We start from the raw sequence: 214,913 nt of genomic DNA, 5'->3' as shown, positions 1-214,913 counted from the left end.
ATCTTCTGGTTGTAGGCCAGGCCCTGCCCGCCGACGTTGGACCCGAGGGTGCCGACGTCCTTGAGACCGATCGACAGCTTGAAGCCGACAACCTGCCAGCCGAGGAACCGCTTGCCGTTCGGGACCTTGACCCCGGCCGGAGCCTTCAGCTCCTGCTCGGCCGCGGCCTTGTTGTCGCCGGGCTTGTGGTCGCCCCAGCCGCCACCGGGCTTGTTGTCGCCGGGCTTGTGGTCGCCCCAGCCGCCGGGCTTGTGGTCGCCCCAGCCGCCGGGCTTCGCGTCGCCGAAGACCGGCTCGACCGCGAGCTTGGACCAGCCCGTGGTCTTGTCGGCCTCAAGCTTGGCCTTGTACTTGAGGGCGTCCCACTTGCTGGCGAAGGTCTTCGACACGAAGCGGCCGTGAGTGCCGTTCTCCGTGGGGATGACGCCGTTGTAGACCGTGACGAACGCGTAGTCGCGGTCGCCGTCCTCGTACACGCTGTAGTCGTAGTGCGTGTAAGCGGTCTTACCGACGTAGATGCCCCAGGGGGTCTTGCCCTCGTAGTAGCCGGGGATGAAGACCCACTTGTCCAGCGTGGTGGCGTTGGACTCGGTGTCGTAGACGCAGTGACCCGCGGTCGCCACCAGGTTCTTGTACTGGCCCTGGACCGAGGTGGCCGAGCACCAGTGCGGCTTCTTGTCAGCGCCGATGAAGAACACCTTGCCGGTGGTCTTCGGCAGGTTGACGTTCTTCAGGTTGCCGGAGGCAGCCTTCTGGTCGCCGCTGGAACCCACAACGCCGGCCTTGTCGTCGGCGGAAACGCCGCCGGTCGACACGTGCTTGGTGGGGACCGTGGTCTCCACCGCGTACGGGGTCGCGTTGATCAGGTTGGCCTTGGCCTGACCGAACCAGAACGCCGCGACCTGCTGGGCCGCGAGGTTGGTGTTGGCCAGGTTCACGCTCGGGATCGAGTCGGCCTGAGCCGGGGCAGCGATCGCAGCGGAGGCCAGCAGGCCGGCCGCGATCCCGCCCAGAGCGAGAGTGCGCTTCATAACATTTCTCCTGGTCTGTCGTGAGGCGTCACTTGCGCCCCATCCGTCAGTGAGGAACGAGGAGAAAGCTATAGGACGAAAAGAGGGGGCGTAAGAGGGTTCGTGACCGTCTCATGACGGGAGGCGTTGCGGGCGGAAGCGGTCGATCGGGGGGTGGCGAACCATTTTGGCTGATCATCAAAGGTGTCCAAGGGGCCTCCGTTACGCTCCGCGTTGGACCGCTATAACGGTCGATGTGACCTAAATCACAGTTTCGAGGGAAACCGAAGAGGTGTGAGATCACGTCAAAGCCCTCACACGCGGGGTGATCCGGTAGCTTCCAGCAGCCGCGACAAACCCCGAAAATGGGACGAACGGCACTATTTGTGACCATCGGTAAGAGGGTCGAGCCGGGGTTGGTCCAGACCCGTCGGCCCGTCGGGCGCTGATCCCGACAGCACGGCAATCGGTGGGTGCGCGAGAGCGGATCGTCGGCATCGAGCGATCGGCGGCCGGCACGGGAAGAGACCGCCCTGGCGGTGGGGGGCACTCCTGCTTCGGCTCTGGTGGAAGCATCCCGAGCGATCGCGATCGGTTCAGGCGTCGTGCGGAGGAGTGCGGCGCCGTCGTGGTCGGAAGCGGCCTGCTGGAGAGCACTCGATCGGCCTCGTCGACAAAGGCGCAGTACGTCGAACTTTGTGCGGAAACGGGAAAAGGGCCCGGCTGGGTGCCGGGCCCTTTCCTTGACTCTGCTTTACCGGGGGGAAGATCAGACGATCTTGCCGGACCAGTTGGCGGCAGCCTGCTTGTAGACGGCCAGCGTCTCACCGTCGAAGTACGGCGACACGTTGGTGTCGATGCGGCTGTTGCCGTCGGTGTCGGAGACCGCGATGGTCACACCGTTGAGGTAGCCGAGCCGCTTGGTGTTGCTGTAGCGGTACAGCCACGCGGAACCGATCGAGCCCTCGCCGGTGAAGGAGGACTTGATGCCCACCAGCTCCTCGGCCTTCAGCGAAGCAGCGCTCGCCTTGAAGGTCTTGCCGTAGGCCCACTTCTGGGTCTTGCCGGTGAAGGCGTAGTTGCCGTCCGGGTGCGACCCGCTCGGGTAACCGAACTCGAAGATGCCCGTGCCGATCTTCTGGTTGTAGGCCAGACCCTGACCACCGACGTTGGACCCGAGGGTGCCGACGTCCTTGAGACCGATCGAGAACTTCTTGCCCACGACCTGGTAGCCCTTGACAACCTTCGCCGTGAACGTCCGGCTGAAGTAGTTGTACTCGACGGGGCCCTGGTTGCCGGGCTTCCAGTCGCCGGGCTTGTGGTCGCCCCAGCCGCCACCGGGCTTGTCGCCGGGCTTGTGGTCGCCCCAGCCGCCACCGGGCTTGTCGCCGGGCTTGTGGTCGCCCCAGCCGCCACCGGGCTTGTTGTCCTTCCGCACCCGCCAGAACAGGGTCTTCCCGTCCTCGCTGATGTAGGAGTCCTTGTCCTGCTTGTAGTCCTTCTTCTGAACCACAGCAGGCTCGGAGGCGGAGGTGCCCCAGGCCCACGGGCCCTTGCCGGTCAGGTCCTTGCCCTTGTTCCAGGCCTGGAACTCGGCGACGGTGACCGGGGACGGCTGACCGAACCGCGAGAGCTTGCTGGCCTCGACGATGCGGAGCCTCGAGCCGACGGTGCTCTTGTCGCCCTCGAGCTTCCGCTTGGCCTTCCAAGCCTCGAGCTTGGTCTTGTAGACCTCGGACGCGTACTCGCCGGCGCTGGTGCCGCCCTCGGTGGGCAGAACGCCGTTGTAGACCGTGACGAACGCGTAGTCGCGGTCGCCGTCCTCGTACACGCTGTAGTCGTAGTGCGTGTAAGCGGTCTTACCGACGTAGATGCCCCACGGGGTCTTGCCCTCGTAGTAACCGGGGATGAAGACCCACTTGTCGAGGGTGGCCGCGTTCGACTCGGTGTCGTACACGCAGTGACCCGCGGTCGCCACCAGGTTCTTGTACTGGCCCTGGACCGAGGTGGCCGAGCACCAGTGCGGCTTGTGGTCGGCACCGATGAAGAACACCTTGCCGGTGGTCTTCGGCAGGTTGACGTTCTTCAGGTTGCCGGTGGCGGCCTTCTGGTCGCCGCTGGAGCCAACCGTGCCGGCCTTGTCGCTGGCCGACACGCCGCCGGTCGACACGTGCTTGGTGGGGACCGTGGTCTCCACCGCGTACGGCGTGGCGTTGATCAGGTTCGCCTTGGCCTCGCCGAACCAGAACGCCGCGACCTGCTGGGCCGCGAAGTTGGTGTTGGCCAGGTTCACGCTCGGAATCTGGTCGGCCTGAGCCGGGGCGGCGATCGCAGCGGAGGCCAGCAGGCCGGCCGCGACACCACCCAGAGCGAGAGTGCGCTTCATGGATTTCTCCTGGTCTGTCGTGAGGCGTCACTTGCGCCCCATCCGTCAGTGAGGAACGGGATGAAAGCTATAGGACCGATTGGAGTGGCGTAAGGGGAATTGGTTGATTCGCCTAATGCCTTCACCCGTGAGGCCGACAATCGCTTCCTGAGAGGTAGCTGAATATCTGCTGATCATGGCCTGTATGGAGCGGCTTCTGTCACGGTGTGTCGCGGATCGGTCACCCGCGAATGTGATCTAAATCACAGGTTTAGATGAAACCGGGAGCCCAGGGGATTGCGTCGGAGTGTGCCCTTTCGCCTGGACCGTGGTTCGGGTGACCGGGCCTGGGGCTCACGCGAAGTGATCAAGGAATGGCGCAAAGCAGCACGTCGATCCCACTCGCCGGTTGCGGTGCGACCACGTCCGGCCCGGCGCGCGTCGCCTCGGAGCTCCCCGTTCCTGCCCCGTCCCGCGAGGGGGAGGCGCGTGAGGCCGGTGTCCCGACGATGGCGCCCGGAGCCCTGCCGGCCGCTGCCGAGCCCTCCTGTGGAGGGGTGTGCCATGGGGAAAGCGGCCTGATCCGATCGGTGAACCTCGCCGTGCCCCGAGCAGTGATCGGGAGAATGGCGCGCAGGTAGCGGGTGGTGCCGGATGTGAATTCGCCGTAACGCTCGCCCAGGAGGTTTTCGGGCGGCGAAACGGGCGTTCGGCAGGGGTGCGGGTCGGCGATTGCGGGGAACGCTTTCGGGTGGCCGGCCGCTGGCGCGCGCTTGTCGCAGAGAACTCGCAACGGTAGAGGCCGAGCATGCTCGGCGGGCGTCCCCGCGTCGCAGCGCGTCCAGATATCCGCAGGTCGTATCGGTTATGAGGTAGCGCTTGGCTTCATGGAGCCGGTCGTTTTGCAACGGTCCCACGGTCGTGCGTCGCGTGATGGGAGAAGCGCGGCGCGGGTGGTCGCTATGTCGTTCGGCCGGTTTTCCCTGCTATCGGAACAGGTGAGGGTGGCAATTTCTGGGACGCGTATCGCTCCTCGTCGCCCACTGATCAAAACGCTTTGCTTCGCTTTTCTCTGCGTGATATCGGACTCGGTCATCCAGCATTCCCCGCAGATCTCGTTTCAGTAAATCTGATTTCCGTTGACTTCTTCGCTCGCGGCCGCACCGGTTTTCTTCAGGTATTTCCCGGGGTGCCGCGACAGGCGATCCCTGTCGCGCTGACGATGCCATCCCGACACGATCTGTAAGTGCGCGCGCGTATTCGTACGCCGTACAAGTGAATTGCCGGGGATACGCGTGATGTGGTGTCCGCGGTGTGGTGCCCACGGGCGGGTGAGGCCGGTGCACACGTGCCACCGTGCCGCCCCGAAGACTTCCGCGTGAGGGAGAGCGCCTCAGGATGGCGCTGAACGCCTTCACGAGCGGCGTTGCCCGCGCCGAGTGACATCCGGCGTGCGTCGCCGCCCGTCGCTCGTCTCGGCGTACAGCGAATGGGCAAGGCGGGAGGTAAGGGAGGGGTGCCGGCATCGTCCTCGGCACGGCCCGTGGAGACGGCTTGAGCTCGTGGGACACAGACGACTCGCGAGACAGACGACTCGCGGGACAAAAACGAAAGGGCCCCGCTGTGGACAGCGGGGCCCATCCTCATGCCAACGGAAAAGGCCCGGCTGTGAAACAGCCGGGCCCCATCCTCACGTCAGGAGTCGGAGACTCAGACGATCTTGCCAGACCAGTTGGCGGCAGCCTGCTTGTAGACGGCCAGCGTCTCACCGTCGAAGTACGGGGAGATGCTGGTGTCGATGCGGCCGTTGCCGTCGGTGTCGGCGAGGCCGATGGTCACACCGTTGAGGTAGCCGAGCCGCTTGGTGCTGCTGTAGCGGTACAGCCAGGACGAGCCGATGGCGCCCTCACCGGTGAAGGAGGACTTGAGGCCCACCAGCTCCTCGCCCTTGATGGCCGCGGAGCTCGCCTTGAAGGTCTTGCCGTACGCCCACTTGAGGGTCTGGCCGGTGAAGGCGTAGTTGCCGTCCGGGTGCGACCCGCTCGGGTAGCCGAACTGGAAGACGGCGGTGCCGATCTTCTGGTTGTAGGCCAGGCCCTGACCACCGACGTTGGACCCGAGGGTGCCGACGTCCTTCAGGGTGATCTTCAGCGTGCCGTGGGGCCTGTGGTCGTCGTGGCGAACCGACTTCGCCCAGAACGTCCGGGCGTAGTACTTGTACTTGGGCCGGTGGCCGTTGTCGTCGCAACGGTCGTGGCCACGCGAGAACCTGTCGCCGTGGTCGTCGCACCAGTCGTGCCCGCGGTCGTCGTGACGCTTGCCGAACTCGGGGGTCGGCGCGCTGGTCTGCGCGGCGAAAGCCTCGGTGCTCGGCGAGGCCGAGGGGCTGGCGGAGGGAGAGCTGCTCGGCTCGGCCAGAGGCGCGAGCTTCCTGTCATCGTCGCCCTTGCCCCAGCCGCCGTGGCCGTGACCACCGTTGCCGGGACGGCCCGGGCCGTGGTGCTCGTCGTCGCCGCCCCAGACCTTCTTGCGGAAGTACAGGGTCTTGCCGTCACGGCTGACGTACGAGTCCGAGTTGCTGCGGTAGGCCCGCTCGTTGATCTCGTTGGTCTCGGCTCCGGTGCCCTTGGCCCAGGGGCCGTTGCCGGTGAGGTCCCTGCCCCTGTTCAGGGCCTGGAACTCGCGCACGGAGACGTTCCGCACGAACGAGCGACGGTCGTCGTGGTCGCGGCCACCGCGGTACCTGCCGTCGTGGTCACGTCCGTCGTACTTGTCGTGGCGGCCGTGGTCGTAGCGGTCGTCGTAGCGGCCGTGGTCGTAGCGGCCGCGCCGGTCGTAGCTGACGTCCGTGACCTGGACGCCGTTGTAGACCGTGACGAACGCGTAGTCGCGGTCGCCGTCCTCGTACACGCTGTAGTCGTAGTGCGTGTAAGCGGTCTTGCCGACGTAGATGCCCCACGGGGTCTTGCCCTGGTAGTAACCGGGGATGAAGACCCACTTGTCGAGGGTGGTCGCGTTCGACTTGGTGTCGTAGACGCAGTGGCCCGCGGTCGCGACCAGGTTCTTGTACTGGCTCTGGACCGAGGTGGCCGAGCACCAGTGCGGCTGGTGGTCGGCGCCGATGAAGAAGACCTTGCCGGTGGTCTTCGGCAGGTTGACGTTCTTCGTGTTGCCGGTGGCGGCCTTCTGGTCGCCGCTGGACCCGACCGTGCCGGCCTTGTCGTCGGCGGAGACACCGCCGGTCGACACGTGCTTGGCGGAGATCTTGGTCTCCACGCCGTACGGCGTGGCCTTGATCAGGTTGGCCCGCGCCTCGCCGTACCAGAACGCCGCGATCTCCTTCGCGGCGAAGTTCGTCTTGGCGAGGTTGATGGACGGGATTTGGTCGGCATGAGCCGGGGCGGCGATCGCCGCGGAGGCCAGGAGGCCGGCCGCGACCCCGCCGAGAGCGAGAGTGCGCTTCAAGTGGATCTCCCTGGTCTGTCGTGGGGCGTCACTTGCGCCCCATGCGTCAGTGAAGGAACGGTGGGAAGTTATAACGAGAAAGCCTCTGAAAACAGAAATTTCAGAGTTTCCTCTCCGCACCCGCAGAGTCTTCGCCGCGTGGCGGTGGCGGCGTCGCCGCGGTGGCGAACGTCCCGTCTTCGCTGATCACGGAGCATCCGCACGCCCCCGGCCGGGACCTGGGCTGGAGCGATCCAAGGGGTGGGTGTGACAAAAATCACACCTGTGGTGAGATATCTGGACTGGCCGGAAATGAGTCAGCGCCCGGCTGACCGGTGGTGCGATTCAGTGTCGAATGCACCAAAAGCGACAAATGGAAGAGATTGTCATCTCTCGGCCCTGACGAGGGCGTTTCTCTGCCTTCACTTCTGCCGTTTTTGTCGGCTTTTGCCGTTATTGCGATGCTGACGGGTCGTGCCTCCCGGGCGAACCCCGCCGGATCAGTGAGCGGCCGAGTCGGAGGCGTCGAAAGGGACCAGAAGCGTGCGCAGCAGGCCGGCGAGCGCCTGTTGTTCGTGTTGTTCCAGGCCGGCCAGCAGTTCGCGTTCGCGGCGCAGCAGATCGGCGAAGGCGGCGTCCACGCGCTGCATCCCGGCGGGAGTCAGCCGCACCAGCACACCGCGCCGGTCCTCGGGGTCGGGCCGCCGGACGACCAGCCCGGCGGCCGCGAGCCTGTCGATGCGGTTCGTCATCGTGCCCGAGGTCACCAGGGTGGCCCGCAGCAGCGCCCCCGGGCTCAGTTCGTACGGCTCGCCCGCGCGGCGCAGGGCCGTCAGCACGTCGAACTCCCACGACTCGATGTCATGGGACGCGAAGGCCGCACGGCGCTCGCGCTCCAGGTGCCGGCTCAGCCGGGAGACCCGGCTGAGCACCTCGAGAGGCGTCACGTCCAGGTCCGGACGCTCCTGCTTCCAGGCCGCGACCAGCCGGTCCACCTCGTCCTCGACGGGCCTCGAGAAGGTCATGCGCCGAGTCTAGCTTCTCTTGACGTCGAGATATCTCCCGCGATATCGATTAAATCTCGACATCAAGATAGTGGGGGTAGACATGAGCGCGGACATATGGGACCCGGAGGTCTACGAGCGCTACGCGGCCGAGCGCGGCCGTCCTTTCCACGAGCTCATCGCCCGTGTGGGCGCGCGGTCGCCCGAGTATGTGGTCGATCTGGGATGCGGCACCGGGGAGCTCACGGCGACCCTCCGTGACCGCTGGCCGGGGGCCCGCGTCCACGGCGTCGACTCATCGCCCGCGATGATCGCCAAAGCGCCGCCCGGGCCGACGTTCGAGGTGGCCGACGTCCGCGACTGGCGTCCGCCGCGCCCGGCCGACGTGATCGTCTCGAACGCGCTCCTGCAGTGGATCCCGGAGCACCCCGACCTGCTGCGCCGGTGGAGGAACCACCTCACCGAGGGCGGCTGGCTCGCCTTCCAGGTGCCGGGTAACTTCAACGCGCCGAGTCACGCCGTCGTGCGCGAGCTGTGCCGTACGACCTGGCGGGAGGAGCTGGGCGACGTCCCGCGGGGCGTGCCGGTCGGGGATCCGGCCGACTACGTGGACCTGCTCTCTGGGATCGGCTTCACGGTGGACGCGTGGGAGACGACCTACGTGCACGTCCTGCCGGGGGAGGACCCGGTGCTCGGCTGGATCAAGGGCACGGCCCTGCGGCCCATGCTCGACCGGCTGCCGCCCGAGCGCCACGCCGACTTCCTCGCCGACTGCGCGCGTGTCCTGCGCGAGGCCTACCCGCCCAGGCCGTACGGCACGCCGTTTCCGTTCCGGCGGATCTTCGTGGCCGCACATCTGTGAGGTTTGTTCACCTTCGCGTGGCAGTATGACCGCAAACCGGGACACGCAGGGGGAACGGTGGCGCTGGAAATCGAGGACAAGTTCGACGTTCCGGAGGGCTTCGCTCTGCCCGATCTCGGCGGCGTGCCCGGGTGCGAGCGGGTGGCCGAGCCGCTCTCCCACCGGCTGACCGCCGTCTATTTCGACACCACCGACCTGCGTCTGGCGGCCCGTGGTGTCACCCTGCGCCGGCGGCGCGGCGGGGACGACGAGGGCTGGCACCTCAAGCTGCCCAAGGTCAAGGGCGCCCGCCAGGAGATCACCCGGCCGCTCACCCGCAGCGCCACGGTGGTGCCCGCCGAGCTGGCGAGTCTCGTCCTCGCGTACACACGTGGTGCCCCGCTCGCCCCGGTGGCCCAGCTGGAGACCCGGCGCGGGGTCACCCGGCTGCTCGGGCCGGGCGACACGGTGCTCGTGGAGATCGCCGATGACCGGGTCAAGGGCACGGTGCTGGGGGACGAGCCGGTGGTGCGGCGCTGGCGCGAGGTCGAGGCCGAGCTCAAGGAGGGCGGACGCGACCTCCTCAAGAAGGTGGCCAAGCGCCTGCGCAAGGCGGGCGCCGCTCCCGCCGAGAGCGCGAGCAAGCTCGCCCGCGTCCTGGGTGACCGCATACCCGCGCCGCGGCCCACGACCCGGCCCGAGCCCGGGTCCGCCGGGGAGGTCGTCGTCGCCTACCTCCGCGCTCACGTCGCCGCGCTGCTCGCGCGGGACCCGTACGTGCGGCTGGCCGAGGAGGACGCCGTCCACAAGGCCAGGGTCTCCTGCCGCCGTCTGCGCAGCGCGCTCAAGGCGTTCAAGCGGATCGTGGCCGGCACCGAACGCCTCCAGGAGGAGCTCAAGTGGCTCGGCGAGGTGCTGGGCGAGGCCCGCGACCTGGAGGTGATCCGGGCCCGCTTCGCCGCCCGCCTCGACGGGCTCGACCCCCGCTTCGTCACGGGGGACGTGCGCCGCCGACTGGGTGACGACCTGTCGGCCAGGGAGCACGACGCGTACGGGCGCATCCGGGCCGCGCTCGGCGGGGAGCGTTACTTCGCGCTGCTCGACGCCCTCGACGCGCTGGCCGCCGACCCGCCGCTGACGGCGAAGGCGGCCAAGGACGCGGACAAGGCGCTGTCGAAGATCGTGGACAGGAACTGGCGACGGGTGATCGACGCCTACGACGTGGCCCGCGGCATGGAGGAGGGCGAGGAGCGAGAGACGGCCATGCACGAGGTGCGCAAGGCCGCCAAGCGCGCCCGATACACGGCGGAGACCGCCGGCATGTCCGGCGTGGCCGAGCGCGCCGAGCAGGTGCAGGAGGTGCTCGGACGGCACCAGGACGGCGTCGTCGCCCAGGGCGTGTTGCTGGAGGAGGCGGAAAGGGCCAGGCAGGCCGGGGAGGACACCTTCACCTATGGCGTGCTCGCGGGCATCGAGAGCGCCGAGGCGGCCCGAGCCCACGAGGAGTTCCCCTCCGTCTGGTCCCGCCTCGTCTGATCGCCGCCGGTCGCCCGCATCGGGGTCGCCGTAATACGCGGGAACAATCGGGCGCACTCACACCGGTCGTGCTGGGCCGGGCGGGTCGACCAGCTCGATGCCGATGGCCACGACGCCCAGCGCCTCCCGCTCGGGCGGATAGATCTGCCGGATGTTGGCGAGTTGCTCCTCACGGGTGGCCATGGGGTTGACCGAGGCCACCGACTCGTGGTCGAACATCTCCTCGAAGCTGGCGTATCGGGCCACCTTCGTGACGCGGGTGAGCACCTCGTCACCCTGGCAGCGAAACCGGATCAGCGAGCCCTCCTTGATCTTCTTGCGGCTGGAGTCGTTGACCCGAATCTCCGTGGTCTTCTTCCCCTGGACGATCAAGTCGAAGTAGCGCTTGTAAATGCCCATCTCGTGGGCGCGGACGGGCAGAGAGCTCGGACGGACGGTCATCAGGCGGCCCAGCTCCTTGACAGTGAACGAACGGAAAAAGTGCTTTGGGTCGGTCAGCAGCTCGCCGACCAACCACACCAGCGCGTCGACATAGTTGTCGACATCCCCAGGCCAGGCGGTGGTGTCGAGCATCCACGGCTCGACGTCGGCGGGCAGGACGCCTTTGCCTTGCTCGCGCAGCAGCGACTTGGACAGCTTCGCCCCGGTCGGCGCCAGGACTTGCGGGGTGAAGATCCGCATCGGCATCGCGGCTGGCGGGGTGCCGAGTGCGCCGAGGGCACCATCGACGAGTTGGCAGCCGAACGCCCAGTCACCGCCCTTCATCATCACGTGCAATGTGCCGGAGTCGCGGCCGAGCGCGCGTTCCTTGACGAGGTTCCGATACAAGGTGGCCAGGTCCAGGTAGGGCTGGTCGTCCTCGGGGTCGATGTGGACCTCGTAGCCACCGTGGTCCAGGCACACCGCGGTGAACGTCGCACCGTCCTCATCGAGCCGGGCGAGCTTGGTGCGGTCGGCGCGCTTCTCCGCCCATCCGCACGCCGGGCACGGGACGCGGATATGTACCACGCCGTGGGAGGGAGCCATCCACCAGCGGATGTCCTCGATACGTTCCAGAGTGCGCAGGAACTCCGCCCGGAAGCCGGGTGTGGCCTGCTGGTCGGTATAGGTCTCGATCGCGTACTCGGTAGCGGTCGCCTCCGACAGTGAGTCGAAAAAGGCCCGGTAGTAGCCCTCGATAAGCTCGCCGATCTTGTCCTTGCCCAGAGCGTGGAAGTAGGTCTGCTGGTAGGCGTGGTGGGTCTCCGGGTCGAGCACCACGTCGTAAGGGGCGTTGTCCAGCGCACCGAACCGCACTGTGGTGTCGATGGAGAACTCCCGGCGGGCGATTTTGGCCAGCAGGAACGCCGCCGTCTGCACCAGGTTGGTACCCAGGTGTGGGGCGCCGTTGATCTGCGTGCCGACCACGAACTCGATCTGGATCGGCCGCGCCGCGAGCACGCGCGGCCGCAGGAGGTCGATCGAGCGCAGCAGCGCGTTGGCCAGAACGCTGTTCGGCGACAGCAGCAACCTCGGCTTCCCGGATTTCCCGTTGCGCAACAACGGCATCACGCTCCTCTGCTCGGTTTGGGCAGGCGCAGGTTCGCGCAGATGAAGTCCAGCCGGGCTGCCGCAGAGTCGGCCGGGACGAAAACCGGCTGGTAGCCGGCGTCGTAGTAGCCCTGCACGATCAGCTCGTGCACCCGGCGGATCTCCCGGTCCTTGGCCCACACGATGTCGTCGGGGTCCTCGAAGGTGTCCAGCGGGTCGAGCACGAAGACCGCGTCGTACCGGTACAGGCGGGTCGCCTCCTCCAGTTCGCGGGTTGGGCGCAAACCGAAGAACGCCTCCCACCCGTACCCGTCAGGGATGCCCCGGTTGTAGAGACGGATGCCGTGCTTGTGGCTGGTGTACTCGGCGATGAACGCCTCCAGCACCTCCAATGAGTACTCGCGCCGGTCCTCCCGGCGCAGGTGCCGACCCAGCCGTTGGCGGTGCTTGCGGTAGATCTCCCGGCCGGGTTCGTCGATCATGCATGGGATGCCGGCGGCGTGCACGGCAGCGATCAGATCGTCCTTCCCAGAGGAGGGGCCGCCGGTGATGACGTAGCGGCGCGGGTCACCCGCGGCTGCGGCCTCCAACGCGGCGGCCAGGGCGGTGGTGCTGGTGGTGGTCACTGCGGTGATCCGTTCTACTGCGCGGTGATGGTGTTGGCGGGTTCCGGCATGGCGAGGAACCCGTTGATCCAGGTGTTGCCCAGTTCGGTCTCGTTGTGCAGGGCGTGGACGAACTGCTCGCGGGTGGCGCCGCCGGATGCGGCCTCGGTCAGCCGGGACGTCTGTGCTTCGGTCAGCGTTGGGGTCCAGCCTGCCAGGCCGACCAATTCGTCGGCGGAGGTCTTTCCCAGGTCGGGGGCGAACGCGGTGGTGTAACCGATCGCCTCGGCGCGGGCGGCGGCCCACCGCCAGGCGGCGGTCACTACGGCGTGCATGACGTCGATCCGGTCGGCGTTCAGACTGATCAGCCGCTCAACGGTGAGCAGTTCGGCGTGGGCGGCGTACAGCGCCGACCACAACCGGCACAGGTGCTCCTCGTGTTCGGAGACCTCCCACGCGAACGGATCGGCCTGCACCGGCTGCCTGCTGCCGACCGGTGCGAGCCGGGGCGCGATCATCGGCAGGCGTGTGAATCGGTCGGCGTCAGCCAGCAGTTCCCAAGCGACCCGTTCGATCAGCTTTGGCTCGACCCGCTTGCGGAAATGATGCACCTCATGCCCGGCCAGTTCGGCCGCCCGCTCGCGGCGCACGGTCAGGTTCTGGCCGGGCTCGGACGGCGGCAACCCGAACAAGGCTCGGGCCGCGGTCGCGTATCGCGTGTCGGAGAAGCGGGCGAGCAGACCGCGTAGCGTGCCGTCCAACGCCGCGGTCCGGCTGGCCACGTCGGCGGAATCCACCGCCCTCGCGGTGATCCCGCGCAACTCCAGCAGCACCGGGTCGACGGCGGCCGGAGTGACCGGCAGCCCGTGTCGCACCAGGCGGCCGACTGCAACGATCACCTCAGGCTCTAGTGGGCTTTTTCTGGGCATGAAAACAGTCAAGCACGATGCCCACAAAATGCCCAGCATTTGGCCCGCGCTGCCGGGGTGGTCAGGTGACGTAGCGCTCGAAAGTGACGGTGTCGCCGGAAACGTGGTGCAGGACGGCGAAGCCGCCCTTGGCGATGTTGCGGTCGCCCATGCCGTACGGCGCACGACGGGCCATGCCCAGCAGCTCGGGCAGGACCTTGCCGTGGCTGCACAACACCGCCGCCCCGCGCCCGGCGAGCAGATCACGCACGATGCGTTCCGCCTCGCGCGCGTCATAGCCGCTCTCCGACAGCGCCGTCTCCTCGCGCACCTCCAGCCCGTGCCGTTCGGCGTACGGCTCGAGCGTCTGCGTGCAGCGATCACTGTGCGAGCTGACCAGGACGGCCGGGCGGTAGGCCCCGAGCACCGTGGCCAGGATCTCGGCCTGGGCGCGGCCGCGCTCGTCCAGCGGGCGCCGGTCGTCGTCGCCCTTCCACTCCTGGCGGGAGCCGGCCAGCGCGTGCCGCAGCAGGATCAGCGGCGTGGTGACGAGGGGAGCGGCGCCGACGGCCCGCAGCAGGCCGCGGTCCCACGCGTGGGTCAGGCGCCGCCGCGCCTCCGCGATCGGCAGCCAGGCGATCTCGTCGACCTCGTCGCCGTCGGCCGCGGCCTCGTCGTCATCGAGAGCGCGGGCGAGCCAGTAGTCCACCCGCTTGAGCCGGTCGTCGTGCCTGTAGTGCACGGGCGGGAGCGCGCGGCCGAGCACGACCCGAAGGCCGGTCTCCTCCCGCACCTCACGCAGGGCCGCCGCGACGACGTGCTCGCCGCGCTTGAGCTTCCCCTTGGGCAGGCTCCAGTCGCCGTACGCCGGCCGGTGCACGAGGGCGACCTCCGGGGCGTCCTCGTCCCCCCGCCAGACGACCGCCCCGGTCGCTCTCACCATGCCAGTCGTCGTCATGTCGGCCGTCGCCATCATTCCGTTCCGTCGTCCACGGCCCGCCAGCGGCGGCTCGCGATGAGGTGGTGCTGGAGGTCGACCTCGCCCCGGTGCCGCAGCCACTTGCCGTCCGAGTGCAGCGTCCACGTGGTGGTGGTGTCCTCGAACGCCATGTCGAGCAGATGGGACAGATATCGGCGGTGCTCGGGGCTGGCGACCTTGACCAGCGCCTCGACCCGCCGGTCCAGGTTGCGCCGCATCAGGTCGGCGCTGCCGATCCAGATCTCCGGCCGCCGCCCCCCGCCGAACTCGTATATCCGGGAGTGTTCGAGGAAGCGGCCGAGCACACTGCGTACGCGGATGGTCTCGGACAGGCCCGGCACGCCCGGGCGCAGGGTGCAGATGCCGCGTACCCACAGGTCCACCGGCACCCCCGCCTGCGACGCGCGGTACAGCGCGTCGATGACGGGCTCGTCCACCATCGAGTTGGTCTTGATCCGGATCCGGGCCGGGCGGCCCGCCACCCGGTGCGCGATCTCCTGCTCGATCCGGGCGAGCAGGCCCTGGCGCAGCGAGTCGGGCGCGACCAGCAGCCGGCGATACTCCGACTGGTGGGAGTAGCCGGTCAGGTGGATGAACAGGTCGGTGACGTCCTCGCCCACCTGCGGATCGGCGGTGAGCAGGCCGAAGTCCTCATACTGCCGGGCCGTCTTGGGGTTGTAGTTGCCGGTGCCGATGTGGCAGTAGCGCCGCAGCTCGCCGCCCGCCTCCTGCCGGACCACCATCGACAGCTTGCAGTGGGTCTTGAGGCCGAGCACGCCGTACACGACGTGGCACCCGGCCGTCTCCAGCTTGCGCGCCCAGGAGATGTTCGCGTGCTCGTCGAACCTCGCCTTGATCTCCACCACGACCACGACCTGCTTGCCCGCCTCCGCCGCGTCGATCAGCGCGTCCACGATCGGCGAGTCGCCACTGGTCCGGTAGAGGGTCTGCTTGATCGCCAGTACGTCCGGGTCGGCCGCCGCCTCCTCCACGAACCGCTGCACGCTCGTGGCGAACGAGTCGTACGGGTGGTGGATGAGGATGTCCCGCTCGCGCAGGGTGGCGAACAGGTCGTCCTCGGCGCTGATCGCCTCCGCAGGGACGAACGGCCGGTAGTGGAGCTCGGGGCGGTCGAGGTCGGCGATGGCGTGCAGCCCGGTCAGGTCGAGCGGCCCGGGTAAGCGGTAGATCTCGTTGTCCGCCACGCCCAGCTCGTCCACGAGCAGTTCGAGCACCTCGGGGGTGATGGTGTCCTCGACCTCCAGCCGCACCGGCGGCCCGAACCGGCGGCGCAGCAGCTCTCGCTCCAGCGCCTTCATCAGGTTCTCCGTGACGTCCTCGTCGATCTCCAGGTCCTCGTTCCTGGTGACCCGGAAGACGTGGTGCTGCACGATCTGCATGCCCTTGAACAGCTCGCCCAGATGCGCCGCGATCACGTCCTCCAGCGGGACGAACCTGCTCGGCGAGGCGGTCACGAACCGGGGGAGCTGCGAGGGGACCTTCACCCGCGCGAACACCGTGTGGCCGTTCGCCGGGTTCCGCACCATCACGGCCAGGTTCAGGGACAGGCCCGAGATGTACGGGAAAGGGTGGGCGGGGTCGACGGCCAGCGGCGTCAGGACCGGCCGGATCCGCTCACGGAAGAGTTTGCGCAGCGCCGTCCGCTCGTCCCTGGCGAGGTCGTCCCAGCGGACGATCGCGATGCCCTTCTCCGAGAGCGCGGGGCAGAGGCGCTCGTGGAAGACCGCCGCGTGCCTGCGGGCGAGCTCGTCGGCGACCGTCGCGCTCCGCGACAGCGCCTCGCTCGGCTTGAGCCCGCCCGTCGTCCGCAGCAGCAGGCCGGTCGCCATTCGCCGTTTCAGCCCGGCCACCCGTACGCGGAAGAACTCGTCCAGATTGCTCGCGAAGATGGCGAGGAACCGGACGCGTTCGAGCAGCGGAAGCGAGGAGTCCTCCGCCAGCTCCAGGACGCGCTCGTTGAACTGGAGCCAGCTCTCCTCCCGGTTGAGGAACCGATCGCTGGGCAGAGGGGCGTGCGCGGGGAGGTCGGCCTCCTCCGGCTCACGGGCGGGGGGGCTTTGGGCGGACATATGACGAAATATGCCCTCAAATATTGAACATAACGTTAACGCCGTAGCAACGAAAGCCTCAGGTCGGTTCCCCCGAACACGTCCCGCGCGTCGACCTGCCCGCCCTGCTTCCCATGACCGCCCACGGGCCGCCGGCCGGAAGGTCAGATCTCCCCGTGGTGTTGCCGGTCGAGTCCCTTGCCCCGCTCGCGCGCCAGGCGTTCCAGCTCCCTGGTCCGCTCGCGTTGGCGGCGTTCGAGTTCCTTGGCGCGTTCGCGCTGCTCACGTTCCTGCGCCTTCTCCTGCTCGCGGCGGAGCTTGTCCTGCTCCTTCATCTGCCGTTCGAGTTCCTTGGCGCGTTCGCGCTGCTCGCGTTCCTTGGCCTTCTCCAGCTCGCGCTGCTGGCGTTCGAGCTGCTTGGCGCGTTCGCGCTGCTCACGCTCGCGTGCCTTCTCCTGCTCGCGACGGAGCTTGTCCTGCTCTTTCGAGTCGCGTTCGGCGGGTCTCGACGCACGGGTGTCCACGGTGGGGGACAGGACCAGGCCACGCGTCGCGCCGGTGAGCACGGGATTGGCGTCCAGGCCCGTCAGGCCGTTCCACGACAGGTTCACCAGATGGGCGGCGACCTCCTCGCGGCGCGGTTTGCGCACGTCGAGCCACCACTGTCCGGTGAGGGCGGTCATCCCCACGAGCATCTGGGCGTACATCGGCGCGAGCTTGGGGTCGTAGCCGCGTTCCTTGAACTCGTCCGCCAGCACGTCCTCCACCTGGCTGGCGATGTCGCTGATCAGGCTGGCGAAGGTGCCCGTCCCCGAGGCGGCGTGGGAGTCGCGGACCAGGATGCGGAAGCCCTCGCTGCTCTCCTCGATGTACTGCAGGAGGGCGAGCGCGGCCCGCTCCAGCTTGACGCGGGCGTGCGAGGCCGACAGGGCCTGGGTGACCAGGCTGAGCAGGCGCTGCATCTCCCGGTCGATGACGACGGCGTAGATGCCTTCCTTGCCGCCGAAGTGCTCGTACACGACGGGCTTGGACACCTTGGCGCTGGCCGCGATCTCCTCGACCGACGTGCCGTCGAAGCCCTTGTCCGCGAACAGGGCACGGCCGACCTGGATCAGCTGCTCGCGCCGCTCCGCGCCGGTCATGCGTCTGCGGGATCGGGAGGACTCGCTCACGGGTTCCATCATGGCGGGTGCGGCGGCCCGAACCCGGTTCGGGCCGGTCTCCGTTCTTTTCGAAGGAGTCGCCGTTTTCTTGGAAGGAGCCGCCGGACGCGCCGGTACGGCCACCGCGGAGGCGGGGGCCGTACGAGTGCCGGTGCCGGCCGGTGCCGGGGGTACGGAGGGCGCCGGCGGAGAAGCGGGCGCCGCTCTGAGGGATGCCGGTGTGAGAGATGCCGGTGTGAGGGACAGGGCCGCCGCGTTCAGCGGAGCGGCCCTGCCGTCAGCGCTGACAGAGTCGTCAGGCAATGCGCTTCGCCGCCAGCCGCTCGGGCGTCGGCCAGCGCACGTCGTGGGCCCATCCGGCCTTCTCGAACCAGCGGATGAGACCCGCGCTGAGGTCGATCTGGCCCTTGAGTGCGCCGTGCCGGGCGCAGGTCGGGTCGGAGTGGTGCAGGTTGTGCCACGACTCGCCGAACGACGGGATGGCCAGCCACCACACGTTGCGGGACTTGTCACGCGACTCGAACACCTCTTCGCCGAACACGTGGCAGATGGAGTTGATCGACCAGGTGACGTGGTGCAGCAGTCCGATCCGCATCAGCGTGCCCCAGAAGAAGGCGGTCAGCGCGCCCTGCCAGGACCAGGTGATGAGGCCGCCCAGGGCCGCCGGGAGCAGCAGGGAGGTGATCGCCAGCGTCGGGAACCACCGGTGCAGCTTCATGATGTCCGGGTCCTTGAGCAGGTCCGGGGCGTACTTGGCGCGATTGACGCGCTCGACCTCGAAGAGCCAGCCCACGTGCGCGTAGAGCAGACCCTTGCACATCGACTTGAAGCCGGGCCCGAACCGCCACGGCGAGTGCGGGTCGCCCTCCTTGTCGGAGAACTTGTGGTGCTTGCGGTGGGCGGCGACCCAGTCCAGCACCGACATCTCCAGCGAGAGGCTGCCGGCGATCCCGAGCGCGATCTTCAGACGCCGGTTGGCCTTGAACGAGCCGTGCGTGAAGTAGCGGTGGAACCCGACCGTGACCCCCAAGCCGGACACGATGTAGAAGACGCCGGCGATCGCCACGTCCGTCCAGCCCAGGCCCCATCCCCAGGCGAACGGCACCGCGACGATGACCGCGAGGATCGGAAGGCCGACGACGAGTGCGAAGACGACCAGATCGGCTTTGCTCTTGCCTTCGGGTTCAAAGTCCGGCTTCGGCTGTGGGGAGGGACGGTCGGTCAGGACGGTCATGGGCTACCTCACGAGATGGGAAGAATTTCTGGCTACGCAACCGTAACCTACGCCATCGTAAGTTAGGAATTCCTAAGAGCGAATGTGTGGAAGGTGACGCTCCGGGACGCATCTGGTGGCGAATCCACGCCTTGCACCAACGGTCGGCCATCTGGTAACGCCTCATGCTTGCTTCCGGCCGCGCCGTCGATGCCGCGGCGTCCACCGCGACTTGCCCGCAATGTCCTCTCCGTAACATCCAAAATCGCCGCACTTTGCGCTATGCAGCAGCGACGTGCCGCTGATCGTCACGCATGGCCGGCCGGGCTCGGTCGCGGAGTTCCCGCGGGTCATCGGCCCGCTCACCGACCCGGCGGCGCACGGCGGCGATCCGGCAGCGGCCTTCCACGTCGTCGCCCCGTCGACCCCCGGGGTCGGGCTTCTCCGGCCCCACCACGGAGACCGCCTGGGACCTGCGGCGGGTCGAGCGGGCGTGGGCGGAGCTGATGGACCGGACGGACCTGGCCCGCGAGCTGCCCGAGGACGCGGTGGACCTCGACCGGATGCTCACCGATGTGAGCATCTACTGCTCCACCGAGACCGCCGGGCGGCGGCGTCGTCGTCGAGGTGGCATTGGTGGGTGCGGACGGGCGCTGACGGCCGCTGACTTTTTGGGGGCGCGCGGCGAGGGGTCGGCTTGTATCCTGAGTGCGCGGATTCCGGCGACGGCCGAAATCCGACAAAACGGGACGTTTCGTCCTTCCCGGGTCGTCTAGGGGCAAGACTACAGATTTTGGTTCTGTCAACGGAGGTTCGAATCCTCCCCCGGGAGCCTGTTCATCCGTCCGTTCGCGCCCCAGGGGGGCTGGTTCCCTCCTGGGGGACGGCAGGTAAGCTCACCTTGTCGAGCGGGTGACCGTGCGGTTCCTGGGTAGTGGACGCGTGGAAGCCCCAGATTCGTGTCACCACGATCCGTGTAGTAAGCCGCGACGCCGAGGGAGCCTCAGTCCGTGAGTGTGCCGCGCCCGGCAGCCGTGATCGTCCTCGCCGCGGGCGAGGGCACCCGGATGAAATCGAAAACCCCCAAGGTCCTCCACGAGGTCTGCGGCCGAGCGCTCGTCGACCACATGCTGGCCGCCGCGCGCGGCCTGTCGCCCGAGCGGCTGCTCGTGGTCATCGGGCATGCGCGTGAGCAGGTCGGCGCCCACCTGGCGACGACCGCGCCGGACGTGCGTACGGTCGTGCAGGACAAGCAGAACGGCACCGGCCACGCCGTGCGCACCGCGCTCGAAGCCGAGGGTCCGTTCGACGGCACCGTCCTGGTGACGTACGGCGACACGCCGCTGCTGCGCACGCAGACCCTGGCGGCGTTGCTCGACCGGCACGCCGCCGACGGCAACGCCGTCACGGTGCTGACCGCCGTCGTGCCCGACCCGACCGGCTACGGCCGCATCGTGCGCGACGAGGACGGCGCGGTGCTGGAGATCGTCGAGGAGAAGGACGCGACCCCCGAGCAGCGCGCGATCAGCGAGATGAACTCGGGCGTGTACGCCTTCGACGGCGCGCTGCTGGCCGACGGCCTGAAGCGGATCGGCGCCGCCAACGCCCAGGGCGAGGAGTATCTGACCGACGTGCTGGCCATCCTCCGCGAGGACGGCCACCGGGTGGGTGCGCACGTGGCCGCCGACCACGCCGAGGTCGAGGGCGTCAACGACCGGGTCCAGCTCGCCTTCGTCCGGCGCGTGCTCAACGACCGCATCCTGGAGGCGCACATGCGCGCCGGGGTGACCGTCGTCGACCCTGCCAGCACGTGGGTCGACGCCGAGGTCGTCATGGAACCCGACGCCGTGATCCACCCCGGCACCCAGCTCAAGGGGGCCACGAAAATCGGGGCGGGAGCAGAGGTGGGGCCGGGCGCCACGCTGACCGACACGGTCGTCGGCGAGGAGGCCGTCGTGCGCAACACCGTCGCCGACGGCGCGGAGATCGGTCCCGGCGCCGCCGTGGGCCCCTTCGCCTACCTGCGCCCCGGCACCGTGCTCGGGCTCAAGGGCAAGATCGGCGCGTTCGTCGAGACCAAGAACGCGCGGATCGGCGAGGGCTCCAAGGTCCCGCACCTGACGTACGTCGGCGACGCGACGATCGGGATCGGCTCGAACATCGGCGCCGCGTGCGTCTTCGTCAACTACGACGGCGTCGCCAAGCACCACACCGTCGTGGGCGACCACGTACGCGTGGGCAGCGACAACATGCTCGTCGCACCGGTCACGATCGGGGACGGCGCCTACACGGCCGCCGGATCCGTGATCACGTCCGACGTGCCGCCCGGGGCGATGGCGGTCGCCCGCGGCAAGCAGCGCAACATCGAGGGCTGGGTGACGCGCCGCCGCGCCGGCACCCGGTCCGCGGAGGCGGCCCTGCGGGCGATCGAGGCCCGCGACGCGGCCGCGGCGGACGGCGGCGACCCCGCCGGTGACTAGAGCCCGTGACTAGGGCCGGCGACCAGGGCCGGCGAGCAGGACCACCTGCGGCCCGCCTCCCCGCGGGCCGTACGGGGACAGGAAAGAGTACGAGGCGCGGTTCGACCGCGTAGCGCCGAAGGGCCAGGCCAGGAGGACACCGTGACCGACCACATCGACCGGGAGAAGGGGTTTTCCGGCCCCTGGCGAGGCGAGGGAACGGCGCCACGGCCGGTCCGGCCGCACCAGGCCCGACACGGCGAACAGGCTCGACACGCGAGGAGCGCGGCATGAGCGGCAAGAAGACGACCGGCGAGCGGAATCTGATGTTCTTCTCCGGCCGGTCCCACCCCGAACTGGCCGACGAGGTCGCGAACGAACTCGGCGTCGAGATCACCCCGACCGCACTGCGTGACTTCGCCAACGGCGAGATCTACGTGCGATACCTGGAGTCGGTGCGCGGCTGCGACGCCTTCGTCATGCAGAGCCACACCGCGCCGATCAACCAGTGGATCATGGAACAGCTGATCATGGTGGACGCCCTCAAGCGGGCCTCCGCCAAGCGGATCACGGTGATCATGCCGTTCTACGGCTACAGCCGGCAGGACAAGAAGGGCCGCGGCCGCGAGCCGATCACCGCCAGGTTGATGGCCGACCTGTTCAAGCAGGCGGGCGCCGACCGGATGATGTCCATCGACCTGCACACCTCGCAGATCCAGGGCTTCTTCGACGGCCCGGTGGACCACCTGTTCGCCCTGCCGGTGCTGATCAACTACCTGCGCGGCAAGCTCGATCCGGCGACCACCACGATCGTCTCCCCCGACACCGGCCGCGTACGGCTGGCCGAGCGCTGGTCCGACAGCCTGGGCACGCCGGTGGCGTTCATTCACAAGCGGCGCGACCTCGACGTGGCCAACCAGGTGAAGGTGCACGAGGTCGTCGGCAAGGTGCGCGGCCGGACCTGTGTGCTGATCGACGACATGATCGACACCGGCGGCTCGATCTGCAAGGCGGCCGACGCGTTGTACGAGCACGGCGCGACCGACGTCATCGTGGCCGCCACGCACGCCATCTTCTCCGACCCGGCCGTGGACCGGCTCAAGAACTCCCGCATCTCCGAGGTGGTCGTGACCAACACGCTGCCCATCCCGGAGGAGAAGAGGTTCGACAGCCTCACGGTCCTGTCGATCGCCCCGCTGATCGCCCGGGCGATCACCGAGGTCTTCACCGACGGCTCCGTCACCAGCCTCTTCGAGGGCGACAGCTGAACCGCGCCCCGGGCCCCGGCCGCATCCGGGGGCCCGGGGGCCGGTAGTCAGTAGTAGACGCCGTTCATCGCCGCACGCACTTCGCCGAGCGTGGCGTCGGCGATGGCGGCGGCGCGCTCGTTGCCGTCGCGGAGCACCCGGCGGATGTGGGTGCGGTCCCGGGCCAGATCGGCGCGCCGAGCCCTGATGGGCGCGAAGTAGCCGTTGACCGCGTCGGTGACGACGGACTTGAGCGCGGCCGCGCCCCTGCCGCCGATCTCCTCGGCCACCTCGTGCGGGTCGCGGCCGAGGCACAGCGCGGCCAGGAGGACCAGGCTGGAGACCTCGGGCCGGCCCGCCGGGTCGTACGCGATGTGACGTTCCGCGTCGGTCTTCGCGCCGCGGATCAGCCTGGCGGTCTCGTCGGCGGTCGCGGCCAGGGTGATGGCGTTGCCCCGGCTCTTGCTCATCTTGCCGCCGTCGGTCCCGAGCAGCAGCGGCGCCGCGGACAGCAGGGCCTCGGGCTCGGGGAACACGGGCTTCGAGGCGGCGCCGTAGCGCTTGTTGAAGCGGCGCGCGACGGTGCGGGCGACCTCCAGGTGGGGCAGCTGGTCCTGCCCCACGGGGACGAGGCCGGCCTTGCAGAACAGGATGTCGGCCGCCTGGTGAACCGGATAGGTGAACATCAGCCCGCTGACCGCCGACTGACGCGAGTGCGTGATCTCGTCCTTGACCGTGGGGTTGCGGCTCAGCTCCGCGACCGAGATCAAACTGAGGAACGGCAGGAGCAGCTGGTTGAGGGCCGGGATCGCGCTGTGCGTGAAGATCGTGGCCCGGCCGGGGTCGATGCCGATGGCCAGGTAGTCGAGCACCAGGTCCTCCACGCGCTCGGCGAGCCGGTCGGCGACGTCGCGATCGGTCAGCACCTGGTAGTCCGCGACGAGCACCATCATGTCCACGCCCAGGTTCTGAAGGCGGACGCGGTTGTGCAGGGTGCCGAAGTAGTGCCCCAGGTGCAGCCGGCCGGTCGGCCGGTCGCCGGTCAGCGCCCGGAACCGTCCCGGCCGCTCAAGGATCTGTCTCTCCAGTTCGGCGCTGCGCCGTTGCGCGGCCGGTACGCCGAGATCGTCGGACGCGGTGATGTCGAGGCTCGCGATCATGTGGTCTCTCCCTTGGCAGGTGGTCCGCCGTCCGCGATGGCGACCCCTCGTCCAGGGAGCACGAAAAAGGGCCGTCCATCCGAACGGCCCGGTCGTACGCGTGTGAGATGGCCGCTCCTATGTGGAGCGCCACCAGCCCTGACACGACGTACGAATCACGCGGCCAGTGTAACCACCCGCCACGGGCCGGCGGGAGCCCCCGGGCGACGCGGGCCGTGTCCCTGCCGCGTCCCCCGCGGGTGTGAGCGCCTCGATGAGCGACGCGGGAAACACCGAGCGAGCCGGAGGGGCGCGCCGCCGGTCTGGACGGAGGAACGCGCGCAGCGAGGAACGAGCGAGCGCGTGACGAGGGCGTTGCCCCTGGCGCGCCTCCGGCACGACCCGGCGGGTGTGAGCGCCTCGACGAGCGGCGCGGGGCTTGCTCATGGCGCGCCTCCGGCACGACAACCGGTAGGCTGTGAGGGTTGCGCTCGTAACGCCTTCCGCTAGGGCGGGTGAGGGGGAGCGCGCAAATCCGCCGATCGAGTCATCCCTAGGAGATGTGCCGTGTCCGAAGTACTCATCGCCGCCGAGCTTCGCAACGAGTTCGGCAAGGGCGCCGCCCGCAAGATCCGCCGGGCGAACAAGGTCCCCGCTGTCCTGTACGGCCACGGCACCGAGCCCAAGCACCTGACCCTCCCCGGCCACGACCTGCTGCTCGCGCTGCGCACGCCGAACGTGCTCATCCGCCTGCGGGGCGAGGGCGTCGACGAGATCGCGCTGCCGAAGGGCGTCCAGCGCGACCCGATCAAGGGCTTCCTCGAGCACGTCGACCTGCTGCTGGTCAAGCGCGGCGAGAAGGTCACCGTCGAGATCCCGGTCACCGTGACCGGCGACCCGATCGGCAGCGCCATCGTCGAGCAGCAGCTCGTCACGATCTCGGTCGAGACCGAGGCGACCCACATCCCGACCGGTGTCGAGGTCGACGTGGACGGCAAGGACGCCGGTTTCGCGGTGCACGCGAGCGACCTGAACCTGCCGGAGGGCACCACGCTGGCCGGCGACCCCGAGGCCCTGGTGCTGCAGGTGATCGGTGCCCCGGTCGCCGAGCTGCCCGAGGAGGGCGCGGCCGCCGAGGGCGAGAGCGCCGAGGCCGCCGAGTAGCACCTGTTCGTGAGAGAGTCCTCCACAGGGTGTCCTGTGGAGGACTCTTCCGTGTGAGGCGACAGAGGAGACAGCGATGTCCGACGCGGCCACGCAGCGGTGGCTGGTCGTGGGCCTGGGCAACCCCGGGCCGGAGTACGCCGGGAACCGGCACAACGTGGGCTTCATGGTGCTCGACGAACTGGCGGCCCGGGTGGGCGGGCGGTTCAAGGCGCACAAATCGCGGGCCGAGGTGGTCGAGGGCCGTCTGGCCGTGCTCCCTGTGGTGCTGGCGAAGCCGCTGTCGTTCATGAACCTGTCGGGCGGCCCGGTCAAGGCGCTGGCCGACTTCTACAAGGTCGTCCCTGACCGGGTGATCGTGGTCCACGACGAGCTCGACATCCCGTACGGCGCGTTGCGCGCGAAGACCGGTGGCGGGGACAACGGCCACAACGGCCTGAAGTCGATCACGAAGTCGCTGGGCACGCGCGACTATCCGCGCATCCGGTTCGGCATCGGCCGACCGCCGGGCCGCATGGACCCGGCGACGTTCGTGCTGCGCGACTTCGCCACGGCCGAGCGCAAGGACCTGCCGTTCCTGGTGGACCGGGCCGCCGACATGGTGGAGTCGCTGATGACCGCCGGTTTGGAGGCGACGCAGAACCGCTTCCACGCCGCCGACCTCAATCCGGCGAAGCCGCCCCGCTGAGACCCGGTGAGCTCGTCCCACTGCGATCCGGCGAAGCCGCCCCGCTGAGATCCCGCGGAGTCGCCCCGCCGCCGTCGCTCGCGTCGCGCTGCCGGACGGCGCCGGGCCACAGCATGAGGTTCTGCAGCAGCTCCGCCTGCTCGATGGCGTCGTCGAGCGCGTTGTGCGTGTGCGGGCGCTTCGCGCGCACCTCGCGCGGCATCTGCCGCTTGGTCGCCCAGGCCACCGGCACCACGGCTTTGGCCGCGTACAGCGTCTTGATGTCGATGCACCGCGAGTGCCCGAAGGGCGACTCCCCGGTGAAGCGCAGGAAGTACCAGTACATCCACATCCAGTCGTACGACAGCGGGAAGGCCGCGAGCACCGGAAGGTCGTCGCCGCACACCTCACGCACCCAGGCCGCCGCCGCCGTCATCGCCTCGGCCGGGTCGCGTCCCTCGCGCAGCAGGGTCGTCCGGTCGAGACCGCTCACCGCCAGCGCCTCCGCCACGTAGTCGTCGCTTATCGGCCGTAACTCGGCGTAGAACGTTCGGGACTCCGGGTCGGTCCGCTCGAACCGCCGCCCGGTCATCCGGCCGGCTACGGTCATGCCGAAGCTGACCATCGAGTACGGCCCCGGAATCGGGCCGTCCGCCTCGACATCAACCGATATATACGTTTCGGCTTTCAATGATCTCCAGCCGCCGGGAATCCCGGCCGTCCGTGGCCGGGAGGAATGGTCATCCCCTGCGCCCGGACGATGGTCCGGACGTCTCCGCTTGGCAATGTACCCCTTGGCGATCGCTGGACAGCGTCTGGAGGCGTCGGCGGGCGCCCCCGGCGGTGGCAGGCCCGGCGTCCCCCGGTCCGCCCCCCTTGCGGGCAGGGTGCGGGCAGGGTGCGGGCGGGGCGCCGGAGCCCTGCCCGCACCGCACGTCAGGCGATCACTGCGCGCGGATGGTGCCGACGGGAAAGATGCCGAAGGGATCCAGAGGCACGGACCGCGCACGTCCTTCGGGCCGTCCTACCTTCCCCAGCCGCCCTTGACGGTCACCCGGATCCGGGCGCTGTTCGACACCCTCGCCGCCTCGCTGCTCTCACGCACGGTGTACGTCGCCGTGGGGCCCCGTCCGGAGAAGCCCGGAGAAGGGGTGAAGACGACCTTTCCCGAGGCGTCGGTCGTGAACGTTCCGCCGAGCACGGTGAAGCTCGTCTGACGTCCCTCGGTCGCGGGGTCCAGGTCGATCGAATCCGGATCGATCGTGGCGTCGTAGGCGATGTCGTTGGCGGTGACGTCGATCGTGACCGCGGTCTGTGAGGCCGTGGTGGCCGCGTCGTCGTCGGCCACCGGCGCGAAGGGCCCTGGCGCGAGGCCGCGCATCTGCGAGGCGGCGTTCCCCAGGGTGAGGCACACCGGGCCGGGGCAGTTGACGGTGTAGCCGTCGCTGTAGGGCACGATCTGGCCGGAGATCTCCTCGTTGATCTGCCAGAAGGCGAAGCCCGCGCCGCCACCGGTCCTGAACGCGTCCGTCCAGTCCTTGTAGGCGGGGTTGCGCACGGCCCTGTTCAGCAGGCCGAAGGCGCTGAGCACCACCGGCTTGCCGATTTCGCGGCTGTCGGCGAGGTGCCTGGTGATCCAGGTCGTGCCCCAAGCGGCGTCTTTGCCCCACTTGTCCGGAAAGAGCTGCAGGGACATCAGGTCGATCTCCGGCAGCCCGGCCAGAGCGAGTGTGTCGACGCCCTTACCGCAGTTGTCCGTCGGGTCGGGGCCACCGGGGTCGGTGCAGTAGAAGCCCTCGTCACCCGCGCTCAGCAGATGTCTGCCATCGACCGACTTGATGTACCGGGACATCTCGTCCGCCCAGGCGGTGATCGTGGCCGCGGTGCAATCGGGCGAGGTGGGCAAGCCGTCCTCCGTCCCCTCGCACCGGGGCGCGTCGGCCAGCTCCCACGCCATGATCGTGGAATCGTTCTTGTAGGCGACGCCGGTCAGCGTGTTGACCCGGTTGAGCAGGTGGCTGATCCAGTCCTTGAACCAGCCCTTGATCGTCGTGTTCGTGTAGAACTCGTCGTGGTACTGCCCGCCGGCCCAGCGGACGTACTGGTCCATGCCGCCGTAGCCCGTCCAGTCGTTGACGAGCGGGATGATCACCTTGGCTCCGGATCTCTCGGCCACCGCCAGCACCCGGTCGAGCTTCCGCAGACCGTCGTCTCCGTCGTTGTAGGCGGGGCCGGTCCCGTCCCAGTACTGGAAGTAACCATCGGAGGCGCCGTCCTGCTCGCCGATCTCCTTCGAACCGGCGACGCGGATCACATTCAGGCCGGCCGTTCGCGCGCGGCTGAGGACGCTGCCCACCGCCTCGGGACTGCTCTGGGCGAGAAGTTGATCATTGGCCCCGGCGAAGCGCCACGGGGTGCCGGTGTCGCCGATCGTGAGCTGGGTGCCCACGCGCTTGACGAAGGTGCGGCCCCAGGGGGCCCGGGAAGGGCCGGGGTCCGCCATGGCGGGGGTCGTCACCAGACTCGTGAGCACGGCGAGCGCGGTAAGTGCCGTCGCCGTCCGTAATCGTCTCATCGACGCTCCTTCGTAGGGGGAGGCCCAAGGCCCATCGGGCGCGTGCAGGCCCGGCTCATCCTGGTTATCACAGGCGCGATCTTGATAAAAGCGCATTTCACGGGTTACGGGCGATCGCCTGCTCCGGCGCCGTGGTGTGAACCGTCTACTTGATCGACGCTGAAAAGCGTCGCTCGAAGCCGGAAGTTGCATGGAATCTCCCTGTGCCGCCGGGTCGGGCGGCTAGCATTCCCTCACGCTCGGTAGTCGTTGAAACCGCGGGGGGCGACAGTGCTGGACGGTGACACGTCCTCGGTCGCCGTCGGCACGGCACGGGAGACGCGTGCCCATCCGATGTCCCGGCCGCCCGCGTGGGCCGTCCGATATCGGCGCACCGCGGCCGCGTGCGACATCGTGAGTGCTCTGTCCGCGGGGGTCGCCGGCGTGGTGATCCGGTTCGGCGAGGTCGCCCCGTACGTGATGCCGTATGTGATGGCGAGCGCCGCGCTGCCCGCCGTCTGGGCGCTGATCCTCATCCTCAACCGCGCGTACGAGCCGCGGCTGATCGGCGTGGGTGCGGAGGAGTTCCGCCGGATCGCGCGGGGCGGCTTCATGCTGGTCGCGGGCGTCGCGATCGGCGCGTACGCGTCGAAGACCGACATCGCCCGCGGCTGGGTCCTGATCGCGCTGCCGCTCGCCGCCGCGTTCACCCTCGGCGCCAGGTACGGCCTGCGGCGGCGGCTGCACCGCAGGCGGGCCAGGGGAGAGGGCTGCATGCGCAGGGTGGTGGCGGTGGGCCACCGGGCGGCGATCGCCGAACTGGTCGGCACCTTCAGGCGCGAGCGCTACCACGGGATGGAGGTGGTGGCCGGCTGCGTCCCCGCCGGTGCCACGGGCCGGGTCGCGGACGTGCCGGTGCTGGGCGACTTCACCGATGTGCCGCTGGTGGTGGAGCAGGTCCGGGCGGACACGGTGGCGGTGCTCGCCTGCCCCGAACTGGACGGCACGGCGCTGCGCAGGCTGGCTTGGCGGCTGGAGCGCACGCGCACCGATCTCGTGGTGGCGCCCGCGCTGATGGAGGTGGCCGGCCCCCGGACCGCGATCCGGCCCGTCGCCGGGCTTGCGCTGCTGCACGTGGAGCATCCGGAGCTGGCCGGAGGGCGCCGGCTGGTCAAGGACGTGTTCGACCGGCTGGTCGCCGCCACGGTGCTGGTCGTGCTCGCCCCGCTGCTGGCCGCCGTCGCCGTGGCCGTACGGACGACCAGCCCGGGACCCGCACTGTTCCGCCAGCGGCGGGTCGGCAGGGACGGCGCGGAGTTCACGATCCTCAAGTTCCGCACCATGCGGCGCGACGCGGAGGCCCGCAAGGTCGAGCTGGCCAGCGACGCCGACGGCGTGCTGTTCAAGGTGCGCAGGGATCCCCGGGTGACCCCGCTGGGCGCCGCGCTGCGGCGTTACTCACTCGACGAGCTGCCGCAGCTGATCAACGTGCTGCGCGGCGACATGTCGCTGGTCGGGCCGCGCCCGCCGCTGCCCGAGGAGGTCGCGCGGTACGGCGACGACGTGCGCCGCAGGCTCGTGGTGCGGCCGGGGCTGACCGGGCTGTGGCAGGTCAATGGCCGGTCTGACCTCTCATGGGAGGAATCGGTACGGTTGGACCTACGTTATGTCGAGAACTGGTCTCTCATGCTGGATCTGCAGATCTTATGGAAGACGTGGTCCGCGGTGGCGCGCGGGGCGGGAGCGTACTGAGAAATGACGATGCGGGACGACCATTCCCTCGCCGGGGAGCTGGCGACGGAGGCGGGGGAGCGGCTGTCGCAGCTGCGCGCCCGTCTCGGGTTCGCGGACGCCCGGGCGTTGAAGGACGCCGGAGACCAGGCCTCGCACCGGTTCCTGATGGACGCGCTGGCGCGGCTGCGGCCGGACGACGCGGTGCTGTCGGAGGAGGCGACCCGCGAGGAGCGGATGGACCCCCGGCGGCTGTCGGCCGAGCGCGTGTGGATCGTCGACCCCCTCGACGGCACCCGCGAGTTCTCCGAGCAGGGCCGCGCCGACTGGGCCGTGCACGTGGCCCTGTGGGAACGCGGTTCTCTGACGGCCGGTGCGGTCGCCCTGCCCGCCCAAGGTCGCACGCTCACGACGGCGGCGCCGCCCGAGCTGCCGGAGAAGGTGCGCGAGCCGATCCGTATCGCGGTAAGCCGCACCCGGCCGCCCGAGTTCGTCCGTGAGCTGGCCGCCCGCCTCGGCGGGGAACTCGTCCCCATCGGCTCGGCCGGTGCCAAGATCGCCGCGGTCCTCACCGGAGAGGTCGAGGCGTACGTGCACGCCGGGGGACAGTACGAGTGGGATTCGGCCGCGCCGGTCGCGGTGGCGGTCGCGGCGGGAGCCCACGCGAGCAGGATCGACGGCTCACCCCTGACCTACAACCAGGGGGACCCCTCACTGCCGGATATCCTGGTCTCCCTACCGGATCTGGCGCCAACGTTGCTCGCCGGAATCCGTGACCTGCATCGCCAGACTCCGTGAAGGAAGTCCCCATGCTTCAGCGTGACTACACCACGTCGCAGCTCGACGTGCTCGAGGCCGAGGCGATCCACATCATGCGTGAGGTCGCGGCCGAGTTCGAGCGCCCCTGTCTGCTCTTCTCCGGCGGCAAGGACTCCATCGTCATGCTGCGGGTCGCCGAGAAGGCCTTCTGGCCGGCGCCGATCCCCTTCCCTCTCATGCACGTCGACACCGGGCACAACTTCCCCGAGGTCATCGAGTTCCGCGACCGGCGGGTCGCCGAGCTGGGCGCGCGGCTGGTGGTCGCCTCGGTCCAGGCGTCGATCGACGCCGGACGGGTGGTCGAGCAGACCGGGCGGCGGGCCTCCCGCAACCGGCTGCAGACCACGACGCTGCTGGACGCCATCGAGGAGCACGAGTTCGACGCGGTGTTCGGCGGGGCCCGGCGCGACGAGGAGAAGGCCCGGGCCAAGGAGCGGGTGTTCTCCTTCCGCGACGAGTTCGGTCAGTGGGACCCGAAGAACCAGCGCCCCGAGCTGTGGAACCTCTACAACACCAAGATCAGCAGGGGAGAGCACATCCGCGTGTTCCCGCTGTCGAACTGGACCGAGCTCGACGTGTGGCACTACATCCGGCGCGAGGGCATCGAGATCCCGTCGATCTACTTCTCCCACAGCCGGACGGTCTTCGAGCGCGACGGCATGCTGCTGTCCGACTCCGAGGTGGTCCAGCGGGGCGACGACGAGCCCACGTTCGAGGCCGTCGTGCGCTACCGCACGGTCGGCGACATGACCTGCACCGGCGCGGTCGCCTCGACCGCCACCACGATCGAGCAGATCATCGACGAGATCGCCGCCACCCGGATCACCGAGCGTGGCGCGACCCGTGCCGACGACCGGGCCTCCGAGGCCGCCATGGAAGATCGCAAGAAGGAAGGCTACTTCTGATGGACATCCTTCGTTTCGCGACGGCGGGCAGCGTCGACGACGGCAAGTCGACGCTGATCGGGCGGCTGCTGTTCGACTCCAAGGCCATCTTCGAGGACCAGCTCGAAGCGGTCGAGCGCACCTCCCGCGACCGGGGCACGGAATACACCGACCTGTCGCTGCTGACCGACGGCCTGCGGGCCGAGCGCGAGCAGGGCATCACGATCGACGTGGCCTACCGCTACTTCGCCACGCCCAAGCGGAAGTTCATCATCGCCGACACTCCGGGGCACATCCAGTACACCCGGAACATGGTCACCGGCGCCTCCACCGCCGACCTGGCGATCATCCTGATCGACGCGCGCAAGGGCGTGCTGGAGCAGTCGCGGCGGCACGCCTTCCTGACCACGCTGCTGCGGGTGCCGCACCTGGTGCTGGCGGTCAACAAGATGGACCTCGTCGACTACTCCGAGGCCCGGTTCGAGGAGATCCGCGAGGAGTTCACCGCGTTCGCCAGCAAGCTGAACGCGAGCGACCTCACCTTCATCCCGATCTCCGCGCTGCACGGCGACAACGTGGTCTCCCGCTCGGAGAACATGCCGTGGTATGAGGGCTCCTCGCTGCTGCACCACCTGGAGAACGTGCACATCGCCTCCGACCGCAACCTGGTCGACGTGCGCTTCCCTGTGCAGTACGTCATCCGCCCGCACAACGCGACCAGCCAGGACCTGCACGACTACCGGGGCTACGCCGGGCAGGTCGCGGGCGGCGTGCTCAAGCCGGGCGACGAGGTGCTGCACCTGCCCTCCGGCCTGACCACGACGATCACCGCGATCGACACCTTCGACGGTCCGGTGCAGGAGGCGTTCGCGCCGATGTCGGTCACGCTGCGCCTGGGTGACGACATCGACATCTCCCGGGGCGACATGATCTGCCGGCCGAACAATCAGCCGCAGGCCGCCCAGGAGATCGACGCGATGGTCTGCTGGATGGCCGACGGGCTGAAGCTCCAGCCCCGGTCCAAGCTGATCATCAAGCACACGACCCGTACGGCCCGGGCCCTCGTGCGGGACCTGCACTACCGGCTCGACGTCAACACCCTGCACCGGGACGAGTCGGCCGCCGCTCTCGGCCTGAACGAGATCGGCCGGGTGTCGCTGCGGACGACCCAGCCGTTGTTCGTGGACGACTACGCCCGCAACCGCCTCACCGGCGGCTTCATCCTGATCGACGAGGCCACCAACGGCACCGTCGCCGCCGGGATGATCGTCGACGCGCACTGACCGGGGCTTCCCACCGAAGACCCGGGAGGTCCCGCTCGGACGGTCCGCGAGGGCGGGGCACGGCGTTCCAGCGCTGCCCGTGCCCGCCCTCCGGACCTCCGCGTAGACCGCCGGCAGGACGTCCGATCGAGGTCTACGGGACGGCGAGGGTCTCCAGCGGCCGGCCGGGATCGGCCAGCGCTTGGGGCGTGACGGGTGTTCCGGTGCGTATCAACGTCTTGATCGGCTCGACGACGTCCCAGACGTTGACGTTCATGCCGGCCAGGACGCGATCGCCGCTGAGCCAGAAGGCGATGAACTCCCGTGCCGCGACGTCGCCCCGGAAGACGACCTGGTCGTAGCCGCCGGGCTCGACGTGGCCGACGTACTCCATGCCGAGGTCGTACTGGTCGGTGTAGAAGTACGGCAGATCCTCGTAGGCCGCGTCCCGGCCCAGCATGGTGGTGGCGGCGACTGTGGGCTGTTTGAGGGCGTTGGCCCAGTGTTCGACCCGTATGTGCGTGCCCAGCAGCGGGTGGTAGGCGTTGGCGACGTCGCCTGCGGCGACGATGTCCGGGTCGCCGGTCCGCAGGGTCGCGTCCACCACGACGCCGTTGTCCACGTGCAGCCCGGCGCGCAGGGCGAGCCGTACGTCGGGTTCGGCGCCGACGCCGACGAGGACGGCGTCGGCGGTGATCTCGCCGCCGTCGCCCAGCCGTACGCCGGAGGGCGTGATCTCGCTGACGGTGACCCCGAGCCGGAGGTCGACGCCGTGGTCGCGGTGCAGGTCGGCGAAGACCTGGGCGGCCTCGGGCCCGAGCGCGCGCAGCAGGGGCAGCCGCGCCGTCTCCAGCACCGTGACCGCGACGCCGGCCTGCCGGGCGGCGGCGGTGACCTCCAGCCCGATCCAGCCGGCCCCGATCACCGCGAGCCGGGACACGCCCCCGAGGACGTCCCTGAGCGACTCGCAGTCGTCGAGCCCGCGCAGGTAGCGCACGTGGGGCGCGTCGGCGCCGGGGATCGGCGGCCTTCGCGGGCGGGCCCCGGTGGCCAGCAGCAGTCTGTCGTATTCGATCGCGCTGCCGTCCGCCAGTTCGACGCGGTGGGCGCCGCGGTCGAGGCCGGCCGCGGCGACGCCGAGCCGCAGCTCGACGTCGTGGTCGGCGTACCAGCCTTCCTGATGGACGAAGACGCCGGTGCGGTCGGTCTTGCCCGTCAGGTAGCCCTTGGACAGTGGGGGCCGCTCATAGGGGCGGTGCGGCTCGGCGCCGATAAGCGTGATCCGTCCGTCGAATCCCTGCTCCCGCAGGGCTTCGGCGGCCTTGGCGCCGGCCAGACCGGCTCCGACGATCACGAACCTCTGCTGTGTCACGGCGATGGTCTCCTTGTGCTGATGGGCGAGGTTCAGGTGCGGGTGCCGGTGAGGGCGAAGAACTCCTGACGGGATCGGGCGTCCTCCCGCAGGATGCCCAGCAGCGTCGAGGTGACGGTGGTCGAGCCGACGGCCCGTACTCCCCGCAGGGTCATGCAGGTGTGCTCGGCCTCGATCACGACGCCGACCCCCGCGGGGCGCAACCGGTCGGCGAGCCAGTCGGCCACCTGTTTGGTGAGCCGTTCCTGCACCTGCGGCCGGCGGGCGAAGTGCTCGACGACGCGGGCCAGCTTGGACAGCCCGAGGATGCGGTCGCCGGGGAGGTAGCCGACATGGGCGACTCCGGCGAAGGGCAGCAGGTGATGCTCGCAGACCGAGCGGACCGGGATCGCCCGCGCCAGCACGAGCTCGTCGTAGCCCTCCTCGTTGGGGAAGGTGGTCAGGTCGAACGGGCGTGGCGTGAACAGCTCGGCATACGCCTTGGCCATCCGCGCCGGAGTCTCCCGCAGGCTCTCGGAATCCGTCGAGATGCCGAGCGCCTCCAGGAACTGGCCGGCCGCCCGCTCGGCGGCGGCCAGGTCCACACCGTCGCGCGGCTCGGCGATCACCCGCAGGGCGCTACCGGTACGCATCTCAGCTCCCGCTCATGCCGAGCGCGGTCAGCAGCACCAGCACCACGGTGGCCACCGCCAGCAGACCGTGTCCGGCCACGACCGCGACCGGGAAGTGCCGCTCGGGCGGTCCCGCCGTGCCGGTGGCGCCGGGCCCGCCGGCCAGTGCCGTACGGCCTCGGTAGGCGGGAATCCACCGGGCGAACATCGTGAAACCCAGCAGCGCGACCGGGACCAGCAGGACCAGCGCGACCCACGCCAGGGTGGCGATGCCGGCGAACAGGTACACGATCCACACGACCAGCCCGGCGGCGGCCAGTGCGAAGTGACCGAAGATCAGCCCTGGTGAGAAGCGGCTCGTCCGACGGCCGCCTCTGGCGATCCAGATGCCCAGCATCACGAAGCCGCCCACTGCGGTGAGCAACCAGGTGACCAGTGCCGCGATACCCATGGTGCGTTCTCCTTTGCGATGGTGGGGTGAGGGTCAGCGCCGGAAACCGTCGGCCTGGGTGGCCTCGTCGGCCACGCGCACGCCGTAGCGGTAGGCGAGCTTGCCGCCCAGATAGCCGGAGACCACGAGCAGCGCCAGGCTGCCCGCCGACAGCAGCAGCGGGCCGGGCTTCACCGGGCCGGCCGGCGTTCCGGCCTGACGCCACAGGAATCCGGCGGCGTACGCGGCGGTGATCACGAGGTTCAGCCCCATGTGGAGCAGACCCGTGCGGAACACCGGGGTGCCCGCCGGGATGGCGAACAGGTCGAGGAACCCGGCCATCGCCGCGGCCAGCGCGCCGAGCACGCCGATGGCGATCAGCCACTTCGAGCCCTCGGCCAGGAACCCCGGATCGGGAGCGAACCTGGACGCCAGGTCGAAGACCATGCTCGCCACCCATGCGCCGATGGGCACGGCGACCAGCATCGGGTGGAACGGATGGCCGTACGGCCCGGCCAGCACCGCGCTCACCGGTCGTTTCGCCTCGTGCAGCTCAGCGGTCATCGGGACCTCCGCGTGCAATCTATTACGCCAATGAATGTTGGTCTTATTCGGTCGGGTGGTCAAGGTGTTCGCGTATATCGACAGGGCCATGGTTTTCGTCAGCGGAGGCGGGCGTTATCGTGGCAGGGTGACGACGGATCCCGCGATCAGTGCGGTGGCCGCGCTGGACGACGCGCTGCGGCAGGGGATGTACGCCTACATCCGCGGGGCGCGCCGCCCGGTGACCCGGGACGAGGCCGCGGCCTCGGTCGGGATCTCCCGCAAGCTGGCCGCCTTCCATCTGGACAAACTGGTCGACGCCGGTCTGTTGCGCGCCCGCTACGAGGCGGTCGGCGGCATCCGCAAAGTCGGCCGCACCCCGAAGGTCTACGAACCCACCGAGACCGACATCCGCGTCACGATCCCCGAACGCCGGCACGAGGTGCTGGCCGACATCCTCATGGACGCCGTTCTCGGGGAGAGCGAAGGGGAAAGTGCCCGCCAGGCGGCGGTCCGGGTGGCCGGTCGGCGCGGCGAGGAGATCGGCGCCGCGGAACGCGCCCGGGCCAAGCCCGGCCGGCTCGGCGCCGAACGCGCCCTCACCCTGCTCGAGGGCCTCCTCGCGCGGCACGGCTTCGAGCCCGGCCGTGAGTCTCCCACCTGCGTGCGGTTGCGTAACTGCCCCTTCCATCCACTGGCGGCGCGAGCCCCCGAACTGGTCTGCGGGGTCAACCACGCCTTCCTCGACGGCATGCTCACCGGTCTGGAAGCCGCGAGGGTGCGGGCCGTTCTGGTGCCGCGGCCGGGAGAGTGTTGCGTCGAACTGCGCTCCTCCTGAGGTTCTCGGGCGGGCGAAGGCGCGTCGGGCCGGACAGACCCTCCCGTTCTGCCGCGGGCGGCTCGTAGATCCTTTGGAGATCACCCGCCCTTGTGGTGACTCTCCGCGTTAGTGTCGTCACGTTTCGCGATCAGTCGTGGAGGATACGTGGCCGACGCTCAGCCGGTGATCTTCGTGGGCGGCCTGGGACGCAGCGGGAGCACCCTGCTCGAACGTCTCCTCGGAGAGGTGCCCGGCGTGGCGCCGCTCGGGGAGGTCGTGCACCTGTGGGACCGCGGCGTACGGGCCGACGAGCCCTGCGGCTGCGGGCAGCGGTTCTCCCAGTGCCCGTTCTGGACGAAGGTGGGCGTACGCGCGTTCGGGCAGTGGCGGCAGAGCCAGGCGGGATGGCTGCCCGGCCTGCGCGCCCGGGTCGACCGGACCCGCCGCCTGCCCGTCCTCGCCCTCGGGCTGGCGAGCCGCGAGGCCGAACTGGCCGAGTACGTCCGGTCGTACTCCCGCATCTACGCGGCGGCGGGGGAGGTGGCCGACGCCCGGGTCGTCGTCGACTCCAGCAAGCACGCCTCCCTGGCGTACTGCCTCGCGACGATCATGGAGGTGCGGGTCGTGCACGTGGTGCGCGACCCGAGGGCGGTGGCCGCGTCGTGGCGGCGCAGGGTGCGCAGGCCCGAGGACGGGCGGCCGATGACCCGCTGGACACCCGCGCGCACCGCCGTCCACTGGCTGGCACAGAACCTCGCCTTCGAGGTGCTGCGCCGAAAGGGCGTGAAGGTCGTCCGGGTGCGTCATGAAGACCTGGTGCGTGATCCGCGCTCGACCCTGGCTCGTCTGGCCGCGCGGCTCGGCCTCCCCGACGGCGGCCTCGCCTTCCTGCACGGCCGCGAAGCGCTGCTCGGCGTCGCGCACACCGTCTCCGGCAACCCGATGCGTTTCTCGGTGGGCACGATCGGGATACGCGACCGTCCGCCGTCCCTGCCGCGGTCCCAGCGGTGGCTGGTCACCGCGATCACCCTCCCGCTTCTCCTCCTTTACGGCTATCGCCTCGCCTACCGCCCGGGAGCCCGGCGGTGACGCCGTCCGTCGGCGTCGTCATCCCCACCCGGGGAGATCGGCCCGGTCCGCTGCCGGCCGCGCTGAGCGGCGTGCTCGCTCAGCAGTACGCCGGCCGGATCGACGTGGTGATCGTGGCCGACGGCGTCCCCGAGTTCCTCGTCGCCCGGCAGGTGTCCGGCGCCGCGGGTCCCGTGCCCGGTTCGGTGTCCGGTCCCGTGTCTGGTTTCGTGCCTGGTCTCGCGGCGGGCTTCGCGGCGGGATCGGGGGCCGGTGGCGCGGTCCGGAGCGTCCGCGTGCTGGGCAACCGGCGCGGCCCCGGCCTGCCGGGCGCGCGTAACACCGGGATCTCCGTGCTCGGCACGGATCTCGTCGCCTTCTGCGACGACGACGACCTCTGGCTGCCCGGAAAGCTGGCCGCCCAGGTCGCCGCGCTGACGGAGGAGCCCGACGCCGGCTTCGCGAGTTGCGCCGTCGAGGTCGAGTACGGCGAGCGCCGGGTGCCGCGGCTGGCGGGCACCGGCCGGGTGACCCACCGGCACCTCACCCGCTCGCGCATGATGATGGTGCACTCCTCGACGTTCCTGTTCCGCCGGGGCTGGGCGTGGGTGGACGAGAGCGCGCCCGCCGGTCAGAACGAGGACTGGGACCTCGCGCTGCGGGCCGCCCGGCGGCATCCGATCGTCCACGTCGACCGGCCACTCGTGCGGGTGCGCTGGGGGTCGTCGCACTACGTGGGGCGCTGGGCCGACCGGATCGCGGGGCTGGAGTGGATGCTCGCCCGGCACCCCGGGCTGGCCGCGGAACCGCGGGGCGCCGCCCGCGTCTACGGGCAGCTCGCCTTCTGCCACGCCGCTCTCGGCCGGCGTCGCGAGGCCGCCCGCTGGTCGCTGCGCGCGTTCTCCGCCCGGCCGGGCGAACCGCGGGCGGCGGTGGCGCTGGCGGTCGCCGGAGGGCTGGTCAGCCCGCGCGCGGTGCTGCACGCCCTCCACCTTCGCGGTCACGGCATCTGATGGCCGAGCCCACACCGGCGCGTACGGTGGCCGTGGACCCGGCGACGCCGGTGAGGCAATGGACACAGCAGGCCGGGCCACGGCCGGGCGGGGTTCGCGTTGGCGGAGTGCTGCTCGACCCGCTCACCGAGGCGCAGGTGGTCGGGCACGTCATGACCGCGCTTGAGCACGGTGCGGGCGGCCACGTCGTCACGCCGAACGTGGACATCTGCCGTGCCGCCGCCCGCGACCCCTCGTTGCGCGCGCTGATCGACGCGGCCGAGCTCGCCGTGGCCGACGGCATGCCACTGGTCTGGGCGTCGCGGCTGCTCGGGCACCCGTTGCCCGAGCGGGTGACGGGAGCCGACCTGATCTGGTCGCTGACGGGGGCGGCCGCGGCCCGCGGCCTGCCCGTCTATCTCATCGGGGGGCCGCCCGGCGTCGCCGAGGCGGCGCGTGACGCACTGCGCGGGCGGCATCCGAATCTGGTGGTGACGGGCGTCCACGCCCCGCCGTACGGGTTCGAGACCAGCGCGGCGGCGATGGCGGAGATACGGGGACGGCTCGTCGCCGCGCGGCCGTCCCTGGTCTTCGTGGGGCTCGGGTTCCCCCGGCAGGACCGGCTCATCGCGGCACTTCGGGCCGACCTGCCGGGCGCCTGGTTCGTGGGGTGCGGCGCGGCCATCGCGTTCGCCGCCGGGGCCGTGCGCCGCGCCCCTGAGTGGATGGGCGACCACGGGCTCGAGTGGCTGTTCCGCCTGGTCGGCGAGCCGCAGCGGCTCGCCCGCCGTTACCTGGTCGAGGACCTTCCCTTCGCCCTCCGCCTGCTGTCGGTCGCCCTGCTGTGCAGGGCCTTCGGCTCGCGTGGCAGGTATTAGAAGGCGTACGGGCCGAAGCGGCCCCAGGCGACGACGGCGGCCAGCGCCAGGAGCACCAGGTTGACGGCGATGACCGGGGATTCCGCGCGGCGGGCGTGGACGACGACCGCTCCGGCCATGATCAGGGCGATGCCGAGCGCGGCGAGCGGAGTCAGCACCGGGGCGATCTTCGTGACGGCGGGCAGAACGAGGCCGAAGGCGGCCAGCACCTCAAGAGCGCCGATGCCCTTGACCACGCCGGGGGAGAAGTCCTCGGTCCAGGCCATGCCGGACACGGCCAGCCTGTCCTTCGGCTGGGCGAGCTTCACCACCCCGGCGACGAGGAAGGCGAGGGTGAGCAGGCCGGCGATGACCCACAGGACGATGTTCATGGAGAGTCCGTTCTTGCGACAGCAGAGCGAAATGTAGCGGATGGGCGATCCGCGGCCGTCGCCGTGGATCGGCACGGCTGTCATGGCCCCGCTCGTGAGTCGGGCGATCGTGTCCTTGTGGGCGCGGGTCCAGCCCGTACGGCCGGATAGTTTTTTGAAGAAATCCGCGAGGCGGTGTCGGATCGGGGCGGTGGTGTTCGTAGCGGGGGTGAGGCCGCGCACAAGGGGCGGCACCAAGGCAGAGGAACCGCGATCATGAAGCTGACGACCATGACCCAGATCTCCGTCGATGGAGTGATGCAGAACAACGGCGCTCCCACGGGCGAGCACCCGAACGGGTTCGAGCGCGGCGGATGGGCCCTGGGGAAGGGCGACGACGAAACCAGGACGTTCATCGCGCAGACCTACCAGCAGGCCGAGGCGTTCCTGTTCGGCCGGCGCACCTACGAGTTGTTCGCCGGCTCCTGGGGATCGATCGACCAGATGCGCGCACATCCCATCGGCGTGGCCTTGAACGCAACCCCCAAGTACGTGGCGTCGACCACGCTCACAGACGCGGCGTGGCCGGACACGACCGTCCTGTCCGGAGACGTGGCGGATGCCGTCCGGGAACTGAAGGCCACGCCGGGGGGTGAGCTGCAGGTGCACGGCAGTGGCGCCCTGGTCCGGTGGCTGCTGGCCAACGATCTGGTCGACGAGATGACGCTGATCGTCATCCCGGTGGTCGTCGGCCTGGGCGCGCGACTGTTCCCGGAGACCGGTCCGGACCTTGCGCTCGACCTGGTCGAGTCGCGCGTCGACTCCAAGGGCGTGACGATTCAGGTCTACCGGCCGGCCGGGCGCCCGCAGTATGCGCCGGCGGTGTGAAGCCCCTGACCATCGAACCACGCTGTCGTGACACCACAGGAGATGATTTTCAGATGCGGTACCTGGTTTCCGTGATCGATGACAAGAGCGATCCCGGCAGCACGGACAGGCAGCCTGCCATCAGCGCGTTCAACGAACGACTGATCGCCGAGGGCTACTGGGTCTTCGCGGGCGGACTCGCGGACACCGACGCGGCCACGGTCGTCGACAACCGGGGTGGGGAGGCGATCGTCACCGACGGGCCCTTCCTGGAGTCGAAGGAGTACCTCGCCGGCGTCTGGGTGTGGGAGGCCCCCGATCTGGATGTGGCGCTCAAGCTCGCCACCGAGGCGTCGAAGATCTGCGATCGGAAGATCGAGGTGCGGCCGTTCCTGTGAACGACATCGACGTCCGCGAGGCGATCACCCAGGCCCACCATGAGGAGTGGGCTCGGGTGGTCGCCTCCCTGACCAGGCGCTTCGGTGACCTCGACATCGCCGAGGAGGCGGCGGCCGAGGCGTTCGCGACCGCCGTCCGGCGGTGGCCGGCCGACGGCGTGCCCCCCAACCCGGGCGCCTGGCTGACCACCACCGCCAACCGCCAGGCCATCGACCGGATCCGGCGCGAGAGCAAGCGCGACGACAAGCACAGGAAGGCTCAGATGGTCTACGACGACGACTCGCCCGAGCCCGTCGGCGCCATCGACGACGACCGGCTCCGGCTGATTTTCACCTGCTGTCATCCGGCACTGGCGATGGAGACCCGCGTGGCGCTGACGCTGCGCATGGTCGCCGGCCTGACCATGCCCGAGATCGCCCGCGCCTTCCTGGTGGCCGAGAGCGCCATGGGGCAGCGGATCACCCGCGCGAAGGCCAAGATCAAGGCGGCGCGCATCCCCTATCGGATGCCGTCCGCCGACGATCTCCCGGCACGCGTCTCCGGCGTCCTCGCCGTCCTCTACCTCGTCTTCAACGAGGGCTACCTGGCCACCGGCCCCGGCACCGATCCCGTACGGCACGAGCTGACCGCCGAGGCGATCCGGCTCACTCGCCTGATCCGTGTCCTCCTGCCGGACGACGGTGAGGTGGCCGGGCTGCTGGCGCTGATGCTGCTGACCGAGGCCCGCCGCCCCGCCCGGGTCTCGGCCGGCGGCGAACTGGTCGCACTCGACGAGCAGGACCGCGGGGCCTGGGATACGGCGCTGATCGCCGAGGGACACCGGCTGGTGCGCGAGCGCCTGGCCGCCGCCGCCGCAGGGGTGGCTCCGGGTCGCTACCAGATCCTCGCCGCGATCAACGCGGTGCACACCTCCGCCCGCGACATCCGCGACACCGACTGGTCGCAGGTCCTCGCCCTCTACGACCAGCTCGTCCGCCTCGACTCCTCGCCGATCGTCGCCCTCAACCGGGCCATCGCGGTCGCCGAGCTCGACGGCCCGGAGGTGGCACTGGCGGCCGTCGACCGTCTTGAGCCCAGATTGGCCGGCTATCACGCCTACCACGCCACCCGCGCCGACCTGCTGCGCCGGCTGGCCCGGGGCCGGGAGTCGCGCGCGGCCTACGGCAAAGCCATCGACCTGGCCGGAAACACCGCCGAGATCGCCTACCTGATCCGCCGCCGCGACCAGCTGCGGTAGCGCCCACGGGCGTATCTCCCCTCGCCGTGGTCGCCCGAGTTCGAGGCCGACCTCGGGCACCTGCGCACCCGTGCGGGCTACGGCGAAGAAGAACGGGGGGCCGCGCAACCGCCGCCTGTCAGGCTCCGCCGGTCTCCGCGATCCTGCGGGCGAGGTACCTGCGCTCCGCGTCGGTCGGCGCGAGCGCCAGAGCCTCCCGGTAGGCCTGCGCCGCGTCCGCCGTACGGCCCAGCCGGCGCAGCAGGTCCGCGCGCGTCGCGGCGAGCAGGTGGTGCCCGGCGAGCGCGCCGCCCGCCCGCAGCTCGTCCACCAGCCGCAGACCGGCGAGGGGGCCGTCCGCCATGGCCACGGCCACCGCCCGGTTCAGCTCGACCACCGGAGACGGCGCGAGCCGGGCCAGCTGGGCGTACAGCCCGGCGATCTGCGGCCAGTCGGTGTCGTCCGGGTCGAGGGCGGTGGCGTGGCAGGCGGCGACCGCCGCCTGCACCTGGTACGGCCCGGGGCGGCGGCGCGTCAGCGCGTCGTCCAGGAGCCGCAGTCCCTCCTCGATCTCGTCGTGGTCCCATCTCGTGCGGTCCTGCGACTCCAGCGTGACGATGTCGCCGGCTTCGTCGAAGCGGGCCGCGCGCCGCGAGTCCTGCAGCAGCATGAGCGCGAGCAGCCCGAGCGCCTCCGGCTCGTGCGGCATGAGCCCGGCGAGCACCCGGGCCAGCCGGATGGCCTCGGCGGCCGGTTCGGGCCGGGCGGGACTCGGCCCGCCGCTGGCCGAGTATCCCTCGGTGAACAGGACGTACAGCACGCCGAGCACGCCGGCCGTCCGCTCGGCCAGCAGGTGCGCGGGCGGCACCCGGTAGGGGATCCCGGCGTTGCGGATCTTCCGCTTGGCCCTGACCAGCCGCTGCGCCATGGTCGTCTCCGGCACCATGAACGCCGCGGCGATCTCGCCCGTGGTCAGCCCCGCGAGCGTACGGAGGGTGAGGGCGACCTGCGCCTCCAGCGGCAGGGCGGGGTGACAGCAGGTGAACATCAGGCGCAACCGGTCGTCGGGCACGCGGTCCTCCTCCGCGTGCTCCTCCCCGTACTCCTCGGCGGGCTCGGCATCGGGGCCCATGGGCGTCGCCGCCAGCGCGCGCAGCCGCGCCGCCTCGGTGGTGCCGCGGCGGAGCCGGTCCAGCGCCCGGTTGCGGGCCGCCGTGGTGAGCCACGCCCCGGGGCGGCGCGGCACGCCGTCCCGGGGCCAGCGGGCGAGCGCCCGGGCGAAGGCGTCCTGGGCGCACTCCTCGGCCAGGTCCCAGTCACCGGTCAGCCGGATGAGCGTGGCGACGACGCGGCCCCACTCTTCGCGGAACGCCTCCTCGACCACGGCGGCGACCTTCCCGGGCTCCGGAAGCCCGGCCGCCGCGGAGACCTGCACGGGTTCCGGGAGGCCGGCGTCGCCCGTTTCGCTCATTTCGCTCATTCCGGCCAGAACGGCCTCACCTCGATCGCGCCGTACGACGCCATGGGGTGCTTCGAGGCGACCTCGATGGCCTCGTCCAGGTCCGCGCACTCGATGATGTCGAATCCGCCGATCTGCTCCGTGGTCTCGGCGAACGGCCCCTGGGTCACCAGCCCGGCCCGCACCGTCGTGGCGTCGCCGACGGGGCACAGGCGGTGCCCCTGCAGGCGGACGCCGCGGCGCTCCATCTCCTCGACCCACGGCTCGGGGTCGCTCTGCTCCGGGCTGATCTCCATCGACTCGTCGCCGCAGATCAACAGCAGGTATTTCATTCGTTCGGCCCTCCCGGGACGGTGTTACGGCGGCCGCCCTGCGCGGCCGCTCTCCTCCACGACGCGGCGGACTCCCGATTTCGACATCCGCTCCGCCCCGATGTCGAAATCGCGCTCCGCCGTCGTCGTCCGTGCGGGAGGCGCACAGGAAGGCGGCGCCGTAGGGGAAGGCGGGACGCATGTCCGAGGTGGCCCGGAGAGCCGGTCGGGACGGACGACGGGAGAGCCGGGAGGGGAGGGCGGTGAGCCGGGAGGGGAGGGCGGTGAGCCGGGCACGCGTCGCGGTGACGGCGGTGTTCGCCGTGAACGGCGCTCTCATCGCCGCGTTCGCGGTGCGCACCCCCTCCCTGAAAGCGGATCACGGGCTGACGGAGGCGCTGCTCGGGCTCCTCATCGCCCTGGACGGCGTGGCGGCGCTCGTCGCCACGCGGGTCGCCGGGCGCCTCGCGGCGCGGATCGGCAGTGCGTGGGTCGTGCGGATCGCCGCGGTCGCGCTTCCCCTCGCTCTGCTCGGGATGGGCCTCGCCGGCGGGACCGTCCATCTGGCGGCGGCCATGCTCCTCGTCGGCGCCGCCAACGGGCTGCTCGACACGGGGATGAACGCGCAGGCGGTGATGGTCGAGCGGGCGGCGCACCGTCCCATCATGAACGGCTGCCACGCGGCATGGAGCATCGGCTCCGTGGCCGGCTCGCTCACCGGTGGGGCCGCGGCGCAGGCGGGCATGTCCCTCGCCACGCACTACCTGATCCTGGGCGCGGTCGTGACGGCCGTCGTCCTGGTGGTGGGCAGGGGGCTGCCAGCCGAGGAGCCGTTCGCGGGGCCCTCGCCCGCGCGTACGGACGACGTCGCGGGACGGCGGGCGTGGCGGGCGGGCTGGACGCGTCGCGTCCTGCTCCTCGGCGCGATGGGCGCGGCGGTGCTGGCCTGCGAGGGGGCCGTCATCACCTGGAGCGGGGTGTTCCTGCACGAGGACCGGGGCGCCTCGCTGGGCGTGGCCTCGCTGGGCCTCGTCGCCTTCACCGCCTGCCAGACGGCCGGACGGCTCGTGGGCGACCGGCTGTCGGCGCGGCACCCGGCACGCGTCCTGGTGCGGAACGGCACCGCGATGGCGGCCGCCGGCCTGACGGCGGTGGTCGTGGCCCCCACGCCGCTCCTCGCGGTCGCCGGGTTCGCCCTCGCCGGACTCGGACTGGCGACGCCGCTGCCGTTGATCTTCAGCGCGGCCGGCCATACGGGCGCGGAGGAGGGCGCGGCGGCGGCGACCGCCGCGGTCGCCCGGCTCACCACCATGACGTACTCCGCCATGCTGCTCGCTCCGGCGCTCGTCGGCCGGCTCGCGCAGTTCCTCGGACTGACCTGGACGCTGGCGCTGCTGGTGCCGCTGCTGGTGACCGTGGCGTGGAAGGCCCCGGCGGCGATCCGGACCGCGATCGGGCCCGCTCCTCCGGTGGCCGCCGAGAGCCCGGGCGGGCCCGCGTGACGCGCCGCGCCCCGCGTGACCGCAGGGGACCGCCGGTCAGGGACGCTCAGCGGCCTGCACGGTGTGCCGCAGCAGCAGCGCGGTGGTGACCGGGCCGACCCCGCCGGGCACGGGCGTGAGCGCCCCGGCCTTGTCCGCGACCCCGACCGCGTCGACGTCGCCGACCAGGCCGCCGTCCTCGGTGGGGTTGGTGCCGACGTCCACGACCACCGCCCCGGCCCGCACGTGATCGGCCGTGATCAGCCCGGCGCGGCCGACCGCGGCCACGACCACGTCGGCCGCGGCGGTGACGGCGGGCAGCTCCCGCGTGCGGGAGTGGCAGACCGTCACGGTGGCGTTCCTGTCCAGCAGGAGATGGGCGGCGGGTTTGCCGACCACGGTGGACCGTCCGACCACGGCGACGTGGCCGCCGGCCAGATCGATCTCGTGGTGGTCGAGGATCGCCACGACGGCCTCGGCGGTCGCGGGAGCGAAGGCGGGCAGGCCCGCGGCCAGGCGGCCCAGCGACAGCGGGTTGGCGCCGTCGACGTCCTTCTCGAACGCGATCGCGCCGGCCAGGTCCTCCAGCTTCGCTCCCGCCGGCAGCGGGGTCTGGAGGATGATCCCGTGCACGGTGTCGTCGGCGCTCAGCGCCGCCAGCCTGCCGCGGATCAGCCCGGGGGCGGCGTCCGCACCGAGATCGACGATGTCGCACGTGATGCCGGCCTTCTCGGCGGCGCGGGCGATCGAGCGGACGTACCAGGCGCTGGACTCGTCCGCGGTGGCGACGACGACCGCGAGCTTCGGCGGCGTGCCCGCTCGCGCCAGTTCGGCGGCGGTGGCGGCGGCCTCGGCGCGGATCGAGGCGGCGAGTTCCTTGCCGGACAGGACGCGGGCGCTCACTTGGCGATCTCCTCACGGACGGCGGCGGTGACCCGTTCGGCCCGCGCCGCGATCTCGTCCACCCCTGCCGCCACGGCGGCGAGCTCGGCTCGGGCCCGCTCGTCCTTGATCCCGCCGAGGTTGATCTCGATGTTCACCCGGCCGGTGGTCGCGGCGGCCCGGGCGGCCTCGGTGGCGGCGGCGATGTCGGAGACGACGTTGCGGTTGCCGATGGGCAGCAGTTCCTCGGCGATGCCGACGGCCTTCCCCGCGACGGCGACCACTTCGGCCGGGACCCTGCCCGCACCCACCAGCGCCTCGGCGATGGCGGCAGAGCGGGCCGCCTTCGCCTCGTCGGTGTCCTTGGGCAGTTTGTACGCCTCGGTGACGGCCGTGAACGCCGCCGCGTCGTCCTCGGCCAGGCGCAGGGCGCTCGCCCGCAGTTCGTCGGTCTCGCCGGCGATGCGTTCGATCACGGCCGCGTGTTCGGCGTACTTCTCGCCGGTGGTGTATCGCGCGACCATGCCCAGCAGCGCGGCGGCCTGGGCGGCGTGCAGGGCGGCCGCGGCGCCTCCTCCGGGCGCGGGCACCCGGTCGGCGAGCCGGGACAGGTAGTCGCTGATCGTCTCGTCGCGCATAGTGCCCGTCCTCCGATGGTGACAGCACGGCCGGTGACAGCAGGGCCGGTGACAGCACGGCCGGGAAAATCCTCCCACGTCCCGCCCGTCACTCCGCGTACGGGCTCCTTCGTGTCAGCGGGACGGGCGGGCCGTCTCGACCGCGGGCCGTACGGGCTCGGGCGGGGCCGCGGCACGCCGGGCCCCGGACGGCGTCTGGCCGAGCAGCGTGCCGCCGAGGGCGAGGGCCATGCCGAGCAACTGGAGCGGGCTGAGCGCCTGGCCGAGGGCGGCCCAGCCGATCACGGCGGCCGACAGCGGGCTGAGCAGGGCGAGGAAGGCGACGGACGTGGCGGGTAACCGGCCGATGCCGCGGAACCAGATCCAGTACGCGCAGGCCGTGCCGACGCCTCCGAGGTAGACGTAGCCGAGGAGATTCCCGGTGCCGAGCGCGGGCGGCGCCCCCTCGATCAGCAGGGCGACCGGGACGAGCAGCAGCCCGCCCGCGGTGAGCTGCCAACCCGTGAAGGCGAGGGCGCCGACGCCCTCCGGACGGCCCCAGCGCTTGGTCAGCACGGTCCCGGCCGACATGGACGCGGCCCCCGCGAGCCCGGCGAGCACGCCGACCGTGTCCATCCGCGCCTCGGCGCGCAGCACGACCAGGGCGACGCCGGCGACTCCGACGACGCCGGCGAGCAGCTTCCGCCCGGTGGGCCGTTCGGCGAGCAACACGCGGGCGAAGACGAGCGCGAACAGCGGGCCCACCGCGCCCAGCACGGCCGCGACGCCGCCGGGCAGCCGGTAGGCCGCCAGGAACAGCAACGGGAAGAACGCCCCGATGTTCAACGTGCCGAGCGCCGCCGCGCGCCAGATCCACCGCCCGTGCGGCAGCACCCGGCCGATGACCAGCAGTATCAGTCCGGCGGGCAGCGCTCTCATCAACGCGGTGAACAGGGGACGGCCGGGCGGGAGGAGCTCCGTCGTCACGGCGTAGGTCGAGCCCCAGACCAGCGGGGTGAGCGAGGTGAGGGCGAGTGTGCCCAGGGCCGGAAGGGAGCCACGATCGACGATTCTCATGATTGCTCCTCATTGATAATCTCAGTGTTGAGATAACAGCACGCCGAACAGTTAAACGTCAAATATATGAACGCTGAGAGACGTCGAGGGAGCCTGCATGGGCGACGCGGTGGACATGCTGCTGGACCAGTGGCGGCGGGAACGGCCGGACGTCGACCCCTGGCCGATGGGCGTCGTCGGCCGCGTCTCCAGGCTCGCGCGGCTGCTCGACCGGGAGCTGAAGGAGTTCTTCTCGACCTATGACCTGGAGATCTGGGAGTTCGACGTGCTCGCGACGCTGCGCCGGTCGGGCCCGCCGTACGAGCTGACGGCGGGAGCTTTGAACAGGGCGGCGATGGTGACCTCCGGCGCGATCACCAACCGCATCGACCGGATGGCGGCCAGGGGCCTGGTCGAGCGCATCCCGGACTCCGGCGACCGGCGGTCGATCCGGGTCCGGCTCACCGAACGCGGCCTCGCGCTGGTGGACGAGGTGCTGGAGCCGCACGTCGCGAACGAGGCGCGACTGCTGGCGCCCCTGGACCCCCGGGATCGGGACCACCTCACCGAGGCCCTGCGCACCCTCCTCGCGTCCCTCGGCGACACCACCCTCGGCTAGCTCCTGAGAGCTACGCGGGAACGTGGCTCCGCGGGGTGACGCGGGCGAGCCGGTCGCGGCGCGAAGGTTCGTAGGTGTCCCGGGAGGCGGCCACGCCGCTCCCTTTCCCCCGAACTTCGAGGAGAAGACCGTGCTCGCACAGCACTCCGCGCGTCCGGCCGGGGCGGCCTCGTCCGCTCGGCGGCTGGGGTGGCTCAGGTGGTTGGCGCTGACGCCCGTGGCCCTGCTCGCGTCCGTTCTGGCCTTTCTCACCGCGGCGATCATGCTGGGCGCCTACGTGCCCGCGATTCCCAAGATCGGGATGATCGGCCCGGTGCTCGGCGGCCAGTATCCGTTCCACATGGCGTTTCTCGCGTTGATCGGTGTCGCCCTGTCGGCGCTGGCCTGGCGCGGCGGCCTGGTCCGCTGGGGCAGAACGGTCGCCGCGATCACGGCGCTGTCGGCCGTCGCCGCCCTGGTCGTCTGCGGCGTCCAGTTCGCCGCGGCACGCCGGGCGGGGACGAGCGTGTCCCTCGGCGAGGTCTTCAGCCAGCTCGCCTATCCGGGCGTCACACCGGACACCACCCGGACCTACGCGGTCCGGGACGGCGAGTCCCTGAAGGCGGACGTCTACCTGCCCGGGGGTCAGCGGGCGGGCAATGCTCCCGCCGTCGTTCTCGCGCACGCCGGGGGGTTCCACACCTTCGACAAGAGCGACCTGCGCGGCACCGGCCGCTGGCTGGCCGACCACGGCGTCGCCGTCTTCGCCGTCGACTACCGCCTCGCCACCCCCGAGCGGCCCACCTGGGACAAGGCTCCGCAGGACCTGCTGTCGGCCCTGCGCTGGGTGCAGGACCACGCGGACGGCTTCGGCCTCGATCCCGCGCGGATCTCCCTGGGCGGCATGTCCGCGGGCGGCACGCTGGCTTTGGACACGGCGTACCGCCTGAAGAACGGCACCATCCGGGCCGCCGACGGGCGCATCCCGGAGCCCCCGGCGTCCGTGGTCGGCTTCTACCCCGGCACCGACGTCACGGAGATGTGGCGGGCGAACATGGACCGCAGCCGCGACGCCGCGGAGTGGTTCACCGGCGGTACCCCGCAGCAGTACCCGCAGCGCTATCGCGAGACCTCTCCCGTCGCACAGGTCCGGGCCGGCCTGCCGCCGACGCTGCTCGTGGTGGGCGACCGTGACCGCAGCGTCCGGCCCGCGACGGTCAGGGCGTTCGGCGACGTGCTACGCCGCCACGGCGTCGACACCAGGATCGAGGAGCTGCCCTTCGCCGACCACGCCTTCGACGACGCCTACGGCAGCCTCACGTCCCAGACCAGCCGGCAGATCCTGCTCGGCTTCCTGACCGATCACTGACGCCGCCGAAAGCCACCAGGCTCCGCACTCGGGCGGCGTCCTCGCGGGGGAGGGACGCCGCGGTGAGCGCCCGGCGGGAGTCCATCGGGCGGAACGCGGTGCGGGACAGGCCCGTCCACGCGAACGCCTTGTCAACGGCTGCCGTACGGCGTCTCCGCCCGGGAAGGCAGGCGGCGGTGACGCGGCCGGCGGCGCGGGCGGTCCAGGGCAGGCCGCACCAGGCGTACAGGTCGCGGAAGCCGTCGAGCGGGGCCGCGCACAGGTCCTCGTAGCGGACGACCCTGATCCCCGCCGTACGGCCCGCCGCCGTGTCGGCGACCCGGCGAGCGGTCTTCCACAGCAAGGCCGCGCCGGCTGTCGCGTCGTGAGAACCGGCGAGGGCGGCCGGTTCCGCGACGTGGGGGTGGTCGCGGACCAGAAGCGGCTGGCCGAGCAGTTCGCCAGGGTCCACGCGCCAGCCGAGCCGCCGCCAGCTCGCCACGAACGACACCGGATCGCGGAGCAGCACGATCACCCGGCAACCGAGCCGCTCGGCGAACCACTCGGCGGACAGCACCGCGAAGGGGTCGTCGAGCAGGGCCCGCCTGGCCAGCAGGCGGCCGAGGGTGAAGGCCGTGCCGTACTTGGCCATGCGTGCCAGGTCGCCGGGCCGGTGGTTGCGGCGGGCTTCGGCGGCCCAGTTGTAGCGCAGCGCGACGGTGCGGGAGAACGCCGCCAGCCAGGGCGTCTCGTTGTCCGGGCAGATGTATTGGAACCGGTGCGTCACGGACGCGTCGAGCACACCGGGGGAGCGACCGGGCGGACGCTGCGGATTGAGCGGCTCGTTCACGTAGACGAGGCGGCCGCTCGCGGTCAGCATCCGGCCCACCCAGCTCGTGCCGCTGCGCGGCAGGCCCGTGACCAGCACGGGCGGCCCTGAGGCCGCCACCCGGTCCGGCTCGCGCCGCCGCTCGGATGCCGGTGTCACGACGCCTCCATGAGGGCCCTCGTCCGAGTGGGACGATTCAGGCCGAAGGGGCGCAGGCCGTAGCGGCGGTGGACCTGCACGGCGGGCAGCAGGTTCTTCACGATGACGCCGCCCGACCAGCCCAGCGCCGCCCCGAGCGCGCCGTGCGCGGGCACGAGCAGCACGTCGAGGACGACCGTCACCGCGACCGCCGTGGTCACGTTGGCCAGGCCGGCGGCCGTACGCCCGCCCGCGACGAGCACGACGTCGACCATGCCGCAGGCGGTGGCGACCATCATCGTGGCCGACAGGACGAGCGCGATCGCGCCGCCACCGGCGTAGGCGGGCCCGAACAACGGCAGCAGCCACGGTGCGAGCGCCGCGTATCCCAGCCATAGCGGCCAGGTGAGCAGCACGAGCCACCTCGTGGTCGTGCGGTACACCGCGCCGGCGCCGTCCAGGTCGCCCTCGGCCAGGGCCCTGACCAGCCGTGCCTGCGCGGCCTGGGCGAGCCCCTGGTTGGCGAGCTGGCCGAGCACCTTGAAGCGGGTCGCCGCCGTGTAGACGGCCGCGGCGGCGGGCCCCGCGAGCAGCGCGACGATCACCACGTCGAGCCGCTGGAACACCGACTGCAGGGCCGCCGCGGCCGACCGCGGCGCGGTGTGCCGCCAGAACGCGCCGACCTCTCCCACCTCGTACGGACCGAGCGCGCGCAGCCGTACGGCGGCCAGCGTCATGCCGGCCACGGAGGGAAGCGCCCACGCGGCGACCAGCACCGGCGGCGGGGCTCCGGCGAGCACGGCGGCGGTGACGAGGGCGAGCTGCCCGAGCGGCTGGACGGTCCCGGAGAGCAGCAGCGTCGGCCGCATGGTGCCGAGCCCGCGGGTGGCGCAGATCAGCACGTCCGACAGGGCGACGAACGGCAGCGCGGCGGCCAGCACCGCCCAGACGCCGCCGGGCACGCCGGTGAGCCCGGCCAGCGGCCCGGCCGCCAGGGCGATCCCGGCGCCCGTCACCGACGCGAGCAGGGCCACCGGCGCGAGGACCCCGAGGACCAGCCGCCGCCCTCCGTCCCGGCCGGCGCCGCACGCGGCACGGTTGCGGGCCAGGGCGTGAACGAGGCCGTTGCCGGTGTCGAGGCGGACGACGCCCGCGAGCATCAGGCACAGGGCCGTCGCGGTGAAGAACGTCCCGGCCGCCGCCGGTTCGAGCGACCGCGTCACCACCAGCGTGATCGCGACCTGCCCGCACGCCGTGGTGCCCGCCGTGGCCAGACCGGCGAGCCCGTGCCTGAGAAGACCCCCCGTCAGCGCCGCCACGAGGGCACCGTCCCGAGCCACGGCACGAGCAGCTCGTCCCACGGCTCGAAGTGCTCCCGAAGCCGGCGGTGAACCGACGCGGGCATGACCGCACGCGGCCGTGCGTTGTGCCGCTCGAACTCCACGTTCCCCAGCCGGGGCAGCCCGAGGAAGCCCAGCACCCGGTCGTACGCGGAGGCGGGATCGCGGAACAGCAGCCCGCTGTCGAGCACCAGGATCCGGTCGTGCCCCACGAGCGGCTCCAACCGGGCCAGTTGTTCGGCGTACCGCCCTCGGGCCAGGTAGGCGTGGTGCCGGTGCGCGTGACTCGCGTACCCGGGGACGGTCCGCAGCCGTTCGGCCTCACCCGCGAGGCGTTCCGGCTCCAGCGCGAGGGCGCGCTCGAAGCACGGCTCGGTCTCGAACCCCCGCGCCAGCTCGTGCGCGTGCGCGGAGCAGGCCCGCTCGACGGGATCCCGGACCAAAGCGATCAGCTTGACGCCGGGCAGGTCCTCCGCGATGCGGGCCCCCGCCAGGGGATGGAACAGGTAATAGGGAGCGGACTCGAACGCCAGCGGGTCGCGGCCGTACCGGAGCCTGAGCGGCAGCGCCGTGGACGCCAGCGGGAAGTGCGCGCGATACCACGACAGGCCCCGGTCGTAGGCCATGTCGAAGTAGTGGACGCCCTTGCGCAGCACGGGCTTCAGCATCAGCGGGTGCCGGGACAGGGCGCGGTACAGCGAGGTCGTGCCGCACCGCTGGGCCCCGACGATCAGGAACGACGGCAGCACCCTGCCACCGCTGGTCACCCTCCCGGCGGCGAACGAGACGGCGTGCGCGGGACGTTTCAGCACGGTCCTCACAGCAGGGCCTCCAGGTGGTCGACGAGAGGGTTCAGCCAGACGGCGGGCGGACCGAGCGGCTCGTGGCCGTCGCGGCGGTGCCGCTCGGCCAGGGCGACCAGATAGTGGACCGCCGTACGCCGGGCCAGGGCCACATCGGCGCCGAACGGTTCCAGGAGCCCGCCCGCCTGGGCGAGACAGGACCGGGCGGCGATCGGAGGCGGCATCCGGCGCAGCGCGCGATGGAAGAAATGGTGCAGGGCGTCGAAGCCGGGCGGCACGCCCACCGCGAACCGTTCCCAGTCCCACACGAGCAGCCGCCCGTCCGCCCCCGCGGCGATGTTCCAGGGGGTGAAGTCCCCGTGCCAGGCCGCCTGGTCGCCCGCGCCCCCGGCCTCCGCCTCGCCGTACGGGCGGATGGCGGCGATCTCCCGTACGGCGGACGCGAGCAGACGGGCGGGCACGCGGCGGGAGGTCACGGGCAGCGGCGACAGCATCAACACCTCCAGGCCCCGCCACACGCCGTGATACAGCACGTCGGGCGGCACGACGACCTTCAACGGCCGCCCGGCGAGCATGCGCAGCACCTCGCTCTCGTACCGCACCAGCCGCCTCGCCCGGGGCGAGTCGCCGATCTTCACGAACCCCGCGAGCCCCGACTCGTCGTACGCCTCCAGGATCGGTTTGCGGTTGGCGCGGAGGGCCGGCCTGACGTGGACGACCACCCGCACGCGGCGGCCGAGTACGTCGCTCAGGTGCGTCTCGATCGTGTCGGGTCCGCTTCCGACGGGCAGGCGGCGGCCCAGCGCGGTGTGCCACCACGCGCGCGGGACGACCCGCCGGGGCACGAGGCGATGCGGCAGCACGCTGCGGACACATGGCCGGGCGCCGGACCCGGAGGAGGGGAACAGCAGGGGCAGGACCTCGTCCAGATAGCCGAGCCGATCGGCAGCGTCCCTCATCGCGCCTCCGTGGGATCCGATGTGACGGCGGCGTTGCGCCAGAGCAGGGCGAAGGAGATCAGATACAGGGTCAGGGCACTGATCAGGCCGTCGTAGACGAACATGTAGAGGAGCACGAGGATCATCACGAGCGTCCCCGCCCTGCCGATCGGCGACCGGTCCGCCCAGTAGCGCCGCACCGCCCCGGCGAAGAAGGCGACGTACAGCAGGGCTCCCGCGAAGCCCTGGCTGATCAGCAGCAGCCACAGTTGCCCGTCGCTGCCGAGCGGGGGATGGCCGCACTCCACGCACCACGCGCTGCGGCCCGTCGTGACCGTGCGGTGGCTGCCGTACGCGTAGCGGGTGTTGCCGAACCCGATGACCGGCGACGAGGCCGCGACCCGGACCGTGGCGGCCACCGTGAACGCGCGGATGCCGTTGCTGTGCGGGTTGTCCAGCCGTTGCGTGACGATGGTGCTCAGCGGCGACAGCAGGAACACCGCCGTGGCGACGGCCGTGACCGCCGTGGACAGCAGGAGCCGTCCGCCCGGTGCTCCTCGGTTCCCGACTCCTCGGCCCCTGAGTACGAGGTACGCCGCCGAGACCCCGAGCCCGATCCACAGCCCCCGGTTGAGCGAGTAGACGACCGGGACCGCCGCGACGGCGAGCAGCAGCACGGCCACCGCACGCCGGCACGGCCCGCCGTAGGCCCACCAGCCCACCACGAACCAGATCACCAGCACCGAGACGTCGCTGCCCCAGGCGTTGGCCCACTCGAACGGCGCCTCCGGGCGCGGCGAGGCGTGCCCGAGCACGTGCTGCACCTGGGCCGCCGTCGGGTGGATCAGGTTGGCGACGAAGGGGTTGCCGCCGATCCACGACGGCAGCGCCAGCTCCAGCGGAGAGGTGAACGCGAAACCCGGCGCGAGCACGCCCAGCAGCCCGCCCGCGACGGCCGTCAGGAACAGCACGCCGAGCCACCGCACCAACGTGCGCTGCGGCAGCTCGTCCAGGGTGAGATTGCCCAGGTAGAGCACCATGACCAGGAGCGAGACGTAGACGGCCAGCCGCATCAGATAGCCGATGACCCGGCTGGTGGCGAGCTCGCCGTACGTGCCGTCAGGCGTCTCGGCGAGCGCGAGCGCGCTGATGAGGTAGCCCGTGAGCAGCAGCGCCCACAGGCCGAAGCCCTTCGGCACGCGGATCGGCCGCCTGCGCCACAGCACCGCTGCCATCGGCACGGCCAGCACCACCACCGACAGGGCGCCCAGGCCGAGCGCCCACCAGACCGGGTAGCCGAGCAGGAGCGCCGCGATCGGCCACGCCGCCGTGCCGCCGCGGGCCGCCGGGCGGCCCCGTTCCGGTTCGCCCGCCGCATGACGCCGGTCGCCGGACCGCCATCGCGCCGGTCGCGTCGCATGTGGCCGTGCCGGATGCTCTGACCGCGCCGAAGAGCCTGGCCGCCCCGGGGTGTCCGTCCGGCTGTGCCATACGTACTCGTGCGGGAGGGCGGTGCGGGGGCCGGGGACGCTCACGTGCCCCACTGCGCGGTCTCCGGGACGGGCGCGACGAATCCCGGCGGCACGGCGACGGCGCCGAGAACGCGGGCGCCCTGCCGGGCGAGTTGCCGTACGGCCCGGGTGACCTCGGGGGAGGTCGTCCGCCGCAGGCCGACCAGCAGCAGGGCGGCGTCGGGGTGGGCGGACCGGCCGGTCACGACCGTCACCGGCACGAGATGCGCCAGCGCGGTGCCGAGGCCCTTCGCGAGCGGCCTGGCCGCGCCGCGTGCCCCCGCGCCTTCACGGCCGCCTGCTCCCACGTCTTCGAGGAGCAGCCGGTGGGGCCCGCCGCCCAGGGACGTGGCGACGGCGGCGGCCATCTCGTCGAGGAACGCCGGATCCGGCCTGGCCGGAAGCTCGGCGAGCAGCGGCAGGCCGCACAGTCTCTCGATGTCCGCGCAGGTGCGGATGCGGGTGTCCAGCCGGTCGCGGCCGAAGGCGGCCCCCGCCCCGGCGAGGACGCCGAGGAACAGGCCGCTGCCGAGGAAGAGCGGAGGGCTCGGATGGGCCGGCCGCGCGGGCGGCCTGGCGGGACTTATCACCGTGCCCGGTGTCACGGCGACGGTCTTCAGCGCGTCGTAGCGCAGCGTGAGGTCCGACAGTTGCCGGGTGAGCATGGCCTGCCGCCGTGGCGTCCCCGGCCCCGCCGCGCTCTGCCCTCCTGCGCCTCCTGCGTTCTGCCTCCCTGCGCCTCCAGCGCTCTGGCCCGCCGCGCCCCCGGCGGCCGTGGCCCGGGTCGTCGCCGCCTGAGTCGCCGCCTGGGTCGCCGCGGCCTCGTCGAGATCGTCCTCGACCTCGCGCAGCCGCGCGGCGATCAGCTTGAGCTGGGAGCCGATGGCGTCCTCGGCGGCGCGTGCGCGGTTGCGCAGATACGCCTCCGCGTACGCCTGGGCTCCCGCCGCCGCGGCCCGGGGATCCGACGCCGAGTAAGAAATGGAAAGAATGGCAGAATTGGGGGGAACGTCCACTGTCATGTGCTCCCGTAATCCCTCCGGATCCGGATTTTTCAGTATCCCGGCGGCCAGAGCGGAGACGACCGCCGACCGGGCGATCTGTGATTCGGTGTCGAGGTTGAGGGGCTCCCTCTGCCGGGAATTCGGCACGTTGAACTGTTCCTGCGCACCGGTCGGCAGCACCTGCACCTGGGCGACCGCGGTGTAGCGCGCGGGGGTCAGTGCGAGCGCGGCGGCCCCGCCGCCCACTCCCGCGAGCAGGCAGGCGGCGGCGACCAGGCGCCTGCGCCCGAGCACCGAGCCGTATTCGGAAAGGTCGCGGCTGTGCGGCGGCAGGCTCATCGGACTCCCCGTGCCCTCGTTCGTCACGCGGCCGCGGCGGCGGTGGGACGGGCGATGGCCCCCGGATGAGGGAGGAGCCGCCGGGCGCGTTCGTGGTCCCGGCGGCGATCCGCCGGGATCCGGTCTCGAACTATAAGCCGCCGCGGAGTTTCGTCCCGGGCTGTTTCCGAATTCGCGTCAGGTGATGGCCGCTCGATTAGCCGATGAAAACGGAAATGTCCGTACTCGCGAGATGAGGAAACGGCCCCGAAGCCACGGGAATTGATGGGATGGTGTTTGCCCATCCGTTCATTGCCAGGTCTGCCGAGAAAAGGGGGAGCGATGAGACTCATCGCCGGCGTGGCCGTACTCGCGGCGGGGGTGTGCGCGACGGCCTGCACGGGCACCGCCACGAGCGGGCGGGTGCCGGGCGGCGGCGCCGGGACGACGCCGGTCGCCTGCGCGGTCACGGACAAGCTCATCCCGACGTGCGGGGCGTGGTGGGGGATCGCGCCCGACGTCTTCTCCGGACGCGGACCGGTCCGCGCGGTGGACCTGGCCGAACGGCGCATGGGCCGCCGGGCCGACATCGTGCACGTCTACCACCGGGGCGGGGAGCTCTTCCCGACCGCCGAGGAGCGGGAGATCGCCAAGGGGCCCCGCCTGCTGCTGGTGAACTGGAAGCCGGCGCTCGACCACACGTGGGCCGAGGTCGCGCGCGGCGAGGTGGACGGGCGCGTCGACCGGCTCGCCGAGCACATCCGGCGCACCTTCCCCGGCCGGTTCTTCCTCACGATCCACCACGAGCCGGAGAACGACGTGCGCGAGGGCGGGGGCTACTCGCCCGCCGACTACGTCGCGATGTATCGCCACGTGGTGACCCGCCTGCGGCAGCAGGGGGTGCGCAACGCGGTGACCGTCATGACCTATATGGGCGCGCCCAACTGGGCGGCCAAGCCGTGGTTCGGCCGGCTCTATCCGGGCGACGACGTGGTCGACTGGGTGGCCTTCGACCCGTACGCGGACGACCGGGTGAGCGACTTCGCCGGGCTGGTCGACAAGACCCGGCCCGACGCGCCGGGCTGGCCCGGGTTCTACCGGTGGATGCAGGCCAGGTTCCCGGCCAAGCCGATCATGGTGGCCGAGTGGGGCGCCTTCGAGCGGCGCGGGGCACCCGCGTTCAAGCGCGACTTCTTCGAGTCGGTCCGGCGCCAGATCGCGGACTACCCGCAGATCAAGGCGCTGGTCTACTTCGACTCGCCGCTGGCGCCCCGGGGGGACACCAGATTCGACACCACGCCGGGTGCCACCCGGGCGTTCACACAGCTGGGGCGGTTGCCCCGCTTCACGTCGACGCCGGTGCCGCCCTCCTGAGCCTGCGGCGCACCCCCGGCGGGCGCGTCGGCGGACGCCCCGGCGGACGCCTCAGCGGACCCAGCCGCCCGAGGTGACGAGGTTCAGCACGGCGCCGACCGCGCGCTCGATCGTCATGTCCGTGGTGTCGAGGACGAGGTCGGCGTCCTCCGGCTCCTCGTACGGATCGGAGATCCCGGTGAACTCCGGGATCAGCCCGGCCCGGGCCTTGGCGTACAGGCCCTTGCGGTCGCGGCGCTCGCACTCCTCCAGGGAAGTGGCGACGTGGACGAGCAGGAAGTCGCCGCCGACCTCCTCGACCATCGCCCGCACCTCGTCCCTGGTCTCGGCGTACGGCGCGATGGGCGCGCAGATGGCCAGGCCGCCGTGGCGGGCCACCTCGGCGGCCACGAAGCCGATCCTGCGGATGTTGCGGTCGCGGTCCTCGCGCGAGAACGTGAGCCCGGCCGACAGCATCCGCCGCACGACGTCGCCGTCCAGGTAGGTGACCGTGCGGCCACCGCGTTCGAGCAGCGCGTCGCGCAGGCCCCGGGCGATCGTCGACTTGCCCGAGCCGGACAGCCCGGTGAAGAACACCACGAGCCCCCGCTTGTGCGGCGGCCCGGGAATCGTGATCGGCGCGGGACCGGCGTAGTGCTCGGTGGCGCCGTAGTTGCGCGCCACGTGCTCGCGGAGTTCGAGGTCGATCTCGGTGTCCTCGCGCGGCGCGAGCGGCACCGCGACCACCGTCGCCCCCGGGAGCCGCTCGGCCGCCTTGAGCGCGGCGCGCACCACGGCCGGGCCGCCCTCGCCGAAGACGAGGGGCATGAGGAGCACGGTCGCGTCCAGTTCCTCGGCGGTCGCCGCCACGTCGTCCAGCGCGGCGCCGTCGAGCGGCCCGCGCATGGTCACCGCGAGGACCTCGCCGTCGGGCAGGTCCTTGCGGACCTCCTCCGGCGTACGGCGCAGCCGGGAGAACGGACCGTACACGGGGGCGTCGAGCGCCTCGACCGGCCCGGCGGCGTGATGGCCGTCCCGCTCCACGACGGTCAGCACCGCGACCGCCGCGCCCTCGGGGTCTTTGAGTGTCACCCGGTCGCCGGGCCCGAACTCGTCCGGGAGCGCGATCGTGATCGGGTCGGGCCAGGACGCCCCTCCGGGCAGCCGCCCGCGCTCGGCCACGCTCTCCACCTCGGCCGAGGTGAGGAAGCCGGTCAGCGGCGCGTACGCCCCGGACAACAGCAGCTCCAGGTCCGCCAGCTCACGTGCGTCGGGCGTCCACTCGGTCATTGCTTCCGTTTCCGCTCGATCGGTCCCAGCTTGGTCTGGGGCGCAGCTCGGTGGGTCGGATACGCACCTTACTTGCAACCGCACGCATAGCGCGCCGGTGCTCCGGGCGTCCACAGGCAGACATTAATCCGAGGAGGTGCTCGTGGACGCCGCAGAAGAGCGACGATTCCGCGAATTCGTGTCGGCCCGCGCGCCGGCGCTCACGCGGCTGGCCTATCTGCTGACCGAAGGAGACCAGCACTCCGCGGAGGACCTGCTGCAGACCGCTCTGGCCAAGCACCGCGCACCGGTCCCTCGCCCGGCTGCGGACGACCGCGCCGGAACTCGCCGATCTGCGCCTGAGTGAGGTGATCTCATGACGCCCCGGATGCTGAAGCAGACGTTGGAGGAGTGGTCGCGAGAGGTCCACGTGCCCGGCGACCTCGCCGACCGCGCGGGTCGGCGGCCCGCCGGTGGTGGTGCCCGTCCAGCCCTACCGGCAGACGGCCAGCACCTCCCGGCTACGTCGACACGGAGTCGAAGGCGGGCGTGTCGCCCGACGGCACGCTGCTCGCCGGTAGCGGCCCGGTTGTAGTGGCCCGGTTGTAGCGGCTCAGATGAGGCGGGCGAAGTGGTTCTGCGGACGGCGGATCACCATGGTGATCTCGTCCTCGGTGCCGTTGAGCCCGCCTCGCGAGAGCGCGGCTACGGCCCGGCAGACCACCGCGACCAGACCGCCGTGCGGCCCCCGCCGGGCCGGGCCGCTCACCGCCGAGTAGTCCTCGGCGATCATGAGCCCGCGCATCAGGCAGTACGCCTGGATGCCCTCGCGGGAGGCCAGCGGTTCGTAGACCGCGGGAAGCGGCCCCACGGACCCGGCCGGGGCGAGCGTGCGCCACAATCCCCGCCGCAGCCAGCGGGGGGTCACCCGGTCGCAGAAGCCGTACGCCGACTTGCGGTCGCGCATCTTCAGCAGCAGCAGCCCGCCGGGGCGCAGACCGGCGACGAGCCGGTCGAGCACGAGCTCGGCGTGGTGGACGCGTTCGAGCAGGAACGAGACGTAGACGACGTCGAAGGAGCGGGGCGGGATCGGCACGAGACGCAGGTCGCCCAGATAGGACGCCTCCAGGTCGCCGCGGTTGGCGGTGTGGGCCCGCAGGGGCGGGAGATCCTCGTCTACCCCCGTCATCCTCGGTTCGTAGCGCCCCACGTCGAGGGCGCCGCCCCGGCCGCAACCGGCGATGAGGATGTCGAGCCGCCGCCCGAGCTGGTCGGTCCACTGCTCGCGAATCCGCTGGCTGAACACGTCGTCCTGGTCGGCGGACGACAACCGAACCTCTGTCATGCCACTGAGAGTAATCATTTGACGACGTTCAGTGGCGCATTTGCCGTCACCCGCCATGTCCGGACCGAGGAGCGACCGGAGCGAGGCGAGGGGACAGGGCGTAGCCTTGGTAGCCGCGGCCCGGTTGGGAGCATCTCGCCGATCCCCTCCGTCAGGGGATCGGCCGGATGAACGGGGTCGCGTCCGCACGCCGGCTGTCTTAGTCACGGGGCTTTTGAAGGCATCGATGTCTCTTTCCGGACTGCTCGACCTCGTATCCGCCGAACCCAGGCTGGCCGCCGCGCTCGACGCCGCCGGGCAGGCCGCCCATCCCGGCGCCGAGCTGGTGGCGCCGCCGGCGCTGCGGCCGTTCGCCGTGGCCGCGCTGTCCCGCGTACGGCCGGTGCTGGCCGTCACGGCGACGGCGCGCGAGGCGGAGGATCTCGCCGCCGCGCTCACGAGCCTGGTCGACGAGAACGCCGTGGCCGTCTTCCCCGCCTGGGAGACGCTGCCGCACGAGCGCCTGTCGCCGCGAAGCGACACCGTCGGCCAGCGCCTGGCCGTGCTGCGGCGGCTGGCGCACCCGGTCGAGGGCGACCCGGCGGCCGGCCCGCTGCGGGTCGTGGTGGCCCCGGTCCGCTCGCTGCTCCAGCCCATCGTGGCCGGCCTCGGCGACCTGGCGCCCGTACGGCTGCGCGCGGGCGACGACGCCGACCTGGACGACGTGGTGGCCCGGCTGGTCGAGAACGGCTACCACCGGGTGGACATGGTGGAAAAGCGCGGCGAGGTGGCCGTGCGCGGCGGCCTGCTCGACGTGTTCCCGCCCACCGAGGAGCACCCGCTGCGGCTGGAGTTCTGGGGCGACACGATCGAGGAGATCCGCTGGTTCAAGGTGGCCGACCAGCGCTCGCTGGAGGTCGCCCAGGACGGGCTGTTCGCCGCGCCCTGCCGTGAGCTGCTGCTCACCGACGACGTACGGCGGCGCGCCCGCGAGCTGGGGGAGGAGCACCCGGCGCTGAAGGACGTGCTCGACCAGCTCGCCGAGGGCGTGCCGGTGGAGGGCATGGAGGCGTTCGCGCCGGTGCTCGCCGGGAAGATGGACCTGCTGCTCGATCACCTGCCGATCCGGTCGGCGGTGTTCGTCTGCGATCCCGAGCGCATCCGTGGCCGGGCCGTCGAGCTGGTCCACACCAGCCAGGAGTTCATGGAGGCGTCCTGGATCGCCGCGGCGGCGGGCGGCGAGGCGCCGATCGACCTGGAGGCGGCCGCCTTCCGCACGCTCGAGGAGGTGCGCGACCACGCCCGCGAGCTGGGCCAGCCGTGGTGGAGCATCGCCCCCTTCGGCGAGGGCGCGGAGCTGGACGCGCAGGACGTCGAGGCCTACCGGGGCGACACCCAGCGGGCACTGGCCGACATCAAGGGCTGGCTCGGCGCGGGCAAGGCCGTCGTGCTGCTGAGCGAGGGGCACGGCCCGGCCGAGCGCATGGTCGAGCTGCTCAAGGGCGTCGACGTGGCGGCGCGGCTCGTGCCGGCCCTCGACGGCCCGCCGCCGAAGGACGTCGTGCAGGTCACGACCGGCCGGATCGACCACGGCTTCATCACGCCGGACGTCGCCGTGGTGACCCACCTCGACCTCGTCGGCCAGAAGGCGTCCACCAAGGACATGCGCCGGCTGCCGTCGCGCCGCCGCAACATGGTCGACCCGCTCCAGCTCAAGGTCGGCGACCACGTCGTGCACGAGCAGCACGGCGTCGGGCGCTACATCGAGATGGTGCAGCGCACGATCCAGGGCGCGACCCGCGAATACCTCGTGATCGAGTACGCCAGGGGCGACCGGCTCTACGTGCCGACCGACCAGCTCGACGAGGTCACGCGCTACGTCGGCGGCGAGGCCCCGACGCTCAACCGGATGGGCGGGGCCGACTGGGCCAAGGCCAAGACCCGGGCGAAGAAGGCGGTCAGGGAGATCGCGGGCGAGCTGATCCGGCTCTACTCGGCCCGGATGGCCTCGCCCGGCCACGCGTTCGGCCCCGACAGCCCCTGGCAGCGGGAGATGGAGGACGCTTTCCCGTACGCCGAGACGGGCGACCAGCTCGAAGCGATCGACGAGGTCAAGCGCGACATGGAGCGGCCCGTCCCGATGGACCGCCTGATCTGCGGCGACGTCGGCTACGGCAAGACCGAGATCGCGGTGCGGGCGGCGTTCAAGGCGGTGCAGGACGGCAAGCAGGTCGCCGTGCTCGTGCCGACGACGCTGCTGGTGCAGCAGCATCTGTCGACGTTCGGCGAGCGGTTCGCCGCCTTCCCGGTCGCGGTGAAGCCGGTCTCCCGGTTCCAGACCGACGGCGAGGTCAAGGCGACCCTCGACGGCCTGCGTACGGGCGAGGTCGACGTGGTGATCGGGACGCACCGGCTGCTGTCGCCCGAGGTGAAGTTCAAGGACCTCGGGCTGATCATCGTGGACGAGGAGCAGCGGTTCGGCGTCGAGCACAAGGAGGCCATGAAGCACATGCGCACGCAGGTCGACGTGCTCGCCATGTCGGCCACGCCGATCCCGAGGACGCTGGAGATGGGCCTCACCGGCATCCGCGAGATGTCGACCATCCTCACCCCGCCCGAGGAGCGGCACCCGATCCTCACGTTCGTCGGGCCGTACGACGAGAAGCAGATCGGGGCGGCGATCCGGCGCGAGCTGATGCGCGACGGGCAGGTGTTCTTCGTCCACAACCGGGTCCGCACGATCGACAAGGTGGCCTCGCGGCTGCGCGAGCTGGTGCCGGAGGCGCGCATCGCGGTCGCGCACGGGCAGATGAACGAGACCCAGCTCGAGAAGATCATGGTGGACTTCTGGGAGCGCAGCTTCGACGTGCTCGTGTCGACCACGATCGTCGAGTCGGGCCTGGACGTGCCCAACGCCAACACGCTCATCGTGGACCGCGCGGACAACTACGGCCTGTCGCAGCTCCACCAGCTGCGCGGCCGGGTCGGCCGGGGCCGCGAGCGCGGCTACGCCTACTTCCTCTATCCGCCGGAGTCGCCGCTGACCGAGACCGCGCACGAGCGGCTCGCCACGATCGCCCAGCACACCGAGATGGGCGCGGGCATGTACGTCGCGATGAAGGACCTGGAGATCCGCGGCGCCGGCAACATCCTCGGGGCCGAGCAGTCCGGCCACATCGCGGGCGTCGGCTTCGACCTGTACGTCCGGATGATGGCCGAGGCCGTCCAGGAGCAGAAGTCCAAGCTCGCGGGCGAGGCGAAGGTGGAGGAGCGGCCCGAGGTCAAGGTCGAGCTGCCGATCAACGCCCACGTGCCGCACGACTACGTCACCTCCGAGCGGCTGCGCCTCGAGGCGTACAAGCGGATCGCGGCCATCGGCTCGGAGGACGACATCGCGGCGGTCCGCGACGAGCTCACCGACCGATACGGCAGGCCGCCCCAGGAGGTGGACAACCTGCTGGAGGTGGCGCGTTTCCGGATCAAGGCCCGCAAGGCCGGGCTGACCGACGTGACGCTGCAGGGCCAGCAGATCAGGTTCGCGCCCGTCGAGCTGAAGGACTCCCAGCAGGTGCGGCTGCAGCGGCTCTACCCCCGCTCCATCTGGAAGCAGGCGACGGGCATCCTGCTCGTGCCGGTGCCCAAGACCAAGCCGATCGGCGGTCAGCCACTACGCGACCTCGACCTGCTGAAATGGTGTGGGGACCTGGTCGAGGCCCTGTTCCTGGAGTCGATGCGGGTACAGTGACCCGCGAAATTGTCAACATATGCGTGGCCGGTGTCGTTCGGGAGGATCGTCCGTGAAGTCGTATCGAGTGCGCGTCGCCGTGGCGCTGGCGGCGGCCGGGATCGCCGTGACCGCGTGCGGCGGCCCCGTGCAGGCGGGTTCCGCGGCCATCGTGGGCCAGGAGCGCATCACCTCCAGTGAGCTGAACGACGAGGTCCGCGCGTTGCGCGCCGACCTGGCGGCCAACAAGATCCCCGAAGACCAGCTCCGGCTGCCCGCCTCGCTGACGCAGATGGTGCTGCTCAACATCAGCTTCAGCAGGCAGTTCCAGGAGTTCGGCCGGCGCAAGGGCGTCACGGCCACGGACCGGGACATCGACAACCTCGCCACGGCGCAGGGCGGTTGGCCCCAGTTCAGCAAGATGCTGCTGGCCAGCGGCATCCCGACGGACCGGGCCCGCGACTTCCTGCGCGCCTATGTCATCCGCATCAGGCTGATGCAGCAGGCCGGCGCCGGCCAGGACGAGGCGAGCCAGCAGGCGGCGGTCCAGAAGGTCGTCCAGGAGGCCGACTCCACCGTGCCGGTGAAGTACAGCCCGCGCTACGGCAAGTACGACCCCGAGCAGGCGATCTTCGTGCCCGACGACCGCTTCGGCGCGGCGAGCACGGCCCCGGCGGGCGGGCTCCCGGTGGGCGACGCCCCGGCGGGCGGAGACGCCGCGGGCGCAGCCGGCTGACGTGATCGTGTAGTTCTTCCGCGGCACGCGGCCGGCCTGGCCGTTTCCGTGCGTGATCACGCATTTGCCTGATCACGCACGGGGGTGGTTAGGGTGAGGGCATGGCGTTGATCGTGGTGACCACATCGCCCCGGGTCGCTCCGGGCCTGCTCACGCCCGCGGCGTGGAAGGCCCTCACCGGAGAGCGGGTGCTCACCGGCACCTCGGACCACCCCTATCTGCCCTATCTCGACGAGGCCGGCGTCCGGGTCGAGGTGGTGACCCCCGACCCCCGGGCGCTCGCCCGCGAGAGCCGTACGGGGACGGTGGTGTGGCTGGCCGCGCAGGACGGCGACGAGGACTTCATGCGCGCGGTCGGCCATGCCGCGATCTCCCTGGACGAGCCGCCGGAGATCGAGGTCGTCCCCGGCTCCTACGACCTGCCCGGCGCCCGGCTGCTCGATCTCGTCCAGGTGATGGACCGGCTGCGCCGTGAATGCCCCTGGGACCGCAAGCAGACGCATGAGTCGCTCGTGCCGTACCTGGTCGAAGAGGCCTACGAGGTGCTGGAGACCATCCACGAGGGCGACTACGGTCCGCCGCTGCGCGAGGAGCTCGGCGACCTGCTGCTTCAGGTGATGTTCCACGCCCGGCTCGCGCAGGAACGGATGGGGGCGGACGGGGACGGCTTCGACATCGACGACGTCGCCGACGGCATCGTGGAGAAGCTGGTCCGCCGCCACCCGCACGTCTTCGCGGAGGTCGAGGTCTCCGGCGCGGGTGAGGTCAGCGACAACTGGGAGACGATCAAGGCGGCCGAGCGGGCCGCCAAGGGGGAGTCCGCCTCCGCGCTCAGCGGCGTGCCCATGGGCCAGCCGGCGGTCTCCCTGGCCGCCCAGCTCCTCCGCCGGGCCGGGCGCGCCGGCGCGCCCGCCTCCCTCGCGGACGACCTCGCCCCGGCCGCCGGCGCCCGCCTGTTCGCGCTCGTACGGGAGACACAGGACGCGGGGCTCGACCCGGAGGCCGAGCTGAGGGCGGCGGCCAGGGAGTATCGGCGGCGCGTGGAGGAGTGGGAGAGCTCGACCGGCCCCAGCGCCTCAAACGGCTGACCCTGCCATCGGACCGCGCCCGGACACGCCGTGAACGGGCGGCCCCTGCGCCGTACCGGGTAGTAGGGACCGATAGGCTCGGGTGGCAAACCGCCCGCCATTTTGCTAGGAGCGTTCGTGGCTGCCATCGAGGCCATCACCGCCCGCGAGATCCTCGACTCCCGTGGGAACCCCACGGTCGAGGTCGAGGTACTGCTGGACGACTACAGCACCGGCCGCGCCGCCGTTCCGAGTGGCGCCTCCACCGGTCAGTTCGAGGCCGTCGAGCTGCGCGACGGGGACAAGAAGCGCTATCTCGGCAAGGGTGTCGAGAAGGCCGTCCTCGGCGTGACCGACGAGATCGCCGACGAGCTGATCGGGTTCGACGCCGAGGAACAGCGTCTCATCGACCAGACGATGATCGACCTGGACGGCACGCCCAACAAGGCCCGCCTCGGGGCCAACGCGCTCCTCGGCATCTCGCTGGCCGTCGCCAAGGCCGCCGCCGACAGCGCCGACCTGCCCCTGTTCCGCTACGTCGGCGGGCCGAACGCGCACATCCTGCCCGTGCCGATGATGAACATCCTGAACGGCGGCGCGCACGCCGACACCAACGTGGACATCCAGGAGTTCATGATCGCGCCGATCGGCGCCGAGACGTTCTCCGAGGCGCTGCGCATGGGCGCGGAGACCTACCACACGCTCAAGGGCGTGCTCAAGGAGAAGGGCTACGCCACCGGCCTCGGCGACGAGGGCGGCTTCGCGCCGAACCTGCCGTCGAACCGCGACGCGCTCGACCTGATCCTGGTCGCCATCGAGAAGGCCGGTTACACGCCGGGCCAGGACATCGCGCTCGCGCTCGACGTCGCGGCCAGCGAGTTCCACAACGACGGCGTCTACACCATCGACGGCAAGGGCGTGTCGTCCGCCGAGCTGATCGCCTTCTACGAGGACCTGGTCCGCTCCTACCCGCTGGTCTCCATCGAGGACCCGCTGAACGAGGAGGACTGGGAGGGCTGGAAGGCCATCACCACGTCGCTCGGCGCCAAGGTCCAGCTCGTTGGTGACGACCTGTTCGTCACCAACCCCGAGCGGCTCGGCCGCGGCATCGCCGAGGGCGCGGCCAACGCGCTGCTGGTGAAGGTGAACCAGATCGGCACGCTGTCGGAGACCCTCGACGCGGTCGACCTGGCCCACCGCAGCGGCTACCGCTGCATGATGAGCCACCGCTCCGGCGAGACCGAGGACACCACGATCGCCGACCTCGCCGTGGCCACCAACTGCGGCCAGATCAAGACCGGCGCTCCGGCCCGCTCCGACCGGGTGGCCAAGTACAACCAGCTCCTGCGCATCGAGGAACTGCTCGACGACGCCGCGCGGTACGCCGGACGCGCCGCCTTCCCGCGTTTCCAGGGCTAGGTCGCCGACAGATCAAGGCCCTGCCGCGCGCGGCCCGGGCGGCGCGATGCATCCACCTGGATCCACGCTCGTGACGGACGGCATTCGCCGGACACCGCCCAGGCGCACCGGCATGGCCGGCGGGATACCGGGGTAGCCCGGCTGGACACGCCCCGGACGTGTGGCGCGGCGACGCCGTGCCCGTCCGGGCGTGGACGGCCGGGACGGGCGGTTAGTGTGGCCGTGACCGGGCCATACGGTGACCGACCGGGAGGGGTGGTTTCGTGGCGGCGCAGCGGCCGCAGCTCACCGGGCGCGCGGCGATCCTCGCGGTCGTCGTGTGCGCCATCGCCATGAGCCTGGCCTACCCCGTGCGGGAGTACGTCGCCCAGCGCCGGCAGATCGCCCAGCTGGAGGCGCAGCAGGCGAACGCGCTGCGCAAGCTCCAGAACCTGGAGCAGCGGCGCCGGCGGCTGGAGGATCCGGACTACATCAAGCGCCTGGCCAAGGAGCGGCTGTTCTACTGCGAGCCGGGCGCGGACTGCTACCAGGTGCTCGACGAGGAGCCGGCCGCCGCCGCCAAGGCCGGGACGAAGCCGCCGGAACGGCCCGCCTGGTACGTCACGCTCTGGCGGTCGTTCGAAGCGGCCGACAAGGGGCGGCCCGCCGTACCCCAAGGTCAGCAGCAGAGCCCGGCACCGTCGGCGTCCCCGTCGGCGCCGGCGGCGGGATGAGGGTCGCGGACGCCGCGAGGAGCGGCGGCCGGGGCGGCCGGCCGTCCACGGCGCGCACCGCCGTGCACATCGCGGCGGAAATCGTGAAGGGCGAGGAGATCGACGTGGCGGACGAGCAGGCGGCCCACGTGGCCCACGCGGGCGATGTGGACCCCGTGGATCTGGAGGCGGCGCGGGCGCAGCTCGGGCGGCAGCCGCGCGGAGTGCGGGCCGTCGCCCACCGGTGCCCCTGCGGGCTGCCCGACGTGCTGGAGACCGCGCCGCGGTTGCCCGACGGCGCGCCGTTCCCGACCCTGTTCTATCTGACCTGCCCGAAAGCCGCCTCGGCCATCGGCACCCTGGAGTCGTCCGGCCTGATGAAGCGCATGCAGGCGCGGCTCGCCGAGGACCCCGAACTGGCCGAGGCTTACCGGGCGGCCCACGAGGACTACGTCGCCCGCCGCGACCGCGCGGCCGACGAGGAGGGGCTGGAACCGCTGCTGCGCGACATGCAGAGCGCGGGCGGCATGCCGGGCCGGGTCAAGTGCCTGCACGCGCTGGTCGCCCACGAGCTGGCCGCGCCGGGGGTCAACCCGTTCGGCCGGGAGGCCCTGGACGCGCTGCCCGACTGGTGGGCCGACGGGCCCTGCGTGGCCGTGGAGAAGCCGGGAGACCAGGAGGGATGAGCGTGGGTACGAAGAGGGTCGCGGCCATCGACTGCGGGACCAACTCGGTCCGGCTGCTCATCGCGGACATATCTGGAGACGACCTCACCGACGTCGAGCGGCGGATGGAGATCGTCAGGCTCGGCCAGGACGTCGACCGTACGGGGCGGCTCGCGCCGGAGGCCCTGGAGCGGACGTTCACCGCCATGCGCGGGTACGCCAAGCTGATCAGGGAACACTCCCCGGACGATCCCGTGCCGGTCCGCGTGGTCGCCACCTCGGCGACCCGTGACGCCGCCAACCGTGCCGACTTCGTCTCCGGCGTACGGGACGTCTTCGGAGTGGAACCCGAGGTGGTGACCGGTGACGAGGAGGCGCGGCTGTCCTTCACCGGCGCCACCCGTGGCCTGGCCCGGGCCGGCGCCGCCGAGACGCCCTATCTGGTGGTGGACATCGGGGGCGGCTCCACCGAGTTCGTCGTCGGCTCCCGGTCCGTCGAGGGCGCGCTGTCGGTGGACATCGGCTGTGTACGGCTGACCGAGCGCCACCTGCGCGACGACCCGCCGGGCGCCGAGACGGTGGAGGCGGCCGTCGCCGACATCGAGGCGGCCATGGACCGGGTCGAGGGGAGCGTCCCCGTGCGTACGGCGCGGACGCTGGTCGGCCTGGCGGGCTCGGTCACCACGGTCGCCGGTATCGCGCTCGGCCTGCCCGCCTATGACCGCGCGCGCATCCACCATTCGCGGATTCCCGCCGAGCGGGTCCACGAGGTGTCCGCGCGGCTGTTGCGCATGACGCACGATGAGCGGGCGGCCATCCCGGTCATGCACCCGGGACGGGTGGACGTCATCGGCGCGGGCGCGCTCATCCTCGACCGCATCGTCCGCCGCTACGGCTTCTCGGAGGTCGTGGTGAGCGAGCACGACATCCTCGACGGCATCGCCTGGTCCCTCACCATCTGACCCGACCCGGCGCCGGTCCGGTGTCAGTCGTCGACGGCCTGGTAGAGCGTGGTCCAGAAGTCGTGGATGAGCCGGGTCGAATCCGGGGTGGACGCTCCGACCTGGGTGAGCAGGATTCCGGTGAGCCGCATGGCCGGGTCGGCGTAGGTCGCGGTGCCGCTTCCGCCGTCCCAGCCGAACTGGCCGACGGACGCGTAGTCGCCGCGGTAGGTCCGCACCGCCATCCCGAAGCCCCAGCCGCCGTGCTGCCCCTGACCGTGGGACACATGGACGTTGTCCCTGGCCATGGCGTCCCGGGCGGCCTGCTGCCCGGGCGTGAGGCGGTTGGTGGTCATCAGCTCGACGGCGGGCCGGGACAGGATCCGCTTTCCCTCGTGCACTCCGCCGTTGAGCAGCATCCGGAAGTAGGCGTGGTAGTCGTCGGCGGTGGAGACCAGCCCGCCGCCGCCGCCCTGGAACGCCGGAGGCTCGCTCCACCGTCCGCTCTCGGCCTCGTCCCATACGAGAAACTGTCCGGTCCCCGGGTCGGGGGCGTAGAGGACCGGCAGCCGATCGATCTTGCCGGGGGGGACGTGGAAACCGGTGTCGATCATGCCCAGCGGCTCGAAGACACGCTCGCGCAGGAACTCCTCGAACGACTGGCCCGCGACCCGGGAGACGAGCACACCGACCAGATCGCTGCTGATCTGGTACTGCCAGCGCTCTCCGGGCTGGTGCATCAGCGGAAGCTCGCCCAGGCGGCGCATCCACTCGTCCGGCTCGGGCATCGGCTCCGGCAGGTTGGGCGTGAGGCCCCGCTCGAAGACCGCGTCCATGATCGGAGTGCCCAGCGATGTCATGTCCATGCCGAGTCCGAACGTGGAGGTCAGCACGTCCCGCACCGTGATCGGCCGCCGCGCCGGCACGGTGTCGTCCAGCGGGCCGTCGAACCGCTTCAGCACCCGCCGGTCGGCCAGTTCCGGCAGCCACGGGTCGACCGGGTCGTCCAGCCGCAGCCTGCACTCGTCGAGCAGGACCATCGCCGCCGCGATCGTGACCGGCTTGGACGTCGAGGCCATCCGGAAGATCGTGTCCCGGCGCATCGGCGCGCCACCGTCATGGCGCATCGTCCCGATCGCCTCGACGTGCGTTTCGTCACCCCGCCCGATCAGGGCGACGAGGCCGGGAATCTTCCCCGATTCGACATGCCGCGCCAGCACCTCGCGCACCCTGCGCAGCCCTGCCGCGGACAGGCCGTTGTTGCCGGTTTCCATGATGAATCTCCTTGCGCGCTATTTCGATCTGGGGGTCAGAGGCTGCGGGCGGTGATGTCGCCGTCGGCGGTGGTGGCGTGGATCTCGAGCGCGGCGGTGCCGTCGTTCTCGAGTGCGTTGGTGATGCGGCCGTGGGTGGTGCCGGCGTCCATGGAGGCCGGCACACCGGCGGCGGCGGTGACCGAGATGTCGCCGGACTGGGTGCGGAGCACGACCGTGCCGCCCGTGGCCTCGGCGATGGTGATGTCGCCCCGTGCGGTGCTGATCTCCGCGGGGCCGCCCAGCCGGCCGACCGCGACGTCACCGTCGGTCGCGGTGAGGCGGAGGCTCGCGGTCTCGTCGAGCTTGATCTGGCGGTACGCGCCTTCGAAGGCGACGTCGCCGAGGCGGCCGACGGTCCGGAGTTCGGCGCCGGCAGCCCGGCCCTCGACGCGGGAACCGGCGGGCAGCTTGACCGTCACCTCGACGGCTCCGGCCGGGCCGAGGTACTGGTTCTTCCCCGTGGTCTCGATCCGCAGGACGCCGTCGGCGTACTCGACCGAGGTCTGCTCCGCGGCCTTCAGATCGCGGCCCTTGGAGGCGTTCGCGGGCAGGACCTCGACGGTGGTGTCGGCCCGGTCCGCGGCGATGACCTGAACGCGTCCCGCGGGGATGTGAAGGACGGCGGAGATCGGGGCGGGGGTGTCGAACTTCTGCATCATGCGCTCCTTGTGCCGTGTCGTTTCTGACAACGGAAACGCTACGTTGCCTTTCAAAACTTGGCAACGTACTCGTTGCGCAAAGAAGGCATTAAAGCAGGTAGGGGCGCTGAAATCGTTGCAACGACCGTCGATGCTAACGCAATGACGACTGATCGGTCATTGCAATGCAATGAAGCTGAACGCTATGGTGGGAGGCGTCGAGGAACGCCGAGCGGCCTCATGGGCACCCCCGTGGGGCACGAAGGGGGTCGTGATGCCGGGAGGCAGGCTCACCCAGCAGGAGCGCCAGCAGATCGCGGTGGGTCTGGCCGACGGCCTGGCCTACGCCGAGATCGCCCGCCTTCTCGGCCGCCCGACGTCCACGATCACGCGTGAGGTGTCGCGGAACGGCGGCCCCACCGGCTATCGCGCCGAGCTTGCCCACCGCGCCACGCAGCAGCGCACCCACCGGCGCAGGCAGGCCACGCCCCGGGGGGCGCAGGCCTCCCCGCAGCCCTACGGACGCGACCCCGAAGTCGTGCGCGACTATCAGGAGACCCTCACCACCGTCTTCATGACCTCGGGCCTGCCCAAGATGATGGCCCGTGTGCTGGGCTGCCTCTACACCACCGACACCGGCAGCCTCACCGCCTCCGAACTCGCCCAGCGCCTCCAGGTCAGCCCGGCGTCCGTCTCCAAGGCGATCACGTTCCTCGCAGGCCTGGACCTCATCCGCAGGGAACGCGACGAACGCCGCCGCGAGCGCTACGTCGTCGACGACGACCTCTGGTATCAGTCGGTGATCCGCAGCGCCCGGTCCAACGACCAGCTCGCCGAGGCCGCACGGCAGGGTGCCAGAGTCCTCGGCCCCGGCACTCCGGCCGCCGTGCGCCTCGAAAACGTAGCCCGCTTCCAGGACTTCATCACCGAAAACCTCATCCGCGCCGCGGAGCAGGCCCGCGAGGTCCTCTACGCCGGAACCGGAACGATCTCGGACGGCGCCGCCGCGCCGAGTTCCGATCACGGACACGACATGATTTAGAGCCGGCCGGGCCGCTGTGCCAGGTTGGCCACCGGTGGTGACGGCCGCCCGGCTGATGCGCGGCTCTCGGACCTGGAATCTTGACGCTATTTCGCATTGCACAGTACTGTGCGGTGCGTGGACAGTAGCCAGCTCCTCAAAGGGGTTCTCGACCTGGCGGTCCTCGCGGTGCTCGCCGAGCGCGACAGCTACGGATACGACGTCGTACGCCGCCTGCGTGAGGCGGGGCTGGAGGACGTCGGCGACGCCTCGGTGTACGGGACGCTGCGGCGGCTCTTCAAGGCCGGGGCGCTCACCTCCTATGTGGTCGCCTCCGACGAGGGGCCGCACCGCAAGTACTACGGCCTGAACGACGTGGGCCGCTCGCTCCTCCAGACCTCGGCGAAGACCTGGACGTCCTTCGCCGCCACCATGAACGACCTGCTCAAGGAGGTCGATCCGGGATGAATCCCCCCATGACGCCCCAGGACTACGCCACCGCCGTACGCGAGGCGCTCGCCGATCTTCCCGCTCGTGACAGGGACGCGCTGCTGGAGGACCTGGACGAGCACCTCGCCGAGGTCGCCGCCGAGCCGGGCATGTCGCTGGAGGAACGGCTCGGCAGCCCCGAGGCGTACGCGGCAGAGCTTCGGGCCGCCTACGGCGGGCGGCCGTCGGACGGCGGCTCCTCCCTGGGCGGGCGGCTGCGCGAGAGCATGAGCCGAGCAGTCCGGCGGGTTCACACGCGGCTGCTCGTGCTGCCGCCCTACCGCCAGGCCGCCGCCTTCGCCCCCGAGCTGCGTCCCGCGTGGTGGGTGCTGCGGGGCTATGCGATCGCGCTGGGCGTGCTCGCGCCGATCAGCGCCCCGGGCCTCATTCCCGGCGACCTCCCCGCCTGGGTGTTCACGCTGGCGGTCATCTGGGGCTCGGTGTGGCTGGGCCGGCGGGGCCGCGCGCGGCCGTCGCGCTCGGGCCGCGTGCTGCTGCTCGGGGTCAACCTGCTGGCCGCGGTCCTCGTGATCACGGCGATGGCCGACGTCCCGAGCACGTCGTCGCGCAGCGTGGCGTTCGACTACGGCCCCCAGCCGGAGGTGTACGCGCCGAGCATGCGGGTGGAACGGGTCAACCGGGTGGCCTCGCTGGGCGGAGACGTCTACAACATCTTCCCGTACGCGGAGGACGGGACGCCGTTGCGTAACGTCCGGCTCTACGACCAGGACGGCAACCCGATCATGGTGAGTCCGGAGATGTTCGGCCAGACGATCGACGTCCCCTGTGACGGCGAGCCGCCCATCCGCCACGCCTACCCGCTGCCGCTGCGGCCCGTGGAGTACCGCGCCGGGGCGACCTGCGCGCCCGCCGCACCGGCCCCCACATCGTCGCCCGCGTCGTCGCCCACGCCCTCCGCGGCGCCCTCCCCCTCACCCTCCGCCGAGCCGTCGCCCTCCGTCACACCGTCCCGCCGGCACCGGTAGGGGGACGGACGGAGCCGGGGGCGGAACGTCAGGCGCGCAGGCGGACCGGAAGCGAGAACAGGCCGCGCATGATGGCGCTCGGCCACCACGTCAGGTCCGCGGGGTCTGCGGCGAGCGCCAGATCGGGGAACCGTTCGAGGACCCGGCCGATCGCGACCTCTCCCTCCACCTTGGCCAGGGCCGCGCCGACGCAGTAGTGCGGGCCCCGGCCGAAGGCGAGATGCGGTTCGCCGATCCGGCCGGGGGAGAACGCGTCCGGGTCGGCGAACGCCGCCGGGTCGCGGTTGGCCGCCAGCAGTGAAACGAGGATGGCCTCCCCGGGCAGCATCTCCTGGCCGCCGATCACCACGGGCTCGGTGGGAAAGCGCCAGGTGGCGTTGCGTACGGGGCCGTCGTAGCGCAGCATCTCGTCGATGAAGTCCGGCAGCAGGGAGGGGTCGGCGCGCAGGGCCGCCGCCTGGCCGGGATGCCTCAGCAGCGCGAGCAGACCGTTCCCGACCAGCGCCACGGTCGTCTCGTGGCCCGCGATGAGCAGCAGGAACGCGGTCGAGGTCAGCTCGTCCTTGTCGATCTCGCCCTGGTTCGACCGCCGTACGAGGTCGGTGAGCAGGTCGTTGCCCGGCCGGGAGCGCTTCAGCTCGACCAGGTCGGCCAGGAAGGCCTCCAGGGCGTCCGTGGCACGGGCGATCTCCTCGACCTCGGACGCCGCCGCGGAGTCGATGACGGAGGCGTGGTGATGGAAGGTGGCCCGGTCCTCCTCGGGCACGCCGAGCAGGTCGCAGATGATCGTGATCGGCAGGGGATAGGCGAGGCCGGAGATCAGGTCCGCCTCCGGGCCGTCGAGGCGGTCGAGCAACGCGTCGGTCACCTCCAGCGCCCGGGTGCGCAGCGCCGCCATCCGCCGGGGCGTGAAGGCGGTGCTCACGAGCCGCCGCAGCCGCGCGTGGTCGGCTCCGTCGGCGTTCAGCATGTGGCGGGCGAGCCCCGGCCTGTGGTCCAGGGGCAGGCCGAGACCGGCGGCCCGCCACTCGGGTGAACCGGCCGCGGGGTCCTTGGCGAGGGCGGGATGGGTCAGCGCCGTCACGGCGTCCTCGTACCGCGTGACCAGCCACGCCTCGCAGCCGGGCAGCGGCACGCGGGTCACCGGCGCGTTCCGGCGCAGCCAGTCGTAGGCGGGATAGGGGTCGGCGTCGAAGGCGGGGCCGAACAGCGGAGGACATGAGTCGGTGGACACGGGCGGTACGTACCCACCTCCGGCACGACGGAAAAGATTGAAATCTTCCTCTGTGTGACCTCGTTTTGGGCCCATTCCGGGATGAGCGGTCACCGCGACACGCGCTCGCGAACCGCGCGGGACGGTCGGGGTGCCCTCGCCGCGAGGGCCGGATTCCGGCCGACGCATCCCCTTTCACCTGGCACGATCGGTGTCATGAGCTTCGTTCCTCCCGGTTCCGGCTGGCCGGGCGACCCCGCACGCCCGGACACCCCCGTCGCCCACGACGCTGACGAAGTCGCCAAACTGGCGGCCGAGAGCCGTACGCTCGCGGACCTGACGGCCAGGCAGTCGGTGTGCCGCGCCTGCCCGCGTCTCGTCGAGTGGCGCGAGGAGGTCGCCGACGTCAAACGGCGGGCGTTCGCGGACGAGACCTACTGGGGCCGGCCGATCGCGGGCTGGGGTGACGAGAAGCCGCACACGCTCATCGTCGGGCTGGCGCCCGCCGCGCACGGCGGCAACAGGACCGGCCGGATCTTCACCGGCGACCGCAGCGGCGACTGGTTGTTCGCGTCGCTGTACCGCACCGGACTCGCCGCGCAGGAGACCAGCGTTCACGCGGGGGACGGGCAGCGGCTCATCGGCGCGCGGATGATGGCCGCGGTGCGGTGCGCGCCGCCCGCCAACAAGCCCACCCCCGAGGAGCGTGACACCTGTTTCCCCTGGCTGGCCAGGGAGCTCACGCTGGTGGCAGGAACGGCCCGGGTGATCGTGGCGCTCGGCGGCTTCGCCTGGCAGGCGGTGTGGCCCGCGCTGCGCGCGGCCGGGTTCACGCTGCCGTCCCGCAGACCGCCCTTCGGGCACGCCGTGGAGGTGCCCGTCGCCCACGGAGCGACTCCGATCACGCTCATCGGCTGCTATCACCCCAGCCAGCAGAACACCTTCACCGGCCGGGTCACCGCGGACATGCTCGACGCGGTCTTCTCCCGCGCCGCCGCCCTGGGGACCGCCTTGTGAACCACTTCACAAGTGTGAAGTCGATCACTTAGGAAAGATTCCGGGAATTTTCCCGAGAAATCTCAGTCGCAGATGACAAAGTGGTGAAAATCACTGAACCTTCGGCCGTGGTGGATTGGTGTGATTGCCAACTCGTGACGTAGGCTTGTGAATGCTTTCACAAGCTTGGGAGGGCATCGTGGCAGACCGCAACTGGAAGCACGTCGTCATCGTCGGCGGTGGATACGTGGGCCTTTACACGGCTCTTCGTCTCCAGCGCACGCTCCGCCGAGAGCTGCGCGACGGCAGCGTGCGGATCACGCTCATCGACCCGCAGTCGTACATGACCTACCAGCCGTTCCTCCCGGAGGCGGCGGCCGGCAACATCTCGCCGCGCCACGTCGTGGCCCCGCTGCGCCGGGTGCTGCCCAAGGTGCGCATCCTCAACGGCAAGGTCTCCAAGGTGCACCACGAGGCGCGCACGCTGACCTTCGAGCCCGCCGCGGGCCAGTCCCGGGAGATCGAGTACGACGTCGTCGTCATGGCGGCCGGCTCGATCTCGCGTACGCTGCCGATTCCCGGCCTCGAGGACGCGGCCATCGGCTTCAAGACCGTCGGCGAGGCCATCGCGCTGCGCAACCGGGTCATCGCCCTCCTTGACCGGGCCGAGTCGAGCGACGACGAGGATGTGCGCCGCCGCGCGCTGACCTTCGTCGTGGTCGGCGGCGGCTTCGCGGGCATCGAGGCCCTCGCCGAGCTCGAGGACATGACCGAGGACGCGATCAAGTACTACCCGAGCATCGACAAGAAGGACCTGCGCTGGGTCCTGATCGAGGCGTCCAACCGCATCCTGCCCGAGGTCGGTCCCGAGATGGGCGAGTGGACCGCCGAGCAGCTGCGCGAGCGCGGCATCGAGCTCAAGATGGAGACGTTCCTGCAGTCGTGCGAGGGCGGCCTGGTCAAGACCTCGGACGGTGACGAGTTCGAGTCGGCCACGATCGTCTGGACCGCCGGCGTCAAACCCAGCCCGATCGTCAACTCCACCGACCTGCCGGTCGACGAGCGCGGCCGGATCAAGACCACGACGCGCCTGACGGTCGCGGGCGTCAAGGGCGCCTTCGCCGCCGGTGACATCGCGGGTGTTCCCGACATGACCAACCCCGGCCAGTACTGCGCGCCCAACGCCCAGCACGCCGTACGGCAGGCCAAGGTCCTCGGCGACAACATCACCGCGTACCTGCGCGGGGAGAAGCTGCAGGACTACCGGCACAAGTACGCCGGGTCGGTCGCCGGTCTCGGCCTGTACCGGGGCGTCGCCAACGTCTACGGCGTGAAGCTGCGCGGTTTCCCGGCCTGGTTCATGCACCGCACCTACCACCTGTCGCGCGTCCCCACGGCCAACCGGAAGGTCCGCGTGGTGATGGACTGGACGCTGTCGCTGTTCTTCAAGCGGGAGACCGTCTCCCTCGGGGAGATCGAGCACCCGCGCGACGAGTTCAGGGCGGCGGCGAAGAGCGGCCTCAAGCGCTGATCCGCTCGGCGGAAACGGCTTCGGCAACGCGACATGGGGACACCGGACACGGCCTGGCGGCACACACCGCTGGGCCGTTCCGTGTTCCTGCGCTCTGACGTGCTGCTGTGATGGAGGGGAGAGAAGGTGCGGACGGTCTCCAGGACCTTGACCGGGCGGCGGCCAGGGGCGCCGTTCGCGCGCTGCGGAAAGGGGGACAAGCCGCGTAAGACGTAACTTGCTTACAGAGGAGTGATCCGTGACATATGATCGCGGCGCCCCCGTAGCCCAATGGCAGAGGCAAGCCCCTTAAAAGGGCTGTGGTGTGGGTTCGAGTCCCACCGGGGGCACCAGCGCCCGGCAGTGCACCTTGGCATCGACACGAGCGGGTAGCACGACGCCCTTGGCGTCGAACTCGGCCCCGTTGCACCGGCCGCGTACCCGAAGGTATAGCCCGTCATCGGAGAACCGCGGGCGAGATCACCGCTGATACCAAAGTGTCTTTGGAGTTGCTATGGCAACTCGAGATGCCAACTTGACTGCTGATACATCGATGACCCCCTGAAGAGGGGAATAGTCCCGTATGTCCGATTCGGGAGGCTTCTAGGCGTGCTCATGCGGCGCTGCAGAGGCCCCGACCGGAAGGAATCGCATGTACGGGAAACGAAACAGCATTTTAGGTGCGGCGCTTTTCGGCACGCTCGTGCTGTGGCCGACCCACGGAGCCCTGGCCTCGTCCTCGCCGGTCTCCGGTCTCGCGGCTGCCGCGGCGGCGATATCGCCGCAGGACGACGGGCATGGCCGGGACCACCACCGCGGGCACGATCACCGGGGCCATGACCATCGCGGGCATGACCATCGCGGGCACGACCACCGCGGGCACGACCATCGCGGGCATGACCACCGGGGCCACGATCACCGGGGCCATGACCATCGCGGGCACGACCATCGCGGGCATGACCACCGGGGCCACGACCATCGCGGGCATGACCACCGGGGCCACGACCATCGCGGGCATGACCACCGGGGCCACGACCATCGCGGGCATGACCACCGGGGCCACGACCACCGCGGGCATGACCACCGCGGGCATGACCACCGGGGCCACGACCACCGGGGCCACGACCACCGCGGGCATGACCACCGGGGCCACGACCACCGGGGCCACGACCACCGGGGCCACGACCATCGCGGGCATGACCACCGGGGCCACGACCACCGGGGCCACGACCATCGCGGGCATGACCATCGCGGGCATGACCATCGCGGGCATGACCATCGCGGGCATGACCACCGCGGGCATGACCACCGGGGCCACGACCACCGGGGCCACGACCATCGCGGGCATGACCACCGGGGCCACGACCATCGCGGGCATGACCACCGCGGGCACGACCACCGCGGGCACGACCACCGGGGCCACGACCACGGGGGCCGGATGCCGAGGTAGGCGACTCGGACCGCATCACCATGGCCGCTCCTCCTTCGACTGGAGGGGCGGTCTTCGCGTGTTTGGCGGGTTGTGGGCGCGGTCTCCCGCTGCGTGTTCCGGCGGCGCGGTCGTTGATCCAGGAGGGCCCACCCTGACGGCCGATCGTAGATCTTTTCGTTCAGTTTTGTCATAGGGAGCCCATGCTCGGATACATTCGTGCATGCGTTTCGTCCCTTTTGTCATGATTCTTGCGGGTTTGATGGCAAGCATCGCCTCGCCTGCGTCGGCCATCACTCACGGCTCGGTCGATAAGACCGCGCATCCGGAAGTGGGAGCCCTCATCGGCGAGAAGCCGGAAAGCGACGGCACGTGGTCGTACTGCACCGGCACCCTCATCTCCCCGACCGTCTTCCTCACGGCCGCCCACTGCGGGCACGAGGGCCAGAAGACCGCCCGTGTCTCCTTCGCCAGCCACTACCAGCCCGGCGAGAAGCTGTACACCGGACGCTACGTGGCCGACTCGAGATACAAGGGCGACGCCTATGACCTGGCGGTCGTGATCTTCCCCGAGCCCGTCACCGGCATCGCGCCGGCCAAGCTGCCCACTTTGGGCCTGCTCGACCAGCTCAAGGCCGACGGCAGCCTGAAGACCGCGCGTTTCACCCCGGTCGGGTACGGCTCGCTGGACCCCACGAAGAAGCGGCACGGCTGGCGCTACTACTACACCGACACGCGCAACCAGACCTCCATCTCCTTCAAGCGCCTCGGTAGCAGGTGGCTCGACCTGGCGCCGAACTCCTCGCGCGGGGAGGGCGGAACCTGCTTCGGCGACTCGGGCGGCCCCAACTACCTTGGAGGTCCCGACTCGAACCTGCTCGTGGCCACGACGATCAGCGGAGTGGACGACGCCTGTCGGACGACCAACGTCGACTATCGCCTGGACATCCCCGAGGTCCGGGACTTCCTCGGAGAGTTCGTCCCACTTCCCTGATGGTGACCCTGTCGGGCCGCGATGCCGGCTGAGGGGCAGAACCTCGCCCTGCGCGTCCTGCGGGCCATGGAGATCGAGCCCGCCCTGCTCGAACGCGACCTCACGCGCCCCGGCCGTCCGGCCGGTACTGCATGCGGATCCCTTCCTCGTGGACCTCGGTGTCCGCCGGAAGCGGCGGCGACGACGCGTACACCCAGAAGGCACCAGATGAGGACATCCGGCAGTACCGCTGTTACCGCAGTGTTTTGGAGTTGTCGGGGTAATCGCAGAGGCTAACTTGACTGCTGGTGCATCTATGACCTCACGGAGAGGGGAATACTCCCCGTAAGTCCGATTCGGGGGGCTTTGGGTGCGCACATCGGGCGCAAGCAGGCCCCGCGACCAGGAGGAGTCGCATGTACGGGAAGAAATGCGGCATCTTAGGTGCAGCCCTTCTCGGCGCACTCGCGGTGCTGCCGGCGCAGACCGGCCTGGCCTCAGTCGCAACGACCTCCAGCCCCGCGAAGGCGGCAGTGGCGACGTCGCCGCACGAGGACCCGCCGGGCATCGCCGAGCGCTGCTGGAGGGAAGGCCACCGTAGGTGCTGTCGGCATCACGGCGGGCGCAAGCACTGTACGTACTACGGCGGCGACCACGGCGGCGGCGATCACGGCGATCACGGCGATCACGGCGGCGGCGGTCACGGCGATCACGGCGGTGGTCACGGTGGCGACCACGGTGGCGGTCACGGTGGCGGTCACGGCGGCGACCACGGCGGTGGTCACCACGGACGGGGGCCGCGGTAAGCGACCGGGCTAGCACTATGGCCGCTCCTCCTTTGGAGGGGCGGTCTTCATGTGTGGCGGAGTGGCCTGTGCCTGCTTTCCATTCCCTGCGCAGGGCAGCCGGTCTGAGCACACGCCGCAGCCGTTTCAGCACCGCTGACGGGTCTTCCGATGCGCGAACACCGATCTTGACGCGCACACGGTAGATCTTTGCTCGTGATTGTCAAGAGCGGGCCGACGCGGGGATACAGTTGCCCATGCGTTTCGTCCCTTTTGTCGTGATTCTTACTGGTTTGATTGCGGGGATCGCCTCGCCCGCGTCGGCCATCACCCACGGCTCGGTCGACCAGAGTGATCACCCCGAGGTGGGAGCCCTCATCGGCGACAAGGTGCAAAGCGACGGCACGTGGGCGTACTGCACCGGCACCCTCATCTCGCCGACCGTCTTCCTCACGGCCGCTCACTGCGGAGGTGAGGGGCAGAAGACCGCACGGGTCTCCTTCGCCAGCCATTACAAGGACGGGGACAAGGTCTACACCGGTCGCTACATCCCCGACTCCAGGCACATGGACAAGAGTGACTCCTACGACATGGCGGTCGTCGTCTTCAGCGCCCCCGTCCCCGGGATCAAGCCGGCCAGGCTTCCCTCTCTGGGCCTGCTCGACCGGTTCAAGGACGACGGCACCCTGAAGACCATGCGGTTCACCCCGGTCGGCTACGGCTCGCTGGACCCTGTCAAGAGGGCGCACAAATGGCGCTTCCACTACACCGACACGCGTAGCCGGACGTCCATCTCCTTCAAGCGCCTCACCGGCAGGTGGCTCGAACTGTCGCCCAACTCCTCGCGCGGGGAGGGTGGAACCTGCTACGGCGACTCGGGCGGTCCCAACTACCTCGGAGGCTCCGACTCCGACCTGCTCGTGGCCACCACGATCAGCGGCGTGGACGACGGCTGCAAGTCGACCAACGTCAACTACCGCCTGGACACCGCCTCGGCCCGCCAGTTCCTCGGTTGGTTCGTCACGCTTCCCTGACGCCCGTGCACCCGCCGGACGATCTCGCGGAGGCGGTCAAGGAGGCGGCTCTGCCGGTGCCCGCGGTCTTCAAGTGGGCACTGGAGCAGGCGGTTCGCCGTATGGCCGCCATCCGGGAGAGCGTCATCGGCGATTTCGAGATCGACGACCCCCGGTTGTCGCAGTTCACGCCCAGCACCCGTGGCGCTGGACCGGGCGCGGGCCGAGGGCGTCTCCGGCGTCGGCACCGACGCTGGCAGCGGGACAGTGGCCTCTTCGGCCCCGCCCGCCGGGTTGTACGGCGCGGCCGGACGACCGGCGAAACTCGCGGGCAAGATGCGCGCAGGCCCTGCCGACGGGCCCGAACACCCGATGCCGTCGCCTCACGAGGGCCGACTGGCCCTTCCTCATGGACCTCGGTGTCCGCCGGGAGCGGCGGCGACGACGCGTACACCCAGAAGGCACCAGATGAGGACATCCGGCAGTACCGCTGTTACCGCAGTGTTTTGGACTTGTCGGGGTAATCGCAGAGGCCAACTTGACTGCTGGTGCATCTATGACCTCACGGAGAGGGGAATACTCCCCGTAAGTCCGATTCGGGGGGCTTTGGGTGCGCACATCGGGCGCAAGCAGGCCCCGCGACCAGGAGGAGTCGCATGTACGGGAAGAAATGCGGCATCTTAGGTGCAGCCCTTCTCGGCGCACTCGCGGTGCTGCCGGCGCAGACCGGCCTGGCCTCAGTCGCAACGACCTCCAGCCCCGCGAAGGCGGCAGTGGCGACGTCGCCGCACGAGGACCCACCGGGCATCGCCGAGCGCTGCTGGAGGGAAGGCCACCGTAGGTGCTGTCGTTCTCGCCACGGGCGCACGCACTGTCAACCGCTCCACGGCGGCCACCCCGGGCATCCCGTTCACCCCGGGCATCCCGGCCATCCCGTTCACCCCGGGCATCCCATCCATCCGGGGCATCCCGGGCATCCCGTTCACCCTGGGCACCCGGGCGGCGGCGAACATCCCGGCGGCGGGCAGCATACCCGGGGGCCGCGGTGACCGACCGTAACCGCATCACAATGACCGCCCCTCCCTTGGGGGGCGGTCCTCCTCGAAGTCGTGGCGGGGCCGGACGGCTGCCGTGGGTGCATGGCGGCGTACGCGATATCCGGGCGACCGGCTGACCGGCCTCTGGATTGGTTCGTCACGCGTCCCTGACGCCCGGATTGGGGGTATAGACGTGTACCCCCATTAGGGGTATAAATGGCTCATGCCTAAGATCAACGTGTATCTGCCGGACGATCTCGCCGAGGCGGTCAAGGAGGCGGCTCTGCCGGTGTCCGCGATCTGTCAGCGGGCGCTGGAGCAGGCGGTCCGCCGTGTGGCCGCCATCCGGGAGAGCGTCATCGGCGATTTCGAGGTGGACGACCCGCGGTTGTCGCACTTCACGTCCAGGACGCGGGCCGTCTTCCGGCTGGCGCTGGAACGGGCCAGGGCCGAGGGCGCCTCCGGCGTCGGCACCGAGCACCTGCTCGCCGCGATGCTGGCCGAGGGGCAGAATCTCGCCCTGCACGTCCTGCGGGCCATGGAGATCGAGCCCGCCCTGCTCGAACGCGACCTCGCGAGCCGCCCGTCCGCACCCGCCGGGGCGGCCGGCCGGGAACGGGCCGGGGACGAGGGGGCGCGGAAGGACGGCCCGAGCCGGTTCGACGCGTCCGCGGCGGGCGCCCTCGAACTGGCGGTCACCGAGGCCCACGCGCTGGGGCACAACTACATCGGATGTGAACATCTGCTGCTCGGTCTGGTCGCGGAGCCCGACGGAACCGCCGGGCACGTGCTGCGGGCGCGGGGCGCCGAGCCCCGCCTCACGCGGCGCGCGGTCGCCGCGGCGCTCGCCGGCTACGTCCACCTCCGGGCTCAGGGACAGGACGCGTCCCAGAACGCCTCTCAGAACCTTCCCCAGAACGCCGCGCAGATCGTGGCGGCGGTCGTCCGTCAGGAGATCGCTCCGCTCCTTCAGCGTGTCGAACGGCTCGAGCGGCACGCCGGAGTCGCCGCACCCGGCGAGGGCGACGCGTCGTGACCGGTCGCGTGCTGCTGCTCGCGACGGGCGACGTCATGGCGTACGCCCGCCACACCGGCCGCCCGGGGCTCGCACTGGCCGCCGACCTGCTGGCGGCCGTGCCCGGGGATCTCGGCGTGGAGGTCGTGACCGAGGACGTGCAGGCCGAGCCGAGCTGGGACACCTCGCCCTCCACCATGCTGCGGCTGGCCCGGCGTGCCCGGTCGGCCCTGCTGAACGAGGGGTTCGACGGTGTGGTCGTCACCCACGGCCTGGACACGATCGAGGAGACGGCCTTCCTCGCCGATCTGCTCGCCGGGCCCGCCGCTCTCCGCGGTGGCATCGTGCTGACCGGCGCCGTGCGCGGGCTGGACGAGCTGTCGAGCGACGGCCCGCGCAACCTCGCGTCGTCTCTGGTCGCCGCCGCCGATCCCGCTCTTCGCGGCGCCGGCGCGGTGGTCTGCGTGAACGACGAACTGCACGCGGCCCGCTGGGTCACGATGACCGACGCGACGGGCGTGGCGGCCATGTCCTCGGCTCCCGCGCCGATCCTCGGCCGGGTGGTGGACGGGCGGGCCGAGCTGACGGCCGTACCTCCGCCGCGGCCCCCCGCCGCGCGGGGAGAGCCGGAGACCCACGTCGCGCTCGTCAAGACGTACCCGGAGATGGACCCCGTGCTCCTCACGTCCGTCGTGGACGCCGGGGCCAGGGGAATCGTGCTCGAGGGCACCGGCGCCGGGAACGTCCCGATCACCCTGTACGCGACCATCAGTGAGCTGACGGAGTGGGACATCCCCGTGGTGGTCGCCTCGCGGTGCCGCACCCGGCCGGTCCCGCTGGACGACCTTCCACTGGGCCTGGGACTGGCCCAGTGGAAGGTCGGCGCCGTCGGGGCACGCGGACTGACGGCGGTGAAGGCCCGCTACGCCCTCATGGTGGCGCTCGGCGGGGGCGGGCGGCGGGCCGTCCGGGACTGGTTCGCCGGCCTGTGACCCTGTCAGGTGCGCCCTTGGTTCGCCGGCGCCCAGGTGTCCTCCGGCCCGGGCGCGTTCTCCGGCTGCGACGGCTCGGCGTTCGGGCCCGTGGCATGGCCGGTCACGGCCCGAGAGGCCGCGGCGCCGGCGATCGGCGGGCAGCCGGAGACCGGCAGGCGCAGCACGAACTCGGCGCCGCCGTGCGCCGACTCGGCCGCCACGAGGGTGCCGCAGTGGGCGCGGGCGATGTCACGGGCGATGGCCAGGCCGAGCCCGGTGCCTCCGATGCCTCGGCTGCGCGCCGAGTCCGACCTGGCGAACCGCTCGAAGACGCGCTCTCGTTCGTCCACCGGGACGCCTGGCCCGTCGTCGCCGATCCGCAACTCGACGAAGCCGGCGTCGCGCCGCAGCCCGATCTCCACCACGCTGCGGGCGTGCCGCTGGGCGTTGTCGAGCAGGTTGGTCAGCAGCCGGGCGAGATGACGCGGAGCGGCGTGCATCCTGACCCCGTCCGCGAGCCGGAGGCGCACCGGTATCCGGTCCGTCCGGCGGGCGACCTCATCCCTGACCAGCTCCGACACGTCCACGAGCGTGCGGTCCGGGGCCGTCGCCCCCACCTTCGCCAGCAGGAGCAGGTCGTCGATGATCGCTTCCAGCCGTTCCACGTCGAGCAGCGCGTCCTTGAGCAGCGACCGCAGGTCGGTCTCGTCGGGGTGAAGCTGCGCCTCCTCCAGCTGCGTGCGCAGGCCGGCGAGAGGAGTGCGTAGTTCGTGGGAGGCGTCCGCGGCGAACTCGCGCTGCCGCCGCAGCGCCCGCTCGGTGATTCGCTTGGCCTCCTCGATGCGGGCGAGCGTGCTGTTCACGGTGCGGGCGAGCCGCCCGATCTCGTCGTCCCCGGCCGGTACGGGCACCCGGGTGTCCAGGTCGTTCACGTTGACGGCCGCCAGGTCGCTGCGGATCGCTTCGACGGGCAGCAGGGTGCGCCCGGCGACCTTCCAGGTGGCCCAGGCGGTGAGAAGCACGAGCGCGGCGACCTCCACGGTGAAGAGCAGGTCGAACATCGCGACGGGCGTGAACCCGTCGACGGGACGTCCCGCGTAGACGACGGGGGAGTCCGAACCCGGCGTCACCCGCAGCGCCGACAGACGCAGGCAGCCGATCCCGTAGTGCGGACAGGCCTGCAGATCCTGCATCGGGTCCTGCTGTGACGGCCAGAAGGAGCTCAGCGGGGCCATCCCCCGGGCGGCGGGCGACGCGGCGAGCACCCGCCGGTCGGGAGCCACCACCTGGACCAGGTCGATCCCGGCCACCTGCGGGGTGATGCCGCCGCGGAAATGACCCGTACGCCACGCGGCGGCAGTGAGCGCCGCCTCCTGCCGCGCGTCGAGCCAGACCGCGGTGGAGAACGCCTGCCGGGCCAGAATGCTGCCCAGGATCCCGGTCGGGATCAGCAGCAGGGTGGCGAGCGCGGTGACGAGAACCGTGACGCGCCCCCGGATGGAATGAGGCCGCAACCTTCGCAGTAACGGTGGGCCGCTGACTTTCATCGCCGTCCTCCTCGCGATGACATTCCCCTACGGCACGTGGCTGGCGGCGGCTCACGATCGTCCACGTGGCCGGCCGAGTGCCCTGTGCCTGTGTGACTTGAGAGGTCAGCAACGGCAGGCGGATGATCGCTGAAGCGTTCTGCCTGGTCAGGCCGCTACTTTTCGGCTTCAGCTCACGCTAGCACCAGACTTGAAGAACTCAACTGAATGAATTATTCAAGTTTGTTCCTGTGATCGACGTCAGCCGGTTTCCGGTAGGCGCCGGCGGGAACTCGCCGGAAATCCTGATCGTTACCAGTGCGGTGGAGTGGCGCTCCCACTTGTAGGGGCACCGCTCCTCGGGCACCATCCCCACTAGGCCGCGCAGCGGCTGATCAGTGAGTCGCGTCCTGGAGGAAGCGAATGGAGAGTAAGAACCCCATATTCAGTCGGCGCGGGGCGGCTGGTCAGCAGGCGTGGGCCGGTCCCACGCCCAGCGTGCAGCAGCTGAACCAGATGTACGCCACGCCCTCGTACGCTCCCCCGGGAGCGCGGACCATGACGATCGACGACGTCGTGGTGCGCGGCTTCATGACCCTCGGCACGCTCGTCGTGTCGGCGGCCCTGGCCTGGTACCTCGACCTCGGCTGGGGGCTCGCGGCGCCGGCGATGATCGTGGGCCTGATCCTCGGGCTCATCGTGTCGTTCAAGCAAAGCACGAACCCGGCGCTGATCCTCGGCTACTCCGTGTGCTACGGCCTCGCCATCGGTGTGCTGAGCCACATGTACAACGAGGCCACCGACGGCATCGTCCTGCAGGCCGTGCTCGGCACGATGGTCGCCTTCGGCGGCACGCTCGCGGTGTACACGCTGAAGATCTTCCGGCCGACGCCGAAGTTCGCCAAGTTCGTGATCGCCGCCGGGTTCGCCGCGATCGGCCTCATGCTGCTCAACTGGATCGGGAGCCTCTTCCTTCCGGGAGGTTTCGGCCTGCGCGCCGACACGCCCCTCGGCTGGATCTTCAGCGTCGCCATGATCCTGCTGGGCTGCTTCTTCCTGCTGCTCGACTTCAGTGAGATCGAGCAGGGAGTGCGGGCCGGCGTGCCGGAGCGCTACTCGTGGCTGATGGCCTTCGGCCTGACCCTGAGCCTCGTCTGGCTCTACCTGGAGATCCTCCGCTTCATCAGCTACTTCACAAGCAACGACTAGCCGTACGAGCGCAAGGGGCGCCATTCCTTCGGGAGCGGCGCCCCTTTGTCGCTCTATATCAGGATCCGGTGATCGCTGCCGTAACTTTTGATCAACATCTTGTAACAAATCAATGCCGCTGAGGGCTTGTCAAGCGCGGAGCGGTGATGCACTGTGACACAAAGCAGCCTTTTCCGTGGAGGTGCCCATGTCGTTGAACCACTCACCGGAGACCCAGACCAAGCTGATCGCCCGTGTCCCGTCCATAACCGGGCGCGACCTCCCAGAGTGGTTCGAAGCCATCGACAACGGCCCGTCGTTCCTACGCTGCGAAGAGCGGGCCAACTGGCTCGCCGACGAGCACGGGCTGAGCCACGGCTACGCCGCCGCGATCGTCCTCGAGCACGAACGGCGCCGCCGCTTCTAGCGACCGATCCGAGCGCGGGCGGGGCAGCATCGTCCCGCGTCCACAGCACGCAGCAGCAGCGAGCCGCGAGCGGACACGCTCGCGGCAGCCGGGTTAGCTCCCGGCGACCACCCGTCCCGAGTAGCGTCCAGAGGCAGCAGTGATGCGCCCGCGCCGATCCGGTGCGGGCGCATCATTGTTCTATGGATCTCGACAAGGCGCGTGAGTTCGTCAGGAACAACCACCGAGCGGTCATGCTGACCCGGTACTCAGACGGAAGGCCGCAAACCTCGCCAGTGACCGTCGGCTGCGACAAAGACGGCTATATCGTGATCAGCAGCCGCGAGACGGCCGTCAAGACCCGCAACCTGCGGGAGAACCCGCAGGTCGTGCTCACCGTCATGACCGACGCCTTCTATGGCCAGTGGATGCAGATCGAGGGCACCGCCCACGTCGTCTCGTTGCCGGACGCGATGGAGCACCTGGTGCAGTACTACCGCGACATCAGCGGCGAGCACCCGGACTGGGACGACTACCGCGCCGCGATGATCCGGGACAAGCGAGTGATCATCCGGGTTGAGCCCACCCGCGCGGGCCCCGACTACCACGGCTGAGTCCGTGCCGGTCCCGGCGCGCGCCGGGACCGGCGTCGGCTTCTCCGATCAGGACAGCCGCTCCAGCACCATCGCCATGCCCTGGCCGCCGCCGACGCACATCGTCTCCAGCCCGATGGACTTGTCGTGGAACCGCAGGCTGTTGACCAGCGTGGAAGTGATGCGGGCTCCGGTCATGCCGAACGGGTGGCCCACCGCGATGGCGCCTCCGTTCACGTTGAGCCGCTCGATGTCGATTCCCAGCTCCTGATAGGAGGGGATCACCTGCGCGGCGAACGCCTCGTTGATCTCGACCAGGTCGACGTCGCCGATCGACATGCCCGCGCGGGCGAGGGCCTGCCGCGACGCCTCGATCGGGCCCAGCCCCATGATCTCGGGCGACAGGCCGGTGACGCCGGTCGACACGATCCGGGCGAGCGGGGTGATGCCCAGCTCGGCGGCCTTGGTGTCGCTCATGACGATCACCGCGGCGGCGCCGTCGTTCAGCGGGCAGCAGTTGCCCGCCGTCACCGTGCCGTCCGGCCGGAAGACCGGCTTGAGCTGCGAGACCGCCTCGTATGTCGTGCCGGCCCTGGGGCCGTCGTCCTTGCTCACCACGGTGCCGTCGGGCAGCGTCACCGGAGTGATGTCGCTCTCCCAGAAACCGTTGGCGATGGCCTTCTCCGCGAGGTTCTGCGAGCGCACGCCGAACTCGTCCTGCTCGCGCCGCGAGACGCCCCGCAGGGCCGCGACGTTCTCGGCCGTCTGGCCCATGGCGATGTAGACGTCGGGCAGCGCGCCGTCCTCGCGCGGGTCGCGCCACACGGGCGCGCCGCCCTTCGCGGTCTCCTCCGTCCGCGCCTTCGCCTCGTCGAACAGCGGGTTCTGCGCCTGCGGCATGTCGGAGCTGCCGTTGGTGAAGCGGGAGACGGTCTCGACCCCTGCCGAGACGAACACGTCACCCTCGCCGGCCCTGATGGCGTGGAACGCCATCCGCGTCGTCTGCAGAGAGGAGGAGCAGTAGCGGGTCACGGTGGTGCCCGGCACCGTGTCGAGCCCGAGCATCACGGAGACCACGCGCGCCATGTTGTGGCCCTGCTCGCCGCCGGGGAGCCCGCAGCCCAGCATGAGGTCGTCAACGTCGTTCGGGTCGAGCTGCGGCACCTTCGCCAGCGCGGCGCGGATCATCTGCACGGTCAGGTCCTCCGGGCGGATGTCCTTGAGTGACCCCTTGAAGGCGCGGCCGATCGGCGAACGCGCGGTCGCCACGATGACTGCCTCGGGCATGTGACTCTCCTGCCTGATCTCGTGCCCCTCCACCAGGGTTCGCGGGGCCTCCTCCCCGGAGGTTACCCCTCGGTACGCCCCTCGCCACGTCTCGGACCCCACGCACCAGAACTTTGTACTGATGCACAGTGTTGCCCGCTTCACTGTCGGGGCGCTCACTCCCGCCGGGTCGTGCCGGAGGCGCGCCAGGGGCAACGCCCTCGTCACGTGCTCGCTCGTTCCTCGCTGCGCGCGTTCCTCAGTCCAGACACCGGCGCGCCCCGACGGCTCGCTCGGTGTTGCCCGCTTCGCTCGTCGGGGCGCTCACTTCCGATGTCTTCCCTCGTCGTTCGGGAGTTCGTTCCTCACTCCCTCTCTCCTCAGTCCAGACTGGCGGCGCGCCCCGACGGCTCGCTCGGTGTTGCCCGCTTCACCGTCGGGGCGCTCGGTGTTGCCCGCTCAGCCGTACATGCCGGGGGTGGTGGCGGTGCCGTCGTTGAGGGCGTGGAGACCGCCCTTCTCGTCGCGCCACAGGCGCCAGCCGTTCTGGCTGCCGGTGAACCAGGAGGGCGGCGCGGAGGAGGAGTCCTTACGCTTGCCCGTGGCCAGGTCGAACTCGCACAGCGCCGCGATCGAGTAGAACCCGGGGATCATGCCCCGCAGCGGCAGCGGCTTGGGGTCGGTCACGCAGAACGACCAGCCGGTCGCGCCGCTCACCGGGGTCGGCTCGCCGGTGCTGAGGTCGAAGACCGAGCCGGGCGCGTCGCGCTTGAGGAAGCCGAGCTTGTTCATCTCGGGCGGGAAGGCGAGCCACCAGCCCGATCCGGGCACCTGCGTGGGCGTGATCTGCCCCAGGACCCGTCCGGTCTCGGCGTCGAGCCGGGCGAACCCGCCGTACTGGCCCTGCTCGTCGACCGGCCGGACGACCGGCGCGTACGCGGGGTTCCCGCTGGGGTAGACGCGGACGACGGACGGCCGCATCCAGTCGACGGCGCCGTCGGCGAGACGCGCGGAGAACAGGCCGAAGGTCGAGGTCTCCTTGGTCTGGGGATTGGTGTAGGGGGCGACGTACCCGATGATCTTGTCGCCCGTCGCGCCGAACGCCCAGCCCCCGCTCAGGTCGACGCCGGGGCCGAGGGCCTGCTCGATCGGCAGCTGCCAGACGGTCTTGCCGTCCTTGAGCGTGCGGGCCTCCAGCACCGGGTGGGAGGCGAGCCTGAGCAGGACGACCTTGGCCGTGTCGGACCACTCGACCTCGGCGATGCCGGGCAGGCGCCACTTCACGGCGCCGTCACGGGGGTCGAGGACCACGACGCGGGCCGACGAGAGCGCGGTGTCCTCCGAGACGCAGACGTACGGCCCGCAGCGCTGCGGCCCGAAGGTGGACCGCACGGGCCTGACCCACTTCTGCTGCCCGGTGCGGGCGTCCCTGGCCACCAGGGTGGCGCCCTTGTGACCGGCCGCGGCGGGGTCGAGCGCGACCACCACGGCCTGCCCGCCGCCGGTCTCGACGGTCGAGGGAGCCTGCACCCCCATGCCGGGGAGCCGCCCCACCATCGTCGCGGGATGCGCCCACAGCCGTCGGCCGGTGGCGAGGTCGAGGGCGACGGTCTCCAGGGAGCCGTCGGGCCGCATGGAGGTGGTGGCCGCGACACCCCCTCCGGTGGTAGGCCGGCTGACCGCGTTCACCTGCGTGTTCTGCCAGGCCGGGGTGTCTTTCGCGGCCTCGTCGCCACCGGAGCAGCCGGTGAGGGCGCCCCCGGTCAGCAGGGCGGTCGCGGCGAGTGCCAGAGCGGGTTTCACGTGGGTCAGCTGGGGCCGGATCATTTCGCTCCTACAGGGGGTGATGGCCCGGCCGCGGCAGGTAACCGGCTCTAGGCGTCCGGGAGCGGCCCGGGTCTCCGCCGGAGCAGCGCCGCCCATCGTCCATGGGGGCCGACCGCCCGGCCGGCGACACGGGTCGCGGTGACCTCGGTGCCGGGTTCCTCCACGGCCATCGCGGCCAAGAGGTATTGCGATCCTTCGACGCGCACGGGTTCCGGCTCGGGCCACAACCCCAACGCAGCGCATACAGACGGTAGCACTGCGTACGCGGCTTGTAGGTAACCTCGGGCAGATGGATGAAAACGATCAGGTCCGAACATCTCGGCCGGGTTCGCGTCGAACTCGGGTCCGAGCAGGTCGGCGAACGCCACGGTCCGGCCGCCCGCCTCGATGACGGCGACCGTCTGAGCCGCGGCGAGCTGCCGCGACCAGCGCCGGGTGACCCACCGGAGCGGCTGCGCGATCGGGCGTACGGTGCCCAGATCCGGGCAGGTTCCCACGACCACCTGGGCCCCGGCCTCGCGCAGGCGGCGTACCGCCTTCTGCAGGTGCCGTACGGCCCGGGCCGGCAGGGTCGCCGTCGTCACGTCGTTGGCCCCCACGAAGACGACCGCGATCTCCGGCCGCGTCTCCAGCGCGCGGTCCACCTGGACGCCGAGGTCCACCGACGCTGCGCCCGACCGGCCGGCCACGGTGAGGCTGACCGGGCGCTCGGCCACCGCCGCGAGCCCGTACGCGATGCGGACGGCCGGGGTGTCCTCGGGGCGGGTCATGCCGAGGCCGACGGAGAGGGAGTCGCCGAGGACGGCGATGCGGATTGGCTCCCCGGGGTAGGCGCCGTACACGCCGTCGGCCTTCGGGCCGTCGAGGCCGTGCGGCTGCCCCACGATGCGGCGGGCCACCATGGCCTCGGCCATCAGCAGGCCGTACGTGACCGCTCCGAGGGCCGTGAGCCCGCCGCCGCCCAGGGCGGCGGCGGTGGCGATGCGCCGGGCGGCGCGCGCCGCGCCGGATGTCCAGACCACCCGCCCTCCCCACGCTCACGGTACGGTTTGAAGTAAGAAATTAGCCGAGTTCCGGCCACCCCTACCGGGACCCCGGCTGACGGCAGGCTGACAAGCTTCGGCAACAAGGTGGTCATCGCGGTGCGCGTACACGACTCGCTGATCGAGCTGATGGGCAACACCCCGCTCGTCCGGCTGCGCAAGGTCACGGCGGGCGCGCCCGCTCAGGTGCTGGCGAAGGTGGAGTACTTCAACCCCGGCGGCTCGGTGAAGGACCGCATCGCGGTGCGGATGATCGAGGCGGCCGAGCGGAGCGGCGCGCTCAAGCCCGGCGGCACGATCGTCGAGCCGACCTCCGGCAACACCGGCGTTGGGCTGGCCATCGTGGCGCAGGAGAAGGGCTACCGCTGCCTGTTCGTCTGCCCGGACAAGGTCGCCCAGGACAAGATCAACGTGCTCCGGGCGTACGGTGCGGAGGTCGTCGTCTGCCCGACCGCCGTCTCGCCGGACCACCCCGACTCGTACTACTCGGTGTCGGACCGGCTGGCCCGCGAGATCCCGAACGCCTGGAAGCCCGACCAGTACTCCAACCCGGAGAACCCGGCGAGCCACTACCACTCGACGGGCCCGGAGATCTGGGAGCAGACCGAGGGAAGGATCACCCACTTCGTCGCGGGCATCGGCACCGGCGGCACGATCAGCGGGACCGGGAAGTACCTCAAGGAGATCTCCGATGGCCGGGTGAAGGTCATCGGGGCCGACCCCGTCGGTTCGGTCTACTCCGGCGGCACCGGCCGGCCGTACCTGGTCGAGGGCGTGGGCGAGGACATCTGGCCCGTCACGTACGACACCTCGATCTGCGACGAGATCATCGCGGTCTCCGACAAGGACTCGTTCGGCATGACCCGCAGGCTCGCGCGCGAGGAGGCGTTGCTGGTCGGCGGATCGTGCGGGATGGCCGTGGTGGCGGCGGTGCGGGTGGCCCAGGCGGCCGGGCCCGACGACGTCGTGGTCGTGCTGCTGCCGGACGGCGGCCGCGGCTACCTGTCGAAGATCTTCAACGACGAGTGGATGGCCGACTACGGCTTCCTCACAGAGACGAGCGATGAGGGCCTGGTCGGCGACGTGCTGGGCCGCAAGACGCCGGGGCTGCCGGAGTTCGTCCACGTCCACCCGCACGAGTCGGTGGGCACCGCGATCTCGATCATGCGGGAGTACAACGTCTCCCAGCTTCCGGTGATGAAGGAGGAGCCGCCGGTCATGGCGGCCGAGGTCGTCGGCTCCATCGTGGAGCGCGACCTGCTGGAGGGCCTCTACCGCGGCCGGGTGCGGTCCGAGGACGAGATCGGCGGCCACATGTCCGCACCGCTGCCCATGATCGGCTCCGGTGAGCCGGTGGCCCGGGCGGTCGAGGCGCTGGAGAAGGCCGACGCCGCCGTGGTCCTCGACGACGGCAAGCCGGTCGGCATGGTCACCCGGCAGGACCTGCTCGCCTTCCTGGCCAACCACTAGCAAGCAGTTCGAAGAACAACGGGCTTCGGGCGCGGGCGGATGCCCGCGCCCGGCGCACTACCGCGAACCGCTGGCTCCAGAGCGGAGACCTCGAGTGATCACGGTCATGTCCGCGTCTCAAAACGGAGTGCGCCGCGCAGCAGAGGGCGTGCCGCCAGGGCGACGAGCACCGCGGCGAGGACTCCGACGCCCGCCATGGCCACGGCCCTGGCAACGGCCCAGCTGAGCCACTGAACCTGGTAGACGTCCACGGTGGCCAAGACCACCACCGCAACTCCCGCAACGGCCGCCACCACGCAGACGGGCAACGCGGCGATGACCGCCTGCCGCACGAGCACCTCTCCCAGCGCCCGCTCCGGCACCCCGGTAGCGGCCAGCGCGGAGAACGAGCGGCGAAGGTCGATCAGTTCCTCCGCCTGGTGCACCACCAGGGCGACCGCCGAGATCACCAGTGCCACCAGGAGCGCGACGTCCACCAGGGCGTGGGCCTGGGAGTAGCCACCGCCGGCCTGCTGGGCCCCGGCCCCCGCGCCGAAGAACACCGTCAGGCTCACCACGGACAGGGCCCTGGCCCACGCCCGCGGATCCGCCTCGACCAGCCGCGCGGCCAGCAGCGCCTCCGCCGAGCGGGCCCGCCGACCGGCCCGGCGGGCGTACGCTCTGATCGCCCAGGTCGCGGCCAAGGTCACGCCGAACAGCAGCAGCACCAGCCCGGCCGCCATGGCCACCACGGACCCGTACGTGCTGACGAGCGGAAAACGGCCCTTCACCACGGCTCCGAGGACGAAGAAGCCGACGCCCGCTCCGAACAGGAGCAGGTCCCCCACCTGCGGCCCCCGCACGCGCGCACGACGGGCCACTCCCAGCGGGGAGGCGACAACGTGACGGCCGGCGCGTGCCCCCGACAGAACCCCGCCGAGCGTCACCACAGCCACGACCACCGGCACCTGCGGCAGCGGCCCGGAGAGATGTGTGACCACGTAGAGCGCGCCGCCACCCAGCGACCCGCCCAGTGCGAGCACGCCTCCTTCCAGGGCACCCAGCCGCCGCACGTCACCCGGCGTCGCCCCCGCCAGCCGCAGGGCGGCCAGCCGCCGCTCCCTGGTGGCCGAGGCCAGCCGATTGGCCTGGTGGACCAGGCCGGCGACCGGCACGGCCAGCAGGGCCAGACCGAGCCCCTTGAGCGAACTACCCTCAGCCTGGTAGTCCGCCAGGCTGACGGCCAGGCAGACCAGGAACGTCGCCACCGCTGCGCCCGCGGCGACCAGCCGGGCGCGCACCCGCTCGGCCCGCGAGCGTCCCCTGTTCAACATCCGCAGCACGGTGATCACCGGTGCGCACCTGCCAGCACTGCTCCGTCGCGAAGAGCGATCTCCCGGTCGGCGTAGGCGGCCACCCGGTTGTCGTGCGTCACCAGGATGACGGCGGTACGGCTGGCGCGGGCCGTACCGATCAGCGCGTTCATCACCTGCTCGCCGCCGAACGTGTCCAGCGCCCCGGTGGGCTCGTCGGCGAAGACCACGCGCGGACCGGTCACCAGCGCCCGCGCGAGGGCCACCCGCTGCCGCTGCCCCCCGGACAACTCACCGGTGCGCTGGTCGGCGCAATCGGACACCTCCAGCCGGGCCAGCCACCGCGCCGCGACGGTCATCGCCTCCTGCCTGCCGTGCCGGTTGAACAGCAAGGGCAGCGCGACGTTCTCCGCCGCGGTCAGCTCGGGCACCAGCTCGCCGAACTGGAAGACGACACCGAAGCTCTCGCGCCGCAGTTTGGTCAACTCCGCCTCGGGCAGCGTGTCGATCCGCCTGCCGTCCAGGACGACCTCGCCGGATTCCGGCCGGACGATCCCGGCCAGGCAGTGCAACAACGTCGACTTGCCCGCGCCGCTCGGCCCCGTGACGGCGACGATCTCGCCCTCCGCGATCGTCAGGGAGACGTCGGTCAGCGCCCTGGTCCGGCCGAACGACTTGCCCAGAGCTCTGGCTTCAAGCATTGCTGTGCTCCTTCATCCGCGCGAGCGCGGTCTCGATCCAGCGCAGGTCGGCGTCAAGGTGCTGAAGCGCGTAGTCGGCCGCCAGCACCTGGGCGGGCGCACCGGACGCCTTCTCGGCGGTCAGCTCCCGCATGCGGGCGAGGTGCGCTTCGCGTTGCCGCACGAGGTAGGCGTCGGCGGCCTTCCCCGCGACGGCGACCCGGGCGAACAAGGGGCTGGCGACATACGGCGCCGACGGCTCGACGGTGTTCAGCCACCGCTCCAGCTCTGCCTTGCCGTTCTCAGTGATCGCGTACAGGGTGCGTTCAGGGCCGCCCTCCTGCTGCGTCTCGGCCACCTCCGCCAGACCGTCGCGCTCCAGGCGTTGCAGCGTGGCGTAGACCTGTCCGTACGCCAGCGGCTTGGCGCCGGCGAGACGATGATCGTGCTCCTTCTTGAGCTCGTAGCCATGTTTCGGGCGCTCGACGAGGAGACCAAGTAGCACATGACCAGTTGTCATAATCGCGACTATACATTGAGTGAATAGTCGCCAAAAGAGAGACCCTGGCGATTGCCGCCGCCCTGCCCGGACTCCAGCCGGATGACCTGCGCGGCAGGACGCCGAACCACAGAGCCGAGTCACGTGCGAGCTGATCCGCATGTCGGCGGTCTTGCGCGAACGGTCGCGTTTCTCCTGCGGATACGCTCGAGGCCATGAACGAAGGTTTCGAGACGCTCGCCATCCACGCGGGCCAGGAGGCGGACCCGCACACGGGTGCCGTCGTTCCTCCCATATACGCCGTGTCCACCTACAAGCAGGACGGCGTCGGCGGCCTGCGGGCGGGCTACGAATACAGCCGGTCGGCCAACCCGACCAGGACCGCCCTCGAGGAGGCGCTGGCCGCCGTCGAGGGAGGCGCGCGCGGGCTGGCCTTCGCGTCGGGCCTGGCCGCCGAGGACACGCTGCTGCGGACCGTCTGCAAGCCGGGCGACCACGTGGTGATCCCCGACGACGCGTACGGCGGGACCTACCGGCTGTTCTCCCGGGTGCTCCAGGAGTGGGGGGTCTCCTTCGACCCGGTGCCGCTCGGCGACCTGGACGCGGTTCGCGCCGCCGTCCGGCCGGAGACGAAGGCGGTCTGGGTGGAGACGCCCACGAACCCGCTGCTGAACGTCGCGGACATCGCCGCGCTGGCGGACGTCGCCCACGATCGGGGCGCGGTGCTCGTGGTGGACAACACCTTCGCCTCGCCGTACCTGCAGCAGCCGCTCAGTCTGGGCGCGGACGTGGTGGTCCACTCGACGACCAAGTACGTCGGCGGCCACTCCGACGTGGTCGGCGGAGCGCTGGTGACGCGGTCGGCGGACCTCGGCGAGCGGCTGGCCTACCACCAGAACGCGATGGGCGCCGTGGCCGGGCCGTTCGACGCCTGGCTCACGCTGCGCGGCCTCAAGACGCTGGGCGTGCGCATGGACCGGCACTGCGACAACGCCGAGCGGGTGGTCGACCTGCTGCTGTCGCATCCGAAGGTCGTCCAGGTCCTCTACCCCGGCCTGCCCGAGCACCCCGGCCACGAGGTCGCGGCCAAGCAGATGCGGCGCTTCGGCGGGATGGTGTCGTTCCGCGTCGAGGGCGGAGAGGAGGCCGCCGTCGAGATCTGCAACCGCGCCGAGCTGTTCACGCTCGGGGAGTCCCTCGGCGGCGTCGAGTCGCTGATCGAGCATCCCGGCCGGATGACCCACGCGTCGGCCGCCGGGTCGCCGCTCGAGGTTCCCGCCGACCTGGTACGTCTGTCGGTCGGCATCGAGACCGTCGACGACCTCCTGGCCGATCTCTCCGAGGCACTGGGCTGAGAGTCACCGCCCGCTCCGCGCCCTGTCTTATGTGTCTACTGGGCGCTTCGCGCCCTGTCTAATGGGGGCTCCGCGCCGGGGCCGTACGCTCCGGCGCGGCGGGGCGGGCAGGAGACACCCAGCGTTCGCACAGCAGGACGCCGAGTGCCGCTGCGGTCAGGACGGCGCCCGCCACGGTCACGCTGCGAACGCCCGAGTGGTCGATGAGCGCGCCGCCGAGCAGCGAGCCGCCCGCGATGCCGATGTTGAAGGCGGAGCCGCTGCCGGCCGAGGCGATGTCGGTGCTGCCGGGGGCGACCTGCAGCGCGCGGCTCGCGATGGCCGCCGCCAGCGCGCTGAACGACATGCCGGTCACGCAGAGGGCCACCACCGCCACCGGATGCACGGCGCCGAAGGCGTACAAGCCCAGCAGCGCGCACGTGATGAGGGCCAGCGGCCCGGCGAGAGCGGTCCTCGGCCGGCTGTCGAGCAACCGGCCGACCACGATCGTTCCCGTGACCCCGGCGATCCCGGACGCGAGGAGCAGCGGGCTGAGCGCGGCCGGGGCGAACCCGCCGAACTCCAGCAGGAACGGCGTGATGTAGGTGTACGCCGTGAGGTAACCGCCCACCCCGATGACGGTGGCGACGATGAGCAGCGCGTAGCGGCGAGCGTCCGGGGTCGCGCCGCGCCCGGGTTCGTGGCTGTCTGGGCCTGCTTGCCGACGGCCCGGCATCAGCGTCGCCACGGTCACGCACGTGACGAGGCCGACGGCGGCGGCCAGGGCGAACGCGGCCCGCCAGCCGACCTGCTGGCCGAGCCAGGTGCCGGCCGGGACGCCGAGGACGGGCCCGAGGGAGCTGCCGATCGACATGCGGGCGATCGCCCGTCCCCGGATCTCCGGGGGGAACATGGCCGCCGCGGCCGGGGTGGCGACCGACCAGAACAGCGCCTGCGTGGCCGCGACCAGCAGCCGGGCGGCCAGCAGCGTCGGGTAGTTCGGCGCCACGGCGGTCAGCAGCATCCCCGCGACGAACACGGCCAGCGTGGCGGTGAGCAACCTGCGCCGCGGCACCCGCTGGGTCAGCCGGGTGAGGGGCAGCGACGCCAGCACCACGACCGCGGCGTACCCCGTGACGAGCAGGCCCGTCTCGGACGGCGACCGGTCCAGATCGGTCGCCATCACCGTGAGCAGCCCGATGGGCAGGACCTCGGCGGTGACGTAGGTGAAGGCCCCGACGGCGAGGGCGACCAGCGCCCACGCCGCGCGGCGTTGCGTCGTAAGGTGCACCCGCTCCTCTTTCCCCCGTTTCCGGCCAAAGACGTTTTACCGGACATTCGGGAGAAACAGGGAATTCTAGGGGTTGAAGAAGATCATTAGGAAGAGGATGACGAGCCAGATCAGGGCACTGATACCGGCCAGTGCGGCGATCCGCCCGGTCTGCACCTTGGCGTCGTCCTCCGGCGACTCGCTGGACAGTGCCGCGATGGCCGTACGCTGGTCACGCTCGACGATCACCAGCAGGACGGCCGCCACGACGAACAGGGTCATCGACACCGACAGGTACGGCGCGCCGAGCGCGCCCCGGTCGATGGCGAGGCCCAGAAGCAGGCCGAACAGGAAGACGCCGATCGTGAGCAGGCCGAACAGCCGGGTCGCGCGGTGCAGATACCGCAGCACGCCCACCTCCCGCGCACGGATGTAGCGCGGGGTGACGCTCGTGACCGCCGTGAGCGGACCGAGCGCGAAGATCGCGAACCCTATGTGCAGCCACAGCAGCAGATGGTCGAGAGGCGACATGGGCAGAGGCTATCCTGACCGATCGGCCCGCAGTCGGCCTGACGCGCTCTTCGCGAGCGCGTCGGACGCGGGCGCGCGCCGGCGCCGGAGCGCCGAGAGGTCTACTTCCGGCGACGGGGGCGGTTGTGGACCGCCATCTCGAACAGCACCGTGGTGACAACCATGAGGACGACGAGGCCGACTGCTGCGAACATGGGAGCGCTCCTTCCACCGGCATGTGGAACGACCAGCGCGAACAAGGGGATGCCTGTCTATCGTCCGCCGATTGCGACCCGGTCGGCAACGGATTATCGATCTCACGGACCACGGCCGCCGTCTCCCCGCGTGCCCGCTGTCCGCCGCTTCTCCGGCCTCCGTCAGTCCTGCGGCTTCGGACGCGCCCCCGAATCGTGCCGATGTCCCTAGCCTGCCCGCACAGCGGACGGCGAACCGCCGGGAGTGCCCGCGGGCCACACTCCTTTTCGGAATTCCTCGCTCGGGGCCTGCCACCCGGTTTCCGCCGGATCCAAAAGATCTTATTCTGGAGTGGGACCGTTGTATCTGCTCGATAGAAATACCTCGTGGAGGTCGGCATGACAGGAATCGCCCTGATCGCCGCAGCGGCGGACGCATCTACCTCACTGGGTGAGCGAATCTATTTCGCCGCGGTTCTCGCGATTCTGGGTGGAGCGTTTCTCACCATGGGGCGAATGGGGGCGCGCAGGACCTTGGCGCCGAACGCTCTCTTCGGCATTCGCACCAAGCGAACAATGCACAGCGAAGCGATCTGGTATGACACCCACGCTCTGGCCGCGCCGTGGGCCCTGGCCGCAGGCGTCGTCGCGCTCATCGGAGTCGTCCCCGCTCTCCTGCTGAACGAGGATCTCGCCGTCGTCGTCCTGCTGCTGTCCGTGATCACCAGCATCCTCGTTCTGGCGGTGGGATCGATCATCGCGGTCAGGCGGGCCTCCGAGATGTCGCAGGAGCCGAATGGGAAACGTGCGGGTTGATCCGGCGTCTCATCGAGGAAGCTCGTCTCCTCGGCCCGGCCGGCGTCGGATCGATGAAGGCGTGGTGCGATAGGGCATTCGTCTCCGCCTGGGGCGGCGCAGGTCCGCACGGATATGACGACACTGTCGAAACCCTCGTGCAGGTTGAAGAGCGGATTTCCCATTGACGTGCTCTGAGAAACTCGAAGGTTTTCGTCTCCCGTCCGCGAGTGCCGCCGCGGCCGCGGCCAAGTGTCAGCGGGTGCGGCGGGCTCGGAGGAAGTCGCTGACGACGTATTCGCCGAGACGGTCCGCGTCGGGGGAGAAGACGCGGCCGCCGTTGCGCCGGGCGACCTCGTCGACGAATTCGCGCAGCCGGTCGTCGGCGGCGAGCATGAAGACGTTGATCGTCGCACGCCGCCTGGTCATCTTGTCGACCTCGGCGAGCGTCAGCGTCAGCGTCTCCTGCGACGGGGGCCATTCGAACCGGGGAGCCCCGTTGCGCATCAGGTGTGCCGTCGGCTCGCCGTCGGTCACCACGAGGACGACCGGCTCGAAGTCCGGGTGCCGGTCGAGGTGGCGGCCCGCGATCAGCAGCGCGTGGTGCAGGTTGGTGCCCTGCACCATGTCCCATTCGAGCCCGGCCAGTTCGTCGGGCCGCAGCACCCGGGCGTAGTTGGAGAATCCGATGATCTGCACCGCGTCCTGCGGGAACTTCGAGGCCACGAGCGCCTGAAGCGCGAGCGCGGTCTGCTTGGCCGCGGCCCAGGTGCCGCGCAGGGCCATCGAGTACGACAGGTCGACCAGCAGGCACACCGCTGCGGCGCTGCGGCGCTCGGTCTCCGTCACCTCGAAGTCGTCGACCGACAGCCTCACCCCGGCCCCGGTCACCCGCCCCACGGGCGACGCCCCCGTATCGGAATCCGTCACGTCGTGCCGTGTGAGGCCGTGCCGTTCCGGCGGAGCGCCGCGTCGTACGGCGTTGACCACCGTACGCACGACGTCGATGGGCTGCTCGTCGCCGAAACGCCATGGACGGGTCGATCCGGTCGGCTCCCCGGCCGTGCCCGCGTCGCGCTGGTCGTGGTCGCCCCGGCGGCCCGAGTCGAGCGAGGCGAAGACGCGGCGCAGGGCGGTCTCTCCAAGGCGGCGTACGGCCTTGGGGGTGAGCTCCAGCTTGCCGCGGTTGCGTCGCAGGTAGCCCTGGGCCTCCAGCTCACGCTCGACCTGCCGCAGTGCCTCCAGGTCGTCCACGGCCGAGCGGCCGAGGGCGCGCCGGATGGCGGCCTCGTCGACGTCGTCGAGCCGCGCGCCGGGGTAGTCCTGGCGCAGCGCGGCCTCCAGGTCGCCCAGGTCGGCCAGCTCCTGCAGGGCCGTCACGGCGTCGCCCATGCCCATCGGCTGCTCGCCGGACACCCGTTCGGGGGCGCCCCAGGCCAGGTCGGGCCGGCGGGCGTGGAGGGCGTCGCCGAGCCGGCGCATCTGCTCGGCCAGGCCCGCCTGCTCCAGCGTCTGATTGATCAGCCCGGCGAGTTCCTCCCGTTGCTCCGGGGTGAGCGAGGCGAGCAGCCGCTGCGCGGCGGCGGCGCGGCGGGCGAGCTGGTCGACCAGCTCCTCCAGGTTCCGCGGATTCTCGGGGAACATCTCCCCGTATTTCTGCATGAACCGGTCGAAGTCGTCTTGTGTGTGCTCGCCCCGGGCGTCCCGGTCCAGCATGTCGTTGAGGTCCGACATCATCTCCCGGACCCGCTCCATGGCGGTCGGGTCGCGATTGGCCAGCGCCTCGCGCATGCCGCGGAACTGGCTGTCGAGGACCTCCCTGCGCAGCAGGTCGCGCAGCTCCTCGAACGACTGCCGCGCGGCCGCGGACCGCCAGTCGTAGCCGGCCAGCTCCTGGACCGCCCGCGCGGTGTCGGTGGGCAGCGCGTCGAGCATCGCCTCCCGGAACCGGGCGTCGTCGAACGGATCCGGACTGCGTTCTCCCGGGGGGCGACCCCCGGACCCCCGCTGGAGTTCGGCCCGCTCCTGGCCGATCGCCTTGTCGAGCAGGGCGCGCACCCGCTCCAGCGTGCCGTCGAGCCGGGTGTTGTCCCGCAGCTCGCGCCGCCGCCGCCGCACCTGGCGGAGCAGGTCGTCGAGGCCGCGCCGGTCGGGGGCGCCGGGGAGCCCGCGCCGCAGCAGGTCGCGCAGCGCGTCGAGCGGCGTCGAGCCGGACAGGATCGCGTCGCCCATCTCGTCCAGCGCCGAGCGCACGTCGTACGGCGGCGCGAGCGGGTCCGGCCCGTCGTGATACTCCCGGTAGAAGTAGGTCACGTCCGATACACCGTGCCGCCGTCGGTTTCGTCCTTGGACAGCCTGCGCATCAGGTACAGCCCCTCCAGCGTGAACTCCAGCGCCGCGGCGGCGTGACCGGGCGACTCGTCGCCCTCGCCCATGCCGAGCCTCGCCATGATCTTGGACAGGCCCTCGACGCGTCCGATCCTGCGCAGCAGCTCGTGGGCCGCCACCAGCTCGCCCGACTCGACCTGGGCGCCCTCGCCGAACCTGTCCAGCAGCGGCGCGAGATCGGCCCCGCCGAGCGAGGCGCGGAAGGTCTCGGCCGTCGCGCGGCGCAGCAGGTGGGAGAGCACGTCGATCTCCCGGCCCTCCTCGCTGACCTCGAACTCGACCTTGCCGCGCAGTGTGTGGACCACGCCGGGCAGGTCGCACACGCGCGTGACGGGCCGTTCCTCCCCGGTCAGCGCGGCCCGCCGTACGGCGGAGGCGGCGGCGGTCTCGGCGGCGGCGATCGAGAAGCGGGCCGACACGCCCGAGCGGGAGTCGATCGCGGTGGACTCGCGGACCAGGCGGGTGAACCGGGCGATCACCTCCACCAGGTGGTCGGGCAGATCCGCGCCGAGGGCGGCGAGGTCGGCCTCCTGGCGGATCAGGACCAGCTCGTCCTCGACCGTACGGGGGTAGTGGGTGCGGATTTCCGCGCCGAAGCGGTCCTTCAGCGGGGTGATGATCCGGCCCCGGTTGGTGTAGTCCTCGGGGTTGGCGCTGGCGATCAGCAGGATGTCGAGGGGGAGCCGCAGGTTGTAGCCGCGGACCTGGATGTCGCGCTCCTCCAGCACGTTGAGCAGCGCCACCTGGATGCGCTCGGCCAGGTCGGGCAGCTCGTTGACGGAGAAGACACCCCGGTTGGTCCGGGGGACCAGGCCGTAGTGGACGGTCTCCGGGTCGCCGAGCGTGCGGCCCTCGGCGATCTTGATGGGGTCGACGTCGCCGATCAGGTCGCCGACGGAGGTGTCGGGGGTGGCCAGCTTCTCGCCGTACCGGTCCTCGCGGTGCTTCCACGCGACCGGCAGGTCGTCGCCGTGCGCGGCCGCGAGCCGACGGCACCGGACGCAGACCGGCGCGTACGGGTGGTCGTTGATCTCGCAGCCCTCGACCACGGGCGACCACTCGTCGAGCAGCCCGGTGACGGTGCGGATCAGGCGGGTCTTGCCCTGGCCGCGCTCGCCGAGGAGCACGAGGTCGTGACCCGCGATCAACGCCCTCTCCAGGTGGGGCAGGACGCTGTCGTCGAAGCCGACGATGCCGGGGAACCGTGTCTCGCCGGCCCGCAGCCGGGCCAGGAGGTTCTCCCTGATCTCGGCCTTGACCGTTCGGTATCGGTGTCCACTCTCGCGCAGTTCACGCAGAGTGCTGGGGGCAGGCGTGGGCGATTTGTGCACGCAGTCGAGCCTACGTCCCCATCGGACGATCCTGCAGCCGGGTTTGGGAGACACGGCTGCGGGACGCCTGGCCCAATTGGCCGGGCGGCCCGTGCGTCGTCCTCCGTTCAGTGGGGAGAATCGGCCCAAGGAAACAGTCGCGGAGGAAGAGAGGGCGAGACATGGCGGTATTGACGAGCCGCTTCGCCGACGGTCTCGCCGTGGGCGCGAACCTGGTGGAAGCGGCCGAGACGGCCGTACGCCAGGCGTTGGCCGGCCTGTCGGGTCCGCCAGACCTGGTGTGCTTCTTCATCTGCGGGGACGATCCCGACGACGTGGACAGGGCGGGCCGGCGGGCGATGTCCGTGGCGTCCGGAGCCGACGTGATCGGCTGCAGCGCGACCGGTGTCATCGGGCACGGCCAGGGCGTGGAGCTGACCCCGGCCGTGAGCGCGTGGGCGGCCTCCCTCGGCGGCGCCAGGATCGACACCTTCGCCCTGGAGACGCTTCGGACGGAGGACAGGTTCGTGGTCGTGGGATTGCCCGAGCGCGTCCCCGACGACCGGGCGGCGATCCTGCTCGCCGACCCCTACAGCTTTCCCACCGACGCCTTCATCGAGCACTCGCACGAGGTGCTGGGCAGCCTGCCGATCGTCGGCGGCCTGGCCAACGGGCTCCAGGGCCGTGGTTCCGTACGGCTGTTCGCCAACGGAGAGGTCCACGACTCCGGCGCGATCGGAGTGATCATCGGTGGCTCGGTGAACATCGGCACCGTCGTCAGCCAGGGCTGCCGGCCGATCGGGCCGTCCATGGTCGTCACCCGGGCCGAGGACAACGTGCTGCTGGAACTCGCGGGCCAGCCCGCCCTGGCCCGCCTGGAGGACATCGTCAGCGCCCTCGACGAGGAGGACCGCGACCTGGTCGCCGCCGGCTTACAGATCGGCATCGCGATGGACGAGTACGCCGAGCGCCACGAGCGCGGTGACTTCCTGATCCGGGGGGTCATCGGCATCGACCCCGAACGCGAGGCGGTGGCCGTCGGCGACGTGATCGAGATCGGCAGGACCGTGCGCTTCCAGGTCAGGGATGCCGAGGCCGCCGACGAGGACCTCTACGAACTGCTCGACGCCCACATGCAGCAACACTCCGGCCGGGTCGAGGGGGCCCTGCTGTTCTCCTGCAACGGCCGGGGCTCGGGCATGTTCGGCTCGGCCGACCACGACGCGCTCGCCGTGCGCGAGACGCTGGGGCCCATCGGGGTGGCGGGGTTCTTCGCCGCGGGCGAGGTCGGGCCGGTCAGCGGGCACAACCACGTTCACGGCTTCACCGCGTCGCTGCTCGTCTTCTCCAGCGGCACCGGTTTCCCGGGCGGCACGGGATTCTCGGGGGGCAGAGGTTTCCCGGGCGACACTGGTTTCCCGGGCGACACGGGTTTCCCCGGTGGTACGGGTTTCCCGGGCGGCGGGGGAGTGGACGCGTGAGCGACCTCACCCTGGCCGTCGACATCGGGGGCACGAAATTCGCGGTGGGCCTGGTGGAGCCGGACGGCCGGGTCGTGGCCGCCGAGCGGGCAGCCACCCCGCAGGGCGCCGACGCGGAGGCGCTCTGGCGGACGCTGACCACCCTGCTCGACCGGCTGGACGCGCCGGCCGCCCTCGCCGGGGTGGGCGTCGGCTGCGGCGGCCCGATGACCTGGCCGGAGGGGGAGGTGTCGCCGCTCAACATGGGCGGCTGGCGAGGCTTCCCGCTGCGCGCGAGGCTGGCCGCGCGCTTCCCCGGCGTCCCGGTGCGCATCCACAACGACGCGATCTGCCTGGCCGTCGCCGAGCACTGGCGCGGTGCCGGACGGGGAAGCGCGGCCATGCTGGGGATGGTCGTGTCGACCGGCGTCGGCGGCGGGCTGATCCTCGGCGGCCGGCTCATCGACGGCGGGACGGGCAACGCGGGTCACATCGGCCATGTGGTGGTCGACCCCGAGGGCCCGGCCTGCGGTTGCGGCGGCAACGGCTGTCTGGAGGCGATCGCCCGCGGCCCCGGTCTCGCCGCCTGGGCGCTCACCCAGGGCTGGTCCCCGTCCGCCGGCGCCTGGGGCGAGGCCGTCGTCGAAGGGGACCTTTACCAGGAGGAGGGCACGGCCACCGCGCGCCGGCTGGCCGCCGACGCCGCGGCGGGCGACCCGATCGCGCGGACCGCGATGGCCCGGGCGGGGCGGGCTCTGGGGATCGCGATCGCCTCGGCCGTCAACCTGTGCGACCTCGACCTCGTGACCGTCGGCGGCGGGCTCAGCCAGGCGGGCGACCTGTTGTTCGCACCCCTGGAGGAGGCGCTGCGGGAGCACACGCGGATGGGGTTCGCCGGGCGGGTGCGGGTCGTGCCCGCCGCGCTGGGCCAGGACGCCGGTCTCGTCGGCGCCGCCGCCCTCGTGGCGGCCGGCGGCAGGTACTGGTCGCCGGAGCGCTGAGAGCGCCGGAACCTGTGATGATGGGCACATGGCTGTCCCACAGGTGACGTACGAGGACGTCGTCGCCGCGCGCGAGGCGCTGTCCGACGTGGCGGCGCTGACACCCGTCCTGCATTCACGGGTGCTGTCGGAGATCGTGGGCGGCCCGGTCCACCTGAAATGCGAGAACCTCCAGCGGGCCGGGTCGTTCAAGGTTCGCGGGGCGTACGTGCGGATCGCGCGCCTGAGCGAGGACGAGCGGGCCAGGGGGGTGGTCGCGGCCAGCGCGGGCAACCACGCGCAGGGCGTGGCGCTGGGCTCGTCGCTGGTCGGGGCCAAGTCGACGGTCTACATGCCCGAGGGCGCGCCGCTGCCGAAGGTCGAGGCCACCCGCGCGTACGGCGCGGACGTGGTCTTCGCGGGGCACACCGTGGACGAGGCGCTGCGGGCGGCCAGGGAGCACGCGGACCGGACCGGGGCGGTGTTCATCCACCCGTTCGACCACCCTGACGTGGTCGCCGGGCAGGGTACCGTCGGCCTGGAGATCCTGGAGCAGCTTCCCGGCACGGCGACGATCGTGCTGCCCATCGGCGGCGGCGGCCTCGCGGCGGGGGTCGCGCTGGCGGTGAAGTCCCAGCGTCCGGGGATCAAGGTGGTGGGCGTGCAGGCCGAAAGGGCCGCGGCCTACCCCGACTCGCTGGCCGCGGGCCGTCCTGTCATGGTCGAGCCCACGCCCACGATGGCGGACGGCATCGCGGTCGGGCGGCCGGGCGACCTGCCGTTCGAGCTGATCCACTATCTCGTGGACAGCGTCGTGACGGTCTCGGAGGAGTCGCTGTCGCGCGCCCTGCTGCTGTGCCTCGAACGCTCGAAGCTGCTGGTGGAGCCGGCCGGAGTGGCGGGGGTGGCGGCGCTGCTCGACCAGCCGCACGCGTTCGAGCCGCCGGTGGTCGTCGTGCTGTCGGGCGGCAACATCGACCCGCTGCTGCTGGCCAGGGTGCTGCGGCACGGCCTGGCGGCGGCGGGCCGCTACCTCGCCTTCCGCATCCGGCTGACCGACCGTCCCGGGGCGCTGGCCGCGCTGTTGGCCCGGCTGGCCGACCTCGGGGCCAACGTGCTCGACGTGGTGCACGAGCGCTTCGGCTCCCGCCTGCACCTGGAGGAGGCCGAGGTGCTGCTGCAACTGGAGACCCGCGGCCCCGCGCACTGCGACGAGGTGCTGAGCGCGCTGCGGCGGGACGGCTACAAGCTGCTGTTCTCCTGATTCCGCCGCCACCGGCCGCTCAGGTGACCGGAGCGGGACGCTTCGGCTGGAACAGCCAGGCGTCGAACAGCTCCTTGAGGTTCTTGCCCGAGACGCGCTCGGCCAGCGCGATGAACTCCTGCGTCGTGACGTTGCCGTATCTGTGGGCGTCGGTCCACGCCCTGATCAGCGGGAAGAACTTCTGGTCGCCGATCTCCTTGCGCAGGGCGTGCAGCGTCATCGCGCCGCGGTTGTAGACGGCGGCGCTGAACAGGTCGTCGGCGCGGGCCGTGCCCGGGGGATAGGCCCACATCGGGTCGGCCGCGTTCGCGTAGTAGCGCTGGAAGGCCGATTCGGCCGTGTACCGGCCGGTGTGCTCCGCCCACAGCCATTCGGCGTACGTCGCGAAGCCCTCGTTCAGCCACAGGTCCCGCCAGCGCGCGATGCTCACGCTGTCGCCGAACCACTGATGCGCGAGCTCGTGCGCGATGATCGCGGGCTCGGGGGAGAAACCGCCGTAGATGGGCTTGGTCTGGTTCTCCAGCGCGTACCCCGCCGCGTAGTCGTCGATCACGCCGCCCGTCGAGGAGAAGGGGTACGGCCCGAACACGCTCGACCAGTAGTCGGTGATCTTTCCCGTCTCGGCGAAGAGCTTGTCGAGCGAGCCGCGGAAGGAGTCGGCGACGGCGGCGTAGATCGGCAGGCCCTTGCCGCTCGTGCCGGTGCGGACCTGGAACTTCCCGGTCGTCATCGTGGCGAGGTAGCTCGCCATGGGGTGCTTCTCCCGCCAAACGAAGGTCGTCTTGCCCGCCTTCGTCTGCGGCGTCCCGTCCATCTCGCCGTTGGCGATCGCGGTCAGCCCTTCGGGAACGGTGATCTGGAAGTCGTAGGTCGCCTTGTCCGAAGGATGGTCGTTCGACGGGAACCACGTCTTCGCGCCGTTCGGCTCACACGTGACGAACGCGCCGTCCGGAGTGGAGATGAAGCCGTATCGGCCGAGGTTGGCGGAGTCGCGCATCGGTTCCGGCACACCGGAGTAGTCGACCGTGACCTCGAACGTGTCGCCGTCGGAAACCCGCCGGGCAGGCTCGATCACGAGCTCGTCCCGGCTGCGGCTGAACGAGGCCGCCGCGCCGTCCACCGTCACCCGGCTCACCGTGAGCCCGTGCAGGTCCAGGTCGAACGACGTCAGGTCCTGTACGGCCTTCGCACGGATCGTGGCGCTGCCCGCGAGCTTCCTGGTCGGCGGGTCGTACGACAGGCGGAGGCCGTAGTGCTGGACGTCGTAGCCGCCGTTGCCGTCGCTGGGGAAGTCGGGGTCGCCGATTCCCGGAGCGCCCGTGGTGGCTGCGGTGTTCATGGCGCCTGCGGTGTTCGTGGTGCCGTCGGCGCCGGGGGTGGCCCTCGACGTGCCCGCGTCCGCCGATGCCGGCGCGACCGCGCCCTGGGACGGAGTGCAGGCCGTGGCGGTCCCGACGGCCACGGCACAGATCAGCGCAGAGATCGTTCTGCCCCGGGCGCCGGTCGGCGTCGTGATCGGCGAGGGGAACGAAGGAAGACGATGCATGGACATATGTCTGGCAACTGTACGCGAGGCGGTGGCGTGGTCCGGGTAGTGACTCCGGATGTTTTCCCTGTTCGCGGGGGTCGCAGGGGGGTGCAGGGGGTCCGCGGGCGCGCGGAACTCACGCGTCCACCACGAGCGTCCGGGCCGCCTTGTCGTGCAGGGCCTGCTTCCTGCGGTCGAACAGGATCCACGCGAGGTTCACCACTCCGAGGCAGAACAGCCAGCCCAGCACGATCTCCACCGCCTGCCGCACCGCGATCGGCCCGGGACCGGCAGGCGCCCCGGTGTCGCGTACGACGCGCATGCCGAACAGCCGTTTGCCCACCGTCTGGCCGTTCCAGAACGACTGGAGCAGCCAGTAGTAGAGGAATCCGACGATCCCGGCGAGGAGGCCGCTGCCGACCGGGATTCTCGTCGCCGCCCCCGTCGTGCCGTCGTACACGACCCTCCAACTGTCCCAGGTGAGGAGCGAGGTGACGAGCCCGACGAGCACGGCGTCCACGATCCCGGCGAACAGGCGGCGCCAGCGGCCGGCGAGCCGCGGCGCCGTCTGCCCGAAGGGCGGGGGCGTCCAGGGAATCCTCGGTTCCTCGTACGGGTTTCCCGGAGGCGGCGGTGTTCCCATGGCTGAATGGTCACCCCGCCGGCCTTCGGTCAAAGCCGGGCGCGCGCAAAGGCTGGGGAGTGTCCGTCAAATGCTGCCCGTCGCGTCCCCCAGGCGGCGGAGCGCGGACAGGCGCCGTCCCGGACGCCGCGGGGCCTGATCCGCCGGACACCGAGCCGGGTCAGAGCGTGCCCCGGCGTTCCTGCTCGCGCTCGATGGCCTCGAAGAGCGCCTTGAAGTTGCCCTTGCCGAAGCCGAGGGACCCATGGCGCTCGATGAGCTCGTAGAAGACGGTCGGGCGGTCGCCCACCGGCTTGGTGAAGATCTGCAGAAGGTAGCCGTCCTCGTCGCGATCGACGAGGATGCGCCGCTTCTTCAGCTCCTCGACCGGCACCCGGACCTCGCCGATGCGGCCGCGCAGCTCCGGGTCGTCGTAGTAGGAGTCGGGCGTGTCGAGGAACTCGATGCCCGCCTCGCGCATCGTGTCCACCGTCGTGACGATGTCGTTGGTGGCGAGCGCGATGTGCTGCACGCCCGGGCCGCCGTAGAACTCCAGGAACTCCTCGATCTGGGACTTCTTCTTGCCCTCGGCGGGCTCGTTCAGCGGGAACTTGACCTTCCGGGTGCCGTCCGCGACGACCTTGGACATCAGCGCCGAATATTCGGTGGCGATGTCGTCGCCGATGAACTCCGCCATCTTGGTGAAGCCCATGACCTTCTCATAGAACTCCACCCACTCCTCCATGCGCTCGACGTTGCCCACACAGTGGTCGATCGCCTGGAAGAGCCGGCCGTTCTTCACGGCGGGCGGCGCGACGAGAGGCTCGGCCGAGACGTATCCGGGGAGGTACGGGCCGGTGTAGTTGGCGCGGTCGACCAGCGTGTGCCGGGTCTCGCCGTAGGTCGCGATGGCCGCGACCACGACCTTGCCGTGCTCGTCCTCGACCACGTGGGGCTCCTCCAGCCCCCGCGCGCCGCGCTCCAGCGCGTGGCGGTAGGCCGTCTCCACGTCCGGCACGTCGAGCGCGAGGTCGACGACGCCGTCGCCGTGCTCGGCCACGTGCCGGGCGAGCGGCGTGCCCGCGCGTACGGCTCCGCGCAGCTCGAACCGGGCCGAGCCCGACACGAGGACGTACGCCACCTCGTCGCGGCTGCCCGTCTCCGGCCCCCGATAGGCCACCAGGCGCATCCCGAAGGCGGTCGAGTAGTAGTGGGCGGCCTGCTTCGCGTTGCCGACCGCGAAGACCACCGCGTCCATGCCGTGAACCGGAAAGACATCGTTCATGCCCTCAACTGTCCGTTGGTGTGGCCAATTTGTGCAACAGTGACCTGATTCAGTGGACAATATGCTCAGTGATCGCTTCACGTAAGAGGAAATCGTTATGACGATTGACCACCTCGATGCCCGGCTCGTCGCCCTGCTGGCCGCCGAGCCCAGGATTGGCGTGCTCGAGTGCTCCCGCAGGCTGAACGTCGCCCGGGGGACGGTGCAGGCCCGGCTCGACCGGATGGCCGCGAAGGGGGTCATCACCGGCTACGGCCCGGACATCGACCCGGCCGCGCTCGGATTCGACGTGACGGCGTTCGTGACGTTGCACATCCGGCAGGTCGCGGGGCACGTGCCGGTGGCCGACCAGCTCGCGCTCATCCCCGAGGTCCTGGAGGTCCACACGATCACCGGCGGGGGAGACCTGCTCTGTCGCGTGGTCGCCCGCAGCAACGCCGATCTCCAGCGCGTGATCGACCTGATCGTGGACGTGCAGGGCGTCGTACGGACGGAGTCGGTGATCGCGCTCGACACGCCGGTGCCGTACCGGACTCTCCCGCTGGTCCGCGCGGCCGGGGGCTGACGCACGTTTTCCACAGGGTCCTTCCGTGGGTGAGGCTTTTCCACAGACGTCGCGGGAAGTGCCGGACCACCGATGGCCATCGTTTACCGTGGTCTCATCCGCCCAGCTCAGGGGGCACAAATGGGCGTATCGGGGGTATCGGACTTATCGGGGGTCACAGCGTGGACAGCGCCGAGGAGGGCCCGATCGAGGAGGGCGCCGTGGATCCGCGGGCGCCGCTCGGCGGCCCGAACGGGGGAGAAGGCGGCGGGGACGGCCGCGCGCCGCAGCCTCGCCGGCGAAGACGGCTGCCGCGCGTCCTGCTCGTGGGCCTGTCCGCCGGGATCGCCGGGCTCGTCGTGTTCCTCGCCGTGGTGTGGGCGCTGACCCCCATCCCGGACAGCACCCAGGAACTGGCGACGGCCCAGGGCTCGGTGATCTACTACCGGGACGGCAGGACGGTCCTCGCCAATGAGGGCGTCAACCGAAAGAACGTGCCGCTCACGCAGGTCCCGCAGGTCGTCAGAAGCGCGGTGATCGCAGCGGAGAACCGGACGTTCTACCAGGATCAGGGTGTCTCCCTGTCCGGTACGGCCCGCGCTCTGTGGTCGACGGTGACCGGACGCCAGCTTCAGGGCGGCTCGACGATCACCCAGCAGATGGTCCGCAACTACTACAGCGGTCTCGGTCAGGAACGCTCCATCGGGCGCAAGCTCAAGGAGATCATGATCGCGCTGAAGGTGGATCGTTCCAAGTCGAAAGACTGGGTGCTGGAGCGTTACCTCAACACCATCTACTTCGGCCGCGGGGCGTACGGCATCCAGGCCGCCGCGCGGGCCTACTTCGACAAGGACGTGCAGAACCTCACGGCGGCCGAGGGCGCCTACCTCGCCGCCGTGATCCAGCAGCCCACCCGGTTCGCCAACCCCACCGGCGCCGCGCTCGACGCGGTGAAGGCCAGGTGGGCGTCGGTGATCCAGGGGATGCGCGAGATCGGCGCGATCACCCGCGAAGAGGCCGGCGCGCAGGTGTTCCCCACCCTCGCCAAGCAGCGGGCGCCGCTGTCCCTCGGCGGCCAGAACGGCTACATGCTGGCGCAGGTGCGCGCCGAGCTGAACCGGCTCGGCTACACCGACGAGGACATCAACCACGGCGGCCTGAAGGTCACCACGACGTTCGACAAGAAACTGATGGCGCAGGCCCAGCAGGCGGTCAAGTCGGTCCTGCCGGACGACACCCCGAAGAAGGTCCGCACCGGCCTGGCGGCCGTCGATCCGGCGACCGGCGAGGTCGTCGCCTTCTACGGCGGGCGTTACGAGACCAACCAGTACGACAACGCCTTCTCCGCCAAGGTCCAGGCCGGCTCGACCTTCAAGCCCTACACGCTGGCCGCGGCGCTCGAGGCCGGATACGGCCTCGACACACTGGTCTACGGCAACTCCCCCATCCATATCGGCTCCGCCGACATCCCCAACTCCGGCGGCAAGTCGTACGGGCAGGCGATCACCCTGCTCCAGGCGACGCAGTATTCGGTCAACACCGCCTTCGTGGACCTCGCGCAGCGCATCGGCCTCGACAAGGTCGTGGGGGCGGCGCGGGCCGCCGGGATCCCCGCGGCGCAACTCGCCCCGCACCAGAGCGCCGCCACGCTGCCCCTCGGTGTGGCGTCGGTGAGCGCCGTGCAGCAGGCCTCCGGGTTCGCCACGTTCGCAGCCGGAGGCATCCACCACGAGGCCCACGTGATCCGTGCGGTCACCGACGGCACGGGACTCACCCGTAAGTTCGCCCCAGCCGGCACCCGGGCCTTCAGCGAGAACACCGCCGCCGACACCACGTACGCGCTGGAGCAGGTGGTGCGCGGCGGCACCGGCACGGCCGCGCAGCTGTGGGACCGCCCGGTGGCGGGCAAGACCGGCACCACCGACGAGTCGGCGGCGGTCTGGTTCTCCGGCTACGTCCCCCAGCTGGCCGTCGCGGTCGACATGTTCCGCGACGACAACAAGCCGGTGACCGTCCCCGGGTACGGCGAGCTGTACGGCGGCACGCTGCCGGCCGAGATCTGGAAGACCTTCATGAGCACCGCCATGGAGGGCAAGCCGGTCCGGGAGTTCCCCGACCCGGTCACCTGGAACCCTTACTACTGGGACACCTACGGCGTGGCCCTGCCCCAGCAGGACGGAGGGCCCACGGCCTATCCGTCGGGGCCCGCCGGATCGCCCATCCCGTACGGGCGGGGTGACGGGACCACGGTGCCCGGCACCGACGTGCCCGGCGTTCCCGGCGGGTCCACAGGCGCGGACGAGGAGCAGCAGAACCCGGCCGGCCAGGTCGGCGAGCCCGGTCCGAGAGGCGGCGCGAACGGCATCGCGGGCCCGGACGGAACCGGCGGCGTGACAGGCCTGACAGGCCCGGCGAGCACGGGCCGCGCCGGCGACACGGGTGCCCAGGATCCCGCCCGTGGCGCCGCCACCGAGACGGGGAACGCCAGATCCGACGCGAACACCACCGGCACGGGCGCGAGACGGCCTGGTCAGACAGAGCCGGGCGCCAGGCGGGCCGGTCAGACAGAGCCGGGCGCCAGGCGGACCGGCCAGGACGGTCAGGGTGATCAGCCCGGCCCGGCCGCGCAGATTCCCGGGCCTCAGCTCCCGGTCGCCCAGATCCCCGCCCGCTGACAGGCGGACGCCTCACACGCGAGCGTGACGTTCAGGCGAGGACCGGGAAGTTGCCGCGGAAGACGCCGTGGGGGTCGTGGCGGCGCTTGACGTCACGGAGGCGATCCAGCACGGCGGGGGTGAAGGCGTCGGCCACGCTCTCGCGGGGGTTGAGGAAGGTGAAGGGTTTACGCCCGCTGACGGGGAGGGCCTCGGTGAGCGCGCGCTGCCTGACCGTGATCGCCTCGGCCGTCGCCGGGTCGGCCGGGACGCCGAACAGGTAGAGCGCATACGGCTCGGCCAGCGGTCCGTGCGGGCTGTCGGACGGGCGGGTGAACGCGCCGCCCAGATGGCGGATCTGCACGCTCATCAGCGGAGCGATCGGATCGGCGAGCAGGGTCTTGGCCGTCGTGTCGTCCAGTCCGGTCAGCAGTTCGGCGCGTGAGAGGCCGGCGCCGGGATCGGTGGGCTCGGCGGTGATGCCGCCGATCTCGGAGACCGGCATGATCCGCCGGGTGTCCGACAGCGGCCGGGGAAGGCGGTCCAGGGGAGCCAGCAGGTCGCGAGCCTCGGACGTCTCGCCGAGGTAGGTGACGTCGACGGCGACCATGGGGTCGGCGCCCGGGAAGTGCAGCAGGTCCAGCCAGAGCGTCAACTCCGCGGGGGCGGTGGCGGTGATCCGCCGGTAGGCGTCCATCACGTCGGGCGCGTGCCCGGCCGGCCACAGCACCCGCCCGCCGTACAGTCGTGGGGCGGGGTGGAGGGACAGCTCCAGGGCGGTGACGATCGCGAAGTCGCCGCCTCCGCCGCGCAGGGCCCAAAACAGGTCGGGGTCGGCGCCGGGGGTGACGCGCCGCCGTCGTCCCTCGGCGTCGACGATGTCGAAGGCCGTGACGTTGTCGGCGACCCAGCCGTGTTTGCGGCCGAACCAGCTGAGCCCGCCACCGAGGGCGACGCCGGTGACGCTGACGACCGGAGAGCTGCCCGGCAGGCCGGTCAGGCCGTACGGCGCGGCGGCGGCCTGCAGCCGGCCCGAGGAGACGCCGGCTCCGACGCGGGCGCGCCGGGCGGCCGGATCGATCTCCACGGAGTCCAGCGGCCGGGTCCGCAACAGGACGGAGCCGTCGGTGCGGCCGGTCGCGCCGTGCCCGTTCGGCTGAGTGGCGACGGTCAACCCGGCGGCGCGGGCGTGCCGGACCAGCGCGGCGACGTCGTCGGCGTCGGCGGCCTCCACCACGGCCGCGACCGGTTGTTCGACGGCCAGGTTCCACGGACGGCGGGAGGCGTCGAAGCCGGGATCGCCGGCCAGCCAGACCCGGCCGCGTACGACGGAGCGCAGGGTGTCCAAAGCATTCATGATCATTTTCTTTCTGTGAGGCAGGTCAGCAGGCTTCCGCGGGGCCGAAGAAGGCCGTCTGATCGCCCGTGTACCAGGCGTTGTGGATGCGCATGCGGCATCGGCTGATCCCGTCGCAGATGAGAGAGATTGCGGAACGTGTCCCACTCTCGGGCGGAGCGGAAAGCCGATCAACGCGGTCCTGTGCAATGATCGTGAAGCCTGAGTTAACGATTGGGGTGTCATGCTGGAACGGCACGAGCTGGAGGCGTTCCTCACCCTCGCCGAGGAGCTGCACTTCGGCCGCACCGCCGAACGCCTGCGGGTGTCCACAGCCCGGATCAGCCAGACAATCGCCAAGCTGGAACGCCGCGTCGGCGTCCCGCTGTTCGCCCGCACCAGCCGCCGCGTGGAGCTGACCCCGCTGGGACGCAGGCTGCACGAGGAGGTGCGGCCCGCCTGGCGCCGGATCACCTCGGCGTTCGAGCAGGCCGTCGCCGAGGGCCGCGGCATCGTCGGCACCCTGCGCGTCGCCTTCGTCGGCGCCGCGGCCGGGCAACTGCTCGTCGGGGCGGCCGAACTCCTGCGGCGGCGCGAGCCCGGTTGCGACGTTCAGCTCCGGGAGGCGCAGATGGTCGATCTCATGCCCTGGCTGCGCGCCGGCGAGGTCGACGTCGCGCTGGGCACCTTCCCCATCGAGGAGCCCGGCATCGCCACCGGGCCGGTCCTGGCGTCGGAGGCGCGCATGCTCGCGGTGCCGTCCGGGCATCCGTTCGCCCGCCGGGAGTCGGTCTCCCTGGAGGACCTGGCCAGGGTGCCCCTGCTCCAGCTCCCCGGCACGCTCCCCGATTCCCTGCGAGGCGATCGGACCCCGCGCACCACGCCCTCCGGCCGGGTGATCGAACCGGGCCCCTCGGCCGCCACGTTCAACGAGATGCTCACCCTCATCGGCGCCGGCCGAGGAGTCTTCCCTGTCGGCGCGCAGGCCAAGCGCTATTACGCCCGTCCCGACGTCGCCTACATCCCGTTCAGCGACGCCCCGCCGCTGCGTTGGGGCCCGCTGTGGCGAACGGACAACCGCACCGCACGCGTCCGCGATTTCGTCCGGGCCGCGAGCGATCTGGTCGGCGGCCGCACCTGAGGACGGCCCGCCGCCGCTACCGGGCGAGCTCGGCGCGAAGCTCGGCGGGGGTGGTGACCGGCGCCCGGCAGGTGAACCTCCGGCACACGTAGGCGGCCGGCGAACCGTCGACCATGCCCCGCCCCTCCAGCAGCGGCACGTCCGCCGGGACGGTGCCGGATCGTCCCGTGCCCAGCGCGACGACCAGCCCCGGCGTGCCGGACATGAGGGCCGCACGATGCAGCGCGCGCGTGCGGGCGTCGTCGGCCGGGCCGACGATCGCCACCTCGGCCGGGCCGCGCAGCGCCGCCTCCGCCACCGCGAGGCCCCATCCGGCGAACCGGGCGTACCGCCCCGCCAGCGCGGAGACCGTGCCCAGCGCCGCCTCGGCCGCCTCCCGGTGCCGGGCCGAACCGGTGAGCGCGGCGTACGACAGCAACGCTCCCGCCGCCGTGAACTGACCCGACGGCGTCGCGTTGTCGGTCGGGTCCTGGGGCCGCTGGAACAGCCTCTCGCCGTCGTCGGGGGCGTCGTAGAAGCCCCCCGATCCGTCGGGGAAGCGGGTCAGCACGGTCTCCAGCAGGTCTGCGGCGCGGTGGAACCACCGGCTCTCGCCGGTGACGCCGTAGAGGGCGAGGAAGCCCTCGGCGGTGTTGGCGTAGTCCTCCAACATGCCGGCGTTGGCCCCCGCCCGGCCGTCGCGGGAGGTGCGCAGCAGCCGGGCCGGGCCGCGGCTCACCGTGTGCAGGTCGTCGAGCAGCACGGCCGTCTCGCGTGCGGCGTCGATCAAATCGGGCCGGTCGAACAGCGCGCCCACCTCGGCCAGGGCGGCGATCGCGAGCCCGTTCCAGGAGGCCACGATCTTGTCGTCCCGCCCGGGCCGTGGCCGCTGCTCCCGCGCGGCGCGCAGGGCCGTACGGACCCGATCGAACCGGGCCGGATCGTCGGGGTCGGCGAGAAGCTGCAGCACCGACATGCCGTGCTCGAACGTGCCGGTCACCTCGAACACCGAGGTGGCCCAGGCGGCGTCGTCCTCTCCGAGGACCTCGCGCAGCTGTTCCGGGGTCCAGACGTAGAACAGGCCCTCACCGTGGGTGCCGTCCGGCCCCTCGCTGTCGGCGTCGAGGGCCGAGGCGAAGGCGCCCTCGGGCGTGCGCATCTCCCGCAGCAGCCATTCGGCGGTCTCCAGGACCACGCGCCTGGCCAGGACCGAGCCGGACGCGCGCCACCAGTGGGCGTAGACCCGCAGCAGCAGCGCGTTGTCGTAGAGCATCTTCTCGAAGTGCGGCACGATCCAGTCGGCGTCGACCGAGTAGCGGGCGAAACCCCCGCCGAGCTGGTCGTACATGCCGCCCCTGGCCATCGCCTCCATGGTCGTCTCCGCCATGGCGACGGCCTCCCGGGTGCCGTGCCGCAGCAGGAACTCCAGAGCCATGGACGGGGGGAACTTCGGGGCCCCGCCGAACCCGCCCCGCCGCTCGTCGAAGCTCTCCGCGAGGTTCCGTACGGCAAGGTCGAGGGTCTCGGCGGTGGGCAACGGGCCCGACGGCGCCCCGGTGCGCTCCGCGAGCGCCTCCACCACCTTCTCTCCCTGGGCCAGGACGCCCTCCCGGTCCTGTCGCCAGGCCTGCGAGACGGCGTGCAGCAACCGCTGGAAGTGCGGCCGGGGGAAGTAGGTGCCGGCGTAGAACGGATCTCCGCCCGGCGTGGCGAAGACGGTCATCGGCCAGCCGCCCTGCCCGGTCATCGCCTGGACCGCGCCCATGTAGACGGCGTCCACGTCGGGCCGTTCCTCGCGGTCCACCTTGACGTTGACGAACAGTTCGTTCATCAGCTTCGCGGTGGCCTCGTCCTCGAACGACTCGTGTGCCATGACATGACACCAGTGGCATGCCGAATACCCCACGCTGATCAGCAGGGGGACGTCACGCCTGCGCGCCTCCGCGAACGCGTCCTCGCCCCAGGGGAACCAGTCCACCGGGTTGTCCGCGTGTTGCAGGAGGTAGGGAGAGGTCTCGCCGCCCAGCCGGTTCATGAAACCAGCCTCTCACACCGTCAGAAAAGGACGATGCGGGTAAGGACCCCCGGCGCAGCCGCCCCGGCCGGCGTGGGGAGGGGCGCGCGGGGGACGGCGGGGATGTGTTCCGGCGCGTCCCGGCGTAGGCTCACAGGACGTGGGCTTGAATCTGGACTTCGCTGTCAGGCACTCGGGACGTCCCGCGGCCGCCATGACGCGGCGCGACGTCGCACGGGTGCTGCTGGCCGTTCCGTCCGGGCAGGCCCTGGTCGCCCTTCCCGACCTGCGGCGGCAGCTGCTCGCGGCGGGCAACCCGCTGTCGCCCGCGTTCTGGGAGTCGGCCAAGGCCGTGCTGATGAGCATCGAGTCGGGCGTCGCGACGGTCGGCGACGTGCAGCGCTGGCTGGAGTCGAGCGGGACCGAGCCGATCATGCTCACCCGGAGCTACTTCCTGTGGCCGGAGGAGAGCGAGCGCGGCCCGGTGGCCACCGAGATGTACGAGCGGCTGGTCGAGTTCCTGGAGGAGCGGCTGGCGGCCGGGGAGATCGACGCGGACGCGCTGGCCGCAGGGGACCCCGACGCCCGGCACGCCTACGAGGAGCTCCAGGAGCGCTGGCTCGGCACCCCGTTGCCGGACGGCCGGGTGCCCAACGTCGTGGTCAACGACGAGCAGGACCAGGAGCTGTACGCCGCCTGGGACGAGGAGGAGGCGTACGCGCTGGGTGAGCTGCGGCGGCTGCTCGACGACCTGCCCGAGCCGCCTTTTCCGGCGGCCGATCTCCGCTCGGCGGCCCGGCGGCTGCGTGTGACGCTGACCCGTCCCGGCTACCCGGGCAACGTGCTGCGCGCCTGCGCCGGGCTGGAGCACGGCGAGCTGCCCGAAGGCGACGAGGACCTGTGGCTCACCGTCGCCGCCGGGATCGTCGCGCCGATCTCCGACCTTCCCGACGAGGAGGACGCCGCCCGGTTCTTCGACATGGAGGGCGAGCTCAGCCACGAGGACTCGATACTGGCCTCGTTGTGCGCCATCCACCACGCCGACTGGCTCGCGTCGGTGATCGCTCTGGTCCGGTACGGCCCCGGGGTGCTCGCCTCGCCCGAGCGGATCGCCCGGTTCATCGCCGACTCCGAGGACATCGACGTGGACCCGGACGAGCCTGAGGACCTGGAGGCGACGGAGATGCTGTTCACGGCGGTCACGCCGCTGTGGGCGCACCTCGGCATCGTGGACCGGGCCGAGGTGCTGACCCCGCTGGGCTGGTGGGGGCTGCCCAAGGCGCTGGAGCGAGCCTGGTCGTCCGGCCCCGCGCTGCCCGACTGAACGGGTCTCACCCGGCGGTGTCGGTCAGGTCGCGGTAGTCGTCGTCGACCAGGTCGCGGTATTCGGGATGCTTCTGCACATACCAGGCCACGAACGAACACAGCGGGACGATCCGCAGGCCCGCAGCCCGCGCGCCGTCGAGGGCCGCTCGCACCAGCCTGCTGCCCAGGCCCCGGCCCTCGAACTCGTCGCGCACCTCGGTGTGCGTGAAGACCATGGCGCCGCCCCGCAGCCGGTACTGCGCGAACCCGACGACCACGCCGTCGAGCGTGATCTCGTAACGCGAAGCGGCGGCGTTGTCGTCGACCTGGACGGCCGTGTTCACGCCTCGGGCCCGTTGCCGCGCCGTTCGTCCTCGCGGCCGTCGTGCGGCACCTGGATCTTCTTGATCTGCTTGTTCATGTTCTTCAGCAGGAAGAACAGAGCCAGCCCGATCGCGGCGACGACGAGGAAGCCCAGGAGGCCGGGCCCATAGCTGCTTGCATCCACGCCCCCAGCTTACGAGCAGGCAGGGGTGACCTCGGCGTGGATCCCCGCGAACAGGTCGTCCTCCGGCAGCGTGGTGTCCACGAGCGACCGAGCGAGGTGGTAGTCCTCGGTCGGCCAGATCTCCTCCTGGAGCTCACGCGGGCAGACGAACCAGAACCCGTCGGGGTCCACCTGGGTGGCGTGCGCGAGCAGGGCGAGGTCGCGGACCTCGAAGTAGTCCGCGCACGGGACCTTGGTGGTGACCTCCCACTTCTGCGGCCGGTCCTCCCACCGCGCGATCCAGTCGGCGTACGGCGAGCCCATGCCGCGCTCGGTCATCACGTTGTGCAGCGCCTCGAACCGCTCCCGCGTGAAACCCATGTGGTAGTAGAGCTTCAACGGCTGCCACGGCTCGCCCGTCCCGGGGTAGCGGTCGGGGTCGCCCGCCGCCTCGAACGCCTCGATCGACACCCGGTTGGTCATGATGTGGTCCGGGTGCGGATAGCCGCCGTTGTCGTCGTACGTGAGGATCACGTGCGGACGGAACTCCCGGACGGCGGCGACGAGCGGCGCCGAGGCCACCTCGAGCGGCTGCAGCGCGAAGCAGCCCTCGGGCAGCGGCTCGTTCTCGTCCTCCGGCAGCCCGGAGTCGACGAAGCCGAGGAACCGCTGCTGGACGCCGAGGATCTCGCGCGCCTTCTCCATCTCCTGGCGGCGCACCTCCCCGATGTTCTCCAGGATGTCGGGCCGGTCCATCTTCGGGTTGAGGATCGAGCCGCGTTCACCGCCCGTACATGTGACGACGAGCACCTCCGCGCCCTCCGCGACGTAGCGGGCCATCGTGGCGGCACCCTTGCTCGACTCGTCGTCTGGGTGCGCGTGCACGGCCATCAGCCTCAACGGTGCACTCACGGCTCTCCTCACGGTGTCCTCTGGCTACGAAAAGAGGTTAGCTTCTTAATGACCGTGTGTTCCGAACCCGGTATGGCCCGCGTCGCGGCCACGGTCGAATCTGTGCGGAACGATCGTCTCGCACAACACCGACAATCCTCAGGGAGATTCCGCGATGCCCACCGATGAGGCCGGCGGCCGGGGGACACGCCCGGTGCTCGGCACGCCGGACGACTTCGCGCCCCGCACCGCACGGCCCGCCAGGCTGGTGCCGTACATCGTGATGGCGCTGATCGTGGCGGTGATCGCGGGTGGATGGGGCTACGTCATGCTCCGGGCCAACGGCAATCCGTCCGTGAGCGCGGACGTGATCACCTTCGACGCGAGCGCCGCGGACTCCGCCCAGATCACCTTCACCGTGCACAAGCCGGCCGACCGGGCGGCGATGTGCCGGATCCAGGCGCTCGACACCAAGCACCTCGAGGTCGGCAGCCGCGAGGTCGACATTCCCAGGGGGCGGTCGGACCTGGAGTTCACCGAACGGCTGAGGACGAGCGCCCAGGCCACAGCGGTGCATGTCGACTACTGCGATCTCGTATAGTGGAATCTTTGGGGAAGCGTTCGAAGGCGTTATCTTGACAGCCTTCCGAGTCACTTACGGAAACAAGGAGAGCCCGTGGCCGTCTCCCAGAACGACAACGTCACCTGGCTGACGCAAGAGGCGTACGACCGCCTCAAGGAGGAGTACGAGTACCTTTCGGGCCCGGGTCGCACGGACATCGCCAAGAAAATCGAAGCCGCCCGGGAAGAGGGTGACCTCAGGGAGAACGGCGGCTACCACGCCGCCAAGGACGAGCAGGGCAAGATGGAGGCCCGCATCTTCCACCTCCGGCAGATCCTGGACAACGCCAGGGTCGGCGAGGCTCCCCGCGCCGAGGGCGTCGTGGGTCCCGGCATGACCGTGACGGTCCGCTTCGACGGCGACGACGAGGAGGTCACCTTCCTGCTGGCCTCCCGTGAGGAGAGCGGCGCGCCCATCGACGTCTACTCGCCGAAGTCTCCCCTCGGGTCCGCGATCAACGGCAAGAAGGTCGGGGAGAAGGCGACGTACACCCTGCCGAACGGCAGGCAGAACGCCGTCGAGATCCTCGAAGCCGTGCCGTACGTCGGCAACTAGTCCCTTTTCGCCCCGGCCGGGAATTCCGCAGTCGTTTGCGGTATTCCCGGCTGTGCGGCAATCTCGTCGTGGACCGGACCACATCGCCGCGGGAGGGGTGAGATCGTGCTCGAACGCCGAGCGCGGCCATCCACCGGTTCCGGCGGAAGGCTCGCGAGAGCCGTGTCCGAGGCTCGCCAGGATCTCGCCTACCGGCCCCGCCTGCCCCGTCCGGGGCGCCTGCGCAGGACCGTTCCCCTCATCGCCGCGGCGCTCGTCGCCGTGCTGACGATCGACGTGTTCGTGCTCGGCGAGCTCAGGTCGCAATCCGCCACTTCGGGCGTGGTCACGGCCCTGTCCGAGCGGCGCGTGGGCAACGGCTACGTGGCGGCGGCACGGCAGTTCCGCGACGGCCCGTCCCCGACGCCGGGGCGCCAGGCCCCGGCCGCCCAGACCGTGACGCAGCAGCCGGTGGCCCCGCTGGAGCGGCTGATCCGCCCGCACCTGTTCGTGGTGGCCAACCGCCCCCTCCCGCCGGAGGTGGTGGAGAAGGTGCGCCGGGAGAAGGGCGTGACGGCGGCCGAGGTGACCGGCGCGGCCGATGTGGTCGTGGACGGCAAACGGGTGCCGACGATGGGTGTCGACCCGTCCACCTTCCGTTCGTACACACCGAAGGTGACCGCCTCCTCGGACGGGTTGTGGCACAACATCGCCGCCGGCGACATGGCGGTGTCGTTCGAGCTCGGCCACGACGGCGGCGTCCAGCTCGGTTCGCAGGTCAAGAGCGGTGGCAGGCAGCTGCGCATCGGCGCGTACGCCACCGTGGGCATGGGCTCGATCGCGGCGATCGTCTCGAAGGGGACGGCGGCGGCGCTCGGCATCCCGGAGGGCAACGCCCTGGTCGTGAGCGCCCCGAAGGTCGACTCCCGCAAGCTCCGCCTCAGACTGCTGAAGATCCTGCCCAAGGGCAGCCAGGTCGCCACGATCAACCCGGTGGTCGTGACGCCCAAGGGACGCACGGTGTGGCCGCAGACCGCGTTCATGTCCGCGGAGCAGCTCAAGGTCGCGCTCACGGCGGCCGTCGGCAAGCTCGGCCGGCCGTACGTGTGGGGCGCCGAGGGGCCGGACAGCTTCGACTGCTCCGGGCTCGTGCAGTGGGCGTACGCGCAGGCGGGTGTGAAGATGCCGCGCGTGACGTACCAGCAGTGGGTCACCGGTCCGCAGGTGCCGCTGTCCCAGGCGCAGCCGGGCGACCTGCTGTTCTGGCGCAACGATCCGACCAACCCCGGATACATCTCGCACGTCGCCATCTACTGGGGCAACGGGAAGATGCTGCACGCCCCGCACACCGGCGACGTCGTGAAGATCGCCAACGTCTACACCAAGAACCTCGCCGGGGTCGTCCGGGTCAGTCCGCAGATCTCCGCCCGCGTCCGCTGACCCGGGTGGCCGGACGCCGTCAGATCGGCAGCCCGGCCTCCAGGTAGCCGAGGGCCTCGTCGAGCAGCACGGGCAGCGGCGTCCTGCCGTCCTGCTCCACCCAGGTGAACAGTGCCGGGAGCATGATCCCCATCACCGCGCCGACGAGCGTCCGTACGGCGGGACTGCGGGGGTCGCGGCCCGCCCGCTCGGCCACCGCGCCCGCGAGCACGTCGATCGTGGCGTACAGCCCCTCCACGGTCCGCGCCCGCAGGGCGGGCACGGAGGCGGACAGCTTGGTCCTCGCCAGCATCCGGTCGAGCTCCTCGGCCCCCATCGACTCGAGAGCGGAGCGGAACGCGGCGCGCAGCGCGGTCAGCGGGGGCAGATCCGCCGGCTGGGCCTTGATCGCCTCCAGGAGGATCGGGTCGTAGTCGTCCTGGGTGACCACGTCCTCTTTTGTGGGGAAGTAGCGGAAGAACGTGCTGGGGGAGACCTCGGCCGCCTCCGCGATCTGCTCGACCGTCGTGGCGTCGTACCCCTGCTCGGCGAACAACCGCATGGCCTCCTCCTGGATGGTCCTGCGGGTCTTGGCCTTCTTGCGCTCGCGCAGGCTCGTGACAGCGCGGTCGGAGGGGTACGAGGTCCGGTCAGCGCGCTGTGGTGAGCTCATGCCCCGATTCTGCCGTCTTTCCGCCCCTGGCCGTACTCCCCGGTAGGAAGGCCCCCACCAGGACGGCGGCCGGCACCGACACGGCTCCGCGGGTCGTGATCAGGGCGCCGATGCCGCCCGCGTACGTCGCGACCACCGACGCGCCGTGCGCTGTAATGTTGATTACATGAATGCAGACGAACAGTTGAGTGCCTGGTTCGCCGGGCGGCTGCCGGAGAACTGGTTCGCCGAAACCCCCAAGGTCGTCGTGGACCGCGAAGAGATCACCGTGCTCGGCACGCTGCCGTCGCTTTCGGCGGCCGAAGGGCTCCCCGAGCTGGAGCGCGCGGCGGCGATCGAGGGGTACGTCGAGCGGTTCCGCGAGGAGACCCGCGAGCGCAGGATCGACATCGCCAGGGAGGCCGAGCACCGCTTCCGCCGCAAGGTCTCCTGGGGCGTCGTCGTGGGCGGCGAGGCCGTGATGTTCACCACTCTTTCCGTTCCGGTCATGACCCGGTTGCGTCAGCCGGAACGACAGGTCCTCGACACCCTGGTGGCCGCGGGTGTCGCGCGCAGCCGCAGCGACGCGCTGGCCTGGTGCGTCCGGCTCGTCGGCAAACACACCGACAGTTGGCTCGCTGACCTGCGCGATGCCCTCCAGCACGTGGACCGGGTCAGGGCGGAAGGGCCCGGCGGATTGGACTGAACCAATTCGCGGAATGGTCTGGACCATTCGAACTGGCCTAAACCAATGTGTAACACGGGCGAGGTGGGTAAGGGGGATAAGGACGTTTTTCCAACAGGGCTGGACTGGGTAAGGTCCCACGACATCACGACCACTGCCTGCGCTGATGTCGTCGGGGGTCGTGATGTTGAGAATGGCGCCGATTTAGCGGAGTGGAAACTCGGTGGTCTACTCCAATTGGCTTCGGAGGCCATTCTCCGCCGATGATGCTCTGGCCCTGAGAGATTAAGGAGCCGCCCCCGTGTCCATTTCAGTAGAGGTACCGACTCCCACCACTCACAGCGATCTGGCGGACTGGGTGAGCCGGATCGCGGAGCTGACCCAGCCGGACCGGATCGAATGGTGCGACGGCTCCGAGGCCGAATGGACGCGCCTGACGAACCTTCTGGTCGAGCAGGGCACTTTCAAGCGGCTCGTCAAGCGTCCCAACAGCTTCTACGCGGCCTCGGACCCGAGCGACGTCGCCCGCGTGGAGGACCGCACGTTCATCTGCTCCGAGCGCGAGGAGGACGCCGGGCCCACCAACAACTGGATCGCGCCCGACGAGATGCGCCGGACGTTCGCCACCTTGTTCAAGGGCTGCATGCGCGGCCGGACGATGTACGTCGTGCCGTTCTGCATGGGCCCCCTGGGCGGGAACATCTCGCAGCTCGGCGTCGAGATCACCGACTCGCCGTACGTCGTGGTCTCCATGCGGATCATGACCAGGATGGGCGATCAGGCGCTGCGCCTGATCGAGGAGCGCAACGACTTCGTCAAAGCGGTGCATTCGGTGGGGGCGCCGCTGGAGCCCGGCCAGGCCGACGTGCCGTGGCCGTGCAACCGGACCAAGTACATCAGCCACTTCCCCGAGACCCGCGAGATCTGGTCGTACGGCTCGGGCTACGGCGGCAACGCGCTGCTGGGCAAGAAGTGCTACGCGCTGAGGATCGCCGGCGCGATGGCCCGCGACGAGGGCTGGCTGGCCGAGCACATGCTGATCCTCAAGCTGACGCCGCCGCAGGGCGAGGCGCGCTACATCGCCGCGGCCTTCCCGTCGGCGTGCGGCAAGACCAACCTCGCCATGCTCCGGCCCACGATCCCGGGCTGGAAGGTCGAGACGATCGGCGACGACATCGCCTGGATGCGCTTCGGCCCGGACGGCCGGCTGTACGCGATCAACCCGGAGGCCGGCTTCTTCGGGGTGGCGCCAGGGACCGGCCAGACCACGAACGCCAACGCGATCGAGACGCTGTGGGGCAACAGCATCTTCACCAACGTCGCGCTGACCGACGACGGGGACGTGTGGTGGGAGGGCCTCACCGACGAGCCGCCCGCGCACCTCACCGACTGGAAGGGCCGCGACTGGACGCCGGAGTCCGGCGAGCCCGCCGCCCATCCGAACGCCCGGTTCACCACTCCGGCCGAGCAGTGCCCGACGATCGCCCCCGAGTGGCAGGACCCGGCCGGGGTGCCGATCTCGGCCATCCTGTTCGGCGGGCGCAGGGCGACCGCCGTACCGCTGGTGACCGAGTCGCTGAGCTGGCAGCACGGCGTCTTCCTGGGCGCCAACGTGGCCTCGGAGAAGACCGCGGCCGCCGAGGGCAAGGTCGGCGAGCTGCGCCGCGACCCGTTCGCGATGCTGCCGTTCTGCGGCTACAACATGGGCGACTACTTCGCGCACTGGATCGAGATCGGCACGATGACCGACCCGGAGAAGCTGCCGAAGATCTACTACGTGAACTGGTTCCGCAAGGACGCGAACGGCCGCTTCGTGTGGCCGGGCTTCGGCGAGAACAGCCGGGTGCTCAAGTGGATCGTCGACCGGCTGAACGGCGTGGCCGACGCCGTGCCGACGGCGATCGGGAACCTGCCGGCCACGCTCGACACCGAGGGCCTCGACATCACGCCCGAGGACCTGGAGTTGCTGCTCAGCGTCGACCCCGAGGTGTGGCGTGAGGAGGCGGCGCTGATCCCGCCCCACTTCGAGACCTTCGGCGACCACATGCCGGAGGAGCTGTGGGACGAGTACCGCGCCCTCGTCCGGCGGCTCGGCTGATCCACGCGTACGGCCCGCGCCCGCTCGCCGCGGACGAAACCACGGGGCGCGGGCCGTCGCCGGTGGGGGGTGCCCGGCCGTGCCCCGGATCGTGTCCCGGACCGGCCCCCGGGGAACCAGAAGAAGGGCAGGGCATGCCGTTGCGCCCGCGATAATTGATGATCGAGCCCCACCGCAGCGAGGAAGAGGGTCGCATGAGCGAGCGCAGCGAGCGATTCGACGAACACGGCGCGTCGCGCGAAGTGCCGGCCCGCGCGTGCCCGGCCCGGCCGGACTCCTCGGGCGGGGAGGTGGCATGAGCATGCGCGATCTCGTGTACAAGCTGTATGAGCGCAGGCTCGAACGGAAGCTGTCCGCCGACCAGATTCCCCGCCACGTCGGCGTCATCGTTGACGGCAACCGCAGGTGGGCCCGGGCCATGGGGCTGCGGGACGTCAGCCGGGGCCACCAGAAGGGCGCCGACAAGATCTCCGAGCTGCTGGTGTGGTGCCGCGAGGCCGGGGTCGAGTACGTCACGCTGTGGCTGCTTTCCACCGACAACCTCGCCAGGGACAAGGCCGAGCTCGAGCCGCTGCTCCAGGTGATCGAGAACCTCGTGCAGGATCTCGTGGACCAGGGATGGCACATGAACCCCATGGGCTCGCTCGACCTTCTGCCCGATCACACGGCACGTGTCCTCAAACACGCAAAAGAAACCACATCGCATCGTCCGGGCCTGATTGTGAACGTTGCCGTTGGGTATGGAGGAAGGCGTGAGATCGCTGATGCGGTGCGCTCCCTCCTCCAGGAGCATGCCAGCAAGGGCGCGAGCATCGAGGACCTCGTCGAGGTCCTCGACGTCGAGCACATCGCGGAGCATCTCTACACGCGCGGCCTGCCCGATCCGGATCTCGTCATCCGGACCTCGGGAGAGCAGCGACTCTCCGGATTCCTGCTCTGGCAGAGCGCCCACTCCGAGTTCTACTTCTGCGAGGCCTACTGGCCCGACTTCCGCAGAGTCGACTTCCTGCGGGCGCTCCGCTCGTACGCCGCACGACACCGTCGGTACGGCTCCTGAGACGGTACGTGACCAGCATCTTTTAGCCAGCGTAAACCTATTGGGCTGGGGAGATTCGTTACGTAACGTGGTAGCTGAGCGGCCGTCGAGGAGATCGGCGGCCACCACCTCGGGAGAGGGCCCGTCCTTGCGCGACCACCATGCGAGGAGGGCCGGAGCCCCGGTCGGCCTTCGCAGGAGGTCACGGGCCCGGTCCGTTCACCACCAGTCAAGGCAGGGCGCCCACCTCAGGCGCCCGGGGGAGAACGCGTGGCAGTGTCCTCGAGCAACCCGTCCACATCCCGCACCTACGTTCTGGACACGTCCGTCCTGCTCGCCGACCCGGCGGCGCTGAGCCGCTTCGCCGAGCACGAGGTCGTCGTCCCGATCGTCGTCATCACGGAACTGGAGGCCAAGCGCCACCACCCCGAGCTCGGCTACTTCGCCCGGGAGGCCCTGCGCTTCCTCGATGACCTCAGAGTGCGGTACGGACGGCTGGATGAGCCCATGCCGATCGGCGACGGGACCATCCGGGTCGAGCTGAACCATAGTGATCCGTCCTGCCTCCCGGCCGGCTTCCGGCTGGGCGACAACGACACCCGCATCCTCACCGTCGCGCAGAACCTGGCGGCGGAGGGCAAGGACGTGGTGCTGGTGTCGAAGGACCTTCCGATGCGGGTCAAGGCGGCGTCCATCGGCCTCAGCGCGGAGGAGTACCGCGCCGGCATGGTGGTCGAGTCCGGCTGGACCGGGATGGCGGAGCTCCAGGTCACCACGGAGGAGATGGGCGCGCTCTTCGAGTCCGGCACGGCCGACATCGACGAGGCACGCGACCTGCCGTGCCACACGGGCCTGCGGCTGCTTTCCAGCCGCGGCTCGGCGCTCGGCCGCGTCCTGCCGGACAAGTCGGTGCGGCTGGTCAGGGGCGATCGGGAGGTCTTCGGGCTGCACGGCCGTTCCGCCGAGCAGCGCATCGCGCTCGACCTGCTGATGGACCCCGACGTCGGCATCGTCTCCATGGGCGGCCGCGCGGGCACCGGCAAGTCCGCGCTCGCGCTGTGCGCGGGGCTGGAGGCGGTGCTGGAGCGCCGCCAGCACCGCAAGATCATCGTTTTCCGCCCGCTGTACGCCGTGGGCGGCCAGGAGCTCGGTTATCTGCCCGGCACCGAGAACGACAAGATGGGCCCGTGGGCCCAGGCGGTCTACGACACGCTCGGCGCGGTGACCTCCCCCGAGGTCATCGAGGAGGTCATCGACCGGGGCATGCTGGAGGTCCTGCCGCTGACCCACATCCGCGGCCGGTCCCTGCACGACGCGTTCGTGATCGTGGATGAGGCGCAGTCGCTGGAGCGCGGCGTGCTGCTGACGGTGCTGTCGCGCATCGGGGCCAACTCGCGGGTGGTGCTCACCCACGACATCGCCCAGCGCGACAACCTGCGGGTGGGCCGGCACGACGGCGTCGTCGCCGTGGTGGAGAAGCTCAAGGGCCACCCGCTGTTCGCCCACATCACGCTGACCAGGTCCGAGCGGTCGCCGATCGCCGCCCTGGTGACCGAGATGCTGGAGAACATCACGCTCTGACGGTTACGGAGGGAGATGGCCGTCCTTGGGGGCCAGATCCCAGAACTCCCGGCAGGTGTGGACCTTCAGGGGGCCGTTCCTGTCGGGAGTCGCGTGAGCGATCTCCACGGCCCAGATCTCCGGGCGCAGCCGCGCCGTACAGGTGATCTGGGCCATCGCGGTCCTGGTGATCTTCCAACCACTCACGAACAGCCGTACGCGCAGGCTGAGGGTGTTGTCGGGGTCGTTGCGGCTGCCCGCGTCCGGGGTGTACCTGACGAGCTGCACCTGGGCCAGCGTGAGCCCGGTCAGCGCGGTGGACAGCCGGTTCGACGACCGCCCGCTGGCCGCGAACAGGGCGTCCAGCGCGTCGTTGACGTGCGGCGAGCGCGCCGCGACCCGGGTGGGCTGCAGCCGGCCGTTCCGCAGCAGATAGATCGTGACGAGGGTGGGGGTGCCGCTGATGACCGGCGCGGGACCGGCGTCGACCACCCCGGTCGGCGCGACCCCGCAGGCCGTCGTCGTGAGCAGCCCCGCGAGCAGCACCGCGAGCAGGGCCGCGACCGCGCGCTTGATCCGTTCCCTGCTCACGGTTTCGGGATCCACACACAGAAGAGGGTGCCGGGCTCGCGCCGCTCGGCCGTGATCGAGCCGCCGTGCAGTTCGGCGTTGGCCTTGGCGATGGCCAGGCCGAGGCCGCTGCCCGCGCTCCTGGCGCGGTCGGTGCCCACCTTGTAGAAGCGGTCGAAGACGTGGGGGAGGACGTCGTCGGGGATGCCGCCGCCGTGGTCGCGCACCGTCACCTCGAGCCCTCCGTGCCTCTCGCCGCCGACGGCCACCCGCGCGCCCACCAGGACGGGAGGCGCGCCGTGGTTGAGCGCGTTGCCCACGAGGTTGGCCACGATCACGTCGAACCTCCGGACGTCCAGGGAGAACGTGAGCCCGACGGGCACGGTGAGCTTCACCCGGTCGGCCCAGCCCCGCACCTCCAGGCAGTCGGCCAGCGCGTCGCCCACGTCGACCGTCTCCCGGCGGAGCGTGGCGGCTCCCGCGTCGAACCTGCTGATCTCGATGAGGTGCTCGACCAGCACCCGCAGCCTGTTGATCTCGCGAACGACGATCCGCACGGCCTCCCCGGCGTCGTCCGGCAGGTCGTCGGCGTCCTCCGACAGCATGTCCGTCACCGCGGTCATCGCGGTCAGCGGCGTGCGCAGCTCGTGGGAGACGTCCGCGACGAACCTCCGCGACATCGACTCCAGGGTTCGCAGTTCGGAGACCGTGCCCTCCAGCGCGGCCGCCGTCTCGTTGAAGGTCGCGGTCAGCTCCGCCAGCTCGTCCCTGCCCCGTACGGGGAGGCGGACCTGCAGCTCGCCGGCGCCGAGGGCGCGGGCGGCCGCGCCGAGCCGCCGTACGGGCAGCAGCACCCTCCGGGCCGACAGCAGGGCCAGGGTCAGCGCCAGGACGAGCGTGATGCCCCCGGCCTGCGCGAGGGCGGCCTTGAGGCGGGACAGCACGGCGTCCTCCCCCGACAGCGGCACGAAGACGTAGGTCGTCAGGCCCGTCGGGCGCAGCACGCCGTCGCGGGTGGCCCGCTGGATCTGCGTGGCGACGATCAGCCACGGATGGTCCCTGAGCAGCACCGTCTGGTGGACCAGCCGCCGGGCCGCCTGCCAGCGGAGCTGGTCGGGCACGTCGGTCATGGTGAACCTGGCCCCGGCGCTGGAGCGCCGCCGGTCGCCGTAGGTCACGATGACGGTCCGCTCCGGCGCCTCCAGCGCCTGCACCACGCCGCCGAGGTCCTCCTCGGTGATGGTGGCGTCGCTCGGCCAGACGACGTCGCCCGCGCCGATCGGCAGCGTGATCCTGGAAAGCGTCTCGCGCACGTCGGCGATCGCCCCCCGCTCCGCGCGCTCCAGGAGCCCCCGGCGGATGATCTGGTATCCCAGGCCCGCGACCATGGCGGACGCGGTGACCGCCACCAGCAGGAAGGTGATCACCAGCCGTGCCCGCAACCCGGTGGGCACCCAGGTCATGGCGGGCTGAAGCGGTACCCGAAGCCGCGGACGGTGTGGATGTAGACGGGGTCGGCGGGCACCGGCTCGATCTTGGCGCGGATGCGCTGCACGCACGCGTCGACCAACCGGGAGTCGGCCACATGCGTGTGGTCCCAGACGGCGCGCAGGAGGTAGCGGCGGTTGAGCACCTGGCCGGGGTGGCGGACCAGTTCGAGCAGCAGGCGCAGCTCGGTCGGGGTGAGGTGGATCTCCTTGCCCGCGAGGCTCACCTTGAGGGCGCCGCGGTCGATCACGAGGTCGCCGAAGGTGAGCCGGTCGGGCGAGGCCGACTCCAGGCGGCGAAGGATGGCGCGGATTCGGGCGTCGAGCACCCGCGGCTCGACCGGCTTGACGACGTAGTCGTCCGCGCCGGCCTCCAGCCCCACCACCACGTCGAGGTCGTCGCCCCTGGCGGTGAGCAGGATGATCGGCAGCGGGTCGAGCCTGCGGATGCGGCGGCACACCTCCACTCCGTCGATGCCCGGCAGCATGACGTCGAGGATCGCGATCTCCGGGCGCCGGGAGCGCACGTGTTCGAGGGCCTCCTCGCCCGTGGCGTACGCGGTCACCGAGTGGCCCTGCCGGGTGAGCGCGAGCTCGAGTCCGGCACGGACCGAGGGGTCGTCTTCGACCAGGAGGATGCCTGCCACCCGGTCATTATGGTGCGGACCACCCAATTCCCCTATTTGTCACAGTCCTGTGACCTGGCGCGCATCCCGTTGTCAAGAAGTGGGAGCACGCTGGTTGCGGGAGCCGCGGCCCGTCCGCAGGGCCGTCAAGTGTGACGAAAATCACATCGCGCGGGAAAGTCCATGTGATCGGCGGTGGGGTCAAGACGTCACCAAACAGGTACCACGATTCGGTTGCGGAGCACCCCCCAACACAGGGCAAGCTCATAAGCCGTGAGCTCTGGTCAGCAGTTGAAGGATCGCCCCCGCGCCCCCCGGTCCCGGCGGGGAGGAGACGGCCGGTCCGGTTCAGGCTGGCTGAGCCCCAAGCGCATCGCCGTCCTCGCCGTCACCGTTGCCGTGGTCGCGGGCGGGGGGACCTGGCTGGTCCGCACCTCGATCGAGAACAACAGCGCGCCCAAGAAGGAGCTGGCGCCGGACAGCTTCCTCGCCCTCGACCCGGACGCGCCCGACCCCGAGGCCGACATCCTCAAGGAGAACGCCGTCCAGGCGCTGCGCAAGGACAGGCTTGAGAAGGCCCGCGACCGGAAGAGGGTTCTCGACCCGGTCGAGATCGTGGAGAAGGCTCCCGCCGACGGCGGCTTCCCCGAGGCCAACTTCCCGCCTGGCTCCAGCCCCGACCCCGGCAGCAACAAGGCGCTCGGCAAGCAGCTGGCCGAGGCACGCGGCTGGGGCGGCGAGTGGGGCTGCCTGGAGAAGCTCTGGGACAAGGAGAGCCACTGGAACGAGCGGGCCATGAACCGCTACAGCGGCGCCTACGGGATTCCCCAGTCGCTGCCCGGCAGCAAGATGGCGAGCGCGGGCTCCGACTGGCAGACCAACCCCGCCACGCAGATCAAGTGGGGTCTCGGCTACATCGCCGGCCGCTACAAGACCCCCTGCGGCGCCTGGGCGCACTCCCAGGCCACCGGCTGGTACTGAGTCTCCCCGTCCGCGAACCGGTCCGCGAAACTCTGGTCAGGGTTTCTCGACCTTTCGGCAAGCCCGCGCGTACGGCGGGGGTCGCACTGCACCCTTGGCCTCATGGGTGTGAAGGTCAGCGTGGTTATGCCCGTGTCCAACCCCGGGCTGTCGGACGACGCCTTCGGCGCGTGTGTGCGCTCGGTGCTGGAGCAGTCGCTGCCGCCGGAAGAGTACGAGGTCGTCTTCGCGGACGACGGGTCGACGGACGGGACCCGCAGGCGGCTCGACGCGATCGCCGGGCAGCGCGACAACGTGCGGGTCCTGCACCTCGACCACAGCGGCTCGCCCGCCCGCGGGCGCAACGTCGGCCTGTCGGTCGCGCGCGGCGAGTACGTCTACCTCCTCGGCCAGTACGACAGGCTGGAGCCGTACGCCCTGGAGCGCATGTACGACAGGGCGGTGGAGACCGACGCCGACGTGCTGGTCGGCAGGCTCGCCGACAGGAATCCGCCGCCGGCCGCCTTCGCCCGTGACCGTGACCGGGCCGACGTGCTGCGCGATCACCTCCTCGCGCTGCCGACGGCGCACAAGCTGTTCAGCCGCGACTTCCTGGAGACCTGTCAGCTCCGCTTCGCCGACCGGCCGTTGTCCGAGCAGGTCTTCGTGACCAGGGCGTACCTGGCCGCGAAGGTGATCGCCGTACTGGCCGACCAGATCTGCTGCCACCTGGGCCCGGCACCGCGGGGGACGGCCGAGGAGGAGGTGCCGGACGCGGAGGCGCTCTTCGACGGCCTCAACGCGATCTTCGACGTGGTGGACGCCCACACCGAGCCGGGTCCGCAGCGGGAACGCATCCACGCCCACTGGTATCGGACGCTCGGGCTGCGTCGCCTGTCGGGCGCGCGGTTCCTCGCGGCCGGGCCGGACGAGCGGATGGTCCTGTTCTCCTTCCTGCGCCGCTTCACTCTCGACCGCTTTCCCGCCGCGCTCGACGTCCACCTGCCCGCGCATCTGCGCGCCCGTACGGCACTGCTGCGCCAGGACCGGCTCGACGCGCTGATCGCCCTCGCCGAGGCGTCACGGGGCACCAGGCTCAGCGCCGAGCTGCGCGAGCTGCGCTGGGACCAGGGCGTGCTGTCGCTCGATCTGAGCGTGGAGATCCTGCGGGCGGGCGGCGGCCCGCTGTGGCTGCGGCAGCGGGACGACCGGCTCCTGTGGACCCCGCCGCCCGGGGTCGACGGCCTGCTCGACGGCCTGCTCGACGACGAGGGCGCCGACGTGACCGACGCGGTGCGCCGGGCCCGCGTGGAGGTCTGCGTGCGCCATGCGGAGACCGGAGTGGTCCACTCCCTGCCGGTCACCTGCTCGGTCGGGCGGGCCGGCCTCGGAGACCAGGTACGCGTCTGGGTGACGGGGCAGGCCCGGCTCGACGCCGGTGCGGCGGCTCTCGGGCGGCCGCTGCCCGCCGGGCTGTGGGAGATCCACGTGCGCATGCGGGGCGTGCAGGCGGGCCGCACCCGGGTGGCCCGTCCCGCCCTGCCGATGAGCTGCGCGGGCGCGCTCGCCGGTGAGCCGAGGCGGCTCGTCGTGCCGTGCTGGTCGGAGCGGGGCGAGCTGGGCGTCTGCGTGGAGCCGAAGTCGTTCCCCGAGTCGATCGCGCTGGTCTCGTCCCGGGCCACGGTGGCCAGGCAGGAGGGGCACGTCTTCGTCGTCGTGCCCGTGCCGTACGTGCCGCCGAGCGGCGGGCCGCCCACCGAGCTGGTGCTGCGCGAGCAGGACGGACGCGGGCGCAGCATGGTCGTGCCCGCGCTGGTCGAGCCGGGCATCCCCGGCCGGGTGGCCGGGCAGCTCGTCGCGCGGGTGCCGGTGAGCCGGATCGGCGGGGACGACTGCCTCGGTCCGGGGGCCTGGCGGCCCGCGCTGCGCGTCGAGCAGAAGGACGTGGATCTGCTGTTCGGGCTGGCGGTGCGCCGCGGCGGGCAGGTGTCCGTCCTGCCCGCCGCGGTTTCGCCGCAGGCCCCCTCACTGCTGCGGCGCATCGCCGTCCGGCTGCGGGGGACGCTCACCCCCCGCCACTCCTCGCTCACGCCGTGATCATGTAAACGACAGGATCACGCGGCGGGGGTGGGGAGGTGGGCGAGCAGGGCGGCGCGGAACTCCTCGGGCCTGTCGATCTGCGGCCCGTGGCCTGCGCCCTCGATGACCACCTCACGGTAGGCGCCGTAGCGCTCTAGGGCGGCCCGCGTCTGGGTCACCATGGGCTGGGCGGGGGTGCCGTCCCAGCCGGGTACGGCGCCGATCGCACCCAGGTGAGCGAGGTCGAACAGCGAGCCGTCCGAGACGATCACGTCCTGGTCGCCCCTGATCCACAGGATGGGCGGCTTCGGGTCGATCTCGTGCAGGTCGTCGATCCTGAAGTTGGTCGGCGCGATCGTGTTGAGCACGCCGCGCTTGCCCGGGGCGATGTTCGGCCAGGCGTCCGAGGGAAGGGAGTCGCCCGGGTAGTGGTCGTCGCCGATCCGGGTGGACAGCATCGACTCCACGTACGCGTCCTCCTCCTCGCCCAGGTCCGTGCCGGGGGCGACGTACGTGGCGCGCAGCACGTTCCGGGGCGAGACGGGCGAGTCGGCCGACCGGTCGCCCGCCCGCAGAGCCGCCACGAAGTCGGGGTTGGCCGCGCCGCCGCCGGAGCCGACGCCGTCGGGGCTCGTGAGCACCCCGTCCGGGCCGACGGTGCCGCCGAAGCCGTACGGCGAGACGGGGTTGACCAGCGTCGCGGTCAGGACCGCCGTGGGCCTGTCGCGCATGGCCTGCATGACCACCCCGCCGCCGAGGCTCCAGCCCACCAGGTGCGCCGGGCCCAGCACGTCGAGCAGGGCCAGCACGTCGTCGGAGTAGTCGCGCACACCCCGGCTCGCGTCCACCGGTTCGGGGTCGGAGTCGCCGAAGCCGCGCAGGTCGACGGCGTACGGCCGGAAGCCCGCCGCGGCGACCGCGGTCATCGTCGGGCGCCAGAACGCGCTGGAGGAGACGTTGCCGTGCACGAACAGCACCGGATCACCCGACGAGCCGGGCACCGACAGGACGTTGAGGGTCAGGCGGGGCGTGCCGACGCGCTCGGCCGATATGGGCAGGGTCATGGTGTCGCTCCCAGTGTGCAGGTGTTTTCGAGGTCGCCCGTGGCCGGGCGAGGCAGGGTGGCGCTCGGAGGCGGTGGCGTGCCCCTGCCGAGCCACGTCTCCAGCGCGGTGAACGCGCTGCGGAAGCAGGGCAGCAAGGGCCGCAGGCGGTCGGGGAAGGCCGGGTAGAGGCTGTCGACGTGGGTGCCGTCCTCGACGCGGTAGTAGCGCAGCAGCCGGTCGCGGTGCCGGTCGGCGATCATCCTGGCGTATACGTCGGAATCCTCGCGGATCGGCAGCAACGCGTCCAGAGTGCCGTGCACGATGACCAGTGGCCGCTTGATCTTCCCGGTGAGGCTCACCCGCGCCATCGCCTGCTTCACGGAGGCGGGCCTGGAGGCGTAGTCGTAATCGGTGTCGCAGCCGGGCGTGCCGGAGGCGCAGAACGGCGTGCCCGCCTCGGTGTCGCCATCGTAGGCCGGGTCGAACTCCTCACGGAAGACGCGCTGGGTGAAGTCCCAGTAGTACTGGTAGTGGAACGGCCACAGGAAGTCGGACTCGGGGGCGAAGCCCGCCGCCGCGACCCCGGCCGCGTCGCCCTTCGCGTACGCGCGCAGCGCCTTCGGCAGGAACGTCAGCAGGTTGGGTCCTTCGGCGGTGAACAGCGTGCCCTCCCAGTCGACGCCGCCGTCGAACAGGTCGGGGCGGTTCTCGAGCTGCCAGCGGACCAGGTAGCCGCCGTTCGACTGGCCGGCCGCGATCGTCGTGCGGGCCGGCCTGCCGTACCGCTGCCGGACGACGGCCTTGGCGGCGGCCGCGAGCTCGCTCACCCGGTGGTTCCACTCGGCCACCGCGTCCCCGGGACGTACGCCGTCCCGGTAGAAGTCGACGCCGGTGTTGCCCTTGTCGGTCGCGGCGTACGCGTAGCCCTTGGCCAGCGCCCAGTCGGAGATCGTGAAGTCGTTGGCGTACGTCTCCCGGTTGCCGGGCGACCCGGCGACGACGAGGCCGCCGTTCCACCGTTCGGGCAGGCGGATGACGAACTGGGAGTCGTGGTTCCAGCCGTGGTTGGTGTCGCCGGTGGAGGTGTCGGGGAAGTAGCCGTCGATCTGCACGCCCGGCACGCCGCTCGGGTTGACGGCGCCGGGGGAGCTGAGACCCGACCAGTCCGACTGGTCGGTGTGCCCGGAGGCCGACGTGCCCTTCGTGGTGAGGTCGCCGAGGCAGGCGATCACCTGCTTCTCCGCTCCCGGGACTCGCACCTGCGGGCAGGCGGCGGCCTGGGCGGGGAGCGCCGCGGCCAGGGGGAGGGCCACCGCCAGGGCGGCCAGGACACCGAAACGCCTGCGCATCAGGCCTCCTTCACGATCGCGGCGGTGCGGGCGGCGCCCGGGGCCGGTTCGACGGCGGACAGGTCGCGGTCGCGGGTCTCCCTGGAGGCGATCACCGCGATCATCGTGAGGATCGCCGCCGCCACCACGTAGACGGAGACCGGCACGCTCGAGCCGTACGCGTCGAGCAGGGCGACCGCGATCAGCGGGGCGACGCCGCCGGCCGCGATCGAGGCGAGCTGGTAGCCGATCGACACGCCCGAGTAACGCATGCGAGTGGCGAACAGCTCGGAGAAGAACGCCGCCTGCGGGCCGTACATCGCGCCGTGCAGCAGCAGGCCGACCGTCACGGCCACGGTGACCAGGGCGAAGTTCCTGGTGTCGATCAGCGGGAAGAACGCGAAGGCCCACAGGCCGACGCCCGCCGCGCCGAGAAGGTAGACCGGCCTGCGGCCGAGCCGGTCCGACAGCGCGCCCCACAGCGGGATCGTGACGAAGTGGACCGCCGAGCCGATCAGCACGGCGTTGAGCACGGTGCCCTTGGGCAGACCCGCGGCCGTCGTGCCGTACACGAGGACGAACGCGGTGATCACGTAGTAGGAGACGTTCTCGCCCATCCGGGCGCCCATCGCCACCAGGACATCGCGCCAGTGGTGGCGCAGGACGCCCACGATGGGGGTCTTCGGCGCGGGCTCCCGCCGCTCCAGCGCCTCCTGGAACACCGGCGACTCGGCGACCGTCAGCCTGATCCACAGGCCGATCAGCACGAGCACGCCGGACAGCAGGAACGCGATCCGCCAGCCCCAGGCGAGGAACGCGTCGTCGGGCTGCACCGCGGCCAGCAGCGCCAGCACACCGGTGGCGATCAGGTTGCCACCGGGAGCGCCGGCCTGCGGCCAGGACGCCCAGAACCCGCGGTTGCGGGGGTCGCCGTGCTCGGAGACCAGCAGCACCGCGCCACCCCACTCGCCGCCGAGCGCGAAGCCCTGCACCAGGCGGAGCGCGGTCAGCAGCAGGGGCGCGCCGGCGCCGAGGGCGGCGTACGTCGGCAGGAGGCCGATCAGGAACGTCGATCCGCCCATCATGAGCAGGCTGATCACGAGCAGTCGTTTGCGGCCGAGCCGGTCGCCGTAGTGGCCGAAGATCAGCCCGCCGAGGGGCCGGGCGACGAAGCCGACGGCGTAGGTGAGGAACGCCAGCAGGGTGCCGGTCAGCTCGTCCTCGGTGGGGAAGAACAGCTTGTTGAAGACCAGGGCGGCGGCCGAGCCGTACAGGAAGAAGTCGTACCACTCGATCGTGGTGCCGATCAGGCTGGCCCCGACGACCTTGCCGATCCGGGCAGGTGGGGTGTTTGCCATGGGAACTCCTCCGATGGGGGGTTCCGCCACGGTATGCAGTGACCGAGGTCACTCCTATGGGGCGTCGCCACACACCTCAGGCGTCCGGCATGTGGGTGCGCAGCCGGTGCAGCCGCAGGGCGAGCTGGATCTCCAGGGCGCGCTCGGGCTCCTGCCAGTCCGCGCCGAGCAGCTGCCCCACCCGGTCGAGTCGCTGGGTCACCGTGTTGACGTGGATGTGCAGGGCCTCGGCCGTACGCGACAGCGAGCCGCCCGTGCCGAAATAGGCGTGCAGCGTCTTGACCAGGGCCGTTCCCCGGCGCGCGTCGTAGTCGAGCACCGGCCCGAGCGCGCCGGACAGGAAGCCGGACACCTCGCGCCGCTCACCCACCAGCAGGCCGACGAAGCCCAGTTCCTCGGCGCTCGCGCCATCGCCCGTACGGCCGAGCGCGACCAGCGCCCCGGCGCAACGCCGGGCCTCGGCGTAGGCCGCGGCGACCGCCGTCACCGGCCCCGAGGCCGGCGCGGCCCCGGCCGTCGCCGGGCGGCCCAGCGAGGCGCTCAGCTCGGCCGCGACGCGGCGGGCCAGCGCGCCGGGCCGCTCGCCGGGCAGCAGCAGCACGACCTCGTCGCCCCGGGCGGTGGCCAGGCCGTGCGCCAGCGTCGCCTGCGACGAGGCCCAGAAGGCGGCCCGCTCCCGCTGCCCGTCGTGCCGTGCCACGACCAGCACGTGCGGCGCGTCGAGGTCGACCCCGAGACGGCGGGCCCGGTCGTGCAGCCCGCGCAGCTCCGGGCGGGAGACCAGGTCGTCGAGCAGCTCGCCGCGCACCCGCCCCTCCGCCTCGGCGACGCTGCGGCGAAACAGCAGCAGCAGCGCGGTGACGATCGCGGCCCGCTCCAGGATCCGCTGGTCGGTGTCGGACACCGGGCGGTCGGTCCGCAGGACCAGCGTGCACAGCGGCGCCGCCCCGACGTCCACCGACGCGACGTACGCGTCGCCCCGCTTGACCGTGCGGCCGAGGGCCCGCGAGGACCGGGCGGCGTCGAACACGCCCGCCTCCAGGTCGCCGGACTCGCCCACGAGGGGGCGGCCCTCGTCGTCGAGCACGGTCAGGCGGCCGCCCAGCACCTCGGTGACGACCGCCGCGACGTCCTCCACCCCGCCTCCGCGCAGCACGAGGCCGGTCATCCGGTCGTGCGCGTCCGCGGCCCGCTCGATCGACTCGCTGTGCGCCCTGATCAGCGTGTTGGCCTCGCTCAGCTCGGCCAGCGCCGCCCGGGTCTCCTGCAGCAGCCGGGCGGTGTCGATGGCGACCGCGGCGTGCGCCGCCAGCGAGCACAGCAGCGCCACCTCCTCCTGCGCGAACGGCCTGGCGCCGCGGTTGGCCGCGAACAGCACGCCGATGACCTGCGTGCCGAGCCGCAGCGGCACCCCGAGGATCGCCACCAGGCCCTCCTCGTGGACGGCCACGTCGATCGTGTTCGTGTGCCGGAACCTCGGGTCGGCGAAGTAGTCCGCCGTGTTGTACGGCGTGCCGCTCTGCGCGACCAGCCCGCCGAGCCCGGCGCCCATCGGCAGCCGCAGCCGCCGGAAGCTGGCCGAGATCGACCCGTCGGTCACCCGCATGTAGGTGTCGCCGCGCTCGGGGTCGTTCAGCGTCATGTACGCGATGTCGGTCGCGAGCAGCTGCCTGGCCCGGCGCACGATGGCCTCCAGCACCGCGTCGAGGTCGCGCAGCCCGGCCAGGTCGCTCGCGGTGTCGAACAGCGCCGACAGCTCCGCCTCCCGCCTGGCCCGCCGGCGCAGCACGGCCCGCACCCGCAGCGCGGCGACCTTGGCCCGCTCCAGCTCCTCCAGGGTCGCGGCGTCGGCTCCCGCCGCCCTGGCCTGCAGGATCGGGCCCTCGAACTCGACCGCCGACGCCTCACGGGCGAGCAGGTCGAGGTAGGCGTACGCGCTGTTCTGGTCCGGAGCGGTCGGGGTCAGCGCGCGCTCCATCCTCCGTCGACGGGGATCGAGGCGCCGGTGACGAACGATCCCTGGGGCCCGCACAGGTAGGCGACCATCTCGGCCACCTCGTCCGGCTCGATCAGCCGCTTGATCGCCGCGGGGGCGAGCATGATCTGCTCGACGACCTCGTCCTCGCTGATGCCGTGCGTCCGCGCCTGGTCGGCGATCTGGTTCTCCACCAGCGGCGTGCGCACGTACGCCGGGTTGACGCAGTTGGAGGTGACCCCGTGCGGCGCCCCTTCGAGGGCGATCACCTTCGACAGGCCTTCCAGCGCGTGCTTCGCCGTCACGTAGGCCGACTTGAACGGCGAGGCGCGCAGGCCGTGCACCGAGGAGATGTTGACGATCCGGCCCCAGCCGCGCTCGTACATGCCGGGCAGCACGGCCCGCACGAGCAGGAACGGTGCCTCGACCATCACCCGCATGATCGCGCTGAAGATCTCGGGCGGGAACTCCTCGATCGGGGCCACGTGCTGGAAGCCCGCGTTGTTCACCACGATGTCGGCCTGCAGGCGGGTGTCCGGCGAGGGCGGGAGCTGGCCGCGCCAGGCCACCAGGAACTCCGGATCGGACAGGTCGACGGCCACCGGCGTGCCGCCGATCTCGGCGGCCACCTTGCCCGCGGCCTCGGCGTTGACGTCGGCGACGACGACGTGCGCGCCCTCGGCGGCAAGCCGCCGGGCGCACGCCCGGCCGATGCCGCTCCCCGCGCCGGTGACGAGTGCGGTACGCCCTTCAAGGCTCATGCTGTCTCACGATAGGAACCGAGCCCTTCCGGGCACATGGCGACCGGCGACATAGATGCCCGCCTTCCTATGTGGGGCGGGTCATGGACAGCACGTCCAGCGCCCGGTCGAGTTGCTCCTCGGTCAGCGTGCCGTTCGCCACGTGACCGCGCTCGATGACGACCTCCCGGATCGTCTTGCGCTCCTTCAGCGCCTGTTTGGCGATCTTCGCGGCCTCCTCGTACCCCACATATCGGTTGAGCGGGGTGACGATCGACGGCGACGACTCGGCGTACTCGCGCAGGCGCTCCACGTTCGCCGTGATCCCGCCGACGCACCGGTCGGCGAGCAGCCGCGACACGCCGGCCAGCAGCCGGATCGACTCCAGCACGTTGCGGGCCATCACCGGCAGCATCACGTTGAGCTCGAACGCGCCGGAGGCCCCGGCCATCGTGACCGTGGCGTCGTTGCCCACGACCTGGGCGGCCACCATGGTCACGGCCTCGGGGATCACGGGGTTGACCTTGCCCGGCATGATCGACGAACCGGGCTGGAGGTCCGGGAGGTTGATCTCACCCAGCCCGGCGCGCGGGCCCGACCCCATCCACCGCAGGTCGTTGGCGATCTTGTTGAGCGAGACGGCGATCACCTTGAGCATGCCCGACAGCTCGACCAGCCCGTCGCGCGCGCCCTGCGCCTCGAAGTGGTCCCTGGCCTCGGTGAACGGCAGGCCCGTGACGCGGCTCAGCTCGGCGATCACGGACTGCGCCCAGCCGGGGGCGGGCACGTTCACCCCGGTGCCCACGGCCGTGCCGCCCAGCGGCAGCTCGGCCAGACGCGGCAGCGAGGCCTGCAGCCGTTCGAGCGCCAGCTCGATCTGCGTGGAGTAGCCGCCGAACTCCTGCCCGAGTGTGACCGGCGTCGCGTCCATGAGGTGGGTGCGGCCCGACTTCACCACGTCGGCGAACTCGGTGGCCTTCTCCTCCAGCGTGGTCGCCAGGTGCTCCAGCGCGGGCGTCAGCTCGTGCACCACCGCGTACGTCGCCGCGACGTGGATGGAGGACGGGAAGACGTCGTTGGACGACTGGGCGGCGTTGACGTGGTCGTTCGGGTGGACGGGCCGGCCGAGCCGCTCCTGTGCGAGCGTGGCGACCACCTCGTTCATGTTCATGTTGGACGAGGTGCCCGACCCGGTCTGGAAGACGTCCACCGGGAACTGGTCGTCCCATTTCCCCTCGGCGACCTCGCTCGCGGCCTCCTGGATCGCCTGCGCCATGTCCTTGTCGATCACGCCGTACTCGGCGTTGACCTTGGCGCAGGCGGCCTTGATCCGGGCGAGCGCCGCGATGTGCGCGGGCTCGAGCCCCCGGCCCGAGACCGGGAAGTTCTCCACCGCGCGCTGCGTCTGGGCCCGCCACTTGGCCCGGGAGGGCACCCGGACCTCGCCCATGGAGTCGTGCTCGATGCGGAATTCGTCCATGCCTCAGTCCTTCGGGTCTTCCTACGGCTCGTTCCTGCCCGGATGCGCGCCCCCTGAACGAGGATCTTCGGACGTGCCGGCCCCCGCGTCACACGGCCGCCGCCACGGCGGCGGCGACGAAGAGCACTTGAAGGGCCGTGCGGGCGGGCAACGGGGTCACCGGTTTCCCGGCCAGGGTGAGACCGCGGCGGGCCGCCGAGACGTTGGCCGGGAACATGGCGATCATGAGCAGGGCCAGCCCGATCGCCGCGTACGGCGCGACCGGCGGCGACAGCAGCCCGGCGGCGCCGGCCAGTTCCAGGACTCCGGTGACGGTGACCAGCAGGGCCGGGTGCGGGAACGCCCGCGGGATCATCGCGACGAAGTCGCGGCGCCACGAGGGCAGGAAATGCGGCACGCCGGTGACGACGAACATCAGGGCGAGAGCCCCCCGCAGAGCCGGTTGCCAGGCGTCCAGGGCGTCGAGCCCGACCAGGCCGATGAGCCGCAGGACGACGAAGCCGCCCGTGAGGGCGATGAACGGAGCCATCCCGTCCTCCAATCTTGTCAATGGAAAGATTGAAGGAACGCCGCCATCTTGTCAATGTCAAGATAGGGTGAGATCGGCACAGCGGCACCGGAACGCGGAGGTGAGGCAGATCAGCCAGCCGTCCTATCACCACGGCAACCTGAGGCGGGCCATCGTCGACGCCGCCCTCCAGGCCATCGCCGAATCCGGCCCGGCCGGATGGAGCCTGCGCGAGCTGGCCCGCCGCGCGGGCGTCTCACACGCCGCCCCCGCCCACCACTTCGGCGACAAGCAAGGCCTGCTGACGGCCGTGGCCGCCGAGGGCTTCGCCATGTTCGCCGACGCTCTGGAGGCCGCCGCCGACGACGTATGGGAGGTCGGCGTCGCCTACATCCGCTTCGGCATCGACCATCGGCCCTACTTCGAAGTGATGTTCCGGCCCGAGCTCTACCGCACCGACGATCCGAGCGTCCGGACCGGGCGCGAGCGCGCCGCCGGGATGCTCGTCACCAGCACCCGCTGGCTGTCGCCCGGCCCGGAACACGACCGGATGACCACGATGGCGGCTTGGTCGCTGGTCCACGGCTTCACCAGCCTGTGGCTGAGCGGCGCCCTGCCGGAAAGCGCCGACGGCGATCCGGAAGCGCTCGCCCGGTCGATGATCCGCCTGGTTCTCGGCGCCATGCGGACAGGATCAGGCGGCCGGGGGCTCGCGCCGGGCTGAAGCGGCGGCAGGCGCCCGGCGCACCGTCACCTGGCGAAGATGAAGACGCCCAGGAGGATCAGCGCGAGGACGGCGACGAGCACGATCCCCATCGTCACGAGCACCCGGGCCTGCGTCTTGGCGTCCGGACCGTCGGGGCCGCGCATCGCGAACAGGTCCGTGCCCAGGCTGGGCGGACGTGGGGCGCCACCGCCGGGACCTCCCGGGGCGTACGGGCCGGGACCCGCCGGGGGGTACGGCCCGGGCGGCGCGGGGTTCCGGCCGCCAGGGTGCGGAGCACCGGGAGGCGCGGTGTGCGGAGCACCGGGGGGCGCGGTGTGCGGGCCGCCGGGTATTCCGGCGGAAGGCGCCGGCGTGGCGGGCGCGGGGCGGTCGCCGGCGTGAGGGCCGCCCGGTGCGGCCGCGGGGCCGCGGCCCGGCGCTCCGCCCGCCGGCGGAGGCTGGGCGGCACCGCCACGCGGACCGGGCGCTCGTGGTGCGGGCTGTTCTCCCGGCCGGGCGGGCGGGGGAGGCAGGCGCGGGCCGCTCTGCGGGCGGGGGACGACCAGCGTGCGGTTGGCGTCGTCCTCGTCGTCCCGGGTCGCGCTGCCCCCGGCGGCTCGGGCTCCGGCCGCTCCGGTGGCCGGGGCGCCGCCGCGAGACGGGCCGCCGTGGGGTGGGCCGCCGTGGGGTGGGCCGGCGGGGGACGGGGAGGCGTGGGGTGGGGCGGCGGAGCCGTACCCGCCGGGGCGCGCCTTCATATCGCCCATGTCGCCCGGCCCCGCCGCGGGCACGGCGGGAATGGAGCCCGTGGGGGTGTCGGCGATCACGCGCAGCATCGCGGCGGCCCGTTCGGGCGTGATGCGCGCGGTGTGGTCCTTCTCCAGCAGCCCGTCGAGGACCGGCCGCAGCGGTCCGGCCTGCGTGGGCGGGTCGGCCCTCTCCGTCATCAGCGCGGCCAGCGTCTCGCCCACGGTCGCCCGTTCGTACGCCGGGCGTCCCTCGACGGCGAAGTACAGCGTCGCGCCGAGCGACCACAGGTCGGACTCGGGACCGGTGTGGTCGCCCCTGGCCCGCTCCGGGGCGGTGTAGCCCGGCGAGCCGATCACCATGCCGGTCTGGGTGAGCGCGTTGTCGCCCAGCGCCTTGGCGATGCCGAAGTCGGTCAGGACCACCCTGCCGGTCTCGGTCAGCAGCACGTTGGCCGGCTTGACATCCCGGTGCAGGATGTCCTGGGCGTGGGCCGCGCGCAGCGCGCCGAGCAGGTCGTAGCCGATCTCCGCCACCAGACGCGGCGGCAGCGGCCCCTCCTGGTCGATCACCTGTTCCAGGGAACGCCCCTCGACGAGCTCCATGATGATCCACGGGATGCCGTCGTGGACGATCACGTCGTGGATGGTGGCGACGGAGGGATGGCTGACACGCGCCGCCATGCGGCCCTCGCGCATCATGCGTTCGCGCAGCTCCTGCTGTTGCCGAGAGCTGAGCGAGGAGTCCTGACGGATCTCCTTGACCGCGACCTCCCGGCCGAGCGACTGGTCGTACGCCCGCCAGACGGTGCCCATGGTTCCCCGGCCGATGCGGGTGCGCAGCTCGTAGCGGTCGGCGAGCAGCGGCGGGTGCTGTTCCGGCATATCTAGAAAGATAGCGATCCCGTCTTGTAAATCGCTTTCCGGTTACTTGATGAAGATTCTGGGCCAATACCGGCGTGGGAGCAGAATCTTGATCATCTTTGCCACGTGCCGCATCATGGGGATGCGCACGACGTGGTAGAGAGTGGGCTCCGGCGGCTTCCGGTGCAGGCCCTCACTCGGCCGCCGCCGCTGGGACGGCACGGCCGGCATCTCCCGGGAGTCCCGGAAGTCGCGCGAGGTGCCGTGGTGGGGACCGGACTGCCCGTACTGTCCTCCGTACTGCCCGTACTGTCCTCCGTACTGCGGCTGCGGGCCGCTGTGTAGCCCACTGTGTGGACCACTGTGTGAGCCGCTGTACGGCCCGCTGTGCCGCAGGTGACCGCTCTGGCCGAACTGTCCGTAGTGTCCGGACTGCCCGTGCGGGCCGTACGTGTTGGGTGTCTGCGGCCCCCTCGGCTGCCCGCTCTGCGGATACGGCTGGCCGTAGTCGCCGGGCCGGTACAGCTGGCCGTACGGGCCCGACTGCCGGTGGGCCCCCGAGTCGCGGTCGCGCGGGGTCACCTTGGGCGTGGGCCGCGACTCGGCCCGGTGCTGCCCTCGCTGGCCGCGCTGCGGCGGCTTGCGGGTGTCCGGGGCCGTGGGCTGCGGGGCGGTCGGCGGCGGCGTGGGCCGACCGGCCCGGAACGGGGAGGCGAACGGGTCCTCGGCCATGCCTCCGGCGGCGATCCTGGACAGCGCGTGGGCGGCGCGGACGCTGTCGAGCCTGGCTGCGGGGTCGATCTGGAGCAGGCCGCGAAGGACCGGGGCGAGCGGGCCCGCCTTCTCCATGGGAATCGGGGCGCCGCTGGTCAGCGCCGCGAGCGCGGCCGCCGCCGTACGGCGCCCGTGCAGGCCGCGGCCCTCGACGGCGGTGTAGAGGGTCGCGCCCAGCGACCACAGGTCGGCCGCCGGGCTCGCCTTGTCGCCGAGGATGCGTTCAGGGGCGATGTACCCGGCGGAGCCCAGCACGATCCCGGCCTGGGTGATGGAGGCGTCGCCCTCCAGGGCGGCCAGCCCGAAGTCGGTCAGCACCGCCCGGTCGTCGTCGGTCACCAGCACGTTGCTGGGCTTCACGTCCCGGTGCAGGATGCCCTTGCCGTGGACGGCCCGCAGCGCGCCGAGCACCTGCCGTCCGATGTCGGCCACCCGGCGCGGCGGCAGCGGGCCCTCCTGGCGGATGAGCTCCTCCAGAGACCGCGCCCTGAGCAGCTCCATCACGATCCACGGGCGGTCGTCCTCGGTGATGACGTCGAAGACCGTGATCACCGCGGGGTGGGCGACCATGGCGGTCGCCCTGCCCTCGCGTTCGGTGCGCGCGCACAGCTCCGCACGCAGGTCCTCGTCCAGGACCAGCGGGAGGCGCACCTCCTTGACGGCCACCTCGCGGTCGAGCAGCTCGTCACGCGCGCGCCACACAGTGCCCATCCCGCCGCGCCCGACCGGCTCGATCAGCCGATAGCGCGCGGCTAACAGGTATCCGGACGGCGCACGCATGGGTGGCAGCTTACCGATTTGTACACTGCGACCTGTAGAGACCATGCCGGGAAATTGTTGAGATCTTCTGTCAAAGATCCTGACAACACCCCTGCAGATTCAGCGGCGTCCGATGGTAAGGACGGGACCGGTCGTGTCGGCGAAGAAGTCGTCTCCCTTGTCGTCGACGACGATGAAAGCGGGGAAGTCCACGACCTCGATCTTCCACACCGCCTCCATGCCCAGCTCCGGATATTCCAGGACCTCGACCTTCTTGATGCAGTCCTGGGCCAGCCGGGCCGCCGGGCCGCCGATCGATCCGAGGTAGAAGCCGCCGTATTTCTGGCACGCCTCGGTGACCTGCTTGGACCGGTTGCCCTTGGCCAGCATGACCATCGAGCCGCCCGCCGCCTGGAAGCGCTCCACGTAGGAGTCCATCCGTCCGGCCGTGGTGGGCCCGAAGGAGCCGGACGCGTATCCCTCGGGGGTCTTGGCGGGGCCGGCGTAGTAGACCGCGTGGTCCTTCATGTACTGCGGCATGTCCTCGCCGGCGTCGAGCCGTTCGGCGATCTTGGCGTGGGCGATGTCGCGGGCCACGACGAGCGGGCCGGTGAGCGACAGGCGGGTCCTGACCGGATACCTGCTCAGCTCGGCCAGGATCTCCGGCATCGGGCGGTTGAGGTCGATGCTCACCACGTCGCCGCCGAGGTGCTCGTCGGTCGTGTCCGGAAGGAACCGGGCGGGATCGGTCTCCAGCTGTTCGAGGAAGACGCCCTCCGGCGTGATCTTCGCCAGCGCCTGCCGGTCCGCGCTGCAGCTCACCGCGATCGCGACCGGGCAGGACGCGCCGTGCCTCGGCAGGCGGATGACCCGCACGTCGTGGCAGAAGTACTTGCCGCCGAACTGCGCCCCGATGCCCAGCTTCTGGGTCAGCTCGAAGACCTTCTTCTCCATCTCCAGGTCGCGGAAGCCGTGCCCGCTCGCCGAGCCCTCGGTGGGGATCGAGTCGAGGTAGCGGGCCGAGGCGTACTTCGCGGTCTTCAGGGCGTACTCCGCGCTGGTGCCGCCCACGACGATCGCCAGATGGTACGGCGGGCAGGCGGCGGTGCCGAGCGAGCGGATCTTCTCCTCGAGGAAGGCGAGCATCCGCTTCTCGTTGAGCACCGCCTTGGTCTCCTGGTAGAGGAACGACTTGTTGGCCGAGCCGCCGCCCTTGGCCATGAACAGGAACTTGTACTCGTCCGGGTGGCCGTTCGGGTCCTCGGCGTACAGTTCGATCTGGGCGGGCAGGTTGGAGCCGGTGTTCTTCTCGTCCCACATGGTCAGCGGCGCCATCTGGGAGTAGCGCAGGTTGAGCCTGGTGTAGGCGTCGTACACGCCGCGGCTGAGGTGCTCGGCGTCGCGGCCGTCGGTCAGCACGTGCCGGCCGCGCTTGCCCATGACGATCGCGGTCCCGGTGTCCTGGCACATCGGCAGCACGCCGCCGGCCGAGATGCTCGCGTTCTTGAGCAGGTCGAGGGCGACGAAGCGGTCGTTGCCGCTCGACTCGGGGTCGTCGACGATCTTGCGGAGCTGGGCCAGGTGGGACGCCCGCAGATAGTGCGAGATGTCGTGGATCGCGGTCTCGGTGAGCAGCCTCAGGGCCTCCGGCTCGACCTCCAGGAACCTGCGCCCGGCGGCCTCGGTGACCCGCACCCCCTCGCTGGTGATCAGGCGGTACTCCGTCTCGTCCGGTCCAAGCGGGAGCAGGTCGGTGTAGTCGAACTCCGGCATCGTCCTCGGTTCCTCGTGGTCTGCCTGGTCGGGCGCGCCCGCCGACCGGGCCGCCCATGGTCTTTGCACAGCGTACGGCGCGCGAGCCGCGGTCATGATGTCCGGGCTATGAGTAGGTTTTGAATAACTTCATACTGAACATTCGGCCTTAAAGCGGGATAATTGAGACAGAGGACAAAGAGGGGAGGGGCCATGGACGGCGGACTGTGGGTCATGGTCGTCTTCGCGATCGGCATTCTCGTGGCCCTTGCGGTGTCGCTGCTGACGATCGTGTTGCGGCAGGTCAAGGACGGCGACATCCTCTGGTGGACCCCTCCCGGCGCGGGGCGGCCCTCCGGTGAGTGGCCGCCGCCGAGCGAGGCTGCGGACCAGGTCAGGGCATCTCGCCAGCCGCAACCCGAACCGGCAGACGAGGCGAGGGCGAGCGGAGGCCGAGGGCGATCCCGCTGATCACGAGGACCGCTCCCGCCAGGTCGGCGGCGGAGGGGACGGCGACCCCCAGAAGGGCGGCCGTGGCGAGCGCGCCGACGGGGATCATCCCGGCGAACAGCCCGGCCCGGTCCGCGCCCAGGCGGGGCAGCGAGCGGTACCACAGGAAGAACGCCACGGTCGTCACCACCAGGGCGAGGTAGGCGAGGCCGCCCGCCTCCGCGGCCGTCGGCACGCGCAGCACGTGACGGCCGTCCAGGGCGACGCCGGCGACCAGCAGGAACGGCACCGCCAGCGCGGACGTCCAGGCCGACAGCCTGAGGGAGCCGATCAGCGGCAGGAGCGGCAGGGCCAGCAACGAGAAGCACAGTTCGCAGACCAGGGCGCCCAGCGACCACAGCAGTCCGGCGATGTTGCCGCTGCCTGCGCCGGTCGCCAGCGATGCTCCGGCGACCACCACCAGCCCCGCGGCCACCACGCGTGGGGACGGCCGGGCCCCGGTGGCGATCGGGCCCACGAGGGCGAGCGCCAGCGGCACGGTGCCGAGGACGATGCCGGGCAGCGCCGGCCCGGCCGCGCGGGTCGCCTCGACCACGCAGACGTTGAACAGCACGAGTCCCGTCAGCGACAGCGCGGCGAGCAGCGCCCATTGGCGCGGCCGGAGTCGTACGAGCCCGAGGCCGCGTGCCCGGGCGACGACGAGCAGGATCACGGCGGCGAGGGCGTAGCGGAGCGCCTGACCCCCGTAGACCGGGTAGTCCGCGATGACGCCGGAGACCGCCGCCAAGGTCCCCACGAGGAACATCGCGCCCGCCGCTCCGGTCACATGAGTGTTCATGTCAGGTGATGCTAGGGACGGCTTGGTCCTGGTTCATGGTCCAATCGGAGGCCATTAGAGTGGACCAATGGCCGATCTTCATCTCGTGGTCGACCGGGCCGCGGGCGGGCTCGCCGGGCAGATCGCCCGTGAGGTGCGGGAGGCCGTCCGGTCCGGGCGGCTCGTCCCGGGCACGCGCCTGCCCGCCACCCGCGATCTCGCCCGCGATCTCGGCCTGTCGCGCGGCGTCGTGGTCGAGGCGTACGAGCAACTGGTGGCCGAGGGAGTGCTCGACTCCAGAACGGGCGCGGGCACCCGGGTCGCGGCGGGGGCCGGGCGGCAGGCCGTCGAGCAGAGCCCGGCCGATCGGGAGGGCCGGCCCCACTACGGCCATCGGCCCACGTCGCCGGACCTCGGCCTCTTTCCCCGGCAGGCGTGGCTCGCCGCCGTCCGTCATGTGCTGGCCACGCTGCCCAACGACGCGCTCGACTATGGAGACCCCGGCGGTGTGCCGGCTCTGCGCCGCGAACTCGCCGCCTACCTCGGCAGGGTGCGCGCGGCCGACGCGTCACCGGACGACGTCGTGGTCGTGACCGGGGTGGCGCAGGGGCTCAGCCTCGTCGTGCAGACCCTGGTGCGGGACCGGGGCCGCGGGATCGTCCTGGCTGTGGAGGACCCGACGAGTGCGCGCCAGATACCGCTGCTCCGGCGGGCCGGGGCGGACATCGTCCCCGTGCCCGTCGACCGCGAGGGGATCGTCGTCGAAGCCCTGCCGGGCGACGCCGACGCCGTGGTGGTCACCCCCGCACACCAGTACCCCACCGGCGTCGTCCTGTCCCCGGCCCGCCGCGCCGCGCTGATCGGCTGGGCGGCCCGCACGGGCGCCCTCGTGCTTGAGGACGACTACGACGCGGAGTTCCGCTTCGACCGCGACCCGGTCGGGTGCCTGCAGGGCCTCGCGCCCGACCGGGTCGTGCTCGCCGGCAGCGTGAGCAAGGCCCTCGCCCCGGGGCTGCGGCTCGGCTGGATCGCGGCGCCCCCGCGCGTCGCCCGTGCCGTACGGCTCGCGCGCGGAGAGCTCGACCTCGGCTCGCCGGTCCTCGACCAGTACGCGCTCGCCCACTTCATCGACGCCGGCGCGTACGACCGGCACCTGCGCCGGATGCGCCGGGAGTACCGGCGGCGCAGGGACGCTCTCGCCGGCGCCCTGGCCGAGCATCTGCCCTGGATCACCGTGCACGGGATCTCGGCGGGACTGCACCTGTACGCCGAGACGGGCGGAGGGCGTGACGTGGACGGCCTGGTGCGGGCCGCCCGCGCCGCCGGCCTGTCCGCGGAGGCCGTGACGCCGGCCCACGGCCCGCGGGGGCTGGTGATCGGCTTCGCCCGCCTCCCGGCCCACCGCGTGACCGAGGCCGTACGCGCCCTCGCGGGAGACGTCAGGAGGTGACGGCGGGGGCCGCGGGGGCCGGGCCGGCCGCACGCGGCTGGAAACCGCGTGCGAGCAGGATGATCGCGGCGGCGAGGACGAGCGGTGCGGCGAAGGCGACGCGGAAACCGGAGGCGTCGGCGACACCCCCGACGACCGCGGCCCCGACGATGAACCCCACGTAGTTGAACATGTTGACCCTGGCGATCGCCACGCCCGTGCCCTCGGGGTCGAGCCGGCCGGCCGCGGAGAACGACTGCGGGGCGACGACGGACAGGCCGATCCCGGTGAGGGCGAAGCCCGCGATCGCCAGCGGCACCGTCGGCGCCGCCACGATCGCGACGAAGCCCAGCGCCGCGACGGAGCCTCCGGCCCGCACGATGGCCGCGGGGCCCCACCTGCGCACCGCGAGGTCGCCGCCGACGCGCACCAGGAACGTGGTGAGCTGGTAGGCACCCAGGGCCAGCGGGATCACGGTCGCCGAGGCGTGCAGGACCTTGTCCATGAAGACGGTGCCGAAGTTGGAGACCGACGAGTCGCCGACGTAGAGGAACGCCATCGCGAGGCAGAGGGGGATGATCGGGCGCCACGCCACCCCGGTCGGCGTGCCGGCGGCCGGGTCCTCGTCCCGGTCCGCGGACGCGTGGTGTTCCTCCTCGGGCCGGTAGAGCCGGAGCGAGGAGGCGACGGCGACCGCGGCGGCCGGAACAAGGGCGATCGCGAACGTGACGGGCAGGCCGAGGCCGAGCGTGGCCGCCACCGAGGCCCACAACGACCCGATGACCGCCGCGACGCTCCACAGCGCGTGAAACCCGGTGAGCACCGCCCTGCCGTACTCCCGTTCGACCGCGACGCCCTGCATGTTCATGCCCGCGTCCACCCCGCCCAGGCCGAGGCCGAACAGGACGTTGGCCGCCACCAGCATGGGGACGTTCGGGGCGAGGCCCGCGAGCACGACGGCGGCGCAGGCGAGCGGCTGCACCACGCGCAGGATCAGGCGGCTGCCCCACCGGGACGCGGCGGCGCCCGCGAGCACGCTCCCGGCCCCCGCGATGACCGGGACGACGAGAAGCAGGATCGTCAGCTCGCCGTCCGTCAGGCCGTGCTTCTTCTGCAGCGCCGCCACCTGGGTGAGCAGTGTGGCGAAGGTGAGGCCCTGCACGAAGAACACCGCGAACGTGGCGAGCCGCGCCTGCCGATCGCGAGGAGTGGGCACCGTGTCCATAAGTGGCACCGTGGGCCTCCGCGAACATGAGGGGGGTTCAAGTTTTGGCCAGCGTAGGAGCCGTCACCCGCCCGGTCAATGGGGTGCGCCGGCCCGTGCGACCGGCCCGTGCGACCGGCCCGTGTGATCGGCCCGTGTGATCGGCCCGTGTGATCGGCCCGAGCGACCGGCCCGTGCCACCGGTCGGCGCCGCCGGTCAGGGCCTGCCCCCTGCCTCCCGTGCGGCCATCCAGGCGGCGACCTGGGCGCGGGAGGCGAAGCCGAGCTTGTCCAGGATGTGCTCGACGTGGCCCTCGACCGTGCGCTGCGAGATGACGAGGGCGGAGGCGATCTCCTTGTTGCTTCGTCCCTGCGCGATCAGCTCGGCGATCTCCCGCTCGCGCCGGGTGAGCGGGGACGGCTCGGCCGTCGAGTCCGCCGCCGGGGGGCGTCGTGGCCGCGTGGGCTCGGCCTCCACGAGCGTCTCGTCCGCGCGCGTGCGCCCGGCCTCGATCCGGTCGCCGAGCGCCTCCTCGATCGCCTCGTCCGGCGTCATCCGGCGGCCCCGGCGCAACTCCAGGCCGAGGGCCTTGTCTCCCATCCTGCTCCGGAGCGTGGCCAGGCAGCTCTCGTGGAACTCGGCGAGCCGCTTGACCCTGGTCGCGGTCAGGCCCATCGTGCGTCCGATCTCCTCGACGGCTCCCAAGAGCCGCGCGGCGTCCGCGTGACGGCCTTTCCTCGTGAGGATCCAGGCGAGCGTCTGCAGGTTCGTCGCGGCGTTCAGCCGGTCGCCGAAGTCGCGGCCCAGAGCCAGCCCCTCGCGCGCCAGTGCGGTCGCCCGCTCGTCGTCGCCGTACTGCCACAGGTAGATCGCGAAGAACGTCAGAGCCCAGGCCCGGCCGACTTTCTCCCCGTGTCTGCTGGTCAGCTCGATGCTCCGCTCGAACAGCTCCGTCGCGCGCTCGTGGTCGCCGAGCTGGCCCAATGTCGCCGCCAGCGTGGTCAGCGACGTCAGTATCCCGTTCTTGTGACCCGCGGCCTCCTGTTCGACGAGGGCCAGGTTCAGCAGTTCGGCGCAGCTCGTGTAGTCGCCCTTGTAGTGCGCCGCCAGCCCGGCGATCAGGGACACGTACGCCAGGATCTCCGGATCGCCCAGTTCCTCGGCCAGCGCCCGGCCCTCGTCGAGAAGCGGGAGGCCCGCCGCGGTGTCCCCCTGCGTGAGCGCCAGGAAGGCGTCGAAGAGCAGAGCGCAGGCGCGCAGCTGGGTGCGTTCCGGCGTCGCCGCCAGCATGCGGTCGAGCCAGTGGCGACCCTCGTTGTAGAAGGCGTTGGTTGTCCAGTAGGGCTCGATGAGCAGGGTCGCCAGGCGCAGCCCGGTCTCCGCCTCGCAGGGCTCCTGCAGGCAGAAGTCCATCGCGGCGCGGAGGTTCGCCTGCTCCAGGTTGAGCCGCCTGGACCAGGAGAACTGGTCGGGGCCGAACCACTCGTCGGCGGCCTGCCGCGTCAGCAGGAGGTAGTGATCCCGGTGCCTCCGCTGGAGCGACCGGCGCTCCGCCGGCCCCCCGAGCCGCTTGCGGCCGAACTCGCGCAGCGTGTCGAGCATGCGGTAGCGGACCGCGCCGGCGTGCTCCTCGCGCAGCAGCAGCGACTTGTCCAGCAACGCGTCGAGCAGATCGAGCACGTCGTCCCGTTCGATCCCGTCACCGGTGCAGACCGCCTCGACGGCGTCCAGGTCGAAATGCGAGGGGAAGATGGACAGCCGGGTCCACAACGTCCGCTCGGCACCGGGCAGCAGCTGGAAGCTCCAGTCGACCAGCGCGTGCAGTGTCTGCTGTCGTGGCACGGCCGTACTGCTGCCTCCGGTGAGCAGGCGGTAGCGATCGCGAAGGCGCTCGACGAGCGCGTTCACCGACAGGGTCCGCAGCCGCACCGCGGCGAGCTCGATGGCCAGGGGGATGCCGTCGAGCTGGCGGCACAGCTCGGCGACGGCCGCCTGGTTGTCCTCGGTCACGGCGAAGCCGGGCAGCACCGCCGCCGCCCGTTCCGTCAGCAGGCTGACCCCGTCGTACAACTCCAGCGACCTGCGGTTCAGCGGCCGGTCCGGCTCGGGGACGGGCAACGGCGGGATCTTCATCTGGTGTTCGCCGGTGATGCCGAGCGACTGCCGGCTCGTCGTGAGGATGCGCAGCTCGGGGGCCGCGCGCAGGAGCCGGTCGGCGAGCACGGCGCACGCGTCACGCAGATGCTCGCAGTTGTCCAGTATGAGCAGGGTCCGCTGCGAGGACAGCACCTGCTCCAGCGAGTCCGCGGGGCAGGCCGACGCCTCGTCCCGCACGCCCATGGTGGCCGCCACCGTCTCCGTGACGAGCCCGGGATCGGTGACCGTGCTCAGGTCCACCAGCCAGACGCTGTCGAACGCGCGGCGCTGCTCGGCGGCCGCCCGCAGGGCCAGCCGGGTCTTGCCGACGCCGCCCACCCCCGTCAGGGTCACCAGGCGCGACGCGGCGAGCAGCCGCCTGATCTCGGCCAGCTCGCGCCTACGGCCGACGAAGCTGGTCAGGTCGGCCGGAAGGTTGCCGACCTGCCGTGTCACCGCCCCCGCGACCACCTCCTCACGCTAAGCGGCCACGAAGTGCCCGGTCAACGCGGGGGCCCGGCACCGGGTGCCGCGTCGAGTGGTGACCGCCGCGCGAGGACCGCTTACTCTCGATGGTGTGAGCAGCAGCGAGTCCTCAGCCGTGAAGTGGATCTCCGCCTTCCTCTCGCCACGCACCCCGGACACGCCCGACCCCTCCCTGATGCGGGCCTCCGACGCGGACCGGGAGCGGATCGTCGAGGTGCTCGTGGACGCCGTCACCGACGGGCGGCTCACGCCGCTGGAGCACGAGGAGCGGGTGGAGCGCGTCTGGGCCGCGCGGACCCTCGGCGAGCTGGCCGAGCTGACCGTGGACCTGCTACCGCCGGAGAGCCAGCCGTTCCGCATGGACAGCCGCCCCGTCACCGCCTTCTTCCGTACGGAGACCCGGGGCGGCCGGTGGGTCGTGCCCTCCCAGGTGCCGGTGACCTCCCTGGGCGGCACCGTCTCGATGGACCTGTGCGAGGCGCTGCTCCAGTCGCGGCACGTGGTGGTGCAACTCGCCGTCATGGCCGGCACGGTCAACCTGACGGTTCCCGAGGGCGTGCGGATCGTGACCGCCCCGGACGCCCGCGTCCGGTCGCTCAGGAACGAGGTACGGCTCCCGCCGGGCGTGACCGATTTCGCGCCGGACGCACCCGTGATCGAGCTCGCCGGGTTCGTCTTCGGCGGAAAGGTCGTCGCCCGCTCGCCGAAGCGCCCCCGCCGCCGCCTGTTCGGCCGCTAGACGGCCGTGTCGAAGTTGATCGCGCTGTAGGCGCCGAGCTTCCAGAGCTGGTGCTCGCTCTCGATCTTCCGGATCGTGCCGGACCGCCCGCGCATGACGAGGGAGTGCGTGACCGCCGCGCCGCCCTGGAACCGCACGCCGTGCATCAGCTCGCCGTCGGTGATGCCGGTCGCGGCGAAGAACACGTCGTCGGAGCGTACGAGGTCGTCGGTGGTGAGCACCTGGCCGAGGTCGAGCCCGGCGTCGAGGGCCTTGCGGCGCTCCTCCTCGTCGCGCGGCCACAGCTTGCCCTGGATGACGCCGCCCATGCACTTGAGCGCGCAGGCGGCGACGATGCCCTCGGGGGTGCCGCCGATGCCGAGCATCAGGTCGACACCGGTGCCGTTGCGCGCCGCCATGATCGCGCCGGCCACGTCGCCGTCGGTGATGAAACGGATCCGGGCGCCGGTCTCCCGGATCTCCTTGACGATCCGCTCGTGCCGGGGCCGGTCGAGGATCACCACGGTGACGTCGGACGGCTTGGCGCCCTTGGCCCGCGCCACGGCGCGGATGTTGTCGGCCACCGGTGCGTCGATGTCCACGTGCTCGGCCGCCTGCTGACCGGTGACCAGCTTCTCCATGTAGAACACCGCGGAGGGGTCGTACATCGAGCCGCGCTCGCCGACCGCGATCACGGAGATCGCGTTGTTCATGCCGAGCGCGCACAGCCGGGTGCCGTCGATCGGGTCCACGGCGACGTCGCACCCGGGGCCGGTCCCGTCGCCGACCTCCTCGCCGTTGTAGAGCATCGGGGCGTTGTCCTTCTCGCCCTCGCCGATCACCACGACGCCCTTCATCGAGACCGTGTTGATGAGTTGGCGCATGGCGTTCACGGCGGCGCCGTCCGCCCCGTTCTTGTCGCCGCGCCCCACCCAGCGCGCGGCCGCCATCGCCGCCGCCTCGGTCACCCTGACCAGTTCCAGAGCCAGGTTGCGGTCGGGTGCGCGTTCTCCCGTCGCCAGAGCGGCCGGTACGTGATCAGCCATCGATCCCCTTCCGGGCAGGTGCCGTTCCAGCGATCGTAGTTCGCCAAGCCGTTCCTGTCCGATTGGTCTGAACCTGTCGGGCCAGGTAGGAGGCCATTTGCGGGCGTGCCACCCCCGGAGCGGACGAGTCGGGGATATCGTCGCCGCATGAGCAGCGACACCGAACGACCAGTGACGATGCGCACGTCGGAGCGCGGCGCGGCGACACGGGGAGCCCTCCTGGAGGCCGCGAAGGAGACGTTCATCACGAGCGGCTTCGCCGAAGCGGGCGTCACCGACGTCGTGGCCAGGGCCGGCGCCAGCGTCGGCAGCCTGTACCACCACTTCTCCGGCAAGGCCGACCTCTACCTGACGCTGTTCGAGGAGTTCCAGAAGCGGCAGACCCAGCGCACCCGGCAGGCGGTGCAGGAGGCGCGGGCGGCAGGGGAGACCGACCCGATGCCCCAGTTCCTCGCCGCCGCGCGGGCCTACCTGGAAGGCTGCCTCGCCGAGCGCGAACTCGCGGCGCTCTTCCTGCGCGGCGACGCCCCGCCCGGGTTTGAGGTCATCATGCGTGACCGCCTCCGGCAGTGGGCCAGGCGCACCGCGGCGTTGTTCGAGCACGAGGACGCCCTGGTCGTCGTCGTCACCGGCGCCCTGGCGGCCGTCGTACAGGAGGTGACGCTGTCCGACGACCCGGAGACGGCGCACCGCATGGCCGAGGACGCTCTTCGCATCATCGGCGATATTCGGCATCCCTGACGGCCGGTACGGCCACCGCCCGCCCCACCGACTAATCTCGCATTACGTGGGACGATTCACCCAGGGTCTGTACGGCTACGCGTTCGCGCTCTTCGTCTGCCTCGCCGCCGTCGGAGTGTTCCTGCTCATCACGCCGCAGAGTCGCACCGAGCACATCCCGCGGGTGGACTTCTCCATCGACCAGGTCAACGCGGCGCGCACGGCGCCGTACGAGGTCGTCGCCCCGAACCAGGTGCTGCCCAACTGGGTGCCCAACAGCTCGTCGCTGAGCCAGAAGAACGGCGTTGTGACGTGGCGGCTGGGGTTCGCGACCGCCAAGAGGCAGCACGCCATGCTCGCTCAGAGCGACGAGAAACCGGCCGCTGCATTCGTCAACCGCATGGCCAACACCGACAAGCCCGGCGGAAGCCGTCAGATCGACGGTGTGACCTGGGAGGAGCGGTTCCGCCAGGACAAGAACCAGCGCACGCTGGTCCGCGTCTTCCCGGATCACGCGGTGGTCGTCACCGGATCGGCCGACTGGGACGAGCTGACCGCCCTCGCCCGGACCCTCGCCCCCCAGGCCACACCCTCTCCCGTTCCGTCAGCCGGCTGATTCCGGATCCCGCCCGAAGGCCTCCAGCAGATGCGCGACCAGGGGGCTCCGGTCGTCCTCGCGCCAGCCGACGGCGACCCGGGTGCGCGCGTTGGGCTCGACCGGGCGGAAGGCGACGCCCTTCAGCCGGATGCGCCGGATGCTCGCCGGGGCAAGGGAGACGCCCAGGCCGGTCTCCACGAGGGCGCACACGGTCTGCCACTCCACCGCGCGCTGCACGACCCGGGGGGTGAAGCCCGCCGCCTCGCACAGGCCGACGATCTGGTCGTGGAGTCCCGGCCCGGCCGCGCGGGGCAGGAGCACGAAGGGCGAGTCCGCCAGTCGCGCGAGCCGTACGGTCCGCGGGGCGGCCAGCGGGTGGGCGGACGGCAGCACGGCCACGAAGGGCTCGGTGAGCACCGTCCTGAAGGCGAGCCCAGCCCTGGCGGCAGCGTCGTCGGCGGCGTGGTCGGCGGCGTGGTCGGCAGGGGGTTCGCGCAGCAGGCCGACGTCGATGACTTTGTCGCGCAGAGCGGCGATCTGCGGAGCGGTGGTCATCTCGCGGATGTCCAGCCGGACGTCGGGGTAGCGCTCCCGGAACGCGCGCAGCAGACCGGGCAGGACGGTCAGGGCGGCGGAGGCGGCGAAGCCGATCCGTAGGCGGCCGGTCCGGCCGCTGCCGGCGGCCCGGGCGGCGGCCAGCCCGTCGGCGAGATCGGCGAGGGCGCGCCGGGCGGCCGGCAGCAGTTCGCGACCCGCCGCGGTGAGGGCGACACGACCCGGTTCCCGCGTGAACAGAGGGTGGCCCACCTTGTCCTCCAGGCGGCGGATCTGCTGGCTGAGCGGTGGCTGGGCGATTCCCAGGCGGGCCGCCGCATGGCCGAAGTGCAGTTCCTCGGCGAGCACGGCGAAGGCGTGCAACTGCGCCAGGGGGAGTTCGGGACGCTCCATACGCTTACAGATATCAGGAGCCGTCCGAAGACGTATTAGACGTATCGGCATGCGTCGGCCTAGCGTTCGGCGCATGACAGAGCGACGCGCGATCCTCGGCGGTTCGACGTTCGAGGAGCAGATCGGCTACGCCCGTGCCGTGGTGGACGGCGACCGGGTGCACGTGTCCGGCACGACCGGTTTCGACTACACCACCATGACGATCTCGGAGGACGTGGTGGAGCAGGCCGAGCAGTGCCTGCGCACCATCGAGGCGGCGCTGTCGGAGGCGGGGTGCACGTTCGCCGACGTGGTGCGGGTGCGCTACCTGCTGCCCGAGCGGGCCGACTTCGAGCCGTGCTGGCCGGTCCTGCGCCGTCGCTTCGGCGACGTACGGCCGGCGGCCACGATGATGCAGTGCGGCCTGGCCGATCCCCGCATGAAGATCGAGATCGAGGTCGACGCGCGGCGGCCCGGCTTCTGACGGCCCGGCAGTTCGCCGCTCTCTGGCACGCCTGGGAAGGGCTGGTCAGAAGGGGGCCTCTTCGGGGCCGTTCGGCTGGGGCTCCTGGCGCTGGGCCATCGCGGCGGCCAGCTTCGCGCGGGCGCCCTGGAGCCACTCCTCGCAGATCGCGGCCAGCCTCTCTCCCCGCTCCCACAGCTCAATCGACTGCTCCAGCGTGAGCCCGCCGGTCTCCAGCCGGCGCACCACCTCGGTCAGCTCCTCGCGGGCCTTCTCATACGACGGCGTCTGCTTGTCCGACGGGGTCTGCTTGTCCTCAGCCACGTCCCCACCTTAGAGGCGGGGACCGACACTCCGGGCGCCTCTTCAAGCTGTCCGCTATGGGCATAAATGTGGTGATTAGTCCGTTATTTAGGTGTACTAACCATCTTCGGGGGCGATGATCGGGGGGTCATCTTCATGTGTGGAATCAGCGGCTGGGTGGACTACGGACGCGACCTTCGTCGCGAACGGGAGACCCTGCAGGCCATGACGGACACGATGGCGTGCCGGGGGCCCGACGCCGAGGGGGCGTGGCTCGCTGCGCATGTCGCGTTCGGCCACCGGCGGCTGGCCATCATCGACATCGAGGGCGGGCGCCAGCCCATGACCGCCGAGGCCGAGGGCGAGGTCGTGGCCGCGCTCACCTACAGCGGCGAGGTCTACAACTTCAGGGAGCTGCGTGCCGAGCTCGAACAGCGCGGGCACCGGTTCCGGACGCAGAGCGACACCGAGGTCGTCCTGGAGGCGTACCTCGAATGGGGCGAGGGCTTCGTCTCCCGCCTCAACGGCATGTACGCCTTCGCCATCTGGGACGCCCGCCGCGAGGAACTGCTGCTCGTACGCGACCGTATGGGGATCAAGCCCCTGTACTACTACCCGACGTCCAACGGGGTCCTGTTCGGCTCGGAGCCCAAGGCCATCCTGGCCAACCCGCTCGCCGAGCGGGTGATCGACGCCGACGGCCTCCGCGAGATCCTGGCGTTCGTCAAGACGCCGGAGTGCGCCGTCTTCCGCGGGATGTACGAGGTGCGGCCCGGCCAGGTCGTGAAGGTGCGGCGCGAGGGCCTGAGCAAGCGCCGCTACTGGCGGTTGGAGGCCCGCGAGCACACCGACGACCTGCAGGCCACCATCCGGACCGTGCGGGAGCTGCTCTACGACATCATCGAGCGGCAGCTCATCTCCGACGTGCCGCTGTGCACGCTGCTGTCCGGCGGTCTCGACTCCAGCGCGGTCACCGCGCTGGCCGCCCGTGCGCTCGCCGGCCAGGGCGCGGTGCGGTCGTTCTCCGTCGACTTCACCGGCTACAGCGAGAACTTCCAGGCCGACGACATGCGCGACACGCCGGACACGCCGTACGTCCACGACGTCGTGCGGCACGTCGGCTCCGACCACACGGACATCGTGCTGGACTCGGGCGACCTCATGGATCCCGCCGTCCGCGCGGCCGTCCTGCGGGCGAGGGACCTCCCCCTCGGCATCGGCGACATGGACACCTCGCTCTACCTGCTTTTCAAGGCGATCAGAGGGCACTCGACGGTGGCGCTGTCGGGGGAGTCCGCCGACGAGGTGTTCGGCGGCTACCGGTGGTTCCACGACCCCGAGGCCGTCAACTCGGGCACCTTCCCGTGGCTCGCCATACAGGGCCAGACGGGACTGTCCAGCCGGGGCGAGTTCCTGAACGAGGAACTGCTGCGCAAGCTCGACATCCCCGCGTACCGCGCCGACAGCTACCAGCGGGCGCTGGCCGAGGTGCCCCGCGTGCCGGGGGAGACCGGGCTGCAGAAGCGGATGCGGGAGATCAGCTACCTGCACCTGACCCGGTTCGTGCAGATCCTGCTCGACCGGAAGGACCGCATGAGCATGGCCGTGGGCCTCGAGGTCCGGGTGCCGTTCTGCGACCACCGCCTGGTCGAGTACGTCTTCAACGCCCCCTGGGCCATGAAGACTTTCGACGGGCACGAGAAGAGCCTGCTGCGCGCCGCCACGGCGGACGTGCTGCCCCGGTCGGTGGTCGAGCGCCGCAAGGTGCCGTACCCCTCGACGCAGGACCCGGCGTACGAGCGCGCGCTGCGCGCCGAGGTGACCCGGGTGCTCGACGGGGACCCGGCCATCGGCTGCCTGGTCGATGCGGGCAAGGTGCGCACGATGCTCGACCAGCCCCTGGGTGCGGTGAGCCTCCAGGGCGCCCGGACGTCGCTGGAGGGCATCCTGCAGATGAACGCCTGGCTCGGCGCCTACGACGTCAGCCTCGCGGTCTGACCCACCCTCGAACGTGATCTTGTAGTTGGTCGCACCCGTACCAGGAGGACCTGGTCATCTACCGTCCGTGATCTTGCGGCTCTATGGAGCAAGATCACGGGCGTGGGTCGTCCTCGTCGAGGGTGGCGGTGACCGTCACCCGGTCGTCGGAGAAGCGGATCGTGAGCTCGTCACCGGGCTTGACGTCCTCGGCCAGGCGGACGACCTCGCCCGAAGGACGCTGCGCGATGGCGTAACCGCGCTCCAGGGTGGCGGCGGGGGAGAGGGCGACGAGCCTCGCCCTGAGGTGTTCCAGCGAATCCGCCGAGCGGTCCAGCGACGCCGACAGGCAGCGCCTCGACCGCTCGCGCAGCGCGTCGACCTGCTCGGCCCGCCGGTCGAGCTCGCGCACAGGATCGGCGAGCGACGGCCGGGAGCGAACCGACTCGAGCCAGGACATCTCGCGCTCGACCCAGCCGCGCAGCACCCGGCGGCCCCGGTCCCTGAGCTGATGGATCAGTGTGAGCTGCTCGCCCACGTCGGGCACGACCTTCTTGGCCGCGTCAGTCGGGGTCGAGGCACGCACGTCGGCCACCAGATCCAGCAGCGGGCTGTCCTGCTCGTGGCCGATCGCGCTCACCACCGGCGTACGGCAGGCCGCCACGGCCCGCACCAGCGACTCGTCGGAGAACGGCAGCAGATCCTCGAGCGAGCCGCCACCCCTGGCGATGACGATCACGTCGACCTCGGGGTCGGCGTCGAGCTTCCGCAGCGCCTCGGTCACCTCGCCCACGGCGTACGGCCCCTGGACGGCGACCTGCTCCACTGTGAAGCGGACGGCGGGCCAGCGGCGGCGGGAGTTCTCCAGCACGTCACGCTCGGCGGCGGAGTCCCGCCCGCAGATGAGTCCCACCGTGCCAGGAAGGAACGGCAGCCGTCTCTTCCTGTCGACGTTGAACAGGCCCTCGCCCGCCAGCACCTGACGGAGCCGCTCGAGCCGGGCCAGCAGTTCGCCGATGCCGACGGGGCGGATCTCCAGGGCCGTGAACGCGAAGGAGCCCCTGTTGACCCAGAAGTCTGGCTTGACGTGCATCACGACACGCGCGCCGTCCACGGGACGCGGCACACTCGCCTCGTACACCCCGCGCGCGCAGGTGATGCGCGCCGAGACGTTGGCCACGGGATCGCGCAGCGTCAGGAAGACGGTGCCGCCCCGGGCCGTCAGCTCGGTGATCTGCCCTTCGACCCAGACGGTGCCCAGCTTGCCGATCCACTGGGCGACCATCTGCAGCACCGACCTGATCGGCAGGGGCGCCTCCGGGGACGTCTTCGCGCTCAAGTGCCCTCCTCGCCTGACCCGCTCGTCCCTGCAGGCTAGCCGTACTCCCCGACAATCCACAGGCGAGCAGGCGGGTGACGGCGCGCCCCGGCCCGCCCGGGACGTCCCGAGGGCGGGCGCGGGCGGGCGCGGCGCGGGATCAGGACTCGGACTGCAGCTTGGACAGCCGGTTCTGGAACATCCGGACCACCTCGGGGCGGTTAAGGTGCGCCTGCTCGTAGTCCAGCAGCGCGTGCACCTGCTCGGCCGACTTGCCGCGCATCCGGGCCCGCAGCGACGCCACGGAGAGGTTCGCGTAGTTCGGCATCGGCTCGGCGGACTCAGCCGTCTCCGCCGTCGTCTCCTTCACCGCGGGCTGCTCCGCGGGCTGCTCCGCGGGCTGCTCCGACGGCTGTTCCGCCGTCGCCTCGGCAGGGCTCTGCTGCGCCTGTGCGGCGGTGGTGGTCTTCCTGCGGGTCCTGGGGGCCTTCGGCGCGGCGGTTTCCGTGGTCTCCGCGGTCCCGATGGCCTCGGCGCCCTCGGGGCTCTCGGCCGTCTCGGGGGTGGCCTTGCGGCGGGTGCGTGGCTTCTTGGGCGCCTCGGCGGGCGCTTCGGCGGGCGCTGCGGCCTCGGCGGTCCCGGCACTCTCCGCGGTCTCGGCCGTCTCCACGGGCTTGGCGGCGGCCTTGCGGGTGCGCGGCTTCTGCGGCTTCTCGGGCGCTTCGGCGGGCGCAGCGGCCTCGACCGGCACCTCGGCGACGGCCTGGGGCTCGGCCTTGACGGGAGCGGCCTCGGGCTTCTGGGCGGCCTCGGCCGTCGGCTCGGCTACGGCCTGGGGCTCGGCCTTGACTGGTTCTGCCTCGACGGGTTCTGCGACGGGAGCGGCCTCGGGCTTCGGGGCGGCCTCGGCCGTCGGCTCGGCTACGGCCTGAGGCTCGGCCTCCGCGGGCGCCGCCTCCGCGGGCGTCTCGGGCGTCACCGCGCCGGCCTGCTCGGCCTGTTCGGCCTTGCTCGGACGGGGAGCGTAGATGACGGGCTTGCGGGGCTCGGTGCGCTCCTCGGCGGTCTGCGCGTCCCGCGGCGCCTGGGTGGCCTCCGGACGCCCGCCGTCCTGCGCCTCGCCACCGGCGAAGCGTTCCTTGACGGTGGTCTTGATCTTGTCGCCGACCAGCAGCGCCTGTCCGACCCCGTTCAGAGCGGTCTGAAGGACTGTAGTTATTGCTCTAAGGACGGACATTTCGGCTCCCGGGGAGATGTGTATCTGGTACACCCAGTCTTGCAAGACCAGGGTCAAGAAGCGGCTCGCGTTCCACATAGCATAGGAACATGGACGTGCAGACCTCAGCGACCCGCCGTGTCCTGATCGCCAAGCCCCGCGGCTACTGCGCGGGAGTCGACCGCGCGGTGCAGGCGGTCGAGCGGGCGCTGGAGCAGTACGGCGCGCCCATCTACGTACGCAAGCAGATCGTGCACAACACCCACGTCGTGAAGACGCTGGAGGAGCGCGGCGCCGTCTTCGTGGAGGAGACCGAGGAGGTCCCCGAGGGCGCCATCGTCGTCTTCTCCGCTCACGGCGTCGCGCCCGCCGTGCACGAGGAGGCCGAGAGCCGCCGTCTGCGGACCATCGACGCGACGTGCCCGCTGGTGACCAAGGTGCACAACGAGGCCAAGAGGTTCGCGGCCAAGGACTACGACATCCTCCTCATCGGACATGAGGGACACGAGGAGGTCGAGGGCACCTCCGGTGAGGCGCCCGAGCACATCCGGTTGGTGGACGGGCTCGACGGCGTCGACGCGGTGTCCGTACGAGACCCGGAGAAGGTCGTCTGGCTCTCCCAGACGACCCTGTCGGTGGACGAGACCACCGAGACCGTCGCACGGCTGCGGACGCGCTTCCCGAACCTCATCGACCCGCCGAGCGACGACATCTGCTACGCCACCTCCAACAGGCAGACCGCCGTCAAGCAGATCGCCGCCGAGTCGGACCTGGTCATCGTCGTCGGCTCGGCCAACTCCTCCAACTCCAAGCGGCTGGTCGAGGTCGCCAAGGACTACGGCGCCGCCGCCTCCTACCTCGTCGACGACGCCTCGTTCGTACGGGACGAGTGGCTGGAGGGCGTGCGCACGGTCGGCCTGACGAGCGGCGCCTCCGTACCCGAGGAACTGGTGCAGGGAGTGCTCGCCAAGCTGGCCGGCCACGGCTTCACCGATGTCGAGGAGGTCGAGTCGGTGCAGGAGAGCATGCGTTTCGCCCTCCCCCACGAACTCCGCAAGGACCTCCGCGCGGTCTGACCGATACCGGGGCTACTCGTCGGCCGCCCTGCCGTACACGCGGGGCTCGAAGTAGCCCTCCGGCTCGGGATCGAACGCACCGGCGCGGCGACGGCGGGCGCGTGCGGCGGGCGTGGGCGTGGGTGCCGGCGCGCCGCGCAACTCCCTCAGGTTGCCGGGCAGTCCACGCACCCACGCGACCCCCAGCGTCAGCGCGGAGCCGAGGAACAGCCACGGCGCGCCGGACGACAGCGAGGTGAACATGCCGAGCCCGAACGTCTGGAGCAGCGAAGCGGACCCGACCGCTCGCACGAGTTCCACCAGCAGGGCCGCGCCGAAGAAGACCAGTGGGGGCGTCACCACCAGTGGCAGCAGGTCGCGGGGGCGCACCAGCAGGACCGCCGCGAGGCAACCGGCCACGAACGCGGGCCCGGGCAGGAACGGCATGCCCACCAGGCTGATCACGAAGAGCATGACGATCGCCCCCCGAGCGGTCAGCCGCAGCCCCGCTCGACCGGTGCCTGTCATCGGGCCCCCTTACGACAAGTCTCGCGTCAATTTACCGTTCTGATGTTGCGGGGGAGGGGGGCTTACCCGCTCTTCACCTTCGAGTTCGGGGATGGCGACCGGCCGGGGGACCTCCTCCACCGCCGCCGGAGCGTCAAGCGAGTAGTCCACCAGCCCGAGGTCGTTCATCCTCCGCGCGCTGACCAGGACCCGGCTCTCCAGCGAGCCGACCGTCTGGTTGTACGCGGTGACCGCTCTGGTGAGCGCCTTGCCCAGGTTGTCGACGTGGCGTCCGAGGGAGCCGAGCCGCTCGTACAGCTCCTTGCCCAGATCGAAGACCGCCTTGGCGTTCTCGCTGACCGCGGCCTGCTGCCAGGCGTACTGCGCGGTGCGGAGCATCGTGACGAGCGTCGTGGGAGTGGCGATGTGGACGCGCCTGCGCATCGCGTACTCCAGCAGCCCGGGATCGCGCTCCAGCGCGGGCGCGAGGAACGCCTCGCCGGGGATGAACAGGACCACGAACTCGGGCGACGGGCTGAACGCCTGCCAGTAGGACTTGGCGGCTAACCGGTCCACGTGCTCGCGCACGTGCCGCGCGTGGGCGTCCAGCCGGGCCGAGGCGAACGCGGGATCGGCGGCCTCGGCCGCCTCCAGATAGGCCGCGAGCGAGACCTTCGCGTCGACGATCACGTTCTTGCCGCCGCTGAGCCGTACGACCATGTCGGGCCGGACCACGCCGTCGCGGGTGGCGGCGCTCACCTGCTCGTCGAAGTCGCAGAAGCGGGCCATCCCGGCGATCTCCGCCACCCGGCGCAGCTGCAGCTCTCCCCAGCGTCCCCGGGCCTCCGGCCGCTGGAGCGCCCGCACCAGCGCGTCGGTCTGGGCCTTGAGCCGATCGGAGCTCTCCCGGACGAAGTCCATCTGCTTGCTCAGCTCGGCGCGGGCGGCGCGCGCGCCCGACTCGCTCTCCCTCAGCTGGCTCTCCACCTTGGCGAGCGTCTCACGCAGCGGCGCGATCAGGTTCTCGACCGCCTGCCTGCGCTGGTCGAGGTCCCCGGCCGCCTCGGCCCTGGTGGTGTTCAGCCGGTTCTCGGCGAGTTCGAGGAAGCGCAGGTTGGCCACGTCGAGGGCGTGCGCGGAGATGGCCTGGAACCGCTCGGTGAGCTGGTTTTCCATGTAGGCCACCTTGTCCTCGGCCGCCCGCGTCCTCGCCTCGGCCTCGGCCACCCTGGCGGCGTCCCGGGCGGCACGGCCCGCGGTCCGCATCCCGGCGAGCGCCGCGCCGACCACCACGCCGATCACCAGTCCCAGTGCGAGAGCCACGACATCCACGGTCTGGATGATTTCAGGCATTGGCGTGCCAAACAGGGAGGCGCGCCTGGAGCGGGCCGAGCCGGACGACGCGGCCGTCGATGTCCGGCGCACCCACCGAGACCCCTAAACTCGGGGTACGTGAGCCTGAGCATCGGCATCGTCGGCCTGCCCAACGTCGGCAAGTCCACGCTTTTCAACGCCCTGACCAAGAGCGGGAACGCCCTGGCGGCCAACTACCCGTTCGCCACGATCGAGCCCAACGTGGGCATCGTCGGCGTGCCGGACTCCCGTCTGGACACGCTGGCGGAGATCTTCGGCTCCGCGCGCATCCTCCCGGCCAAGGTCGAGTTCGTCGACATCGCGGGCCTGGTGAAGGGTGCCTCGGAGGGGCAGGGCCGGGGCAACCAGTTCCTCGCCAACATCCGCGAGACCGACGCGATCTGCCAGGTCATCCGGGTCTTCTCCGACCCCGACGTCACGCACGTGGACGGCGAGGTGGCGCCGGAGCGCGACATCGAGACGATCAACACCGAGCTGATCCTCGCCGACCTGCAGACGATCGAGAAGGCGGTGCCCCGTCTGCAGAAGGAGGCGCGCACCAACAAGGACCGCAAGGTCCTCCTGGAGGCCGCCGAGGCCGCGGCGAAGCTGCTCGACACCGGCACGACCCTGTACGCCGGGGGCAAGGCGGCCGGGATCGACCTCGCCGACCTGCGCGAGCTCCACCTCCTCACGGCCAAGCCGTTCCTGTACGTCTTCAACCTCGACGCCGACGAGCTGACCGACGCCGACCTGCGGGCCAAGCTCTCGGCGCTCGTGGCGCCGGCCGAGGCCGTGTTCCTCGACGCGAAGATCGAGTCGGAGCTGGTGGAGCTGCCCGACGACGAGGCGCTTGAGCTGCTGCAGTCGGTCGGCCAGGAGGAGTCGGGCCTGTCCCAGCTCGCCCGGGTCGGGTTCGAGACGCTGGGCCTGCAGACCTACCTCACGGCCGGGCCGAAGGAGGCCCGGGCCTGGACGATCCGCAAGGGCGCGACCGCTCCCGAGGCCGCCGGGGTCATCCACACCGACTTCCAGCGCGGTTTCATCAAGGCCGAGGTCATCTCGTTCGACGACCTGGTGGAGGCGGGTTCGATGACCGCGGCCAGGGCGGCGGGCAAGGCCCGCATCGAGGGCAAGGACTACGTGATGCGCGACGGCGACGTCGTGGAGTTCCGCTTCAACGTCTGAATCGGCACTGTCCGCCCTGCTCATGCCTTCGGGGACTCGTTCTGGGGCACATCTGGGGCACACGACCTCAAGGCGGCCCGAAGCCGGGCCGCACGCGCCGCCGTCACGGCAACGCCGCCGCCTCCCGCTGGCGCTCCCGGCGGCCGGCTAAAAGCACCGCCGGACGGCTGGCGCGGACGAGTCGAGGCGGGCCACCGCGCGACAGTACAGGTCTGGTCACGGGCGGTGGGCTGAGCTGGAACGGCCGCAAGTACGGCGCGGTGCGTGGTAGCGCCTCCGGCGGGGGGCGCTCCGGCTCCGGGATGGCCTCGAACACACGTGAGGGTTGTGGGGTGGCTGGTGTGGGAGCCATCCCGCCCGCGATCGACCCCAGGCAAGCCCAGCAGCCCGCCTCCTCCGCCGCAAGCCCGGCTGTGACCGTTGGCGTCCAATCACCGTGGAACGTGCCCAGGCGGAGGGACACGTCAAGCCGGGCTTGCGCCTCTGGCACCGGCCCGCTGCCGCTCCGCGGTGGGGTCGACGGCAGACGGGATGGCCAGCACGCGCGTCCGCGATTGTCCCCGAAGGCTCTGATTGGGGAAGTGGTCAGGGCGTCAGGCCGGGCCGCCATAGTTGGAGGCGGTAGAGCTGGACTTGGTAAACGTCGCGCGGGAAGTCCGGCTCCTCGGTATTGGTCATGACTTTGGTCAGCACGCGAACCGACCAGGAAAGGCCAGTCTCCCCGAGGTCGAACGGCTCGAATTCTTTCGGCTCATGTTCAGAGACGTACTCCGAGAGGGCGATCGTCCCCGAATCGATCCGCAGTTCGCCAGTCCATAGCTCCGCCCAGGACTCCAGCGGCTCCGGGGGGCCGTCCCACAGCTCATACCGGACGAAGTGGTCGTTCTCTTCAACCATCCGACTGGTCTGAAAAGGGAGTTGGCTGGTCAGAACAAGGCCGCTCCGGCCCGCGTGGATGCCGGGACCGACTAGGGGAGCCCCACCCCCGGGACCGGGGTCACCGGTGATTTTCCCGTCCGTCACCTCGGTGATGACGAAAGGATCGCCAGGGGTGAGGCTGATCATCTCCACCATACTGGCGAGCAGATTCACCATGGGTCAATTCTCTCAAGGCGTCGCACAACGTCGGCCGCGTTCCGCGTGTCCCGCGCGGCATGATCGTAACCTATGCTCAAGCTGATAACGCGGATCGAGAACGATACTGCTGGCCGGAACCTAGACGAGCCACCCCGCCCCGGAGCGCTATGTCCCCTGATCAGATGCGTGTTCCGGTTGCTTCACACGGAAGCAGTAAACAGGAAGTCGGGACGGCCTAAGCGCGGCACTGCCCAGGGGACGGCGCTGCCCAGGGGACCATCTGGGGACCACACAACATGCGTACGGGCGAACGCGTCGTCCATCTCCATCTGAAGGCCGCCGAGCTATAAAAACGCGGACTCCAACGTCCTGGGGGTCAAGAGGGAGCACAAGGACGAACTTACGCACCGCCATTGGCGGGCCCGGCGCTCGTCCTCGCGATCCATGAGGGCACAACGAGGGCACATGACACCATGATCAGCTGAGAAATGCCGAGAACCGCCGAGACAACCAGGGCCAGGTCATCACGGCGGTTCGGATGTTTCGCCAGGTCACGATCAAGGATGGATCAGATCTCGATGTACTAGGCCCGCAAGCCGTCTACCTGCATGTTCCGCCCTAGCAGCGTCGGAAAAGAACAGCCGGTGATCGGGCTGCTAGCGTTCGGCGCCATGTGGACCGAGGAGATCGTGGCCGGGCGACCGGCATGGCGGCATGCCCCGTCGGGCGTGGTGTTCCGGAAGGTTCCGGGCGGCACGTTCCGGATGGGCTTGTCCGACGCGGAGCTGGACGCGGTACGCGCCATCGAGCGCAGCGGCGGGGTCGAGGACACCATCGAGCCGTTCCTCGCGGGCGCCGGGGACGCACAGCCGGTACGCGAGGTGCGGGTCGAGCCGTTCCTGATCGCGCGGCACCCGCTGACGGTCGCGCAGGTCCGGCACTGGCTGCCCGAATACGAGGACCCGTACGCCGAGGCGGGCACCGGCACGGCCCGGCTCGAAGGCGACCTGGACGACCTGCTCAAGCTGTTGCCGTTCCAGCTGCCCAGCGAGGCGCAGTGGGAATACGCGGCGCGGGCCGGCACTACCACGCTGACCTTCCGCGGTGACGGGAAACCCGGCGAGGACCAACTGCTCGACGACTTCGGCGACGAGACGCGGGTGGCCGCGGCGGAGAACTCGTTCGGGCTGGCGGCAATGGGGTCGGCGAACGAGCTCTGTGCCGACGTGTGGATCCCCGGATTCGCGGGCGCGCCGGCAGACGCACAGCCACGGACCGGCGACGGGCCTCGGACCGTACGTGGCGGAGCCGTCGACGTATACCCGTGGCAGGGCTGCGACGAGTGGCTGCTGTTGCTCTCCGCCACCCGATACGAGCACGCGGAGTTCACGGCGGTTCGCCCGGTCGCACCACTGCCACCCCGCTGAAAGCCATCTCAGCGGATCCAGGGTGCCGGTAGTTTCCGGCCCAGAACAACGCTAAGCACTTTGATCTAAGGCAGCAGGCCCGTCTACGGCCGGCGGAACGTTGTAGCGCGCGCCACGCGGGACGCTCGTGTCCCTCCCACTGGGGCACGTAAGGGGCACAAGCCACCGTGAAACGTCGGCAACCAAAGACCACCGACGTGAGACCAGAAGACCGCCCGACCAGCGCAGCAAGCATCCTGACCCAGGTCGACAGGATGGCGGTCAGAGTTCCGCTTCAACGTCTGAACCGGCGCGACTCGGAGGCGATGTCCTTGCTCGTCCCTGACGTGGACCGGTGGGGCCAGGCGGACGGCTCGAGCCGGAACGACCTGGCCACGAAGGGCGAACTCCCAGTCATTCGATCACAGAGGGGATCGTCGTTGTGGGCGTGACCACCGCTTCGCGCGCGGAGCCGGTTCCTGAGTCCGCTCGCTCGCCACTGAGAGGGGCCCGCGCGGCGGTCGGCCGATTCGCTGTTCGCTGATACGACCCGAGCGCTATCATGGCTGATATCAGTTGAGGAGGTGGCTCTGATGTCAGCCATCGTCATCCGCGGGCTCGATGAGTCCGTGAAGAAGCAGCTCGCCGCTCAGGCGAAGGAGCACGGCCGCTCCATGGAAGCCGAGGTCCGCGACATCCTCACGAAGGCCGCGCGTCGGCCCCACATCGGCCTGGCGCTCATGCGGGCGGCGCAGGAGGTCGGCGGGATCGACGATCTCGTCGTCCCTGAGCGCGGCGACGTCGCACGAGCCGTGGACTTCGAATGATCGTCCTCGACACGAACGTCATCTCGGAGATCTTCCGACCGAAGCCCGATGCCCGCGTCGTGGCATGGTTGGAGTCTCTCGCCGGTGATGTGGCCATCACCTCCATCACGCTCGCCGAGCTTCTGGCCGGCGTGCGCCGTCTCCCGGATGGTCGCCGCAGGTCGGCGCTGAGCGCGGTGATCGAGAGCGCGTTGCAGCCCTACCGGGAGACCAAGGCCGTGCTGGCCTTCGACGACGAGGCGGCAGACCACTACGCCAAGGTGCTCGTCGCGCGTGAGCGGGCAGGGCTGCCGATCAGCACGGCCGATGCCCAGATCGCCGCGATCTGCCGGTCTCACAAGGCCGCGTGCGCGACCCGGAACACCAAGGACTTCGTGCAGACCGGAGTCGAACTGCTCGACCCCTGGGCAGACTGAGCCGGCTTCCTCGCTGCGCCCGACCATCGCACGCTCGCTCCGCTTCAACGTCTGAACCGGCGCTGTCCGCCACACCTCATGCCTTCGGCCCGAGGGGTGGCGGCAGGCGGGACGGACGAGCGCGGGCGGCTGTCAGGCGAGGTCGCGGTAGTAGTAGTACATCGGCTCGGTCGCCCCGGGCTCGCTGTTGGCGAAGCCGTGCGCCTCGTAGAAGCGGCGGGTGTCGGTGTCCTCACCGTCGACGTTTGTTTCGAGCGTCTCCGCGCCGCGTTCCCGCACCAGACGGCACGCCTCTTCCAGCAGGGCGTGCCCGAACTGCTGCCCGCGCAGGTCGGGCCGCACATACAGCTCGTCCAGGATCGCGGCCGGACCCTCCTGCCACACGTTGGGCCGGAAAGACAGAACCGCGACGCCGGCGGCCGGTTCGCCGGTGAGAAGGGCGACGAGTTGGTCCCCGGCGATCAGCCGGCGGAGGCGTGCCGTGAGCACGTCCGTTCCCGGTGACGGTGCGTCGAACTCGCGGTTGAAGGCGTCCAGCAACTCGGCGACGACAGCGGCGTCGGACGTCGTCGCCTGCCGTACCAGGTGCTCTTGCTGAGGTATGGCCACCTCTGGAACCTTCCTGCCCTGCCCGGCGGAGCGCAAGATATTTTCGAACATCCGGGGAAGAGGCGCGTGACCATTCCCACCCCGGCCGCGTCTGGTCTGTTGTGACAGACACGAAGACGCGGGGGGCATCATCATCGAGGAGCTGTACCGCGAGCACTGGGCGCTCGTGTGCGGGTTCCTGTTGCGCCGCACCCGCGACCCCCACCTCGCCGAGGACCTGGCTCAGGAGACGTTCGTCAAGGCGACCAGGGCGCTGCTCGGCTGGCGCGGTGAGAACCCGGCCGCGTGGCTGCTCGCCATCGCCCGCAACGTCCTGGTCGACCACTTTCGGCGCCACCACCGAGAGCTGGACCTGCCCCACCCGGACGAGCTCGGCGTGCCCCCGCTGCACATCGAGTCGCTGGCCGTGCGCGACGTCCTGGACCGGCTGCCCGAGGAGCATCGCAGGCTGCTCACCCTGGTCTATTTCGAGGGCTTCTCACTGGTCGAGGTGGCCGCGATGACCGGCAGGAAGCACACCACTGTCAAGACGGCCGTGTGGCGGGCCAGAGCGGCCTTCGCCGATCTCTACGGGGGTCCTCATGACTGACGACGATCTGCTGCCGCCCATGCCCGACTTCGATCCCAAGGCGACCCGCCGGGCCGTACGGCGGGGTGTCGCCCGCACCGCGATCACGGTGCTGGCGGCACTGCTGGTCCTCGTCCTGGCGGCGACGGTGGGCTCCGGCCTGATCCAGCGGCGCGGCGACCGGGAACAGCGCATGACCGACGTGCTGGGCACCGCCTTCAAGATTTACAACCCCGCCTACGACATCGATATCCGAAGCAGGGGTGCCACCACACCGCTGTCGATGTCGTTCACCGTGGCCGCCCGGCCCATGCGGGCCTTCGGGGGCTTCACCGAAGGGTACGGCGTCGAGCATGTCGTCACCCAGGACTTCTTCGGCCATGTGGGCAGGCTGCCGCTCGGCAACTTCGCCGGCACCTCGCTGAGCAGGGCGTTGATGAACGTGGGGACGACCCTCCAGCGCAAGGAGGACAGCCGCAAGGTGCTGGCCGGGATCCCGGAGGGGCTCAGCGCGCTGGCGGTGGTCGAGTTCGCGAGGCCGCTCACCGCCGACGAACTGGTCGCCTTCACCGCCAGACACAAGTCGCATGCCGAGAAGGTGGTTCTCGAGCGGCGTCCCGGATCCATGCCCATCACCTGGGGAGGCACGACGACGTGGGACAGGGCGCCGATGCCGGGAGAGCCCGGGGAGGAGCATGCGATCGAGCCCGTTGACGGGAACAAGCTGGACCTCAGGAACTTCCGCCGCTGGGTCGGCATCCTCGAGGACTACGACGACGACAACCTGCACGACTTCGATCTGAGCCTGGCCCGGCTGCGCAAGGCCGCGAACGACAGCCTGGCCTACGCCTACGTGGACTCGTGGGCGAGGATCGGGCAACTACGGGAGATCATCGAGGATCCGCTGGTCCGCACGGTCCGCGTGGCGGACGTCACCTACAACCTCGAAGGACCCTGAGACGGCCCGGTCGCGCAAAGCGGCGGTCATGGCGGTGAGGGCTCGTCATCGGGGGCGGGCGACGGGCTCGCCGTGCTCACGGTGCCCGCATCTCGCGACGATCGCGGAAGGACAAGCCCAGACTGCCCGGCCGTACAAGAAGCCGCAATCGCCCTACCGGCATCACCCGCCGCATCCCTCCCTCCGGTCAGATCCTCCATGGCCAGCGGAAACGCTTGAGCCAAGTGCCCTAGACGCATTCGGGAGGCTCGTTGAAGCATCGAGATGAGGCCGTTCGGCGTGAAGTCGCCACATCGAATTCTCCCTTTTCGCGACAAATCTTCTCGTCTGCCGTAATCCGGCATGCGGAAGGGGAGACGGCCGAATTCGGGCACCGGGAAAAGCCCAGGTGGCCCGACCTGCCGAGGCCCGATCGGGCCCAAGGAGGCAACCATGCATCGGAAATCCAGACAGCCGGCTCTCGCGGCGATTGCCGCCTCGACGTTCGCGGCCGGCGCGGTCGCGCTGCTCGGCGGCACCGCCTCCGCGGCCACCGGCGTCCCGGGCTCGGCCTGGGCGTCGCAGGCGGGCGAGCCCGGCGGTTCGGTGCGGGCGACGTCGTACACCACCACCATCAGCGAGCCGCTGCTGGTGACCGAGTCCGTACCCGGGGCCAGGATGCTGTCGGCTCCGCTGATCACCGCACCGGTGATCACGGAGAGCCTGCCGATCCAGGCGCCGCAGCTCACCGTCTCCATGCCGCGGATGTCCGTCGCGGAGCTGCCGCAGACCGTCTCGGTCATGGTAGGCCAGGAGTTCCCGGCGCAGTGGTCCGCCCGGCACCACAGCGGTTCGAGCCTGCGCAGTGAGGCGTTCCCTGCCAGGGGCATGTCGATGGAGCAGACGGCGGAGGAGGCCAGGCAGAGCATCAGGGACGAGGCGAGCAGCGCCAAGCAGCAGATCATGCAGCAGGCGACGAACGCGCAGCAGCGCATCGAGCAGATGTCCCAGCGCGCCCAGCAGCAGTTGTCGGAGGCGCAGTCCCAGTCCCCGTCGCTGTCCCAGTCGCAGAGCTCCTCGCTGCCCGAGAGCGCCTTGGGAAACGCGCCGGAGAGCGGTCCGCCGGCGGCCATCCCGCCGACCTTGGGCGAGTCGTCCTCCTCGTACTCCTCGGAGGCGTGTCAGTAAGGGCGCGGGCACCGGCCCGCGGCACGACGGCCCCGCTTCGGGCGGGGCCGTCCGCCGTCCGGGGCGAGGCGCTCGGTTTCGTTATGCCTGCGAGCTGCGAAGACAGCAATAGGTGGCGGTTAGGTAATCGCTGCCCCCGCTGGCCAGGCGTAACGTGCTTTTCCGCAGAGTGGATAGGTGTGGGGCGTCTCAACGGGATGTGGACCTGGTTTGCTCGGTCGCGGCGATGCTTGCACCATGGGCGTGGCTTACCTGGAAGAATTGGTGAGACCGCTAGGGTGAATACTTCAATGCGGTTAACCGGATCGAGAGCAAGAGGAAACCGCGCCAGCCGGAGGGATCGGCGCGAGCGGAGGCGTGATGGCTCGCAGGTCAGACGTCCAGCAGGATCCGCGGATCGCTGGCGACCCTGACCCATACCCACTGGAAGGCTTCGAGCCGGCCGGCGCCGCGAACGGCACGGCCCCCCGCCGCAGAGGCTGGAGCGGCGGTGGAGGCCGCTGGCTCGTGTGGACCGGGCGGGTCATCCTCTGGGCGCTGATCGTCGTCATCGTGGTCAACGGCATACGTGCCCCGTTGGAACGGCTGGCGGGGGACGACCCGGCCACCGTGACTCCCACCGGCACGGCCACGTCCGGATTCCCGGTGACGCAGGCGACGGCGTTCGCCAACCAGTTCGCGGCGGTTTACCTGAACTACGACGCGGCCAACCCCCAGCAGCGCGCGGAACGGCTCAAGTCGTTCCTGCCGGAGGGCGCCGACGATCAGTTCGGCTGGAACGGCTACGGGCGCATGTCGGCCGGAGCATTCCAGTTCGCCGGGATCGATGTGGTCGACGACCACAACGCCCGGGTGACCGTGACGTACCAGTCCGGAGCCAGCCGCGGCCTGCTGTCCGTGCCGATCTACTACGACAACGGCAGGTTCGTGGTCTCGGCCCAGCCGGCTCTGCTGCCCGAACCTGGTCCGGCGGGCCTGCCGCAGCTGCCGGACCCCGACCGCGACTCCGCCACCGAGGCCGAACTGCGTCCCCAGCTCGAAGGCTTCTTCAAGGCGTACGCCGCGGGCAACCAGAACGATCTGCAGCGTTACGTCGCGAGTGGGGCGACCGTCAACGGGTTCGACGGCGAGTTCACCCTCGCCGAGCTGAAGGACGTCGTGGTCCCGCCGGGCGGCGCCGACAGCAGGAAGGTCACGGCGGTGGTCGTGTGGGCGGTGGCGTCCGGAGAGTCGGCGGCGGTGGCCAGCCCGTCGCAGGACCCGGAGGCGCAGCCCGCCGGTCTCGAGCAGGCATACCAGTTGACGATCGAAAAGCAGGGCGGCAAGTGGTTCGTCAGGGACATCCAGGGTGCGAGCCGATCCGTGGGGTAGCGCATGCCCGGCAAAGACATCGCTGATCCATACCCCCGGGAGGGCGAGAGTTGATACTGAAGACCATCGCGGACCACGTCCTTGATCTGGCCGCGCCGTCACCGGCGCCAACGACGGGCATCAACACCGAAGGTCTCGCCGAATTCCTCCGGAGGTTCTTCGCTCCGCTCTTCCTCGCGGTCGTCTCGGTCGTGGCACTCTTCTTCCTCTTCACCCGCGAGATCACCAGGTTTGTCCAGTTCATCATCCTGGCGATCGCGATCGGCGTGATCTTCTACGTTCCCAACATCATCGAGGTGACGGCGAAGGCGATCGCGGGCGCGCTTGGCATCAAGTGATCGGGCGGAGAGGAGGTTCGGGGTGGATCTGCCCACATATACCAATATCTGGCGTATTGAGAAGCGGCTGTACAAGCTGTACGACCTACGGCTGCCGATGCCGCTTCCGGTCGTCTGGATCGGTGTGTTCGTGGGTGTCTCCGTGCCGTGGTGGGTCTTCCTCTACCTGATCGGGCTGCCGTTCGAGGCTCCCTGGCACGTCATATACCTGGTCCCTCCCGGCGTGCTCACCTGGCTGTCCACCCGTCCCGTCATCGAGGGCAAGCGCCTCACCGAGCTGCTCCAGTCGCAGCTCCGCTACGTGAGCGAGCCCCGGATCTGGTGCCGCATGGCCCCGTTCGACGAGCCGGACGAGGTCGCCCTGACAGCGCGTGTCTGGCGGACCTCGCCGCCGGCCGTGGCGGTGCGCGGCAGGGCGGCCCGGAGGGCCCGCCGCGCGGTCTCGGTCAAGGTGCCCGTTCCGAAGATCCCCCGGACGGGCGTACGGGCGGCCCCGGGAGTCGCGGCGCGAGCGGCCGCGCACGAGGTGGACCCGTCGCGCGTCGTGCGCCCGGCCGTGGCGGCCGCCGCGGCCGCAGCCGTGCCGGTCACCGGCACCCCCGCCCCTTCCCGCAGCGGTACGGCCGCCAGGACCGGCGCCGCCGGTGAGCGCGTCTTCTACCTTCCGGAACCGTCCGCGCCCCCCGCGAGCCCGGCGGAGCCGCGAGCCGGCCATGACGCCGTACGCGAGGAGCGGCCGGGAGGCCATGTCACCGGCCCGGATCACGGACACGACCCGGATGAGAGTCACGGGCATGCGGGACACGGGCATGCGGGACACGACGTCCAGGAGGGCCATGAGCCGGGCTCTGCCGAGCCGGAATCTCACGCGGCTCCCGCCGAGGCGTCGGACGCGCCCGCCGTTCCCCCCATCGGCACCGAGACGCTGCGCCGTCTGCGCAGGCTCGCCGCTTCGGCCGAACCCCGCGCCGTGTCGCCGTCCGCTGTGACGTCCTTCACGACACCGGGTGAGCCCGCCCAGGATTCCTCCGCGCGAAGTGAGCCGAGCGGGCCCGAGCCGGCCACGGGCGAGTCCGCAAACGAGGAACCGGCCCACGACGAGCAGGCGGTGACGGAGGAGGCTCCGGCGTCCGCGCCGTCCGTGGAGCCCGCCGACGACGCGGCCGATCCCGCGGACGGCGACCAGGCCGCCCCGCAGGACACGGCGCAAGAGGACACGGCGCAAGAGGACACGGCGCCGGAAGACACGGCGCCGGAAGACACGGCGCCGGAAGACACGGCGCCGGAAGACACGGCGCCGGAAAACACCGCGCAGCGGGACGCCGAGGCCCTTGAACAGCATCGCAAGGGCCGTCCGCCTAGGCTCGTGCGGCCCCGGGTGCCGGGTGGCGCCTGGAGCGGGACCTCCCGGATTTCCTCTCCGGAGCCGGAGCCGGAGCCGGAGCAGGTGCCCTCGGCGGCGGGCGAAACGGCCGAGACCGGGGAACACGCGGAGGCCGTCGATCGGCATCCTGGGGACGCCACGACGGGCCCTGCACCGGCGGCCGACGCCGCGACGGAGGAAACGCCGCACATGTCCACCTCCACGACCCGGCTGCACGCCGCTCAGGAGGCCGGGCCGAGAGAGACCCTCGACGACACCGGTTCTGGGACGCACACCGCCCGGGAGGGGACGCATGCGCCGGGCTCGCGGCCGTACGAGAGCGCCGGGGGCGAGTCCCGCGGCGGATTCCGTGGATCCGGTGCCCACAGCAGAAGTGACACCGGCGGCGAGGAGGCCGCGCCCGCGATGCCGGCCGTCCTCCCCGAGCCGGGCGTGCCCACCGGTAAGGGAAGCGTGACGCCGCCTCCGGCGGGCCCGGCGGGGGTGTCGATCCGGGCCGTGCCCGCGGGACCCCGCGCGGCCGGCCCCGCCGGTCCCGCCCGCCCGTCCCTGCCCGCCGCGGGCAGGACCACGCCCGGCAGGCCGGCGCACGAGGAGCCGCCGCGGCTGCGCCGTGTCGAGGCCGTCGTCGGGCGTGACACCTCGGGCGGCTGGCGGCGGCTGGCACAGGTCGTGGTGGGCGGCAGCCGTACGGACGGCATGGAGGTCGACGAGGCCCGGACCCGCATCCCGCTCACCACGAGCAGGCGGATCATGGTGCTCGGCTGCACCGGCGGCGCCGGGCAGACGACCACGGCGTTAATGCTGGGCCACACGCTGGCCCGCTACCGCGAGGACCGCGTGCTCGCGCTCGACGCGAACACCGGAGAGGACACGCTCACGACGAGGATCGCCGCCGAGTCCCCCGAGACGCTGAGCTCGCTCATCGAGGGCTCGGAAGAGGTGACCGGCTACCTCGGCATGCGGGCGTACACGACGCGCTGCGAATCGGGGCTGGAGGTCGTCGGGGCGGACACCGACGACCGGGTGACGCAGCGCCTGGCGGAACGCGCGTTCCTGGCCGACTGGCGCAGGACGCTCGCCGCGCTCGACCGGCACTACCGGCTCACCGTGATCGACCCCGCGGCCGCGCTGGCGGCCCGGCTCCTGCCGTACGCCGACCAACTCGTGCTGGTCGCCCCCGCGAGCGAGGACGCCTCCGAGGCGGTGGCGATGACCTACGAGTGGCTCGACGGGCATGGCTGCTCCGACCTGCGGCGCCGCGCCGTCATGGTGATCAACGGCGTGAGCCGCCGCAGCCTCCCCGACGTGGAGCAGGCGGAGGCGGTCGCCAGCGGCCGCTGCCGGGCCATCGTCCGGGTGCCCTGGGAGGACGAGCTGGCTCCCGGACGGCCGGGACCGGTCGACGTCAATCACCTCCGCATGGGCGGCCGCAGGGCGTACGTTGCGCTTGCGGGTGTGATCGTGAGCGGCCTGGCGGCTGTCCAGGCCAAGCAGGAGGTGGCCAGATGAGGGGCGAGCGAGGAAGCTGGTGATAGGTCGATGAGCAGGGCGCGCAGTCGCCTCGCGGTACGGTACTTCGACGATCGCGTTCTCCTCACCGACTCGGCGGCCTGGGCCTACTTCCGGCTGCCGACGGTGAGTTACGAGTTCCTCACCCCCGAGGAGCGCGAGGCGCTGGCCACGAACATCACGATCGCGCTGGCCGCGATCAGAATGTCCGACGCCGAGGTGCACCTGCGGATCGCGCACCGGGCCTATCCGGCGGCGGAGTGGGCGATGGCGCTCAACTCGACCTCCGACGAGGGCCCGGGCTGGCGGGAGTACCTGGAGGAGATGTATCGCCACGTCTGGGCCAAGGACTTCTGGAGCAAGGAGGTCTACCTCGGCGTACGGCTCGGGCCGCGTGGCGCGCAGCTCGGCACCGGCGTGTTCGGCCAGCTCTTCGGCTTCTACCAGCGCAGCGAGAGGGCGCTCGGCATCGAGGACGACCACGTGCCGGACAAGGAGATCAACCGGTGGACCGAGGCGGCGGAACGGCTCGGCCGGGCCCTGGCCTCCAGCGCGTTGTACGCGCGCCACGCCACCTCCACCGAGATCGCCTGGCTGTTCCAGCACGCGGCGGCGGGCGGCCTCGGCGAGCCGCTGCCGTCGGCCACGCCGCGTCGCAGATGGGGCAAGGGCGAGATCGAGTCGCTGGTCGAGGGCCAGATCCACAACGGCAGGTCGCTGCTGCGGATCGAGCAGCCGGCCGGAGACTCCTACACCGCGCATTTGTCGTTCGCCCGGTTCCCCGACCTCATGCCGTTCCCCGACGGCGAGCCGTGGCTCCACTTCGCCGACCAGTTGCCGTTCCCGGTGGAGGTCTCCAGCCGGATGCGGCTGATCCCCCCGGTCAGGGCGAGCAAGGACGTCGCGCGCAAGCTGGCCCACGCCCGCGACATGGACATCCACATCCGCGAGGCGGGCGCCGAGGCGCCGCTCGCGCTGGCCGAGCAGATCGACGCCGCCCGCATGCTGGAGCACGGCATCACCAAGGAACGCCTGCCGTTCGTGTACGGCTGGCACCGGCTGAGCGTCAGCGCGCCGACCGAGGAGATGTGCGTCCAGCGGGTCGAGGCCGTCGTGGAGCACTACCGCGACCTCGGCATCGACGTCGTCAACTCCACCGGCGACCAGTTCTCGCTGTTCTGCGAGGCCCTGCCGGGGGAGCGCCTGCGGGTCAACGCGTACGCCCAGCGGCAGCCGCTGCGCACGATCGCGGGCGGCATGGCCACCGCGACCGTCGAGATCGGCGACCGGGTGGACGAGTCGAACGCCGGATGGACCGGGCCCTACATCGGGGAGACGCTGGGCCGGGCGCGCAGCATCGTCCACTTCGACCCGCTCGTCGCGGCGGCGCGCAACCGCCCGACCGCCATCGCGATCACCGGCGAACCGGGCGGCGGCAAGACGACGCTCGCGTTGCTGCTGATCTACCAGATGGCGCTGCGCGGCGTCACGATCGCCGTCATCGACCCCAAGGGCGACGCCGAGTCGCTCGTACGGCTGCTGCGCGACCGGGGCCGCAAGGCCAGGGTGATCCCGCTGGGGTCGGCGGCGCCGGGCCTGCTCGACCCGTTCTCGTTCGGCGACGACATCGCGACCAAGAAGACGATGGCGACCGAGACCCTGCGGCTGCTGCTGCCGAGGATGTCGGAGGAGCGCGAGTCCGCGATGATCCAGGCGGTCGCCGCGGTCTCCAACGAGCCCGATCCGTCGCTCGGCAAGGTGGTCGACCACCTGGAGCAGTCCACCGACCCGGCGTCCAAGAACCTCGGCGCCGTGCTGCGGTCGATGTCGGAGATGCATCTGGCACGGCTGTGCTTCGACGCGTCGGGGGGCGAGCAGATCGACACCGAGGGCTGGACGACCGTGTTCACGCTCGGCGGCCTCACGCTGCCGGACGTGATGACGGCAAGGGACGACTACTCCTACGAGCAGCGGCTGTCGGTCGCGCTGCTCTACCTGGTGTCGCAGTTCGCGCGGCGGCTGATGAACGGGCTCGACCGGCGCACACCGAAGGCGATCTTCCTCGACGAGGCGTGGGCGATCACGTCCACCCCGGAGGGCGCCAAGCTCGTGCCGGAGGTCTCCCGGATGGGCCGTTCGCGCAACACCGCGCTCGTCCTCGTCTCGCAGAACGCCGGTGACCTGCTCAACGAGCAGGTGACCAACTGTCTGTCGTCGGTCTTCGCGTTCCGTTCCACCGAGCGTGTGGAGGTCGAGCACGTGATGGAGCTCCTCGGGGTGGACCCGTCGGAGGAGCACAAGGGGGTGCTGCGCTCCCTCGGCAACGGGGAGTGCGTCTTCCGAGATCTGGACGGCCGTGCGGGCCGTATCGGGGTGGACCTGATCTCGGAGGAACTCCTGCGCTGGCTTGACACCAATCCGACACACGACAAACCCGGCGAGAACGTGCATGATCTTCTTGACGGGGGCTCCGGTCGGTCGGGGGTCGCGCAGGAGGTGCGATCGTGAGCGTGCGCAGGAACGGTCCCAGAGGTCGCACCAGAGAGGGAGGCAGACGCGGCAGACGGATTCGGCGGAGCCTTGCTCTGTTGTTCGTCGCGTTCGCGGCGTTCGTGACGCTGCCGCTGGTCTTCCCCAGCGGCACGGCGAGCGCGGTCGGGCCCTGTGACCTGTCACCCGCCCTGGCTCCGGAGATCGTGGGCGGCGGCGTCGACGGGCTGGTGCAGCCGCCGTCGACAGAAGAGACGACGGCCGGTGCCGGCCAGCCCACCCAGGCGCCGAAGGAGCCGCAGACCAACTACGAGCGGTACGGCATGGCCGGCCAGTTCTGGCACACCTATGACCTGGGGTGCTCCGACGTCACGGCCGTGCTCGGCAATGCCTGGGCCAACACGATCTTCTCGTGGGCCAAGGCCGTCGACCGGCTGACGATCAGCACCTACCAGGCGGCGGCGACCGAGGGACCGCTGCAGCCCATCAAGGAAGTCGCCGACGAGATCGTCACCAATCTCGCCAACGCGATGTACTGGCCCTACCTGCGGCCGATCGTCATCCTCGGCGCGATCTGGCTGGCGTGGTACGGCCTGATCCGCAAACGCGCCACGACGACCACCGAGGGCGTCATCTGGATGGTCCTCGCCGTCACGGTGGCGATCTGGTTCTTCAGCCGTCCCGGCGACTTCACCAGCCTCGGCAAGACCGTGACCGACAAGACCGGCGAGATCGTCAACTCGGCGTTCTCCGGCCTGCCGGGAGCGGGCGGCGCGTCCTGCCTGCCCATGAAGGAGACCGAGCCGGGGCAGACGCCGAGCGAGCCCACGCCCGGGGGCTACGGCCGCCAGGGCACGCCCGGGGTGGCCCAGAACGCCGACGCGCTGTGGTCGGTGCTGGTGTGCAAGCCCTGGCTGATGGGCGAGTTCGGCACGGCCGACCCCGACGCCGGCGTGGTGAAGGGCCTGGGCGCGAAGACTCTGAACCTCCAGGCGCTCGACGCCAAGGAACAGGCGGCCGGCCAGATCCCCAGCACCGACGAGCACCAGAAGCGGTTCGAGGAGGAGGTCGCCAAGCCCTTGCAGGGCACCCCGATGTACTTCCTCTTCCAGGGCAAGGACTGGACCAGCCGCCTCGGCATCGCGATCGGCGCGTTCATCGCGGCGATGGTCGCCGGTCTGCTCATCTTCCTCGTCGCGGTGTCGCTGCTCGTTTTGAAGGTCGGCTTCCTGCTGCTGCTGATGCTCGGGCCGATCTTCCTGCTGATCGGCGTGCATCCTGGCTCGGGCCGCATCATCGCCATGCGCTGGGTGGAGATGCTGGTCGGCACGCTGCTCCGCCAGGCGGTGCTGGCCCTGGTGCTCGGCGTCCTCGTGTACGGCTACGCCCTGATCATCTCGACCAACCTGCCCTGGGGCATGCAGATCCTGTTCATGGCGCTGATGACGATCGCGGTCTTCTTCTACAGGCGGCCGTTCCAGCACCTGTTCGCCTCGATGGACGGGCACACGCTCACCACCCGGATGCTCGGCGAGGCCACCACCGCGCCGACCCTGTCGCGGGCGGCCAACGCGCTGCCGCCGGTCGCCGCCGCCCGGGCGGGCCGATGGGGCCTGCGCAAGGCCGAGCCGGTCATCGGCGCGGCCGTGATGGCGACCGGCGCGGGCACGGCGGCGGCCGCCGCTGCGGGCGTGGCGCAGGGCCGCGTGCGCGGCGAGGAGGGCGCGGGCAACGTCGCCGCCCAGGCCGGAGCGCGTGCGGGGGCGCAACCCGCACCGCTCGACGCCGACGCGCAGGGAGCAGGTCGCCGCAAGGCCGGGGTCACCGCCTCGCGTCCGGGAACGGCCCCGCCGCTCAACCTGTCGGGGGTGCGGCCCGGCGGGTCCGTACGGGCGTCCGGGCCGTCCGGCCCGGCCTCGCCCTCCGCGCCCCAGGCCGCGCCGTCGCAGCGGGTCACCGGCGCCTCCGCCGCGCCGGCCCCGTCCGCCGCGCCGTCCCGAGGAGGGTCCGGCGGCGGGTCCGGCGGTGGGTCCGGCACCGGGTCCGGCGGCGGCTGGTTCAGCGGCAGGTCGGGCGGCTGGGCCTCCCGGCCGTCCTCGACGCGATCGTCCGGCGGCGGCTCGGGCGGGTTCTTCGGCGGCTCACGCGGTTCGTCGAGCGGTTCGAGCAGGTCGAGCGGCTCGGGCGGGTTCTTCGGCGGCTCCTCCGGCAGGTCCTCGAGCAGGTCGTCCGGTGGTTCGTCCAGTGGTTCGTCGTCTGGAGGCCTGTTCGGCGGGTCGTCCCGGCGGGGCGACGGCGGCCGTTCCCGGCCCGCCCCGCCGCGTGACTCCGGTTCGTCGGCCGGCTCGTCCTCCAGCCGTTCCCGTGCCGCCGAGCCGCCTCCGCTCTGGCTGCCGACCAGGGGAGCGGGGACACGCCGTGACAGCGACGCACCGACCCCGTTCTGGGCCACGCCCGCCGACCACGACTCAGACTGATGAGAAACCGAAACAGCGACCGGGGGAAGGGCCTCGCCTTCGCGGCGGCCGTCGTGGTGCTCGCCGCCGTCGGCGTCTACCTCACGATGAGCCCGCCGTCGGGTTCCTCCTCCGAGGGCGGCGAGCAGACGAGGGAGCAGTCTGTCGTGGTCACCCCGCGGGTGACGACCGCGGTCAGGGAGCCCAGCCCGGTGGCCACGACTCCCGGCGCCTTCGACGTGTACGCGTACCTGCCGCTGTCGAGACAGGAGATCGGTGCGGCGGCCGACCTCGCCCGCCGCTTCACCGAGGCGTACGGCGGCTTCTCGCCCGGTGAGGAGCCGGCGGCGCGCGCCGAACGGCTGACGCGGTTCGCGACCGAGGAGTTCGCCGGCCAGCTCACCAGGACCGTCACCGACCCCGCCGTGGTGGAACAGAACAAGGCCGACCAGGTGACCTCGAAGGCGTCGGCGAAAGTGGCGACGATCCGCGACATGACGGCGAACCAGGTGGTGTTCGTCGTCGACTCGGTCCGTCACGTGACGGACAAGAACGGCCAGAAGGACGTGCCCGAGCGGTTCGCCGTGACCGTGGTCAAGGCGGGGACCGACTGGCGGGTGTACGACCTGCAACTGGCCGACGCGGGTCAGGACGGGGACACCTCGTCATGACCGTCTCGGCACGCGTCCTACGCGGGCTCACCTCGGCGGGGCGGGACTGGCGGACGATCGCCGTGGCCCTCGTCGTGATCGTCCCGGCCACGCTGCTCGGCTCGATCATCCTGATGACCCCCAGCCCGTCGATCCTCCTCGGCGGCGGCGCGGCCGAGAACTGCGCGGAGGCGGCCACCGGGTCCACCGGGGACGCCGCCGACGTCTCCCAGACGGCGCAGGGCGACATCCCGGCCGACTACCTGGAGCTCTACAAGAAGTTCGGCAAGCAGATCGGCGTGCAGTGGAACGTCCTGGCCGCAATCGGCAAGCGGGAGACGAACCACGGCCGCTCGACGTTGCCGGGAGTGGGCAGCGGCACCAACTACGCGGGGGCCGCCGGCCCGATGCAGTTCCTCATCAGCACCTGGGGCGGCCAGGCCAAGATGAAGATCGAGCCGGGCATCAACGGCTACGCCTCCGACGGCGACGGGGACGGCTACGGCGACGTCTACAACCCGGCGGACGCCATCCTCGGCGCCGCCAAGATGCTCAAGCGCAACGGCGCCCCCGACGACCTCAGAAGAGCGATCTTCGTCTACAACCGGGCCACCTGGTACGTCGACCAGGTGCTGGAGATCGCCAAGCGCTACGCGGCGACCGGGGACATCGGCGTGCCGCCGGAGGCCGACCCGGCCTGCGACTCCGGCTACGTCGACAGCGCCCCCGACGACGTCGTACGCGAGATCCTCGAGTACGCTCTGGCGCAGCGGGGCAAGCCGTACCGGTGGGGTGGCACAGGCCCGGACGCCTTCGACTGCTCGGGGATCATCTACATGGCCTACCGCAACGCGGGTCTGACCATTCCCCGCACGACCTTCGGCCAGTGGCCCTTCGGTGCCAAGATCGAGGAGGGCGAGGAGCAGCCCGGCGACCTCGTCTTCTTCAACGCCGGGCCGGGCACGTCCAAGGACAGTCCCGGCCATGTGGGGATGATCGTGTCGCCCGGCAAGATGATCGAGGCGCGGTGCACGCTCTGTGGGCCCATCAAGGTCACGACGTACCGCGACCGGCCGAACATCGTGGGCTTCACCCGCCCGCTGGAGAACGAGGCCGTCATCGCGCAGCTCAAGCGGGCCCAGACATGACGCGTCTCGTCGTCGGCGCCGCGATCGTCGGGGACGGCCGCCTCCTGGCCGCCCAGAGGTCCGGCCCTCCCGAGCTGCGCGGCGGCTGGGAGTTCCCCGGCGGGAAGGTCGACCCGGGGGAGGACGAGCGCGCGGCGCTGGTGCGCGAGTGCGCCGAGGAGCTCGGCGTCGAGGTCGTACTCGGGAGCCGCGTCGGCGGGGACTGGCCGCTGCCCGGCGGTTCTGTGATGCACGTGTGGCTCGCCACCGTCGTCGAGGGCGTGCCCCGCCCGCTGGAACACCTCGCGCTGCGCTGGCTGGAGCCGCACGACTTGTACGACGTCGCCTGGCTCGCGGCGGACCTGCCGGTCGTCGCCGCGATCGAGAAGCTGCTGTAGTCGCCGAATCGTTCGCAAGATCCGGCTTTGCTCCTGCTTTTACCGAACTACAATCGGTGTTGGTTTCGGAGCGGCCCGACAGGAGGCGATCGGTGATCGGACGCGCGTACATGAGGGCCGCGTCCACGGCTGTCGCGTCGGTGGCTCTCGCCACGGTGGCGACCCTGGCGCTGGCCCCGGTGATCGGCGTCAAGGCCGAGCCGGTGGAGCCGTGTGACCCCACTCAGGATCCCCAGTGCGCGGTCGTCACGGTCACCGTCACGCAGACGCCGCCGGCCAGTCCGGCGGAGGCGAGCCCCACCGCCGATCCCGTGGTGACCAAGACCGTCACCATCACGCCGACGCCGAAGCAGACCAAGACCGCGACGCCCAAGCCGGTCAAGACGACCACCGCTCCTCCCGCGTCCACCACGGAGCAGGAAGCGCCGTCGCAGACCACGCAGACGCTCCCCGCGCTGACCGACGCCCCCGTCCCGAGTCCCAGCCCGAGCCCGCAGGACGAGGGGCAGGTGGTCCTGCCCACCGCGCCGGTCGAGCCGTCGCCGGACGTGGCGCAGCAGACCCCCAGCGCGGGCGTGTCGTTCGAGCAGCCCGATCCCGAGACGGTGCCGATCGAGATCCGCAACGCGTCCCCCGAGTACGACAAGCCGACGCTGGCCCACCGGCTCGCCATCCCCGCCGGAGTTCTCGTCGGCATCGCGCTCATCGCCTGGCTGATCTTCGAGGGCCGGCTGCGGAGGATGGCGCACGCGGCCGCCGTACGGCGGGGTGGCCCGGTCGCGGCGCGGACGCCGGCTCCCGCCGAGGCGGCGGCGGCCTATCCGGCGGCCACGCCCGGCTACGCCCCGATGGTCGGCTTCGTGCCCGTCCAGTCCTACGCCATGGGATATCCGCAGCAGCCGCAGCCCTACGGCTACCCGGTGCCGTACGGCTACGCCCAGTCGCCGTACGGGTATCCGGTGGCGGACCCCGCCCAGATGCAGGCCCAGCAGCAGGCCCAGCAGCAGGCCCAGCAGCAGGCGGCGCAGGGCCAGCAGTACCCGGCCCCGGCCGACCCCTGGGCCGAGGCCACCGGTCCCGGCGAGGACCCGGGCACCCGCCGCTGAAACGACGAGAAGCGCCGATCGGGCCGGCCGATCGGCGCTTCTTCCGCGGGCTCAGCGCTGGCGCTTGAAGATCTTCGAGCCCAGCCAGACCAGCGGGTCGTACTTCCGGTCGACCACGCGCTCCTTCATCGGGATCAGCGCGTTGTCAGTGATCTTGATGTGCTCGGGGCAGACCTCGGTGCAGCACTTGGTGATGTTGCAGTAGCCGAGGCCGTGCTCCTCCTGCGCCGAATCCTTGCGCTCCGCCACGTCGTACGGGTGCATGTCGAGCTCGGCGATCCGCATGAGGTAGCGCGGGCCGGCGAAGTTCGGCTTGTTCTCCTCATGGTCGCGGATCACGTGACAGACGTTCTGGCACATGAAGCACTCGATGCACTTGCGGAACTCCTGCGAGCGCTCGACGTCGACCTGCTGCATGCGGTACTCGCCCGGCTTGACGTCGGCCGGCGGCGTGAACGACGGGATCTCGCGGGCCTTCTGGTAGTTGAACGACACGTCCGTCACCAGGTCCTTGATGACCGGGAACGTCCGCAGCGGCGTGACCGTGATGGTCTCGCTCTCCTCGAAGGTGGACATCCGGGTCATGCAGCCCAGCCGGGGCTTGCCATTGATCTCCATCGAGCACGAGCCGCACTTGCCGGCCTTGCAGTTCCAGCGGACCGCGAGGTCGGGGGCCTGCGTGGCTTGGAGCCGGTGGATGACGTCGAGGACGACCTCGCCCTCGTTCACCTCGACGGTGAAGTCCTCCAGGCGGCCCTCGCCGCCCTCGCCGCGCCAGATGCGGAACTTCGCCTTGTATCCCATCACGACTCCTTGACCGCGGCGTCGTATTCCGCCAGCTCTTCCTCGGTGAGGTACTTCTCCAGCTCGGAGCGCTCGAACAGACCGATGAGGTCGCCCCGCATGGACGGCTGGATCTTCTCCTCGACCGTGATGGACGTGCCGTCCGGGGAGGCGGAGCAGACCAGCAGCCTGCGCCGCCACGCGGCCGACATGCCGGGGAAGTCGTCGCGGGTGTGGCCGCCGCGGCTCTCCTCCCGCAACAGCGCGGCCTTCGCCACGCACTCGCTCACCAGCAGCATGTTCCGCAGGTCGAGAGCGAGGTGCCAGCCCGGGTTGTAGATCCGGCTGCCCGCGGAGGCGGTGTTCCCGGCCCGCTCCTTGAGCTTCTCGATGACCTGGAGGGCCTCGCTGATCTCCTCGGACTTGCGGATGATGCCGACCAGGTCGTTCATCGTGCGCTGCAGCTCGTGGTGGACCTCGTACGGGTTCTCCCCGCCGGTCCGCTCCAGCGGGGTCAGGGCCTCGGCCTTGGCCTCCTCGACGCCGGTCACGACCGGCCGCCTGGCCAGCCCGTCCACGTACGCCGCGGCTCCAGCGCCGGCCCTGCGGCCGAACACCAGCAGGTCCGACAGCGAGTTGCCGCCGAGGCGGTTGGACCCGTGCATGCCGCCGGAGACCTCACCGGCCGCGAACAGGCCGGGGACCGACGCCGCGCCGGTGTCGGCGTCCACCTCGACGCCGCCCATGATGTAGTGGCAGGTCGGGCCGACCTGCATGGGCTCCTTGGTGATGTCGACGTCCGCCAGCTCCTTGAACTGGTGGTGCATCGACGGCAGCCGCCTGACGATCTCAGCGGCCGGCAGGCGGGTGGACACGTCGAGGAACACGCCGCCCTGCGGTGAGCCGCGCCCGGCCTTCACCTCGGCGTTGATCGCCCTGGCCACCTCGTCACGCGGCAGCAGCTCCGGCGGGCGGCGGTTGTTGGCCTGGTCGTCGTACCAGCGGTCCGCCTCCTCCTCAGTCGTGGCGTACTTGTCCTTGAACACGTCCGGGATGTAGTCGAACATGAACCGGCGGCCCTCGGAGTTGCGCAGGACGCCGCCGTCGCCGCGCACCGACTCGGTCACCAGGATGCCGCGCACCGACGGGGGCCAGACCATGCCCGTCGGGTGGAACTGGATGAACTCCATGTTGATGAGCTTCGCTCCGGCGAGCAGGGCCAGCGCGTGACCGTCACCGGTGTACTCCCAGGAGTTCGACGTGACGACGTACGACTTGCCGATGCCGCCGGTGGCCAGCACCACGGCGGGGGCGTCGAAGACGATGAAGTCGCCGGTCTCGCGCCAGTAGCCGAAGGCCCCGGAGATGGCACCGTTTTCCCCGTGCCCGGAGCCGGCGTCCTTCAGCAACTGGGTGATCGTGCATTCGGCGAAGACCTTGATGTACGCCTCGGGGTCGCCGTGCAGCCTCTCGTCCTCCTGCTGGAGGGCGACGACGCGCTGCTGGAGGGTGCGGATCAGCTCCAGGCCGGTACGGTCGCCCACGTGGGCGAGGCGCGGGTACTCGTGGCCGCCGAAGTTGCGCTGGCTGATCTTGCCGTCCTTGGTGCGGTCGAACAGCGCGCCCCAGGCCTCCAGCTCCCAGACGCGGTCCGGGGCCTCCTTGGCGTGGAGTTCCGCCATGCGCCAGTTGTTGAGGAACTTGCCTCCGCGCATGGTGTCGCGGAAGTGCACCATCCAGTTGTCGCTCGGATTGACGTTGCCCATCGCGGCCGCGGCGCCGCCCTCGGCCATGACCGTGTGGGCCTTGCCGAACAACGACTTGCAGACGATCGCCGTCCGCTTGCCCTGCTGCCGCGCCTCGATCGCCGCGCGGAGCCCCGCTCCACCGGCTCCGATGACGACGACGTCGTATTCGTGACGCTCCACTTGAGATCCTTATGCGAACGGGAAGTTGATGACGCCCTTGGCGACGAGCCGGACGTACAGGTCGGCGATCATGACCGAGAACAGCGAGGCCCAGGCGAACTGCTGGTGCCTGGCGTTGAGCTTCGAGACCAGGGTCCACGCCTTGTAACGCAGCGGGTGCTTGGAGAAGTGGTTCAGGCGCCCGGCGGTGATGTGGCGGCACGAGTGGCAGCCGAACGTGTAGCAGAGAATGAGCGCCGCGTTGGCGAGCAGGATCCAGGAGCCCAGCCCGGCGGGCTTGTGCACCAGCGCGAGCACCGCGTCGTACGTCAGGATCAGGCCGATGAGGATGGCGAAGTAGAAGAAGTAGCGGTGGATGTTCTGCAGGATCAGCGGCAGACGCGTCTCACCGGTGTACTTCCCATGCGGCTCGGCCACGGCGCACGCCGGCGGCGACATCCAGAACGACCGGTAGTAGGCCTTGCGGTAGTAGTAGCAGGTGAGCCGGAACCCGCCGGGCAGTCCGAGGATCAAAATCCCGGGCGGCAGCGTGTACCAGTCACCGAACGGGGCGAGCCCGAACAACCGGGCCCCCTCGGGACACGACGTCGCCAGGCACGGCGACGAGAAGGGCGCGATGTACGGGTCGACGAAGTAGCTCTTGTCGAAGATCGCCCAAAATCCGTAAATCAAGAACAACAGGAGCCCGGCGGCGGTGAACGCCGGAGCCAGCCACCATCGGTCGGTGCGAAGCGTGCGCACCCTGATTTGCGCGCGTTGTTTCCTAGCCGTGCTCTCGGCCGTTGTCTGGGTCATCGGAGACCTTCCACCCTCACTGACTCCGCGCACGCCGGAGCGACCGCGCCGTACTGCTCAGGCCGTGCGCGTTATTGGTGGGGCACACATTACGACGAGCACATCACGAAGTGTGAGGAGGGTCACTCCTCCTCGCTGTGATCTCGGTCACTTCCCAGGCAGTTTGACGACGGTCACGAAGAATTCGTCGATCTGCCGTACTACCCGCGTGAACTGGTCGAAATCCACCGGCTTGGTGATGTACGCGTTGGCGTGCAGGTTGTATCCACGCAGGATATCCTGCTCGGCCTCCGATGTGGTGAGGATCACAACGGGGATGGTCCGCAGGGAGGGGTCCCTCTTGACCTCCTCCAGCACCTCGAAGCCGTTCACGCGGGGCAGGTTGAGGTCGAGCAGCACCAGGTCGGGCCGGCGCGCGTCGGAGTACTGCCCCTCGGCGCGCAGGAAGGCCAGCGCCTGCTCGCCGTCGTTGACCACGTGCAGGTTGTTGCCGACCTTGTTGTAGGAGAACGCCTCCTGGCAGAGCAGGACGTCGCCCGGGTCGTCCTCGACCAGGAGGACCTCGATCGGGCGGAATTCAGTCATCGGGATCTCCCAAGGCCGGCAGCGTCCAGCGGAACGTGGCTCCGGCGTCCTCGTTCGTGTCGAGCCAGATCCGGCCGCCATGATATTCGACGATTTTCCGGCACAGGGCCAGTCCGATGCCCGTCCCCGGGTAGACGTCCCTCGGGTGCAGGCGCTGGAAAATCAGGAAGATGCGGTCGGCGTACTTGGACTCGACGCCGATTCCGTTGTCCGAGCAGCTGAACTCCCACACGTCGCCGTCCTGGCGTACGCCGATGTGGACGCGGGGAGGCTCCTCCGAACGGAACTTGAGCGCGTTGCTGACGAGGTTCTGGAAGAGCTGGGTCAGCAGCGTGCGGTTGCCGACGACCTTGGGCATGTCGTCGTGGGTGACCGTCGCGCCGGTCTCCGTCAGCCGGGAGTCGAGGTTGCGCAGGGCGCCGGCCAGCGCGTCACCGGTGTCCATCTCCTCTCGCTCGCCGCCGACGCGGCCCACCCGGGAGAAGTCGAGCAGGTCGTTGATGAGCAGCTGCATGCGGCGGGCGCCGTCGACCGCGAAGCCGATGTACTGCCGGGCGCGGTCGTCCAGGCGATCGGCGTAGCGCTGCTCCAGCATCTGGGTGAAGCTCGCCACCTTGCGCAGCGGCTCCTGCAGGTCGTGGCTGGCCACGTAGGCGAACTGCTCCAGCTCCCGGTTGGAGCGCTTGAGCTCCTCGGCCTGCTCGGCGAGCTGCTGACGGGCCTCGACGGACGCCTGCCACTCGGTCATGATCCGGCGGCGCATCCCGTCGACGTGGCCCGACAGCTCCCACAGCTCGGCCGGCCGCTCGACCCGGATCTCGTGGTCGAAGTCGCCCGCGGCCACCGCCCTGACCTGGCGGGTCAGCCGGGCGATCGGGCCGCCGACGGCGCGGCGCACGATCAGCGCGCAGAAGACGATCGCCAGCACCATCGCGCCGACCAGCGCGGCGACCGCCACATAGATGGTGTCCCAGCCGGAGTAGAGCCGGGCCCTGGCCACGTCGTGCAGCCGCCCCAGCAGGGCCTGCTGCTCGTCGAGGGAGGCCTTGACCGCCGAGAAGCGCTGCAGGTTGTTCCTGGCCAGGTCGGTGAGCGAGCCGGGACCGCTCTTGAGGGTTCTGGCGACCACGGGCTCGGCGTAGTCGCGCCGCCAGGCGTCCGTGGCGTCGGTGAGCTCGCGGATCTGGCGGCGCACGCCGTAGCCCTCCGGAAGCCGGGGGACGAGTTTGGCGATCGCGTCCTTGGCCGACTGCTCCTCCGAGACGCCCTGGCGATAGGTGTCGAGGTACTGCTGCTCTCCGGTGAGCCCGTATCCGCGGATCGCGCCCTCCTGCGCCTGCACCGCCCTGGCGACGCGCAGCGTCTGCAGGGCGGCGGGATCGACCGCGTCGACGAGGGTCTGCCGGGCCTCGTACGTCGAGGTCAGCGCCAGGAGAATGGCGCTGACCGCGATCACGAAGATGAGCAGGACGCCGGCCCCGGCGAGCAGGAACCACCGGCCGACCGGCATGCGGGAGCCCCGCGCGGACGGGGTGAGCGGGGGCAGCGGGGCCGGGGCCGTCTCGACCTGCCCCTGTGCGGGGTACGCCGTGCTCACGCGATCGCCTCCCGAATGTCCTCCCGGACGCTCTGCTCGGCGTGACCGCGCGCGACGAGGACGGCCGCGACGTCGTCGTGCATGGCGCCGTCGAGACTGGCGATGATGCGGTCGAGGTCGATCCCCGCCTGGGCGCGGATCAGGTTCGCGAGCCCCTCGGTGCCGAGCAGGTCCCGGTTCTCGCCGACCGTGGCCTCGATCAGGCCGTCGGTGTAGAGCAGCAGCGACCATCGCTCGCCCAAGGTGACGTCGATGGGCGTCCACTCGATGTCCGGGAAGATCCCCAGCGGCGGGCCCGACGGCGTCTCGGTGACCACTCCGAGCACGCCGTCGCGCAGCAGCAGCGGGGGCGGGTGACCGATCACGTGCAGGCGGGCGGTGGTCAGGTCGGGAGTGATGGCGGCGGTGCACATCGTGGTGAAGATCTCCGGCGACTTGCGCTCGTGCCGCAGCAGCGTGTCGAGGGTGCGCAGCACGTCGTTGCCGGTCTGCCCGGCCAGCACCAGGGTGCGCCAGGCGATGCGCAGCGCCGTGCCGAGCGCGGCCTCGTCGGGCCCGTGCCCGCACACGTCGCCGATCAGCACGTGCACCGCGCCGTCGGGCGTCTGCACCGTGTCCCAGAAGTCGCCGGCCAGCAGCCCGCCCGTACGTCCGGGAAGGTAACGGGCCTGGTGGTGCAGGAGCGTGGGGTCGAGCAGGGGGACGGGCAGCAGGCCGCGTTCGAGGCGGGAGTTCTCCTTGCTGATGATGCGTTCCTGCAGGAGCTCGCGCATGGCGAGATCGGCGCGCTTGCGCTCGATGGCGTATCGGATGGCCCGGATCAGCAGCCGGGCGTCGACGTCCTGCTTGACCAGGAAGTCCTGTGCTCCGGCGGCGACCGCCTCGATGCCGACGTGGGCGTCCCCGAGCCCGGTGAGGACGAGCACCGCCGTGTCCGGGGCCATGGCGATGACCTGCTGCAGCGCTTCCAGCCCGGAGGCGTCGGGAAGGGACAGGTCGACGAGCACGCACTGCACGTCGTCGGTGAGCCGCGCGCGTCCCTCGGCGAGCGTCCGCGCCCAGGTGATCTTCGGCGGCCTCTCGGCGCCCGCCAGCAACTCCTCGACGAGAAACGCGTCGCCGGCGTCGTCCTCGATCAGCAGGAGGGTGAGCGGATCGGGCAGATCAGGGGAGACCGGGGTCACGAACGCCTCTCGTCAGCGTCGGCATCATCGTCGTGCAGCATCGTGTGCACAAACTTATCGTCTGGGAACTGCTCGGTAGGGGATCACACGTCAACGAGTGTCTCTATTCCCGGAGGAAGCGTCCCGTCACGTGCGGCGTCGCCGAGGAACGACAACAGCGTCCCACGGAAGGCCTGCGCCGCCCGAGTCGGCTCCACGTCTTTGCGGTGGGCGAGGGCGACCGTACGGCGCAGCCCCGGCAGCAGTGGGGTGCCCGTCAGCCTCGGGCGGTTCTCCAGCACCATCGAGGGCACCACGGCGATGCCCAGCCCCGCCTCGACGAACCGCAGCACCGCGTCCATCTCCCCGCCCTCCACCGCGAAGCGCGGTTCGAAACCCGCCTGCCGGCACGCCGCCAGCGTCGCCTCCCGCACGTCGTACCCCCGGCGGAACATCACGAGGGGCCGGCCGCGCAGGTCCTCGATCCGTATGTACGACCTGCGCCCCCGGGCCGACGTGGAGGCCACGACGAGGTTCTCGCTCAGGATCTCCTGGGTCACCAGCGACGGATCGCTGCTCTGCAGCGGCAGGATGATCAGCGCCAGGTCGAGCTGACCCCTGGCGAGGTCGCGGACGAGGTCGCGGGACCCGCCCTCCTCGACCTGCAGCTCCACCCCGGGGTAGTCGCGGTGGAAGCGGGCCAGCGCGTCGGCCAGCAGCCCGGCGCACAGCGACGGGGTCGCGCCGAGCCGCACCCGCCCCCGCCGTAGCCCGGCGAGCTCGGCGACCTCGCGCCGGGCCGTCTCGGCGTCGGCGAGCATGCGGCGGGCGAGCGGCAGGAGCGCCTCACCCGCCGGGGTGAGGGTGACGTTGCCCCTGGCCCGGCTGAACAGCGGGGCTCCCAGCTCGGTCTCCAGGCTCTTGATCTGCTTGCTCAGCGACGGCTGCGCGACCCGCATCCGCTCCGCGGCCTGCGTGAAGTGCCGCGTCTCGGCCACGGCCATGAAGTAGGCCAGTTGCTGGAGCTGCACACTCAATAGCCTAGGGCTATCGCCGAAGCCGGCTCGATGCGCCCCCCGTGCCGCGAAACCGTGTGAGTTTCGTCGCACCCATCCGGGGCTTTCGGCCCTGGGAAGCCGTATGGGTCAGAGCGCATAGCCGAGGGCTATCGAAACCAGACCTGTCATGACTTGGACGTCTGAAAAGCGCGAACCTAGCGTGAGCATTCGTGACTGCCACTGTTGACCACTCTGTGGACTCCGCTTCCGTGGATCGGGGCTCGGCGACCGCTCCGGTTCCCACGCACAACGCACCTCCCAAGCCCGCCGGGCCCGCGCCGCGTACGCCCGCCCGTCGCGGCCTGCTCGGCACCTCCGCGGGGAGGAAGGCCGTGATGGCCGTCACGGGCGCCGTTCTCGTGCTCTTCCTGATCGCCCACATGCTGGGCAATCTCAAGATTTTCATCAGTGGCGAATCTTTCAACCACTATGCCGAATGGTTGCGCACCGTGGGCTCGCCCGCGCTGCCGAACCGGACCCTGTTGACGATCGCCGAGATCGTGCTGGGGCTCTGCGTCCTGCTGCACATGTGGGCGGCCGTGTCGCTCGCCCGGCGCGCGTCGAAGGCGCGGCCCGTCAAGTACGCGGCCAAGCGGAAGTCGCAGGCCAACGGGTACGCGACGCACACCATGCGGTACGGCGGCGTGATCATCCTGCTGTTCGTGATCTGGCATCTGCTGGACATGACCTTCGGCACGGTGAACCCCAAGGGCGGCGACGCCACGCCGTACGACCGGATGGTCGCCGGCTTCCAGCCCGAGCGCTGGTGGGTGACGTTGTTCTACCTGGTCGCCATGGTGCTGGTCGGCCTCCACCTGCGCCACGGCATGTGGAGCGCGTTCCAGTCGCTCGGCCTGACCCGCCGCCCCCGCGTCCGCAGCGCGCTGCAGACGGGCGCCGCCGTGGTCTCCGCGGTGCTGGTGCTCGGATTCGTCGCCGCGCCCATCTGCATCATGATCGGAGTGGTCAAGTGAAGTTCCGCCGCCGCGCCCAGCAGGACGTACAGCAGGACGTTCAGCAGCAGGACGCACAGCAGCAGGAGACCCTGGACACGGCGCCGGGCATCGTCGGGCAGTACCGGGTCGGTGAGCCCATCCGGGACACCAAGGCGCCGGAGGGTCCCATCGAGGACCGCTGGGACACGCGCCGTTTCCAGGCCAAGCTGGTCAACCCGGTCAACAAGCGCAAGCTGACCGTCATCGTGGTCGGCACGGGCCTGGCCGGCGGCTCCGCCGCGGCCACGCTCGGCGAGCTGGGCTACAAGGTCAAGTCGTTCTGCTACCAGGACTCGCCCCGGCGGGCCCACTCGATCGCCGCGCAGGGCGGCATCAACGCCGCCAAGAACTACCGCGGCGACGGCGACAGCGTCTACCGGCTGTTCTACGACACGGTCAAGGGCGGCGACTACCGCGCCCGCGAGTCGAACGTGTACCGCCTCGCCCAGGTCAGCGTGAACATCATCGACCAGGCGGTGGCGCAGGGCGTGCCGTTCGCCCGCGAGTACGGCGGTCTGCTCGACACCCGCTCCTTCGGCGGCACCCAGGTGTCGCGCACCTTCTACGCCCGGGGCCAGACGGGCCAGCAGCTCCTGCTCGGCGCCTACCAGGCCCTGGAGCGGCAGGTCGCGGCGGGGAACGTGGAGGTCCACACCCGCCACGAGATGCTGGAGCTGATCGTCAGCGGCGGCCGGGCCCGGGGCATCGTGGTCCGCGACATGGTCACCGGCGAGATCGAGACCCACCTCGCCGACGCCGTCGTGCTCGCCAGCGGCGGCTACGGCAACGTGTTCTACCTGTCCACCAACGCCAAGGGCTGCAACACCACGGCGATCTGGCGGGCGCACAAGAAGGGCGCCTACTTCGGCAACCCCTGCTACACGCAGATCCACCCGACCTGCATCCCGCAGAGCGGCGACCACCAGTCGAAGCTGACGCTGATGTCGGAGTCGCTGCGCAACGACGGCCGCGTCTGGGTGCCCAAGCGCAAGGGCGACAACCGCGCGCCGGGCGACATCCCCGAGGACGAGCGCGACTACTACCTGGAGCGCATCTACCCGGCGTTCGGCAACCTCGTGCCCCGTGACATCGCCAGCCGGGCCGCCAAGAACGTCTGCGACGAGGGCCGCGGCGTCGGCCCCGGCGGGCTCGGCGTCTACCTCGACTTCGCCGACGCCATCAGGCGGATGGGCCGGGAGGCCGTCGAGAAGAAGTACGGCAACCTCTTCGAGATGTACGAGCGCATCACCGGCGAGAACCCGTACGACGTGCCGATGCGCATCTACCCGGCCGTCCACTACACGATGGGCGGGCTGTGGGTGGACTACGACCTGCAGTCCACGATCCCCGGGCTGTTCGTGATCGGCGAGGCCAACTTCTCCGACCACGGCGCCAACCGCCTGGGCGCCTCGGCGCTGATGCAGGGCCTGGCGGACGGCTACTTCGTGCTGCCGACGACGATCGGCGACTACCTCGCCGGGGCCGGCGCGTTCGGGCCGGTCGAGGAGGGGGACGTCGCGGAGGCCAGGAAGGCCGTCCAGGACAAGATCGACAAGCTCCTGTCCGTGAACGGCGACCGCACCGCCGACTCCTACCACCGCGAGCTCGGCCGCATCATGTGGGAGTACTGCGGCATGGAGCGCACCGAGGAGTCGCTGCGCAAGGCGCTGGAGCGCATTCCCGAGCTGCGCGAGGAGTTCTGGAACAACGTCAAGGTGCCGGGCGACTCCGAGGGGCTCAACCAGGCGCTCGAGCGGGCCGGCCGCGTCGCCGACTTCTTCGAGCTCGCCGAGCTGATGTGCGTCGACGCCCTGCACCGTACGGAGTCGTGCGGCGGCCACTTCCGGGCCGAGTCGCAGGACGCGGACGGCGAGGCGCTGCGCGACGACGAGAACTTCGCGTACGTCGCCGCGTGGGAGTGGACCCCGGACGGCCCGGTCCTGCACAAGGAAGAGCTCAACTACGAGTACGTCAAGATGACCCAGCGGAGCTACAAGTGAACCTGACCCTCAAGATCTGGCGGCAGAACGGCTCGTCGGACAAGGGACGGATGGTGACCTACCGGGTCGAAGACGTCTCTCCGGACATGTCGTTCCTGGAAATGCTCGACGTCCTCAACGAGCGGCTGATTCTCGAGGGCGACGACCCGGTCGCCTTCGACCACGACTGCCGTGAGGGCATCTGCGGCATGTGCGGCATGGTCATCAACGGCGTGGCGCACGGCGAGCAGAAGCTCACCACGACCTGTCAGCTGCACATGCGGCACTTCAAGGACGGCGACGTCATCACCATCGAGCCGTGGCGTGCCGCGGCGTTCCCGGTGGTCAAGGACCTCGTCGTGGACAGGTCGGCGTTCGACCGGATCATCCAGGCGGGCGGCTTCATCACCGTTCCCGCCGGGTCCGCCCCGGAGGCGCACTCCGTCCCGGTGCCGAAGGCCGATGCCGACGCCGCTTTCGACGCCGCCACCTGCATCGGGTGCGGCGCGTGCGTCGCCGCCTGCCCGAACGGTTCGGCCTCGCTGTTCACCGCGGCGAAGATCACTCATCTGAGCCTGCTGCCGCAGGGCCAGCCGGAGCGCGAGTCCCGCGCCCGGGCGATGGTCGAGCAGATGGACGCCGAGGGCTTCGGCGGCTGCACCAACACCGGCGAGTGCACGGCGGTGTGCCCGAAGGGCATCCCGTTCGACACGATCGCTCAGATGAACGCCGACTACCTGAAGGCCGCTTCCAAGTAGCGGACGAGTGACGTGGGCCGGTCGGCCGTAACATAATCGACCCGCCTCCCGGGTAACGTGTGCTCTGTGTCGGCGTAACACGCCTGCCGTGATCCCGCAGGCGAGGGAGAGAGCATGTCCGTGACCGGTCCACGTTCCACTTTGAAGGTCGCGTCCGCGGTCCATGGCGCCGCTGTCGTCGTGCGCGTGGAAGGCGATCTCGACGCCGGCACCGTTCACCTGCTCCACGACGAGTTGCACCGGATATGGGAGTCGCCGGGGACGTCCGTCCTCGTGCTCGACGTCGCCGGGCTCATGTTCTGCGACTCGCGGGGGCTGAGCGAGCTGATCTCCGCGTTGCAGCGTGGTCAGGCCCTGAACGTCCGGTTGATTCTCAGCGGCGTGCAGGGCGTGCTGCGCCGCGTTCTGACGATCACCGGCCTGCGCAACGTGTTCGAACAGTCCGCGACGGCCTCGGAAGCGCTCGCGCAGGCGGCGGACGCCGGGCCGCGTCAGTCCCGGCCCGGCGGCGACTCGGACGCCGGCTCGGGCGGGCTGTACGAGACCGCCGGCGACCGCTGAGCCCGCCCGTCCTGTCCCGCTCCTCCACGCGGGTGAATTGGTAGCCTTGCCTCCCCCCGCCTGCCGGGGTATCTAGAGGTGTAACTTCTCTGTAGATCTTTGAGATCTCGGGATGAGGACAGGGATGACGACGAGACTTGGCGTCACGGTGAGCCATGAGCCGACGCACACGCTCGTCACCCTGATCGGCGAACTGGACGTGATCTCCGGCGAGCGGCTGCGCACCGTGTTCGGCAAGTTGTCGGACGAGGGCGGCACCCGGCTGGTCGTGGACACATCCGAGCTGACCTTCTGCGACTCCATGGGCCTGCGGCTGCTGCTGGAGGCGCATGATCGCGCCGTGGAGGCGGGCGGGTTCATGAAACTCGCCGGCGTCAAGGGCGTCTTCCGGAGGATCCTCACGGTGACCGGGCTGCACGCGGCGTTCCCCATCTACGACACCCCCGCGGACGCCCTGGCGGCCCTGAATGACTAAGGGGTCAGGGCGCTCCTGACGTCCGTCCGTAGTTCCGCCAGGTCGACTCCGGCGTCGGTCAGGATGCGGACGCCCAGGCCCTCGCCCTCCCGGATGACACCGAGGAGGATGTGACCGTCGCGGATGTCCTTGCTCTTGAGCGCGACGGCCTCGCGGAGCGCGAGTTCGAGCGTCTTCCTGGCCCGCGGGCCGAACGGGGCCCGGCGCCCGCTGAGGAGCGCCCCCCGACGGTCGCGGCGCGGCTCCCGGTCGAGGGCCCCGACGCCGAAGACCTCCTCGACCCTCTCCCGGACGGCCGACAGGTCGATGCCGATCGTCTCCAGGGCCTCGGCGTCGATGTCCCCGCCGGTGGCGTCGCCGAGGATCCGGACGACCTCGGCCCGCACCCGCTCATGAGTGACCCCGCGGGCGGTGAGGAGCCGGGCGGACGTCGTCTCCGGGCGGCTCAGCAGGCCGAGCAGGATGTGCTCGGTGCCCACCTGCCCGTGCCGGAGTTCCCTGGCCTGCTCGTTGGCGTGTATGACGACCTGCCGCGCGTCGTCGGTGAACCTCTCCAGCATCTACTTCTCCCGTCTCAGCAGTCCTCGCCCGCCCGCGTACTTCTTGTGCACCGCCTGCCGGGACACCCCGAGCAGGAGCGCGATGTCCTGCCACGACCATCCCGCGGTGCGTGCGTTCTCCACCTGCAGCGCTTCGAGCCGGTCCACCAGGAGCCGCAGCGCCCGTACGGCCCGTAGGCCGACGGCCGGATCGCGGCTGCCGGCGTCGCTCGCCAGCTGTGCCGTATCGCTCATGCCTGTCAACATAGGTTGACAATCCCATGCGTGTCAACCCTGGTTGACGCGAGAAAACGATTTGCCCGCCCACCTGCGTCTTTGCGAGCCTGGAACGACTATGCGCGCTCTTCCTGTGGCCGATCCCGGCACTCCCGACGCCCGCGGGCCGCTGCGTTACCTGTGGTGGGTGGCGCGCGGCCAGGCCGGCCCGATGCTGGCCGGAGCCGGCCTGGCGGTGCTGTGGTGGCTGGGGCAGGCGCTCGTGCCGGCGGCCCTGGGCAAGGCGATCGACGCGATGGCCGCGCGGGACGCCGGCACGCTGATCAAGTGGTCGCTGGTGGTGCTCGGCCTCGGCGTGGTCCAGGCGGTCGCGGGCGTCACGCGTCACCGGTTCGCGACCTTCGCATGGCTGTCGGCGGCCTACCGCACCGTCCAGGTGACCGTACGGCAGGCGGCCAGGCTCGGGGCGACGCTGCCGAAACGCCTGTCGACAGGCGAGGTCGTCAGCGTCGGCAACTCGGACATCGCGCACATCGGCAACGCCATGGACATCCTCCTGCGCGGCACCGGCGCGGCCGTCGCCGTCGTCGCGGTGACCGTGATCCTCATCGCCACCTCTGTCCCGCTGGGCCTGGTCGTGCTGATCGGAGTGCCGCTGATGGCGGCCGCGGTGGGGCCTCTGCTCAAGCCGCTGCACCGGCGCCAGCACGAGCAGCGCGACCTGCAGGGCGACCTCGCCACCCGGGCCGCCGACATCGTCGCCGGCCTGCGGGTGCTGCGCGGCGTCGGCGGCGAGCAGGTCTTCGCCGCGCGCTACCGCGAGGAGTCGCAACGCGTACGGCGGGCGGGGGTGCGGGTGGCCTCGGTGGAGTCCCTGCTCGAAGGCGCCCAGATCCTGCTGCCCGGCGTGCTGATCGCGTGCGTGACCTGGCTCGGCGCGCACTTCGCGCTCGAGGGCCGCATCACTCCCGGTCAGCTCGTTGCGTTCTACGGCTACGCGGTCTTCCTGATCGCGCCCCTGCGCACGCTGACCGAGGCCGCCGACAAGCTCACCAAGGGGCACGTGGCGGCGCGCCGCGTCTGCCGCATCCTGTCCCTGGAACCCGAGATCACGGGCGGCGACGGCCGATTCCCGGCCCGGGCGGGCGCGCTCCGCGACGGCGAGTCGGGTGTCGAGGTCCGGCCCGGCCGGCTCACGGCGGTCGCGGCGGCCGCGCCGGAGGACGCCGTCGCCGTCGCCGACCGCCTGGGCGGGTTCGCCCCCGGCGACGTCACGCTCGGCGGCGCGCCGCTGGCGGAACTGCCGCTCGCCGAGGTCAGGCGGCACATCCTGCTGGCCGACAACGGCGCGCGGCTGTTCACCGGACGGCTGCGCGACGAGCTGGACGTGCGGGGCACGGCCGGCGACGAGGACGTCCGCGAGGCGCTGTACGCCTCGTGCGCCGAGGACATCGTGGCGGCGCTGCCCGAGGGCCTCGACGCGCACGTGGCCGAGTCGGGCCGCGAGTTCTCCGGCGGTCAGCAGCAGCGGCTGCGGCTGGCCCGCGCGCTGCTCGCCGATCCGGAGATCCTCATCCTGGTCGAGCCCACCAGCGCCGTCGACGCGCACACGGAGGCGCGCGTCGCCGAACGGCTGGGCAAGGCGCGGGCGGGCCGCGCGACCCTCGTCTGCACGAGCAGCCCGCTCGTGCTCGACCGGGCCGACCACGTGCTGTACGTCGAGGACGGAGCGGTGCGGGCCCAGGGCACCCACCGGGCGCTGCTGGACAGCGAGCCGGGATATCGGGCGACCGTCACACGTGAACTGACGCGAGGGGAAGGCTGAGCATGGCCCGCGAGATCCTGCCGGTCGCCGACCGGGCGCAGGTGCGCGCCTACGCCCGGCGGCTGACACTGAAGTATCCGCGCGAACTCGGCCTGGCGCTGGCCCTGCACGCCCTGGCCGCGGTCGCGGGCCTGGTCGCGCCCCGCATGCTCGGCGACCTGGTGGAGGGCCTGGCCGAGGGCCGGGCCGACCTGCGCGTGGACGCCGTCGCCCTGGCCATCGCCGCCTTCGTGGCCGCGCAGGCGGTGCTGGTCAGGTTCGCGGTGTACGCGTCGTCGCGACTGGGCGAGAAGGTGCTGGCCGAGCTGAGGGAGGACTTCGTCGGCCGGGTGCTCGCGCTGCCGCTCTCGACGGTCGAGCGGGCCGGTTCCGGCGACCTCATCACCCGGACCTCCAGGGACGTGGACGCGCTGTCCCGGTCCGTACGGCACGCCGTGCCCGAGACGCTGATCGCGGTCGTGACCGGGATCTTCGTCGTCGGCGCGGTGATCCTCGTCGGCCCGGTGATGGCCGTGCCGTCGCTGGTCGCCGTGCCGCTGCTGTGGGGCGCCACCCGGTGGTACCTCAACCGGGCCAGGGACGGCTACCTGCGGGAGAACGCGGCGTACGCCGACATGACCGAAGGACTTGCCGAGACCGTCGAGGGCGCGCGCACGATCGAGGCGCTGGGGCTGGACAGGCGCCGTCGCGACCGTACCGACCGGGACATCGCCCGGTCGTTCGCGGCGGAGCGGTACACCCTGGGCCTGCGCATGGTGTGGTTCCCCGCCGTCGAGTTCGGCTACGTGATCCCGGTCGTGGCGACCCTGCTCATCGGCGGGCTGCTGTCCATCGAGGGCTGGGTGACGGTGGCCCAGGTGACGACCGCCACGCTCTACGTCCAGCAGCTCATCGACCCGCTCGACCGGCTACTGTCGTGGGTGGACGAGCTCCAGGTCGGCGGGGCCTCGATGGCCCGGCTGCTGGGGGTCGCCAACGTGCCCGACGACCGGATCGCGGGCGAGGCCCGGCCGGTGGGGGAGGAGCTGAAGGTCAGCGGCGTGCGGTACGCCTACCGCGAGGGCCGCGACGTGCTGCACGGCATCGACCTCGACGTACGCCCGGGGGAGCGGCTGGCCATGGTCGGGCCCTCGGGGGCGGGCAAGTCGACGCTGGGCCGCCTCATCGCCGGGGTGCACGCGCCGGGGAGCGGGTCGGTCACGGTCGGCGGGGTGCCGCTGGTCGAGCTGCCGCTCGACGAGCTGCGCGGGCACGTCGCCCTGGTCACCCAGGAGCACCACGTGTTCCGGGGGACGCTGCGCGACAACCTGCTGATCGCCAGGCCCGACGCCTCGGACGCCGACGTGCGCCGCGCGCTGGAGGCCGTGGACGCCTGGGAGTGGGTGGCGACTCTGGACGAGGAGCTGGACACCGCGGTCGGCTCCGGCGGCGCGGCGGTCTCGCCGGCCCGGGCGCAGCAGCTGGCGCTCGCCCGGCTGGTGCTGGCCGACCCGCACACGCTCGTGCTGGACGAGGCCACCTCGCTGATCGACCCGCGGGCCGCCCGCGACCTGGAGCGGTCGCTCGCGGCCGTGCTCGAGGGCCGTACGGTGATCGCCATCGCGCACCGGCTGTACACCGCGCACGACGCCGACCGGGTGGCCGTGGTGGAGGACGGCCGGATCAGCGAGCTGGGCTCGCACGACGAGCTGGTGGCGGCGGGCGGCGCCTATGCCGCGCTGTGGGACAGCTGGCACGGCACCGCCCGCTGAGCGTCAGCTCGTGGTCAGCGACTTCTTGAGGAAGTCGAGCTGCAGGAGCAGCAGGTTCTCGGCCACGACCTCCTGCGGGGTCATGTGGGTGACGCCCGACAACGGGAGCACGGTGTGGGGGCGGCCCGCCGCGAGCAGGGCCGACGACAGCCGCAGCGTGTGCGCGGCGACCACGTTGTCGTCGGCCAGGCCGTGGATCAGCAGCAGGGGCCGCTCCAGCTTCTCTGCGTCTCCCTTCTCGGCGTCTCCCAGCAGCGATGACCTTTCATAGTGGCCCTCGTCGGGGTGGCCGAGGTAGCGCTCGGTGTAACAGGTGTCGTACAGCCGCCAGTCGGTGACCGGGGCCCCCGCGACGGCGGCGTGGAACACGTCCGGGCGGCGCAGCACCGCGAGCGCCGCGAGGTAGCCGCCGAACGACCAGCCCCGGATCGCCACCCGCGACAGGTCGAGGTCATCGGGGTGCAGGGCCGCCACGCCCCGCAGGGCGTCCACCTGGTCCTGCAGCGAGATCGTGAAGTCGTGCAGCATCTCGCGCTCGAAGGCAGGGCCGCGCCCCGGCGTGCCCCGCCCGTCGGCCACGATCACCGCGAAGCCCTGCTCGGCCCACCACTGGGACTCCAGGAACATCCGCCGGGCAGACAACACCCGCTGGGCGTGCGGCCCGCCGTACGGGTCCATGAGGACGGGCAGCGGGCCCGAGCCGGGCACGTGCCACGAGGGCAGCAGGACGGCCGTGGACAGTTCGCGCGCGCCCGCCCGGACGAGCGACACGCGCGGTTCCAGGCCGGGCCGCTCGGCGAGGGACGCGATCGATACTCCCCCTATCGACACGGCCGTTCCCTCGGTGTCGAGGCTCTGCCGGGCGACGAGCGTCACGCCGCCCGCGCGGCGGCCGGAGTGGACGCCCGGCTCGGTGGTCACCGGGCTGATGGTGCCCGCCGAGTACGTCCACAGGTGGATCTCGGTGGGCTCGCCGCTCGCGGAGAAGAGCACGGTGTCGCCGTCGACGTCGAGCACCGCGCGGACCTGCAGCGACGGCGGCGTCACCGGCTCGTCGCCGACCACGAGGCGGTGGCCGCCGTCGGCGTCGGCCACCCAGACCAGGGTGCCGTCCGACAGGCGGGCCGGGACGCCGGCGACGATGTCCACCCAGGCGGGGTCGGTGTCCTCGCGCAGGAGCGTCGTCCCGCCCGTGTCCGGGTCGACGGACAGCAGGCGCATGGTCCGCTGGTCCCGCGACAACGTGACGATCGCGAGGCCGTGGGCGTCCCAGGCCGCCGTCACCAGGTACTCCTGCTCGAACGGCACCGCCGTACGCGCGCCGTCCAGCCCGATGACGTGCAGCGTGACCTCGGCGTTGGCCGTGCCGGCGGCGGGGTAGCGCTGCGGGACCGGCTGACGGCCGGGGTTGGCCGGGTCGGCGATGTGCCACAGGGTCACCGGCGACTCGTCCACGCGGGACACCAGCAGGCGGTCGCCGGTGGGCGACCACCAGTAGCCGCGCATCCGCTCCATCTCCTCGGCCGCGACGAACTCCGCGAGGCCGTAGGCGACCAGGTCGCCTTCCGGCTCGGCGAGCAGGGTGTCGGCTCCGGTAGCGACCTCCAGCACGTGCAGGGCGCCGCCCGTGACGTACGCGACCCGCGCGCCGGCGGGGTCGAGCCGGGGATCGATGACCGGACCGGCCGCCGGGAGCCGCCGCACCTCTACCTCGCCGGCCTCGCCCGAGGCGAGGTCGGCCAGGTAGAGCTCGCCCGACAGCGCGAACACGGCCCGCCGGACCTCCCGGTCGGTGGCGTAGGCCACCACGCCGCCCGCCGACTCCCGCGACCGCTCGCGGCGGGCGCGCTCCTCCGGCGGCAGGTCCTCGTCGGCGGCGCCCAGGGCGAGGGGGTCGACGACGAGCCGCTCGGTTCCGGACGCGACGTCCAGCTCCCACAGGCAGGTCACCGGATCGGTGCCGGATCTCGTCCTGAGGAAGGTCACGCGACCGCCGTCAGGGGAGATCGTGAAGTTGCGCGGCACCCCGAGGGTGAACCGCCGGGTCCTGGCATGCAACCGTGGGAAGCTCTCCGTCATAGCTCCTCATACTGCCAGCATGGGGGCACTACCCTCGGAGACATGACCGACCGCCGCTTGCTGCTCGTGCACGCCCACCCCGACGACGAGACGATCGGCACCGGCGCGACCATGGCCAAGTACGCCGCCGAGGGCGCGCACGTGACGCTCGTGACCTGCACCCTGGGGGAGGAGGGCGAGGTCATCCCCCCGGAACTCGCCCACCACGCGGCCGACAGGGACGACACCCTTGGTCAGTACCGCATCGGCGAGCTGGCCGCCGCCTGTAAGGCGCTCGGAGTCACCGATCACCGGTTCCTCGGCGGGGCCGGCCGCTGGCGCGACTCGGGCATGATGGGCGCGGCGACCAACGACCGTCCCGGCTGCTTCTGGCAGGCCGGCCTCGACGAGGCCGCGGGCGAGCTGGTGAAAGTGATCCGCGAGGTCAGGCCCCAGGTTCTCGTCACCTACGACGAGAACGGCTTCTACGGCCATCCCGACCACATCCAGGCGCACCGCGTCTCCTGGCGGGCCTTCGAACTGGCCGCCGACCCCGCGTTCCCCGGCGGTGAGCCGTGGCGGGTCGCCAAGTTCTACCTCACCGCCATGCCGAAGTCGGTGCTGCGGCGGACCATGGAGACCATGCGCGAGGCCGACGTCGAGTTCTGGGTGCCGGAGTCGATCGACGACATGCCGGGATGCGCGGACGAGGACGTGACGACGGAGATCGACGCCCGGCCGTACGTGGAGGCCAAGCTCGACGCGATGCGGGCGCACGCGACGCAGATCGCCGTGGACGCGCCGTGGTTCGCGCTCTCGAACAACGTCGGTCAGCAGGCCCTCGGGGTCGAGCACTTCATCCTGCGCGCGGGGGTGCCCGGCCGGCCCGGCATCGGCGCTCCGCCCGAGGTCGGCGGCCTGGGCGAGCCGTACAACCGCGAGGCCGACCTGTTCGCCGGCATCGACTAAGTTGGTCGACATGACGCAGGAGACGCATATCGGCGTCGAAACGACCGAGGACGCCCCCAGCCCGTTGGCCGGGGCCGTGACCGGCGCGGCGTACGGCGTGCTCTTCCTGCTTGGCCTGGTGCTCGGCGTCGTCGGGGGCTTCCAGCACGCGTGGTACGCCGGGCAGGTGCCGGTCGCCGCGATCGCCTGGCTGGCGGTGCTGTTCGCCGTGCCGTACGGCATGGGCAGGCTGATGGGCGGCAAGCTGGGCGCGCTCGTCCCCGGCGTCGGCTGGCTCCTCGTGTCGTTCCTGTTGTCCACGCCGCAGCGGGCCGGCGACCTCGCCATCGCGGGCAACTCAGCCGGCTACTGGTACCTCTATGGCGGCGCCGTCGCCGTCGCGGCGGCCGTGGTCGCCACCCGTTCCACCAGCTCGTGGATGCTCAGGTCGTACGGCCGCGCGTGAGCTTGTCTGTGCGGGAGCGGTCGCGGATCCTGGGGGCATGCGGCGGTCGCACCGGTTCCGGCAGATAATCAACTACGTCAACCTCTCCACACCCCTCGGGCTGCTGATCGCGCGAATCGGCGGAGCGCGCACCCGCGCAGGGGAGCGCGGCCTCGTCTACGCGCACGGCTATCGCATTCCCTTTCCCGTCGCCGGTGCGTTCACCGTGGGCAACGTCATCCTGACCAAACACGGGGAGGGCTATCTCACCGGCTGCCTGCTCGACCATGAATCCCGCCACGCCACTCAGTACGCGTTCTGCGTCGGCCTGCCCATGCTCCTGCTGTACGTGCTCGCCTCGGCCTTCTCGTACGCCGTCTGCGGCCATCCGGCCTCATGGAACCTTTTCGAGCGGATGGCCGGTCTCGACGACGGCGGCTATCCCCGGGTGCGTCCTTGGTGGAGGAGAACGTGGAGGAGGTCGCGTTCCACCTGAAGACGGAGTGAACGTGCGCGGAATCGACCGGTCGCAGGAGGAATATTTTCGGCTCTGTGGGGATCATGGGAAGCGGAAGGGAGTTCCCCATGTCGCAGACGATTCATCCGGAAAGCCCTGAGGCCCCAGAAATCCCCGTTTCTCCCGTTCCGAATGTGCCGAGTGCGCCGGCCGTGCGTCCGGCCGAACCCCGCCGATGGCCGTCCAGCTTCGCCGACAGGCTGACCGCCCCCCTCCCGGACTTCCGCGAGGTCACGAGCGTCATGTGGCACGGGCAGCTACGGCCCGACATCGGTGACAGCGACCAGATTCCGGTCCATCGGGTCGGCCTGCCCCGCGCCGCCGCGACCGAGACCGTGGTGACCTGGGTCGGCCACGCGACGTTCGTCCTCCAGATCGGCGGGCTCACCGTGCTGACCGATCCGGTGTGGTCTCGCAAGATCCCCGGCGTGCGCCAGCGGCTGACCCCTCCCGGCGTCGCCTGGTCCGACCTGCCGGAGATCGACGCGATCGTGATCAGCCACAACCACTACGACCACCTTGACGCGCCGACGATCCGCCGCCTGCCGAGGGACACCGCCGTCTTCGTGCCGGCCAAACTCGCGGGGTGGTTCCGGCGGCGCGGCTTCCGCCACGTGACCGAGCTGGACTGGTGGGAGTCGGCCCGTCTCGGCGATGTGACGTTCGACTTCGTGCCGGCCCACCACTGGAGCCGCCGTACGCTGTGGGACACCTGCCGCACCCTGTGGGGCGGCTGGGTGCTCACCTCCCCCGAGCACCGGGTCTACTTCGCCGGCGACACGGCCTACGGGGAGCGGTTCGCCCAGATCGGCGAGCGTTACCCGGGCATCGACCTCGCCCTGATGCCGGTCGGCGCCTACGAGCCGCGCTGGTTCATGAAGGTCTCGCACGTCGACCCCGCCCAGGCCGTGCAGGGCTGCCTCGACGTGGGCGCGCGGCGGATGGCCACCATGCACTGGGGCACGTTCGTGCTGTCGGGCGAACCGCTGCTGGAGCCGGTACGCGAGGCCCGGGCCGTGTGGGAGTCCCGCGGCCTCGACCCCGCCGACCTGTGGGACCTCGCCGTCGGCGAGAGCCGTACGCTGCCCTGATCGGGCGTCGTCGCCCGGCGCTACGGCCGTTCTCCGAGCATCGACGCGGCGTTGGCCAGCCGGGTGCGCAGCTGCTTGCGGAAGGTCCGCAGCTCCGGGCGGTGAGCCTTGACGATCGCCCGCTGGGCCGTGATCTCCGTCGTCACCCGTACGGTCAGGTAGTCCACCCGAAGCTTGCAGCGCATGTCCGCCGCGGCGGTGGCCCGCTGCCGGGCGTCGACGGGGCCGCGCCAGCGCGGGTCCTCCCACGCCTCGACGGGCGTCGGGTAGGTGTGGCCGGCCCTCTTCATGCAGGCGCTCCACTCCGCGTTCACCGCCTTCACCCGAGGATCCCTGAGCGCCCTGTCGTACGCCTGTGACTGCAGCCGGACGACCAGCCACTCGCTCTCGGGCGGGACTCCCTTCATCACGCGCCGGTTGGCCTCACCGAGGCAGCCACCCTCCGGCACGCGGACGCCCCGCACCGTCTTCGGTCCATTCCCTCCGCCCAGGACGGCCTGCTCCTCGAGCGGCGTCAGACCGGTGTCCATCCTCTCCGGCCTCCCCTTTGACGCGCTTTTGTCCGATGGCAGGGGCACGCGGTAGTAGCCGTAGCGGGCGGCGAGGGCAGGATCGACGAACAGGTATCGTCGCGTCCTCGGCGCCGGGTCGCGCAGCGGCGGCAACGGCGTGTCGTCGTAACCCTGGATGCCGAACCTCCTCGCGCACAGGGCCATCGAATGACGCACGGCATTGGTGAGCCGGGCCTGCTGCTCGGGAGTCGGTCCGAAGGCGTCCAGAGGGAACACCGCCTTCTCGACCCTGCGTACCGCGTCGTCGGCCGTCTGCCCGCCGGACGGCGCGGGCGACGCGGCGGCGGTGGCGGTTGTGGGAAGGGTCGCGGTTGTGGGGATGGTGGCGGCGGTGGCGCTCGTCTGGCACCCGCTGAGCCCGGTAGCGGCGAACACGGCGGTCGCGGCGAACGCGGCGGCTCCGGCGGGCGGAAGCGGACGAAAGCGTGAGGCATTCTTCACGGCTGTCATCTTCTACCGTGCGAGTCCTGCCCACATACATAAGACATTTACATACATTACTGATTGGCGAATGGCACGTTTTCGGGCGGCGGCAGCGGCCCGGACGACCCTGCCACAATGCGGGCATGAGCTTCGCGACCGCTGATCTCTACGACACTCATGGCGACGCGCTGCGCAGTTGCGTCACCCAGTTTCGCTCGTACGGCGCTCGCACGAGATTCTCCGGACGGATTTCAACGATCCGGTGCCTGGAGGACAACGCGCTCGTCAAGCAGGTGCTCGCGACGCCGGGCAAGCGACGCGTACTGGTGGTCGACGGCGGCGGATCACTGCGCGCGGCTCTGCTCGGCGACCTGATCGCGACCTCGGCCGTGCGGAACGGCTGGGCGGGCGTAGTGATCAACGGCGCCGTGCGGGACACGGCGGCGCTGGCCGGGCTCGACCTCGGCATCAAGGCGCTCGGCGCCAACCCCCGCAAGAGCGCCAAGACGGGCCTGGGGAAGGTCGACGTTGCGGTGACCTTCGGGGACGTGACCTTCGCCCCGGGAGAATGGCTCTACAGCGACGAGGACGGCATCGTCATCAGCGACCACCGCCTCGACGCCTGAGCAGGCCGATGTCCGGCCGGTGCCCCGCGTGCGCCAGCAGCCGGCGTGTAGGCCAGTGCCCGGCATGCGGCCAGTGGGCCGGTTGCTCGGGCACGGTCATCGGGAGCCGTAACTCGCGCCGTAACGCGTGCCGTTCCGCAGTCGCGTTCAGTCTCGCCGCCTCGGGGCTCGGGTGGGGTGGTGGTAGGTGAAGGCCCAGCGGTCTTTGCCGGTTGTGTGGCGGGTGTAGCGCTCGGGGTGCTGGTAGCGGTCGCGGTTGTGGAACTGGCAGGCCGGGCCGAGCAGCTTCAGGTCGGTCAGTCCGCCGGTGCTCCAGTTGTCGGCGTGGTCGATCTGGCACATGGTGGCGGGCAGGGGGCAGCCGTCGATCCAGCAGGTGGCGTAGCGGGCGAAGACCGCCCGCCGCTGGGCCGGGGTGGCCAGCCTGACTTTTCGGCCCATGTCGAGGACCTGTCCGTCGGCGTTCATGACCAGGCGTACCAGGGTGGAGGTACGGGCCAGGCGGTGCACGCCGGAGACCGGCAGCACCTGCCCCGTGGCCAGCAGCAGCCCCGGCGCCCTGCCCAGCAACGCCCCCGGCCATGTTTTCGCCCCCGGACCCAGCCCTGTCGCCGGCCCTTGCTCCGCCGA

190 protein-coding genes, 2 tRNA genes and 2 pseudogenes are annotated in these 214,913 nt (G+C 71.0%); 100 read left to right on the top strand and 94 right to left on the bottom strand.

Features of this window, described 5'->3' with window-relative positions:
• The 4 genes from AB0O28_RS27370 to AB0O28_RS27355 form a co-directional block, all read right to left on the bottom strand.
• Positions 1 to 1,031 (bottom strand): hypothetical protein (locus tag AB0O28_RS27370; protein WP_363644930.1); only part of this gene is annotated, 1,031 nt, incomplete at its 3' end.
• 748 nt (positions 1,032 to 1,779) lie between these two features.
• Positions 1,780 to 3,396 (bottom strand): hypothetical protein, encoded by a 1,617-nt coding sequence (locus AB0O28_RS27365; RefSeq protein WP_363644928.1) that lies wholly within the window; start codon positions 3,394 to 3,396, stop codon positions 1,780 to 1,782.
• A 1,689-nt stretch (positions 3,397 to 5,085) separates the two neighbouring features.
• Positions 5,086 to 6,840 (bottom strand): hypothetical protein, encoded by a 1,755-nt coding sequence (locus AB0O28_RS27360; RefSeq protein WP_363644926.1) that lies wholly within the window; start codon positions 6,838 to 6,840, stop codon positions 5,086 to 5,088.
• 479 nt (positions 6,841 to 7,319) lie between these two features.
• Positions 7,320 to 7,844 (bottom strand): MarR family transcriptional regulator, encoded by a 525-nt coding sequence (locus AB0O28_RS27355; RefSeq protein WP_363644924.1) that lies wholly within the window; start codon positions 7,842 to 7,844, stop codon positions 7,320 to 7,322.
• An 82-nt stretch (positions 7,845 to 7,926) separates the two neighbouring features.
• On the opposite strand from AB0O28_RS27355, the gene AB0O28_RS27350 reads away from it, so the two are divergent.
• Positions 7,927 to 8,685 (top strand): trans-aconitate 2-methyltransferase, encoded by a 759-nt coding sequence (locus AB0O28_RS27350; RefSeq protein ID WP_363644922.1) that lies wholly within the window; start codon positions 7,927 to 7,929, stop codon positions 8,683 to 8,685.
• A gap of 57 nt (positions 8,686 to 8,742) precedes the next feature.
• The gene (locus AB0O28_RS27345; protein WP_363644920.1) at positions 8,743 to 10,200 is read left to right on the top strand and encodes a CYTH and CHAD domain-containing protein; all 1,458 of its coding nucleotides are present in this window, start codon (positions 8,743 to 8,745) and stop codon (positions 10,198 to 10,200) included.
• 57 nt (positions 10,201 to 10,257) lie between these two features.
• Here AB0O28_RS27345 and AB0O28_RS27340 read toward each other — a convergent pair whose 3' ends face one another.
• From AB0O28_RS27340 to AB0O28_RS27310, 7 genes are all read right to left on the bottom strand, one after another.
• The gene (locus tag AB0O28_RS27340) at positions 10,258 to 11,748 is read right to left on the bottom strand and encodes an ASCH domain-containing protein (protein ID WP_363644918.1); all 1,491 of its coding nucleotides are present in this window, start codon (positions 11,746 to 11,748) and stop codon (positions 10,258 to 10,260) included.
• Positions 11,748 to 12,356, bottom strand: a complete 609-nt coding sequence (locus AB0O28_RS27335) for an ATP-binding protein (RefSeq protein ID WP_363644916.1) — start codon at positions 12,354 to 12,356, stop codon at positions 11,748 to 11,750. The genes AB0O28_RS27340 and AB0O28_RS27335 overlap by 1 nt, the downstream gene beginning before the upstream one ends.
• A 14-nt stretch (positions 12,357 to 12,370) precedes the next feature.
• A complete protein-coding gene (locus AB0O28_RS27330; protein ID WP_363644914.1) occupies positions 12,371 to 13,234 on the bottom strand; it encodes a hypothetical protein in 864 nt (287 codons plus the stop codon).
• Positions 13,235 to 13,325: 91 nt separating this feature from the next.
• Positions 13,326 to 14,201 (bottom strand): NUDIX hydrolase, encoded by an 876-nt coding sequence (locus AB0O28_RS27325; RefSeq protein WP_363644912.1) that lies wholly within the window; start codon positions 14,199 to 14,201, stop codon positions 13,326 to 13,328.
• Between the two features lie 14 nt (positions 14,202 to 14,215).
• Positions 14,216 to 16,312: an RNA degradosome polyphosphate kinase gene (locus AB0O28_RS27320; protein WP_363644910.1), complete on the bottom strand. Its 2,097-nt coding sequence runs from the start codon at positions 16,310 to 16,312 to the stop codon at positions 14,216 to 14,218.
• 143 nt (positions 16,313 to 16,455) lie between these two features.
• Positions 16,456 to 17,472 (bottom strand): TetR family transcriptional regulator, encoded by a 1,017-nt coding sequence (locus tag AB0O28_RS27315; RefSeq protein WP_363644950.1) that lies wholly within the window; start codon positions 17,470 to 17,472, stop codon positions 16,456 to 16,458.
• 277 nt (positions 17,473 to 17,749) lie between these two features.
• A complete protein-coding gene (locus AB0O28_RS27310; protein WP_363644908.1) occupies positions 17,750 to 18,688 on the bottom strand; it encodes an acyl-CoA desaturase in 939 nt (312 codons plus the stop codon).
• A 274-nt stretch (positions 18,689 to 18,962) separates the two neighbouring features.
• Here AB0O28_RS27310 and AB0O28_RS27305 point away from each other — a divergent pair.
• From AB0O28_RS27305 to AB0O28_RS27285, 5 genes and pseudogenes are all read left to right on the top strand, one after another.
• Positions 18,963 to 19,182 (top strand): annotated as a pseudogene (locus tag AB0O28_RS27305) (epoxide hydrolase); the annotation flags it as partial.
• Entirely contained in the window at positions 19,174 to 19,443 is a 270-nt protein-coding gene (locus AB0O28_RS27300; RefSeq protein ID WP_363644952.1) for a hypothetical protein, read from the top strand. The pseudogene AB0O28_RS27305 and the gene AB0O28_RS27300, both read left to right, overlap by 9 nt.
• A tRNA-Gln gene (locus AB0O28_RS27295) sits at positions 19,429 to 19,499 on the top strand. The genes AB0O28_RS27300 and AB0O28_RS27295 overlap by 15 nt, the downstream gene beginning before the upstream one ends.
• 178 nt (positions 19,500 to 19,677) lie before the next feature.
• On the top strand, positions 19,678 to 21,147 hold the full coding sequence (gene glmU / locus AB0O28_RS27290) for a bifunctional UDP-N-acetylglucosamine diphosphorylase/glucosamine-1-phosphate N-acetyltransferase GlmU (protein WP_363644906.1): 1,470 nt from the start codon (positions 19,678 to 19,680) through the stop codon (positions 21,145 to 21,147).
• Positions 21,148 to 21,416: 269 nt separating this feature from the next.
• Complete coding sequence (locus AB0O28_RS27285) at positions 21,417 to 22,394, top strand: ribose-phosphate diphosphokinase (RefSeq protein WP_363644904.1); 978 nt, start codon at positions 21,417 to 21,419, stop codon at positions 22,392 to 22,394.
• Positions 22,395 to 22,441: 47 nt separating this feature from the next.
• Here the strand turns inward: AB0O28_RS27285 and trpS are convergent, their stop codons facing one another.
• Positions 22,442 to 23,533, bottom strand: coding sequence for a tryptophan--tRNA ligase (trpS, locus tag AB0O28_RS27280; RefSeq protein ID WP_363644902.1), 1,092 nt, complete (start codon positions 23,531 to 23,533; stop codon positions 22,442 to 22,444).
• Between the two features lie 546 nt (positions 23,534 to 24,079).
• Between trpS and AB0O28_RS27275 the strand changes: the two genes are divergently transcribed.
• Together AB0O28_RS27275 and pth are read left to right on the top strand one after the other, a co-directional pair.
• On the top strand, positions 24,080 to 24,676 hold the full coding sequence (locus AB0O28_RS27275; protein WP_363644900.1) for a 50S ribosomal protein L25/general stress protein Ctc: 597 nt from the start codon (positions 24,080 to 24,082) through the stop codon (positions 24,674 to 24,676).
• A gap of 76 nt (positions 24,677 to 24,752) precedes the next feature.
• Positions 24,753 to 25,364, top strand: a complete 612-nt coding sequence (gene pth, locus AB0O28_RS27270) for an aminoacyl-tRNA hydrolase (RefSeq protein ID WP_363644898.1) — start codon at positions 24,753 to 24,755, stop codon at positions 25,362 to 25,364.
• Here the strand turns inward: pth and AB0O28_RS27265 are convergent.
• Entirely contained in the window at positions 25,339 to 25,953 is a 615-nt protein-coding gene (locus AB0O28_RS27265; RefSeq protein ID WP_363644896.1) for an exonuclease, read from the bottom strand. The genes pth and AB0O28_RS27265 overlap by 26 nt on opposite strands.
• 414 nt (positions 25,954 to 26,367) lie before the next feature.
• Positions 26,368 to 27,918, bottom strand: coding sequence for a cellulase family glycosylhydrolase (locus AB0O28_RS27260; RefSeq protein WP_363644894.1), 1,551 nt, complete (start codon positions 27,916 to 27,918; stop codon positions 26,368 to 26,370).
• A 333-nt stretch (positions 27,919 to 28,251) separates the two neighbouring features.
• On the opposite strand from AB0O28_RS27260, the gene AB0O28_RS27255 reads away from it, so the two are divergent.
• The 4 genes from AB0O28_RS27255 to cysN are packed head-to-tail and all read left to right on the top strand — an operon-like array spanning position 28,252 to position 32,614.
• The gene (locus AB0O28_RS27255) at positions 28,252 to 29,649 is read left to right on the top strand and encodes a sugar transferase (protein WP_363644948.1); all 1,398 of its coding nucleotides are present in this window, start codon (positions 28,252 to 28,254) and stop codon (positions 29,647 to 29,649) included.
• Positions 29,650 to 29,652: 3 nt separating this feature from the next.
• Complete coding sequence (locus tag AB0O28_RS27250; protein WP_363644892.1) at positions 29,653 to 30,426, top strand: 3'(2'),5'-bisphosphate nucleotidase CysQ; 774 nt, start codon at positions 29,653 to 29,655, stop codon at positions 30,424 to 30,426.
• Between the two features lie 11 nt (positions 30,427 to 30,437).
• Positions 30,438 to 31,352, top strand: a complete 915-nt coding sequence (gene cysD / locus AB0O28_RS27245) for a sulfate adenylyltransferase subunit CysD (protein WP_363644890.1) — start codon at positions 30,438 to 30,440, stop codon at positions 31,350 to 31,352.
• The gene (cysN, locus tag AB0O28_RS27240; RefSeq protein WP_363644888.1) at positions 31,352 to 32,614 is read left to right on the top strand and encodes a sulfate adenylyltransferase subunit CysN; all 1,263 of its coding nucleotides are present in this window, start codon (positions 31,352 to 31,354) and stop codon (positions 32,612 to 32,614) included. Before cysD ends, cysN begins: the two co-directional genes overlap by 1 nt.
• A 133-nt stretch (positions 32,615 to 32,747) precedes the next feature.
• On the opposite strand, the gene AB0O28_RS27235 is transcribed toward cysN, so the two are convergent.
• From AB0O28_RS27235 to AB0O28_RS27220, 4 genes are read right to left on the bottom strand one after another with little or no spacing between them, the layout of a single operon-like run.
• Positions 32,748 to 33,965 carry an FAD-dependent oxidoreductase gene (locus AB0O28_RS27235; RefSeq protein ID WP_363644886.1) on the bottom strand — a complete coding sequence of 406 codons (1,218 nt, stop codon included), beginning with the start codon at positions 33,963 to 33,965 and terminating at the stop codon, positions 32,748 to 32,750.
• 32 nt (positions 33,966 to 33,997) lie between these two features.
• Positions 33,998 to 34,597: a GTP cyclohydrolase I FolE gene (folE, locus tag AB0O28_RS27230; protein ID WP_363644884.1), complete on the bottom strand. Its 600-nt coding sequence runs from the start codon at positions 34,595 to 34,597 to the stop codon at positions 33,998 to 34,000.
• 1 nt (position 34,598) lies between these two features.
• A complete protein-coding gene (locus AB0O28_RS27225; RefSeq protein WP_363644882.1) occupies positions 34,599 to 35,027 on the bottom strand; it encodes a hypothetical protein in 429 nt (142 codons plus the stop codon).
• A 33-nt stretch (positions 35,028 to 35,060) separates the two neighbouring features.
• Entirely contained in the window at positions 35,061 to 35,570 is a 510-nt protein-coding gene (locus AB0O28_RS27220; protein WP_363644880.1) for a DUF2231 domain-containing protein, read from the bottom strand.
• A 127-nt stretch (positions 35,571 to 35,697) separates the two neighbouring features.
• On the opposite strand from AB0O28_RS27220, the gene AB0O28_RS27215 reads away from it, so the two are divergent.
• The 4 genes from AB0O28_RS27215 (at position 35,698) to AB0O28_RS27200 (ending at position 39,307) form a co-directional block, all read left to right on the top strand.
• Complete coding sequence (locus tag AB0O28_RS27215) at positions 35,698 to 36,387, top strand: transcriptional regulator (protein WP_363644878.1); 690 nt, start codon at positions 35,698 to 35,700, stop codon at positions 36,385 to 36,387.
• 147 nt (positions 36,388 to 36,534) lie between these two features.
• The gene (locus AB0O28_RS27210; protein ID WP_363644876.1) at positions 36,535 to 37,458 is read left to right on the top strand and encodes a sulfotransferase; all 924 of its coding nucleotides are present in this window, start codon (positions 36,535 to 36,537) and stop codon (positions 37,456 to 37,458) included.
• Complete coding sequence (locus AB0O28_RS27205; protein ID WP_363644874.1) at positions 37,455 to 38,450, top strand: glycosyltransferase family 2 protein; 996 nt, start codon at positions 37,455 to 37,457, stop codon at positions 38,448 to 38,450. Before AB0O28_RS27210 ends, AB0O28_RS27205 begins: the two co-directional genes overlap by 4 nt.
• 107 nt (positions 38,451 to 38,557) lie before the next feature.
• Positions 38,558 to 39,307 (top strand): WecB/TagA/CpsF family glycosyltransferase, encoded by a 750-nt coding sequence (locus AB0O28_RS27200; protein ID WP_363644872.1) that lies wholly within the window; start codon positions 38,558 to 38,560, stop codon positions 39,305 to 39,307.
• Here the strand turns inward: AB0O28_RS27200 and AB0O28_RS27195 are convergent.
• Positions 39,304 to 39,678 (bottom strand): DoxX family protein, encoded by a 375-nt coding sequence (locus tag AB0O28_RS27195; RefSeq protein WP_363644870.1) that lies wholly within the window; start codon positions 39,676 to 39,678, stop codon positions 39,304 to 39,306. The genes AB0O28_RS27200 and AB0O28_RS27195 overlap by 4 nt on opposite strands.
• A gap of 255 nt (positions 39,679 to 39,933) precedes the next feature.
• On the opposite strand from AB0O28_RS27195, the gene AB0O28_RS27190 reads away from it, so the two are divergent.
• Genes AB0O28_RS27190 through AB0O28_RS27180 form a run of 3 tightly spaced genes read left to right on the top strand, consistent with a single transcriptional unit; the run spans position 39,934 to position 42,160 of the window.
• The gene (locus tag AB0O28_RS27190; RefSeq protein WP_363644868.1) at positions 39,934 to 40,545 is read left to right on the top strand and encodes a dihydrofolate reductase family protein; all 612 of its coding nucleotides are present in this window, start codon (positions 39,934 to 39,936) and stop codon (positions 40,543 to 40,545) included.
• Positions 40,546 to 40,598: 53 nt separating this feature from the next.
• Complete coding sequence (locus tag AB0O28_RS27185) at positions 40,599 to 40,922, top strand: YciI family protein (protein ID WP_363644866.1); 324 nt, start codon at positions 40,599 to 40,601, stop codon at positions 40,920 to 40,922.
• A complete protein-coding gene (locus AB0O28_RS27180; RefSeq protein ID WP_363644864.1) occupies positions 40,919 to 42,160 on the top strand; it encodes a DUF6596 domain-containing protein in 1,242 nt (413 codons plus the stop codon). Before AB0O28_RS27185 ends, AB0O28_RS27180 begins: the two co-directional genes overlap by 4 nt.
• A 118-nt stretch (positions 42,161 to 42,278) precedes the next feature.
• Here AB0O28_RS27180 and AB0O28_RS27175 read toward each other — a convergent pair whose 3' ends face one another.
• On the bottom strand, positions 42,279 to 43,610 hold the full coding sequence (locus AB0O28_RS27175) for a sigma-70 family RNA polymerase sigma factor (RefSeq protein ID WP_363644862.1): 1,332 nt from the start codon (positions 43,608 to 43,610) through the stop codon (positions 42,279 to 42,281).
• Between the two features lie 5 nt (positions 43,611 to 43,615).
• Complete coding sequence (locus AB0O28_RS27170) at positions 43,616 to 43,930, bottom strand: YciI family protein (protein ID WP_363644860.1); 315 nt, start codon at positions 43,928 to 43,930, stop codon at positions 43,616 to 43,618.
• Between the two features lie 263 nt (positions 43,931 to 44,193).
• On the opposite strand from AB0O28_RS27170, the gene AB0O28_RS27165 reads away from it, so the two are divergent.
• Complete coding sequence (locus AB0O28_RS27165) at positions 44,194 to 45,411, top strand: MFS transporter (protein ID WP_363644858.1); 1,218 nt, start codon at positions 44,194 to 44,196, stop codon at positions 45,409 to 45,411.
• Between the two features lie 36 nt (positions 45,412 to 45,447).
• Here AB0O28_RS27165 and AB0O28_RS27160 read toward each other — a convergent pair whose 3' ends face one another.
• From AB0O28_RS27160 to AB0O28_RS27150, 3 genes are all read right to left on the bottom strand, one after another.
• Positions 45,448 to 46,293, bottom strand: a complete 846-nt coding sequence (locus AB0O28_RS27160) for a bifunctional 5,10-methylenetetrahydrofolate dehydrogenase/5,10-methenyltetrahydrofolate cyclohydrolase (protein ID WP_363644857.1) — start codon at positions 46,291 to 46,293, stop codon at positions 45,448 to 45,450.
• Positions 46,290 to 46,910, bottom strand: coding sequence for a cyclodeaminase/cyclohydrolase family protein (locus tag AB0O28_RS27155; RefSeq protein ID WP_363644855.1), 621 nt, complete (start codon positions 46,908 to 46,910; stop codon positions 46,290 to 46,292). Before AB0O28_RS27155 ends, AB0O28_RS27160 begins: the two co-directional genes overlap by 4 nt.
• Before the next feature lie 114 nt (positions 46,911 to 47,024).
• On the bottom strand, positions 47,025 to 47,966 hold the full coding sequence (locus AB0O28_RS27150) for an EamA family transporter (protein WP_363644853.1): 942 nt from the start codon (positions 47,964 to 47,966) through the stop codon (positions 47,025 to 47,027).
• A 97-nt stretch (positions 47,967 to 48,063) separates the two neighbouring features.
• On the opposite strand from AB0O28_RS27150, the gene AB0O28_RS27145 reads away from it, so the two are divergent.
• Together AB0O28_RS27145 and AB0O28_RS27140 are read left to right on the top strand one after the other, a co-directional pair.
• The gene (locus tag AB0O28_RS27145) at positions 48,064 to 48,564 is read left to right on the top strand and encodes a MarR family transcriptional regulator (protein WP_363644851.1); all 501 of its coding nucleotides are present in this window, start codon (positions 48,064 to 48,066) and stop codon (positions 48,562 to 48,564) included.
• Between the two features lie 130 nt (positions 48,565 to 48,694).
• A complete protein-coding gene (locus AB0O28_RS27140) occupies positions 48,695 to 49,912 on the top strand; it encodes an alpha/beta hydrolase (RefSeq protein ID WP_363644849.1) in 1,218 nt (405 codons plus the stop codon).
• Here the strand turns inward: AB0O28_RS27140 and AB0O28_RS27135 are convergent.
• From AB0O28_RS27135 to AB0O28_RS27110, 6 genes are read right to left on the bottom strand one after another with little or no spacing between them, the layout of a single operon-like run.
• Positions 49,860 to 50,879 (bottom strand): sulfotransferase, encoded by a 1,020-nt coding sequence (locus AB0O28_RS27135; RefSeq protein ID WP_363644847.1) that lies wholly within the window; start codon positions 50,877 to 50,879, stop codon positions 49,860 to 49,862. The genes AB0O28_RS27140 and AB0O28_RS27135 overlap by 53 nt on opposite strands.
• Entirely contained in the window at positions 50,876 to 52,177 is a 1,302-nt protein-coding gene (locus tag AB0O28_RS27130) for a polysaccharide biosynthesis C-terminal domain-containing protein (RefSeq protein WP_363644845.1), read from the bottom strand. Before AB0O28_RS27130 ends, AB0O28_RS27135 begins: the two co-directional genes overlap by 4 nt.
• Complete coding sequence (locus AB0O28_RS27125; RefSeq protein WP_363644843.1) at positions 52,165 to 53,019, bottom strand: sulfotransferase domain-containing protein; 855 nt, start codon at positions 53,017 to 53,019, stop codon at positions 52,165 to 52,167. The genes AB0O28_RS27130 and AB0O28_RS27125 overlap by 13 nt, the downstream gene beginning before the upstream one ends.
• A complete protein-coding gene (locus tag AB0O28_RS27120) occupies positions 53,016 to 53,960 on the bottom strand; it encodes a hypothetical protein (RefSeq protein ID WP_363644841.1) in 945 nt (314 codons plus the stop codon). The genes AB0O28_RS27125 and AB0O28_RS27120 overlap by 4 nt, the downstream gene beginning before the upstream one ends.
• Positions 53,957 to 55,474, bottom strand: coding sequence for a hypothetical protein (locus AB0O28_RS27115; RefSeq protein WP_363644839.1), 1,518 nt, complete (start codon positions 55,472 to 55,474; stop codon positions 53,957 to 53,959). Before AB0O28_RS27115 ends, AB0O28_RS27120 begins: the two co-directional genes overlap by 4 nt.
• Positions 55,471 to 56,793, bottom strand: a complete 1,323-nt coding sequence (locus AB0O28_RS27110) for a hypothetical protein (protein ID WP_363644837.1) — start codon at positions 56,791 to 56,793, stop codon at positions 55,471 to 55,473. Before AB0O28_RS27110 ends, AB0O28_RS27115 begins: the two co-directional genes overlap by 4 nt.
• A 321-nt stretch (positions 56,794 to 57,114) precedes the next feature.
• Between AB0O28_RS27110 and AB0O28_RS27105 the strand changes: the two genes are divergently transcribed.
• Positions 57,115 to 58,146 (top strand): glycosyl hydrolase, encoded by a 1,032-nt coding sequence (locus tag AB0O28_RS27105; RefSeq protein WP_363644835.1) that lies wholly within the window; start codon positions 57,115 to 57,117, stop codon positions 58,144 to 58,146.
• 51 nt (positions 58,147 to 58,197) lie between these two features.
• Here AB0O28_RS27105 and cysC read toward each other — a convergent pair whose 3' ends face one another.
• A complete protein-coding gene (gene cysC / locus AB0O28_RS27100; RefSeq protein ID WP_363644946.1) occupies positions 58,198 to 59,493 on the bottom strand; it encodes an adenylyl-sulfate kinase in 1,296 nt (431 codons plus the stop codon).
• 64 nt (positions 59,494 to 59,557) lie between these two features.
• Between cysC and AB0O28_RS27095 the strand changes: the two are divergent.
• A pseudogene (locus tag AB0O28_RS27095) lies at positions 59,558 to 59,692 on the top strand (SigE family RNA polymerase sigma factor); the annotation flags it as partial.
• 315 nt (positions 59,693 to 60,007) lie between these two features.
• Here AB0O28_RS27095 and AB0O28_RS27090 read toward each other — a convergent pair.
• Positions 60,008 to 60,739, bottom strand: a complete 732-nt coding sequence (locus AB0O28_RS27090) for a methyltransferase domain-containing protein (protein WP_363644834.1) — start codon at positions 60,737 to 60,739, stop codon at positions 60,008 to 60,010.
• Between the two features lie 226 nt (positions 60,740 to 60,965).
• On the opposite strand from AB0O28_RS27090, the gene mfd reads away from it, so the two are divergent.
• From mfd to AB0O28_RS27055, 7 genes are all read left to right on the top strand, one after another.
• Complete coding sequence (gene mfd / locus AB0O28_RS27085) at positions 60,966 to 64,463, top strand: transcription-repair coupling factor (RefSeq protein ID WP_363644832.1); 3,498 nt, start codon at positions 60,966 to 60,968, stop codon at positions 64,461 to 64,463.
• A 52-nt stretch (positions 64,464 to 64,515) separates the two neighbouring features.
• Positions 64,516 to 65,178, top strand: coding sequence for a hypothetical protein (locus tag AB0O28_RS27080; protein ID WP_363644830.1), 663 nt, complete (start codon positions 64,516 to 64,518; stop codon positions 65,176 to 65,178).
• Between the two features lie 101 nt (positions 65,179 to 65,279).
• Positions 65,280 to 66,266, top strand: a complete 987-nt coding sequence (locus tag AB0O28_RS27075; RefSeq protein WP_363644828.1) for a MazG family protein — start codon at positions 65,280 to 65,282, stop codon at positions 66,264 to 66,266.
• A 117-nt stretch (positions 66,267 to 66,383) separates the two neighbouring features.
• The gene (eno, locus tag AB0O28_RS27070) at positions 66,384 to 67,664 is read left to right on the top strand and encodes a phosphopyruvate hydratase (RefSeq protein WP_363644826.1); all 1,281 of its coding nucleotides are present in this window, start codon (positions 66,384 to 66,386) and stop codon (positions 67,662 to 67,664) included.
• A 263-nt stretch (positions 67,665 to 67,927) separates the two neighbouring features.
• The gene (locus tag AB0O28_RS27065; protein WP_363644824.1) at positions 67,928 to 68,377 is read left to right on the top strand and encodes a septum formation initiator family protein; all 450 of its coding nucleotides are present in this window, start codon (positions 67,928 to 67,930) and stop codon (positions 68,375 to 68,377) included.
• A 146-nt stretch (positions 68,378 to 68,523) separates the two neighbouring features.
• Positions 68,524 to 69,042, top strand: a complete 519-nt coding sequence (locus AB0O28_RS27060; protein WP_363644944.1) for a DUF501 domain-containing protein — start codon at positions 68,524 to 68,526, stop codon at positions 69,040 to 69,042.
• Positions 69,039 to 69,983 carry a Ppx/GppA phosphatase family protein gene (locus AB0O28_RS27055; RefSeq protein WP_363644822.1) on the top strand — a complete coding sequence of 315 codons (945 nt, stop codon included), beginning with the start codon at positions 69,039 to 69,041 and terminating at the stop codon, positions 69,981 to 69,983. The genes AB0O28_RS27060 and AB0O28_RS27055 overlap by 4 nt, the downstream gene beginning before the upstream one ends.
• A 23-nt stretch (positions 69,984 to 70,006) precedes the next feature.
• Here AB0O28_RS27055 and AB0O28_RS27050 read toward each other — a convergent pair whose 3' ends face one another.
• Positions 70,007 to 71,236: a serine hydrolase domain-containing protein gene (locus AB0O28_RS27050; RefSeq protein ID WP_363644820.1), complete on the bottom strand. Its 1,230-nt coding sequence runs from the start codon at positions 71,234 to 71,236 to the stop codon at positions 70,007 to 70,009.
• A 35-nt stretch (positions 71,237 to 71,271) separates the two neighbouring features.
• Complete coding sequence (locus AB0O28_RS27045; RefSeq protein WP_363644942.1) at positions 71,272 to 71,934, bottom strand: DUF4097 family beta strand repeat-containing protein; 663 nt, start codon at positions 71,932 to 71,934, stop codon at positions 71,272 to 71,274.
• 256 nt (positions 71,935 to 72,190) lie between these two features.
• On the opposite strand from AB0O28_RS27045, the gene AB0O28_RS27040 reads away from it, so the two are divergent.
• From AB0O28_RS27040 to AB0O28_RS27030, 3 genes are all read left to right on the top strand, one after another.
• Positions 72,191 to 72,958, top strand: a complete 768-nt coding sequence (locus tag AB0O28_RS27040; RefSeq protein ID WP_363644940.1) for a helix-turn-helix domain-containing protein — start codon at positions 72,191 to 72,193, stop codon at positions 72,956 to 72,958.
• A 117-nt stretch (positions 72,959 to 73,075) separates the two neighbouring features.
• On the top strand, positions 73,076 to 73,405 hold the full coding sequence (locus tag AB0O28_RS27035) for a PadR family transcriptional regulator (protein ID WP_142571211.1): 330 nt from the start codon (positions 73,076 to 73,078) through the stop codon (positions 73,403 to 73,405).
• Entirely contained in the window at positions 73,402 to 74,412 is a 1,011-nt protein-coding gene (locus AB0O28_RS27030; RefSeq protein WP_363644818.1) for a hypothetical protein, read from the top strand. The genes AB0O28_RS27035 and AB0O28_RS27030 overlap by 4 nt, the downstream gene beginning before the upstream one ends.
• 28 nt (positions 74,413 to 74,440) lie before the next feature.
• Here AB0O28_RS27030 and AB0O28_RS27025 read toward each other — a convergent pair whose 3' ends face one another.
• Positions 74,441 to 75,646 carry a cytochrome P450 gene (locus tag AB0O28_RS27025; protein ID WP_363644816.1) on the bottom strand — a complete coding sequence of 402 codons (1,206 nt, stop codon included), beginning with the start codon at positions 75,644 to 75,646 and terminating at the stop codon, positions 74,441 to 74,443.
• A gap of 195 nt (positions 75,647 to 75,841) precedes the next feature.
• On the opposite strand from AB0O28_RS27025, the gene AB0O28_RS27020 reads away from it, so the two are divergent.
• The 3 genes from AB0O28_RS27020 to AB0O28_RS27010 all read left to right on the top strand — a co-directional run bounded on the left by AB0O28_RS27020 (position 75,842) and on the right by AB0O28_RS27010 (position 78,484).
• Entirely contained in the window at positions 75,842 to 76,642 is an 801-nt protein-coding gene (locus AB0O28_RS27020) for a uracil-DNA glycosylase (RefSeq protein ID WP_363644814.1), read from the top strand.
• A 151-nt stretch (positions 76,643 to 76,793) separates the two neighbouring features.
• Positions 76,794 to 78,152, top strand: a complete 1,359-nt coding sequence (locus AB0O28_RS27015; protein WP_363644812.1) for an NAD(P)/FAD-dependent oxidoreductase — start codon at positions 76,794 to 76,796, stop codon at positions 78,150 to 78,152.
• A 256-nt stretch (positions 78,153 to 78,408) separates the two neighbouring features.
• A tRNA-Leu gene (locus AB0O28_RS27010) sits at positions 78,409 to 78,484 on the top strand.
• A gap of 323 nt (positions 78,485 to 78,807) precedes the next feature.
• Here the strand turns inward: AB0O28_RS27010 and AB0O28_RS27005 are convergent.
• The gene (locus tag AB0O28_RS27005; RefSeq protein ID WP_363644810.1) at positions 78,808 to 79,560 is read right to left on the bottom strand and encodes a hypothetical protein; all 753 of its coding nucleotides are present in this window, start codon (positions 79,558 to 79,560) and stop codon (positions 78,808 to 78,810) included.
• Between the two features lie 331 nt (positions 79,561 to 79,891).
• On the opposite strand from AB0O28_RS27005, the gene AB0O28_RS27000 reads away from it, so the two are divergent.
• Complete coding sequence (locus AB0O28_RS27000) at positions 79,892 to 80,554, top strand: trypsin-like serine protease (protein WP_363644808.1); 663 nt, start codon at positions 79,892 to 79,894, stop codon at positions 80,552 to 80,554.
• A gap of 476 nt (positions 80,555 to 81,030) precedes the next feature.
• Here AB0O28_RS27000 and AB0O28_RS26995 read toward each other — a convergent pair whose 3' ends face one another.
• Positions 81,031 to 81,294, bottom strand: coding sequence for a hypothetical protein (locus tag AB0O28_RS26995; protein WP_363644806.1), 264 nt, complete (start codon positions 81,292 to 81,294; stop codon positions 81,031 to 81,033).
• Positions 81,295 to 81,611: 317 nt separating this feature from the next.
• Here AB0O28_RS26995 and AB0O28_RS26990 point away from each other — a divergent pair, with 317 nt between their 5' ends.
• The 3 genes from AB0O28_RS26990 to AB0O28_RS26980 all read left to right on the top strand — a co-directional run bounded on the left by AB0O28_RS26990 (position 81,612) and on the right by AB0O28_RS26980 (position 85,375).
• Positions 81,612 to 82,352 (top strand): trypsin-like serine protease, encoded by a 741-nt coding sequence (locus AB0O28_RS26990; RefSeq protein ID WP_363644804.1) that lies wholly within the window; start codon positions 81,612 to 81,614, stop codon positions 82,350 to 82,352.
• 1,239 nt (positions 82,353 to 83,591) lie between these two features.
• Entirely contained in the window at positions 83,592 to 84,404 is an 813-nt protein-coding gene (locus tag AB0O28_RS26985; RefSeq protein ID WP_363644802.1) for a Clp protease N-terminal domain-containing protein, read from the top strand.
• Positions 84,401 to 85,375 carry an asparaginase gene (locus tag AB0O28_RS26980; protein ID WP_363644800.1) on the top strand — a complete coding sequence of 325 codons (975 nt, stop codon included), beginning with the start codon at positions 84,401 to 84,403 and terminating at the stop codon, positions 85,373 to 85,375. Before AB0O28_RS26985 ends, AB0O28_RS26980 begins: the two co-directional genes overlap by 4 nt.
• Positions 85,376 to 85,380: 5 nt before the next feature.
• Here AB0O28_RS26980 and AB0O28_RS26975 read toward each other — a convergent pair whose 3' ends face one another.
• Positions 85,381 to 86,871, bottom strand: a complete 1,491-nt coding sequence (locus AB0O28_RS26975) for an ATP-binding protein (RefSeq protein ID WP_363644798.1) — start codon at positions 86,869 to 86,871, stop codon at positions 85,381 to 85,383.
• Positions 86,872 to 87,306: 435 nt separating this feature from the next.
• On the opposite strand from AB0O28_RS26975, the gene AB0O28_RS26970 reads away from it, so the two are divergent.
• The 3 genes from AB0O28_RS26970 to AB0O28_RS26960 all read left to right on the top strand — a co-directional run bounded on the left by AB0O28_RS26970 (position 87,307) and on the right by AB0O28_RS26960 (position 89,091).
• Positions 87,307 to 88,092, top strand: coding sequence for a Bax inhibitor-1/YccA family protein (locus tag AB0O28_RS26970; RefSeq protein WP_363644796.1), 786 nt, complete (start codon positions 87,307 to 87,309; stop codon positions 88,090 to 88,092).
• Between the two features lie 187 nt (positions 88,093 to 88,279).
• Positions 88,280 to 88,498 (top strand): DUF4287 domain-containing protein, encoded by a 219-nt coding sequence (locus AB0O28_RS26965; RefSeq protein ID WP_142619963.1) that lies wholly within the window; start codon positions 88,280 to 88,282, stop codon positions 88,496 to 88,498.
• A gap of 182 nt (positions 88,499 to 88,680) precedes the next feature.
• The gene (locus AB0O28_RS26960) at positions 88,681 to 89,091 is read left to right on the top strand and encodes a PPOX class F420-dependent oxidoreductase (RefSeq protein WP_363644794.1); all 411 of its coding nucleotides are present in this window, start codon (positions 88,681 to 88,683) and stop codon (positions 89,089 to 89,091) included.
• A gap of 48 nt (positions 89,092 to 89,139) precedes the next feature.
• Here the strand turns inward: AB0O28_RS26960 and AB0O28_RS26955 are convergent, their stop codons facing one another.
• The 3 genes from AB0O28_RS26955 to AB0O28_RS26945 all read right to left on the bottom strand — a co-directional run bounded on the left by AB0O28_RS26955 (position 89,140) and on the right by AB0O28_RS26945 (position 93,185).
• Complete coding sequence (locus AB0O28_RS26955) at positions 89,140 to 90,357, bottom strand: acetyl-CoA C-acetyltransferase (protein WP_363644792.1); 1,218 nt, start codon at positions 90,355 to 90,357, stop codon at positions 89,140 to 89,142.
• A 438-nt stretch (positions 90,358 to 90,795) separates the two neighbouring features.
• Positions 90,796 to 92,163: a PQQ-binding-like beta-propeller repeat protein gene (locus AB0O28_RS26950; RefSeq protein WP_363644790.1), complete on the bottom strand. Its 1,368-nt coding sequence runs from the start codon at positions 92,161 to 92,163 to the stop codon at positions 90,796 to 90,798.
• A 47-nt stretch (positions 92,164 to 92,210) separates the two neighbouring features.
• Positions 92,211 to 93,185, bottom strand: coding sequence for an SGNH/GDSL hydrolase family protein (locus AB0O28_RS26945; protein WP_363644788.1), 975 nt, complete (start codon positions 93,183 to 93,185; stop codon positions 92,211 to 92,213).
• A gap of 120 nt (positions 93,186 to 93,305) precedes the next feature.
• Here AB0O28_RS26945 and AB0O28_RS26940 point away from each other — a divergent pair, with 120 nt between their 5' ends.
• Entirely contained in the window at positions 93,306 to 94,676 is a 1,371-nt protein-coding gene (locus tag AB0O28_RS26940; protein ID WP_363644786.1) for a cystathionine beta-synthase, read from the top strand.
• Positions 94,677 to 94,780: 104 nt separating this feature from the next.
• Here AB0O28_RS26940 and AB0O28_RS26935 read toward each other — a convergent pair whose 3' ends face one another.
• The 3 genes from AB0O28_RS26935 to AB0O28_RS26925 are packed head-to-tail and all read right to left on the bottom strand — an operon-like array spanning position 94,781 to position 97,168.
• Positions 94,781 to 96,007, bottom strand: coding sequence for a hypothetical protein (locus AB0O28_RS26935; RefSeq protein WP_363644784.1), 1,227 nt, complete (start codon positions 96,005 to 96,007; stop codon positions 94,781 to 94,783).
• Entirely contained in the window at positions 96,004 to 96,669 is a 666-nt protein-coding gene (locus tag AB0O28_RS26930; protein WP_363644782.1) for an ABC transporter ATP-binding protein, read from the bottom strand. Before AB0O28_RS26930 ends, AB0O28_RS26935 begins: the two co-directional genes overlap by 4 nt.
• The gene (locus AB0O28_RS26925; RefSeq protein WP_363644780.1) at positions 96,662 to 97,168 is read right to left on the bottom strand and encodes a PadR family transcriptional regulator; all 507 of its coding nucleotides are present in this window, start codon (positions 97,166 to 97,168) and stop codon (positions 96,662 to 96,664) included. Before AB0O28_RS26925 ends, AB0O28_RS26930 begins: the two co-directional genes overlap by 8 nt.
• A gap of 194 nt (positions 97,169 to 97,362) precedes the next feature.
• On the opposite strand from AB0O28_RS26925, the gene AB0O28_RS26920 reads away from it, so the two are divergent.
• Positions 97,363 to 98,502 carry a cystathionine gamma-synthase gene (locus AB0O28_RS26920; protein ID WP_363644778.1) on the top strand — a complete coding sequence of 380 codons (1,140 nt, stop codon included), beginning with the start codon at positions 97,363 to 97,365 and terminating at the stop codon, positions 98,500 to 98,502.
• Between the two features lie 58 nt (positions 98,503 to 98,560).
• Here the strand turns inward: AB0O28_RS26920 and AB0O28_RS26915 are convergent, their stop codons facing one another.
• Complete coding sequence (locus AB0O28_RS26915; RefSeq protein WP_363644776.1) at positions 98,561 to 99,772, bottom strand: MFS transporter; 1,212 nt, start codon at positions 99,770 to 99,772, stop codon at positions 98,561 to 98,563.
• A gap of 66 nt (positions 99,773 to 99,838) precedes the next feature.
• Positions 99,839 to 100,282, bottom strand: coding sequence for a hypothetical protein (locus AB0O28_RS26910; RefSeq protein WP_363644774.1), 444 nt, complete (start codon positions 100,280 to 100,282; stop codon positions 99,839 to 99,841).
• Between the two features lie 572 nt (positions 100,283 to 100,854).
• Here AB0O28_RS26910 and AB0O28_RS26905 point away from each other — a divergent pair.
• Positions 100,855 to 101,271 carry an SdpI family protein gene (locus AB0O28_RS26905; protein ID WP_363644772.1) on the top strand — a complete coding sequence of 139 codons (417 nt, stop codon included), beginning with the start codon at positions 100,855 to 100,857 and terminating at the stop codon, positions 101,269 to 101,271.
• Positions 101,272 to 101,505: 234 nt separating this feature from the next.
• Here the strand turns inward: AB0O28_RS26905 and AB0O28_RS26900 are convergent, their stop codons facing one another.
• Both AB0O28_RS26900 and AB0O28_RS26895 read right to left on the bottom strand, forming a co-directional pair.
• Entirely contained in the window at positions 101,506 to 103,563 is a 2,058-nt protein-coding gene (locus AB0O28_RS26900; protein WP_363644770.1) for a hypothetical protein, read from the bottom strand.
• On the bottom strand, positions 103,560 to 104,969 hold the full coding sequence (locus AB0O28_RS26895) for a sigma 54-interacting transcriptional regulator (protein WP_363644768.1): 1,410 nt from the start codon (positions 104,967 to 104,969) through the stop codon (positions 103,560 to 103,562). Before AB0O28_RS26895 ends, AB0O28_RS26900 begins: the two co-directional genes overlap by 4 nt.
• A gap of 161 nt (positions 104,970 to 105,130) precedes the next feature.
• Between AB0O28_RS26895 and AB0O28_RS26890 the strand changes: the two genes are divergently transcribed.
• Genes AB0O28_RS26890 through ilvA form a run of 3 tightly spaced genes read left to right on the top strand, consistent with a single transcriptional unit; the run spans position 105,131 to position 108,652 of the window.
• Positions 105,131 to 106,429, top strand: coding sequence for an FIST N-terminal domain-containing protein (locus tag AB0O28_RS26890; RefSeq protein ID WP_363644766.1), 1,299 nt, complete (start codon positions 105,131 to 105,133; stop codon positions 106,427 to 106,429).
• Entirely contained in the window at positions 106,426 to 107,409 is a 984-nt protein-coding gene (locus AB0O28_RS26885; RefSeq protein ID WP_363644764.1) for an ROK family protein, read from the top strand. Before AB0O28_RS26890 ends, AB0O28_RS26885 begins: the two co-directional genes overlap by 4 nt.
• A 28-nt stretch (positions 107,410 to 107,437) precedes the next feature.
• On the top strand, positions 107,438 to 108,652 hold the full coding sequence (gene ilvA, locus AB0O28_RS26880) for a threonine ammonia-lyase (RefSeq protein WP_363644762.1): 1,215 nt from the start codon (positions 107,438 to 107,440) through the stop codon (positions 108,650 to 108,652).
• Between the two features lie 19 nt (positions 108,653 to 108,671).
• On the opposite strand, the gene AB0O28_RS26875 is transcribed toward ilvA, so the two are convergent.
• The 3 genes from AB0O28_RS26875 to hppD all read right to left on the bottom strand — a co-directional run bounded on the left by AB0O28_RS26875 (position 108,672) and on the right by hppD (position 112,087).
• Complete coding sequence (locus AB0O28_RS26875) at positions 108,672 to 110,198, bottom strand: M1 family metallopeptidase (protein WP_363644760.1); 1,527 nt, start codon at positions 110,196 to 110,198, stop codon at positions 108,672 to 108,674.
• Between the two features lie 118 nt (positions 110,199 to 110,316).
• Positions 110,317 to 110,823, bottom strand: coding sequence for an RDD family protein (locus tag AB0O28_RS26870; RefSeq protein ID WP_363644758.1), 507 nt, complete (start codon positions 110,821 to 110,823; stop codon positions 110,317 to 110,319).
• 160 nt (positions 110,824 to 110,983) lie between these two features.
• Positions 110,984 to 112,087, bottom strand: coding sequence for a 4-hydroxyphenylpyruvate dioxygenase (gene hppD / locus AB0O28_RS26865; protein WP_363644756.1), 1,104 nt, complete (start codon positions 112,085 to 112,087; stop codon positions 110,984 to 110,986).
• A gap of 97 nt (positions 112,088 to 112,184) precedes the next feature.
• Between hppD and AB0O28_RS26860 the strand changes: the two genes are divergently transcribed.
• Both AB0O28_RS26860 and AB0O28_RS26855 read left to right on the top strand, forming a co-directional pair.
• On the top strand, positions 112,185 to 112,652 hold the full coding sequence (locus AB0O28_RS26860; RefSeq protein ID WP_363644754.1) for an Lrp/AsnC family transcriptional regulator: 468 nt from the start codon (positions 112,185 to 112,187) through the stop codon (positions 112,650 to 112,652).
• 161 nt (positions 112,653 to 112,813) lie between these two features.
• Complete coding sequence (locus AB0O28_RS26855; protein ID WP_363644752.1) at positions 112,814 to 115,306, top strand: transglycosylase domain-containing protein; 2,493 nt, start codon at positions 112,814 to 112,816, stop codon at positions 115,304 to 115,306.
• Positions 115,307 to 115,337: 31 nt separating this feature from the next.
• Here the strand turns inward: AB0O28_RS26855 and AB0O28_RS26850 are convergent, their stop codons facing one another.
• On the bottom strand, positions 115,338 to 116,642 hold the full coding sequence (locus AB0O28_RS26850; RefSeq protein WP_363644750.1) for an FAD-binding oxidoreductase: 1,305 nt from the start codon (positions 116,640 to 116,642) through the stop codon (positions 115,338 to 115,340).
• Between the two features lie 223 nt (positions 116,643 to 116,865).
• Here AB0O28_RS26850 and AB0O28_RS26845 point away from each other — a divergent pair, with 223 nt between their 5' ends.
• Positions 116,866 to 117,762 (top strand): LysR substrate-binding domain-containing protein, encoded by an 897-nt coding sequence (locus AB0O28_RS26845; RefSeq protein ID WP_363644748.1) that lies wholly within the window; start codon positions 116,866 to 116,868, stop codon positions 117,760 to 117,762.
• A gap of 16 nt (positions 117,763 to 117,778) precedes the next feature.
• On the opposite strand, the gene AB0O28_RS26840 is transcribed toward AB0O28_RS26845, so the two are convergent.
• Complete coding sequence (locus AB0O28_RS26840) at positions 117,779 to 119,776, bottom strand: thioredoxin domain-containing protein (RefSeq protein ID WP_363644746.1); 1,998 nt, start codon at positions 119,774 to 119,776, stop codon at positions 117,779 to 117,781.
• A gap of 139 nt (positions 119,777 to 119,915) precedes the next feature.
• Here AB0O28_RS26840 and AB0O28_RS26835 point away from each other — a divergent pair, with 139 nt between their 5' ends.
• On the top strand, positions 119,916 to 121,079 hold the full coding sequence (locus AB0O28_RS26835; RefSeq protein ID WP_363644744.1) for a hypothetical protein: 1,164 nt from the start codon (positions 119,916 to 119,918) through the stop codon (positions 121,077 to 121,079).
• 7 nt (positions 121,080 to 121,086) lie between these two features.
• Here AB0O28_RS26835 and AB0O28_RS26830 read toward each other — a convergent pair whose 3' ends face one another.
• The 3 genes from AB0O28_RS26830 to mca are packed head-to-tail and all read right to left on the bottom strand — an operon-like array spanning position 121,087 to position 122,459.
• The gene (locus AB0O28_RS26830) at positions 121,087 to 121,404 is read right to left on the bottom strand and encodes a GNAT family N-acetyltransferase (protein WP_363644742.1); all 318 of its coding nucleotides are present in this window, start codon (positions 121,402 to 121,404) and stop codon (positions 121,087 to 121,089) included.
• Positions 121,401 to 121,568 carry a hypothetical protein gene (locus AB0O28_RS26825; protein WP_363644740.1) on the bottom strand — a complete coding sequence of 56 codons (168 nt, stop codon included), beginning with the start codon at positions 121,566 to 121,568 and terminating at the stop codon, positions 121,401 to 121,403. The genes AB0O28_RS26830 and AB0O28_RS26825 overlap by 4 nt, the downstream gene beginning before the upstream one ends.
• A 9-nt stretch (positions 121,569 to 121,577) precedes the next feature.
• The gene (gene mca, locus AB0O28_RS26820; RefSeq protein ID WP_363644738.1) at positions 121,578 to 122,459 is read right to left on the bottom strand and encodes a mycothiol conjugate amidase Mca; all 882 of its coding nucleotides are present in this window, start codon (positions 122,457 to 122,459) and stop codon (positions 121,578 to 121,580) included.
• Between the two features lie 154 nt (positions 122,460 to 122,613).
• Here mca and AB0O28_RS26815 point away from each other — a divergent pair, with 154 nt between their 5' ends.
• From AB0O28_RS26815 to AB0O28_RS26805, 3 genes are all read left to right on the top strand, one after another.
• Positions 122,614 to 123,039, top strand: a complete 426-nt coding sequence (locus AB0O28_RS26815; RefSeq protein ID WP_363644736.1) for a DUF4307 domain-containing protein — start codon at positions 122,614 to 122,616, stop codon at positions 123,037 to 123,039.
• Positions 123,040 to 123,114: 75 nt separating this feature from the next.
• Positions 123,115 to 123,615 carry a transcription elongation factor GreA gene (gene greA, locus AB0O28_RS26810; RefSeq protein WP_363644734.1) on the top strand — a complete coding sequence of 167 codons (501 nt, stop codon included), beginning with the start codon at positions 123,115 to 123,117 and terminating at the stop codon, positions 123,613 to 123,615.
• A gap of 162 nt (positions 123,616 to 123,777) precedes the next feature.
• A complete protein-coding gene (locus AB0O28_RS26805) occupies positions 123,778 to 125,034 on the top strand; it encodes a C40 family peptidase (RefSeq protein WP_363644732.1) in 1,257 nt (418 codons plus the stop codon).
• A 19-nt stretch (positions 125,035 to 125,053) separates the two neighbouring features.
• On the opposite strand, the gene AB0O28_RS26800 is transcribed toward AB0O28_RS26805, so the two are convergent.
• Entirely contained in the window at positions 125,054 to 125,686 is a 633-nt protein-coding gene (locus AB0O28_RS26800; RefSeq protein ID WP_363644730.1) for a TetR family transcriptional regulator, read from the bottom strand.
• A 166-nt stretch (positions 125,687 to 125,852) separates the two neighbouring features.
• Between AB0O28_RS26800 and AB0O28_RS26795 the strand changes: the two genes are divergently transcribed.
• The 4 genes from AB0O28_RS26795 to AB0O28_RS26780 all read left to right on the top strand — a co-directional run bounded on the left by AB0O28_RS26795 (position 125,853) and on the right by AB0O28_RS26780 (position 131,065).
• On the top strand, positions 125,853 to 126,371 hold the full coding sequence (locus tag AB0O28_RS26795) for a hypothetical protein (protein WP_363644728.1): 519 nt from the start codon (positions 125,853 to 125,855) through the stop codon (positions 126,369 to 126,371).
• A gap of 286 nt (positions 126,372 to 126,657) precedes the next feature.
• On the top strand, positions 126,658 to 128,448 hold the full coding sequence (locus AB0O28_RS26790) for a phosphoenolpyruvate carboxykinase (GTP) (RefSeq protein ID WP_363644938.1): 1,791 nt from the start codon (positions 126,658 to 126,660) through the stop codon (positions 128,446 to 128,448).
• 295 nt (positions 128,449 to 128,743) lie between these two features.
• Complete coding sequence (locus AB0O28_RS26785; protein ID WP_363644726.1) at positions 128,744 to 129,505, top strand: isoprenyl transferase; 762 nt, start codon at positions 128,744 to 128,746, stop codon at positions 129,503 to 129,505.
• Positions 129,506 to 129,754: 249 nt separating this feature from the next.
• Positions 129,755 to 131,065 carry a PhoH family protein gene (locus AB0O28_RS26780; protein ID WP_363644724.1) on the top strand — a complete coding sequence of 437 codons (1,311 nt, stop codon included), beginning with the start codon at positions 129,755 to 129,757 and terminating at the stop codon, positions 131,063 to 131,065.
• A 3-nt stretch (positions 131,066 to 131,068) separates the two neighbouring features.
• Here AB0O28_RS26780 and AB0O28_RS26775 read toward each other — a convergent pair whose 3' ends face one another.
• From AB0O28_RS26775 to AB0O28_RS26765, 3 genes are read right to left on the bottom strand one after another with little or no spacing between them, the layout of a single operon-like run.
• A complete protein-coding gene (locus AB0O28_RS26775) occupies positions 131,069 to 131,635 on the bottom strand; it encodes a hypothetical protein (protein WP_363644722.1) in 567 nt (188 codons plus the stop codon).
• Positions 131,632 to 133,077 carry a HAMP domain-containing sensor histidine kinase gene (locus AB0O28_RS26770; RefSeq protein WP_363644720.1) on the bottom strand — a complete coding sequence of 482 codons (1,446 nt, stop codon included), beginning with the start codon at positions 133,075 to 133,077 and terminating at the stop codon, positions 131,632 to 131,634. The genes AB0O28_RS26775 and AB0O28_RS26770 overlap by 4 nt, the downstream gene beginning before the upstream one ends.
• Entirely contained in the window at positions 133,074 to 133,748 is a 675-nt protein-coding gene (locus AB0O28_RS26765) for a response regulator transcription factor (protein ID WP_363644718.1), read from the bottom strand. The genes AB0O28_RS26770 and AB0O28_RS26765 overlap by 4 nt, the downstream gene beginning before the upstream one ends.
• Positions 133,749 to 134,000: 252 nt before the next feature.
• On the opposite strand from AB0O28_RS26765, the gene AB0O28_RS26760 reads away from it, so the two are divergent.
• Together AB0O28_RS26760 and AB0O28_RS26755 are read left to right on the top strand one after the other, a co-directional pair.
• On the top strand, positions 134,001 to 134,708 hold the full coding sequence (locus AB0O28_RS26760; protein ID WP_363644716.1) for a lytic transglycosylase domain-containing protein: 708 nt from the start codon (positions 134,001 to 134,003) through the stop codon (positions 134,706 to 134,708).
• Positions 134,709 to 134,810: 102 nt separating this feature from the next.
• A complete protein-coding gene (locus AB0O28_RS26755) occupies positions 134,811 to 136,784 on the top strand; it encodes a glycosyltransferase family 2 protein (protein WP_363644714.1) in 1,974 nt (657 codons plus the stop codon).
• A gap of 17 nt (positions 136,785 to 136,801) precedes the next feature.
• On the opposite strand, the gene AB0O28_RS26750 is transcribed toward AB0O28_RS26755, so the two are convergent.
• The 7 genes from AB0O28_RS26750 to AB0O28_RS26720 form a co-directional block, all read right to left on the bottom strand.
• Complete coding sequence (locus AB0O28_RS26750; protein ID WP_363644712.1) at positions 136,802 to 137,830, bottom strand: alpha/beta hydrolase; 1,029 nt, start codon at positions 137,828 to 137,830, stop codon at positions 136,802 to 136,804.
• On the bottom strand, positions 137,827 to 139,161 hold the full coding sequence (locus tag AB0O28_RS26745) for a 3-hydroxybutyrate oligomer hydrolase family protein (protein WP_363644710.1): 1,335 nt from the start codon (positions 139,159 to 139,161) through the stop codon (positions 137,827 to 137,829). Before AB0O28_RS26745 ends, AB0O28_RS26750 begins: the two co-directional genes overlap by 4 nt.
• Positions 139,161 to 140,498, bottom strand: a complete 1,338-nt coding sequence (locus AB0O28_RS26740) for an MFS transporter (protein WP_363644708.1) — start codon at positions 140,496 to 140,498, stop codon at positions 139,161 to 139,163. Before AB0O28_RS26740 ends, AB0O28_RS26745 begins: the two co-directional genes overlap by 1 nt.
• Positions 140,499 to 140,574: 76 nt before the next feature.
• The gene (locus tag AB0O28_RS26735) at positions 140,575 to 142,476 is read right to left on the bottom strand and encodes a helix-turn-helix domain-containing protein (protein WP_363644706.1); all 1,902 of its coding nucleotides are present in this window, start codon (positions 142,474 to 142,476) and stop codon (positions 140,575 to 140,577) included.
• The gene (locus tag AB0O28_RS26730; RefSeq protein ID WP_363644704.1) at positions 142,461 to 143,234 is read right to left on the bottom strand and encodes a 3-hydroxybutyrate dehydrogenase; all 774 of its coding nucleotides are present in this window, start codon (positions 143,232 to 143,234) and stop codon (positions 142,461 to 142,463) included. Before AB0O28_RS26730 ends, AB0O28_RS26735 begins: the two co-directional genes overlap by 16 nt.
• A gap of 67 nt (positions 143,235 to 143,301) precedes the next feature.
• Positions 143,302 to 144,693 (bottom strand): class II fumarate hydratase, encoded by a 1,392-nt coding sequence (locus tag AB0O28_RS26725; protein ID WP_363644702.1) that lies wholly within the window; start codon positions 144,691 to 144,693, stop codon positions 143,302 to 143,304.
• A gap of 88 nt (positions 144,694 to 144,781) precedes the next feature.
• Positions 144,782 to 145,222: a DoxX family protein gene (locus tag AB0O28_RS26720; protein ID WP_363644700.1), complete on the bottom strand. Its 441-nt coding sequence runs from the start codon at positions 145,220 to 145,222 to the stop codon at positions 144,782 to 144,784.
• Positions 145,223 to 145,322: 100 nt separating this feature from the next.
• On the opposite strand from AB0O28_RS26720, the gene AB0O28_RS26715 reads away from it, so the two are divergent.
• Entirely contained in the window at positions 145,323 to 145,925 is a 603-nt protein-coding gene (locus AB0O28_RS26715; RefSeq protein ID WP_363644698.1) for a TetR/AcrR family transcriptional regulator, read from the top strand.
• 26 nt (positions 145,926 to 145,951) lie between these two features.
• Here AB0O28_RS26715 and AB0O28_RS26710 read toward each other — a convergent pair whose 3' ends face one another.
• The 4 genes from AB0O28_RS26710 to AB0O28_RS26695 form a co-directional block, all read right to left on the bottom strand.
• Complete coding sequence (locus tag AB0O28_RS26710) at positions 145,952 to 147,538, bottom strand: serine/threonine-protein kinase (protein ID WP_363644696.1); 1,587 nt, start codon at positions 147,536 to 147,538, stop codon at positions 145,952 to 145,954.
• A 42-nt stretch (positions 147,539 to 147,580) separates the two neighbouring features.
• On the bottom strand, positions 147,581 to 149,071 hold the full coding sequence (locus AB0O28_RS26705; protein WP_363644695.1) for a protein kinase: 1,491 nt from the start codon (positions 149,069 to 149,071) through the stop codon (positions 147,581 to 147,583).
• A gap of 99 nt (positions 149,072 to 149,170) precedes the next feature.
• Complete coding sequence (locus tag AB0O28_RS26700) at positions 149,171 to 150,823, bottom strand: fumarate hydratase (protein WP_363644936.1); 1,653 nt, start codon at positions 150,821 to 150,823, stop codon at positions 149,171 to 149,173.
• Between the two features lie 373 nt (positions 150,824 to 151,196).
• Complete coding sequence (locus AB0O28_RS26695) at positions 151,197 to 152,090, bottom strand: DMT family transporter (protein ID WP_363644693.1); 894 nt, start codon at positions 152,088 to 152,090, stop codon at positions 151,197 to 151,199.
• A gap of 67 nt (positions 152,091 to 152,157) precedes the next feature.
• Here AB0O28_RS26695 and AB0O28_RS26690 point away from each other — a divergent pair, with 67 nt between their 5' ends.
• The gene (locus AB0O28_RS26690) at positions 152,158 to 153,519 is read left to right on the top strand and encodes a PLP-dependent aminotransferase family protein (protein ID WP_363644691.1); all 1,362 of its coding nucleotides are present in this window, start codon (positions 152,158 to 152,160) and stop codon (positions 153,517 to 153,519) included.
• Here the strand turns inward: AB0O28_RS26690 and AB0O28_RS26685 are convergent.
• Entirely contained in the window at positions 153,509 to 154,723 is a 1,215-nt protein-coding gene (locus AB0O28_RS26685) for an MFS transporter (RefSeq protein ID WP_363644689.1), read from the bottom strand. The genes AB0O28_RS26690 and AB0O28_RS26685 overlap by 11 nt on opposite strands.
• Positions 154,724 to 154,919: 196 nt before the next feature.
• Positions 154,920 to 157,295 carry a LuxR C-terminal-related transcriptional regulator gene (locus AB0O28_RS26680; protein ID WP_363644687.1) on the bottom strand — a complete coding sequence of 792 codons (2,376 nt, stop codon included), beginning with the start codon at positions 157,293 to 157,295 and terminating at the stop codon, positions 154,920 to 154,922.
• A gap of 121 nt (positions 157,296 to 157,416) precedes the next feature.
• Here AB0O28_RS26680 and AB0O28_RS26675 point away from each other — a divergent pair, with 121 nt between their 5' ends.
• Positions 157,417 to 158,064 carry a DUF1707 domain-containing protein gene (locus tag AB0O28_RS26675; protein ID WP_363644685.1) on the top strand — a complete coding sequence of 216 codons (648 nt, stop codon included), beginning with the start codon at positions 157,417 to 157,419 and terminating at the stop codon, positions 158,062 to 158,064.
• Here the strand turns inward: AB0O28_RS26675 and glpX are convergent.
• Entirely contained in the window at positions 158,061 to 159,089 is a 1,029-nt protein-coding gene (gene glpX / locus AB0O28_RS26670) for a class II fructose-bisphosphatase (RefSeq protein ID WP_363644683.1), read from the bottom strand. The two genes, AB0O28_RS26675 and glpX, sit on opposite strands and share 4 nt — an antisense overlap.
• Positions 159,090 to 159,236: 147 nt before the next feature.
• On the opposite strand from glpX, the gene AB0O28_RS26665 reads away from it, so the two are divergent.
• Together AB0O28_RS26665 and AB0O28_RS26660 are read left to right on the top strand one after the other, a co-directional pair.
• On the top strand, positions 159,237 to 159,830 hold the full coding sequence (locus AB0O28_RS26665) for a TetR/AcrR family transcriptional regulator (protein WP_363644681.1): 594 nt from the start codon (positions 159,237 to 159,239) through the stop codon (positions 159,828 to 159,830).
• Between the two features lie 46 nt (positions 159,831 to 159,876).
• On the top strand, positions 159,877 to 160,425 hold the full coding sequence (locus AB0O28_RS26660) for a DUF4245 domain-containing protein (protein WP_363644679.1): 549 nt from the start codon (positions 159,877 to 159,879) through the stop codon (positions 160,423 to 160,425).
• Here the strand turns inward: AB0O28_RS26660 and AB0O28_RS26655 are convergent.
• Entirely contained in the window at positions 160,414 to 161,355 is a 942-nt protein-coding gene (locus AB0O28_RS26655; protein ID WP_363644677.1) for a LysR family transcriptional regulator, read from the bottom strand. The two genes, AB0O28_RS26660 and AB0O28_RS26655, sit on opposite strands and share 12 nt — an antisense overlap.
• A gap of 73 nt (positions 161,356 to 161,428) precedes the next feature.
• Here AB0O28_RS26655 and AB0O28_RS26650 point away from each other — a divergent pair, with 73 nt between their 5' ends.
• On the top strand, positions 161,429 to 161,818 hold the full coding sequence (locus AB0O28_RS26650; RefSeq protein WP_363644675.1) for a RidA family protein: 390 nt from the start codon (positions 161,429 to 161,431) through the stop codon (positions 161,816 to 161,818).
• 45 nt (positions 161,819 to 161,863) lie between these two features.
• On the opposite strand, the gene AB0O28_RS26645 is transcribed toward AB0O28_RS26650, so the two are convergent.
• On the bottom strand, positions 161,864 to 162,121 hold the full coding sequence (locus tag AB0O28_RS26645) for an exodeoxyribonuclease VII small subunit (protein WP_363644673.1): 258 nt from the start codon (positions 162,119 to 162,121) through the stop codon (positions 161,864 to 161,866).
• Between the two features lie 135 nt (positions 162,122 to 162,256).
• Between AB0O28_RS26645 and asnB the strand changes: the two genes are divergently transcribed.
• Positions 162,257 to 164,098 (top strand): asparagine synthase (glutamine-hydrolyzing), encoded by a 1,842-nt coding sequence (gene asnB, locus AB0O28_RS26640; RefSeq protein ID WP_363644671.1) that lies wholly within the window; start codon positions 162,257 to 162,259, stop codon positions 164,096 to 164,098.
• A 94-nt stretch (positions 164,099 to 164,192) separates the two neighbouring features.
• On the opposite strand, the gene xseA is transcribed toward asnB, so the two are convergent.
• Positions 164,193 to 165,416 (bottom strand): exodeoxyribonuclease VII large subunit, encoded by a 1,224-nt coding sequence (xseA, locus tag AB0O28_RS26635; protein WP_363644669.1) that lies wholly within the window; start codon positions 165,414 to 165,416, stop codon positions 164,193 to 164,195.
• Positions 165,417 to 165,555: 139 nt separating this feature from the next.
• The gene (locus AB0O28_RS26630) at positions 165,556 to 166,632 is read right to left on the bottom strand and encodes a hypothetical protein (RefSeq protein WP_363644667.1); all 1,077 of its coding nucleotides are present in this window, start codon (positions 166,630 to 166,632) and stop codon (positions 165,556 to 165,558) included.
• Positions 166,633 to 166,721: 89 nt separating this feature from the next.
• On the opposite strand from AB0O28_RS26630, the gene AB0O28_RS26625 reads away from it, so the two are divergent.
• The gene (locus AB0O28_RS26625; RefSeq protein WP_363644665.1) at positions 166,722 to 167,687 is read left to right on the top strand and encodes a 4-hydroxy-3-methylbut-2-enyl diphosphate reductase; all 966 of its coding nucleotides are present in this window, start codon (positions 166,722 to 166,724) and stop codon (positions 167,685 to 167,687) included.
• Between the two features lie 12 nt (positions 167,688 to 167,699).
• Here AB0O28_RS26625 and AB0O28_RS26620 read toward each other — a convergent pair whose 3' ends face one another.
• Together AB0O28_RS26620 and AB0O28_RS26615 are read right to left on the bottom strand one after the other, a co-directional pair.
• Positions 167,700 to 168,194, bottom strand: a complete 495-nt coding sequence (locus tag AB0O28_RS26620; protein ID WP_363644663.1) for a DUF6542 domain-containing protein — start codon at positions 168,192 to 168,194, stop codon at positions 167,700 to 167,702.
• A gap of 9 nt (positions 168,195 to 168,203) precedes the next feature.
• Positions 168,204 to 169,505, bottom strand: a complete 1,302-nt coding sequence (locus AB0O28_RS26615; protein ID WP_363644661.1) for a DNA recombination protein RmuC — start codon at positions 169,503 to 169,505, stop codon at positions 168,204 to 168,206.
• 120 nt (positions 169,506 to 169,625) lie between these two features.
• Here AB0O28_RS26615 and ychF point away from each other — a divergent pair, with 120 nt between their 5' ends.
• Positions 169,626 to 170,714, top strand: a complete 1,089-nt coding sequence (gene ychF, locus AB0O28_RS26610; RefSeq protein WP_363644659.1) for a redox-regulated ATPase YchF — start codon at positions 169,626 to 169,628, stop codon at positions 170,712 to 170,714.
• A gap of 585 nt (positions 170,715 to 171,299) precedes the next feature.
• On the opposite strand, the gene AB0O28_RS26605 is transcribed toward ychF, so the two are convergent.
• The gene (locus AB0O28_RS26605; protein WP_363644657.1) at positions 171,300 to 171,809 is read right to left on the bottom strand and encodes a hypothetical protein; all 510 of its coding nucleotides are present in this window, start codon (positions 171,807 to 171,809) and stop codon (positions 171,300 to 171,302) included.
• Between the two features lie 626 nt (positions 171,810 to 172,435).
• Between AB0O28_RS26605 and AB0O28_RS26600 the strand changes: the two genes are divergently transcribed.
• The 3 genes from AB0O28_RS26600 (at position 172,436) to AB0O28_RS26590 (ending at position 174,440) form a co-directional block, all read left to right on the top strand.
• Positions 172,436 to 173,218 carry an SUMF1/EgtB/PvdO family nonheme iron enzyme gene (locus tag AB0O28_RS26600; RefSeq protein WP_363644655.1) on the top strand — a complete coding sequence of 261 codons (783 nt, stop codon included), beginning with the start codon at positions 172,436 to 172,438 and terminating at the stop codon, positions 173,216 to 173,218.
• Between the two features lie 572 nt (positions 173,219 to 173,790).
• Positions 173,791 to 174,024, top strand: coding sequence for an Arc family DNA-binding protein (locus AB0O28_RS26595; protein WP_363644653.1), 234 nt, complete (start codon positions 173,791 to 173,793; stop codon positions 174,022 to 174,024).
• Complete coding sequence (locus tag AB0O28_RS26590) at positions 174,021 to 174,440, top strand: type II toxin-antitoxin system VapC family toxin (protein ID WP_363644651.1); 420 nt, start codon at positions 174,021 to 174,023, stop codon at positions 174,438 to 174,440. Before AB0O28_RS26595 ends, AB0O28_RS26590 begins: the two co-directional genes overlap by 4 nt.
• A 132-nt stretch (positions 174,441 to 174,572) precedes the next feature.
• Here the strand turns inward: AB0O28_RS26590 and AB0O28_RS26585 are convergent, their stop codons facing one another.
• Complete coding sequence (locus AB0O28_RS26585; protein WP_363644649.1) at positions 174,573 to 175,049, bottom strand: GNAT family N-acetyltransferase; 477 nt, start codon at positions 175,047 to 175,049, stop codon at positions 174,573 to 174,575.
• Between the two features lie 91 nt (positions 175,050 to 175,140).
• Between AB0O28_RS26585 and AB0O28_RS26580 the strand changes: the two genes are divergently transcribed.
• From AB0O28_RS26580 to AB0O28_RS26525, 12 genes are all read left to right on the top strand, one after another.
• On the top strand, positions 175,141 to 175,638 hold the full coding sequence (locus AB0O28_RS26580) for an RNA polymerase sigma factor (protein ID WP_363644934.1): 498 nt from the start codon (positions 175,141 to 175,143) through the stop codon (positions 175,636 to 175,638).
• The gene (locus AB0O28_RS26575) at positions 175,631 to 176,575 is read left to right on the top strand and encodes a hypothetical protein (RefSeq protein ID WP_363644647.1); all 945 of its coding nucleotides are present in this window, start codon (positions 175,631 to 175,633) and stop codon (positions 176,573 to 176,575) included. Before AB0O28_RS26580 ends, AB0O28_RS26575 begins: the two co-directional genes overlap by 8 nt.
• 432 nt (positions 176,576 to 177,007) lie before the next feature.
• A complete protein-coding gene (locus AB0O28_RS26570; protein ID WP_363644645.1) occupies positions 177,008 to 177,742 on the top strand; it encodes a hypothetical protein in 735 nt (244 codons plus the stop codon).
• A 360-nt stretch (positions 177,743 to 178,102) separates the two neighbouring features.
• Positions 178,103 to 179,113 (top strand): conjugal transfer protein, encoded by a 1,011-nt coding sequence (locus AB0O28_RS26565; RefSeq protein WP_363644643.1) that lies wholly within the window; start codon positions 178,103 to 178,105, stop codon positions 179,111 to 179,113.
• A gap of 50 nt (positions 179,114 to 179,163) precedes the next feature.
• Positions 179,164 to 179,451: a hypothetical protein gene (locus tag AB0O28_RS26560; RefSeq protein ID WP_363644641.1), complete on the top strand. Its 288-nt coding sequence runs from the start codon at positions 179,164 to 179,166 to the stop codon at positions 179,449 to 179,451.
• A gap of 22 nt (positions 179,452 to 179,473) precedes the next feature.
• Positions 179,474 to 182,347 (top strand): TcpE family conjugal transfer membrane protein, encoded by a 2,874-nt coding sequence (locus AB0O28_RS26555; protein ID WP_363644640.1) that lies wholly within the window; start codon positions 179,474 to 179,476, stop codon positions 182,345 to 182,347.
• 30 nt (positions 182,348 to 182,377) lie between these two features.
• A complete protein-coding gene (locus tag AB0O28_RS26550) occupies positions 182,378 to 184,855 on the top strand; it encodes an ATP-binding protein (RefSeq protein ID WP_363644638.1) in 2,478 nt (825 codons plus the stop codon).
• A gap of 80 nt (positions 184,856 to 184,935) precedes the next feature.
• Positions 184,936 to 187,314: a type IV secretion system protein gene (locus AB0O28_RS26545; protein WP_363644636.1), complete on the top strand. Its 2,379-nt coding sequence runs from the start codon at positions 184,936 to 184,938 to the stop codon at positions 187,312 to 187,314.
• On the top strand, positions 187,314 to 187,964 hold the full coding sequence (locus AB0O28_RS26540; RefSeq protein WP_363644634.1) for a hypothetical protein: 651 nt from the start codon (positions 187,314 to 187,316) through the stop codon (positions 187,962 to 187,964). Before AB0O28_RS26545 ends, AB0O28_RS26540 begins: the two co-directional genes overlap by 1 nt.
• The gene (locus AB0O28_RS26535) at positions 187,961 to 189,091 is read left to right on the top strand and encodes a bifunctional lytic transglycosylase/C40 family peptidase (protein ID WP_363644632.1); all 1,131 of its coding nucleotides are present in this window, start codon (positions 187,961 to 187,963) and stop codon (positions 189,089 to 189,091) included. The genes AB0O28_RS26540 and AB0O28_RS26535 overlap by 4 nt, the downstream gene beginning before the upstream one ends.
• Entirely contained in the window at positions 189,088 to 189,468 is a 381-nt protein-coding gene (locus AB0O28_RS26530; RefSeq protein WP_363644630.1) for a (deoxy)nucleoside triphosphate pyrophosphohydrolase, read from the top strand. Before AB0O28_RS26535 ends, AB0O28_RS26530 begins: the two co-directional genes overlap by 4 nt.
• 92 nt (positions 189,469 to 189,560) lie before the next feature.
• Complete coding sequence (locus tag AB0O28_RS26525) at positions 189,561 to 190,574, top strand: hypothetical protein (protein WP_363644628.1); 1,014 nt, start codon at positions 189,561 to 189,563, stop codon at positions 190,572 to 190,574.
• A 51-nt stretch (positions 190,575 to 190,625) separates the two neighbouring features.
• On the opposite strand, the gene AB0O28_RS26520 is transcribed toward AB0O28_RS26525, so the two are convergent.
• The 7 genes from AB0O28_RS26520 to AB0O28_RS26490 form a co-directional block, all read right to left on the bottom strand.
• Positions 190,626 to 191,378, bottom strand: a complete 753-nt coding sequence (locus AB0O28_RS26520; RefSeq protein WP_363644626.1) for a succinate dehydrogenase/fumarate reductase iron-sulfur subunit — start codon at positions 191,376 to 191,378, stop codon at positions 190,626 to 190,628.
• Entirely contained in the window at positions 191,378 to 193,285 is a 1,908-nt protein-coding gene (locus AB0O28_RS26515) for a fumarate reductase/succinate dehydrogenase flavoprotein subunit (RefSeq protein WP_363644624.1), read from the bottom strand. Before AB0O28_RS26515 ends, AB0O28_RS26520 begins: the two co-directional genes overlap by 1 nt.
• Before the next feature lie 9 nt (positions 193,286 to 193,294).
• Complete coding sequence (locus AB0O28_RS26510) at positions 193,295 to 194,080, bottom strand: hypothetical protein (RefSeq protein WP_363644622.1); 786 nt, start codon at positions 194,078 to 194,080, stop codon at positions 193,295 to 193,297.
• A gap of 147 nt (positions 194,081 to 194,227) precedes the next feature.
• Positions 194,228 to 194,665, bottom strand: a complete 438-nt coding sequence (locus tag AB0O28_RS26505) for a response regulator (protein WP_363644620.1) — start codon at positions 194,663 to 194,665, stop codon at positions 194,228 to 194,230.
• The gene (locus tag AB0O28_RS26500; RefSeq protein WP_363644618.1) at positions 194,658 to 196,262 is read right to left on the bottom strand and encodes an ATP-binding protein; all 1,605 of its coding nucleotides are present in this window, start codon (positions 196,260 to 196,262) and stop codon (positions 194,658 to 194,660) included. Before AB0O28_RS26500 ends, AB0O28_RS26505 begins: the two co-directional genes overlap by 8 nt.
• The gene (locus AB0O28_RS26495; RefSeq protein ID WP_363644616.1) at positions 196,259 to 197,446 is read right to left on the bottom strand and encodes a fused response regulator/phosphatase; all 1,188 of its coding nucleotides are present in this window, start codon (positions 197,444 to 197,446) and stop codon (positions 196,259 to 196,261) included. The genes AB0O28_RS26500 and AB0O28_RS26495 overlap by 4 nt, the downstream gene beginning before the upstream one ends.
• Before the next feature lie 83 nt (positions 197,447 to 197,529).
• Positions 197,530 to 198,456: a LysR substrate-binding domain-containing protein gene (locus AB0O28_RS26490; protein ID WP_363644614.1), complete on the bottom strand. Its 927-nt coding sequence runs from the start codon at positions 198,454 to 198,456 to the stop codon at positions 197,530 to 197,532.
• A gap of 197 nt (positions 198,457 to 198,653) precedes the next feature.
• Here AB0O28_RS26490 and AB0O28_RS26485 point away from each other — a divergent pair, with 197 nt between their 5' ends.
• The 5 genes from AB0O28_RS26485 to AB0O28_RS26465 all read left to right on the top strand — a co-directional run bounded on the left by AB0O28_RS26485 (position 198,654) and on the right by AB0O28_RS26465 (position 203,251).
• Positions 198,654 to 199,457 (top strand): succinate dehydrogenase cytochrome b subunit, encoded by an 804-nt coding sequence (locus AB0O28_RS26485; RefSeq protein ID WP_363644612.1) that lies wholly within the window; start codon positions 198,654 to 198,656, stop codon positions 199,455 to 199,457.
• A gap of 89 nt (positions 199,458 to 199,546) precedes the next feature.
• Positions 199,547 to 201,478 (top strand): fumarate reductase/succinate dehydrogenase flavoprotein subunit, encoded by a 1,932-nt coding sequence (locus tag AB0O28_RS26480; protein WP_363644932.1) that lies wholly within the window; start codon positions 199,547 to 199,549, stop codon positions 201,476 to 201,478.
• Positions 201,475 to 202,215, top strand: a complete 741-nt coding sequence (locus tag AB0O28_RS26475; protein ID WP_363644610.1) for a succinate dehydrogenase/fumarate reductase iron-sulfur subunit — start codon at positions 201,475 to 201,477, stop codon at positions 202,213 to 202,215. The genes AB0O28_RS26480 and AB0O28_RS26475 overlap by 4 nt, the downstream gene beginning before the upstream one ends.
• Before the next feature lie 114 nt (positions 202,216 to 202,329).
• Positions 202,330 to 202,776, top strand: coding sequence for an STAS domain-containing protein (locus AB0O28_RS26470; protein ID WP_363644608.1), 447 nt, complete (start codon positions 202,330 to 202,332; stop codon positions 202,774 to 202,776).
• Between the two features lie 124 nt (positions 202,777 to 202,900).
• Positions 202,901 to 203,251: an STAS domain-containing protein gene (locus tag AB0O28_RS26465; protein WP_363644607.1), complete on the top strand. Its 351-nt coding sequence runs from the start codon at positions 202,901 to 202,903 to the stop codon at positions 203,249 to 203,251.
• Here AB0O28_RS26465 and AB0O28_RS26460 read toward each other — a convergent pair.
• Positions 203,248 to 203,811, bottom strand: a complete 564-nt coding sequence (locus AB0O28_RS26460; protein WP_363644605.1) for a Clp protease N-terminal domain-containing protein — start codon at positions 203,809 to 203,811, stop codon at positions 203,248 to 203,250. The two genes, AB0O28_RS26465 and AB0O28_RS26460, sit on opposite strands and share 4 nt — an antisense overlap.
• Entirely contained in the window at positions 203,812 to 204,045 is a 234-nt protein-coding gene (locus tag AB0O28_RS26455; RefSeq protein WP_363644603.1) for an RNA polymerase subunit sigma-70, read from the bottom strand.
• A gap of 100 nt (positions 204,046 to 204,145) precedes the next feature.
• Between AB0O28_RS26455 and AB0O28_RS26450 the strand changes: the two genes are divergently transcribed.
• Together AB0O28_RS26450 and AB0O28_RS26445 are read left to right on the top strand one after the other, a co-directional pair.
• A complete protein-coding gene (locus AB0O28_RS26450) occupies positions 204,146 to 205,852 on the top strand; it encodes an ABC transporter ATP-binding protein (protein WP_363644601.1) in 1,707 nt (568 codons plus the stop codon).
• Positions 205,853 to 205,854: 2 nt separating this feature from the next.
• The gene (locus AB0O28_RS26445) at positions 205,855 to 207,603 is read left to right on the top strand and encodes an ABC transporter ATP-binding protein (RefSeq protein ID WP_363644599.1); all 1,749 of its coding nucleotides are present in this window, start codon (positions 205,855 to 205,857) and stop codon (positions 207,601 to 207,603) included.
• 3 nt (positions 207,604 to 207,606) lie between these two features.
• Here AB0O28_RS26445 and AB0O28_RS26440 read toward each other — a convergent pair whose 3' ends face one another.
• Positions 207,607 to 209,682 carry a DPP IV N-terminal domain-containing protein gene (locus AB0O28_RS26440; protein WP_363644597.1) on the bottom strand — a complete coding sequence of 692 codons (2,076 nt, stop codon included), beginning with the start codon at positions 209,680 to 209,682 and terminating at the stop codon, positions 207,607 to 207,609.
• Positions 209,683 to 209,724: 42 nt separating this feature from the next.
• On the opposite strand from AB0O28_RS26440, the gene mshB reads away from it, so the two are divergent.
• The 4 genes from mshB to AB0O28_RS26420 all read left to right on the top strand — a co-directional run bounded on the left by mshB (position 209,725) and on the right by AB0O28_RS26420 (position 212,662).
• Positions 209,725 to 210,630, top strand: a complete 906-nt coding sequence (gene mshB, locus AB0O28_RS26435; RefSeq protein WP_363644595.1) for an N-acetyl-1-D-myo-inositol-2-amino-2-deoxy-alpha-D-glucopyranoside deacetylase — start codon at positions 209,725 to 209,727, stop codon at positions 210,628 to 210,630.
• A 10-nt stretch (positions 210,631 to 210,640) separates the two neighbouring features.
• On the top strand, positions 210,641 to 211,075 hold the full coding sequence (locus AB0O28_RS26430; protein ID WP_363644593.1) for a DUF6113 family protein: 435 nt from the start codon (positions 210,641 to 210,643) through the stop codon (positions 211,073 to 211,075).
• Between the two features lie 37 nt (positions 211,076 to 211,112).
• Positions 211,113 to 211,550: a hypothetical protein gene (locus AB0O28_RS26425; RefSeq protein WP_363644591.1), complete on the top strand. Its 438-nt coding sequence runs from the start codon at positions 211,113 to 211,115 to the stop codon at positions 211,548 to 211,550.
• A gap of 155 nt (positions 211,551 to 211,705) precedes the next feature.
• Positions 211,706 to 212,662: an MBL fold metallo-hydrolase gene (locus AB0O28_RS26420; protein WP_363644589.1), complete on the top strand. Its 957-nt coding sequence runs from the start codon at positions 211,706 to 211,708 to the stop codon at positions 212,660 to 212,662.
• Between the two features lie 20 nt (positions 212,663 to 212,682).
• Here the strand turns inward: AB0O28_RS26420 and AB0O28_RS26415 are convergent, their stop codons facing one another.
• Complete coding sequence (locus AB0O28_RS26415) at positions 212,683 to 213,675, bottom strand: hypothetical protein (protein ID WP_363644587.1); 993 nt, start codon at positions 213,673 to 213,675, stop codon at positions 212,683 to 212,685.
• 125 nt (positions 213,676 to 213,800) lie between these two features.
• Between AB0O28_RS26415 and rraA the strand changes: the two genes are divergently transcribed.
• Complete coding sequence (rraA, locus tag AB0O28_RS26410; protein ID WP_363644585.1) at positions 213,801 to 214,283, top strand: ribonuclease E activity regulator RraA; 483 nt, start codon at positions 213,801 to 213,803, stop codon at positions 214,281 to 214,283.
• 147 nt (positions 214,284 to 214,430) lie between these two features.
• Here rraA and AB0O28_RS26405 read toward each other — a convergent pair.
• On the bottom strand, positions 214,431 to 214,913 hold a 483-nt coding region (locus AB0O28_RS26405; protein ID WP_363644583.1), incomplete at its 5' end, for a DUF222 domain-containing protein.

It is taken from the genome of Microbispora sp. NPDC088329 (genome assembly GCF_040685655.1).
Lineage (GTDB): Bacteria > Actinomycetota > Actinomycetes > Streptosporangiales > Streptosporangiaceae > Microbispora.
Note: the sequence above shows the minus strand (reverse complement) of the source record. Positions and strands in the feature narration are given on the sequence as shown.

Excerpts from the sequence above, each read along its gene's own strand:
- AB0O28_RS26905 (WP_363644772.1), top strand. The coding sequence starts at position 100,855 with ATGACAGGAATCGCCCTGATCGCCGCAGCGGCGGACGCATCTACCTCA.
- AB0O28_RS26950 (WP_363644790.1), bottom strand. The coding sequence starts at position 92,163 with ATGATCCGGCCCCAGCTGACCCACGTGAAACCCGCTCTGGCACTCGCC.
- AB0O28_RS26520 (WP_363644626.1), bottom strand. The coding sequence starts at position 191,378 with ATGGGATACAAGGCGAAGTTCCGCATCTGGCGCGGCGAGGGCGGCGAG.
- AB0O28_RS26460 (WP_363644605.1), bottom strand. The coding sequence starts at position 203,811 with ATGCTGGAGAGGTTCACCGACGACGCGCGGCAGGTCGTCATACACGCC.
- AB0O28_RS27350 (WP_363644922.1), top strand. The coding sequence starts at position 7,927 with ATGAGCGCGGACATATGGGACCCGGAGGTCTACGAGCGCTACGCGGCC.
- AB0O28_RS26920 (WP_363644778.1), top strand. The coding sequence starts at position 97,363 with ATGAACGAAGGTTTCGAGACGCTCGCCATCCACGCGGGCCAGGAGGCG.
- AB0O28_RS26700 (WP_363644936.1), bottom strand. The coding sequence starts at position 150,823 with ATGCCGGAGTTCGACTACACCGACCTGCTCCCGCTTGGACCGGACGAG.
- AB0O28_RS27090 (WP_363644834.1), bottom strand. The coding sequence starts at position 60,739 with ATGACAGAGGTTCGGTTGTCGTCCGCCGACCAGGACGACGTGTTCAGC.
- AB0O28_RS26750 (WP_363644712.1), bottom strand. The coding sequence starts at position 137,830 with ATGACCCTGCCCATATCGGCCGAGCGCGTCGGCACGCCCCGCCTGACC.
- AB0O28_RS26725 (WP_363644702.1), bottom strand. The coding sequence starts at position 144,693 with ATGGACGAATTCCGCATCGAGCACGACTCCATGGGCGAGGTCCGGGTG.
- AB0O28_RS26455 (WP_363644603.1), bottom strand. The coding sequence starts at position 204,045 with ATGAGCGATACGGCACAGCTGGCGAGCGACGCCGGCAGCCGCGATCCG.
- AB0O28_RS26795 (WP_363644728.1), top strand. The coding sequence starts at position 125,853 with ATGAATGCAGACGAACAGTTGAGTGCCTGGTTCGCCGGGCGGCTGCCG.
- AB0O28_RS27250 (WP_363644892.1), top strand. The coding sequence starts at position 29,653 with ATGACGATGCGGGACGACCATTCCCTCGCCGGGGAGCTGGCGACGGAG.
- AB0O28_RS26890 (WP_363644766.1), top strand. The coding sequence starts at position 105,131 with ATGGCGGTATTGACGAGCCGCTTCGCCGACGGTCTCGCCGTGGGCGCG.
- AB0O28_RS26910 (WP_363644774.1), bottom strand. The coding sequence starts at position 100,282 with ATGTCGCCTCTCGACCATCTGCTGCTGTGGCTGCACATAGGGTTCGCG.
- AB0O28_RS27260 (WP_363644894.1), bottom strand. The coding sequence starts at position 27,918 with ATGAGACGATTACGGACGGCGACGGCACTTACCGCGCTCGCCGTGCTC.
- AB0O28_RS26860 (WP_363644754.1), top strand. The coding sequence starts at position 112,185 with ATGACGATTGACCACCTCGATGCCCGGCTCGTCGCCCTGCTGGCCGCC.
- AB0O28_RS26575 (WP_363644647.1), top strand. The coding sequence starts at position 175,631 with ATGACTGACGACGATCTGCTGCCGCCCATGCCCGACTTCGATCCCAAG.
- AB0O28_RS26565 (WP_363644643.1), top strand. The coding sequence starts at position 178,103 with ATGGCTCGCAGGTCAGACGTCCAGCAGGATCCGCGGATCGCTGGCGAC.
- AB0O28_RS26630 (WP_363644667.1), bottom strand. The coding sequence starts at position 166,632 with ATGTCCGTCCTTAGAGCAATAACTACAGTCCTTCAGACCGCTCTGAAC.
- AB0O28_RS26590 (WP_363644651.1), top strand. The coding sequence starts at position 174,021 with ATGATCGTCCTCGACACGAACGTCATCTCGGAGATCTTCCGACCGAAG.
- AB0O28_RS26440 (WP_363644597.1), bottom strand. The coding sequence starts at position 209,682 with ATGACGGAGAGCTTCCCACGGTTGCATGCCAGGACCCGGCGGTTCACC.
- AB0O28_RS27300 (WP_363644952.1), top strand. The coding sequence starts at position 19,174 with ATGGACCGGACGGACCTGGCCCGCGAGCTGCCCGAGGACGCGGTGGAC.
- AB0O28_RS26850 (WP_363644750.1), bottom strand. The coding sequence starts at position 116,642 with ATGAATGCTTTGGACACCCTGCGCTCCGTCGTACGCGGCCGGGTCTGG.
- folE (WP_363644884.1), bottom strand. The coding sequence starts at position 34,597 with ATGCGTACCGGTAGCGCCCTGCGGGTGATCGCCGAGCCGCGCGACGGT.
- AB0O28_RS26840 (WP_363644746.1), bottom strand. The coding sequence starts at position 119,776 with ATGAACCGGCTGGGCGGCGAGACCTCTCCCTACCTCCTGCAACACGCG.
- AB0O28_RS26985 (WP_363644802.1), top strand. The coding sequence starts at position 83,592 with ATGCCTAAGATCAACGTGTATCTGCCGGACGATCTCGCCGAGGCGGTC.
- AB0O28_RS26430 (WP_363644593.1), top strand. The coding sequence starts at position 210,641 with ATGACGCAGGAGACGCATATCGGCGTCGAAACGACCGAGGACGCCCCC.
- AB0O28_RS26970 (WP_363644796.1), top strand. The coding sequence starts at position 87,307 with ATGGAGAGTAAGAACCCCATATTCAGTCGGCGCGGGGCGGCTGGTCAG.
- AB0O28_RS26695 (WP_363644693.1), bottom strand. The coding sequence starts at position 152,090 with ATGAACACTCATGTGACCGGAGCGGCGGGCGCGATGTTCCTCGTGGGG.
- AB0O28_RS27105 (WP_363644835.1), top strand. The coding sequence starts at position 57,115 with ATGAGACTCATCGCCGGCGTGGCCGTACTCGCGGCGGGGGTGTGCGCG.
- AB0O28_RS27150 (WP_363644853.1), bottom strand. The coding sequence starts at position 47,966 with ATGAGAATCGTCGATCGTGGCTCCCTTCCGGCCCTGGGCACACTCGCC.
- AB0O28_RS26510 (WP_363644622.1), bottom strand. The coding sequence starts at position 194,080 with ATGACCCAGACAACGGCCGAGAGCACGGCTAGGAAACAACGCGCGCAA.
- AB0O28_RS26685 (WP_363644689.1), bottom strand. The coding sequence starts at position 154,723 with ATGGACACGGTGCCCACTCCTCGCGATCGGCAGGCGCGGCTCGCCACG.
- AB0O28_RS27315 (WP_363644950.1), bottom strand. The coding sequence starts at position 17,472 with ATGGAACCCGTGAGCGAGTCCTCCCGATCCCGCAGACGCATGACCGGC.
- mshB (WP_363644595.1), top strand. The coding sequence starts at position 209,725 with ATGACCGACCGCCGCTTGCTGCTCGTGCACGCCCACCCCGACGACGAG.
- rraA (WP_363644585.1), top strand. The coding sequence starts at position 213,801 with ATGAGCTTCGCGACCGCTGATCTCTACGACACTCATGGCGACGCGCTG.
- AB0O28_RS26470 (WP_363644608.1), top strand. The coding sequence starts at position 202,330 with ATGTCCGTGACCGGTCCACGTTCCACTTTGAAGGTCGCGTCCGCGGTC.
- mfd (WP_363644832.1), top strand. The coding sequence starts at position 60,966 with ATGTCTCTTTCCGGACTGCTCGACCTCGTATCCGCCGAACCCAGGCTG.
- cysN (WP_363644888.1), top strand. The coding sequence starts at position 31,352 with ATGGACATCCTTCGTTTCGCGACGGCGGGCAGCGTCGACGACGGCAAG.
- AB0O28_RS26740 (WP_363644708.1), bottom strand. The coding sequence starts at position 140,498 with ATGGCAAACACCCCACCTGCCCGGATCGGCAAGGTCGTCGGGGCCAGC.
- AB0O28_RS27045 (WP_363644942.1), bottom strand. The coding sequence starts at position 71,934 with ATGCAGAAGTTCGACACCCCCGCCCCGATCTCCGCCGTCCTTCACATC.
- AB0O28_RS27340 (WP_363644918.1), bottom strand. The coding sequence starts at position 11,748 with ATGCCGTTGTTGCGCAACGGGAAATCCGGGAAGCCGAGGTTGCTGCTG.
- AB0O28_RS26745 (WP_363644710.1), bottom strand. The coding sequence starts at position 139,161 with ATGCGCAGGCGTTTCGGTGTCCTGGCCGCCCTGGCGGTGGCCCTCCCC.
- AB0O28_RS26620 (WP_363644663.1), bottom strand. The coding sequence starts at position 168,194 with ATGACAGGCACCGGTCGAGCGGGGCTGCGGCTGACCGCTCGGGGGGCG.
- AB0O28_RS26815 (WP_363644736.1), top strand. The coding sequence starts at position 122,614 with ATGCCCACCGATGAGGCCGGCGGCCGGGGGACACGCCCGGTGCTCGGC.
- AB0O28_RS26540 (WP_363644634.1), top strand. The coding sequence starts at position 187,314 with ATGAGAAACCGAAACAGCGACCGGGGGAAGGGCCTCGCCTTCGCGGCG.
- AB0O28_RS26705 (WP_363644695.1), bottom strand. The coding sequence starts at position 149,071 with ATGCGTGCGCCGTCCGGATACCTGTTAGCCGCGCGCTATCGGCTGATC.
- AB0O28_RS27310 (WP_363644908.1), bottom strand. The coding sequence starts at position 18,688 with ATGACCGTCCTGACCGACCGTCCCTCCCCACAGCCGAAGCCGGACTTT.
- ilvA (WP_363644762.1), top strand. The coding sequence starts at position 107,438 with ATGGCTGTCCCACAGGTGACGTACGAGGACGTCGTCGCCGCGCGCGAG.
- AB0O28_RS26730 (WP_363644704.1), bottom strand. The coding sequence starts at position 143,234 with ATGAGCCTTGAAGGGCGTACCGCACTCGTCACCGGCGCGGGGAGCGGC.
- AB0O28_RS27190 (WP_363644868.1), top strand. The coding sequence starts at position 39,934 with ATGAAGCTGACGACCATGACCCAGATCTCCGTCGATGGAGTGATGCAG.
- AB0O28_RS27015 (WP_363644812.1), top strand. The coding sequence starts at position 76,794 with ATGCTTTCACAAGCTTGGGAGGGCATCGTGGCAGACCGCAACTGGAAG.
- glpX (WP_363644683.1), bottom strand. The coding sequence starts at position 159,089 with ATGGCTGATCACGTACCGGCCGCTCTGGCGACGGGAGAACGCGCACCC.
- AB0O28_RS26690 (WP_363644691.1), top strand. The coding sequence starts at position 152,158 with ATGGCCGATCTTCATCTCGTGGTCGACCGGGCCGCGGGCGGGCTCGCC.
- AB0O28_RS27195 (WP_363644870.1), bottom strand. The coding sequence starts at position 39,678 with ATGAACATCGTCCTGTGGGTCATCGCCGGCCTGCTCACCCTCGCCTTC.
- AB0O28_RS26770 (WP_363644720.1), bottom strand. The coding sequence starts at position 133,077 with ATGACCTGGGTGCCCACCGGGTTGCGGGCACGGCTGGTGATCACCTTC.
- AB0O28_RS26505 (WP_363644620.1), bottom strand. The coding sequence starts at position 194,665 with ATGACTGAATTCCGCCCGATCGAGGTCCTCCTGGTCGAGGACGACCCG.
- AB0O28_RS26720 (WP_363644700.1), bottom strand. The coding sequence starts at position 145,222 with ATGGCTCCGTTCATCGCCCTCACGGGCGGCTTCGTCGTCCTGCGGCTC.
- AB0O28_RS26535 (WP_363644632.1), top strand. The coding sequence starts at position 187,961 with ATGACCGTCTCGGCACGCGTCCTACGCGGGCTCACCTCGGCGGGGCGG.
- AB0O28_RS26955 (WP_363644792.1), bottom strand. The coding sequence starts at position 90,357 with ATGCCCGAGGCAGTCATCGTGGCGACCGCGCGTTCGCCGATCGGCCGC.
- AB0O28_RS26755 (WP_363644714.1), top strand. The coding sequence starts at position 134,811 with ATGGGTGTGAAGGTCAGCGTGGTTATGCCCGTGTCCAACCCCGGGCTG.
- AB0O28_RS27325 (WP_363644912.1), bottom strand. The coding sequence starts at position 14,201 with ATGACGACGACTGGCATGGTGAGAGCGACCGGGGCGGTCGTCTGGCGG.
- AB0O28_RS26550 (WP_363644638.1), top strand. The coding sequence starts at position 182,378 with ATGAGCAGGGCGCGCAGTCGCCTCGCGGTACGGTACTTCGACGATCGC.
- asnB (WP_363644671.1), top strand. The coding sequence starts at position 162,257 with ATGTGTGGAATCAGCGGCTGGGTGGACTACGGACGCGACCTTCGTCGC.
- AB0O28_RS26925 (WP_363644780.1), bottom strand. The coding sequence starts at position 97,168 with ATGACAACTGGTCATGTGCTACTTGGTCTCCTCGTCGAGCGCCCGAAA.
- AB0O28_RS26735 (WP_363644706.1), bottom strand. The coding sequence starts at position 142,476 with ATGGAGCGCGCGCTGACCCCGACCGCTCCGGACCAGAACAGCGCGTAC.
- AB0O28_RS26595 (WP_363644653.1), top strand. The coding sequence starts at position 173,791 with ATGTCAGCCATCGTCATCCGCGGGCTCGATGAGTCCGTGAAGAAGCAG.
- AB0O28_RS26450 (WP_363644601.1), top strand. The coding sequence starts at position 204,146 with ATGCGCGCTCTTCCTGTGGCCGATCCCGGCACTCCCGACGCCCGCGGG.
- AB0O28_RS26965 (WP_142619963.1), top strand. The coding sequence starts at position 88,280 with ATGTCGTTGAACCACTCACCGGAGACCCAGACCAAGCTGATCGCCCGT.
- AB0O28_RS27120 (WP_363644841.1), bottom strand. The coding sequence starts at position 53,960 with ATGAGGGACGCTGCCGATCGGCTCGGCTATCTGGACGAGGTCCTGCCC.
- AB0O28_RS27040 (WP_363644940.1), top strand. The coding sequence starts at position 72,191 with ATGCCGGGAGGCAGGCTCACCCAGCAGGAGCGCCAGCAGATCGCGGTG.
- AB0O28_RS27175 (WP_363644862.1), bottom strand. The coding sequence starts at position 43,610 with ATGAGCGAAACGGGCGACGCCGGCCTCCCGGAACCCGTGCAGGTCTCC.
- AB0O28_RS26425 (WP_363644591.1), top strand. The coding sequence starts at position 211,113 with ATGCGGCGGTCGCACCGGTTCCGGCAGATAATCAACTACGTCAACCTC.
- AB0O28_RS27285 (WP_363644904.1), top strand. The coding sequence starts at position 21,417 with ATGAGCGGCAAGAAGACGACCGGCGAGCGGAATCTGATGTTCTTCTCC.
- AB0O28_RS26930 (WP_363644782.1), bottom strand. The coding sequence starts at position 96,669 with ATGCTTGAAGCCAGAGCTCTGGGCAAGTCGTTCGGCCGGACCAGGGCG.
- AB0O28_RS26650 (WP_363644675.1), top strand. The coding sequence starts at position 161,429 with ATGACAGAGCGACGCGCGATCCTCGGCGGTTCGACGTTCGAGGAGCAG.
- AB0O28_RS27225 (WP_363644882.1), bottom strand. The coding sequence starts at position 35,027 with ATGGGTATCGCGGCACTGGTCACCTGGTTGCTCACCGCAGTGGGCGGC.
- AB0O28_RS26845 (WP_363644748.1), top strand. The coding sequence starts at position 116,866 with ATGCTGGAACGGCACGAGCTGGAGGCGTTCCTCACCCTCGCCGAGGAG.
- AB0O28_RS27265 (WP_363644896.1), bottom strand. The coding sequence starts at position 25,953 with ATGACCGTAGCCGGCCGGATGACCGGGCGGCGGTTCGAGCGGACCGAC.
- AB0O28_RS27110 (WP_363644837.1), bottom strand. The coding sequence starts at position 56,793 with ATGAGCCTGCCGCCGCACAGCCGCGACCTTTCCGAATACGGCTCGGTG.
- AB0O28_RS26875 (WP_363644760.1), bottom strand. The coding sequence starts at position 110,198 with ATGCATCGTCTTCCTTCGTTCCCCTCGCCGATCACGACGCCGACCGGC.
- AB0O28_RS27155 (WP_363644855.1), bottom strand. The coding sequence starts at position 46,910 with ATGCGCGACGAGACGATCAGCGACTACCTGTCCCGGCTCGCCGACCGG.
- AB0O28_RS26665 (WP_363644681.1), top strand. The coding sequence starts at position 159,237 with ATGAGCAGCGACACCGAACGACCAGTGACGATGCGCACGTCGGAGCGC.
- AB0O28_RS27355 (WP_363644924.1), bottom strand. The coding sequence starts at position 7,844 with ATGACCTTCTCGAGGCCCGTCGAGGACGAGGTGGACCGGCTGGTCGCG.
- AB0O28_RS26655 (WP_363644677.1), bottom strand. The coding sequence starts at position 161,355 with ATGGAGCGTCCCGAACTCCCCCTGGCGCAGTTGCACGCCTTCGCCGTG.
- AB0O28_RS27320 (WP_363644910.1), bottom strand. The coding sequence starts at position 16,312 with ATGTCCGCCCAAAGCCCCCCCGCCCGTGAGCCGGAGGAGGCCGACCTC.
- AB0O28_RS27020 (WP_363644814.1), top strand. The coding sequence starts at position 75,842 with ATGAGCTTCGTTCCTCCCGGTTCCGGCTGGCCGGGCGACCCCGCACGC.
- AB0O28_RS26570 (WP_363644645.1), top strand. The coding sequence starts at position 177,008 with ATGCATCGGAAATCCAGACAGCCGGCTCTCGCGGCGATTGCCGCCTCG.
- AB0O28_RS27220 (WP_363644880.1), bottom strand. The coding sequence starts at position 35,570 with ATGACCGCTGAGCTGCACGAGGCGAAACGACCGGTGAGCGCGGTGCTG.
- AB0O28_RS27170 (WP_363644860.1), bottom strand. The coding sequence starts at position 43,930 with ATGAAATACCTGCTGTTGATCTGCGGCGACGAGTCGATGGAGATCAGC.
- AB0O28_RS26530 (WP_363644630.1), top strand. The coding sequence starts at position 189,088 with ATGACGCGTCTCGTCGTCGGCGCCGCGATCGTCGGGGACGGCCGCCTC.
- AB0O28_RS27365 (WP_363644928.1), bottom strand. The coding sequence starts at position 3,396 with ATGAAGCGCACTCTCGCTCTGGGTGGTGTCGCGGCCGGCCTGCTGGCC.
- AB0O28_RS27185 (WP_363644866.1), top strand. The coding sequence starts at position 40,599 with ATGCGGTACCTGGTTTCCGTGATCGATGACAAGAGCGATCCCGGCAGC.
- AB0O28_RS26625 (WP_363644665.1), top strand. The coding sequence starts at position 166,722 with ATGGACGTGCAGACCTCAGCGACCCGCCGTGTCCTGATCGCCAAGCCC.
- AB0O28_RS26710 (WP_363644696.1), bottom strand. The coding sequence starts at position 147,538 with ATGCCGGAACAGCACCCGCCGCTGCTCGCCGACCGCTACGAGCTGCGC.
- AB0O28_RS26605 (WP_363644657.1), bottom strand. The coding sequence starts at position 171,809 with ATGGTGAATCTGCTCGCCAGTATGGTGGAGATGATCAGCCTCACCCCT.
- AB0O28_RS27145 (WP_363644851.1), top strand. The coding sequence starts at position 48,064 with ATGGGCGACGCGGTGGACATGCTGCTGGACCAGTGGCGGCGGGAACGG.
- AB0O28_RS27030 (WP_363644818.1), top strand. The coding sequence starts at position 73,402 with ATGAATCCCCCCATGACGCCCCAGGACTACGCCACCGCCGTACGCGAG.
- AB0O28_RS26785 (WP_363644726.1), top strand. The coding sequence starts at position 128,744 with ATGAGCATGCGCGATCTCGTGTACAAGCTGTATGAGCGCAGGCTCGAA.
- pth (WP_363644898.1), top strand. The coding sequence starts at position 24,753 with ATGTCCGACGCGGCCACGCAGCGGTGGCTGGTCGTGGGCCTGGGCAAC.
- AB0O28_RS27255 (WP_363644948.1), top strand. The coding sequence starts at position 28,252 with ATGTCCCGGCCGCCCGCGTGGGCCGTCCGATATCGGCGCACCGCGGCC.
- AB0O28_RS27050 (WP_363644820.1), bottom strand. The coding sequence starts at position 71,236 with ATGGAAACCGGCAACAACGGCCTGTCCGCGGCAGGGCTGCGCAGGGTG.
- trpS (WP_363644902.1), bottom strand. The coding sequence starts at position 23,533 with ATGATCGCGAGCCTCGACATCACCGCGTCCGACGATCTCGGCGTACCG.
- AB0O28_RS26465 (WP_363644607.1), top strand. The coding sequence starts at position 202,901 with ATGACGACGAGACTTGGCGTCACGGTGAGCCATGAGCCGACGCACACG.
- hppD (WP_363644756.1), bottom strand. The coding sequence starts at position 112,087 with ATGAACGATGTCTTTCCGGTTCACGGCATGGACGCGGTGGTCTTCGCG.
- AB0O28_RS26960 (WP_363644794.1), top strand. The coding sequence starts at position 88,681 with ATGGATCTCGACAAGGCGCGTGAGTTCGTCAGGAACAACCACCGAGCG.
- cysD (WP_363644890.1), top strand. The coding sequence starts at position 30,438 with ATGCTTCAGCGTGACTACACCACGTCGCAGCTCGACGTGCTCGAGGCC.
- AB0O28_RS27075 (WP_363644828.1), top strand. The coding sequence starts at position 65,280 with ATGGCGTTGATCGTGGTGACCACATCGCCCCGGGTCGCTCCGGGCCTG.
- AB0O28_RS26870 (WP_363644758.1), bottom strand. The coding sequence starts at position 110,823 with ATGGGAACACCGCCGCCTCCGGGAAACCCGTACGAGGAACCGAGGATT.
- AB0O28_RS26800 (WP_363644730.1), bottom strand. The coding sequence starts at position 125,686 with ATGAGCTCACCACAGCGCGCTGACCGGACCTCGTACCCCTCCGACCGC.
- AB0O28_RS27055 (WP_363644822.1), top strand. The coding sequence starts at position 69,039 with ATGAGCGTGGGTACGAAGAGGGTCGCGGCCATCGACTGCGGGACCAAC.
- AB0O28_RS26445 (WP_363644599.1), top strand. The coding sequence starts at position 205,855 with ATGGCCCGCGAGATCCTGCCGGTCGCCGACCGGGCGCAGGTGCGCGCC.